This is a genomic window from Corynebacterium sp. ZY180755 (genome assembly GCF_054331495.1).
In genome coordinates, this window is record NZ_CM135811.1 from 800941 (window position 1) to 1031626 (window position 230686).

210 protein-coding genes, 2 tRNA genes, 1 pseudogene, 1 CRISPR repeat array and 2 riboswitches (2 of these 216 running past the window's edge) are annotated in these 230686 nt (G+C 55.7%); of the genes and pseudogenes, 113 read left to right on the top strand and 100 right to left on the bottom strand.

The genetic code is table 11. The features are described from left to right. The 5 genes from ACXM2N_RS03780 to ACXM2N_RS03800 form a co-directional block, all read left to right on the top strand. Positions 1–239 carry the 3' end of a response regulator transcription factor gene (locus tag ACXM2N_RS03780; protein ID WP_458490163.1) on the top strand. The gene continues 454 nt to the left of window position 1, outside the view, so only the last 239 of its 693 coding nucleotides appear in the window; the start codon falls outside the window, past its left edge; the stop codon is at positions 237–239. Further along, on the top strand, positions 239–1702 hold the full coding sequence (locus ACXM2N_RS03785; protein WP_458490165.1) for an ATP-binding protein: 1464 nt from the start codon (positions 239–241) through the stop codon (positions 1700–1702). The genes ACXM2N_RS03780 and ACXM2N_RS03785 overlap by 1 nt, the downstream gene beginning before the upstream one ends. A 144-nt stretch (positions 1703–1846) precedes the next feature. Beyond that, entirely contained in the window at positions 1847–3148 is a 1302-nt protein-coding gene (locus tag ACXM2N_RS03790; RefSeq protein WP_458490167.1) for a S1C family serine protease, read from the top strand. A gap of 111 nt (positions 3149–3259) precedes the next feature. Beyond that, positions 3260–3826: a MogA/MoaB family molybdenum cofactor biosynthesis protein gene (locus tag ACXM2N_RS03795; RefSeq protein ID WP_458490169.1), complete on the top strand. Its 567-nt coding sequence runs from the start codon at positions 3260–3262 to the stop codon at positions 3824–3826. A gap of 32 nt (positions 3827–3858) precedes the next feature. Then, positions 3859–4026: a hypothetical protein gene (locus ACXM2N_RS03800; protein WP_458490171.1), complete on the top strand. Its 168-nt coding sequence runs from the start codon at positions 3859–3861 to the stop codon at positions 4024–4026. A gap of 48 nt (positions 4027–4074) precedes the next feature. On the opposite strand, the gene mscL is transcribed toward ACXM2N_RS03800, so the two are convergent. From mscL to ACXM2N_RS03815, 3 genes are all read right to left on the bottom strand, one after another. Next, a complete protein-coding gene (gene mscL / locus ACXM2N_RS03805; protein ID WP_458490173.1) occupies positions 4075–4479 on the bottom strand; it encodes a large conductance mechanosensitive channel protein MscL in 405 nt (134 codons plus the stop codon). A gap of 106 nt (positions 4480–4585) precedes the next feature. Beyond that, a complete protein-coding gene (locus ACXM2N_RS03810; protein WP_458490175.1) occupies positions 4586–5095 on the bottom strand; it encodes an SAF domain-containing protein in 510 nt (169 codons plus the stop codon). 168 nt (positions 5096–5263) lie between these two features. Next, positions 5264–5833, bottom strand: a complete 570-nt coding sequence (locus ACXM2N_RS03815; protein WP_458490177.1) for a 5-formyltetrahydrofolate cyclo-ligase — start codon at positions 5831–5833, stop codon at positions 5264–5266. Between the two features lie 259 nt (positions 5834–6092). Between ACXM2N_RS03815 and ACXM2N_RS03820 the strand changes: the two genes are divergently transcribed. The 6 genes from ACXM2N_RS03820 to ACXM2N_RS03845 all read left to right on the top strand — a co-directional run bounded on the left by ACXM2N_RS03820 (position 6093) and on the right by ACXM2N_RS03845 (position 11556). Further along, positions 6093–7013, top strand: coding sequence for a UTP--glucose-1-phosphate uridylyltransferase (locus ACXM2N_RS03820; protein ID WP_458490179.1), 921 nt, complete (start codon positions 6093–6095; stop codon positions 7011–7013). Between the two features lie 163 nt (positions 7014–7176). After that, the gene (gene glp / locus ACXM2N_RS03825; protein WP_458490181.1) at positions 7177–8445 is read left to right on the top strand and encodes a molybdotransferase-like divisome protein Glp; all 1269 of its coding nucleotides are present in this window, start codon (positions 7177–7179) and stop codon (positions 8443–8445) included. Then, positions 8446–9150, top strand: coding sequence for a GNAT family N-acetyltransferase (locus ACXM2N_RS03830; RefSeq protein ID WP_458490183.1), 705 nt, complete (start codon positions 8446–8448; stop codon positions 9148–9150). A gap of 229 nt (positions 9151–9379) precedes the next feature. Next, positions 9380–10444 (top strand): divisome protein SepX/GlpR, encoded by a 1065-nt coding sequence (sepX, locus tag ACXM2N_RS03835; RefSeq protein WP_458490185.1) that lies wholly within the window; start codon positions 9380–9382, stop codon positions 10442–10444. Between the two features lie 22 nt (positions 10445–10466). After that, positions 10467–10880: a DoxX family protein gene (locus tag ACXM2N_RS03840; RefSeq protein ID WP_458490187.1), complete on the top strand. Its 414-nt coding sequence runs from the start codon at positions 10467–10469 to the stop codon at positions 10878–10880. Continuing rightward, entirely contained in the window at positions 10867–11556 is a 690-nt protein-coding gene (locus ACXM2N_RS03845; protein ID WP_458490189.1) for a zf-HC2 domain-containing protein, read from the top strand. Before ACXM2N_RS03840 ends, ACXM2N_RS03845 begins: the two co-directional genes overlap by 14 nt. Before the next feature lie 46 nt (positions 11557–11602). Here the strand turns inward: ACXM2N_RS03845 and ACXM2N_RS03850 are convergent, their stop codons facing one another. Next, positions 11603–13216 (bottom strand): dolichyl-phosphate-mannose--protein mannosyltransferase, encoded by a 1614-nt coding sequence (locus tag ACXM2N_RS03850; RefSeq protein ID WP_458490991.1) that lies wholly within the window; start codon positions 13214–13216, stop codon positions 11603–11605. A gap of 228 nt (positions 13217–13444) precedes the next feature. On the opposite strand from ACXM2N_RS03850, the gene ACXM2N_RS03855 reads away from it, so the two are divergent. The 3 genes from ACXM2N_RS03855 to metG all read left to right on the top strand — a co-directional run bounded on the left by ACXM2N_RS03855 (position 13445) and on the right by metG (position 17994). Further along, positions 13445–15232, top strand: a complete 1788-nt coding sequence (locus ACXM2N_RS03855) for a BCCT family transporter (protein ID WP_458490191.1) — start codon at positions 13445–13447, stop codon at positions 15230–15232. 70 nt (positions 15233–15302) lie between these two features. Continuing rightward, positions 15303–16175, top strand: coding sequence for a 16S rRNA (cytidine(1402)-2'-O)-methyltransferase (rsmI, locus tag ACXM2N_RS03860; RefSeq protein WP_458490193.1), 873 nt, complete (start codon positions 15303–15305; stop codon positions 16173–16175). Continuing rightward, the gene (gene metG, locus ACXM2N_RS03865; RefSeq protein ID WP_458490195.1) at positions 16168–17994 is read left to right on the top strand and encodes a methionine--tRNA ligase; all 1827 of its coding nucleotides are present in this window, start codon (positions 16168–16170) and stop codon (positions 17992–17994) included. The genes rsmI and metG overlap by 8 nt, the downstream gene beginning before the upstream one ends. A gap of 66 nt (positions 17995–18060) precedes the next feature. On the opposite strand, the gene ACXM2N_RS03870 is transcribed toward metG, so the two are convergent. Beyond that, positions 18061–18555 carry an N-acetyltransferase family protein gene (locus ACXM2N_RS03870; RefSeq protein ID WP_458490197.1) on the bottom strand — a complete coding sequence of 165 codons (495 nt, stop codon included), beginning with the start codon at positions 18553–18555 and terminating at the stop codon, positions 18061–18063. Between the two features lie 27 nt (positions 18556–18582). Here ACXM2N_RS03870 and ACXM2N_RS03875 point away from each other — a divergent pair, with 27 nt between their 5' ends. From ACXM2N_RS03875 to ACXM2N_RS03890, 4 genes are all read left to right on the top strand, one after another. Next, positions 18583–19422: a TatD family hydrolase gene (locus ACXM2N_RS03875; RefSeq protein WP_458490199.1), complete on the top strand. Its 840-nt coding sequence runs from the start codon at positions 18583–18585 to the stop codon at positions 19420–19422. Positions 19423–19699: 277 nt separating this feature from the next. After that, the gene (locus ACXM2N_RS03880; protein ID WP_458490201.1) at positions 19700–20845 is read left to right on the top strand and encodes a transglycosylase family protein; all 1146 of its coding nucleotides are present in this window, start codon (positions 19700–19702) and stop codon (positions 20843–20845) included. A 59-nt stretch (positions 20846–20904) separates the two neighbouring features. After that, the gene (rsmA, locus tag ACXM2N_RS03885; RefSeq protein WP_458490203.1) at positions 20905–21759 is read left to right on the top strand and encodes a 16S rRNA (adenine(1518)-N(6)/adenine(1519)-N(6))-dimethyltransferase RsmA; all 855 of its coding nucleotides are present in this window, start codon (positions 20905–20907) and stop codon (positions 21757–21759) included. Positions 21760–21769: 10 nt separating this feature from the next. Continuing rightward, a complete protein-coding gene (locus ACXM2N_RS03890; RefSeq protein ID WP_458490205.1) occupies positions 21770–22672 on the top strand; it encodes a 4-(cytidine 5'-diphospho)-2-C-methyl-D-erythritol kinase in 903 nt (300 codons plus the stop codon). 81 nt (positions 22673–22753) lie between these two features. Here ACXM2N_RS03890 and ACXM2N_RS03895 read toward each other — a convergent pair whose 3' ends face one another. Continuing rightward, positions 22754–23980, bottom strand: a complete 1227-nt coding sequence (locus ACXM2N_RS03895; protein ID WP_458490207.1) for a hypothetical protein — start codon at positions 23978–23980, stop codon at positions 22754–22756. A gap of 111 nt (positions 23981–24091) precedes the next feature. On the opposite strand from ACXM2N_RS03895, the gene ACXM2N_RS03900 reads away from it, so the two are divergent. From ACXM2N_RS03900 to ACXM2N_RS03915, 4 genes are all read left to right on the top strand, one after another. Continuing rightward, a complete protein-coding gene (locus tag ACXM2N_RS03900) occupies positions 24092–25903 on the top strand; it encodes an ABC-F family ATP-binding cassette domain-containing protein (RefSeq protein ID WP_458490209.1) in 1812 nt (603 codons plus the stop codon). An 82-nt stretch (positions 25904–25985) separates the two neighbouring features. Beyond that, a complete protein-coding gene (locus ACXM2N_RS03905; protein ID WP_458490211.1) occupies positions 25986–26312 on the top strand; it encodes a putative quinol monooxygenase in 327 nt (108 codons plus the stop codon). A 292-nt stretch (positions 26313–26604) separates the two neighbouring features. After that, entirely contained in the window at positions 26605–26772 is a 168-nt protein-coding gene (locus ACXM2N_RS03910; protein WP_458490213.1) for a hypothetical protein, read from the top strand. A gap of 402 nt (positions 26773–27174) precedes the next feature. Beyond that, the gene (locus tag ACXM2N_RS03915) at positions 27175–28422 is read left to right on the top strand and encodes a hypothetical protein (RefSeq protein WP_458490215.1); all 1248 of its coding nucleotides are present in this window, start codon (positions 27175–27177) and stop codon (positions 28420–28422) included. A 51-nt stretch (positions 28423–28473) separates the two neighbouring features. Here ACXM2N_RS03915 and ACXM2N_RS03920 read toward each other — a convergent pair whose 3' ends face one another. After that, positions 28474–29664 (bottom strand): phosphotransferase, encoded by a 1191-nt coding sequence (locus ACXM2N_RS03920; RefSeq protein ID WP_458490217.1) that lies wholly within the window; start codon positions 29662–29664, stop codon positions 28474–28476. A 4-nt stretch (positions 29665–29668) separates the two neighbouring features. After that, on the bottom strand, positions 29669–31450 hold the full coding sequence (gene treS / locus ACXM2N_RS03925) for a maltose alpha-D-glucosyltransferase (RefSeq protein ID WP_458490993.1): 1782 nt from the start codon (positions 31448–31450) through the stop codon (positions 29669–29671). Positions 31451–31813: 363 nt separating this feature from the next. On the opposite strand from treS, the gene ppk2 reads away from it, so the two are divergent. Both ppk2 and ACXM2N_RS03935 read left to right on the top strand, forming a co-directional pair. Next, the gene (gene ppk2, locus ACXM2N_RS03930) at positions 31814–32677 is read left to right on the top strand and encodes a polyphosphate kinase 2 (RefSeq protein ID WP_458490219.1); all 864 of its coding nucleotides are present in this window, start codon (positions 31814–31816) and stop codon (positions 32675–32677) included. 183 nt (positions 32678–32860) lie between these two features. After that, a complete protein-coding gene (locus ACXM2N_RS03935; protein WP_458490221.1) occupies positions 32861–34069 on the top strand; it encodes an IS1249 family transposase in 1209 nt (402 codons plus the stop codon). A gap of 109 nt (positions 34070–34178) precedes the next feature. Here ACXM2N_RS03935 and ACXM2N_RS03940 read toward each other — a convergent pair whose 3' ends face one another. Then, a complete protein-coding gene (locus tag ACXM2N_RS03940; protein WP_458490223.1) occupies positions 34179–34967 on the bottom strand; it encodes an HAD family hydrolase in 789 nt (262 codons plus the stop codon). 155 nt (positions 34968–35122) lie between these two features. Between ACXM2N_RS03940 and ACXM2N_RS03945 the strand changes: the two genes are divergently transcribed. Together ACXM2N_RS03945 and ACXM2N_RS03950 are read left to right on the top strand one after the other, a co-directional pair. Next, on the top strand, positions 35123–36661 hold the full coding sequence (locus tag ACXM2N_RS03945; protein WP_458490225.1) for an SDR family oxidoreductase: 1539 nt from the start codon (positions 35123–35125) through the stop codon (positions 36659–36661). 78 nt (positions 36662–36739) lie between these two features. After that, positions 36740–37876: a 3-hydroxyisobutyryl-CoA hydrolase gene (locus ACXM2N_RS03950; protein ID WP_458490227.1), complete on the top strand. Its 1137-nt coding sequence runs from the start codon at positions 36740–36742 to the stop codon at positions 37874–37876. Positions 37877–37882: 6 nt separating this feature from the next. Here ACXM2N_RS03950 and ACXM2N_RS03955 read toward each other — a convergent pair whose 3' ends face one another. Both ACXM2N_RS03955 and glcB read right to left on the bottom strand, forming a co-directional pair. Further along, positions 37883–39136 carry a DUF6882 domain-containing protein gene (locus ACXM2N_RS03955; RefSeq protein ID WP_458490229.1) on the bottom strand — a complete coding sequence of 418 codons (1254 nt, stop codon included), beginning with the start codon at positions 39134–39136 and terminating at the stop codon, positions 37883–37885. A 134-nt stretch (positions 39137–39270) separates the two neighbouring features. After that, entirely contained in the window at positions 39271–41472 is a 2202-nt protein-coding gene (glcB, locus tag ACXM2N_RS03960) for a malate synthase G (RefSeq protein WP_458490231.1), read from the bottom strand. Positions 41473–42020: 548 nt separating this feature from the next. On the opposite strand from glcB, the gene aceA reads away from it, so the two are divergent. Beyond that, positions 42021–43316, top strand: coding sequence for an isocitrate lyase (gene aceA, locus ACXM2N_RS03965; RefSeq protein ID WP_458490233.1), 1296 nt, complete (start codon positions 42021–42023; stop codon positions 43314–43316). Between the two features lie 99 nt (positions 43317–43415). Continuing rightward, positions 43416–43913 (top strand): ribonuclease E activity regulator RraA, encoded by a 498-nt coding sequence (gene rraA, locus ACXM2N_RS03970; protein ID WP_458490235.1) that lies wholly within the window; start codon positions 43416–43418, stop codon positions 43911–43913. A 72-nt stretch (positions 43914–43985) separates the two neighbouring features. Here the strand turns inward: rraA and ACXM2N_RS03975 are convergent, their stop codons facing one another. The 4 genes from ACXM2N_RS03975 to ACXM2N_RS03990 form a co-directional block, all read right to left on the bottom strand. Continuing rightward, on the bottom strand, positions 43986–44633 hold the full coding sequence (locus tag ACXM2N_RS03975; RefSeq protein ID WP_458490237.1) for a TetR/AcrR family transcriptional regulator: 648 nt from the start codon (positions 44631–44633) through the stop codon (positions 43986–43988). 15 nt (positions 44634–44648) lie between these two features. Continuing rightward, the gene (locus tag ACXM2N_RS03980) at positions 44649–46988 is read right to left on the bottom strand and encodes an MMPL family transporter (protein ID WP_458490239.1); all 2340 of its coding nucleotides are present in this window, start codon (positions 46986–46988) and stop codon (positions 44649–44651) included. 185 nt (positions 46989–47173) lie between these two features. After that, on the bottom strand, positions 47174–47758 hold the full coding sequence (locus ACXM2N_RS03985; protein ID WP_458490241.1) for a TetR/AcrR family transcriptional regulator: 585 nt from the start codon (positions 47756–47758) through the stop codon (positions 47174–47176). Positions 47759–48400: 642 nt separating this feature from the next. Continuing rightward, positions 48401–49831, bottom strand: a complete 1431-nt coding sequence (locus tag ACXM2N_RS03990; RefSeq protein ID WP_458490243.1) for a glyceraldehyde-3-phosphate dehydrogenase — start codon at positions 49829–49831, stop codon at positions 48401–48403. A gap of 471 nt (positions 49832–50302) precedes the next feature. Between ACXM2N_RS03990 and ACXM2N_RS03995 the strand changes: the two genes are divergently transcribed. Together ACXM2N_RS03995 and ACXM2N_RS04000 are read left to right on the top strand one after the other, a co-directional pair. Continuing rightward, positions 50303–50956 (top strand): hypothetical protein, encoded by a 654-nt coding sequence (locus tag ACXM2N_RS03995; protein ID WP_458490245.1) that lies wholly within the window; start codon positions 50303–50305, stop codon positions 50954–50956. Positions 50957–51037: 81 nt separating this feature from the next. Next, on the top strand, positions 51038–51592 hold the full coding sequence (locus ACXM2N_RS04000; protein ID WP_458490247.1) for a hypothetical protein: 555 nt from the start codon (positions 51038–51040) through the stop codon (positions 51590–51592). A gap of 79 nt (positions 51593–51671) precedes the next feature. Here ACXM2N_RS04000 and ACXM2N_RS04005 read toward each other — a convergent pair whose 3' ends face one another. The 3 genes from ACXM2N_RS04005 to pth (ACXM2N_RS04015) form a co-directional block, all read right to left on the bottom strand. Beyond that, on the bottom strand, positions 51672–53315 hold the full coding sequence (locus ACXM2N_RS04005; protein ID WP_458490249.1) for a peptide chain release factor 3: 1644 nt from the start codon (positions 53313–53315) through the stop codon (positions 51672–51674). A 43-nt stretch (positions 53316–53358) separates the two neighbouring features. Next, positions 53359–54078: a hypothetical protein gene (locus ACXM2N_RS04010; RefSeq protein WP_458490251.1), complete on the bottom strand. Its 720-nt coding sequence runs from the start codon at positions 54076–54078 to the stop codon at positions 53359–53361. Positions 54079–54169: 91 nt separating this feature from the next. After that, positions 54170–54832 carry an aminoacyl-tRNA hydrolase gene (gene pth, locus ACXM2N_RS04015; RefSeq protein WP_458490253.1) on the bottom strand — a complete coding sequence of 221 codons (663 nt, stop codon included), beginning with the start codon at positions 54830–54832 and terminating at the stop codon, positions 54170–54172. Positions 54833–54942: 110 nt separating this feature from the next. Between pth (ACXM2N_RS04015) and ACXM2N_RS04020 the strand changes: the two genes are divergently transcribed. After that, a complete protein-coding gene (locus ACXM2N_RS04020) occupies positions 54943–55947 on the top strand; it encodes an NAD(P)H-dependent flavin oxidoreductase (protein WP_458490255.1) in 1005 nt (334 codons plus the stop codon). Here ACXM2N_RS04020 and ACXM2N_RS04025 read toward each other — a convergent pair. The 6 genes from ACXM2N_RS04025 to ACXM2N_RS04050 form a co-directional block, all read right to left on the bottom strand. Then, entirely contained in the window at positions 55928–56503 is a 576-nt protein-coding gene (locus tag ACXM2N_RS04025) for a hypothetical protein (protein ID WP_458490257.1), read from the bottom strand. The genes ACXM2N_RS04020 and ACXM2N_RS04025 overlap by 20 nt on opposite strands. Next, positions 56504–57367, bottom strand: a complete 864-nt coding sequence (locus ACXM2N_RS04030) for a fumarylacetoacetate hydrolase family protein (RefSeq protein WP_458490259.1) — start codon at positions 57365–57367, stop codon at positions 56504–56506. 34 nt (positions 57368–57401) lie between these two features. Further along, positions 57402–57971, bottom strand: a complete 570-nt coding sequence (pth, locus tag ACXM2N_RS04035) for an aminoacyl-tRNA hydrolase (protein ID WP_458490261.1) — start codon at positions 57969–57971, stop codon at positions 57402–57404. Positions 57972–58212: 241 nt separating this feature from the next. Further along, positions 58213–58857 (bottom strand): 50S ribosomal protein L25/general stress protein Ctc, encoded by a 645-nt coding sequence (locus ACXM2N_RS04040; RefSeq protein WP_458490263.1) that lies wholly within the window; start codon positions 58855–58857, stop codon positions 58213–58215. Between the two features lie 516 nt (positions 58858–59373). Further along, positions 59374–60075: an ABC transporter ATP-binding protein gene (locus ACXM2N_RS04045; RefSeq protein WP_458490265.1), complete on the bottom strand. Its 702-nt coding sequence runs from the start codon at positions 60073–60075 to the stop codon at positions 59374–59376. 24 nt (positions 60076–60099) lie between these two features. After that, positions 60100–61167 (bottom strand): ABC transporter permease, encoded by a 1068-nt coding sequence (locus ACXM2N_RS04050; protein ID WP_458490267.1) that lies wholly within the window; start codon positions 61165–61167, stop codon positions 60100–60102. Between the two features lie 185 nt (positions 61168–61352). Here ACXM2N_RS04050 and ACXM2N_RS04055 point away from each other — a divergent pair, with 185 nt between their 5' ends. Both ACXM2N_RS04055 and ACXM2N_RS04060 read left to right on the top strand, forming a co-directional pair. After that, the gene (locus ACXM2N_RS04055) at positions 61353–62612 is read left to right on the top strand and encodes a sensor histidine kinase (protein ID WP_458490269.1); all 1260 of its coding nucleotides are present in this window, start codon (positions 61353–61355) and stop codon (positions 62610–62612) included. Beyond that, a complete protein-coding gene (locus ACXM2N_RS04060; protein ID WP_458490271.1) occupies positions 62609–63220 on the top strand; it encodes a response regulator in 612 nt (203 codons plus the stop codon). Before ACXM2N_RS04055 ends, ACXM2N_RS04060 begins: the two co-directional genes overlap by 4 nt. On the opposite strand, the gene ACXM2N_RS04065 is transcribed toward ACXM2N_RS04060, so the two are convergent. The 5 genes from ACXM2N_RS04065 to ACXM2N_RS04085 form a co-directional block, all read right to left on the bottom strand. Continuing rightward, positions 63217–63666, bottom strand: a complete 450-nt coding sequence (locus ACXM2N_RS04065) for a hypothetical protein (RefSeq protein WP_458490273.1) — start codon at positions 63664–63666, stop codon at positions 63217–63219. The two genes, ACXM2N_RS04060 and ACXM2N_RS04065, sit on opposite strands and share 4 nt — an antisense overlap. A 168-nt stretch (positions 63667–63834) precedes the next feature. Then, positions 63835–64533: a MerR family transcriptional regulator gene (locus ACXM2N_RS04070; protein ID WP_458490275.1), complete on the bottom strand. Its 699-nt coding sequence runs from the start codon at positions 64531–64533 to the stop codon at positions 63835–63837. Positions 64534–64651: 118 nt separating this feature from the next. Further along, a complete protein-coding gene (locus ACXM2N_RS04075; protein ID WP_458490277.1) occupies positions 64652–65632 on the bottom strand; it encodes a ribose-phosphate diphosphokinase in 981 nt (326 codons plus the stop codon). A gap of 223 nt (positions 65633–65855) precedes the next feature. Then, positions 65856–67337, bottom strand: a complete 1482-nt coding sequence (gene glmU / locus ACXM2N_RS04080) for a bifunctional UDP-N-acetylglucosamine diphosphorylase/glucosamine-1-phosphate N-acetyltransferase GlmU (protein WP_458490279.1) — start codon at positions 67335–67337, stop codon at positions 65856–65858. A gap of 143 nt (positions 67338–67480) precedes the next feature. After that, entirely contained in the window at positions 67481–68716 is a 1236-nt protein-coding gene (locus tag ACXM2N_RS04085) for an MFS transporter (protein ID WP_458490281.1), read from the bottom strand. A 484-nt stretch (positions 68717–69200) separates the two neighbouring features. Between ACXM2N_RS04085 and ACXM2N_RS04090 the strand changes: the two genes are divergently transcribed. From ACXM2N_RS04090 to ACXM2N_RS04110, 5 genes are all read left to right on the top strand, one after another. Beyond that, on the top strand, positions 69201–69365 hold the full coding sequence (locus ACXM2N_RS04090) for a hypothetical protein (RefSeq protein ID WP_458490283.1): 165 nt from the start codon (positions 69201–69203) through the stop codon (positions 69363–69365). A 248-nt stretch (positions 69366–69613) separates the two neighbouring features. Then, complete coding sequence (locus ACXM2N_RS04095; protein ID WP_458490285.1) at positions 69614–69979, top strand: hypothetical protein; 366 nt, start codon at positions 69614–69616, stop codon at positions 69977–69979. 323 nt (positions 69980–70302) lie between these two features. Then, entirely contained in the window at positions 70303–70479 is a 177-nt protein-coding gene (locus ACXM2N_RS04100; RefSeq protein ID WP_458490287.1) for a hypothetical protein, read from the top strand. A gap of 233 nt (positions 70480–70712) precedes the next feature. Beyond that, complete coding sequence (locus ACXM2N_RS04105) at positions 70713–70958, top strand: hypothetical protein (protein WP_458490289.1); 246 nt, start codon at positions 70713–70715, stop codon at positions 70956–70958. Positions 70959–71119: 161 nt separating this feature from the next. Continuing rightward, complete coding sequence (locus tag ACXM2N_RS04110) at positions 71120–71446, top strand: hypothetical protein (RefSeq protein WP_458490291.1); 327 nt, start codon at positions 71120–71122, stop codon at positions 71444–71446. 105 nt (positions 71447–71551) lie between these two features. On the opposite strand, the gene ACXM2N_RS04115 is transcribed toward ACXM2N_RS04110, so the two are convergent. Further along, positions 71552–71626, bottom strand: a tRNA-Gln gene (locus tag ACXM2N_RS04115). Positions 71627–71859: 233 nt separating this feature from the next. Here ACXM2N_RS04115 and ACXM2N_RS04120 point away from each other — a divergent pair. Further along, complete coding sequence (locus tag ACXM2N_RS04120; protein WP_458490293.1) at positions 71860–72519, top strand: TetR family transcriptional regulator; 660 nt, start codon at positions 71860–71862, stop codon at positions 72517–72519. A 244-nt stretch (positions 72520–72763) separates the two neighbouring features. Beyond that, entirely contained in the window at positions 72764–76540 is a 3777-nt protein-coding gene (gene mfd / locus ACXM2N_RS04125) for a transcription-repair coupling factor (RefSeq protein WP_458490995.1), read from the top strand. A 48-nt stretch (positions 76541–76588) separates the two neighbouring features. On the opposite strand, the gene ACXM2N_RS04130 is transcribed toward mfd, so the two are convergent. Next, positions 76589–78037, bottom strand: coding sequence for an amino acid permease (locus tag ACXM2N_RS04130; RefSeq protein ID WP_458490295.1), 1449 nt, complete (start codon positions 78035–78037; stop codon positions 76589–76591). Between the two features lie 398 nt (positions 78038–78435). Here ACXM2N_RS04130 and ACXM2N_RS04135 point away from each other — a divergent pair, with 398 nt between their 5' ends. The 7 genes from ACXM2N_RS04135 to ACXM2N_RS04165 all read left to right on the top strand — a co-directional run bounded on the left by ACXM2N_RS04135 (position 78436) and on the right by ACXM2N_RS04165 (position 84220). Further along, positions 78436–79056 (top strand): MazG nucleotide pyrophosphohydrolase domain-containing protein, encoded by a 621-nt coding sequence (locus tag ACXM2N_RS04135; protein ID WP_458490997.1) that lies wholly within the window; start codon positions 78436–78438, stop codon positions 79054–79056. Between the two features lie 497 nt (positions 79057–79553). Further along, positions 79554–80228: a lytic transglycosylase domain-containing protein gene (locus ACXM2N_RS04140; RefSeq protein ID WP_458490297.1), complete on the top strand. Its 675-nt coding sequence runs from the start codon at positions 79554–79556 to the stop codon at positions 80226–80228. Between the two features lie 210 nt (positions 80229–80438). After that, positions 80439–81716, top strand: coding sequence for a phosphopyruvate hydratase (gene eno, locus ACXM2N_RS04145; protein WP_458490299.1), 1278 nt, complete (start codon positions 80439–80441; stop codon positions 81714–81716). Positions 81717–81889: 173 nt separating this feature from the next. Next, positions 81890–82417: an FtsB family cell division protein gene (locus tag ACXM2N_RS04150; RefSeq protein WP_458490301.1), complete on the top strand. Its 528-nt coding sequence runs from the start codon at positions 81890–81892 to the stop codon at positions 82415–82417. A 134-nt stretch (positions 82418–82551) separates the two neighbouring features. After that, a complete protein-coding gene (locus tag ACXM2N_RS04155; protein WP_458490303.1) occupies positions 82552–83130 on the top strand; it encodes a DUF501 domain-containing protein in 579 nt (192 codons plus the stop codon). Then, positions 83127–84092, top strand: coding sequence for a Ppx/GppA phosphatase family protein (locus ACXM2N_RS04160; RefSeq protein ID WP_458490305.1), 966 nt, complete (start codon positions 83127–83129; stop codon positions 84090–84092). Before ACXM2N_RS04155 ends, ACXM2N_RS04160 begins: the two co-directional genes overlap by 4 nt. 51 nt (positions 84093–84143) lie before the next feature. Next, a tRNA-Leu gene (locus ACXM2N_RS04165) sits at positions 84144–84220 on the top strand. A 167-nt stretch (positions 84221–84387) separates the two neighbouring features. Here ACXM2N_RS04165 and ACXM2N_RS04170 read toward each other — a convergent pair. Then, positions 84388–85596: an IS1249 family transposase gene (locus tag ACXM2N_RS04170; RefSeq protein WP_458490307.1), complete on the bottom strand. Its 1209-nt coding sequence runs from the start codon at positions 85594–85596 to the stop codon at positions 84388–84390. Between the two features lie 1009 nt (positions 85597–86605). On the opposite strand from ACXM2N_RS04170, the gene ACXM2N_RS04175 reads away from it, so the two are divergent. From ACXM2N_RS04175 to ACXM2N_RS04185, 3 genes are all read left to right on the top strand, one after another. After that, positions 86606–86848, top strand: coding sequence for a hypothetical protein (locus tag ACXM2N_RS04175; protein ID WP_458490309.1), 243 nt, complete (start codon positions 86606–86608; stop codon positions 86846–86848). Between the two features lie 122 nt (positions 86849–86970). Further along, entirely contained in the window at positions 86971–87912 is a 942-nt protein-coding gene (locus ACXM2N_RS04180; protein WP_458490311.1) for an AraC family transcriptional regulator, read from the top strand. 155 nt (positions 87913–88067) lie between these two features. Beyond that, positions 88068–88886 carry a Bax inhibitor-1/YccA family protein gene (locus ACXM2N_RS04185; protein ID WP_458490313.1) on the top strand — a complete coding sequence of 273 codons (819 nt, stop codon included), beginning with the start codon at positions 88068–88070 and terminating at the stop codon, positions 88884–88886. 46 nt (positions 88887–88932) lie between these two features. Here ACXM2N_RS04185 and ACXM2N_RS04190 read toward each other — a convergent pair whose 3' ends face one another. The 3 genes from ACXM2N_RS04190 to ACXM2N_RS04200 all read right to left on the bottom strand — a co-directional run bounded on the left by ACXM2N_RS04190 (position 88933) and on the right by ACXM2N_RS04200 (position 90643). Next, positions 88933–89349 carry a hypothetical protein gene (locus ACXM2N_RS04190; RefSeq protein WP_458490314.1) on the bottom strand — a complete coding sequence of 139 codons (417 nt, stop codon included), beginning with the start codon at positions 89347–89349 and terminating at the stop codon, positions 88933–88935. Positions 89350–89434: 85 nt separating this feature from the next. Next, a complete protein-coding gene (gene greA / locus ACXM2N_RS04195; RefSeq protein WP_458490316.1) occupies positions 89435–89953 on the bottom strand; it encodes a transcription elongation factor GreA in 519 nt (172 codons plus the stop codon). Between the two features lie 213 nt (positions 89954–90166). Then, the gene (locus ACXM2N_RS04200; protein ID WP_458490318.1) at positions 90167–90643 is read right to left on the bottom strand and encodes a DUF4307 domain-containing protein; all 477 of its coding nucleotides are present in this window, start codon (positions 90641–90643) and stop codon (positions 90167–90169) included. A 247-nt stretch (positions 90644–90890) separates the two neighbouring features. Here ACXM2N_RS04200 and mca point away from each other — a divergent pair, with 247 nt between their 5' ends. The 4 genes from mca to ACXM2N_RS04220 all read left to right on the top strand — a co-directional run bounded on the left by mca (position 90891) and on the right by ACXM2N_RS04220 (position 93789). Beyond that, entirely contained in the window at positions 90891–91763 is an 873-nt protein-coding gene (gene mca, locus ACXM2N_RS04205; protein ID WP_458490320.1) for a mycothiol conjugate amidase Mca, read from the top strand. A gap of 237 nt (positions 91764–92000) precedes the next feature. Next, on the top strand, positions 92001–92303 hold the full coding sequence (locus ACXM2N_RS04210; protein WP_458490322.1) for a hypothetical protein: 303 nt from the start codon (positions 92001–92003) through the stop codon (positions 92301–92303). A gap of 74 nt (positions 92304–92377) precedes the next feature. Further along, a complete protein-coding gene (locus ACXM2N_RS04215; protein ID WP_458490999.1) occupies positions 92378–93172 on the top strand; it encodes an isoprenyl transferase in 795 nt (264 codons plus the stop codon). 116 nt (positions 93173–93288) lie between these two features. Then, positions 93289–93789 carry a flavodoxin domain-containing protein gene (locus tag ACXM2N_RS04220; RefSeq protein WP_458490324.1) on the top strand — a complete coding sequence of 167 codons (501 nt, stop codon included), beginning with the start codon at positions 93289–93291 and terminating at the stop codon, positions 93787–93789. A gap of 2 nt (positions 93790–93791) precedes the next feature. Here the strand turns inward: ACXM2N_RS04220 and coaA are convergent, their stop codons facing one another. Further along, positions 93792–94718: a type I pantothenate kinase gene (coaA, locus tag ACXM2N_RS04225; RefSeq protein WP_458490326.1), complete on the bottom strand. Its 927-nt coding sequence runs from the start codon at positions 94716–94718 to the stop codon at positions 93792–93794. 359 nt (positions 94719–95077) lie between these two features. On the opposite strand from coaA, the gene glyA reads away from it, so the two are divergent. Continuing rightward, positions 95078–96367 carry a serine hydroxymethyltransferase gene (gene glyA, locus ACXM2N_RS04230; RefSeq protein WP_458490328.1) on the top strand — a complete coding sequence of 430 codons (1290 nt, stop codon included), beginning with the start codon at positions 95078–95080 and terminating at the stop codon, positions 96365–96367. A gap of 75 nt (positions 96368–96442) precedes the next feature. On the opposite strand, the gene ACXM2N_RS04235 is transcribed toward glyA, so the two are convergent. The 4 genes from ACXM2N_RS04235 to ACXM2N_RS04250 all read right to left on the bottom strand — a co-directional run bounded on the left by ACXM2N_RS04235 (position 96443) and on the right by ACXM2N_RS04250 (position 100440). Continuing rightward, entirely contained in the window at positions 96443–97558 is a 1116-nt protein-coding gene (locus ACXM2N_RS04235; protein WP_458490330.1) for an HNH endonuclease signature motif containing protein, read from the bottom strand. Positions 97559–97697: 139 nt separating this feature from the next. Further along, entirely contained in the window at positions 97698–99320 is a 1623-nt protein-coding gene (locus tag ACXM2N_RS04240) for an MDR family MFS transporter (RefSeq protein WP_458490332.1), read from the bottom strand. A 22-nt stretch (positions 99321–99342) separates the two neighbouring features. Next, positions 99343–100011: a TetR/AcrR family transcriptional regulator gene (locus ACXM2N_RS04245; RefSeq protein WP_458490334.1), complete on the bottom strand. Its 669-nt coding sequence runs from the start codon at positions 100009–100011 to the stop codon at positions 99343–99345. A 99-nt stretch (positions 100012–100110) separates the two neighbouring features. Beyond that, positions 100111–100440: a DUF5997 family protein gene (locus ACXM2N_RS04250; protein WP_458491001.1), complete on the bottom strand. Its 330-nt coding sequence runs from the start codon at positions 100438–100440 to the stop codon at positions 100111–100113. Positions 100441–100503: 63 nt separating this feature from the next. On the opposite strand from ACXM2N_RS04250, the gene ACXM2N_RS04255 reads away from it, so the two are divergent. The 3 genes from ACXM2N_RS04255 to ACXM2N_RS04265 all read left to right on the top strand — a co-directional run bounded on the left by ACXM2N_RS04255 (position 100504) and on the right by ACXM2N_RS04265 (position 102758). Next, on the top strand, positions 100504–101235 hold the full coding sequence (locus ACXM2N_RS04255) for a LysR family transcriptional regulator substrate-binding protein (RefSeq protein ID WP_458490336.1): 732 nt from the start codon (positions 100504–100506) through the stop codon (positions 101233–101235). Positions 101236–101430: 195 nt separating this feature from the next. Beyond that, complete coding sequence (locus ACXM2N_RS04260) at positions 101431–102072, top strand: LGFP repeat-containing protein (protein ID WP_458490338.1); 642 nt, start codon at positions 101431–101433, stop codon at positions 102070–102072. 131 nt (positions 102073–102203) lie between these two features. Continuing rightward, complete coding sequence (locus tag ACXM2N_RS04265) at positions 102204–102758, top strand: N-acetyltransferase family protein (protein ID WP_458490340.1); 555 nt, start codon at positions 102204–102206, stop codon at positions 102756–102758. Between the two features lie 56 nt (positions 102759–102814). On the opposite strand, the gene ACXM2N_RS04270 is transcribed toward ACXM2N_RS04265, so the two are convergent. From ACXM2N_RS04270 to ACXM2N_RS04295, 6 genes are read right to left on the bottom strand one after another with little or no spacing between them, the layout of a single operon-like run. Further along, the gene (locus ACXM2N_RS04270) at positions 102815–104422 is read right to left on the bottom strand and encodes an MDR family MFS transporter (protein WP_458491003.1); all 1608 of its coding nucleotides are present in this window, start codon (positions 104420–104422) and stop codon (positions 102815–102817) included. A 43-nt stretch (positions 104423–104465) separates the two neighbouring features. Then, the gene (locus ACXM2N_RS04275) at positions 104466–105122 is read right to left on the bottom strand and encodes a TetR/AcrR family transcriptional regulator (protein WP_458490342.1); all 657 of its coding nucleotides are present in this window, start codon (positions 105120–105122) and stop codon (positions 104466–104468) included. A gap of 58 nt (positions 105123–105180) precedes the next feature. Beyond that, on the bottom strand, positions 105181–106077 hold the full coding sequence (locus ACXM2N_RS04280; RefSeq protein ID WP_458490344.1) for a 5-oxoprolinase subunit C family protein: 897 nt from the start codon (positions 106075–106077) through the stop codon (positions 105181–105183). Further along, a complete protein-coding gene (locus tag ACXM2N_RS04285) occupies positions 106074–106730 on the bottom strand; it encodes a 5-oxoprolinase subunit B family protein (RefSeq protein WP_458490346.1) in 657 nt (218 codons plus the stop codon). The genes ACXM2N_RS04280 and ACXM2N_RS04285 overlap by 4 nt, the downstream gene beginning before the upstream one ends. After that, positions 106727–107479 (bottom strand): LamB/YcsF family protein, encoded by a 753-nt coding sequence (locus ACXM2N_RS04290; protein WP_458490348.1) that lies wholly within the window; start codon positions 107477–107479, stop codon positions 106727–106729. The genes ACXM2N_RS04285 and ACXM2N_RS04290 overlap by 4 nt, the downstream gene beginning before the upstream one ends. Before the next feature lie 10 nt (positions 107480–107489). Continuing rightward, positions 107490–108731, bottom strand: coding sequence for an NRAMP family divalent metal transporter (locus ACXM2N_RS04295; RefSeq protein ID WP_458490350.1), 1242 nt, complete (start codon positions 108729–108731; stop codon positions 107490–107492). 293 nt (positions 108732–109024) lie between these two features. Between ACXM2N_RS04295 and ACXM2N_RS04300 the strand changes: the two genes are divergently transcribed. Further along, complete coding sequence (locus tag ACXM2N_RS04300; protein ID WP_458490352.1) at positions 109025–109675, top strand: GntR family transcriptional regulator; 651 nt, start codon at positions 109025–109027, stop codon at positions 109673–109675. Positions 109676–109753: 78 nt separating this feature from the next. On the opposite strand, the gene glpX is transcribed toward ACXM2N_RS04300, so the two are convergent. Further along, on the bottom strand, positions 109754–110776 hold the full coding sequence (gene glpX / locus ACXM2N_RS04305) for a class II fructose-bisphosphatase (protein WP_458490354.1): 1023 nt from the start codon (positions 110774–110776) through the stop codon (positions 109754–109756). A gap of 342 nt (positions 110777–111118) precedes the next feature. Between glpX and ACXM2N_RS04310 the strand changes: the two genes are divergently transcribed. Then, a complete protein-coding gene (locus tag ACXM2N_RS04310; RefSeq protein WP_458490356.1) occupies positions 111119–111688 on the top strand; it encodes a DUF4245 domain-containing protein in 570 nt (189 codons plus the stop codon). Positions 111689–111712: 24 nt separating this feature from the next. On the opposite strand, the gene ACXM2N_RS04315 is transcribed toward ACXM2N_RS04310, so the two are convergent. Next, on the bottom strand, positions 111713–111973 hold the full coding sequence (locus ACXM2N_RS04315) for an exodeoxyribonuclease VII small subunit (RefSeq protein ID WP_458490358.1): 261 nt from the start codon (positions 111971–111973) through the stop codon (positions 111713–111715). 45 nt (positions 111974–112018) lie between these two features. Beyond that, a complete protein-coding gene (gene xseA, locus ACXM2N_RS04320) occupies positions 112019–113257 on the bottom strand; it encodes an exodeoxyribonuclease VII large subunit (protein WP_458490360.1) in 1239 nt (412 codons plus the stop codon). Between the two features lie 162 nt (positions 113258–113419). Here xseA and ACXM2N_RS04325 point away from each other — a divergent pair, with 162 nt between their 5' ends. Next, entirely contained in the window at positions 113420–114385 is a 966-nt protein-coding gene (locus ACXM2N_RS04325) for a 4-hydroxy-3-methylbut-2-enyl diphosphate reductase (RefSeq protein ID WP_458490362.1), read from the top strand. A 158-nt stretch (positions 114386–114543) separates the two neighbouring features. On the opposite strand, the gene ACXM2N_RS04330 is transcribed toward ACXM2N_RS04325, so the two are convergent. From ACXM2N_RS04330 to ACXM2N_RS04345, 4 genes are all read right to left on the bottom strand, one after another. Beyond that, a complete protein-coding gene (locus ACXM2N_RS04330; RefSeq protein ID WP_458490364.1) occupies positions 114544–115356 on the bottom strand; it encodes a DUF6542 domain-containing protein in 813 nt (270 codons plus the stop codon). A gap of 67 nt (positions 115357–115423) precedes the next feature. Beyond that, positions 115424–116956, bottom strand: a complete 1533-nt coding sequence (locus ACXM2N_RS04335) for an AI-2E family transporter (protein ID WP_458490366.1) — start codon at positions 116954–116956, stop codon at positions 115424–115426. A 232-nt stretch (positions 116957–117188) separates the two neighbouring features. Next, positions 117189–117353 carry a methionine/alanine import NSS transporter subunit MetS gene (metS, locus tag ACXM2N_RS04340; RefSeq protein ID WP_458490368.1) on the bottom strand — a complete coding sequence of 55 codons (165 nt, stop codon included), beginning with the start codon at positions 117351–117353 and terminating at the stop codon, positions 117189–117191. Continuing rightward, on the bottom strand, positions 117350–118990 hold the full coding sequence (locus ACXM2N_RS04345) for a sodium-dependent transporter (RefSeq protein ID WP_458490370.1): 1641 nt from the start codon (positions 118988–118990) through the stop codon (positions 117350–117352). The genes metS and ACXM2N_RS04345 overlap by 4 nt, the downstream gene beginning before the upstream one ends. A 723-nt stretch (positions 118991–119713) precedes the next feature. Here ACXM2N_RS04345 and ychF point away from each other — a divergent pair. Continuing rightward, on the top strand, positions 119714–120799 hold the full coding sequence (gene ychF, locus ACXM2N_RS04350) for a redox-regulated ATPase YchF (RefSeq protein WP_458490372.1): 1086 nt from the start codon (positions 119714–119716) through the stop codon (positions 120797–120799). 579 nt (positions 120800–121378) lie between these two features. Here the strand turns inward: ychF and ACXM2N_RS04355 are convergent. The 7 genes from ACXM2N_RS04355 to ACXM2N_RS04385 all read right to left on the bottom strand — a co-directional run bounded on the left by ACXM2N_RS04355 (position 121379) and on the right by ACXM2N_RS04385 (position 124474). Continuing rightward, on the bottom strand, positions 121379–121918 hold the full coding sequence (locus tag ACXM2N_RS04355) for a hypothetical protein (protein ID WP_458490374.1): 540 nt from the start codon (positions 121916–121918) through the stop codon (positions 121379–121381). Between the two features lie 429 nt (positions 121919–122347). Further along, positions 122348–122590, bottom strand: coding sequence for a hypothetical protein (locus ACXM2N_RS04360; RefSeq protein WP_458490376.1), 243 nt, complete (start codon positions 122588–122590; stop codon positions 122348–122350). A gap of 101 nt (positions 122591–122691) precedes the next feature. Next, positions 122692–122934: a helix-turn-helix transcriptional regulator gene (locus tag ACXM2N_RS04365; protein WP_458490378.1), complete on the bottom strand. Its 243-nt coding sequence runs from the start codon at positions 122932–122934 to the stop codon at positions 122692–122694. Next, a complete protein-coding gene (locus ACXM2N_RS04370) occupies positions 122931–123077 on the bottom strand; it encodes a hypothetical protein (RefSeq protein ID WP_458490380.1) in 147 nt (48 codons plus the stop codon). Before ACXM2N_RS04370 ends, ACXM2N_RS04365 begins: the two co-directional genes overlap by 4 nt. Positions 123078–123157: 80 nt before the next feature. Then, entirely contained in the window at positions 123158–123280 is a 123-nt protein-coding gene (locus tag ACXM2N_RS04375; RefSeq protein ID WP_458490382.1) for a hypothetical protein, read from the bottom strand. Between the two features lie 117 nt (positions 123281–123397). After that, the gene (locus ACXM2N_RS04380) at positions 123398–124006 is read right to left on the bottom strand and encodes a cation transporter (RefSeq protein ID WP_458490384.1); all 609 of its coding nucleotides are present in this window, start codon (positions 124004–124006) and stop codon (positions 123398–123400) included. Positions 124007–124018: 12 nt separating this feature from the next. Beyond that, the gene (locus ACXM2N_RS04385; RefSeq protein WP_458490386.1) at positions 124019–124474 is read right to left on the bottom strand and encodes a MarR family winged helix-turn-helix transcriptional regulator; all 456 of its coding nucleotides are present in this window, start codon (positions 124472–124474) and stop codon (positions 124019–124021) included. Positions 124475–124594: 120 nt separating this feature from the next. Between ACXM2N_RS04385 and ACXM2N_RS04390 the strand changes: the two genes are divergently transcribed. Together ACXM2N_RS04390 and ACXM2N_RS04395 are read left to right on the top strand one after the other, a co-directional pair. Then, positions 124595–125119 carry a 2'-5' RNA ligase family protein gene (locus ACXM2N_RS04390; protein WP_458490388.1) on the top strand — a complete coding sequence of 175 codons (525 nt, stop codon included), beginning with the start codon at positions 124595–124597 and terminating at the stop codon, positions 125117–125119. A gap of 403 nt (positions 125120–125522) precedes the next feature. After that, entirely contained in the window at positions 125523–126044 is a 522-nt protein-coding gene (locus tag ACXM2N_RS04395) for a type 1 glutamine amidotransferase domain-containing protein (RefSeq protein WP_458490390.1), read from the top strand. Positions 126045–126115: 71 nt separating this feature from the next. Here ACXM2N_RS04395 and ACXM2N_RS04400 read toward each other — a convergent pair whose 3' ends face one another. From ACXM2N_RS04400 to ACXM2N_RS04410, 3 genes are all read right to left on the bottom strand, one after another. Then, a complete protein-coding gene (locus tag ACXM2N_RS04400) occupies positions 126116–127435 on the bottom strand; it encodes a DUF4185 domain-containing protein (RefSeq protein WP_458490392.1) in 1320 nt (439 codons plus the stop codon). A gap of 140 nt (positions 127436–127575) precedes the next feature. Next, complete coding sequence (locus ACXM2N_RS04405; protein ID WP_458490394.1) at positions 127576–128685, bottom strand: lipoate--protein ligase family protein; 1110 nt, start codon at positions 128683–128685, stop codon at positions 127576–127578. A gap of 167 nt (positions 128686–128852) precedes the next feature. After that, positions 128853–129830, bottom strand: coding sequence for a DUF808 domain-containing protein (locus tag ACXM2N_RS04410; RefSeq protein WP_458490396.1), 978 nt, complete (start codon positions 129828–129830; stop codon positions 128853–128855). Between the two features lie 254 nt (positions 129831–130084). Here ACXM2N_RS04410 and zupT point away from each other — a divergent pair, with 254 nt between their 5' ends. Next, positions 130085–130873 carry a zinc transporter ZupT gene (zupT, locus tag ACXM2N_RS04415; protein WP_458490398.1) on the top strand — a complete coding sequence of 263 codons (789 nt, stop codon included), beginning with the start codon at positions 130085–130087 and terminating at the stop codon, positions 130871–130873. Between the two features lie 330 nt (positions 130874–131203). Here zupT and ACXM2N_RS04420 read toward each other — a convergent pair whose 3' ends face one another. Further along, a complete protein-coding gene (locus tag ACXM2N_RS04420) occupies positions 131204–132085 on the bottom strand; it encodes a patatin-like phospholipase family protein (RefSeq protein WP_458490400.1) in 882 nt (293 codons plus the stop codon). Between the two features lie 28 nt (positions 132086–132113). On the opposite strand from ACXM2N_RS04420, the gene ACXM2N_RS04425 reads away from it, so the two are divergent. Both ACXM2N_RS04425 and ACXM2N_RS04430 read left to right on the top strand, forming a co-directional pair. Beyond that, positions 132114–132995: a 2-dehydropantoate 2-reductase gene (locus ACXM2N_RS04425; RefSeq protein WP_458490402.1), complete on the top strand. Its 882-nt coding sequence runs from the start codon at positions 132114–132116 to the stop codon at positions 132993–132995. A 28-nt stretch (positions 132996–133023) separates the two neighbouring features. Further along, a riboswitch (TPP riboswitch) is annotated at positions 133024–133138 on the top strand. Then, positions 133126–133779, top strand: coding sequence for an ECF transporter S component (locus tag ACXM2N_RS04430; protein WP_458490404.1), 654 nt, complete (start codon positions 133126–133128; stop codon positions 133777–133779). It overlaps the preceding riboswitch by 13 nt. On the opposite strand, the gene ACXM2N_RS04435 is transcribed toward ACXM2N_RS04430, so the two are convergent. Then, positions 133776–134981: a chloride channel protein gene (locus ACXM2N_RS04435; protein ID WP_458490406.1), complete on the bottom strand. Its 1206-nt coding sequence runs from the start codon at positions 134979–134981 to the stop codon at positions 133776–133778. The two genes, ACXM2N_RS04430 and ACXM2N_RS04435, sit on opposite strands and share 4 nt — an antisense overlap. 41 nt (positions 134982–135022) lie before the next feature. Continuing rightward, positions 135023–135131: riboswitch (TPP riboswitch) on the top strand. On the opposite strand from ACXM2N_RS04435, the gene ACXM2N_RS04440 reads away from it, so the two are divergent. The 8 genes from ACXM2N_RS04440 to ACXM2N_RS04475 all read left to right on the top strand — a co-directional run bounded on the left by ACXM2N_RS04440 (position 135125) and on the right by ACXM2N_RS04475 (position 143933). After that, positions 135125–136516, top strand: a complete 1392-nt coding sequence (locus ACXM2N_RS04440; protein WP_458490408.1) for an ABC transporter ATP-binding protein — start codon at positions 135125–135127, stop codon at positions 136514–136516. (Overlaps the previous riboswitch by 7 nt.) Next, positions 136513–137268: an energy-coupling factor transporter transmembrane component T family protein gene (locus ACXM2N_RS04445; protein ID WP_458490410.1), complete on the top strand. Its 756-nt coding sequence runs from the start codon at positions 136513–136515 to the stop codon at positions 137266–137268. The genes ACXM2N_RS04440 and ACXM2N_RS04445 overlap by 4 nt, the downstream gene beginning before the upstream one ends. Next, a complete protein-coding gene (locus tag ACXM2N_RS04450) occupies positions 137265–137777 on the top strand; it encodes a hypothetical protein (RefSeq protein ID WP_458490412.1) in 513 nt (170 codons plus the stop codon). The genes ACXM2N_RS04445 and ACXM2N_RS04450 overlap by 4 nt, the downstream gene beginning before the upstream one ends. Then, entirely contained in the window at positions 137734–138153 is a 420-nt protein-coding gene (locus ACXM2N_RS04455; RefSeq protein WP_458490414.1) for an NUDIX hydrolase, read from the top strand. Before ACXM2N_RS04450 ends, ACXM2N_RS04455 begins: the two co-directional genes overlap by 44 nt. A 454-nt stretch (positions 138154–138607) precedes the next feature. Then, complete coding sequence (locus ACXM2N_RS04460) at positions 138608–140215, top strand: peptide ABC transporter substrate-binding protein (RefSeq protein WP_458490416.1); 1608 nt, start codon at positions 138608–138610, stop codon at positions 140213–140215. A gap of 100 nt (positions 140216–140315) precedes the next feature. Continuing rightward, a complete protein-coding gene (locus ACXM2N_RS04465; RefSeq protein ID WP_458490418.1) occupies positions 140316–141242 on the top strand; it encodes an ABC transporter permease in 927 nt (308 codons plus the stop codon). Further along, the gene (locus ACXM2N_RS04470) at positions 141235–142236 is read left to right on the top strand and encodes an ABC transporter permease (protein ID WP_458490420.1); all 1002 of its coding nucleotides are present in this window, start codon (positions 141235–141237) and stop codon (positions 142234–142236) included. Before ACXM2N_RS04465 ends, ACXM2N_RS04470 begins: the two co-directional genes overlap by 8 nt. A 17-nt stretch (positions 142237–142253) precedes the next feature. After that, positions 142254–143933 carry a dipeptide ABC transporter ATP-binding protein gene (locus tag ACXM2N_RS04475; RefSeq protein WP_458490422.1) on the top strand — a complete coding sequence of 560 codons (1680 nt, stop codon included), beginning with the start codon at positions 142254–142256 and terminating at the stop codon, positions 143931–143933. A gap of 53 nt (positions 143934–143986) precedes the next feature. On the opposite strand, the gene ACXM2N_RS04480 is transcribed toward ACXM2N_RS04475, so the two are convergent. From ACXM2N_RS04480 to ACXM2N_RS04495, 4 genes are all read right to left on the bottom strand, one after another. Continuing rightward, complete coding sequence (locus ACXM2N_RS04480; protein ID WP_458490424.1) at positions 143987–144793, bottom strand: S1 family peptidase; 807 nt, start codon at positions 144791–144793, stop codon at positions 143987–143989. Next, positions 144794–145162, bottom strand: coding sequence for an arsenate reductase (glutaredoxin) (arsC, locus tag ACXM2N_RS04485; protein WP_458490426.1), 369 nt, complete (start codon positions 145160–145162; stop codon positions 144794–144796). It abuts the gene before it with no gap. Between the two features lie 97 nt (positions 145163–145259). Beyond that, positions 145260–145796 carry a DUF402 domain-containing protein gene (locus ACXM2N_RS04490; protein ID WP_458490428.1) on the bottom strand — a complete coding sequence of 179 codons (537 nt, stop codon included), beginning with the start codon at positions 145794–145796 and terminating at the stop codon, positions 145260–145262. Then, the gene (locus tag ACXM2N_RS04495; protein ID WP_458491005.1) at positions 145797–146501 is read right to left on the bottom strand and encodes an Rv1157c family protein; all 705 of its coding nucleotides are present in this window, start codon (positions 146499–146501) and stop codon (positions 145797–145799) included. It lies immediately after the preceding gene. A gap of 984 nt (positions 146502–147485) precedes the next feature. On the opposite strand from ACXM2N_RS04495, the gene typA reads away from it, so the two are divergent. The 8 genes from typA to ACXM2N_RS04535 all read left to right on the top strand — a co-directional run bounded on the left by typA (position 147486) and on the right by ACXM2N_RS04535 (position 155519). Continuing rightward, complete coding sequence (typA, locus tag ACXM2N_RS04500) at positions 147486–149405, top strand: translational GTPase TypA (RefSeq protein ID WP_458490430.1); 1920 nt, start codon at positions 147486–147488, stop codon at positions 149403–149405. Positions 149406–149505: 100 nt separating this feature from the next. Next, positions 149506–151209: an ABC transporter substrate-binding protein gene (locus ACXM2N_RS04505; protein ID WP_458490432.1), complete on the top strand. Its 1704-nt coding sequence runs from the start codon at positions 149506–149508 to the stop codon at positions 151207–151209. Then, positions 151209–152117, top strand: coding sequence for an N-acetyl-1-D-myo-inositol-2-amino-2-deoxy-alpha-D-glucopyranoside deacetylase (gene mshB / locus ACXM2N_RS04510; RefSeq protein ID WP_458490434.1), 909 nt, complete (start codon positions 151209–151211; stop codon positions 152115–152117). The genes ACXM2N_RS04505 and mshB overlap by 1 nt, the downstream gene beginning before the upstream one ends. Before the next feature lie 68 nt (positions 152118–152185). Continuing rightward, a complete protein-coding gene (locus tag ACXM2N_RS04515; RefSeq protein WP_458491007.1) occupies positions 152186–152521 on the top strand; it encodes a hypothetical protein in 336 nt (111 codons plus the stop codon). 94 nt (positions 152522–152615) lie between these two features. Then, entirely contained in the window at positions 152616–152933 is a 318-nt protein-coding gene (fdxA, locus tag ACXM2N_RS04520) for a ferredoxin (protein WP_458490436.1), read from the top strand. Between the two features lie 78 nt (positions 152934–153011). Continuing rightward, positions 153012–154109, top strand: a complete 1098-nt coding sequence (dapC, locus tag ACXM2N_RS04525; protein ID WP_458490438.1) for a succinyldiaminopimelate transaminase — start codon at positions 153012–153014, stop codon at positions 154107–154109. 37 nt (positions 154110–154146) lie between these two features. After that, positions 154147–154920, top strand: a complete 774-nt coding sequence (locus tag ACXM2N_RS04530) for a pseudouridine synthase (RefSeq protein WP_458491009.1) — start codon at positions 154147–154149, stop codon at positions 154918–154920. A 41-nt stretch (positions 154921–154961) separates the two neighbouring features. Then, a complete protein-coding gene (locus tag ACXM2N_RS04535) occupies positions 154962–155519 on the top strand; it encodes a GtrA family protein (protein WP_458490440.1) in 558 nt (185 codons plus the stop codon). Between the two features lie 230 nt (positions 155520–155749). On the opposite strand, the gene dapD is transcribed toward ACXM2N_RS04535, so the two are convergent. From dapD to ACXM2N_RS04560, 5 genes are all read right to left on the bottom strand, one after another. Beyond that, positions 155750–156724: a 2,3,4,5-tetrahydropyridine-2,6-dicarboxylate N-succinyltransferase gene (gene dapD, locus ACXM2N_RS04540; RefSeq protein ID WP_458490442.1), complete on the bottom strand. Its 975-nt coding sequence runs from the start codon at positions 156722–156724 to the stop codon at positions 155750–155752. Between the two features lie 84 nt (positions 156725–156808). Beyond that, the gene (locus ACXM2N_RS04545; protein ID WP_458490444.1) at positions 156809–157255 is read right to left on the bottom strand and encodes an HNH endonuclease signature motif containing protein; all 447 of its coding nucleotides are present in this window, start codon (positions 157253–157255) and stop codon (positions 156809–156811) included. Positions 157256–157323: 68 nt separating this feature from the next. Next, on the bottom strand, positions 157324–157923 hold the full coding sequence (locus ACXM2N_RS04550; protein WP_458490446.1) for a hypothetical protein: 600 nt from the start codon (positions 157921–157923) through the stop codon (positions 157324–157326). 119 nt (positions 157924–158042) lie between these two features. Beyond that, positions 158043–159434: an amino acid permease gene (locus tag ACXM2N_RS04555; RefSeq protein WP_458490448.1), complete on the bottom strand. Its 1392-nt coding sequence runs from the start codon at positions 159432–159434 to the stop codon at positions 158043–158045. A gap of 80 nt (positions 159435–159514) precedes the next feature. Continuing rightward, positions 159515–160423: a DapH/DapD/GlmU-related protein gene (locus ACXM2N_RS04560; protein WP_458490450.1), complete on the bottom strand. Its 909-nt coding sequence runs from the start codon at positions 160421–160423 to the stop codon at positions 159515–159517. A 73-nt stretch (positions 160424–160496) separates the two neighbouring features. Between ACXM2N_RS04560 and dapE the strand changes: the two genes are divergently transcribed. The 9 genes from dapE to ACXM2N_RS04605 all read left to right on the top strand — a co-directional run bounded on the left by dapE (position 160497) and on the right by ACXM2N_RS04605 (position 166271). Beyond that, positions 160497–161585 carry a succinyl-diaminopimelate desuccinylase gene (gene dapE / locus ACXM2N_RS04565; protein WP_458491011.1) on the top strand — a complete coding sequence of 363 codons (1089 nt, stop codon included), beginning with the start codon at positions 160497–160499 and terminating at the stop codon, positions 161583–161585. A 10-nt stretch (positions 161586–161595) separates the two neighbouring features. After that, positions 161596–162489, top strand: coding sequence for an LOG family protein (locus tag ACXM2N_RS04570; RefSeq protein ID WP_458490452.1), 894 nt, complete (start codon positions 161596–161598; stop codon positions 162487–162489). Between the two features lie 12 nt (positions 162490–162501). Continuing rightward, complete coding sequence (folP, locus tag ACXM2N_RS04575; RefSeq protein ID WP_458490454.1) at positions 162502–163359, top strand: dihydropteroate synthase; 858 nt, start codon at positions 162502–162504, stop codon at positions 163357–163359. Next, entirely contained in the window at positions 163356–164093 is a 738-nt protein-coding gene (locus tag ACXM2N_RS04580) for a glucosyl-3-phosphoglycerate synthase (RefSeq protein WP_458490456.1), read from the top strand. The genes folP and ACXM2N_RS04580 overlap by 4 nt, the downstream gene beginning before the upstream one ends. Positions 164094–164155: 62 nt before the next feature. Further along, the gene (locus tag ACXM2N_RS04585) at positions 164156–164467 is read left to right on the top strand and encodes a DivIVA domain-containing protein (RefSeq protein WP_458490458.1); all 312 of its coding nucleotides are present in this window, start codon (positions 164156–164158) and stop codon (positions 164465–164467) included. Between the two features lie 155 nt (positions 164468–164622). Further along, complete coding sequence (locus tag ACXM2N_RS04590) at positions 164623–164790, top strand: DUF3117 domain-containing protein (protein ID WP_458490460.1); 168 nt, start codon at positions 164623–164625, stop codon at positions 164788–164790. A 116-nt stretch (positions 164791–164906) separates the two neighbouring features. Beyond that, complete coding sequence (locus ACXM2N_RS04595; protein ID WP_458490462.1) at positions 164907–165773, top strand: methyltransferase domain-containing protein; 867 nt, start codon at positions 164907–164909, stop codon at positions 165771–165773. A gap of 133 nt (positions 165774–165906) precedes the next feature. After that, positions 165907–166110 carry a recombinase family protein gene (locus ACXM2N_RS04600; protein WP_458490464.1) on the top strand — a complete coding sequence of 68 codons (204 nt, stop codon included), beginning with the start codon at positions 165907–165909 and terminating at the stop codon, positions 166108–166110. Between the two features lie 107 nt (positions 166111–166217). Next, complete coding sequence (locus ACXM2N_RS04605; protein WP_458491013.1) at positions 166218–166271, top strand: helix-turn-helix domain-containing protein; 54 nt, start codon at positions 166218–166220, stop codon at positions 166269–166271. Between the two features lie 27 nt (positions 166272–166298). On the opposite strand, the gene ACXM2N_RS04610 is transcribed toward ACXM2N_RS04605, so the two are convergent. Next, positions 166299–167423: a hypothetical protein gene (locus ACXM2N_RS04610; protein WP_458490466.1), complete on the bottom strand. Its 1125-nt coding sequence runs from the start codon at positions 167421–167423 to the stop codon at positions 166299–166301. 1061 nt (positions 167424–168484) lie between these two features. On the opposite strand from ACXM2N_RS04610, the gene ACXM2N_RS04615 reads away from it, so the two are divergent. Then, positions 168485–168613, top strand: a complete 129-nt coding sequence (locus ACXM2N_RS04615) for a hypothetical protein (protein WP_458490468.1) — start codon at positions 168485–168487, stop codon at positions 168611–168613. A gap of 118 nt (positions 168614–168731) precedes the next feature. Here ACXM2N_RS04615 and ACXM2N_RS04620 read toward each other — a convergent pair whose 3' ends face one another. Next, positions 168732–170144: a GH32 C-terminal domain-containing protein gene (locus ACXM2N_RS04620; protein ID WP_458490470.1), complete on the bottom strand. Its 1413-nt coding sequence runs from the start codon at positions 170142–170144 to the stop codon at positions 168732–168734. A gap of 336 nt (positions 170145–170480) precedes the next feature. After that, positions 170481–171653, bottom strand: coding sequence for a glycogen synthase (gene glgA / locus ACXM2N_RS04625; protein ID WP_458490472.1), 1173 nt, complete (start codon positions 171651–171653; stop codon positions 170481–170483). A gap of 102 nt (positions 171654–171755) precedes the next feature. On the opposite strand from glgA, the gene glgC reads away from it, so the two are divergent. Further along, positions 171756–172979 (top strand): glucose-1-phosphate adenylyltransferase, encoded by a 1224-nt coding sequence (gene glgC / locus ACXM2N_RS04630; RefSeq protein WP_458490474.1) that lies wholly within the window; start codon positions 171756–171758, stop codon positions 172977–172979. 349 nt (positions 172980–173328) lie between these two features. On the opposite strand, the gene ACXM2N_RS04635 is transcribed toward glgC, so the two are convergent. Next, the gene (locus ACXM2N_RS04635; protein WP_458491014.1) at positions 173329–173973 is read right to left on the bottom strand and encodes an O-methyltransferase; all 645 of its coding nucleotides are present in this window, start codon (positions 173971–173973) and stop codon (positions 173329–173331) included. A gap of 247 nt (positions 173974–174220) precedes the next feature. On the opposite strand from ACXM2N_RS04635, the gene sigE reads away from it, so the two are divergent. The 4 genes from sigE to ACXM2N_RS04655 all read left to right on the top strand — a co-directional run bounded on the left by sigE (position 174221) and on the right by ACXM2N_RS04655 (position 177008). Next, positions 174221–174874, top strand: coding sequence for an RNA polymerase sigma factor SigE (gene sigE / locus ACXM2N_RS04640; protein ID WP_458490476.1), 654 nt, complete (start codon positions 174221–174223; stop codon positions 174872–174874). A 69-nt stretch (positions 174875–174943) separates the two neighbouring features. After that, positions 174944–175927 carry an acrylyl-CoA reductase family protein gene (locus tag ACXM2N_RS04645; RefSeq protein ID WP_458490478.1) on the top strand — a complete coding sequence of 328 codons (984 nt, stop codon included), beginning with the start codon at positions 174944–174946 and terminating at the stop codon, positions 175925–175927. Between the two features lie 77 nt (positions 175928–176004). Further along, on the top strand, positions 176005–176475 hold the full coding sequence (locus ACXM2N_RS04650; protein WP_458490480.1) for an anti-sigma factor family protein: 471 nt from the start codon (positions 176005–176007) through the stop codon (positions 176473–176475). A 17-nt stretch (positions 176476–176492) separates the two neighbouring features. Continuing rightward, positions 176493–177008 carry a hypothetical protein gene (locus tag ACXM2N_RS04655; protein WP_458490482.1) on the top strand — a complete coding sequence of 172 codons (516 nt, stop codon included), beginning with the start codon at positions 176493–176495 and terminating at the stop codon, positions 177006–177008. A gap of 93 nt (positions 177009–177101) precedes the next feature. Here the strand turns inward: ACXM2N_RS04655 and ACXM2N_RS04660 are convergent, their stop codons facing one another. Continuing rightward, positions 177102–178238: an Mrp/NBP35 family ATP-binding protein gene (locus ACXM2N_RS04660; RefSeq protein WP_458490484.1), complete on the bottom strand. Its 1137-nt coding sequence runs from the start codon at positions 178236–178238 to the stop codon at positions 177102–177104. A gap of 98 nt (positions 178239–178336) precedes the next feature. On the opposite strand from ACXM2N_RS04660, the gene ACXM2N_RS04665 reads away from it, so the two are divergent. Continuing rightward, positions 178337–179080: an NADPH-dependent oxidoreductase gene (locus ACXM2N_RS04665; protein WP_458490486.1), complete on the top strand. Its 744-nt coding sequence runs from the start codon at positions 178337–178339 to the stop codon at positions 179078–179080. 30 nt (positions 179081–179110) lie between these two features. Here ACXM2N_RS04665 and ACXM2N_RS04670 read toward each other — a convergent pair whose 3' ends face one another. Together ACXM2N_RS04670 and ACXM2N_RS04675 are read right to left on the bottom strand one after the other, a co-directional pair. Next, positions 179111–179716 carry a DUF1003 domain-containing protein gene (locus ACXM2N_RS04670; protein WP_458490488.1) on the bottom strand — a complete coding sequence of 202 codons (606 nt, stop codon included), beginning with the start codon at positions 179714–179716 and terminating at the stop codon, positions 179111–179113. Beyond that, on the bottom strand, positions 179716–181017 hold the full coding sequence (locus ACXM2N_RS04675; RefSeq protein ID WP_458490490.1) for a magnesium transporter MgtE N-terminal domain-containing protein: 1302 nt from the start codon (positions 181015–181017) through the stop codon (positions 179716–179718). The genes ACXM2N_RS04670 and ACXM2N_RS04675 overlap by 1 nt, the downstream gene beginning before the upstream one ends. Positions 181018–181121: 104 nt before the next feature. On the opposite strand from ACXM2N_RS04675, the gene ACXM2N_RS04680 reads away from it, so the two are divergent. Then, entirely contained in the window at positions 181122–181637 is a 516-nt protein-coding gene (locus ACXM2N_RS04680; RefSeq protein WP_458490492.1) for a general stress protein, read from the top strand. Positions 181638–181694: 57 nt separating this feature from the next. Further along, positions 181695–182378: a hypothetical protein gene (locus ACXM2N_RS04685; protein ID WP_458490494.1), complete on the top strand. Its 684-nt coding sequence runs from the start codon at positions 181695–181697 to the stop codon at positions 182376–182378. Positions 182379–182467: 89 nt separating this feature from the next. Here ACXM2N_RS04685 and ACXM2N_RS04690 read toward each other — a convergent pair whose 3' ends face one another. The 3 genes from ACXM2N_RS04690 to ACXM2N_RS04700 form a co-directional block, all read right to left on the bottom strand. Then, positions 182468–186178 carry a multifunctional oxoglutarate decarboxylase/oxoglutarate dehydrogenase thiamine pyrophosphate-binding subunit/dihydrolipoyllysine-residue succinyltransferase subunit gene (locus ACXM2N_RS04690; RefSeq protein WP_458490496.1) on the bottom strand — a complete coding sequence of 1237 codons (3711 nt, stop codon included), beginning with the start codon at positions 186176–186178 and terminating at the stop codon, positions 182468–182470. Between the two features lie 172 nt (positions 186179–186350). Further along, the gene (locus tag ACXM2N_RS04695; protein ID WP_458491015.1) at positions 186351–190223 is read right to left on the bottom strand and encodes an ABC transporter ATP-binding protein; all 3873 of its coding nucleotides are present in this window, start codon (positions 190221–190223) and stop codon (positions 186351–186353) included. A gap of 398 nt (positions 190224–190621) precedes the next feature. Beyond that, positions 190622–191431, bottom strand: coding sequence for a hypothetical protein (locus ACXM2N_RS04700; protein WP_458490498.1), 810 nt, complete (start codon positions 191429–191431; stop codon positions 190622–190624). Between the two features lie 506 nt (positions 191432–191937). On the opposite strand from ACXM2N_RS04700, the gene ACXM2N_RS04705 reads away from it, so the two are divergent. The 3 genes from ACXM2N_RS04705 to ACXM2N_RS04715 all read left to right on the top strand — a co-directional run bounded on the left by ACXM2N_RS04705 (position 191938) and on the right by ACXM2N_RS04715 (position 196807). Next, positions 191938–193797, top strand: a complete 1860-nt coding sequence (locus ACXM2N_RS04705) for a carboxylesterase/lipase family protein (protein WP_458490500.1) — start codon at positions 191938–191940, stop codon at positions 193795–193797. Positions 193798–193954: 157 nt separating this feature from the next. Then, the gene (locus ACXM2N_RS04710) at positions 193955–195721 is read left to right on the top strand and encodes an FAD-binding dehydrogenase (RefSeq protein WP_458490502.1); all 1767 of its coding nucleotides are present in this window, start codon (positions 193955–193957) and stop codon (positions 195719–195721) included. A 315-nt stretch (positions 195722–196036) separates the two neighbouring features. Then, on the top strand, positions 196037–196807 hold the full coding sequence (locus ACXM2N_RS04715) for a (2Fe-2S)-binding protein (protein ID WP_458490504.1): 771 nt from the start codon (positions 196037–196039) through the stop codon (positions 196805–196807). Positions 196808–196841: 34 nt separating this feature from the next. Here ACXM2N_RS04715 and ACXM2N_RS04720 read toward each other — a convergent pair whose 3' ends face one another. Beyond that, the gene (locus tag ACXM2N_RS04720; protein WP_458490506.1) at positions 196842–198404 is read right to left on the bottom strand and encodes a hypothetical protein; all 1563 of its coding nucleotides are present in this window, start codon (positions 198402–198404) and stop codon (positions 196842–196844) included. A 589-nt stretch (positions 198405–198993) separates the two neighbouring features. On the opposite strand from ACXM2N_RS04720, the gene ACXM2N_RS04725 reads away from it, so the two are divergent. The 4 genes from ACXM2N_RS04725 (at position 198994) to ACXM2N_RS04740 (ending at position 202377) form a co-directional block, all read left to right on the top strand. Continuing rightward, entirely contained in the window at positions 198994–199797 is an 804-nt protein-coding gene (locus ACXM2N_RS04725; protein WP_458490508.1) for a hypothetical protein, read from the top strand. Between the two features lie 113 nt (positions 199798–199910). Continuing rightward, entirely contained in the window at positions 199911–200885 is a 975-nt protein-coding gene (locus ACXM2N_RS04730) for a nucleoside hydrolase (protein ID WP_458490510.1), read from the top strand. Positions 200886–201017: 132 nt separating this feature from the next. Continuing rightward, entirely contained in the window at positions 201018–201983 is a 966-nt protein-coding gene (locus ACXM2N_RS04735; protein ID WP_458490512.1) for a nucleoside hydrolase, read from the top strand. 169 nt (positions 201984–202152) lie between these two features. Continuing rightward, the gene (locus ACXM2N_RS04740) at positions 202153–202377 is read left to right on the top strand and encodes a hypothetical protein (RefSeq protein ID WP_458490514.1); all 225 of its coding nucleotides are present in this window, start codon (positions 202153–202155) and stop codon (positions 202375–202377) included. A 115-nt stretch (positions 202378–202492) separates the two neighbouring features. On the opposite strand, the gene ACXM2N_RS04745 is transcribed toward ACXM2N_RS04740, so the two are convergent. Then, positions 202493–203017, bottom strand: coding sequence for a hypothetical protein (locus ACXM2N_RS04745; protein WP_458490516.1), 525 nt, complete (start codon positions 203015–203017; stop codon positions 202493–202495). A gap of 113 nt (positions 203018–203130) precedes the next feature. Here ACXM2N_RS04745 and ACXM2N_RS04750 point away from each other — a divergent pair, with 113 nt between their 5' ends. Beyond that, positions 203131–204330 carry an MFS transporter gene (locus tag ACXM2N_RS04750; RefSeq protein WP_458490518.1) on the top strand — a complete coding sequence of 400 codons (1200 nt, stop codon included), beginning with the start codon at positions 203131–203133 and terminating at the stop codon, positions 204328–204330. A 380-nt stretch (positions 204331–204710) separates the two neighbouring features. Then, a CRISPR array of direct repeats spans positions 204711–205533; the repeat unit is 28 nt; unit sequence GGAATGCCCCCGCCTACGCGGGGATGAC. A gap of 63 nt (positions 205534–205596) precedes the next feature. Here the strand turns inward: ACXM2N_RS04750 and cas3g are convergent. The 6 genes from cas3g to ACXM2N_RS04780 all read right to left on the bottom strand — a co-directional run bounded on the left by cas3g (position 205597) and on the right by ACXM2N_RS04780 (position 216158). Beyond that, positions 205597–208953: a type I-G CRISPR-associated helicase/endonuclease Cas3g gene (gene cas3g / locus ACXM2N_RS04755; protein ID WP_458490520.1), complete on the bottom strand. Its 3357-nt coding sequence runs from the start codon at positions 208951–208953 to the stop codon at positions 205597–205599. Next, positions 208950–210176, bottom strand: coding sequence for a type I-G CRISPR-associated protein Csb2 (gene csb2 / locus ACXM2N_RS04760; RefSeq protein WP_458490522.1), 1227 nt, complete (start codon positions 210174–210176; stop codon positions 208950–208952). The genes cas3g and csb2 overlap by 4 nt, the downstream gene beginning before the upstream one ends. After that, the gene (locus tag ACXM2N_RS04765) at positions 210176–211435 is read right to left on the bottom strand and encodes a type I-G CRISPR-associated protein Cas7 (protein ID WP_458490524.1); all 1260 of its coding nucleotides are present in this window, start codon (positions 211433–211435) and stop codon (positions 210176–210178) included. The genes csb2 and ACXM2N_RS04765 overlap by 1 nt, the downstream gene beginning before the upstream one ends. 27 nt (positions 211436–211462) lie before the next feature. After that, complete coding sequence (locus ACXM2N_RS04770) at positions 211463–212122, bottom strand: hypothetical protein (protein WP_458490526.1); 660 nt, start codon at positions 212120–212122, stop codon at positions 211463–211465. Positions 212123–212843: 721 nt separating this feature from the next. After that, positions 212844–215756 carry a DEAD/DEAH box helicase gene (locus ACXM2N_RS04775; RefSeq protein ID WP_458490528.1) on the bottom strand — a complete coding sequence of 971 codons (2913 nt, stop codon included), beginning with the start codon at positions 215754–215756 and terminating at the stop codon, positions 212844–212846. Positions 215757–215762: 6 nt separating this feature from the next. Continuing rightward, entirely contained in the window at positions 215763–216158 is a 396-nt protein-coding gene (locus tag ACXM2N_RS04780; protein WP_458490530.1) for a (deoxy)nucleoside triphosphate pyrophosphohydrolase, read from the bottom strand. 102 nt (positions 216159–216260) lie between these two features. Between ACXM2N_RS04780 and ACXM2N_RS04785 the strand changes: the two genes are divergently transcribed. Both ACXM2N_RS04785 and ACXM2N_RS04790 read left to right on the top strand, forming a co-directional pair. Continuing rightward, positions 216261–216968 (top strand): HNH endonuclease, encoded by a 708-nt coding sequence (locus ACXM2N_RS04785; RefSeq protein WP_458490532.1) that lies wholly within the window; start codon positions 216261–216263, stop codon positions 216966–216968. Between the two features lie 229 nt (positions 216969–217197). Continuing rightward, positions 217198–219405, top strand: a complete 2208-nt coding sequence (locus ACXM2N_RS04790) for a DEAD/DEAH box helicase (RefSeq protein ID WP_458490534.1) — start codon at positions 217198–217200, stop codon at positions 219403–219405. Between the two features lie 213 nt (positions 219406–219618). Here the strand turns inward: ACXM2N_RS04790 and ACXM2N_RS04795 are convergent, their stop codons facing one another. From ACXM2N_RS04795 to ACXM2N_RS04815, 5 genes are all read right to left on the bottom strand, one after another. Beyond that, positions 219619–220161, bottom strand: a complete 543-nt coding sequence (locus tag ACXM2N_RS04795; RefSeq protein ID WP_458490536.1) for a YceI family protein — start codon at positions 220159–220161, stop codon at positions 219619–219621. Positions 220162–220585: 424 nt separating this feature from the next. Beyond that, positions 220586–220762, bottom strand: coding sequence for a hypothetical protein (locus ACXM2N_RS04800; protein WP_458490538.1), 177 nt, complete (start codon positions 220760–220762; stop codon positions 220586–220588). An 81-nt stretch (positions 220763–220843) separates the two neighbouring features. Continuing rightward, positions 220844–221506 carry a response regulator transcription factor gene (locus ACXM2N_RS04805; RefSeq protein ID WP_458490540.1) on the bottom strand — a complete coding sequence of 221 codons (663 nt, stop codon included), beginning with the start codon at positions 221504–221506 and terminating at the stop codon, positions 220844–220846. Positions 221507–221525: 19 nt separating this feature from the next. Continuing rightward, a complete protein-coding gene (locus ACXM2N_RS04810) occupies positions 221526–223064 on the bottom strand; it encodes a sensor histidine kinase (RefSeq protein WP_458490542.1) in 1539 nt (512 codons plus the stop codon). 74 nt (positions 223065–223138) lie between these two features. Then, positions 223139–223501 (bottom strand): hypothetical protein, encoded by a 363-nt coding sequence (locus ACXM2N_RS04815; protein ID WP_458490544.1) that lies wholly within the window; start codon positions 223499–223501, stop codon positions 223139–223141. A gap of 353 nt (positions 223502–223854) precedes the next feature. Between ACXM2N_RS04815 and ACXM2N_RS04820 the strand changes: the two are divergent. After that, positions 223855–224434, top strand: a pseudogene (locus tag ACXM2N_RS04820) (nitroreductase family protein). Positions 224435–224517: 83 nt separating this feature from the next. On the opposite strand, the gene ACXM2N_RS04825 reads toward ACXM2N_RS04820, so the two are convergent. From ACXM2N_RS04825 to putP, 3 genes are all read right to left on the bottom strand, one after another. Continuing rightward, positions 224518–224985 (bottom strand): DUF2269 domain-containing protein, encoded by a 468-nt coding sequence (locus tag ACXM2N_RS04825; RefSeq protein ID WP_458490546.1) that lies wholly within the window; start codon positions 224983–224985, stop codon positions 224518–224520. A gap of 223 nt (positions 224986–225208) precedes the next feature. Further along, positions 225209–225991: an HNH endonuclease family protein gene (locus ACXM2N_RS04830; protein WP_458490548.1), complete on the bottom strand. Its 783-nt coding sequence runs from the start codon at positions 225989–225991 to the stop codon at positions 225209–225211. Positions 225992–226056: 65 nt separating this feature from the next. Beyond that, entirely contained in the window at positions 226057–227631 is a 1575-nt protein-coding gene (putP, locus tag ACXM2N_RS04835; protein WP_458490550.1) for a sodium/proline symporter PutP, read from the bottom strand. A 598-nt stretch (positions 227632–228229) separates the two neighbouring features. Between putP and ACXM2N_RS04840 the strand changes: the two genes are divergently transcribed. After that, a protein-coding gene (locus tag ACXM2N_RS04840) for a DEAD/DEAH box helicase (protein ID WP_458490552.1) crosses the window boundary here: on the top strand, positions 228230–230686 show its 5' portion. 795 nt of this gene lie beyond the right edge of the window; 2457 of the gene's 3252 nt are visible here — the first part of the coding sequence; its start codon is at positions 228230–228232; its stop codon lies beyond the right edge, outside the window.

Below are 230686 nucleotides of genomic sequence, written 5' to 3' on the forward strand. Positions count from 1 at the left end.
AGATCAGCCTCACCCGGACTGAGTTTGCGTTGCTTCAGCTTTTGATGGCTAACGCCCGTCGAGTGCTCTCGCGAGTTAGCATCCAAGAAGAAGTGTGGGGCTACGACTTTCCAACTTCCGGCAACGCTCTTGAGGTGTACATTGGCTACCTCCGCCGTAAGACGGAGGCTGGGGGAGAGCCACGCTTGATTCATACGGTCCGAGGTGTTGGCTACGTTCTAAGGAACGCTCCTCAGTGATGTTGAGGAAAGCTGCTGAGCGGGTGGGGAAATCGCACAAGCGTCGATTGGGCTTGGTTTCTTCCGACGTTAGGCGGGCTGAGCTTTCCTATGATTCCTCTGTGCTCCGGCGCATAGTAACGCCCATGGCTGCTGTGCTGACAGCCACAGTGAGTATCACATCGATCGTTGTGCTCTGGCTGGTGTCAGCCCTTCTCAAAAGTTCGGTGGATGCCGAACTTAATTCCCGTGCGACGGCGTTGCTCACCCAGCTCTACGACCTCAGGAATCTCTCGTCCGCACAGTTGAAGGTGGATGAATTCCGTGAGTATTACCGTGATACTCGCGTCTTATTGCGTCCGGCAGGCTCTGATTATGTGGTGGGGGATGATCTTCCACGGCTATACAAGGAGGATGTCAACGAAAGTGGGTACGCCGTAGCCACCATTAACGGTGAACGTGTGCTGTCAAAATCCAGCGACATCGGCGCTACTGTGGTGTTAGCAAAGGATATGGCCAACACCCACCATCTCATTGTCTCACTGGGTGTCGCCCTACTAATTTTTGCTTTCTTAGCCCTGCTGTTCGCGATCGGCGCCGTCGTGGTAGCTTCCAGATCCGCCTTAAAGCCGTTAGTGCAGCTTCGCCTTGGCTTGGAGCACAACCGCAGGACAGGTGAAGTGAAGCCGATCCATGTGAAAGGTACGGATGAGATCGCTTCTTTGGCACGGACTTTCAATGAAATGCTGCGCAGCCTGGAGGAGTCTCGGATGAGGCAGGCTGATTTCGTAGCAGATGCGGGTCATGAGCTTAAGACCTCACTGACCAGTATGCGTGCCAACATCGAGTTCTTGATGATGGTTCATAACTCGAGTGGCGGCATTGATGAGTCTGGTCTAGAGGCACTTGAAAGCGACGTCATTGCGCAGATGGAGGAGCTATCCACTTTGATTGGTGACCTCGTCGATCTTGCTCGCGATGAGAGGCCGGAGGTGTCTCTTGAAACGGTGGACTTCGTGGCAACGGTAAAGGCGGCGTTGTCGCGCGCGGTTCGTCGAGGCAAAGACGTTGAGTTCCGTCTGGAATCTAGCCCGTGGTATCTGCACGGTGATAGTCATGCGCTCGAACGCGCCATGTTGAATCTTATGGACAATGCGGCCAAGTGGTCACCTCAAGGTGGTGTCGTTCGAATCGAGATGATTCCGCTTTTCGACGGAACGATGCAGGTCACTGTGAGTGATTCTGGCCCAGGAATTCCAGAGGAGGATCGTGATTTAGTTTTCCATCGCTTTTTCCGTTCCGCGCAGGCTGATCCCACTCCGGGATCTGGTCTCGGCCTTGCTATCGCTCAGCACGCCATCCATCGGCATAACGGCACAATAGCTGCCGAAGAATCTACCGATGGTGGCGCGATGATGCGGGTCATTCTTCCGGGAGCGCCGGAAGAAAGTGAAAAGCTTGCTCATGCATTAAATGAATCATAGGACTAACAAAAACCGCGGTGCTGCAGGTGACGCTTTAGGGGAACTGGCACGGAAAGTGGCTCACAGGTAACCTACAGGAAGTCTTATGTTTTGGAGCAGACGCGTTCCAGACCTGCCCAAGCTGAAAGGTGGATACTCACTTCTATGAATAACGATTACGGTCAGCCTGGCCGCCCGTCAGGTAGCGAATTTGAACAGAAGCCAGAAGAAACTTCTTCGTTCGAGCGAGTATCCTCGCCGTACTCTACGGATAATTCCTATAGCCAGGCTGACTCGCCGGAACGCGAGTCATCTGGTGAGCAGTGGAATAACCCGTCAATTAGCGAACCCCAGGTAGTCGAAGCAAAGAAGAAAAAGACTGTAGGTTTGCCTACTACTATTGCTTTGGCGCTTGTTGCCGCTATAGGTGCTGGAACAGCTACCGGTGTTATCGTTTCTAACTCCTCTGATTCATCAACTGACTCGCAGACTTCTGTGGTGGATTCATTGCGGGAAGAGCCAGTTAACAATTCAACGGGACATGAGGCGGCGGCAGGCTCCGTAGAAGCTGTGGCTGCTTCGGTCTTGCCTTCCGTAGTTTCGATCCAGGTCATGACAGGCAGGGGGATGTCGGAAGGCTCTGGATCCATCATTTCTGAAGACGGATACGTGATGACCAATAACCACGTCGTGGAAGCCGCGCAAGGCTCGCGGTCTATGATCGTGGTGACGTTGAATGACGGTACCGAGCATGAGGCGGATTTCGTCGCTGGCGATCCTAATACGGATGTTGCCGTTATCAAGATGCGAGATGTCTCCAACCTTCCAGTGATGAATTTTGGTGATTCTGATGCGGTCAAGGTTGGCCAGGAAGTAGTGGCTATTGGTTCTCCACTTGGGCTGTCTGCCACTGTAACCTCCGGTATCGTTTCAGCGCTCAACCGTCCGGTTCGAGCTGGCGGCTCCAATACCGGTGAGTCGTCTCTTATTGATGCCATCCAGACTGACGCGGCTATCAACCCCGGCAACTCCGGTGGTCCTTTGGTGGATATCGAGGGCAACTTAGTGGGCATGAACTCCGTGATTGCTTCTACCTCGAGCATGTCGGGAGAGGCTGGCAGCATCGGTTTGGGATTCGCCATTCCGTCGAATTTTGCGCGACGTGTGGCTAGCCAGTTGATTGAGTCTGGAGAAGCCACGCAGCCAATGATCGGTATTCAGTTGATCTCCAACTCCAATGTGGCGGGTGCGGTAATCGCAGAAGTTACGCCTAACGGTCCGGGCGAAGCCGCGGGGTTGAAGGAAGAAGAGATTATTACTGGGATGAACGGTCGTCGCATTGATTCTGCGGACGCGCTGATTGCTGCTGTACGCAGCAGTGATTTTGGAGAAACTATCACTCTGAAGGTTGAAGGTCCGGAAGGCGAGAACCCTCGGGAAGTCCAAGTCACCCTCACGAACCAGTAAGTCGGAAACGTGTTGATGAGTGAGCAACACAGATTCCGCTGTTGTTTCTTTAAAGGTTTACCGCAATACTTAAATTTGTATTTTCCCGTAGGAGTAGAAGGGCCCTAGTAATTGAGTAGTTCAAAGAGCTTGGAGGACATCACTGAGCCAGATGCTGACTTCTTCCGAGAGACAGAGGCTAACGGGATCCCTCAGGATTCTCCTCGTCGTGCGTTGGTTGTGCTGGTATCTGATCACACGATCAAGTCAGGGGAGGACACCGATCGCGTCTGCACGGAGCTGCTGTCAGAAGGAGGCTTCGTGGTCGATGGCGTGGTCACCGTCAAAAACAAGCGTTCGCAGATCCGAAAGGTCATTGAGACCGGTGTCGTAGGTGGCGTTGACTTGGTACTTACGGTGGGCGGTACCGGTGTAGGGCCACGGGATAAGACGCCGGAGGCTACCCGTGATGTGCTGGATAAGCATGTGGTGGGTATCGCACAGGCCCTGCGTACGTCAGGCCTGGCGTGCGGTGCGGTGGATGCATGCACTTCTCGAGGCATCGCCGGTGTTTCCGGCTCTACCGTAATCGTCAATTTGGCTGCGTCGCGCGCGGCTATTCGTGACGGAATGGCTACGCTGACGCCGCTTGTTCATCACCTGGTGGATCAGCTTCGATTCGCTGCTATGGATGTGTAGCTGTGGTGGCCCCTAGGAGGCGTCGCCGAGTTGTGCGAAAGTCTGACGCTGTTGACTATGACAGGCAAGCGGATCGCGATACTACGTTCGTCTCCGCCTACGATGACGAGCGAGCCGTGATATTGGACCCCGATCAGGATGAGGAACCCACGGGTCTTAAGTTTTACAAAGATCAAATGCCACCACATTATGGGCAATAAAAAATGCACCAAGGTAATCCTTGGTGCTTTTTGTTATCTGTGAAGATATTAGATGTTGCGCTGGCGCATGAGGTCGCGGATCTCGGTCAGCAGCTCTGCCTCGATGGAAGCTGGGGTCTCTTCGTCCTCCTGGACGCCCTTGCGCTTTGCCTGGATCTCAGACAGCTTGTTCATTGGAGCAACCAGAATGAAGTAAACAACTGCGGCGATGATCAGGAAGTTCAGTGCTGCAGTGATAACTGCGCCGAAGTCCATGAAGGTTGCCTCGTTGCCTGGGCGGAGGTAGAAGCCAAGACCGCTTACGTCTGCGCCGCCGATAGCTGCGATCAGTGGGTTGATGAGGTTATCGGAGAAAGCGGTAACGATAGCGGTGAAAGCGCCACCGATGACGACTGCAACTGCGAGCTCGATTACGTTGCCGCGGAGGATGAAGTCTTTGAAGCCCTGGAGCATGATAGAACCACCTTTTAGTTAGGTTGTGATAAATAGACTGCGAGGAACATTAATCATTATCGAGGAAAAAATCTATTCCACTTTCCGTAAGGTGTTGGATAGAAAACTAACTACCGGTCACAACCACCGTGAGTGGGGCGGTGAGTGAGCGGGCTGCAACTGCTTCTGCGTCTGCGGTGGGTAGGGCGAGCATGACGGTACCGGGGGATGTGTCAGAGCCTTCAGTAGTAGTTTTGGTGCTGTAAATAACGGTCCCACCTGCTGCAATGATCTCTTTTTCAGTGCTGTCATGGCGGGTTGATATGACGGTGACTACGTCGCCTTGGTGGAGTAGGTTGGCGATGGTTGGGTCAGATAATTTGATGGGTACTAGGTTCATTTGATCGCCCCGGCCCTCGTCTGTGAAATTTGTCACTGCTTTATGTAAAAGATCCGTGGATGCAGTGCTCATCGTGGTTACCACCGAGCCTTTTGTGTGGGCTGATGCCGTGGTTGATCCCACCACTGCGTCGGCTTCCCTAAGGGCCCCTTGGGGGATGGCTTCTAAAGGGAGCTCTTTTTCTTCAACGACCTCGTTGCTGATAGTGGTGCCCGGGGAGACGTCGGCGGTAAACACGACGACTTTCTCCGTCGTTTGTGCACTCCGCGTTAGCTGAAAGCAAAGCCCCAGTACTACTAGAGCTATGGCAAGGCAGCGGCGGAGAAAGATGCTTCTCTTGATCCCCGGATGGGCTAGGTGTTGTGAGAAAAATTCCTTCATATAGGAATTAGACGCGGGGATCGTTCATTCGGTTCCGGTGGGAGCGTCGCTGATGATGAAAGAGGTTGGTATGTCGTGGATTTCGCGGGGGACGGAATCTAGGATTTCCTCACTGAATATTAAGGTGGCAGTTGGGGTCGTGCAGTGAGCCAGGGCTCTGTCGTAGTAACCGGCACCTTTGCCGAGTCTGTAGCCGTCTTTATCTACAGCAAGGGCGGGGACCAATACTAGGTCCAGGGAGTCCAGAATGCTGCTATCAAAGGGGGCGTTGGTGGGTTCTGGAATTCTGAACTTTCCGAGCCTGAGTGAAGACTCACCCGCGTAAATGCCCCAAGAGAGTGATCGGTCTTCGTTGGAGCGAGGAAGGTAGAGCTCTTTGGTGAGGCGGTGAAGTGTGGGGATTAGGTCTGTTCCGCCGGGCTCGCTGGGGAGGGGGACGTATGCGGCTACCCGAGCCGCGGAATACGTTGTAATAATTCTTTCAAGGTTTGCCTGCAGGGCTTTGTTTTTGGCTGCGCGTGTGGCCGTGGTCATCTCCTTCCTTGCCCGCTGAATGGACTGGCGTAGGAGATCTTTGTTGGTTGGGTGGTTCACTTTCTACACTGCCTTTGTTTTAGTCCGTGAAAGAAACAGTTTCTTCCTAAATACTATCGCAGGGCTTTTTGTGATGTATATAACATTAGTGCTGCTTTGTTGAGTTCTTTTGGTCACGTCAAAGCGGGTTCGCTGCAGGTTGGGGGTTATCTGAAAGCCCTTTCCAATGTGTTGCCGAACGAGATAATTTACACTTCTCACAGCGTAATCGCAGCTTAAAAACGAAAGTTGGGGCGGTTGCGCGGGTAAGGTCGTTGGTATGACCTTGCCTGTTAATGAACACTCGCACGCCGTGAAAACGGTAATTGTCCCTGCTGCTGGTATGGGTACTAGGTTTTTGCCTGCTACCAAGACCGTGCCAAAAGAGCTCCTGCCTGTGGTGGATACCCCAGGCATTGAGGTGATTGCTGAGGAAGCGGCCCAGTTGGGTGCCTCTCGATTGGCCATTGTCACGGCGCCTAACAAGCAGGGAGTGCTTGATCACTTCAAGCGTTTCCCAAAGCTAGAGGCAACGTTGGAGTCTCGTGGCAAGACTGAGCAGTTGGAAAAGGTTCGTCGTGCCGCTGAGCTGATTGAGCCGGTTTCTGTCATTCAGGAATCCCCGTTGGGATTGGGGCACGCTGTCGCGTGTGCTGAGGAGCTCCTTGATGATGACGAGGATGTCGTCGCAGTCATGCTTCCTGATGATCTAGTCCTCCCAATGGGCGTTGTGGAGAAGATGGCCGAGGTGCGTGAGCAGCTTGGTGGTTCTGTCCTGTGTGCATTTGAAGTTCCGGAAGATGAGACCTACAACTACGGTGTCTTTGAAATTGAAGAGGCCGATTACGAGGGCCCTCACGTTGTGAAGAAGGTTCATGGCATGGTGGAGAAGCCTGCCATTGAAGATGCACCTTCTAACTTTGTTGCGACCGGCCGTTACTTGCTTGATCGCAAGATTTTCGATGCTCTGCGCCGCATCGAGCCGGGTGCTGGCGGTGAGCTTCAGTTGACGGATGCCATCGATCTCCTGATTGATGAGGGCCACCCTGTTCATATTCTGGTTCACGATGGTAAGCGCCATGATCTTGGTAACCCAGGTGGCTTCATTCCAGCTGTGGTGGACTTTGGCCTTGCGCACCCTACTTACGGTAAGTCCCTCAAGCGCGCTATCCGTCAGATTCTGAGCGAGTACGAAGACTAATTAGTCCGTACGCAACGTTACTTAAAGCCTAGGGGCCTGGTATCAAGCCGGTGCCCTAGGCTTTAGTTGCAGTTGGTAACTTCAGGGGCTATCTCGACTAGAGTGATTAGGGTGAATTGACCTACGCCAAATGGGTGGGGTTGGGCAGTGAGGAGTAGAACTCGTGCGCTCTGTAGAGCAGCAGCTTGCATTGGTAACTGAATCCGCCATTGCGCCGGAGCCAGTGCGTCTTGCTATTACTGAGTCGCTTGGTTTGATGTGCGCTGAAGAGGTGCAAGCGACCAAGCCTATGCCTGGTTTTGATCAGGCGGCAATTGATGGTTACGCCATCCGTGCGGTGGATGTGGGTGGTGAACGAGGTTTGGGTCTGCCTGCCGACGCCCAACCGCACGTCTCCGAGACCTCGTTGCCCGTTGTCGGCGAGGTGGCTGCGGGCTCGCAGCGCCCGCTTCGGCTGCAGCCGAAGCAGGCCGTGCGCGTGCACACGGGCGCGCCACTGCCGGCGCTGTCCGATGCTGTGATTCCGTTGGAGTGGACAGACCGTGGGCGCAAGCGTGTTACTGCGAAACGTCCGGTACGTTCGGGCGAATTTGTGCGTCGTCAAGGAGACGACATCCGTCCAGGCGACGTGGCGGTGTCCGCTGGTGCCATTTTGAGTCCTTCCCATATCGGCCTACTCGCCGCGGTAGGGCGCAACAAGGTGCTGGTTTACCCGCGCCCTCGCCTCACTGTCATCTCTGTGGGGCACGAGCTGGTTGATATTGACCGCGAGCCTGGCCTGGGTCAAGTACTGGATGTGAATTCCTACGCGATAGCTGCGGCGGGGCGCGAAGCGGGCGCCGAGGTCAACCGCGTGGGCATAGCCGCCGGTGAGCCACGCAAGCTGCGTGAGATCGTGGAATCACAAATGATGCGCAGCGAGGTCATCGTTATCTCCGGCGCCGTTGGTGGATCTGGATCCGAAGCAATCCGTAAGGTTCTCAGTGAACTTGGTGAGATTGACACCACCCGAGTTGCAATGCATCCGGGGTCCGTCCAAGGCTTTGGTGTACTGGGTGAGGAAAAGATCCCAGTGTTCCTGCTACCTAGCAACCCTGTGTCCGCGCTGGTAATTTTCGAAATGTTCATCCGTCCCGCAATCCGCGTGGGGCTGGGGCGTACGGCACCGCAGCGTCGCACCGTTCGTGCTCGCGCGCTCAACCACGTTGGGTCCAAGGCTGGGCGCCGTGGTTACGTTCGTGCTCGTCTCATGCGCGATGCTGAGACGCAGGATTATCTAGTTGAGGGACTAGGCGGTGCCAACGGAGCCCCCGCACACCTTCTGGCGGGTCTTTCTGAGGCAAACGCCATGATTAAGATTCCGGAGGACGTTACCCAAGTCCGCCCAGGCGACATCGTTGAAGTCATCTTCCTGTCCCAGGGAAGCCGCTAAGTGGAGTTCCTACGGCAGCTTTTTCCTGTAGGCCCAACACCAGCTCAGGGCAGCGTGCACCCACAGCACCCGGGTTGGGGTGAATTCACGCGCACCGTTACGCTTCCTGATGGTGCTCAACTGCGGCTTCGCCCGCTGGCCTATAAAGACGGCGAAGACTGGTGCCACCAGCGCTTAGAAGATCGTGAGATCCTCGAACCGGTGGAGCCGACAGTAGAGCACGGCTGGGTTCACGCTCACAGCATGAAAGCGTGGCGTGCTTACTTCATTAACTTGCGCCAAGCAGCAGACGCTGGTCTGGTGGTGCCCATGGTTATCGAGGTTGATGGGCGGTTTGCTGGTCAATTGACCTTGGGCAATATTCAGCAGGGAATTATCAGCGAGTGCTGGGTGGGGTACTGGGTATTCTCTCAGTACCAGGGCAGGGGTGTTGCCACTGCGGCCTGCGCGCTGGGTGTGGATCACGCATTTACTCGGGTGGGGATCCACCGAGTCACTGCAACGTACCTGCCGTTCAACGAGGCGAGCCGGCTGGTGTTGGCGAGAAATGGCTTCACGGACGAAGGCTACTTGCGCCGAAATCTGCACATCAATGGTCGCTGGCAAGATCACCACTTTGTGGCTATTGTGCGCGACGATTACCCAGAGTCCTGCGTATTCCGTTTGGCCGCCGGCGGGCGTATCCGGCGTGGCAATCAATCTTAACCGGTAGCCGGAATTAGGATTAAGGCATTTCTGGCTTCATTGTGATGTGAGGGAAAACATCACCCACTTTGTGGTTGTTGCTCCCTGGTTTCCAGCAGGTTGCCTCACGGAAGAACGTGAAGCTTTTGTGGTGGGAGTAGGTTTGTATTCCCGCTACACTGTCACCTACGAAGTGGCGCGGTTAAGCTGGGCTGCTGACAAAACAACAACGCGGAAGGTTTTGTTTCTCGTGTCTCCAACTCTCGTGATCGTCTTGATCGCTGTGGTGTGGCTCTTCGTGCTCGCACCGTGGTTGCTTCGTGGACAGCGTCCCATCAGCAAGGCTGGTGAAGCCTTTGATGAAACTCGCGTTGTCTATTCTGGCGGTAGCGGTGAACTTCCTTCTCGTAAACGACCGAAGCTGACCCCTCAGGATATTCACGCCGGACGCGAGGACACCGAGTCCCTTGAGATGGTTACCGCTGAGCCGGTTGAAGACGATGCCCTCATTGATGACGATTCTGCCCGTCGCGTGGATTCCGCCATGGAGACGGTGAAGTCCAAACTGGGCAAGAAGCAAGATACTCCCTCCAAGGATGTGGAAGCCAACGTGGTGGACGGCGAGGTAGTGGCAGAGCTTCCACAACCTGACCCTGCACCAGTGGGGGAAGCAACCGCTGAAGTGGAAGATCTCGATGAGTACAGCCAGCCGTACGAGCTGAACGATGCTTTCGTGTCACCAGGTGATCTCCTGTACCCCGGTGAGGAAGACCCCGTGGTAGAGGCTGAGGTTGCAGAGGAAGCAGCAGAGCCCGAGATCACGGACTCCAGGGAGCTTACCGACGAAGACCTCGAGTTTGCTGCCCGCCGCGCACACCGTGGCGGCTGGGACCCAGAGGCCGACGCCCAGGCGTCGACCGACCGATACCAGCGTCGCACCCGCACCCTCATCGGCCTTGCCGTGGCGGCGCTGGTTGCTGTGGTCTTTGGATTCGTCGTCGGAGGTTGGGCATGGGCCCTGCCAGCGGTGGTTGTCGTTTTTGCAGGTGTGTACATGGTTGCCTTGCGCCGGCAGGTGCAGGCCGAGGAGCGCCTGCGGGCACGAAGGATCGCGCAGCTTCGCCGCGCGCGCCTAGGTGTACGAAATAAGAATGATGAGCAGCTTGGCATCCCGCAACGTCTCCGCCGCCCAGGTGCGGTAGTGCTCGAGCTTGATGACGATAGCCCTGATTTTGAAGAGCTTGACGTGGCCACCGGCCCCGTCATCAGAGACCCGCGCGGTGAGATTGATACAGATTCCCGCCGCGTCAGCTAATAATTCAAGGAGAAGGTGACGTATGGATCAACCGGTCGTTCGTGACATTGCGCTGCTGATCTTCCGTGCTGTCCTTGGTGTAGTCTTTGTAGCCCACGGATTTGAGCGGATGTTTATCACTGGCATCGTCGAAACAACCGGCCAGTTCTCCGCGCTAGGTATTCCGCAGCCAAAGCTTTCTGCCTATGTTGTATCCGCAGCTGAACTGTTTGGCGGAGCGTTTCTGGTTATTGGACTGCTCACTACCTTCATGGCAGGCGCATTGGCGCTCCTGATGTTGGCTGCAACTTACTTCGTTCACATGACCGAGGGATTCTTTATTCACAACAACGGCATGGAATACACCATCGTGTTGATGGTGTCCTTGCTCATGATCGTTGTCTTCGGTTCTGGCCGCGCAAGCCTAGATGGGGTACTGTCTCGTGCTGAATTGTGACAAAGTCCAGGCCGTCCTATCTGCTCGCCTCGATGGCGAGGCCTACGATCTTTCCGATGATGTCATTGACCTCCACCTGTCTGAGTGTGAGGAATGTACGCGGTTTTATGAGCAAGCGGCGATTGTGAACCGTCAGCTTACCTTCCGAGAAAACGACATGATGCCCAAAGCCCCAGACCTCTCGGCGGCTATTTTGGCGGGGGTAGAGCCAGAGTTTTCCCGTCAGGCTTCACGTAGAGCGTTATCCCGTTCCTTGGTCCGTATTGTGCTTACGGTGCTGGGACTGGTCTGGGGATTCGCTGCAATCCGCCTCCTGCAGGACTCCTCTGCGGTGGCTGCCGCCGGCGATGCTGATGTCTTAGCGTATGACCCTGCCCATATGCGTTTGCTCTACGAGGGTGCGGCTATGCGCTGTGCACTGGGATTCGGATTGCTCTTTACTGCCTGGCAGCCTCGTGTGGCTGGGGGTGTGGTGCCCATCTTCGGTGCGCTGTGGATGTTTAGTTTCGGTTTTGGTATTCGCGACATCGTCGTGGACGGTTTCCAGCTCGACGCCGTTACCCATTTAGCGTTGTTGCTCGTGAGCTTCATAGCGGTTGTGTGGGCGTGGGTTGCCACCAAAGGCTTCGTGATGATTGAGCAAGTAATCAGAGAGCTAAAATCCAACCCGAGCTAAAACGATACATGCTCCGTGAGAGGGTTCTCACGGAGCATGTGTCGTATTAGCGCCAGCTTGGCAGCCACATGAGTGATTCGTACCAAGAATCAGGGATCATGTAACCGTACAGAATGGGGGAGAAGTAGGCGAACATGGCCACCACCAAGGCCAAATAACAAACCACCGCCATCTGCCCGCTGGTGAAGTTCCCCGCCCCTATGTAAGTTGCCCATTTGGCGGTGATCGGCTTACCACTGGAGGCGATAATCCCCAACGTCAGCGCGATCATGATGATCGTAAATGGCACGAGCGCGGTGGCGTAGAAGAAGTACATCTGTCGGTCGTAGCTGGCTACCCATGGGAGGAATCCTGCCATGAAGCCAACGAATGGGATGAGGTAGCGCGCGTCACGACGCACCACCAGGGCCCACAGGGCCCACGCCAGCACGGGAACGGTGAGCCACCAGATGGCAGGGGTGCCGAACAGGTAGATCATGCGGCGGCAACTGCCCGCCGAGCATTCAAGGTCCGTGGAGGAGAAATATAGAATTGGTCGCCCTGCCACCAGCCATGACCACGGTTTGGAATCCCACGGGTGAGAATGCCCGCCGGAAGTAGTCAGTGAGGCGTGGAATTCTAGGACAGAGGAGTGGTAGTAGAAGAATCCGGAGAGGGATTCGGGCAGAATTCTCAGTGGGCTGGAGTCTTCTAAGGTGCCGTCCACTTTGGCGTGGCGGTAGACGGAGGTCTCAGACGCGAACCACGCGCGCCAGGACCAGAAGTACAGTGCCACTGGCCAGATCACGAGGGATGAGAATGCGGGGAAGGCGTCACGGATCAGCATGCCCACAAAAGGCTTCTTCACTCCATAGCGTCCACGCAGCCACCAGTCCATGCAGACGGTGAGTACTCCGAAAAAGGCCATGTAGTACAGGCCGGACCATTTGACGGATACGGCTAGGCCCAGCAGAACGCCGCAGCCGAAGCGCCACCACCGGAAGCCTAGGCGTGGTCCAAAATCGCCGGACATAGCGATGATGCCTTGCTCGTAAGCGTGATGCATGCGTCTGCTCATGTGCTGACGGTCAAGGACGAACGCTAGCGCTGCTGCGACGATGAACAGCACTTGGAAAATGTCGAGCATGCCAAAGCGGCTGGCGATGAGTAACACACCGTCCGCGACGGCAATGACACCGGCAAAGGTGGCGATGATCCAACTGTGAGAGATGCGGCGTGCGAGTTCCATGATGATAACGACGGTGCTTACGCCAAACAGGGCGGCCATGATGCGCCAGCCCAGTGGGGAGTAGCCAAAGACCAGTTCCCCCAGCGCCTCAATTTGCTTGGCTAGAGGTGGGTGCACAACGAGACCGTATCCTGGGTTGGATTCGATACCGCCGATCAGTGGATTGATCCAGCTTTTGACCATGTCGTAGGCCTGTGGCACGTAGTGCTTCTCATCAAAGACCGGGGTGCCGGAGGCGGTGGCGGAGGTTAGCCCGATGAACCTAGTAAGAAAAGCGAGCAGTGCAATCAGGGCAGTAGACCAAGTGTCCTGTTTGGTCCACTGATACCGTGCGGGTGCGTCGGGGATCCGCGACTTGGCAAAGCGCCCCTCAACGCAAGGGGCAGGTGTACGGCCTTGAGGGGGCATGGTCTTATTACTCACCCGCAACATTGTAGAGGTACGGGGCATTTTTCAATAGTCGGCTTGTGCCAAAACAAGAGTTGGTGACGGTTGTGCACTATTTTGTTACCAAATTGAGATATTCCTTGGGAAAAGCCTCTCTATGCAGCACCAACGAAAGGTAACAACTGTGCAACATTCACTGCGAAACTGTCCTGCGGCGCGGAATTGGATAAGAAAAATTTGAGGATGAGAACCTCACTAATAAGAATTGATTAAATGACTTCATCACATGACGAGGGTAGCGTCCCGCCACACGGCGGGGCGGATCAAACCCCGCAAACCTCTGCAACAGAGCAACTTGTTTCCATGCTCAGTGGCGCTGAATCCATTAGCGCGGAGAGCAGGAAACCAGAAAAGGAAATCGTCTTTGAGGGCGAAAACGCTGAAGCCTCGATTGACTGGAAAGTAGTATTCCCCGCAGTTGCAATCGTTCTTGCGGTTGTTATCTGGGGCCTAGCTGGACCTGAATCCTTCTCCAATGCTGCATCTAACGGCCTGGATTTTGTCGTTGCTAACTTTGGTTGGGCGTTCGTGTTGCTCACCACGGTTTTCCTGATCTTCGTGATCGTGGTCGCGCTGAGTAAATTCGGTGCCATCAGGTTGGGCCGCAACGATGAAGCGCCCGAGTTTTCTACGGTGTCTTGGGTTGCGATGATGTTCGCAGCTGGCATGGGCATCGGTCTCATGTTCTACGGTGCGTCTGAGCCATTGACCTTCTACCGCGAAGGTGTGCCGGGCAAGGACCCGAACTCCATTGGCGATGCCATGAGCTCCACCCTGCTTCACTGGACACTCCACCCATGGGCAATTTATTCCATCTTCGGATTGGCCATCGCGTACTCGACGTTCCGCTTGGGGCGGCGTCAGCTTCTCAGTGCTTCTTTCACCTCGCTGATTGGTGAGCGAAACGCGCGCGGCTGGCTTGGGCGCATCATTGACATCTTGGCAATTGTGGCCACCATTTTCGGTACCGCTGTTTCCCTTGGCGTGGGTGCTACTCAGATCTCTGCTGGCCTGACGGCAGCTGGATTGGTGGAAAACCCATCGACGCGTGTGCTCGTGATCATCGTGTCGATTCTGACTCTCGCGTTCCTCATCTCCGCAATGTCCGGTGTGGGTAAGGGTATTCAGTACCTGTCGAACGCGAACATGGTGATGGCTGCAATCCTTGCAATCTTCGTGTTCGTATTCGGCCCTACTGTGTCCATCTTGAACCTGCTACCAGGTTCTTTGGGTGCGTACCTCAACAATTTCTTCGAAATGATCGGCCGCAACGCCGAAAGCTACAACGGTGAAGCTGCTGAATGGCTGGCAAGCTGGAGTATCTTCTACTGGGCTTGGTGGATCTCCTGGTGCCCATTCGTGGGTATGTTCATTGCCCGCATTTCCCGTGGCCGCACCATCCGCGAGTTCCTGTTGGTGGTTCTGTTTGTTCCGTCGCTGGTGTCCATGGTCTGGTTTGCCATCTTCGGTGGCACCGCCATCAAGTTTGAGCAAGAGGGCAATTCCATCTACGGCGATGGTTCACCTGAGTTCCAGCTGTTCGAGCTCTTGCACCGCCTGCCAATGGGCGAGGTTGCGGGCATCGTGGCGGTAGCGTTGCTGGGTACCTTCTTCATTACCTCCGCAGACTCCGCATCTACGGTGATGGGCTCAATGTCCCAGCGCGGTCAGACTGATGCCAACAAGTACCTCTCTGCAGCTTGGGGTGCGATGGTGGCACTAATTGGCATGGTGATGTTGCTGACCGGCGGCGATGATGTCCTGTCTAACCTGCAGAGCCTGACCATTATCGCGGCGAGCCCGTTCTTGATCGTTATTGTCGGTCTGATGTTCGCGCTGTTGAAGGATCTCCGCAACGACGAGATTTACTTGGACTACCGCGAGCAGCAGCGTTTCGCCACCAAGCTTGCACGTGAGCGTCGTTTGCACATGGAAGCTGAGAAGCGCAAAGCACGTAAGTCACGAACCTATGTGAAGACTATTCCAAAGCGTAAGCCTTAGGGGCTGATGACGACTTAGACGGTTACCAGTAATTGGTGACCGTCTTTTTTGGCTTCTACACTTAGGGACTATGAACCATGCACTCCCGCCCTTGCCCACCGGCATTATCTTGGCCGCCACCCCGCTGGGCAACCCTCACGATGCCTCACCGCGTCTAGCTCAAGCGCTTGCCGACGCAGACTATGTTGCCAGTGAAGACACGCGCCGCACACGCGCGCTCGCGCAAGCGCTCGGCGTGGAGATTCGTGGTCAGATCCTGTCCAACTTCGATCACAATGAGCAAGGACGCGCGCAGCAGTTGATCGAGTATGCGAAACACTCCACGGTGGTTGTGGTGACGGACGCCGGAATGCCCATCGTTTCCGATCCAGGATTCCCGTTGGTTGAGGCTGCACACGAGGCAGGCGTGCCCCTGACATGTTTTCCAGGGCCATCGGCAGTACCGGTAGCACTGGCCCTTTCAGGCCTGCACGTGGGCAAGTTCGCCTTCGACGGCTTCGCTCCCCGCAAGTCCGGCGCGCGCAACACGTGGCTGGAGTCCCTCAAAACCGAGCAGCGCGCTGTCTGTTTCTTCGAATCCCCGCACCGCATCGCCGATACCCTCGCTGCTGCCGCTGAGATTCTTGGCGCCGACAGGCGCGCGGCTGTGGCGCGCGAACTGACCAAAACCTATGAGGAGGTCAAACGCGCCGGGTTGGGCGAGCTTGCCCAATGGGCAAGCGAGGGGCTGCGCGGAGAAATCACCGTGGTGATTGAAGGCGCCACCAGTGGCGCGGCGGCGGAGCCTGAAGACCTCGTGGCGAGCGTCGAGAAGCGAGTAGCAAACGGCGAGCGACTCAAGAATGCTTGTGGGGAAGTGGCCAAGGAACAGGGGGTAAGTAAGAAGGAACTCTATGATGCGGTATTACGCGCCCGCGCTGATAAGGTAGAAAACCATGAATAATGTGCTTGTTGCTGTTGCTTGGCCATACGCCAACGGCCCTCGCCACATCGGACATGTGGCCGGCTTTGGCGTCCCGTCGGATGTTTTCGCCCGCTACCAACGAATGCGTGGTGCGAACGTTCTCATGGTATCCGGCACCGATGAGCACGGCACTCCGCTTTTGGTCCAGGCAGACAAGGAAGGCGTTACCGTCAAGGAACTGGCGGACCGTTACAACCGCCAGATCGTTGAGGACCTCGCTGGTCTTGGTCTTACCTATGACCTGTTTACTCGTACTACCACCCGCAACCACTACGCGGTAGTGCAGAAGCTGTTCAAGGGCCTGTACGAGAACGGCTACATGATCAAGGAGACAACCCAAGGCGCGATCTCTCCATCCACCGGCCGCACCCTGCCAGACCGCTACATTGAGGGCACGTGCCCAATCTGCGGTGCGGATGGCGCGCGTGGTGACCAGTGCGATGATTGCGGTAATCAGCTTGATCCGGCAGACCTGATCAACCCGGTATCCAAGATCAATGGCGAAACCCCAGAGTTTGTGGAGACCGAGCACTTCCTACTGGACTTGCCGGCGATCGCCGACGCACTCGCCGCGTGGTTGAAGACTCGCGAGGATTGGCGTCCAAACGTTTTGAAGTTCTCCCTGAACCTGCTGGAGGACCTGCGACCACGCGCCATGACGCGTGACATCGACTGGGGAGTGCCAATCCCCGTCGAGGGCTGGGAAGACAAGCCAAGCAAGAAGCTCTACGTATGGTTTGATGCCGTGGTGGGCTACTTGTCTGCCTCCATTGAGTGGGCGCAGCGATCTGGTAACCCAGAAGCATGGCGTGACTGGTGGAACAATTCGGAGGCAAAGTCCTACTACTTCATGGGCAAGGACAACATCACCTTCCATTCGCAGATCTGGCCAGCTGAGCTTTTGGGCTACCAGGGCAAGGGCGCCAAGGGAGGCTCCGTCCACGATTTGGGTGAACTTGAGCTGCCAACAGAGGTCGTGTCCTCTGAGTACCTGACCATGTCAGGTTCCAAGTTCTCCTCTTCCAAGGGCGTTGTCATCTACGTGAAGGACTTCCTCAAGGAGTTCGGCCCAGACCCTCTGCGTTACTTCATTGCCGTGGCAGGACCAGAAAACAATGACACCGACTTCACCTGGGACGAGTTCGTTCGCCGCATCAACAACGAGCTGGCTAACGGCTGGGGCAACCTAGTCAACCGCACCGTGTCCATGGCGAACAAGAACTTTGGTGAGGTCCCTGTACCTGCCGCGTTGGAAGAAGCTGATCAGAAGATTCTCGATCTGGCTGAAACTACCATGCAGCAGGTGGGTGAATACCTGTCACAGTCTAAGTTCAAGGCTGGAATCACCGCGGCAATGCATGTGGTGGGCGAGGCCAACGCTTACATCGCTGAGATGGAGCCATGGAAGCTCGCAAAGGATGACACCCAGCGCGAGCGTCTCGCTACCGTGCTGTGGACCGCGCTGCAGGTCGTGTCTGACTGCAACGTGATGCTTACCCCGTACCTGCCTCACATTGCACAATCCGTGCATGAGACACTCGGCCGCGACGGTGTGTGGGCAGCATCCCCAGAAATCCAAGAGGTTGTCGATGATGTGGAGGTCGAGTTGGTAGGCGTAGGCCTGCCCGAAGAAGGCCAGTCCTACCCAATCATCACCGGTGATTACGAGAACCAGCAGGCAACGTGGGCGCGCGTGGAAATGGTCCCGGGTACCCCGCTTGCTAAGCCAAAGCCGCTCATTGCCAAGCTTGACCCAGAACTTGGTGAGACCGGCCCAGAGTGGGCACCGGTTCAGTAGGAGCACCTCTTAAGCCCTCGATCCTTCGAGGGCTTTTGCTTTGCCTAACGAGCGGGGGTGCTTGTGCTACTTGGAAAGCGTGAGGGTCATGAAGTTCAGATCCAGCCACTGACCCCACTTGGTTCCCACCTCGCGCATCACGACGGCTGATTCAAAGCCATGCTTGTGATGTAGTGCGAGGGACGCTGTATTTCTGGCCTCGATTGCGGCGATGATGACGTGGATTGTGGTGTCTTGGCACGCGTCGATGAGCGCAGCCAACAATGCTGACCCAATACCGCGTCCGTGAAAGTCTGGGTGGACGTACACGGAGTTTTCTGCAGTGTGGCGGTAGCCGGGGAAGGTGCGGAATGGGCCCACGCATGCGTAGCCCGCTACACGGCCGTCGATATCTGCCACGAGCACCGGGTATCCGCCGTGGTTGAGCGCGTTCAGCCAGTCCAGGCGTGCGGCGGGTGAGGTGTGCTCCTCGGTCCAAATGGCTACGGTGTTGTCGACTGCGTCGTTATAGATATCTGTGATGGCGTAGACATCATTGGCGGTGGCGGGGCGGATGATCATGCGAAGAAATACTAGACTCCTTTGATTATGAGCAAAAAGAAGCCACGCCCAGTCCCAGTTCCTGCTGACCACATTGAGGGGCTTATCGACGCCCACACCCACCTCGCCTCATGCAAGGCGCGCACGGAGGATGAGGTCCGTGCGATCGTCGATAGGGCAGCGGCCGCAGGTGTGCGAAAGATCTGCACTGTGGGCGACGGCCTCGCAGAGGCCGAGCTTGCGCTGCAAGCAGCGCACTTTGATGATCGTGTCTTTGCCGCGTGCGCAATCCATCCCACGAGGGCACACGAGCTCGATGACGCAGCCCGCGCACGGCTGACTGAGATGGCCGCCGATCCACGCTGCGTATCCATTGGAGAGACCGGCCTTGATACCTACTGGATCAAGCACGATCCGGACAACACGGCGGATCTAGAGACCCAGGAGGAAGCTCTGCGCTGGCACATTGATCTGGCGATTTCTTCCGGCAAGTCTCTGATGATCCACAACCGCGAAGCGGATGCTGATCTCATGCGAGTACTGGGTGACGCCCCACAACCAAAGCACACCATCTTGCACTGCTTCTCCTCGCCGCTGGAGGTGGCTAAGGAGGCGCTGGATCGAGGCTACGTCCTATCCTTTGCCGGAAACGTCACTTTCAAGCGCAACGAGGAAATGCGAGAGGCGGTGCGCATCGCGCCGATCGAGCAGCTGTTGGTGGAAACGGATGCGCCATATATGACACCGGAGCCGTTCCGTGGGGCCCGTAATGAATCCGCCTTGATTGGGCACCAGGCTCAGTGCATGGCTGAAGTTCGTGGCATGGCTGTTGAGGAGTTGGCAGAGGCGCTGAGTAAGAATTTTGATCGCGTCTACGGTTTGCAGTGATATATTTCACACGGCCTCGAGGATTGGTGCAGATCACAAGCGAAGCGTGATGCGAGTGGTCGAGTAATGTTTCTGTGGTTCTTGTGAAAACTGAAACGGGGTTAGTGGCGTGCCGCTGGCGGCTGCCAATGGGTGCGATGAATCTGGGTATCGACAACCAGCGTGTGTTCGCTTAGTGTTACCATATCGTTACTAAAGTTATGCCTAGCGCATAGCTATTGTTATGCAAGCGGTGCGCATCGTATCGCACATGTAGTCAAGCAGAGAGAAAAACTTCGTGGCAGTCCGTCAAAAATCCAGGATCAACCGAGTCAACTCCACTCGCTCCATTCCCCTACGCGTTGCAACTGGCGGTGTTCTCGCTGCAGTTGCGGCCGGTGGCGTAGCTGTTGCGAACACGCAAAAAGACGTCACTGTCGAGGTCAATGGTGAGTCGATCACGCTAGCTACCATGTCCGGCACCGTTCAGGGCGCATTGGACGATGCGGGCATCACTATTGGGAACAAGGATTTTGTTTACCCAGCTCCTTCTGAAAGCCTGCGGGACAACCAGACCGTTACAGTGAAAACCTCAAAGCAGGTTGCGGTTGTGATCGACGGCAAGAAGCAGATGATTGACACCACTGCCGCCACTGTGGGAGAGCTAGTTTCGCAGGTGAGTGACATTGACGCTGCCGTGGGTGCGCTTGGTCTTTCTGAGGATGTTAACGCCAAGATTGACGACAATGCGACTGTGGATGTTGTCACTCCTAAGATTATTGAACTCACCGACGCCGGCAAGACCTCCTACACCCAGCTAGCCGCCGCCACCGTCAAGGATGTGCTTGAGGCGCAGGGAATTAAGATCGGTCCAGCTGACAAGGTGACTCCCGCACTCGATGCGCCGGTGGCAAAGAACCAGAAGATCAACATCGACCGCATCACCACCGAGGAAATCACTGAAGTTGAAACCTTCGAAGCGCCGGCTGTCTACACCGACAACCCAGATGCTCCCGCGGGTGAGGAAACAGTTACCACTCCAGGCGTGGCAGGTGAGCGCGAGGTTACCCGCAAAATCATCAAGGTCAACGGCGTTGAGACTTCCCGGAAAGTAGTCAAAGAGACCGTGAAGAAGAAGCCGGTAGCGGCGCAAATTTCGCGTGGCACCAAGGAATCTTCTGCCCCAGCAGTCGCTGGCGGAAGCGTGTGGGATGCGCTGGCTCAGTGTGAGTCCGGCGGAAACTGGTCTATCAACACTGGAAACGGCTACCAGGGTGGTCTGCAGTTTAGTCCATCAACATGGCTCGGCTACGGTGGCGGTGAGTACGCGCCGCAGGCTAACCTAGCTACCCGGGAGCAGCAGATTGACATCGCAACCCGCGTGCAGGCAGGCCAAGGCTGGGGTGCGTGGCCAGCCTGTACTGCAAAGCTGGGCATCCGCTAACAGACGTACCGCGTAGCAGGTAACTAGTTTCTACTGGTTACCTGCTACATTTATGTCCTATGGCAGCACAACTTTTAGGCCCAGTAGAAATTAGGGAACTGGCAGAGAAGCTCGACGTCACCCCAACTAAGAAACTGGGTCAGAACTTCGTTCACGATCCCAATACTGTTCGCATGATCGTCAACGCTGCGGAGCTTGCTCCGCACGATCACGTTATTGAGGTGGGGCCGGGTCTGGGATCGCTGACACTTGCGCTGCTGGATACCGTCGATAAGGTAACCGCCGTGGAGATTGATCCCCGCCTAGCTGAGCAGTTGCCGGAGACTGCCCGCAACCGTGCGCCGGAATACGCTGACCGTTTGGACCTCATCCAGCGCGACGCACTCCAGATTAAGCCTGAGGACATCGACGAGCCCACGGCGCTCGTAGCAAACTTGCCGTACAACGTGTCCGTGCCAGTGTTGCTTCACTTGTTGCAAACTTTCCCGTCCATCAAGCGTGTGCTGGTGATGGTGCAGTTGGAGGTGGCGGATCGCCTCGCCGCAAAGCCGGGCAACAAGATTTACGGCGTGCCAAGTGTTAAGGCGAGTTTCTACGGTGATGTTCGCAAGGCTGGCAACATCGGTAAGAATGTTTTCTGGCCTGCACCGAAGATCGAATCAGGTCTCGTGCGCATTGACCGCTATGGGGACAGCGCCCCGTGGGAGATCAGTGATGAACTGCGAAAGCAGGTTTTCCCGCTTATCGACGCCGCGTTTGCACAGCGTCGCAAGACGCTGCGCGCGGCACTGTCCGGTGTGTACGGCTCCGGCCAAGAGGCCGAAGAGGCGCTGCGCGCCGCCAACATCGATCCGACACTGCGGGGCGAAAAGCTCGACGTGGCCGACTTCGTTCGCCTCGCGAGCGCGCGTTAAGATTTAGATCATGAAATCCGTTACCGCGATCGCACATGGAAAAGTCAACCTCCACTTAGGAGTAGGTCCCCTTCGCGACGATGGCTACCACGAGCTGGTGACGGTTTTTCAGTCTCTCAACCTCAGGGATGAACTGATCATTACCGAGGCCGAGGGTGGCGCCAGCGGCCCCGTCGCGGGCATGAAGGTCCACGGCAACCCAGACGTTCCCGAAGACCCCAGCAACCTAGCGTGGAAGTCAGTGGAGAAACTATATAGCCTCCACCTCGCCAAAGGTGGCGCGGAACTTCCTCCAGTGTTTATTGAGATTCACAAGGGCATTCCCGCCGCAGGCGGGATGGCCGGGGGCAGTGCGGACGCCGCTGCGGCCCTGCGTGCGTTTAATGAATTCTTGCCGGAGCCGGCGTCGGAAAGAGAGCTACTTCAGCTGTGCGCCGAACTAGGATCGGACGTGCCTTTTACGCTCGTCGGGGGCACACAGCTGGGTACCGGCAGGGGAGAAAAGCTCACCGAGGTGCCAAGCACGGGCACCTACCACTGGGTGCTCGCTTTTTCCGACGAGGGGTTGTCCACACCGCGAGTGTTCACGACTATGGATCAGATGGAACGCACACCGACGCTTGGTATCCAGGCTCTGCGCGAGGCGCTCACCACCGGTGACCCGCGGGCGCTTGCGAGCGCACTGCACAACGACATGCAAGACGCCGCAGTGACACTCCAGCCCTCCCTCGCTGAAACACTCCGCAAAGGTGAGGAAGCCGGGGCGCTGAAGGCGATCGTCTCAGGCTCCGGCCCCACGTGCGCGTTCTTGTGTGCTGACGAGTCAACAGCGCTCAAGGTTGCCGCAGAGTTCGAGCGTTCAGCAGTGGCACAAGGCCCAGCCGCCGGCGCATACCTCGTGTCGCAAGACTGAACTCTGCCATCTTGGTGAATTAGATTTCACTAGGTGTCGGTGGTTTCGTGGGTTGCCTTGAATTCTTTTAGATTTCTGGGATTAGAGAACTGCCATCTCAACCGGAGAAACGTCTAGCTTGTGCTTGGTAGTTTCCTTAGTGGTGAGGTCAACGACCACGAGCTCATTGGTATTGGCGTCGGTGACGTAGGCCTTGTTTTCATGAACCTTCAGGATTGGGCCAGGTAGTTGCCACTCCTCCTTTTCCTTCCATTCACCGATGGCTGGGATCTTTGTGATCTCAGCAGTTTCGGGATCAATAATGTTCAGGTTGCCGTCGTAGGTCAACATGATTGCCTCACCACCATCACCGCGGGCAAGGGAGCGGAACCAGTAGGAAGAACCAAGCTCTACTTCCTTGGCGGTGTAATTCTGCGCATCGATCAAAGTGACGGAGGTTGGGCGCTCAAGCTCGGCGTCCTCCTCGGTCTTGTTATCGCCCAAGATGATGTTGGATTCCTCGCTGCCTGCCAAGTTGCCGGAACGCTGGTATCCCTCCTTGCCGGCGAAGGCGGAAACATCAATCTTGTGGAACTTCTTCTCGGTGGGGTTGTAGACCACTGGGCCATTCGTGCAGCCAAACACTACATTGCCGTTGGCTGCCATTGCTTCACCGTGGACGTTCGGGCAATCAGTGGTTTCTGCGATGGTGGTGTTGTCCTTATCTACGTGGCGGATGGTGTGGCGGTCATCTTCGTTGCCCACGGTGTAGACGATGGAGCCGTCAGCGAAGGGGACAGCTACGCCGTGATGTGCTTCGCCGGTTTCGATCGTGGTGGTCTGTGATGGGTCGTCCGACGGGAAGACAGTAACGTTGCCGGTGCCATCGGAAAACAGCGCCGTGAGGCCGTCGTGGTGGACAACGTGGCCAGCCTTCGGTGCATCGAAGACTTCATCGGTGAGGGCTGGAGACTGGGTGTAGTAGTGGTTGTGGTCGCCGTGCTCTTGGGTGACCAGGCCGGAGTCAAAGAGTTGGAACTGGTCTCCGCGGGTGACGAAGACGTTGCGGTTATCGTCGGCGTTGTTCAGGCGTGTGAAGCCATCAATTTTTTCATCGGCAAGAGTTTCGCCGGTTTTGGGGTCGATGGTCAGCAGGCCGCCGTCGTAGGAAATCACCACGCGAGTGGGTAGGGTTGCGACTTCCGTGCGCGAGCTCTCGGGGGCAGCGGCGCTGGTCTGAGTGGTTTCCTGTGCGGTGTCGGAGGAATTAGTGCTGCAGGCTGTGAGGGCAACCGCCGCACACAAGCTAATGATAATGGTTTTCGTCATGGGGATAGGGTATAGGCTTGCACGTGGTAAAGCAAAATCGTTTTCAATAGCTGGGTGGGGTGTTGAAAATAGGGCTCCTATCCGGGTGGTGAACTAAGATGATGAGACGATATGGCGAATCTCATTAACCTTGAACAAGTATCCAAGTCCTTTGGCCTGAAGGCCCTTCTCGATCAGGTTTCCTTAGGCGTCCAATCGGGCGACCGCATCGGCGTTGTTGGGCTCAACGGCGGTGGAAAAACCACCCTCTTGGAAGTGCTAACCGGCATTGAACCACCAGATTCCGGTCGCGTCTCGCACAACTCTGATCTGCGAATGGCCGTTGTTACCCAGCGCGCGGAGCTCAACCCGCAGGACACGGTAGCCGACGTGGTTCTTAAGCCTCTCGGGTTGGAAACATTTGAGTGGGCATCGAACGCCAAGGTGCGTGAGGTTTTGGGTGGTATTGGCATTGTTGACTTAGGTTTAGATGCCAAAGTGGGGCAGCTCTCTGGCGGTGAGCGTCGCCGCGTCAATCTAGCCGCGGCACTCGTGCGTGACTTGGACCTGATCGTCCTTGACGAGCCCACCAACCATCTCGACGTTGAGGGCGTGCAGTGGCTTGCCGAGCACCTCCTCTCGCGCAAGGTGGCGATCATCGTCGTCACTCACGATCGCTGGTTCCTCGACACCATCGCTACAAAAACGTGGGAAGTTCATGACGGCAAGGTTGATGCCTACGAAGGCGGCTACAATGACTGGACCTTTGCCCGTGCTGAACGTGCCCGGCAAGCCGACGCTATGGAGCAGCGCCGCCAAAATCTCGCTCGCAAGGAACTTGCGTGGCTGCGTCGTGGTGCGCCGGCGCGAACCTCCAAACCCCGCTACCGCATCGAAGCTGCAGAGGCGTTGATCGCCGACGTTCCTGAACCACGCAACAAAATTGAGCTCATGGCGTTTTCCAAGCAACGCCAAGGCAAAGTTGTGGTCGAACTCGAAGACGCTCGCATCGAAACCCCTGATGGGCGCATGCTTGTCGACGACCTCACCTGGCGGCTTGCACCGGGCGAGCGCATCGGCCTCGTCGGTGTCAATGGTTCCGGAAAAACCACGCTACTGCGCGCCATCGCTGGCGCGCATGAGCTTGCCGCAGGCAAGCGCATCGAAGGTCGCACGGTGCGCTTGGGTTGGCTTCGTCAGGAGTTGGACGACCTAGATCCGTCGTTAAGGCTGCTTGACGCCGTGGAAGAAGTGGCAACTTACGTGCAGCTGGGCAAGAAGGAGCTCACTGCCTCGCAGCTCGCGGAGCGCCTCGGATTTTCTGCAAAACGACAGCGCACGCCGGTGGGAGATCTCTCCGGTGGTGAGCGTCGGCGCCTGCAACTCACACGCGTACTGATGGCAGAGCCAAACCTTTTGCTTCTCGACGAGCCTACCAACGACCTCGATATTGACACCCTGCAGGAACTCGAATCCCTGCTCGACTCGTGGGCAGGTACGATGATCGTCATTTCGCACGACCGTTACCTGATTGAGCGTATTGCAGACAGCACGTGGGCACTGTTCGGAGATGGAAAACTCACTAATCTGCCCGGTGGAATCGACGAGTATCTTCGACGACGCAAGCAGTTGGCCGAAACTAACACTGGTCGCGTAGTCGATCTGGGCTCGGCAAATGAATCCCAAAGAAAAGCGCCAGAACGCAAGATTAGCCCCGCTCAAGAGCGTGAGATCAACAAGAAAATGAACGCGATCGAACGCAAAATGGGCAAACTGGATCAGCGGATTGAAAAGATCGAGGCAGAAATTGCACACGTTGCTGCCGCGGCAAGCCTCGACACCGGCAAGCTCACTGAACTCGATCAAAATAAACGAGCCCTAATGGATGAACGTGAAGGGCTTGAGATGGAATGGCTCGAGCTAGGTGAAGAGCTAGAGGGCTAACACCTAAAGCTGGTCACGCAACTGTGAACCTGTGACCAGCCATTTCGGCGAGGTGGGTTCAGGGGAAGGTAGAATTTCCGGCATGATTCTAATCAACGTGAAGTACGAAGTTCTGCCGGAATACTCTGAAACCTTCCTCGATGAAATCTCCTGGTTCACCGAGGCTACCCGCGCCGAAGAAGGCAACATCTTCTTCGATTGGTACAAGGATCCTGAAAACCCTAACGGTTTCTTGCTCATTGAAGCTTTCCAAGACGATGCTGCTGAGCCTCACGTCAACTCTGATCACTTCAAGCGCGCTTGCGACGAAATGCCAAAGTACTTGGTAGAAACCCCAGACATCATCAACACTCTCATCGAAGGAAAGATGGAGTGGGACAAGATGGCTGAATTTAAGGTTGAAAGGTAAAACCTGATTCCTCAAGCGGTACGAGAATTCGTGCCGCTTTTTTCATGGGCTAAATAATCCGAAGAAAGGCGGTGTCAAAACGGTTATGGCACAAAGCCTTTCCAGGCGCTGGGGATTAGAAAATTCTCATAATCGCGTCATGTCAATTTCATAAAGCCTGCCCAACCGTTTATTAAATTACGGTTAACCTCCTGTTTCCTTGTGGAGTTGCGGCGAGAGTCTTAGCGTTAAAGCAGTTCTTCGAAGATCGTTTCCACATTCTCGCATTCAACCCCTTTGAAGGAGGGAAATCTTGACCGTTGCATCAATCATTGCGTCTGTAGTTGCAATCCTTTCACAACTTTTCGGTGGTATTCCTGGTGCGCAGCATGCCATCAACCAAATTTCAGCTATCGCTCACAACTGGAGCGACGACTGGGATGATCACGATGACGATTGGGATGATGATTACGACGACTAATCGAACCGCTGGAATCTAACCAAGGCACCACATTCAAATGTGGTGCCTTCTCGTATGTCGAATAGATCAGCAGTGGGCAATCGAGGGTACTCGGCTATGGATCGATCCCTTATAGGGAATGACGTGCCTGCCGGCAGGAAGGTCGTTCTTGGCTGTACCTCGCAGAGGTCTAATCAGTTCACACGGCGCTGATCAAGCGGCAAACATCAGGCTCGCTTCTTTGGTGAGTAAAAGACACTGTCGGAGAAAATGGCCGATCCTAATCAGTTGCTACCCCCGTTTTTTCTCTCCACTAGCTGCATTGATAGTCGCTAGCGGGGGTAAAAGCTTCCGGGAATGTCTCAACGGGGAAATACGGTGATGCTTACATTTCGAACAAATGAACGATATGGAGTGGTTTCCTTGAATCAATTAAGAACCGCTGAGGATGGATCTTCAGAGCAGCTCGTCCCATTCTTTACTCATTGTGATCCGGACGATCCGTTTGCCGTTGAACAGATGGAGCTAAATAGAAGGCAATTGGAATTCTGGGCTAGAAACGCGCCGAGTGACGAAGCTGATTTTGAAACAACTGCCAAAACAATAGCTGCCCGTATGGGGATGACCCTGCCGCGAGTACGCAGCATCATCTTGGCGTTTAGAAAGCTGAAAAGCCTACCTAAACTGATGAAGTTGGCGCAGGAGATGGGGCATCTGGACCTTGATCGGATAATAACTATTGACCGAGCAACAAAGGGAATGGCCACGGAGCATTTGTCCGAGCTCGATGACTACGCAGTCGGTCTCCTAAGTCCCGTTTGCCCTCGGCAAACTCTGCGACAACCAGCTGCGATTGCCAACAGGCTAAAGGGTTTTCTAATAAAGGTTGATCCGGATGCAGTACAACAGCGCATCGACGATGAACGTGGAGTAAGCGTCATTGCTGAGGCAAATACCGCCCGCGTATCAGCGCGGTTGTCGCATGATGAAGCATTCGAATACCAGCAGCTCATTGCTGATGTGAAACAACGGTGCGGGCTCGATAACGATGCAGATGCACTCATGGAGTTAGTTAGGGGCCACTCGACAGCTAAGGTCACGCTGAACCTGGTTCCGAATGAGCATGGAAATCTGGAAGTTCTAGGAGCGGGTACGTTAACTCCAAAGCAGATGGTCTACTGGTTGAGCAAGGTCTCTGGAGTGCGCATTTTTCACGAGCATATCGACGAAAAGGCAGACAAGCGTTTCTTTGACCCAGTCAGTCAAACTTTTATTACTGCACGCGATGGTTACTGCGTCGGTTTAGCGTGCACAGTCAACGCTATTAACGGTCAAGGAGATCACACAGAAAACTTTAATGGCAGCAACACTACGTCGGAAAATGGTGGTGAGTTGTGTCAGCACTGCCACAACCAAAAGACTGACGGTCGCCTCAACATGGTTGCAGTAAACGGGCGCGGTGTGAAAATGTGGATCACTCCCGACGGCCGACAGCACGTTACCCTCCCTGATGGGCCCCTAGTCGGTTCCAACGAAAAGCTGCTCACCATCGATGAGTACTTAGCGGCGCGAGCTAAAGGCAAAGTTCCAACACCAAATTCTCAGAACTGGGGACAAACTGTTGGGCAGAAAGCAGAAAAGGCAATAGAGAACGCGCGTAAAGCGGCATGAAAAAGCCACCCGCACAGCGCGGATGGCTAAGTACTGAAAACTCGATAGTGACTAGACTTGCGCGACAAGCTGGTTGACAGCATTGAGCGGGATGTCTACCCAGTCAGGACGGTTGTTCACTTCATACGCCACTTCGTAGCAGGCTTTATCCAAGATATAAGCGTCCAGAATTACTTTCTGCTTCTGGTGATCATCGGAAAAGCCATATCCACGGAGTAGAGCTGCCGTACTAGAAGATGACCAAGCCAATGACGCCTCTGTGGGTTTTCCGCCGTTATGGAAGTGAGCGGCATAATCTATTGACCGTACCAAGCCGGCAACGTCTCGTAATGCCACGTCTGGCTTTCGGCGATCCTCTAGACTTCGGGCAGGTTCGCCCTCGAAATCGATCAAAGTGTAAGACCCGTTATGGCGTAAGACTTGGCCTAAGTGTAGATCACCATGAATGCGTTGAAGCTCAATTGGCTCGGTTAGGTTTTCAAGTTTGGTATAAACTGCTCGGACTTTATCTTTATATTCTTTGAGCATCGGGGCTTTTGAAACGAGCTCCTCGAAATGTCTATTTAATCGATTTGCAAGTTCTTTACCGGTGGTTTCCTCCGTCGGGAACTTTGCCTTCAATGCGTTGTGAACTGTCCTAGTAGCGTCACCAAGAATTTGGGCCTCAGCGGCGAAGGAGGTGGCATCACCAGTCAGGGTCAGAGCGAATTCCCATCCGTCCTGAGCGTTAGGTACCAAGGCTTGTGTCATAGTTAGGGTGTAAGTAGCCCCATCTATGTCAGTGGTGGAGTATCCGTGAACACCCGCGACTGCTGAGCAGTCCGCAATTCCACTCAAGAGCTCCACGTCGGGGTTCAACCCAGCTTCTAGCTTCCTGAACACCTTGAACATGCGGTTTCCAACGATCAGCGAGGTATTGGATTGCTCGCCTCCAATAGGCTTGGGTTCCACTGCTGCGAGAGCCACGTCGCCTCTGGTTTCGCCGAAATCCGGCACGGCACCGATGTACGCCGCAGCACCCTCGGTAGTTGTGAGAACATCTTTGCCCGATGAGTCTAGGAACAGCTGGTAAAGATCGGAACCAGTTTCCCGCTGGACGTTGAGGATAAGCCACACGAAGTCACCAACGCGCATTTCCCTAACTACTTCAGCGCCGGTGATTTTTTCCGACTTGGCGCCGTAAAAGCGTTCTCCCGCTAGGTTTCGAAGTGCTGACGATAAGAGTTCTTGAGTGGTAGTCAATGTCTTACTGCTGCTCCTTTGAGATATCGAACCAGAAGAATCCGTGTGGCGGAAGAGTAACGAGCCATGGCAGCTCGCCGATGGTTGGGAACGCCTCGCCACCAGACAGCTCACGTGGAGTGACACCGGAAAATTCGGAAAGATCGAGCATGACTGCCTGTGGGCGATCAGATAGGTTGTTTACGCATAGGATGGTTTCTCCCTTGTATTCGCGCAGATAGGAGAACACGGTGGTGTTCTCTGCAGTGATCTCGCGGAAAGTTCCTAGACCGAAAGCCTTGTACTGCTTACGGATATGGATTTGAGCGCGTGTCCACTGAAGTAGGGAGTTTTTAATGTCCATCTGGGACTCAACGTTGACCTGTTGGTATCCGAAACGGTCATTCTGAATTGGTGGCAGGTAAAGCCTCTCAGGATCTGCCTTGGAGAATCCACCGTTGCGGTCTGAGGACCACTGCATCGGGGTGCGTACTCCGTCACGATCGTACAGCCAGATGTTGTCACCCATGCCAATTTCGTCACCGTAGTAAAGGATAGGGGACCCTGGGAGGGATAGCAGTAGGCCGTTGAGGAGCTCCAGCTTGTTTCGATCGCCTTCGAGTAGCGGTGCCAATCGACGGCGGATGCCTACGTTTGCCTTCATTCGCGGATCTTTTGCGTAGTGGGTGTACATGTACGCACGTTCTTCGTCGTTGACCATCTCGAGCGTGAGCTCATCGTGGTTGCGCAGGAAGATGCCCCACTGTGCGGAGTCGGGGATATCAGGAGTCTGCTCAAGGATGTCAGAGATGGGCTGGCGCTGTCCCATGTGTACCGCCATGAAAATTCGAGGCATGAGTGGGAAGTGGAAGTTCATGTGGCACTCGTCGCCCTTGTCCGGTTCTCCGAAGTATTCCACTACCTCATCTGGCATCTGGTTTGCTTCAGCAAGGAGGACGCGTCCTGGGTACTCCTCGTCAACCATTCGGCGAATGCGTTTGAGGAATGCGTGTGTTTCGGGCAGGTTCTCACCGTTGGTGCCCTCACGCTCGTAGAGATATGGAACTGCGTCCATACGGAAACCGTCCATACCCAAGTCAAGCCAGAAACGCATCATGTCTAGCATGGCTTCTTGAACTTCTGGATTGTCGTAGTTCAAGTCTGGTTGGTGGCTAAAGAATCGGTGCCAGAAGTACTGCTTGCGTACGGGATCCCAGGTCCAGTTGGATTCTTCTGTGTCAATGAAGATGATTCGGGCGTCTTCGTACTTTTGATCGGTGTCTGACCAGACGTAGAAGTCACCATAAGGGCCGTCTGGGTCATGGCGAGATTCTTGGAACCATGGGTGCTGGTCGGAGGTGTGGTTTACCACGAGGTCGGTGATGACGCGTATGCCACGTTTGTGGGCAGCGTCAACGAGCTCAACGAAGTCTTCGACTGTGCCGAACTCGGGTAGTACCTTACGGAAGTCTCGAACATCGTAGCCACCGTCACGGAGTGGGGAATCGAAGAATGGTGGCAGCCACAGGCAGTCAACACCGAGCCACTGGAGATAATCAAGTTTTTCGGTGATTCCCTTCAGAGAACCGGAGCCGGAGTTGTCTGGATCGTAAAATGCGCGGACAAGGACTTCGTAGAACACCGCATCCTTGTACCACTGGTGGTCGCTGCGTTCCCATGGGTTGTCGCCTGGTGCTGGTGCCGGGGTGTCGTATTCTTCTGCGACGTGCTCGATGATGTGCCCCTCAGCGTCAGTCTGCGCGCGGGGGATTGGGGGTTCCTCTAGATCCGCGGCGCTGGTGTGCATAAGAGGCCCCTTGGAGTGGCCGGGAGCATGAGGGGGTTCTGCCGCTGTGTGCTCTGCGGGGGTCACTAGGTTTTCATCGAGATTTTCGTTATGCATGTACTCCACCCTAGGCAAAAACCTTGAAGCACTTCTATAAAAATAGCGGCATTACGTGGTTTATAAAAGTGTGACTGATTCGAGAAACCGGCGTTGAACTGGATAAATTGCGCGTTTAATGGGGTGTTACCGAAAGTTTGGGTGGCATGGTCACTTTTTGGATCGATGAGTGAAGTGGTGTCGTTTGTGGAGGCTTTGCCCCCACATAGTAGACCCAGCACTGGACCAACTTCTCACCAGCTTATTTGAGGAAGTAGATTGGAAAGCATGGGTAAGAAGGAAAAAGAAGTCGTGAAGCCAAAGAAGCTTTCTAAGAAGGCCTATGAGAAGGAACTGAAGAAGCTTCAGGCCGAACTGGTGCAGATGCAGCAGTGGGTGGTTGAGACAGGTGCTCGCGTTGTCATCATCATGGAAGGCCGCGACGCGGCCGGTAAGGGTTCTGCAATCAAGCGCATTACCCAATACCTGAACCCCCGCACGTGCCGCGTGGAGGCGCTGCCAGCGCCGAGCTCGCGTGAGCAGGGGCAGTGGTACTTCCAGCGCTACGTCGAGAAGCTGCCAACTGCAGGCGAGATTGTGATCTTTGACCGTTCTTGGTACAACCGTGCAGGCGTTGAGCGAGTTATGGGCTTCTGTACCTCTCAGGAGTACCGTCGTTTCCTGCACCAAGCCCCAATCTTTGAACGTCTGCTTGTTGAAGACGGCATCATGTTGCGCAAGTACTGGTTCTCCGTGTCTGATGAAGAGCAGATCGCCCGTTTCTCGTCTCGACGCAATGATCCTCTGCGTCAGTGGAAGTTGTCTCCAATGGATTTGCAGTCCATTACCCGGTGGGAGGATTACTCCAAGGCTAAGGATGAGATGTTTGTCCACACCGACATTCCTTCTGCGCCGTGGTACACAGTTGAGTCTGAGGACAAGAAGCGTTCACGCATCAACGTGATTAGCCACCTGCTGTCTACCATTCCGTATGAGAAGGTGGATCAGAACATTCCTGAGATTCCTGAACGTCCAAAGTCGGATCGTGACTACGAACGCCCACCTCGTGAGGACTTCCGCTACGTTCCAGATGTTGCTGCCAAGCTTGAGGCAGATAAGGTTGGCAAGGGCAAGAAAGCCAAGAAGAAATAGATGAGAAGCCGGGTTGTACCCGGCTTTTTTCATGGTTTATAGGTCATAAATTGTGTACAGAGGTCCTTGTTTTTATGGTTTGACCTTTTGTTTTGTGTTGTTTTGAATTTCGGTTGGGATTTCAGATCGGTATTTTTCTACCCCCGTTCCAGTTTCTGGGACGGGGTTTGGTTCGCTAGTGGGATGTCAAGACATTCAAAACGACCCCGCTGCGGCATGTGTGACGGTGTGATGGTCAAGAACGGATTCATGCCAGGAACTAGACGCCAACGATGGCGATGCAAGAAGTGTGGAACTAGTGGCCTTCAACGGTACGAAGGCGTAAGGAACAAGCACTTCTTCCGATTCTTCATCCGGTGGCTCACCGAAGGGCTTACTATTGCACACGCTGCTGAACTGGCCGGTGTTTCTCCCAGCACGATCAACCGAGCATGGAAACAGTTCTGGTTCGTCCAAGTCCATCCGCAACCAGATCCGTACAGGATCTACGACCAGATCTACATCGATGGCACGTACTTCGCCAGCGGATGCCTCCTCATCGCAGTATGTGACGATCACGTCATTACCTGGCACTGGTGCAGACGCGAAAACAAGCACGCCTACATGCAACTGTTGTCGCAGATGGCACCGCCGAAGATGGTGATCATCGACGGGCATCGTGGAAGTATTGCTGCAGTTAAGGCATTATGGCCGACTACCAAGATCCAGCGCTGTACGTTCCATATTCGACGCAATGTGCAGGCCTATGTGACCAGGAACCCCAGATACAGCCAAGGTTGTCTGCTGAACAAGCTGGCTGAGAACCTCACGGGGATCAAGACCATTGAGCAAGCTATTGAATGGCAAAAACAGCTCCACAAGTTCCATCAGCTTTACGGCACGTGGCTCAATGAACGAACCTACAGGAAGGATGTTGGTGCAGGTGAGATACCGAGCTTTGCGAGAAACAACAAGCTGTGGTGGTACACCCATTATCGGTATCGCAGTGCGTACAAGCTCCTAGAGAGGCCCCCGCAACAGGGGCATTTGTTTGCCTATCTTGATCCCGAACTCAACAAGCAGACGCTGCAGTCGCTGAAATCAATGACTAACATCGTTGAAGGTCGCAACAGTGGAATCAAAACCTTTCTACGCAGGCATAAAGGGATGCCTGCTGAGCATCAAAGAGCCTTAGCTGATTGGTATCTGCATCTGAATACCCATGATCCTGACGATCCTGTTGCTATAGCCAAGAAGCAAAACTGGGGTGCGACCGCCTACCGCCAAGCATGCACTCACACCCCAGACGAGAACCTCGCCGATCAGGAAACCGGACGACCAGCCCTCTATGACAACCATATCGACTCCGGCTACACACACTCAGTTGGAATCAGGAAAGGACAGATGAAATAGCCCCAAAATCATCCCAGCTATACGATAAAGAAAGATAATACAAACAGGACCTAGACCACGGGGGTGGTTATCTAGGTCCTGTACACAATTTATGACCTATAAACCTTTTTCATGGAAAGAGTTGATCCAGGATTTGAATGACTCCATGGTCAGTATTGGTGGGTGCAATATGGTCTGCGATGTCTTTGACTCGTGGGTGTGCGTTGGCCATCGCGTAGGAGGTACCAGCCTTGCGGAGTAGCTCGTAGTCATTGAGGTAGTCACCAAAGGCCAGAGTTTCATTGATCGGTATGTCGAGGGTGCGTGCGAGTGTCTCCAATGCCGTGCCCTTGTTGGCTTCTGGGCTCATAATGTCCACCCAGTGTTCACCTGATACTGCGATATTCATACCGCCCACGTTGGTGAGGTGGGGAAGGATTGAAGCTTCGGCGTTGGTAAAGCTAAAGATTGCTATCTTGATGGTTTCATCGTTGACGTAGTCATGGAGGTCGTCTACGACGGTGAGTTGCTTGTAATACGGCGTGCACTGGCTGACGAAGGCGGAGTCCGATCGTGAGATGAATGCGCCGTCTGGGCGGCACAGGACGACGCCACCGTCGAACGTGACGCCGTGTTCGAGTGTGTCTAGTAGGTCATGGACGGTGCCTGCGGGCATAGCTGTGACGGAGATGATGCTGCCTTCGTGATAAATAACCGTCCCATTTTCAGCGATCACGGAAAGGTTGCTGTTGGGGCCAAATTGCTCGAGGAGTGTGTGTAGTTGGCGCCCGCTTGCGGGCGCGAATACAACGTTGTGGTGTTGGAGTCTTTCGAGGATGGGCCAGAAAGACTGGGGGATGGTGTGGTCGTCGTCGAGAAGTGTTCCGTCCATGTCTGTTACGACGAGCTTGTGTGCCACTGATTGTGCTCCTTGGGTCTGTGCCTAGCTTTCTACTACCAACTTTAGATGCGCCATGTGGGTGTGCGTAGTTCCGCGGGGCGGACGCGATTGGGTGGGCGGGCGTAGGGTGGTGATAAATCACGCACAATCTAAATTCATCGAATTGAGGCCTCATGATTGATAACTACTCCACTACGAGTTTCCACGCACAGCACAAGGACAGGCTGGTGTTGGTTACTGGCGCAACGGGCTATGTGGGTGGCAGGCTCGTTCCCGAGCTTTTGGCCGCGGGTTTTCGGGTACGTGCGACGTCACGAAGCGTGAGCTCTTTGGAGCGCTTCCCCTGGTTTGATGAGGTCGAGGCCGTGGAGGCTGACCTGAGCAGCGCCTCTGACGTGGCGCGCGCCATGGAAGGCGTGGATACCGCCTTCTACCTAGTCCACTCCATGGGTAACGGCAGCCAAGATTTCGAGGAGGCGGAGTCTATCGCTGCTAGGAACGTGGCCCAGGCCGCGGACTCCCATAGTGTGCGTCAGGTTGTCTACTTGTCTGGGCTGCATCCCAAGAGGCTGCGCACGGAGGAGCTGTCCAAGCACATGCGCTCGCGTGAGAATGTGGCCGAGATCCTGTTGGCAGCCGAGACGCCCGCGATCGTGTTCCAAGCGGCAACATTGATTGGCTCCGGTTCGGCGTCGTTCGAAATGATTCGACACTTGACGGAGCGCCTCCCCGTGATGATTGCCCCTAACTGGATTGATAACAAGATTGAGCCGATCAGTATCAGGGACACCCTGTACTACCTTTGCGCGGCGGCCGATTTGGATGAGCCTCACAATCAGGCTTTCGATATCGGATGCGGAACGGTGTACAAGTTCAGGGATTTGTTGACCCTCTACGGTGAAGTCCGCGGTCTCAAGCGCTTCATTAGGCCTCTGCCGTGGTCGTTACCTATGGACAAGTTGTCGGGAATGTGGATCGCGTTGGTCACGCCAGCGCCGTTAGGGCTGGCTATTCCGTTGGCGCAGTCGATGGCGGAGGATGCTGTCAGCCACGATGATGCAGTAAAGAGCATCATTCCTGATCCTCCTGGCGGTCTTGCGGACTACCCGACTTCTGTGCGTCGCGCGTTGGAGCGTGAGCGCGAGCAGGGCGTGGTGACATCCTGGGATACCAGTTGGGCCGAGGTGTCCACGTCCGCGGATTCTCTGCCTACTGATCCCGAATGGGCCGGTCACACCGTTTACACCGATGACCGGACGGTGACCACGGATGCTGATAAAAAGCGTTTGTGGGCGGTCATCGAGGGCATTGGTGGCGCTTCTGGCTGGTACTCCGCGCCATTGCTGTGGGCTATTCGCGGGGCGATGGATAGGGCGATTGGTGGCCCGGGTCTGGGAGGGCGTCGAGATCCCCGCCACCTCAAGGTCAACGACCGGGTGGATTGGTGGCGGGTGGAGCGCATCGAACCGCTCAAGGAGCTCGTACTTCGTGCTGAGATGAAGATCTCCGGTCGTGCTTGGTTGGTGTTTAGCTTGGAGGACGCCGAGGACGGAATCAAGTTTAGGCAGCGGGCGATTTACTTCCCACACGGATTGCTGGGGCGAGCGTATTGGGCTGCGGTTGCGCCTTTCCATGCCTTGATTTTCCCCGTCATGGCTAAAAACATCATCAAACAGGCGAAGAAGTCTGCAAGTGGCGATAATTCGCACTAGAGTAATCCCGCAATAGGGGTGGGGAATACCCCAGAGTAGTGAGTGACACAGGTCATATTTTGTGAGACACTGGACACTATGACTCAGAACACACAAAATGACAAAGTAATCGTCCGGGTGGAGGGAAAAACTGGGCTGTTGGAGCTCAACCGCCCAAAGGCCCTTAATTCCCTTGACTCGGACATGGTTGTCCTCATTGATGACGCCCTGAAAAAGTGGAAAGACGACGATGCCGTGGAGCAGATCGTTATCTTCTCAGGATCGGAACGTGCGTTCTGTGCTGGCGGAGATGTTCGCCAAGCGCGGGAGGCATGTCTAGAGGGCAATTACCAAGAAGGCGACGATTTCTTTGCCAAGGAATACGTCATGAACGGTGACATGGCGGAGTTCCCAAAACCCTATATCGCGCTGTTAGACGGCGTGGTGATGGGTGGCGGCCTCGGTATCAGCGTTCACGGATCTCACCGCATTATTACCGAGCGTGCCTTCGCGGCGATGCCAGAGATGGCCATCGGCTTTATCCCGGACGTGGGGGTGCCGTACTTCTTCGAGCACATGGATGTTGGCATTAACCCCACGCACAGGTCCCACGCATTGGCAGTGTTCCTGACCACCACAGGTTGGCACATGAAGCCGGCGGACATGCTATTTACGGGCGTAGCCACACATTTCGTGCCTTCGGAAAAAATTGAGGATCTGCGCCAAGCAATTCTTGCCGACGGCGTGGACGCCGCAGTTTCCCAACATTGCCTCTCCCGCGAACAGCTGGTCACCACAGAAGGAAAAGTCATCCGCGATGCGGATGACCATCAGGTGATCGCGGACCTAGAAGACTCCGAGTTAGCCAAGTACATCGAAGACATTGAACATACGTTCAATCATGATTCCTTTGCAGAGATTGAGGCCGCCGTTGAAGCCCACAGCAACACGGCGTTTGCTGATCTGGTGCGCGAGAAATTCTCCGTTGCTAACCCGGCGTCATTGGTGGCGGCCACTGAGTTGCACGCCGCGATCGCTCACTGCGACGGCATCCGTGAGGAACTTGAGCTGGAACGCGTGCTGGGGCAACTCATGCGCCGCGACGACAACTTTGTTGAGGGTGTGCGTGCTGTCTTGGTGGACAAGGATCGCAACGCCACGTTCAGCCCAGATAACACCGCGGATGTGGACGTTTCCACGTACCGCGATGTGCTGAAACAAGGCCTAGCTAAGTAATTAATACTAGACGAGGGCGAACTGACCAGCCTTGAGGCCGTAGGCCTTGCTCATGGTCGGGCTAAAGAGGTAGTTCGCAACCTCGTCTTTTTCTTGCCACACGACGCTAAAGGTGTGCTCGCCGGGAACGATTACCTCCGTAGCGTCGGAGCGAAGATCCTCCGGCATGCGGATATGGATGCCACGGATTGCGGCGTAGCTGTCCAACGCGCGCCGCGGGTTAATTGAGTCTCGAGCTCGAATGATCGTGGCTGCGCACCCGGCGGCTGATGGTGCTGGCAGGCGCAGCTCAGGCGCGTCGAGGAGGACGATGGTAAAGCCGTCTGGGTTTGGGACAAAAGCGTGTGTCCACTTGCGTAGCAGTGGTTTGGCGGCGACAGCGAATCCGCGCTGCCGAGCAGTTTCCACCGGGATGTCCTTTTCTATCAGTTCGGGGATGGTATGCCGGCGCGCCCAGTCGAAGATCGGAGCCGTGGCGGGGGAGTGAATCCAGTTGAAATGCTGGTCCGTGATGGTCGCAATCGGAACGGCGTGCGCGCTGGTGAACGTTTGGGTGGCGTCGCAGCGGATGTGGGCTCGGTTTTCTCCCTCCATGGCCACGATGGCGTCGGGGAACCGCCCCTCAAAGAAGAGTTGTGATTCCACCGAGAACAGTTCGGCATCAGAGACGAGCGTGCCAAAGGTGTGTTCGTCAGCATTTTGTACCACGCCGGCATCTGGGTCGACCGTGGTGCCGTCGCTGAAAAATAGGAGCCCCTCGTTCTCTCTGAGGCCAAGGTCGGCAAACGCGGCGAAGGACACCAGTGCGCGCTTCTTATCGACGTCCACCTGGTGCAATCGTGCGTGAGCGAGCGCGATCTTGATCGCGTCGCGCGGGGAGATGTTGTGGACCGGGCGGTCCACAACCGCAAGGCTGTAGAGATCGTTGCCCTCCGGCACGATGAAGGCTGGGCCGTTGCCGCGCAAGGTGCGCGCTGCGGCGATGAGTTCGTCGGAAAGCGTCACCGTGCCCTTTAATTCTGGGATGTCGAACGGGGTAGGGCCGGCCCACGTGAACTGGGTGCCGTTAATTGTGCCGACGGTGGAGGCCGCAAAGGTGTGGGTGCCGTTAAAGGTGACGGTGTAGCCGCCTCCGGTTCTAGCAAAGTCCACCTGCGGATTGGGGCCGAAAGCCAGTGTATGTTCCCACGTTGACGCATGCTGGGCAATGAATCCGTCTGTTGCAACGTCGGTCAGGCTGGTTGGTGTCTCTAGCTGCATGTGATTCCCTCGGCAGTAGTGAAATGATTGTGGGCTATTGTGCCCAAAACTTGCGTGCCAATGCAAAGCGAGGGCCACGGTGAAACCGCAGCCCTCGCTTAGTGACTAGATCACGCTGTCTTCAGTATGAGGTCTTACTTCAGGCCCTCGCGTGCCTTGAACTCCCGACGCTTCTCGTGCAGGATCGGCTCGGTGTAACCGGATGGGGAATCGGTTCCCTTGAGGATAAGAGCCTTAGCTGCTTGGAAACCGATGGAGTAGTCGAAGTCCTTGGCCATTGGCAGGTAGTTAGGATCGCCCTCGTTCTGGCGGTCAACAACCTCTGCCATGCGCTTCAGGGACTCGATAACCTCGTCCTCGGTTACTACGCCATGAACCAGCCAGTTGCACAGCAGCTGAGAGGAAATACGCAGAGTAGCGCGGTCCTCCATCAAATCAATATCGTGGATATCCGGAACCTTGGAGCAGCCAACGCCCTGTTCAACCCAGCGGATAACGTAACCCAAGATGGACTGGCAGTTATTATCCAGTTCTTCCTTCTTCTGCTCTGCGGTCCAGCCGGCGTCAGGCGAAACTGGGACGGTGAGCAGGCCAGTGTAGGTGTCGCGGCGACCAGCGGCCTTCAGCTCATCCTGGACCTCGAACACATCTACCTTGTGGTAGTGAGTTGCGTGCAGGGTAGCGCCGGTAGGGGATGGGACCCACGCAGTGTTTGCACCTTCGCGTGGCTGGCCGATCTTTTGCTCCAGCATCTCAGCCATCAGCTCAGTCATTGCCCACATGCCCTTACCAACCTGTGCCTTGCCCTGCAGACCACGAGCCAGGCCGGCATCAACGTTGTTGTCCTCGTAGGACTGCTTCCAGATAGCCTTCTGCATGTCAGCCTTGCGCTCCATCGCACCTGCCTGCATAGAGGTGTGGATCTCATCACCGGTGCGGTCGAGGAAGCCGGTGTTGATGAATGCCAGGCGGTCAGCAACAGCCGCAATACATGCATCCAGGTTGACGGAGGTGCGGCGCTCCTCGTCCATGACGCCTACCTTCAGGGTGAAGCGCTCCAGGCCGAGCAGATCCTCAACGGCGCCGAATAGCTCGTTGGTGTACGCAACTTCCTCAGGACCGTGCTGCTTTGGCTTCACAATGTAGATGGAGCCGGTACGAGAGTTTCGGAACTCATTGTCTTGATCGAGACCCGGAATTGCGCAGGCGGAGGTGATGACGGCATCCATGATGCCCTCGAAGATTTCTTCTCCGTCCTTGGTGAGGATCGCTGGGTTGGTCATCAGGTGACCAACGTTGCGGACGAGCAGCAGGGAGCGGCCATGGAGGCGCTTCTGAGAGCCGTTGCGGCCGATGTACTGCAGATCTTTGTTGAGCTTACGGGTAATGGTCTTACCGTTCTTCTCCAAAGTCTCCTCGAGCTCACCGGTATTCAGGCCGAGCCAGTTGCGGTAACCGAGAACCTTGTCCTCGCCGTCAACGGCTGCGACCGAATCCTCGAAGTCCATGATGGTAGATACAGCGGACTCGATGATGATGTCCTTGACACCAGCGTTGTCATCACGGCCGATAGGGGAGGTTGGGTCGATCTGCAGCTGGATGTGGAGGCCATTGTTGCGCAACCAGATGGAATCAGGATCGTCATGGTGGCCGGTGAATCCGCGGTACTGATCCTTATCAACCAAGCGGTGCTCTTCACCGTTCAAAACGCCAGCGAGGTAACCGCCCTTAACAACGTAACGCTCGATCTCGTTGTGGGAAGCTCCCTCCAGAGGCGCTACTTCATCAAGGAACTGGCCAGCCCATTCAATAACTTTCTTGCCGCGCACTGGGTTGTAGGCGCCACCCTTCTCTGCACCGCCTTCCTCAGAAATAGCGTTAGTGCCGTAAAGCGCATCATAGAGAGAACCCCAGCGAGCGTTCGCTGCGTTCAGTGCGAAGCGAGCATTGAGAATAGGAACAACCAGCTGTGGGCCAGCCATGGTTGCGATCTCCTCATCGATATTCGCGGTGCGGATATCGGCCTCTTCAGGAGCGTCAACAATGTAGCCGATCTCGCGAAGGAACTTCTCGTGCTCTGCTGGGTCAGGCTGGCCTGGGTTAGCCTTGAAGAATGCGTCAAGCTGAGCCTGCAGTTCATCACGGCGAGCTAGCAACTCCTTGTTGCGTGGGGTGAACTTCTCGACGATCTCAGCGAAGCCGTTCCAGAACTTCTCCTCATCAGTGCCGTTCTTTGGCAGAAGCTCGTTGTTGATGAAGTCATAAAGGACCTTATCTACCTGAAGGCCTGCAACGTCAATGCGTTCCGTGGTGTCCTTGTGCTCAGTTTGGGTCATTTTCTGCTCCTAGTTAATGGGAAAACTGGCGGGAAGAATTTCGTCTTCGCGTTTGTGCGATGACACCAGAGTAAGTGATCGCGGTCACTAATTAAAGGTTTTCAGTCATTTGAATATTAACTACCCCTGCTGTGCTCTAGATCTCATTAGGGTTTAGTCGTCTGACAACTGATCTTTGTAGCGACGTTTCGATGTTAATTAGGTCACTGTTTTAGCAGGTCATCTAAAAATTGAGTCATATGCAGGCATTTATTTGTACGGTAAAACATTTGCAAAGTTAGCAAGAACCCCCATTACCCCCATGCAAAACTTAGATTCGGAAAGTGATTGACGAAACGGTTTTTGTCTAGCAGAGTGTGAAGCAGGCCACCTGAGGGTGTGACCGGAGACACTCCAAAGGTGAGATTCCTCTTGACAGTGAAACCTGACAAGGCTGACTCACTAACGAGAGTAAATATTCGCCAGATTCCCATCGGTTTTCATTCCAACCTTTCTCATCACAGGGAAACGGCGTAAAACCGATCAATTACTAGGAAAGTGAGACAACAATGACCACTACCGGACAGGCACGTACCGCAGCAGAGATCCAGAAGGACTGGGATGAGAACCCACGTTGGGAAGGTATCAAGCGCGACTACACCGCTGAGCAGGTAGAGAAGCTTCAGGGCACCGTCATCGAGGAGCACACCCTCGCACGTCGTGGTGCTGAGATCCTCTGGGACAAGGTTTCCAAGCGTGATGGCTCCTACATCCACTCCCTGGGCGCACTCACCGGTAACATGGCCGTTCAGCAGGTTCGTGCAGGTCTGCAGGCTGTTTACCTCTCCGGTTGGCAGGTAGCAGGTGACGCTAACCTCTCCGGCCACACCTACCCAGACCAGTCCCTGTACCCAGCTAACTCCGTTCCAAACGTAGTTCGCCGCATCAACAATGCACTGCTGCGCGCTGATGAGATCGCACGCGTCGAGGGTGACGACTCCGTTGACAACTGGCTCGTTCCAATCGTTGCAGACGGTGAAGCAGGCTTCGGTGGCGCTCTGAACGTTTACGAGCTCCAGAAGGCAATGATCGCTGCTGGTGCTGCAGGCACCCACTGGGAGGACCAGCTCGCTTCCGAGAAGAAGTGTGGCCACCTGGGCGGCAAGGTTCTGATCCCTACCCAGCAGCACATCCGTACCCTGAACTCCGCACGTCTGGCTGCTGACGTAGCTAACACCCCAACCGTTGTTATCGCACGTACCGACGCTGAGGCTGCAACCCTGATCACCTCCGACGTTGACGATCGCGATAAGCCATTCATCACCGGCGAGCGCACCGCTGAGGGTTACTACAAGGTTCAGAACGGTGTCGAGCCATGTATCGCTCGTGCAAAGTCCTACGCTCCATACGCTGACCTCATCTGGATGGAGACCGGTACCCCTGACCTCGAGCTGGCTAAGAAGTTCGCTGAGGGCGTTCGCGAGGAGTTCCCAGACCAGCTGCTGGCTTACAACTGCTCCCCATCCTTCAACTGGTCCGCACACCTCGATGCTGACGAGATTGCTAAGTTCCAGAAGGAACTGGGCGCAATGGGCTTCACCTTCCAGTTCATCACCCTGGCAGGCTTCCACTCCCTCAACTACGGTATGTTCGACCTGGCATACGGCTACGCTCGCGAGGGCATGACCGCATTCGTCGATCTGCAGAACCGCGAGTTCAAGGCTGCAGAGGAGCGCGGCTTCACCGCTGTTAAGCACCAGCGCGAGGTTGGTGCAGGTTACTTCGACACCATCGCAACCACCGTTGATCCAAACTCCTCCACCACCGCTCTGAAGGGCTCCACCGAGGAAGGCCAGTTCCACTAAGAACTAGCCACGCATCCGGATAGCGGAATGTAACAAGTAATCGGCGTGAATCAGGATTATCCGGATTCACGCCGATTCTGCATTATGTAAAGGAAAGCAATGACTACATTTATTCCAACAGCAGACCTCGTGGACATCATCGGCGAAGAAGTCCGCTCCTGCGACACTCAGTTCATCAACTACGGCGGTAAGACCGAATACTGCGGTCCGATCACGACCATCAAGTGCTTCCAAGACAATGGTTTGGTTAAGGAGACTCTGAACTCCCCAGGCAACGGCGGAGTTCTGGTTGTTGACGGTGACGCATCCGTTCACACGGCTCTCATGGGTGACCTGATCGCCGCGGCCGGTGTAGAAAACGGCTGGGCAGGCGTTGTCATCCTCGGTGCTATTCGCGACTCCGCGGTTGTGGGCACCATGGAATTTGGCGCCAAGGCGTTGGGTACTAACCCACGCAAGTCCTCTAAAGCTGGCGAGGGTGAAAAGAACATCACCGTTTCCTTTGGCGGAGTGGACTTTGTTCCAGGCCACTTCCTTTACGCGGACTCTGACGGCATTGTTGTCAGTGAGACCGAGATTGAGGAACCAGCAGAGTAAGAACTATTAAAAAGAAAGTGGGAAGAACGTCAACGTTCTTCCCACTTTCTTTTACTACTGCTCAAAAGAGCTCTAGTTTACCCAGTCGGTTTGGGAACCTACAGACTCTGTGAGCTCGGTCGGTACACGGACGAAGTCCCCCAAGGGGATTGGCCTGCCCTGATCAAAAGCACGCCTGACAATGTTCTCACCGTTACTCGTTCCTTCGACACTATGCGAGTACGCGTAGTAGTAGGAGAGCGCGAACTGCGCCACTGATGCGGCCGCTGCTAGCTGTGCAGCTAGGTCAAAGAGCCCCACCTGAGGAAATGCCTCGTGAAATGCGCGGAGCACGGTCATGCGCGTTGCATCTTCTCGCTCAGGAAGCAAGGAGGTGAAGGGGGCACACACCTTTTGGGAGAGCACACTCAGTGAGTAGAACGATGTTAGTTCGTCGTCACCGCGCCTCAGGCCCCGGATAACAATATCTTCCACGGCCTCCGCCACGGTGGTGGCGGACGTTTCCTTCAGTGCCTCCAATAGTTCTGTGACCGTTTGGAGCGTGAATTCCTGCAGCGCCTCCTCGCGGGAGGAAAAGTAGTTGTGGAAGGTGCGTGGGGAGACGTCGGCACGCTCTGAGATGGCGCTGATGTTTTGCATCTCTGGCCCCTCGAAGCGTGCGATCTCCGCTGCGGCGCGTGCGAGCGCCGCGCGGGTTCGTGCTTTCTTTCTTTCACGCAATCCGGACATCGTGACCTACACGTGTGCCTTGTCGTGCTGTTCAGCGAGTGCTTCGCCCTCGATGTCTACCTTTGGCAGGATCTTGTCCATCCACTTTGGCAGCCACCACGCGCGCTCATCAAGCAGGAACATTGTCGCTGGGATGATGGTCATGCGCACGATGAAGGCATCGAAAGCCACGGCCACGGCGAGCGCGAAGCCCATGGTCTTAATGAACGGCATGTCCTGGGCCATGAATGCAGCGAAGACGAAGATCATGATCAGAGCGGCTGCGGTGACTACGCGGGCGCCGTGCTTGTAGCCGTTGGCCGTTGCGTTGCCAGCGGTCTTGCCGTGTGCCCAGCCCTCGCGCATGCGAGTCACCAGGAACACCTGGTAGTCCATGGCTAGTCCGAAGACGAGGCCGATGAGCATGATAGGTAGGAAGCTCAACAGTGGCTGAGGATCATCAATGATGCCCAGCGTGCCCTGCTGGAAGACGGCGACGGTAACGCCGAACGTTGCGGCCACGGACAGCGCGAAGCCGAGGGCTGCGATCAGTGGCACCCAGATGGAGCGGAAGACGAGCATCAGCACAAGGAATGCGAGTACGAGAACAATCGCGATGTAAGGCAGCAGAACATCGGAAAGTCGATCAGAAACATCATCGAAGATTGGCGTCATGCCCGTCACACCAATTTCTCCGCCGGTGGATTCGGTGAAGCTGGCGTTCAGGTCTCGCAGGCTCACGAGCGTTTCGCTAGTGATTTCATCAGTGGCGCCGCCCTCAGGGGTGATCAGAACCTGTGCAGTATCGAAATCCTCAGTGGTGGCGACAACCTGGGCGTTGACCACGCCCTCAGTGCCAGAGATTGCCTGCAAGGCTTCCTGCATGGCGCCCTGTCGGGCTTGCGGGTCGACGATCTCAAGGTCGATCACGCCGATCATCGGCGCATTGCGGCCGTCACCGAACTTCTCAGCGGTGATGTCATAAGCGGTGCGCATGTTCGAACCGATTGGCTCGGAACCGGCCGTTGGCATGGCGAGGCGCATGTTGGCCGCCGGGATGGCCAGTAATGCAAGGACAATCACGCCGGCGCCCAAGTGCAGCCATGGGTGCTTGCGGATGCGACGCACCCACTTTAGGCCCATGGTTGGGTTCTCGTTTTCTGGGTCAGGAACCTTGATGCCGCCCACACGACCGGCGAAGATCTTGGTACCAAACAGTCCCACGAAAGCCGGCAGGAACGTTAGAGCCACCAGCACTGCTACGGCAACGGTGGCTGCAGCGGTCAGAGCCATGGCGGTCAGGAATGGAATGTTAATGATGGACAAAGCCGTGAGCGCAATGATCACTGTCAGACCAGCGAACACAACTGCCGAACCCGCGGTGCCCACTGCCATGCCCATTGCGTGCGTGCGGGTTGGCTTGTCCAAGTTTTTGAGTGCCTGTGCGAAATCCTTCGGCTCAAGATCTGCGGCGCCAGCGGCTTTCACCAGTTCGTTGCGGAATCGAGCCAGAATGAACAGTGCGTAGTCAATGCCCACGGCCAGTCCGATCATGGAAGCCAGCGCTGGGGTCATGGAAGAAATGTCAGAGGACACAGCGGTCAATGCGGTAATTCCTAGCAGGCCGATAGCCACGCCCACCACAGCGGAAATCAGAGGCATACCAGCAGCTACGAGAGAGCCGAAAGTGATGAGCAAGACCACTGCCGCAAATGCCATACCGATCAATTCAGAGGTCAGCTGCATTTCCGGCATTCCTTGGAACGCGTTGCCGTTGGCAACCACAGTCAGGTCATCAGAGTTGTACTGCTCGAGTACCGCGTTAACCTTGTCGCGCTGCTCCTGAGTTACGTCAGTGGAGGACTCTGCGTCGAACGTAACGTCAATAAGACCGGTGGTCTCATCCTCTGACAGTGGGGATACTGCCGCAAAGTCAGCGTCAATCATGTCCTGCGGGATGCCCTGTGCAGCCTTAGCCTCAGTCATTTGCTTCTTCATGCCCATGGCGGTGGAAGCAGGGTCAAAAAGCTGATCGGTGTTGACGAGGACGTTGGTGCTCTTGAGCTCATCAATCATCTGAGCCACGTGGCCCTGAATCTCAGGGTCGGTGAGTTTGCCAGCCTTGGATTCCACCAAGATTGTGCCACTTGGTGCTTGCAGAGGGTCATTGGCCTGCCCGAAGCGCTCGTTCAGCTTGTCCATCGTTTCCACGGAATCAATTCCGGGAATGACAAAGTTGTCGCTGGTTGGTTTGGAGAAAAGCGCTGCGAGGGAGCCGATTCCGATGACAACAATCAGCCAGAAGGCTATGAAGGGCCATTTGAGTCGGTACGCTGCGCTACCTATCTTGTATAGCAACGATGCCATAACGGCGTAGAACGTCCTTTCATGTCGGTATAGAGGGAAGTCTAAAGAAACAGACTTACCCCGCTGGACACTAAAACGAATTTCTGCGGGGTATCTGCAATATTTCAGACTCTACGCACTCATTTAGGTTGGGCGCAAACTAAACCCTGGCGGTGCGGTAAATACTAACTGTGAAAGAACCGTGGCTATCCGTGATGGCGCACTTGGTCGAAAGCTCGTCGTATTATTTCAACGCCAACCTCGGACGGCTGATCTCTGGCATTCTCGAAAAAGTAGCTGAACGCAAACTGGGCGGTGGCGATGCCGATAGTGAGCTGGGCTGCCAGCTCAAACGGATCGAGGTCAGGGAAGCACTCTTTAAAGAAGCCATACACCTTGTCCTGGAGCTGCCGATCCATCTCAGACGTCATACCCGCAACAAGGAAACCCAGGTCTTGGCTGAGAACCTTTAGTGTGTAGAGAGACATGAGCTCATCCTTGCCGGAGCGCATCGCGTTGATGGTTGCTTCCTCCACGGCGTCGATGGCGTTTGTGGCCTCCACGTGGCCGACCGATTCCAGTAGATCATCGACGGACGCCATGGTGAACGCTAGGATCGCTTCCTCTTTGGAATTGAAGTAGTTGTGGAAGGTGCGGGTTGAAACACCGGCACGTTCTGAAATGTGGGCGATGCTGAGGTGTTCTATCCCCTCAAAGCGAGCTATTGCTGCGGCAGCACGAGCAATAGCCATACGCGTTCGCACCTTCTTAGCTTCTCTGACGCCTGTCATTCTCTCTCCTTGCAACTTCTTTCCCAGAGCAGCCGTATCCGCTTTCTCACCAGCCTGATGGGGCGGTAGGGGAATTGGGGCATCGCCTCATGCTTCGTGGGTCGGGTGGTCCAGAAACATGAAGCGGTGAAGGCATGGCGGTGATGCGCCGTACCAAAACCAATAAGCTGCTGGGGCATGTGGTGAGGCCCAATGCCGGTTGCTCAGGGTGCTCAATGCTTCCACCCAACGCTTGTGTTAATCGCGAGGCAACGAGGTGCGTAGTTCGCGAGCACAGAACACCTAAGCTGTTAAGCACAACCCTACCTGAATACATGGACCCATTAGCCCTTTTATCCAGAGGAAAACCCATGACCAACGTGCGGTAGGAGTAACCTGCGCGGCGATAGAGCGTTGAACCACTAGTTAGTAATGTCCGATGTCAGCACGTGCCTAGGTGGTGTTTGGTATTCAGGCACACTCAGAAGCCCGAACTATGTGCCTTAAGCGATGAAGGCACCGTCCGGCCTAGAGATTGAGTCACCGGCAGTAGAAAGCCACGTCTACTCTCTACACAGCCCACGTAGATAGGAAAGTAATTGCAAAAAAGGATGAGGCCGCCGCAGCGGCCTCATCCTGGAGGAATCTGAAGATATCTACGGCTTAGATTTCTGCGGAATCAATGCGCTTAGGGAATACCTTCGGGCGTGCACCGGCAACGTGCTCAACAATGCGGATAACCTGGTTTGAGTAGCCGAACTCGTTGTCGTACCAAACGTAGAGAACCAAGTGCTTGCCGTTTGCAATGGTAGCCAATCCGTCCACGATGCCTGCGTGGGTGGTTCCCACGAAGTCACTGGAAACAACCTCTGGTGAGTGGATGTATGCAATTTGCTGGCGCAGGTCAGAGTGCAAAGCAACCTTGTCCATCAGGTTGTTTACATCCTCGCGAGTGCACTCCTTTTCCAAGGACAGGTTCAGAACTGCCATGGATACGTCAGGGGTTGGTACGCGGATAGCGTTACCGGTCAGCTTGCCCTCAAGCTCAGGAAGCGCCTTGGCTACTGCCTTGGCCGCACCGGTCTCAGTGAGCACCATGTTTAGACCTGCTGCACGGCCACGGCGCTCGCCCTTGTGGAAGTTGTCGATCAGGTTCTGGTCATTAGTGAAGGAGTGAACGGTCTCGACGTGGCCGTACTCAATTCCGTAGTGATCGTTGATGACCTTCAGGGTTGGGGTGATGCCGTTGGTGGTGCAGGACGCTGCGGTGATGATTTCGTCAGAATCCAGGATGTCATCGTGGTTGATGCCGTATACAACGTTGCGGAGGTCGCCCTTGCCTGGAGCGGTGAGGATGACGCGCTTAACGCCCTTGGACTTCAGGTGCTGGGACAGGCCCTCACGATCGCGCCAGCGACCGGTGTTGTCAACCAGAACCGCATCCTCGATGCCGTAGGCGGTGTAGTCAACGGTTGCTGGGTCGTTGGAGTAAATCACCTGAATCTTGGTTCCATTTGCCCAGATGACGTCATTTTCCTTGTCAACGGTGATGGTGCCGTTGAATGCTCCGTGGACGGAGTCGCGACGCAGGAGGGAAGCACGCTTGATGATGTCATCTTCGCCGTTCTTACGAACAACGATCGCGCGGAGACGGACACCGCCGTAGGTGGCTTCACGAGAGATCAGGATGCGGGCTAGGAGACGGCCGATGCGTCCGAAGCCGTAGAGGACAACATCCTGGGAAGGCATGTCATTGCTTCCACCGATGACGTCAGCGAGCTCGCGTTCGAGGATGTCCTTGAGCTCACCGCCCTCTTCCTTGTGCATAACCGCAAGGCGACCGAGGTCGATGGAAGCGGTGCCAAGGTCCAGCTCGGAAAGAGCCTTCAGTACTGGCAGGGTGTCTGCTGGGGTGAGCTCCTGCTCCGTTGCGAGGCGGGAGTAGCGGTGAGCCTTGACGATGTCGATATCGGTGACGTCGATCAGCAAACGACCGAAGACGGATACAACAACGTTGTTCGTGCGGTGAAGCTTGCCGATCAGTGGCAGCATCTCCTGAGCGTATTCGATCTTTTCTTTCCAGTCCTGAGCCATGGTGGTTAAGTGTTCCTTTGCGGATCTAGGGATAAAATTTTGCGCTGGCAAGTCAGCATGGCGCTAGTCGAATGCCGGGGCTTCCGTCTCGGTATTGCACGCTCCCTTAGGTTGCGTATATTCCGTGCACAATGAAGCCAGACCGCATTCGGGCACACCCGATATCGTACTTCAGCTGGTTATAAATTTTTCCGGTTTGGGTATAACTGGGGGACCGGAATTCCGTTTGTTACCCCTATATTCGTGCACTGTCCGCCATTGATCTCACTAAGTAAGCACGCTGTTCCGCAGAGTGGACTAGTTATCTTTTTAAAGGATCATGCCCCAGAGCCATCCCGCGGTGGCTCCTGAACAGCTAACTAGACAGCTGAGCTCTGGGCTCTTTTGCCTAACGTTTTCAACTTCCCGTGCGATAGTAGCCTGTGTAAGGTCTTGTAGACGGCCCAATAACTACAGTACTTGAGGAAAAATATGTGGCATGCAGTGAGTTTCGCGTTACTAGATTCAGTGAATCTCCTGCTTATTGGTGTGCTAGTTGCCATTGGTATCTTCTTGCCCCGATCCGGCAAGTACCGCAGCATCGCTAGCTTGTTGGTAATAGGTGACTGGCTGGGAGTGTTCCTTCTCTCTCTGGCCACCATGTTCATCTTCAATGGGTTACAAGATGTGGTTCAGAGTCTGATCAGCTCACCCATCTTTGGCATTGTTCTGATAGCCGTGGGCGTTCTAGGGGTTTTCTTCACCTGGCGTGGTGGAGATAGTTCAGCGCTCGTGGAGAAAATGTTGCCGCCATTGAAAACCCCGACGTGGAAGACGTTCGCCACTGGTTTCATCCTCGGCGTGGTTCAGTCTGTCACTTCCGTCCCGTTTTTCTCGGGAATTGCGTATTTGTCCGTGGGGGACTACTCCACGCTAGTTAAGTACGTTGGCATGTTCTTCTATGCCTGCCTAGCTTTGTCATTGCCAGCTCTTAGCGCAATACTTGTGGGCGTTGTCCGTCGCGACCCACATTCAGCAGCTGGACGACTCTTTACCTGGACTCGTGAGCATTCGGATCAAGCGACCAACCTCGCTGGGTACTTGGTGGCTGTCGTGTTGATCCTCATGGGCGTCCTACACCTCTAACATCACTATTTGATATCGATTCAGTATCAATCCCCTCACATGACTCGTACCTAGGTACGGCACTGTGACAGCCTTGACGGCATGAAGACTTCAAGGACATTGACATTCCGGATCGCCGCAAGCTCCCTCGCTGCAGCTACAGCATTGGGGTTGGCGGCGCCAGCAGCTAGCGCTCAGGTCATGGTGCCTACCTCCTCCGAGGGGCGTGTCACCATGGTTCCTTTCTACCTGCCGGACAATGTTGTGGACGCTGCTAAAAAGCTGGGCATCCCACTGCCGGAATACCTTGTTAAGCCAGAAGCTCTGAAGGAACTAGGCAATGCCCTCGGCGCGCGTACTAAGGCTCATCTTGCTCAGAGTGGTCATACCTCTGATCAGCGCGCGACCAACATTGCCCGTGAGTGGGCGGCGCAGGCCGCTCGCGGTGACGTTAAGTATTACGACAACGTCGGTCGTGGCAACACCCACCTCGACAAGGGTGACGGCAACATCTACCGCCTGACCCAGCAACAGGTCCGTGATCGTCTGAAGTGGCTGGATCGTGACGCAAACCGCTTCCCAGACGGCAAGCGTTTCGGTACGGCGGTTTCCAACGATGGCAAATACGTCTACTTAGTTGAGTACTTCCTCAACTAAAAACGCACTATGTAGCGATAACGCTGCTAGTTTCTCCACAAACCGAGAGAGGCTAGCAGCGTTGTTGCTATCTTTGGCTTTAGTCAGCCACCATAGGGAACAGCTCGAATTCTGGGTGTTCCTTCTCAATGAAGGCGAGCTTCCATTTGTCGCCGAACAGGGCTACTAGTTCACCGTCCGTGCGGGTAAAGATTTCTACGCCACGTTGTTTGCCCAGTTCTGGTGCGGTCTCCGCAGTGGTGCGACGCGCCACGGAGTATGGAATTGGATCCGCAACGGTCTCTACGTTGTACTCGTTTTCCATGCGTGCCATCATGACCTCGAACTGCATGGGGCCCACAGCAGCCATCACAGGTGCGGCATCGCCACGGGCGTCGTTGCGCAGGATCTGGACAACACCTTCGGCAGCGAGCTGATCCAAAGCCTTGCGGAACTGCTTGTACTTGCCCAAGCTCTTGGCACGCAGGGTACGGAAGTGCTCTGGCGCGAACTGAGGCATTGGTGGGTACTGGACCATCTTGCCGGCGTAGATGGTATCGCCAGGGGCGAGGGAGCCGGCGTTGACTAGGCCCACGATGTCACCAGGGAATGCGGTTTCCACGGTGGAACGTGTGCGACCGAAGACCGTGAGCGCGTACTTGGTGGAGAAAGAACGACCGGACTGGGCGTGGGTTACCTGCATGCCGCGGTCGAATTCGCCGGAGACAATGCGCATGAAGGCGAGAGAGTCGCGGTGGTTCTTATCCATACCGGCCTGGACTTTGAAGACAACTCCGGAGAAGGCGTCGTCCACTTCGCGCTTTTCATCAATACCAGAGGTAGAAGCCTCAATGGCCTTCGGATCGGATTCACGGGATGCCGGCGCAGGAGCGAGCTTACATAGGGTGTCCAAGATCTGGTGCACGCCAAAGTTCAGCATTGCGGAGGCGAAGATCAGTGGGGAGGTGGTGCAGTCGAGGAAAAGCTCCTGATCGTGCAGGGCACCATCCATGGCGAGCAATTCGACTTCCTCCGCTGCAGTGGTCCACGCATTGCCTTCCTTGGCCTCCGCATCGTTTGGTGAGTGGTGCTCCTCAGGGGCGATGGTAGAGCCGCCGGCGGTGCGCAGGAAGTGGATGTATTCCACTGCTTCGCCGTCATCGTTGATTCGGGCTAGGCCACGGAAGTCACCGGCGTCACCCACGGGCCAGTACAGCGGGGTCGGCTGCAGGCCGATTTCGCTGACAATCTCATCGACGAGTTCAAGAGGGGTCCGCCCAGGGCGGTCCCACTTGTTGATTACGGTGATGATGGGAAGGCCGCGGGCCTTACACACGCGGAAGAGCTTGAGCGTTTGGGGCTCAAGACCCTTGGCGGCGTCGATAAGCATAACGGCCGCGTCTACGGCGGTGAGCACTCGGTAGGTGTCCTCGGAGAAGTCTGCGTGGCCCGGGGTGTCCACCAAGTTAATCATGTACGGCTCGCCGGTGTGGCCTTCAGGGGCATACTCGAACTGGAGAGCTGATGACGCGATGGAAATACCGCGGTCCTTCTCCATCTCCATCCAGTCAGACACCGTTGCCTTGCGGCCAGCTTTGCCGTGGACGGCACCGGCCTCGGCAATAACGTGCGCATGCAGTGCCAATGCCTCGGTCAGAGTGGACTTACCGGCATCGGGGTGTGCGATAACAGCGAATGTGCGGCGACGATGTGCTTCAGCTTTAGTGGCTGCGGATGAACTCATAACCATACAGAATACTGCCCACAGCCGGCCTTGCTAAATTCACTCACCACCGTGTGCGATACGGCACCAACATATCCACCTGCTCGCGCAGAATCTTGGCCAAGGTTAAATCACCGGTATTAAAGTACAGGTCCGTTGCTTGAACAGCTTCATCTGTGAGCGAGCGCCACTGCTGCGGGGTGATAGGAAGCCCTTGGGCATCGGCCATGGCATAAACAAGACGCATGTGATCTACCACTTCACGGGTGTGAGCATTGAGCTCATCAGGTTGGTAAAACACCACCGCGAGTTTATCCGTCCACGGCCCGCCCACCGCCGAGGATAGGCTTTTCCATGCGCGCTTTTTGTTCCAGCGTGGTCCCGTGAAAACCGCAACAATGCCACGAACTCCGTAATAGATCATGGCAATGAACACAATAAAGAACACGAGCGCGAAGAACTCATCCACAAATTTCGGTACCCGGTGCTGCACCTGGCTGGCGATGAGCGCAATCATGAACATCGCCGCGAAACACACAGCCACCGCTTTGAAAAAGCGGCCGGCGGTGGACTTGATCAACCGCACCGGAGTGTGGCCAGCGGCAAGCCTATCCAACAATTCGTCTTCACTGCCCACGATCCAGGCGGCTTCGCCATCGAGGAATTGGGCTACCGGGGCATTGGGCAAAGTGGCGGAGCGGGGCTTGACTCCTAACAGTGCATCGAGCAGGGTTCTCATGTCCCGTGGCTCGCTGTGCTGTGGGAATCCGTAGGTGCTATCCATGGCTGGTGTTCTTTCTCAGGTGGTAAACGCTGTTGCCACAGACCCTACCGGCCGGATCAGACACCATGGATACACATAGGAACATGTGTTCTTATGAGCGGGAATGAATCAAGTTTTGGGCTTTACTCAAGCCTTGGGAAACAATCAACTCCGCAGCTTCAGCCGCCGTGATGATCATGGTGGACAACTCCTCACCCGTGTCCACTGGGCCCAGCACGTAGTCAGGAACAGCCATCCCCTTTGGTGGGCGCGAAATTCCCATCCGCACGCGCAGATAATCCCTAGTGCCCAGCAATTCGGTGGTGGATTTCAGGCCGTTGTGGCCGTTTTCGTTTCCGCCCATCTTTACGCGAACCTTGCCCAAAGGAAGGTCGAGTTCGTCGTGAAGAATAACAATGCGCTCTGCGGGGATAGAGTACTCGGCAGCTATCGCTTCTACCGCCTCGCCGGAAAGATTCATGTACGTAGTGGAGCGCACGAATACCACGGGGATGCCCTCTACGTCCCCGTAGGCAACCTCAGCTGGCTTACCGTGGACAGGCGATAACGTTAGGGAACGTGTGGCTAGAAGCTGATCCATGGCCATGTAACCCACGTTGTGGCGCGTCGCAGCGTATTTCGCGCCGGGGTTTCCTAAACCGATGATGAGCCACTCCGGCGTGACGTTCGGCTGTAGTGAAGCAGAAGGAACGTTACGTTGCTTTAAAGACACACGGTGAAAGACGGACGAGAAAAAACTGCTAAGGAAGGACATGGCTTACATGATTCCACAAAGTGCTTCTGATCCGTTCATGCAGGGCGTGGTAGGAGGGAGGGGGAACCCATTGCCAGCCGCTGGAACGAAATCCTCTACGATTGTTTCCCATGAGCATTCCCTCCCTCGTCCCTTCCGGAATCGTTGCAGCCCCAATGGCGGGTGGCCCGTCTACTCCTGCGCTCGTCAAAGCCGTGGGCGGTGCTGGCGGTTTTGGGTTCTTGGCTTCCGGCAACGTCGATGCCGCGCAGTTGAGCAAGGATATGAAGGAAGCTAGTGGCGCAGCCTACGGTGTGAATTTCTTTATGCCACAGGAAGAAATGCCGCGCATGGGTGATGTTGTGGCTGCGCACCAGGCAATCGAGCCTCTTTTCATTCAGGCGGGTATCGAGCAACCTGGCATTCCGCAGCCGGATCTGACTAATGGATATGCTGCTAAGTTCCAGGCTGTGATGGACGCGGTGGACGCAGGGTATGGCCCTGCCGTGGTGTCTTCCAGCTTTGGTTGTTTCACCGTGGAAGATGTCAGCGTTCTGCACGCCAAAGGAATCCAGGTGTGGGCGAGCGTGACCGGTCTCTTGGAGGCAAAGGAGGCAGTCCGGCGTGGAGTGGACGCGTTGATCGTTCAAGGGCATGAGGCAGGTGGGCACCGTTTGACGTGGTCGATTGCCACTCAGCCCAATGAAAACACTACTGCTGAGCTGGTGGTTGCCGTGGCTCAGTCGTGTCCCGGTACCCCGTTGGTTGCGGCAGGTGGTGTGCGCACTGCCCAAGATGTGGCGGATCTTCGCGCCCTACCACATGTGGATGCGGTTTCCTGTGGCACCGCATTCCTGTTAGCGCACGAGTCCGGCATCAGTGCGTTCAATCGTATGCTGTTGCGCCGCGGTGGTGAGACGGTTGCTTCTCGTGCTTTTTCTGGGCGCGTGGCCCGCGGACTAAAGACCCCGTTTACTGATTCCGTGACTAACGTTGCGCCGATTTATCCGCATCTCGGGCAGATGTTGAAGCCTCTGCGTGGTCAGGCACATACTGCATACTGCTTGGTAGGCGTCAATAATCAGGGCCTCAAAACCCTGCCCGCCGCGGAGATTGTCAAGACGCTCGCTGCTTAACGACGAAGCCCATGAGCTCGTCCAACTGCGCGTGCGAGCGCACGCGCAGGATGGGCACATCGCTCGGATCTGCGATCCGAGCATTCATGTTCCTTCGTCTCAGCTGAAAGGTTTTCAGCCACCACACAACGATGGAGTCTTTGCTAAGTACCCTGCGCCACGATTCGACATTGCCGTTGCAGACGCGCTCGCGGGTGATGATGCGGGTAAGTGTGCGCTTTAACAGCCGAGCAAAAGCAAAGGTGGCTGGGTAATCTAGGAAGATGCCGGCGTCTAGGCGTGGTTCGATGGCAGTGCGAAATTTGGCGTAATTGCCAGCTATGACGAAGCGCTCAGCTGAGACGGCCTCACGTACCATCGCATAGGACTCATCGGTGGGTCTCTCCGTCCACGCCGCACGGTGCGCTGGCGCCCAGTTAATCTCATCGAGATCGATTGCGCTCCCGCCAATAATGCGCGCCAGTTTACGTGCCGCTGTGGTTTTTCCTACACCGGTGACACCGAAAACCTGGATTCGGTGAGCGCGGGCAATGTCGTGCCACGATGCCTGTGCCATCTAGTATCCCGCTGGTGCTTCGCCAATGAACGTTGTGTTTTCGATGAATCCTAGGCCTTCGATTGCGCACCTCACGGATTCCCCGGACTGGATAAACCGCTTGGGATCATGAGCAAAACCCACTCCATCTGGCGTGCCGGTGGCGATGACATCCCCAGGGTTGAGTGGATAAATCTGGGACACAAATGACACCAATGTCTCACAGTCAAAGATGAGATCGTCTGTGGTGGAATCCTGCATCACGTCCCCATTCCATGTGGCGGTGATGCGTGGACCTGGCTCCCAATCTTCTGCGGTGGTGAGCCATGGTCCGAAACCCGATGTTTTGTAGTAGCTCTTGCCTTGGTGAAACTGTACGGTGCGGCGCTGCCAATCGCGCAGCGTGTAATCATTCATCACGCAGTAGCCAGCGATATAGGCACCTGCTTCATCGGCGCTGACTCGATGGCAGCGGGCCCCAATCACCACGGCCAACTCGGATTCTGCATCCAATTGAGCTGATGTATCCTCCGGAACGTAGATATCGTCGAATGGTCCGGTAAGAGCTTCAGGGTACTTGATAAACAACGTGGGGAAATCGGGGAGTTCGCGGCCCATTTCGAGGATGTGTTTGGCGTAGTTCAAACCCACGCAGATGATCTTGCCCGGCGTGGGGATAACGGGAGCTAGGGCCTCATAGGAGAACTCAATGCTAGACCCAGCTGTAGCGACAATATCGCGCCAGTTGGGCATTGCAAGCAGCTCACCCACGTGCGATACACCGCTGACAACAACGCCAGCAGCCTCGCGGGCGGAATCATCGCTGTGATCTACTCTCACACAGGCGGTGGTGCCGTCTCCTGTGCGCACTGTAGCTAAACGCATTACTCCTCCATGGAAATGTGTCTGTTGGAAAACTCTAACCGTGAACCGCTACGTAGCGCTCTACTTCATCGGCCATATCAGCCACGATGATGGGAACCTCATCCATCTCCTTCTTTCCAAAAGGTTTAAGCACAAAGCTCTTCACTTCCATGCGACCAGGAGGTCGACCAATGCCCATGCCCGCACGGACGTAATCCTTGGTTCCCAGTGCCTTCGTGATGTTCTTGAGGCCATTGTGGCCGTGATCCCCGGCGCCGGTGCCCGCAGGGCGCAGGCGGACCTGACCAAAGTCGATCTCGAGATCGTCGAAAAGCACAATGACGTGCGCCGGTGGGATCTTGAAAAAGTCTGCCAAAGCCTTGACGGGGCCGCCGGTGAGATTCATGAAAGTACGAGGTTTAGCCAGGATGACCTTGGTTTGGCCCAAGCGAGTCTCTGCAACCATGGCGTTGGAGCGTTTGTGGACGCTCAGTGTGGCAGGCATGGGGGAGGTGCGCGAAGCGATCTCATCTAGGGCGAGGTAGCCGATGTTATGCCGTGTGCGCTCGTACTGGGGGCCTGGGTTGCCTAGGCCGACGACGAGGAAGTCTGAAGATGTACTCACCTCACCATTGTTGCACATGAGAAACACAGATATTTACGCCGCATGACGCACGGTCTTGGGGCTAACGTGCTGATGGGGTTGCTCGTAATTGCCCATTGTGCCGAAGAGAATCGAGCCATTCCGGGGCTCAAGAGCTGCTCAGTGGGCGTACCCACGGAATGAGAAAGCGGGCCCACCCAGGACAACTGGGTGAGCCCGCTAAACTTTTTCAGCTTGAAGCTAGCAAGCTGGAAAGTTGCTACTAGTCAGCGTCCTCTTCGGTGGACTCAACGTCAGAAGCGTCGGTCTCATCGATTTCCTCTGCAGCTGCGTCAGCGTCCAGATCCTCTTCCTCAGCAACCTCTTCGTGGTTAACGGAGACGATAACGGTCTCTGGGTCTGCAACCAGGGTAGCGTTAGCAGGCATGGTCAGGTCAGAAGCGAAGATCTTCGCGTCAACCTCGAGGCCCTCAACGGAAACAACGATCTCTTCTGGGATGGACAGAACGTCTGCCTCGATCAGGATCTCGGATGCGTCTTGAACAGCCATTGCGCCAGGTGCAACTTCGCCCTCGATAACAACAGGAACCTCAACCTCAACCTTCTCGCCGCGCTTAATAGCGAGGAGGTCAACGTGGTCAGCGTTCAGGGTCAGAACGTTCTGATCAACGTGCTTAACCATGGTGAGGTGCTTCTCGCCCTCGAGGTCGATCTCGAGAACAGCGTTAGTGCCGTGAGCACGCAGCAGAGCGTGAAGCTCGAGGATATCCATTGCGAAGTGGATTGGAGCCTCAAGCTCACCGCCGTAGATAACGCCTGGAACCTGGCCCGCAGCGCGCAGGCGGCGTGCAGAGCCCTTGCCGAACTCAGAACGGATAGCGGCAGTCAAAGTTGGGTAGGAAGCCATGTCCTAAACTCCTTTAGTCGATTTTGTGTAAATGTATGCAGCCAGCGGTAGCTGGTTGCCTCGACCGCGAAGATAACAAAAGCCCGCGGCCGACTCGAATGTCTTGGTCGAGTCTTCGCAGGCTAAAAGTTCAAAAGCTTGTGAAAATCTAATCGCGTCGATAACGGCTAACATGAAAAACTCATGCGCCCTCGCCGAGACCGCAAAATAATAACACACCCAAGCCCCGCGGACAAACTGTGCGCAGTGCGCTGGCCTGCATGAATCACAAATGTTTACTTGCACCACACCGTTTCATCGGCGTCAGTATACCTCTAGGATGATTCACGTTAGCGTGAACCTATGTTGAATGAGCGAGGGGGTAGCAATGCTCAACGCTGACCCAATGGTCTTGCTAAGAAGAATCGCTTGGCGCCCAAACATGTCTTTAAAAGACTTTTGTGGGCAACTCGATGTCGCCGAAGCCCTGCTTGCTTGGCTAGTGGCAGCGACTCGGCGATGCCACAGCACTAAACGTTAGCTAACCCCAGCGATCTCGTGAGCTCGGCCGTCGCACATGTCAATCACTCGGTCCGCCATGGACAGCTGACTGCGGTCGTGGGTAATCATCAGAGTTGCAATGTCATCTTCCTTAGTAAGCCGCGCGAGCAACTCAACCACGGCGGCGCTGGTGGTGTGGTCCAAAGCTGAGGTGGGCTCATCTGCCAACAAAACGGTGGGCTTCTTCATTAGCGCACGAGCAATGTTCACGCGCTGGCGCTGGCCACCGGAAAGCTCAGAGACCTTTCGGCGCCCGAAACCAGACAAACCAACGCGTTCGAGTAGTTCGTTGGCCGTGCGGCGAGCCGCGTCTAATTCTTTGCCTCGCACGCCACGTATGTGCTCTGCGATCACCAGCTGCTCGGCAACGTTAAGGGAGCCGATGAGGTTAGGAGACTGGAACACCACACTGGTGGTCTCGCGGCGCAAGGTACCACGAGAAGACTCCGAGTCCAGTGCGGGGAACCCAGAAACGTTCAACGACCCGCTGGTAGGGACAATGAGCCCCGCGATGACGGACAGCAGGGTCGACTTACCCGAGCCGGATTCCCCCACAACAGCCATGAGCTCGCCAGGGTAAAGATCAAGTGTGACCTTGTCTAAGGCGCGGATTTCGCTAGCACCATCGGGGTAGGTAACGCTGCAATCAGTAAGGGATACAACAGGGGAGTTAGACATAATGGACTTCCTAGAGAGACGGATTTAGGCGGTTACGGCAAGAGCTTGGAGCGGATCAACCTTGGTTACCCGGCGCACGGCAATCATCGCGCCAATGATTCCAAGGAGGAATACCCCAACAGCAGGGGCCAAGACGGTGAGCGGGGTGAGTAAGAAAGGAACAGGCGAGCCCGCAATCAGAGCACCCAAGCCAGCGCCAATCGCTGCGCCCAGTGCGCTACCTGCACCCAAGATCAGGGCGGATTGCACGAGGGCATCCTTAAACACGTAGTCACGTGATGCGCCCAAGCAGCGCAATACGGCAATGTCGCGGGTTCGCTGCATGGTCCACACGCTCAGGAAGGAGACGGTGACCAGTGCGGAGATGGCGTACAGAAATCCCTGCATGCTTACTAGAGATGATCGTTCGGAGGAGAAGGCCTCTAGGCCTTTGAAAGAATCCTGTGTGCTCACCACTGCTGAGTGGGAGGCGCTAGCAACCTCATCCCAGCCAGCGGCAGGGGAACCATCCAACAGTGCCACGGTTCCTACAGAATCTTGGTGGGTGATGTCCTGCCAGCTTGCGGTGTCCACCCAGATTACCGGTGAGTGGCTGTAGTACTCGTTGGTTGTCACCTCGCCCACGGTGATAGGTTGGCCGCCCACGGTGAGGGTGTCGCCCGCGCCAACGCCTAAGTCCCCCGCGATGTCCTCTGAGATCACTGCCTGCGAAGAAATACGGACGCCGGCACGCTCAGTGCCCTCGGGAAGCCCGAACACGCCAACTCCCATGGCGCCATCGGCACCTTCGGCACGGGTTAGTCCAACACCCAGCGGGGTGACCGTTGCACCCTCAGCGAGCGAAGCAAGGGAATCAAGCGACTGCTGATCAAGAACAGAGTTACTAAAGGACACCTCTGGGGAATCGGAATACGGATCCACAAACGCGATCCGGTCAGCATCTAGCGCCACCAGGCCTGAGGTGTTGCGGCTGCCTAAGCCCTCGGTGAGGCCTGTGAGCATCACCAAGAGCAGAGTAATGAGCGTGGTGACCGTGCCAATCATGAAGAATCGGCCAACCGCGGAGCGGATTTCGCGCACTGCAAGAAACATGATGTGTGTGCTTTCTACGAAAGGAGAATTTCAGTTGCCACCTATTTCACTCCGCGCGCCGGTTGATTCAATCAGTGCACTAGGTCATCTTCCGATCAACCATCTGGTTGATTTTGGCTCGATCAACCAGTGGTTCGCACCTGCGCTATAGCCTGCATGCCCCAAAAAAAGTAGCGTTGAAGTTTGTGACCACACATCCAGCCACCTCTGACTCATCTCTAACTCCCATTCTGACGTTCCTGCGCGTCAGCCTGCACGTGATGTTCGCGTTTCTTCTGCTGTTTGCCATGATCAAGACTGTGCTTGCCGACGACCCCCAGTGGGCAGTACTCGCCCTCGCCGCCGCTCTTGTGGTTGTGTACATGGTGGGCACCACCGCGGAAAACCGCGCGTTGCACGCGCAGCAGCGTGACATCCCGCGCTGGCAAACGGTGCTGTGGTTGATTTTGGTAGTGGGGCTGTGGGGTCCGTTGTTGCTGTTCAGCATCGACTTTGTGTGGTTGCTGTTTCCTCTTGTCTTCCTCATTTTGCACACTCTTCCCACCGCTATTGCACTGGCGTGCGTGGCGGCGGCGTGGGCTTTGGCAGCGTTCGTGCCGCGAGCCATCCACCCAGAGGACTGGGGCGTGGCCAACGCAGTAGGACCAGCCATCGGCGTGCTCTTTGCCGTGGGTGTGTACTTCACCTACGAGGCGTTGGGTAGGGAAGTAGCAAGGCAAGAGGCGCTTACCAAGGAGCTCATCGCCGCGCAGCAGCAGCTTGCCGTTACTGAGCACCAGTCCGGTCGCATGGAGGAACGCGAGCGGCTTTCTCGCGAAATCCATGACACCGTGGCCCAGGGCCTTAGTTCCATTTTGCTCCTGTCCCGCGCCGCGAAGAAAAGCGTGGCAGCGGGCAATGAGTCAGAGGCCCTTGATCAGATTGCCACCATGGAAGAGCAAGCTCGAATATCCCTCAATGAAGCCCGCAGGTTTGTCCGCGATCTCGCATCACCGGATCTTGGCCTCCCATTGGATGAAGCAATTATCGCCCATCTTGAGCGCACCGAAGCCAAAGAGCTGAGCCTTGGTAACCCAATAGACATGGTGTTCACGCCTCTCGACCCTTCCCAGAAGCAAGCCTTGGCGGAGTTACCTGAACCAATCTCGCGTGCCCTGTATCGCGTGGTGGGGGAGGCGATTACCAACGTGGTCAAGCACTCCCACGCCACCAAAGCCGTTGTAACCATCAGCATGTGGGATGAAGAAATCACCGTGGACATCGCCGACAACGGCCGCGGATTGTCTCACCCAAAGGCAGAAAACACTGCACAGCGCGGCTTTGGCCTAGACGGCATGCGCCGCCGCATGGAGGCACTCGGCGGTAGCCTTGCCATAGAATGCAGCACCAGCGGCACCATCGTCACCGCCACCGTCCCACTCACCAGCCAAGGAGAACACCAGTGATCAACGTGATGCTCATCGACGACCACCCCGTGGTGCGCGCCGGGCTGCGCAGCATTATTGACGGCTTCGAAGACCTCACTGTGGTTGCCGAGGCGTCTTCGGGCGCGGGCGTTAACGTTGCGACGCTTGCGCGAGACAACGTGGACGTGGTTGTCACCGACATCCAAATGCCTGACGTGGACGGGATTAGCTTGATCAAAAACATCGCGGCCGATGGTCCGCCGATTCTGGTGCTCACTACCTATGACACGGAAGCTGACATTTTCGCTGCGCTGGAAGCCGGCGCAATGGGATACGTACTCAAAGACGTTCCCGAACAGGGGTTACATGATGCCATAGTTGCAACCTCACAGCGTGAGCGCACGCTGGCTCCAGCAGTGGCCACCAAGTTGGCCGATCGTGTGCTGAAGCCCCGCCAGGCGCTATCTGGTCGTGAGATTGAGATCCTCAAAGAGCTAGAAACCGGCGCAACCAACAAGCAGCTCGCCGCAAAGTTGTTCATCTCCGAAGCCACGGTGAAAACCCACTTGGTGCACATCTACTCCAAGCTAGGAGTGGACAACCGCACCGCTGCTATCACCCAGGCCCGCAGCATGAAGTTGATCTAGCTTCCCACCAACACCTGTACGGCGGGTGATTCGAGGTCGTCTGCCCACAAACGAATCTGGGATACCTTTCTGTAGGCGTCCTTTTGCCACGGGTAAGAGTTCACTAGTACTGGCTGTGGGGCGCAGAGCTCGATGGTGAGATTCGTGCCTTCCGTGCACCCGAGGGTAAGAACAGCATTTGTAACCGCCCACCAATCGTCGTCATACATGCGGTCGACTCGCACGCTTGCCATATTTATTGTGGGAACCGTCGCTACGATTCTCCTGCCGTAACGGAGTACGAGCTGCTCCTTGCTCACAAGATGAGGACGGACAGCGCGCGAGGCTATGACTGCCCACAGAAGTGCCAAGGAGTACACCGAAACAACGGCTGCGATGACCTGCAGTATAAAAGTGGGAAGCAAAAGGTGGACTACCACGATTACCACAACGATCAGGACAGGCATCCAGGAGGCTAACTGCAACTGTGTGCGGTGATAGGAAAGCTCCCAGCAGGGATATCCTTACGCCTGAAAATCCAGCGCACAAATTCCGCATGTTGGCGCAGTTCCCACCTAAGAAGCTTCAGCGCATAACGGGCAGGGTGGTAGTGGGCTGCGCGAAGCGCATTCTGTTTAGAAACCACCACGGCGCATCTGTTCTACTAGGGCGTGAATGATCATTTCTTGAGCACCACTCACACGAAGATCATCCATGCTGATAGGCACCGATCCCTCGTTGAGGGTTTTAATCACACCACGCATGTACCCTCGCGACATTGCTTCGCCCAGTGGACCCATCAGCGATTGGGCTTCCTCGCTATAGCTAGGGAGATCGCCAAGTTCCTCCCAGATCTCCGCGGCGCGCCGGGAATGGGTGATCACCTCGGGATCGTCAAGATTGTCGCGGATAGCTGTCCATGTTTCGTCGGTGGCTACGCCACATAAGGCCATGAGATCCAGCATTGTCAGCTCCATTTCAAGCATGGAGCCCTTGCCCATTACTAACGTGAGCTCACTGCGAATATCGGCCGGTGCGCCAGGTGATCCCGATGCTAAAGAATCCAGCAATTTTTGCTGATGGCGCAGCTGCTTGATCTTGTCATCCAACAAACCAGTTGCAGTGCTTGCGGCATCGGGATCATGCACATTGGCTAGCGGCACACCGGCCTCAGCGAGTGCCCTTATGCGAAGAACCTCAGTCAGGTCCTCAACTGAGTAATTGCGGTAACCGTTAGACAAGCGCTCCGGCTCTGGAAGAATCCCAATGCGGTGATAATGGTAAATTGTGCGGACTGTGCAGCCTGCAACTTCGGCAACCTCGGAGATTTTCATGTACTTCAGGCTAAACCATGACGTTGCGACAGGGGCAAGGAAATTTACCAAAAAAGGGAGCTCACCACAGAAAGTGGTGAGCTCCCTTTGACGTTAAACGTAATCGAGGAAAGCGAGACTACGCCTGGCCCTCGAACAGGGTGGTAACGGAACCGTTCTCGAAGATCTCGTTGATGGTCTTAGCCAGCAACGGAGCGATGGACAGAACGGTGAGGTTGTCCCAGCCCTCAGTGTTCTGAGGCAGGGTATCGGTGGCAATAACTTCCTTAGCGCCACACTGGGATAGACGCTCACGTGCAGGGCCGGAGAATACGCCGTGAGTACAAAGAATGATGACATCCTTCGCGCCAGCGTCACGCAGAACGCCAACCGCGCCAGCGATGGTTCCACCGGTGTCAATCATGTCATCCAAGAGGATGGCGGTCTTGCCCTCAACATCACCAACAACGCGGTTGGCAACTACCTCGTTGGCTACGTCTACGGAGCGGGTCTTGTGAACGAACGCCATTGGGGCATCGCCCAAGGTGTTGGCCCACTTTTCTGCAACCTTTACGCGGCCGGCGTCAGGGGAGACAACTACGATGTTGTCGAGCTCGTAGTGTTCCTTAACGTAGTCCGTCAAGATTGGCATTGCGTGCATGTGATCAACTGGGCCGTTGAAGAAGCCCTGGATCTGATCAGTGTGCAGGTCGACTGTCACGATGCGGTCTGCACCAGCAGCCTGCAGGAGGTCAGCAACCAGGCGAGCGGAGATTGGCTCACGGCCGCGGTGCTTCTTATCCTGGCGAGCGTAAGGGTAGAACGGCAGGATAGCGGTGATGCGCTTTGCAGAACCACGCTTGAGCGCATCGATCATGATGAGCTGTTCCATCAGCCACTTGTTCAGTGGCTGGGTGTGGGATTGCATCACAAAGGCATCAGAGCCACGGACAGACTCTTCGAAACGGACGAAGATCTCACCGTTTGCAAAGTCACGTGCCTGCATTGGAACCAAGTCAACGCCTAGTTCCTTAGCTACGGCTTCAGCCAGTTCTGGGTGTGCGCGACCCGAGAACAGCATCAGGTTCTTTTTTTGTTCAGACCACTTGTGGGAGGTCATAGGTTGCAATACCTTCCTTCAAGGTAAAAGGAGCAGAAAGCTTTCGAAAATAAGGATACCCACCGCATTAAGCTTCATTGAAATATTTGTGGGGTAAGTCAAAAAATTTTCTTTCCCCACTTATTCTGAGCTGGTGTTCTTGGGTTTTGGCGAGGGGGAACATTTGGGGGAGTGTAAAACAAACTCGGTACACCACCAAGTACATGGTGTACCGAGTTTGTCCTTACTTGTCCTCGTTTTTGAGGGCTTCTTCAGCGGCCTTGGCTGCTGGGGTGCCTGGGCGCTTGGCAATGACCCAGCCCTCGATGTTGCGCTGCTTGCCGCCGGAAACTACCAGCGATCCAGCTGGCACGTCCTCGCGGATGACGGTGCCTGCGCCAGAATAGGCGCCGTCGCCTACGTTGACCGGAGCGACGAACATGGTGTCGGAGCCGGTGCGAACGTGGGAGCCGATGGTGGTGTGGTGCTTGTTCACGCCGTCGTAGTTGACGAAAACGGAGGATGCGCCAATGTTGGATTCCTCTCCCACGGTGGCGTCACCAATGTATGTCAGGTGCGGTACCTTGGAGCCGCGGCCGATCTTGGCGTTCTTAGCCTCAACAAAACCGCCCAGTTTGCCCTTTTCGCCCAGTACCGTGCCAGGGCGGATGTAGGTGAAGGGGCCAACGGTTGCGTTCGCGCCGATTTCGGAATCGGATCCATGGGTGCGTACAACGGACGCGCCCTCACCGACCTTAATGTTGTCCAAGGTGGAATCTGGCCCGATCTCTGCGTTGTTAGCGATCTCCGTGGTGCCTTTGAGCTGGGTGCCTGGGTAAATTATGACGTCAGTTCCGATCTTCACGGTCACATCAATCCAGGTGGTTTCCGGATCCACAATGGTGGCGCCGCCGCGCATGGCTGCCTCGACGGTACGGCGGTTGAGCTCGCGGCCCGCCTCGGCCAGTTGTACGCGGTCGTTGACGCCAGCAAGCTCGTTTGGGTCGTGTGCTTGGTGTGCGCGAACAGGGTGGCCATCGTTGCGGGCGATGCCTAGGACATCGGTTAGGTACAACTCGCCTTGGGCATTGTCTGCCTTTAGCTGGCCCAGCGCGTTGCGCAGGATCGCTGCGTCAAATGCAAAGACACCGGAGTTGACCTCATTGATCTTGAGGGTCTCCTCATCGCCGTCTTTCTGCTCGACGATGGCAGTGACCTCGCCGTTGTCGTTGCGCACGATGCGGCCATAACCGGTTGGGTCGTCCAAGGTCATAGTCAAAACGGTCACTGCGGTTGGGATTTCGGTGTGAGCGTCAACGAGTTCCTTCAGCGTTTCAGAGCGCAGCAGAGGAACGTCACCGTTAGTGACTACAACGGTGCCTTCGAATCCTTCGAGCTTGTCCATCGCGCACTGAACTGCGTGACCAGTGCCGTTTTGCTCTTCCTGGATGGCAGTCTTCACGACGGTGCCGGACAGCTCCTGTGCAACTGCATCAACCGCTGGGCCTACCTGATCGCGTTGGTGGCCGATGACGGCGACAATGAAATCAGGGTCCACACCTGCAGCGGCGTGAAGGGAGTGGGACAGAAGGCTGCGGCCGCCGATGGCGTGTAGAGTCTTCTGCTTTTCGGACTTCATTCGAGTACCCGCGCCAGCCGCCAAAACAACGACAGCGCAGGATGAAGGGTTACTCACGGGTAACTGTTCTCCTGGGTTGATGGACATGGTCAAAGCAGCACTTACGTATTTCCACACGATAAAGCGCGTCTTACTTTTCTTCCCACCAGCTTAACGCTCTTGGAAGCTATGTACGCATTAGGAGTGAATTTGGTTGTCGTTTAGGCCGGTGCTGATGCAGCCGAATCCTCTTAACCTGCTGAAACGTCTTTCATATTTTTGGCCATGAAGGTGCCTACGAGCCCCATGACGGCTAAGAAAATGATGGCAATGTGGGTGCCGAATAGCGTCAAAGCGCCGGAAATGGCGCCGGTGACTAAGAGGAAGAAGCCCATCAGTGTATTGGCTGCACCAACAATGCGCGTACGCTCGTCTCCTTCTGCCATGTCCACCACATAGGTTTTTCTGGCCACGCGTACTGCAACGTGGCAGAGAGTAACGAGGAAGAAGCTCAGGCCAAGAACGATCATGAGGGCAGTACCGGACATCAAGCATGCTGCGGCTACGGTGAGCAACAGAATGATGGAGGCAGCAAGGCTGCCGTAACTCATGACGTTGCGCGATGAGATGTCGGAAAGCTTTCCGGACACCTTGCCGCCAATGAACCTTGCTAGTCCACTGGCAAGCATGAACATTCCCACGCCGCCGAAGCTCACGCCCTCCTCCGCGCCCAGAGTTACAAGAAAAGATGTGGATAGAGCGGTCACGAGGAGGAGCGAACGGACCGTGACGAACATGCGGAAGTGGGCGTTAGTGCGAAGCAACCCGAAGCAGTCAGCGAACGGATTCTCAGGTGCGCGAGCGGAACCGGCGTCTTCATACGATGGTTCATCGATGCGGGCAAAGACGAGGCCCGCAACAAACCATGCCACTGCAGATGCCATGATGAGGGCGGCGAGAGCCCACGCGGGCGCGCGGTCTCCCAAGAGCATCAAGACAATGGCGAGTGCAATTCCTGCAAGCCCGCCCACAGTGGTGGCCTTGCCGTTGATTGCGCCCCGCGAACCTTTAGAAATCACGCGTCCCTGCACATCTTTAGATGTGATGGAGCACAGCGCGCGACCTAGCGCCAAGATCCCAAGCAGGATGATCACGACCACGCCCAGCGCCACACCGTCGAGCAACAACCCACTCACACCGACGCCGGCAGCGGCCGTAGCCTGGATCATGGAGCCTGCTACCCAGATGGGCACCCTCTTGCTTTTCGACAAGATCCACGGCGTCAGCGACGCCTGTGGCAACAGGGAGCCGGATTCCCTGATGGGGACAAGGAAGGCCGTGAACACCGCCGGCGTGCCGGCGGTGGCGAAAATCCAAGGCAACACGGTTTTAGCTGACGTGATCTGGTCACCAATGTTTTGCAGCCCATTGGACATGACAAAAATGCGACCGTTGCGGGCCTCTGCCACAGAATCACTGTTTGTCATACCCAAATCCTTCTCTCTGCTCGATTGGTTCAACTCACAGTAGAAGTCCGCGCGAGACGCGGGCAAGCAAGGGAAAGCTAAGCTAAAGTGACCCCGCGCACCCACCACGCGTTTTCATCAACAGCTGACATTGAGACCGTTCCGTAGCGTTAAAACAACCTGTGTCAGCGAAAAATAGGTTTCGATTCACCAAGGGCTTTTATTATCCGATTTTCAACGCGGCAGCGTGCCCCGGCTGCTCACAATCTCCGCACACGCCTAGTGAGTAGGGGATATGCCTAGAAGCCTCCAGCAACTCTCGGGCAAACATTAGTGGCCGCCCAGAATGCCCCTTTACGTGGAAGCCTAATAATGGCTTAGCGAATGGCCCGCATGTGGTTGGGGAAAGGCGACAGCGCGCATTCGATTCTGCGCGAGTGGGGTGTTTGTGTAGAAGACGCCTGTGTGTGGTGAGTTGGGTCGGTATCACGATCATTGCTGGTGTGTGGCGATGGAGGTTGGTGAGTCTGCTCCGTTGCCTGCGGTCAATCGTGAGTTGGAGCAGGCGTGGAAGCAGACTACTCGTGGTGGTTCGCAGGATGATGTGATGCGTCGGTGGAAGAATTATTTGGATCGTCGTTCGCGGGTGTTGCAGTCGCAGGACAAATAGCAAGACACGGGCGCCTGGCGGTTATTCCTTGGACAAACGGTTTGGGCACAAAGCAGGCATTCAGGTAGGCAAGTCAGCGTTTCCCGCGGGGTGGTCAGATCAGCAGATTGTTGATGCCGTCCGCGATGTGCTGGAGGGAGGGGAAATCGGGCTACGTCGCGCTTCAACGGAGTTTCAGCAGGATCGTCAAGGTAATGAGTGGCTACCAACCTTTGATTATGTGGTGACGAAAACCGCTAGGATTAAAGGTGAAGAAATTACAGCAGCTTACACGGTCATCGATGGCGTGGCTGTGCAACCCTACGGATACTCAAACGAAAGGCAATGAGAAAATGAGTAGCCCACGGATTACAACTAGCAGGGAGCTGTTTGACTATGTGATTGCTAATGGTCCCCCTATGGTGCAGAGTCTGCGCGATTGGAAGGTTTTTGGCAGACGGGAGGTGGCCGATGACCTCTGGGTTTATTTTCTTGCCATGTTGAAGGAATATTCATATAAAGAGCTTGAGCCGGTGATGAAGGTGGTTCGTGACAATATTATTCTCGTTGCTGGCGATGAGGCTGATTTTGAGCTTGCGGATATTGTTGGTGCCCCGTGGGATTGTTTCGCTTAGGTCAAAAGTTCTGCCGTCACTTTTTGTGGCGGCTTTTGCTATCAACGAGATGAAGTTTAGCGCTGCCTAGCCGGTAGGTTTCCAGGTTCAAGTCCTGGCAGCTGCGCGAGCATAACCCCATCACGCCCCTGGCTGGTGTGGTGGGGTTTTGTGCTGCCCCTAAAACGATGAACCTATTTTTCCTAGGAGGAAAACGAATGGACAACGCGGATTCCTTGGGGGGCTAGCGGCTAGGTGCCGACTCCAGCTGAGGTAGCAGCCAAAACCACGTCGCGTACCGCGGAAAAGCTGCCGCGCCGCCGGATACCTTTGATTGTGAGTACGTGGAGAAGCTTCGTAAAGAGGTGGCCGGTTACCGCTCTAAGTTAAAGGAGCTTGAACCGCTCGTGGTGGAGTACCGCAAGCAGCAGGTTGGCGTAATGAGCCTGTTCGTGATGGTAGTGGGTGGCCTCATGATGAGAGTTGTGCTGATGGCTACCGGCGGGATTCCGAGCGTGTAGGTGCGTCGAAATTCCCGAAAGACTGGACAGACCAGCGGGTTGTTGACGTTATTCGCGATTCAATCGAAGCTCCGCAGTATGCGACAGTGAATGAGTTTCCCGGGGAGGTGTGGTCTGAAGTAGACGGCGTGATGGCGTATGTGAAGTACGTTATGATTCGAGGTGAAGCTAAGTTTTCGTTAGCTCATCCTGTGAGTGAGATTCTAAAACGAGCAAAGAGAAGGGGTTAGGCATTGAGCAGATATTTCGATCAGTTGGACGCGTTAATTCCCGATACTGTGCCACGTGAGGCCGCGATGGACTCACTCTCAGCGGGAGAAGTAGATGGAGCGATTACTGCATTGATGGAGGATGCTTTTTCAGCTGGGGAACTTCCGGTTGAGGCATTTGAGATAGCGTATGGGGCGCAACTTGATACGCCCTTTCTCCTAATAATTGATGCTCTAAAAGAAGCGATGACAAAAGCTTCGCCTAGGTAGGTTATTGTGCTGGGTTCGAGTCCTGGCACGCGCACGAGCATAACCCCATCACGCCCCAGGTGGGTGTGGTGGGGTTTTGTGTTGCCCAGAAAACGATGCACCTATTTTTCCCAGGAGGAAAACGAGTGGACAACACAGATTCCACGGATGCTAGCGGCTAGGTGCCGACTCCAGCTGAGGTAGCCGCCAAAACCACCGCGTCCACGGCAGAGAAATCAGCCACGGCGTCGGATACCTTTGATCGCGGGTATGTGGAGAAGCTTCGGAAAGAGGTCGCCGGTTACCGCTCTAAGTTAAAGGAGCTTGAACCGATCGCGGCGGAGTGCCGCAAGCAGCAGGATGCAAGCAAGTCTGAGCTTGAGGCCGCGCAGGCTAAAGCTGCTGCGGAGGCTATGAGAGCCACGGTAGCTACGCAGGCAGGTGTGCCAGTTGAGCTGTTGCCAGACAGTGCGGATGAGGCCACGCTTATCCACGCATTGAAGAGGTGAGGAAAGCTAAAACGAAATCGCCGTTCTAGTATCGTGCCAGAGCCGGGGCTGACAATGAAAATAGCCCGCTACCCACAAAGAGTGAGGTAAACGGGCTATTTATAATGGCTTCCCCACCAGGACTCGAACCTAGAATGACGGTACCAAAAACCGTAGTGTTGCCGATTACACCATGGGGAATTGCGCGCCTATAAGGCGAACAAGCCGGATACACAGCGGTGTGTGTTTCCGGAATGACAGCTTACATTACTTATCACGATTTGTGTAAAACCTGCCAGCTTTGTCGGGGGTTAGGGTGCCCGTAACGGTCAGTGGTGGTTTGGTCCCCACATTGTAGATAAGGTGGTCTTAGGCAAGGTGGCAGCGAGGCTGCACCTTAAGTTTTGTAGATAGCACCGCAAAGGAATGTGTTCATGGGTCGAGTCCGGATGACTGGCAAAGAACGGCGTGAGCAGTTGATCAGGGTTGGTCGATCGGCGTTCGCAGAGCTCAGTTTTGATGGCGCCAGTGTTGAGGAAATCGCGGCACGCGCCGGTGTGAGTAAGCCGGTAGTGTATGAACACTTTGGCGGTAAAGAGGGCCTGTACGCAGTAGTCGTTGACCGTGAAATGACCAGGCTCGAGCAGGTGATTACCAACTCCCTCAGCCATGGGCGTTCGCGCGCGCGTATTGAGCAGGCTGTCATTGCGTTGCTGACTTACGTGGAGGATGAGACCGATGGTTTCCAGATCCTGATGCGCGATCTGCCGCTGGGGCATGAGCGTAGTTACTCCACATTACTCAATGACGCTGTTGCGCAGGTGTCCCACATTCTGGGTAAGGCTTTCGAGCGATCTGGCTTGGACCCCAATAACGCTGTTCTTTACGGGCAGGCTTTGGTGGGGATGGTATCCATGACGGCCCAGTGGTGGTTGGACGAGCGGTTGCAAGAAAATGGTCCAACTAAAGAACAAGTAGCGGCCCATATTGTGAACCTGTGCTGGAACGGTCTTTCCGGCATGGAGGTAGATCCGCGATTGTCCCAAGTGGAAAACAGTGAGCCTGCTGAATTGGGCGAGCACAAGGGTAATTGACATGCGTGAATGGCCCTCTTTAGGCGGATAGGCATGATCGTGGACTGCACGCTAGACTGGTGAGTTATTGATGCTAGCACCTCGCACGCATTGGGCAGCGGGAAGCTATTAGCACCCCTTTTTGTTAGGGCCAATGGTGGCCGGAGAACAGAAAGCGGGTGCTTTCGCTGTGTGCTGGCCACCCAATTAATCGCTTACTGGACTAGGAGTTGAGCACCAGATCGTGGCTACCAAAACTACTGCAATGCTCGCTGGCCTACTCAAGGTTGCCGCGACTGACCCCAAGCTCAAGGGCCTTGTGTCCCACGTGGGTGATGAATCGCTGCACATTACTGGCATTGACCAGGCCCGCCCATGGGCGGTTGCAGCGGTTGCGGATAAGGTGCCGGTTTTATTGGTGACTGCCACTGGTCGTGAAGCAGAAGACCTCACCGCGGAGCTGAAGGCGATGATGGGGGAGAAGGTCGCGTGGTTCCCCGCGTGGGAGACGCTGCCGCACGAGCGGCTCTCGCCGGCGGCGGACATTGCGGGCAAGCGAGCCCAGGTTCTGGCACACATGGATGACTACAAGGTGGTTGTCACCGCCGCGCGCGGACTCGCCCAGCCAGTACTTCAGGAGGCCGAGGGGCGCGAGCCTATCGTGCTCGAAGAGGGCGTCGAGGTGGAATTTGAGGATCTGACCAATGAGCTCGTCCACCGCGCGTACAAGCACGTGGACTTGGTGGCCAAGCGAGGTGAGTTCGCTACTCGCGGCGGTATCATCGACATCTTCCCAACCACCGCGGACTACCCTGTGCGCGTCGAGTTCTGGGGCGACGAGGTTTCTGAGATGCGCGCGTTCTCAGTGGCTGACCAGCGTGCTATCCCCGATATGGAGATTGAGCGGATAGAGATCTATCCGGCACGTGAGCTCCTCATTTCTGACAGCGTTGCAGTCAAAGCGTCAGAACTTGCTACCAAGCATGCGTCCAACCCGACGCTGCAGGAGCTTCTGACCAAGATCAGTGACAAGATCCCAGCAGATGGTATGGAAGCACTCATGCCGGCGCTGGTGGACACTCCGTTTGTGGCGCTGCCGGAGCTGATGCGCAAAGGTACTCACATCATTGCCGTGAACCCAGAGAAAATCCGCACGCGTATCGCTGACCTGCAGGCAACGGATGCGGAGTTTTTGGCGACCGGTTGGGAGGCAGCAGCCATGGGCGCTGATGGCCCAGTGGCTGCTGAAGGGCTAGACCTTGAGGCATCCACCTACCGTTCCTATGAGTCGCTGGAGATTGCTGCTAAGAAAGCCGGTTGCAGCTGGTGGACGTTTACTCCGCCGGGAATGATGGAAGGCGACGATTCTGATACATTGCCGCTGGAATTCGAGCCGGGGCCTACGCCGCGTGGTGACATTGGAAAGATCGACACCATGATGGCTGAGCTGCTTGCTCACACGCTTGCTGGTGGCAGGGCAGCGTTCATCGCGCCGGCGCAGGGGGCGATTAACCGCATGGTGGATCGTTTCAAGGAAAAGGGCATTGCCACGCGCGTGGCGACTGCTGGCTGGGAGCCAAGCCCGGGTGAGGTCACGCTGTACCAGGCGCTCAGCCATGCCGGCTTGGTATTTCCGAGGGTACGCAAGCTTAAGGATGCTGATGCGCTACCACTGGTTGTGGTGACTGAGACTGACCTCACCGGCAACCGAGTGGGCGATATTGCTGGGGCGAAGCGCAGGCCCGCCAAGCGCCGCAACCGCGTAGATCCTCTGGCTTTGAAGACCGGTGACTATGTGGTGCATGAGACCCACGGCATTGGTCGCTTCCTGAAGATGGCTGAGCGCGTTATTTCGTCCGGCGATGACACCTCGCGTCGCGAGTACATCGTGCTGGAGTACGCCTCATCCAAACGTGGTCAACCTGCTGACCAGCTGTATGTGCCGATGGACTCACTGGACATGCTGAGCAAGTATGCCGGTGGTGAGACCCCTACGCTGTCCAAGATGGGTGGTTCTGACTGGAAGAACACCAAGAAGAAGGCTCGTGCCGCTGTGCGTGAGATAGCTGGCGAGCTGGTGGAGCTTTACGCAAAGCGCCAATCCTCGCCAGGCCATGCCTTTGCGCCAGATTCGCCGTGGCAGTTGGAGATGGAGGACAACTTCCCGTACGTGGAGACCGAAGACCAGATGCTCGCCATCGAGGCCGTCAAGGCGGACATGGAAAAGCCCGTTCCGATGGATCGCGTGGTGGTGGGCGATGTGGGCTACGGCAAAACTGAGGTGGCTGTGCGCGCAGCTTTCAAGGCTGTCCAAGATGGCAAGCAGGTGGCTGTGCTGGTGCCTACCACATTGCTGGCGCAGCAGCACCAGTCCACCTTTGAGGAGCGCATGGCGGGATTCCCCGTCAACATCAAGGGTCTGTCTCGCTTTACCTCTGCCGCCGATTCCAAGGAGATCCTCCGCGGGCTCGCCGACGGCACGGTGGACATTGTGATCGGTACCCACCGTTTGCTGCAAACGGGCGTGCAGTGGAAGAACTTGGGCCTAGTTATCGTCGATGAGGAGCAGCGCTTTGGTGTGGAGCACAAGGAGCACATCAAAGCAATGCGCACGCACGTGGACGTGCTGACCATGTCTGCAACCCCAATCCCGAGAACCTTGGAGATGTCCATGGCGGGTATCCGTGAGATGTCCACCATCCTGACGCCACCGGAGGATCGTCACCCGATCCTGACTTACGTAGGCGCGCAGGAGGACAAGCAGATCGCTGCGGCAATCCGGCGCGAGCTGTTACGTGATGGCCAAGTATTCTTCGTTCATAACAAGGTTAAAGACATTGAGAAGCGCGCCCGCGAACTCCGTGAACTCGTGCCAGAAGCCCGCGTGGTGGTTGCCCACGGACAAATGAGTGAGGAAGTCCTCGAGCAGACGGTTCAGGGGTTCTGGGATCGCGAGTACGACGTGCTGGTGTGCACCACCATCGTGGAAACAGGCCTCGACATTGCCAACGCAAACACCCTCATTGTGGAAAACGCTCACCACATGGGACTTTCTCAGTTGCATCAGTTGCGTGGTCGTGTGGGCCGCTCCCGTGAGCGCGGCTATGCCTACTTCCTGTACCCCAAGGGAGTCACGCTCACGGAGAACTCCTATGACCGCCTGGCCACTATTGCCCAGAACAACGATCTGGGCGCCGGCATGGCCGTGGCCATGAAGGACCTGGAGATGCGCGGTGCCGGCAACGTGTTGGGCGCGGAGCAGTCTGGACACATCGCAGGCGTCGGCTTTGACCTTTACGTGCGCCTCGTGGGCGAGGCGGTGGAGGCCTTCCGCGCGCTTGCCGACGGGAAACCGTTAGACGCCACGGACAAGGGGCCTAAGGAAATCCGTATCGAGTTGCCGATCGACGCCCACATCCCTGAGTCCTACATCAAGGCCGAGCGTCTGCGCCTTGAGGTCTACCGCAAACTCGCGGCGTCGAAAAGCGAAACCGATCTGCGCCTCGCCGTGGAGGAAATGGAAGACCGCTACGGTCCCTGCCCCGAGGAAGTACAGCGCCTGCTGTCCGTCGCCCGACTGCGCCACCAGGCGCGCCGGGCTGGAGTGGGGGACATTATGGTCCAGGGAACCCGCATCAAGATCCACCCGGTAGAGCTTGCCGACAGCAAACAGGTCCGCCTGAAACGACTGTTCCCAGGCGCGGCCTACCGCGCCGCGGCCAAGGCCATCCAGTTACCCATGCCGCGCGCCGGGCGCAATGTGACAGACACGAAGCTGCGCGACGTGGACCTCATTCAGTGGGTGGCGGACTTCTTGTCGCAGATGTTCGATCTGGAGGAGATCGATGTGCGCATATCCAGTGCTGGGAAGAAGCAGAAGAAGGTGGTGTCCTCCGTAACCAAGACCACCAAGGCGCAGAAAAAACCAGCCACCAAGCAAAAGACTGCTGCTCCCGCGGCGCGTAAGACCACATCACCACGTGCTGCAGGGCGCAACAATCCACTCAACGGATCTGGTGGATTCCGCTCCCGCAGCAACTAAGCACAAAGCTGCCTTCCCGTGAGACCGGAAAGGCAGCTTTGCGTGGTTCTAGAGCGACAAAGCGCCGGTGGATAAACCATAGATGGCAGAGGCACTGCCGATTACTAACAGCGCAACAAAACCCCACTCGAAGGCATTAAACACGCGTTTTTTGTAGGCCAGGCGAGTCCACACGTAAGGAATGAGGCCAGGCAGCACAGCGAGAGCACCGAAAAGGATGAACACCGGATCCGCCGCGTAAATCAGCCAGCAGGCGTAAAAGAAAGCGACTACTCCGACAAAGAGGTGCTTGCGGTTGGTAGTGGAAGAAACGGGGGCGTCATCGCCGGTATCATGCTGGGCAATGCCCTTGCCACGGGTGGTAAGCAGCACCAGGTACAACGCTGAGAAGATGTACGGAACCAAGTACATCACCGTGGCAAGCTGCACCATGGTCAAGTACGTGGTCTCATTGACGAAGAAGATAATCACCCAGATTTGAATCACCACGGTGGAAATCAACTGGGCAACCCATGGTGCGCCAGCTGAGTTTTCCGCGCCAATCTTCTTGGGGAGCAGGCCGTCTACCGCCATCAGCGCTAGGGGTTCTGCGCACAGCATCTGCCACGAGACGTATGCGCCAAGAACCGATAGGCATAGGCCGATCGATACCAGTGCGCCACCCCATGGGCCCACCACTGCCTCGAGGACGGATGCCATGGAATTATCTGGCAGCGCGGCCAATTCCGCTTGAGTGAGTACGCCGAACGAGAGGGTAGAGACGGTAACGAGGAGAGCCAACACGGTGAGGAAACCAAAAACCGTTGCCCTCCCGATGTCCTTTCGGCTTGAGGCCTGCTTGGAATACACCGAGGCCCCTTCAATACCAATGAAGGTCCATACTGTCACCAGCATGATGCCCTGAACCTGCTCAAAAACAGTGCTGCCCGATTCCTGGCCCCAGAAGTCAAAGGTGAACTTATCCCAGCTAAAGCCAATAAAGGCTACAAGGATGATGAAGGCTCCAATAGGAAGCAGTTTCGCAACCGTGGTCACCGCATTGAAGATCGCGGCCTGCTGAACGCCTTTGGACAAGATAGCGAAGATGCCCCACGTCATGGCTGACACTGCAATAGCCTGAATGAGCTTATTCTCGCTGGAGAACACTGGGATGTAGTGGCCGACTGTGTTGAAGAACAAAGAAGCGTATCCCACTTGGGCGATGACAGAACCCAACCAGTAACCCCAGCCGGCGGAAAATCCTATGAAGTCACCCAAGCCGGCGCGCACGTAGGCATACACACCTGAATCGAGCGTTGGTTTACGCGAAGCAAGGATGTGGAACACAAACGCAATGGACAACATGCCGATGCCAGCGATGGTCCAGCCGATCAGCATTGCGCCAGGTCCCGCCGCCGCAGCAATGTTTTGGGGTAAGGAGAAAATTCCGGAGCCGATAGTTGACCCAATGATCAGGGCGATGAGCGTCCAGATTTTGACCTTGTTGGTTTGTTCCATGAGCTACAGATTAAACCGAGTAGGTGAAAACCTTTGAGTTGAAGTACAAGGGGCGTACGTGTTCATTCACCCTAGTGAGGTAGCCCCATGAGAAGAAAGACGTTGGGCACGCCCCCTAGGCTGGTGCCTGAAAATACTCTCCTACATGGGCGAATGCACTCCCTAAGCGATTGTCTTTCGTGATGGTGGCCTCACAACGTGTAGGAAAAGTGAGACCTGTGGGATGTATGTGGGGGGAAAAATTGAGATCAAGATTACCCCTGCTGACCTCCTACCAATAGGGGAGGGATTGGGGAAACCACGCGGTGGAACTCACCGCCTCAAGCGGAGTTGCGGCCTAGCGTTGGGTGATAGCCCGATTAGGGGTTCGGTTGAGGCGAGGCGTTAGTATGGCTGTCATGATCGTTTTGCTTCTCGACGCCCGCTGGCCCACCATGATTCCGTTCCCGTTCATGTCACGGCTCAACGGAATCCTGCGGTTTACCGATGAGGTGCCCATTGCGGTCCGGTGGAATCTAGGCGATGCACTACCCAGTGATGCGGGTACGGACATCTTGGTATCCACCAATGAGTTTGACTCAGCAGTCAAGGAAGCAATTGAAGCTGGGGCGGAAGTGTGGGAAGTAGATTCCCGGAAAGACTCTGTCGGGCAAGCTGTCCACGCTATGGAGCGCGCACTGCGGTTTGGTGAATGGGAGCAGGGACAAACACACGAGTCCCTCATTCCATACCTGCAAGAAGAAACTGCGGAATTTATTGAGGCGGTGGAGCAATCACACAGCGAGCAGGAGCTGTGCTCAGAACTAGGGGATTTGTTCCTTCAAGTGCTGTTCCATGCTGAGATCGCGTCACGCCGTGGCGCATTTGATTTCCAAGACGTTGCCCAAAGTTTTGTCAATAAGCTGCGTTCACGTTCCCCTTATTTCTTTGACGGCAGCGACAGGCTTGTTCCCGTTGAGGAGCAAGAGCACTTCTGGGCGTTGGGTAAAGAGAACGAACGGAAAAACCTGCACCAGTGAGGTTGCCTGCTTAAACAGGAGTAGTTCTGCGCAGAACTACTCCCGTTTAAGCGTTCAGTCCTCCTGCCTACGCGAGGAGCTGCTTCCACCGGATAGGAAGCTACGCCAAGCTGTATCCGCTGGCATGAACACCACCCAGGAGGTGATGGGGAAAGCCCGGATGGGTTGAGGCTTGGCTAAAAGTAGTAGTGAGGTGTGCGCTGCTAGGGCAGAGCTGGGGGACTGCACCCATGCAGTGGGCGATGACCGGCCGCCGTGGGGTCGAAGCAAAGGTGCTGCTCACCTCAGCTCAAGCCGCGGTTTAGGGGTCTCTTATTTTTGGATAGGAAAGGGGCGCCGTGCTTTGAGCGAAAAAGAATGTAGGATCGTTGCTCGTGGCAGAAAGCAGTAGGAATTCAGGTTGTGGCATAGGGTGTGCACTGGGGACGTTGGCTGCCATCATTCTGGTGGTTTCCCTCGTTGGCTGGGCCGTGAGTTTTCTAGGGGGTCCTTCGCCCATGCAGCCACGCCAGCCGGTTCCACGCGATGTGCCGCCAGCTGCGGGCGAGGCAGTGCCTGAAATCGATGTGCACGCTCCGGGGCGCACCTCAGACAAGCTCGGTTTCTGGGCTGATCCAATCGCAGAACAGACCGCAATTCCGGTAGCAGCGCTTCGCGCCTACGGTAATGCGGCGTTGATAGCCGCTGAGGCGTGGCCACAGTGCAACCTTACATGGAACACGCTTGCTGGAATTGGCCAGGTGGAGACCCGCCACGGTAGCTACTCCGGCAAGCTGTTTGAGTCCCGAACCATTGATACCAACGGCTTCATCCTGCCACCTATCCTTGGGCCTGCGCTGGACGGGTCACCTGGGTTTGCGGAGATTAAGGACACTGATGGCGGAAAACTTGACAGCGATACAGAATACGACCGCGCCGTAGGGCCCATGCAGTTCATTCCTTCATCGTGGGCACGCTACGGGCGTGACGCCAACGGTGATGGGGAAGCCAACCCCAACCAAATCGACGATGCAGCTCTGTCGGCTGCACACCTACTGTGTGATAGTGGTCGCGATCTGGCCACTCCGGAAGGGTGGTCGGAAGCTGTGAGGAGCTATAACTTTTCCAACGATTACCTCATTGACGTGCGCGATGCTGCTGCCTCATACGCGCTGAAGCAACCAGCTGTGTAGCAACTCACCACAACTTAGCCGGAAATTAAGATTAATTGTTGGCATAATTGACTGTATGCGCGACGCGGTGCTGGGCTCAGAATCCTCTGGGGTGGCACAAGATGCGTTGCGGATCAACAAGATCAGGCAGAACCCCAGCAATACGCTAGTAATTCTGTTTGGCTTGAGAGCGAAACTAAACGCATCCACAACGTCAATAGGAGACCAACAGTGGCTGACATTCTTCACGTATTTGCACGCGAGATCATGGATTCCCGCGGTAACCCAACCGTCGAGGCAGAGGTTTTCCTCGATGACGGTGGTCACGGCGTAGCGGGCGTACCATCCGGTGCATCCACCGGTGTTCACGAGGCTCACGAGCTGCGTGACGGTGGCGATCGCTACCAGGGTAAGGGCGTTCTGAAGGCTGTTGAGAACGTCAACGAGGAAATCGCAGATGCCCTGGCCGGCTTCGAGGCTGATGATCAGCGCCTGATCGACCAGGAAATGATCAAGCTGGACGGCACCGAGAACAAGTCCCGCCTTGGTGCAAACGCAATTCTTGGCGTCTCCATGGCAGTTGCGCGTGCAGCAGCTGAGTCCGCTGGCTTGCCTCTGTACCGCTACATTGGCGGCCCTAACGGCCACGTCCTGCCAGTTCCAATGATGAACATCCTCAACGGTGGCGCTCACGCTGACTCCGGCGTGGATGTCCAGGAGTTCATGATTGCTCCAATCGGTGCAGAGACTTTCTCTGAGGCACTTCGCCAGGGCGCAGAGGTCTACCACTCCCTGAAGTCCGTTATTAAGGAAAAGGGCCTGTCCACTGGTCTGGGCGATGAGGGTGGCTTTGCTCCATCCGTAGAGTCCACCCGCGCGGCACTGGACCTCATCGTTGAGGCAATCAAGAAGGCTGGTCTTGAGCCAGGCAAGGACATCGCGCTTGCACTGGACGTTGCTTCTTCCGAGTTCTACAAGGACGGCAAGTACCACTTCGAAGGCGGCGAGCACACCGCTGAGGAGATGTCCAAGGTATACGAAGAGCTCATCGCTGAGTACCCAATCGTTTCCATCGAAGACCCACTGCAGGAAGATGACTGGGAGGGCTACGTAACGCTCACCGCCTCCATCGGTGACAAGGTCCAGATCGTTGGTGATGACTTCTTCGTAACCAACCCAGCTCGTCTGAAGGAAGGCATTGAGAAGAAGGCCGCTAACGCACTGCTGGTTAAGGTAAACCAGATCGGTACCTTGACCGAGACCTTCGACGCCGTCGAGCTCGCTCACCGCAACGGCTACCGCACCATGATGTCCCACCGCTCCGGCGAGACCGAGGACACCACCATTGCTGACCTGGCAGTTGCTCTCAACTGTGGTCAGATCAAGACCGGCGCACCAGCTCGTTCCGAGCGCGTTGCTAAGTACAACCAGCTCATCCGCATCGAGCAGGAGCTGGGCGATGCAGCAGTCTACGCTGGTCGTTCCGCATTCCCTCGTTTCCAGGGCTAATTAAGCTGTAACTAGCTTTGAGGCGCTGCCTTCCCCCGTTTGCTGTGGGAAGGCGGCGCCTTTCGCGTTTTAGGAGACAGTCCAAGAGCCGGAACTTATGTGACGAGAGTTATCTCCCGTGTTTAGAGATGTTTATAGCACCGGCGCACTTTTAGGGCTATGATGTGAAATCTATGGCGAGAAAAAAATCCCGAGTGCCGGTAGCGAACCGCGCTCCACGAACCAGTGGCAAGGTCAAGACCCTGCCACGCATTCGCCTAACCATTACTGAAGTTGCCATTTTGGTGTTTGTACTGATCATGCTTATTTGGTCGATCGGTACTCCGCTGCGCAACTACCTTCAGCAGCGCGCTGAAATCTCGCGCCTAGAATCCTCAATCTCATCCATGCAGGCTGAGAAAGACCGACTCATTGAGGATATTGAGTTGCACCGTTCGGATGCCTACATCCGTGAGCTCGCGCGAACTCGACTTGGCGTTATTGGCGAAGGCGAGTACGCCTTCCGCGTAATGGACAAGGATCTGCAGAATTCTCGCCAGACATCCGATAGCGCCGTTGATGATTCCGCCTTGGACGTTCCTTGGTACGAAACACTGTGGGATTCGGTAACTGAGGAGGAGTCCTTGGAGCCGGAAGAAGTAAAGCAGGAGCGCCACAACCTGCCAATCATGCCAGCGGATCAACCGGCAACAGAAGGGTAGGCCCCAGCCGGAAACCCTGAACCGACAGTGCAGTAGTCGCGCGTGCCTGATCTGCCTGATCCTAAGGTGTGGTGCGCTCGAGCTAGGGTGCGCTGTGTGGGCAATTTACATGATTCATGGAAGAATATGTTTTCATGAGTGTTTCCCAAGCAGATTTGGATATCGTAGCGGGCCAGCTGGGCCGCGCGCCTCGTGGCGTCGTAGACATTGCTTACCGTAGCCCAGATGGTCAACCAGGTGTTGTGAAGACTGCACCGCGGTTGGAAGATGGAACTCCGTTTCCTACGCTGTACTACCTGACTGACCCGCGCCTGACTGCGGAAGCCTCCCGCCTTGAGGTCGCCCACGTCATGAAGTGGATGACCGGCCGCTTGGAAGAAGACGCAGCGTTGGCTGAGGATTACAAGAAAGCGCACGAATACTACCTGGCCAAGCGCAACGAGATTGAGGATCTTGGTACGGACTTTTCGGGCGGTGGCATGCCGGACCGCGTGAAGTGCCTGCATGTACTCATCGCTTACGCTCTCGCTGAAGGGCCTGATCACTTCCGTTTGGGAACCGAATCTGTGGCTATGGCCGCCGATCATGACCCAGCGCTGAGGGGCACGGCCATCCCGCAGGATTGGCCTACCGTTGAGGAACTGGGCATTGATATGGGTCAGTTCGACTTCTCGCATGCTGACGTGCCAAGCAATTCGGGTGGTGCCAAGTGACCAGGCTTGCTGCAGTAGATTGTGGCACCAATTCTCTTCGCTTGCTGATTTCCGATATTGAGGATGACGGCCAGGTCAATGAGGTCATGCGCCTCATGGAGATCGTACGCCTCGGTCAAGGTGTTGACGCGACAGGTGAGCTCAATCCGGATGCAATTGAGCGAACCCGTGAGGTGCTTACACAGTACGTGGCGTTGATGAAGCAGGAGTCCGTTGCGGACGTGCGCATGGTGGCTACCTCTGCCACCCGGGATGCATCCAACCGGGATGATTTCTTTACTATGACCGCGCAGCTGTTGGGGGAGATTGTCCCCGGCGCGAAGGCGGAAGTGATTTCTGGTGAGGAGGAAGCCCAGCTGTCTTTCACTGGTGCGGTGGCTGATTTCCCTGCTGAGAATGGGCCGTTTTGTGTCATCGACTTGGGTGGTGGATCTACGGAGTTCATCGTAGGCGACCACGACGGCACAATTCGTGGATCGTTTTCCGCGCAAATGGGCTGTGTTCGCCTTACCGAGCGCATCATGCGCACGGACCCGCCAACGGAAACGGAAATTGATATCGCTGAGGACTATGTGGCGGAGCGCATTCACGAAGTGGAAAAGCTCGTGCCTGTTGCCGAAGCCAAGACCTTCGTTGGCTGCGCAGGTACGTTCACCACATTGGCGGCGCTAGCGCTTGGGCTGGAATCCTATGATCCGCGCCAGATTCATGGTTCCTCTTTGCGTTTCGACGCCCTCCGCGTGCTCACCAAACAGGTAATCGCGGAGTCCGCGGCGCAGCGCGCCGCGCACCCAGTGATGCACCCAGGGCGTGCCGATGTGATTGGCAGTGGCTCAGTGGTAGTGAATGGGATCATGGATCTCATTGAACTCAAGACGCATGTTGATCACATTGAAATCAGTGAGAAAGACATTCTTGATGGCATCATTGCGGGATTGGCGCGAAAGAATCACCTGCTCTAGTGCCCAATGCGGGATTTGAGGGTAGTATCTACTACACTAGAATCTCGGATTGCCCCCATAGCCCAATCGGCAGAGGCAGTCGACTTAAAATCGATTCAGTGTGGGTTCGAGTCCCACTGGGGGCACCATAAAAGACCAGCGTAATCGCTGGTCTTTCCTTGTATCCGGCAACGTCAGGGTTGGCTTGTATTGGTTTATAGGTCATAAATTGTGTACAGGATCTAGATAACCACCCCCGTGGTCTAGGTCCTGTTTGTATTATCTTTCTTTATCGTATAGTGGGATGATTTTGGGGCTATTTCATCTGTCCTTTCCTGATTCCAACTGAGTGTGTGTAGCCGGAGTCGATATGGTTGTCATAGAGGGCTGGTCGTCCGGTTTCCTGATCGGCGAGGTTCTCGTCTGGGGTGTGAGTGCATGCTTGGCGGTAGGCGGTCGCACCCCAGTTTTGCTTCTTGGCTATAGCAACAGGATCGTCAGGATCATGGGTATTCAGATGCAGATACCAATCAGCTAAGGCTCTTTGATGCTCAGCAGGCATCCCTTTATGCCTGCGTAGAAAGGTTTTGATTCCACTGTTGCGACCTTCAACGATGTTAGTCATTGATTTCAGCGACTGCAGCGTCTGCTTGTTGAGTTCGGGATCAAGATAGGCAAACAAATGCCCCTGTTGCGGGGGCCTCTCTAGGAGCTTGTACGCACTGCGATACCGATAATGGGTGTACCACCACAGCTTGTTGTTTCTCGCAAAGCTCGGTATCTCACCTGCACCAACATCCTTCCTGTAGGTTCGTTCATTGAGCCACGTGCCGTAAAGCTGATGGAACTTGTGGAGCTGTTTTTGCCATTCAATAGCTTGCTCAATGGTCTTGATCCCCGTGAGGTTCTCAGCCAGCTTGTTCAGCAGACAACCTTGGCTGTATCTGGGGTTCCTGGTCACATAGGCCTGCACATTGCGTCGAATATGGAACGTACAGCGCTGGATCTTGGTAGTCGGCCATAATGCCTTAACAGCAGCAATACTTCCACGATGCCCGTCGATGATCACCATCTTCGGCGGTGCCATCTGCGACAACAGTTGCATGTAGGCGTGCTTGTTTTCGCGTCTGCACCAGTGCCAGGTAATGACGTGATCGTCACATACTGCGATGAGGAGGCATCCGCTGGCGAAGTACGTGCCATCGATGTAGATCTGGTCGTAGATCCTGCACGGATCTGGTTGCGGATGGACTTGGACGAACCAGAACTGTTTCCATGCTCGGTTGATCGTGCTGGGAGAAACACCGGCCAGTTCAGCAGCGTGTGCAATAGTAAGCCCTTCGGTGAGCCACCGGATGAAGAATCGGAAGAAGTGCTTGTTCCTTACGCCTTCGTACCGTTGAAGGTCACTAGTTCCACACTTCTTGCATCGCCATCGTTGGCGTCTAGTTCCTGGCATGAATCCGTTCTTGACCATCACACCGTCACACATGCCGCAGCGGGGTCGTTTTGAATGTCTTGACATCCCACTAGCGAACCAAACCCCGTCCCAGAAACTGGAACGGGGGTAGAAAAATACCGATCTGAAATCCCAACCGAAATTCAAAACAACACAAAACAAAAGGTCAAACCATAAAAACAAGGACCTCTGTACACAATTTATGACCTATAAACCCTTGTATTTGTGCCCGACGTGGGTTTTTCTGATGTGAAGTGCCTCGGATGCCGCATCCTTGGCCATTTTTACCCTCGTTGCGCTGAGGGGTTGTTCGGTCTAGGGGTAGTTCGGATCGTATGCGGTGGTTGGTTTACCGGCACGGCGTGAACCGCTCGGAGTAGGTGGCCACTAAGTGTCACTCGGGCCCATGCCAGAGCCCGAAGGCGTACTTTGCGAAGTGCTCCGTCCAATGAGCTTGGACGACATCTCTGGGGGCCTATCGTCGAGTAACTCTCAAGGAATTTGGAAAGCATGCTCCATGTAGCACGTAGGACGAAGTGTCTGGGATAGGGCAGAGGCGAAACTGAACAAACAGCCACAAGGAGTCCTGTGCATAACACCGCAGGGCTTCAGAAGAAGGGCGTTCCACTGACCAGGATTCTTCCACTGAGAATCGTCAGCTTCGTTTACGCATCTTTAGGGGCTGCTAAGAAGTCAAGCGCAGAACACCTCAAAAAATGTTCGTGCTACGGGGTCTCGTCTTACAACCATGCGGACTCAGCAGTGCACTGGATAGGCGTATCTTTTCTACAATCTCTAGGCACCCGTGAACCCGGGATAAGAGCCATAGATTCTGAACTCATTAGTGATGAATGCGAGCCTCAAGGCGTGGCTGAAAGTACCCAAGCTTGGTGCAGGCTGAAGTGGTGTGAATGTATGGGGACAATTCACAGGCAACCGGCAGGGTCGGCAGATTTGTTTTTCAGTAAGCGGGTTTACACTTTTGGTTACACGCAATGAAAACGTTTTAATCCCCTGCGAATCACGTATTGGTTGTTGGGCGGGGGCAGAGATAAAGAAAGGTGGTGGATCTGCGATGTCCACTGCAGTTGATCAGTTTAATGAGCTTGAGGCTTTGTACAACGAACGTGTATCTGGTCTTAACTTTATAGATGAGCCGGTGTACGAGCTTGGCGTGATGGATCCGTACACCGACGGCCGTATCTCCTATATCAGTCAGGAGCTTGCGGAGTTCACCGGGCGCCCGTCGGGTGTTAATAAGCTGCGGGGCAAGGGCGGGGTGCCAGCACACATCGGCCGCTTGCAGCATTGTGGTTAGGTCACTATTGACGGTGTGGAAGCGCAGTGTTGCGCTTCCTTTTTTCATGCCCTGATTGAATTTAGCAACAAGAATATTGTTTAATTGTTGTACCTATTCGTTTACGTCCCCGAGGTGCTTTGGTGCAGACAATTACCCATAAGAGTCCCGTACTCACTAGGCAACAGTCCACCGCGACTGCATTCTACTGTGTGCAAGGCACGGTGCAGGTTGAAGCCCCAGATGCCACTCTTACCCTTCATGCTGGTGATATCGCCATCGTGCCAGTTGGTGCGGAAATTGGTAGCGAGGATACGGGGTTCTACCTGCCGTTTGAGGTGCCGGCGCTCACCGGTGCGAGTAGGACGATTGCCTTGGGGCACCAGTGGGGCCCTATCCTGGTGGACGCCTACGTCAAGCAGCTTGAGGGTGACACTGGCTATCTGCGCATCTTCGATCATGTGCTGACAGGCCGAGTTGCTGCACCCCGATTGCCCAAGCCAATCCCAGCTCTGAACGTTGCGCGTGCGATCATCGCGCATCCAGCATCAGACACCTCTTTGAATGAGTTTGCGTCGTGGCAGCACGTAGCCTCGCGTACTCTACAGCGCCAGTTTGAGGCATCCACAGGCTTATCTTTCAGCGAATGGCGCGCTGCGTACCGCGTGTACGTTGCGGCCGGATTGCTCATGAACGGTGCCACGTTAGACCGTGCTGCCGGCATGGTGGGGTTCGGTGCCACATCCTCGCTGAGCCGTGCCTTTGTTAGGCACACGGGTACGTCGCCTGGCAAGGCGACCAGGGGGCGTCGTAACGCCATGCCGCAGCTGATGGGTCGGGCAATTTCTGCGCTTTCCGACGTCGACCAGGCGTTCTGGATCCACTGTGGCACAGCCACCGTAACGGCCCCAAACTACTGCCGCTTTGCGGCAGCAGGGGAAATGGTGACGCTGCTCGCCGGGACGCAGATGCAGCTGGAAGTGGCCGCGGGATCAGTGGCTATTCCTGTCCCCGTTGACCTGGACCGTGACGTTGTTGATGTGGCAGACGCATTGGCTCTGTGCGAGGATCTGTTTCTCGGCTAAAACGAAAATCCTGCTAGCATCGGTACTGCTCAATTAAATAAGTTCCCACTGTGAACGCCCAGATATTCACAAGTGGGAACTATTTTTGCAGCAACCTCGTTGAAGGTTGTGAATGAACGCAAAAGAAATAGGTGTGAAAGGACTAAAGTCACCTTATGCGCAGTAGCAGTAACCCAGTTCTGTCATCCCTGTCAGATACTCGTAACAATCCGTACGCAACCCCTCAGGTACAGGACCCATACTCCGGCCACTACGCCCAGCAGGCGCCAGTTACCAACGAACGCCCAATGACCGTAGATGACGTGGTGTCTAAGACCGGCATCACCCTGGCGGTTATCATCGGTTTCGCAATCGCCAACTTCGCCATTGCTTACTTCGTTAACCCAGGAATGGCCATGATGCTCACCATGGTTGGCGCAATCGGCGGTTTCATCACGGTTCTGGTGTCCTCCTTCTCCAAGCGCGGAGGATCCTCCGCGCTGGTAACCCTTATTTACGCGGCTATGGAAGGCCTGTTCGTAGGCGGCATTTCCATGGTGTTCTCCGGCTTCATGGTGGGCAACGCTGACGCGGGCGCGCTGGTTGGTCAGGCAGTGCTTGGTACCGTAGGCGTTTTCATCGGCATGCTTTTCGTGTACAAGACCGGTGCCGTCAAGGTCACCCCTAAGTTCAACCGAATCCTTACTGCCTGCCTCGTAGGCGTCCTCGTTCTGGTACTTGGCAACTTGGTTATGTCCCTGTTCGGCATTGCATCCCCACTGCGTGACGGTGGCCCAATTGCCATCATCTTCTCCCTCGTCTGCATCGGCTTGGCGGCAATGAGCTTCCTCGTTGACTTCGACGTAGCGGACAAGATGATCCGCCAGGGCGCACCAGCGCGCATGGCATGGGGCGTAGCTCTTGGCCTTGCCGTTACCTTGGTATGGCTCTACACTGAGATCCTTCGACTGCTGAGCTACTTCCAGCAGCGATAACCACAAAAAAATGGCGTCCACGTTGTGTGGACGCCATTTTTTATGTCTACCGGTAGATCTGATTTCCGTCGAGTGACACTTTCGAGAACACTCGCTCACCTTCAGAAGTTTCGATTGGCTGCGAGAGCTCTATTTTCACAACCTCCTTGCCGTTAAGCCTGCCCCAGCCCACAGCGCGCTTGTCATTCCAGATTCTCCACGCCATCCACTTCACAGGATCATCCTTATTGATGCAATCTGTAGTAACCGTCTCGGGCTCAATCACTGGCTCTGTACCTACGCAGTCAATGAACCCGATGGAATCAGGCGAAGCTGCATAGTAGGACGGGGTAGTGGTAGGGGCGTCCTCGGTTCCTGGGCTGCTACTAGAGCTGCCGTGGGTGACATCAGCATCAGTGCCAGTGCAGGCAGTAACACTTGTCAGAAGCAGCGCAGTAGATAGTCCGAGTAGGTAGCGTTTCACTGGCGGGAGCTTTCTTAATAAAGCGGACATAGAAAAGAAACCAGCATTCATTAGTGAATGCTGGTTTGAAGGTAGCTACGCGCTATTAAGCACGTGGGGTAGCAGCCTTAGAAGAATCGTATGGCTCTGCGGAAACAACCGTCACCTTAATAACATTGCCGTTTGGTGCGGTGTACTCGCGGGTTTCGCCCTCCTGGGCGCCAATGATAGCTGCGCCTAGTGGAGACTGCTCGGAGAAAGTCTCCAGATCCTTGTTGTCAGACGCCGCTGCGCGGGTACCAATCAGGAAGGTTTCCTTGTCGTTCTCATCGCCGTTGTAGTACACGTGGACTACGGAACCAACGTGAGCAACACCCTCAACGACACCAGCGCGCTCGGTGGTGGAGTTAGCAAGGATCTCAGAGATCTGCTTAATACGCGCCTCTTCCTGATCCTGCATCTCACGAGCTGCATCGTAACCGGCGTTCTCCTTGAGGTCGCCTTCCTCACGACGCTCGTTAATCTCAGCAGCAACTACTGGACGGTGAGCAATGAGTGCGTTGAGCTCTTCCTCAAGCTTTGCCTTGGTCTCAGGAGTGATGTACTGCTTTTGGCTTTCTGCCATGGGGATCAACCTTCTTCGTGTCTAATTTTGTTTACTCACCACCGGGACGGTGGTGGCTGTTAAGCATAAACGACGCCCTCGGCTGAACACGGATACTACGGTATCCCAGCCAAGGGCTCACACTATTTCTGTGTACTTTGCCCACATGATACCACAACGGCGTTGTCTTACTACCCGCACTAAGTGGATCCAAGTGGAGAGGAGTAGGCGTTGTTATTGCAGGGTGTAGCTATCGCGGGCCGCTTCAGACGTGTCCATGTAGAACGGGATGATGTCCGAGCACCCATACACATCACCGGACACCGCTGTAGCTCGCGTTGGCACTTCAACGGCGATGCGCTCGGTGGTTTCACCCCCAGCAGGAATCACAACTTCACGACGACCAACTTCGTTGATGTCATAGTCCAAGGCTGTGACAATGCAATAAGTTGGGACAGACGTGTCCTTGCGGGTGATGTCAACAACTACGCGCATAGCGTTTTCATCAATCTGCTCAACCGTTGCCGTCTCGCCTGTAATCGTTGACTTGGCCTCAGCTTGGAAGAATTTCACTAACGCGAAAGCGAAAGCAATAACCATAACGAGGGCAAAGATAGCAATCAGCTTGCCTGAAATAGTCCCTTTAGTAGTGGAGGATTCCTTGGTGTAGCGCTGACGCTCAGTCCTAGATTGCTGACCAGCATTGCTCATGGAATTAACTGTGTCCTTTAAAGTAGTGCTCGAACTGGGATCCTCACCACGTGATGTGACGATCTTTCTCTAAGCTTAGGCCATAACATCTGAGAGCTCTATTACGACAGTGTCTTCTCGGGCACGGGCATGCTGTGATCTTTGTCGATCTTTAACGGATGAGCGCAGATGTATGCGCGCACAGAAATACTCAACTAAAGTCGGGTAGATATTCCAAACCAATAAGTTAGAAAGGTGATGGGCAACTGTGAGCGGTTTGCGTCTCTTGGCTATCCACGCGCACCCTGACGATGAATCGAGTAAGGGCGCGGCCACAATGGCGCGTTACGCCTCAGAAGGGCATCAAGTAAAGGTCTTGACCTGTACCGGTGGTGAACGGGGAGACATCCTCAACCCAGCCATGAACAAGCCGGGAATCCTGGACAATATCGCTGCCGTCCGTAAGGAAGAGATGGCTGCTGCAGCAGCGGCCCTTGGCGTTGAGCACGAATGGATGGGATACCACGATTCCGGACTACCTGAAGGTGATCCACTACCGCCGCTGCCGGAGGGCTGCTTCGCACTTGCCGATACCGCAGAGGTAGTGGAAAAAGTTGTGAAGGTAATCCGCGAGTTCCGTCCGCACGTCATCATCACTTATGACGAAAACGGCGGTTACCCACACCCAGATCACCTGAAGGTGCATGAAGTTTCCATGCTCGCATGGGATAAGGCAGCAGACGCGGATTACGGCAAAGACCTAGGCGAGCCATGGGCACCTCTGAAGCTTTACTACACGCACGGTTTCATCCGCCAGCGTTTGGAGATGTTCCACAATTTGCTGCTGGAGCAGGGACAGCCGTCTCCCTACACGGAGTTACTGACTCGCTGGGAAACTGAGGACGCAGACGTGATGTACCGCGTTACCACTCAGGTTTACTGCTCTGACTTCTTTCCCCAAAGAGACGAAGCTCTGCGCGCGCACGCTACGCAGATTGATCCAACGGGCATGTTTATGGTTACTCCCGTCGAGGTGCAACAGCGTCTGTGGCCTACGGAGGAGTTCGAGTTGGCCAAGACCCGCGTTTCTACCTCTTTGCCTGAAGACGATCTCTTCGCAGGAATTGAAGAAAGCCTCTAGAGCTCGCTGTGACGTTGAGCTCCGATAGTAGTTTTGGTCCGGTGATCTTATAAACTGGTCACTGAAACGGTGGAGGGCACCAGTTTACGTTTTGTGAAAGTGCCCTTACCATTGCTTAGTGGCCTGCTGGAGTCCAGCAGCTACATAGTACGAAGGAAAAATACCCAAGTAATGCCAATGTGTTGCTTGGTGCAACAGGGTGGCCAAACGTCCACCGCTGGTTCAGTTGGAGGAAAAATGCAGGTTGCTCACTTGGTGGATTCGCTGAATACGGCGATCATTCTTGCGCAGGCGGATAGTGCTACGCCACGTGGCTCTGAGTTTGGCAAGGCATCTCCAATTGGATGGTTTATTCTCATCCTGTTGGTGGTTGTTATTTTGTACCTGGGCTGGGCATTCCACCGTCGCTTCTCCCGCCTAAACAGGCGCCGTGTATTCGCTGAGGCACACGGTCTGGATGTATTCGACGAGGAAGCAGTAGACAAGGCTATGGAAGAAGCCGGAATCCTGGATCAGCGGAAGAAGCACTGGCTGTCCTAGGCGGCGTGATTTTCATCTTGAGGAGGTAGCACGTGCGAGGCGTTAACCGCGTGATTTCACGCACGACGTCGCTGGTGAAGGGACTTCACAAAAAGTCCACCCAGTTGGCGCGTGATCTTGCCTACCCTGTGTATGAGAAGCGCCTCATCGAGGAATGCGCTGGAGTGAAACATCCAGCGCACGTGGCCGTAATGTGCGATGGCAACCGTCGATGGGCAAGGGAGGCTGGCTTCACTGATGTAAGTCATGGGCACCGAGTTGGCGCCAAAAAGATCGGCGAGATGGTCCGTTGGGCCGAGGATACGGACATTGAGACCGTCACCGTGTACTTACTGTCCACAGAGAATCTAGGCCGATCAAGCAGCGAACTGCAGCTACTCTTTGACATTATCGTCGACGTAGTGGCGGAGCTATCGGCGGAGGAAAACAACTGCCAAGTCCGGCTGGTCGGTCACTTGGACATGCTCCCAGAGGAATTCCACAAAAACTTGATTCAGGCAGCTGCCCCAACGGAGGGGAAGACCGGCGTTTGCGTCAATATTGCAGTGGGATACGGTGGACGCCAAGAAATCGTGGACGCGGTTCGAGACGTCATCCGCGATGAGGTCGCCACAGGCACAGCAGCCGAGGACCTGGCGGAAAAGATCACCGTCGACTCTATCTCAAACCATCTGTACACGTCCGGTCAACCAGACCCCGACCTAGTGATCCGCACTAGCGGTGAGCAACGCCTATCCGGCTTCATGCTGTGGCAGGCTGCCTATTCCGAGATTTGGTTCACTGACACCTACTGGCCTGCTTTCCGCCGCGTGGACTTCCTCCGCGCTCTCCGCGAGTACTCCCGCCGCTCACGCCGCTTTGGCAAATAACTCAGAGTGCTGATCTTTTAACCTCAGCGCAGCCAGAATAAGAGTTTTACTGTCAATCCCTAACCGCGTTGATAGTGTGGGACATAGTAGTCAAGTTGGGAAGAGTAAGGCTAACAATGATCCACGTACGGTATGACAGTGTCTACGGTTCCACCAAACAATACGCCGAACGCCTCGCTGCGCTGCTGGGGACAGAGGCGTACACCTTTGACCATGCCATCCCCGAGGACGGTAGCCCCGTCATTGCTTTAAGCCCCGTGCATGGGCCGATGATCTCAGCGGTCAAACTCATCAACGAACTCCAAGGCACAGGGCGTGCACTCGCGGTAGTGGGCGTTGGAATGACACTTTTGGACGACGCCCGTAAAAAAGACCAAATGAAAAGCTTAGTGGATGACACCGTTGCTCGGTTTTACCTTCCCGGGCGCATGAACTACTCAGAGCTCACAGCCAAGCATTCCGCCATCATGGCTAGCATCATCAAAATGATCAAGCTCAAGCCCAAGAAGACCGCCAATGACAAAGCGATGATTGAGGCCTACGGAAAAGACGTAGACAGGGTCGACTTCACTGAACTCGAGCGCATCATCGATTGGGCACGCGCCGCAATGATGTAGCCCTAAAGCTTGCGCATACGCACACGCTGAATGCTGTGATCGACGGCTTTGCGCAGAGTCAACGTTGCTCGCACGCGAGTAGGCAAGATGTTTTCCACCAAGTTGGGTAGGTTAATCGTCTGCCAAATTCGCCGAGCTTCCCGTACCGCTTCAGAATCATCGAAGTCAGCGTAGTGGCTGAAGTGAGCCCCCGGCTCGCGGAAGGCGGATGTACGCAGCTGCAAGAACCGATCGATATACCAGCGTTCGATGTCCTCAGTGCGTGCGTCCACGTAGACGGAGAAATCAAATAGGTCGGACACCACGAGTGTTGGCCCAGTCTGTAGAACATTCAAGCCTTCGACAATAAGGATGTCCGGGCGGTCTACCGTGATGAATTCATCTGGAACACGGTCGTACAGGGTGTGCGAGTACACCGGTGCTTTGACGTTGGCTTTACCGGACTTGACGTCTGTTACGAACCGTAGGAGAGCACGCTGATCGTAGCTTTCTGGGTATCCCTTGCGGTTCATTATCCCGCGCCGTCGAAGCTCTGCGGAGGGGAGCAGGAATCCGTCAGTGGTGACGAGGTCTACGCGTGGGTGCGAATCCCAGCGCTGAAGGAGCACTTGCAAAAGTCGTGCCGTGGTGGACTTGCCCACGGCCACAGAGCCAGCTACGCCAATCACAAAAGGAATGTGTGTGAACTTTTCCCCAAGGAAGGTCTCAGTTGCGGTGGTTAGCTCTTGTTGCGCTTGTACTTGAAGGTGAATAAGACGAGAGAGCGGGAGGTAGACTTCGCTAACCTCTTCCAAGTCAATGTTTTCACCTATACCTCGAAGCTCCACGACCTCTTCTTCTGTCAGTACCTGCGGCATGGAGTTTCGAAGTTCTCGCCAGCTCTCCCTGTCGAACTCAAGGAAAGGGGAGGAATCATTGGTGCGCACCATAAGTCTTATTGTGCAATTCATACGGTGGAAAACAAAAACTCCACCCCGTGTGTGCACGCACTGGTGCTAACACCTTGATGCGGTCAATCTCTCAATCCGTTGCTCTAGGCGGCTGTGGCTGTCCACGCGCAGGCGGGCAGACAACGAATTACTTGCGTTTTCATTTCTTTACGTTGGATACAGCGGGTCGAGCACCGGATATAACCGGCACTTTTTGGGGGATAGCGTAGAAAATTACCCTCTTTATTTTGCGAATTTCTCGGTTACACTAATCTGCGACAGTGCGGTTAATGGCTTCTTTGGGCAAAGGGGCCGTTTTCAGCGCCAGGCGTATATGAAAGGTGCAACGGCCTAATCCCATGACGAATGACATTCGTACCCAGTCTCTGTCCGAGCTAGATCCAGAAGTACATGCAGCGATTGCAGGGGAGCTTGCTCGTCAGCGTGACACCCTGGAAATGATCGCTTCTGAGAACTTTGTTCCACGCGCTGTGCTGCAAGCACAGGGCTCCGTTTTCACCAACAAGTACGCGGAGGGCTACCCAGGCCGCCGCTACTATGGTGGCTGCGAAAACGCCGACGTCGTTGAGGATCTGGCGCGCAACCGCGCAAAGGATCTGTTTGGTGCAGAGTTCGCCAACGTGCAGCCGCATGCAGGCGCTCAGGCAAACGCTGCGGTTCTCATGGCGCTGGCTAAGCCGGGTGAGAAAATTATGGGTCTTTCCTTGGCTCACGGTGGCCACTTGACCCACGGCATGCACCTGAACTTTTCGGGCAAGCTGTATGAGGTAGCAGCTTATGAAGTTGATCCTGAAACTTTCCGCCTTGACATGGACAAGATCCGTGAGCAGGCTCTCGCTGAAAAGCCACAGGTACTGATCGCAGGTTGGTCTGCGTACCCACGCCAGCAGGATTTTGCCGCGTTCCGCTCCATCGCTGACGAAGTTGGTGCGAAGCTGTGGGTAGACATGGCTCACTTCGCTGGTCTTGTCGCTGCCGGCGTTCACCCATCACCGGTCCCACACGCCGATGTTGTTTCTTCCACCGTTCACAAGACCTTGGGTGGCCCACGCTCCGGCATCATTTTGGCCAAGGAAGAGTTTGGCAAGAAGATCAATTCCGCAGTGTTCCCAGGTCAGCAAGGTGGCCCGCTTATGCACGCAATTGCAGGCAAGGCTGTGGCACTGAAGGTTGCAGGAACCCCTGAGTTCAAGGAACTGCAGGAGCGCACCATTGAAGGCGCCCAGATTTTGGCTGAGCGTCTCATTGCCGACGACGCCAAGAACGTAGGTGTGGACGTGCTCACCGGTGGCACCGATGTTCACTTGGTCCTTGTTGATCTCCGTAACTCTGAGCTCAATGGTCAGGAAGCAGAGGATCTGCTGCATGAGGTAGGCATCACCGTGAACCGCAATGCGGTTCCGTTCGATCCACGACCACCTATGGTCACCTCCGGCTTGCGTATCGGCACTCCAGCGCTAGCTTCCCGTGGCTTCGACGCCGCTGCATTCACGGAGGTCGCAGACATCATCGCCCAAGCTCTTATTCAGGGTAAGGGAGCAGATGTTGAGGCATTGCGTGCACGCGTAACTAAGCTCGCGGAGCAGTATCCTCTATACGAGGGTCTTGAAGAATGGAAGATGTTCTAATCTAAGATAGAAGCGCCTTTCAAGGCGCGCGCCTGTAGCCGCATAACCTTATAGGTTATGCGGCTTTTGTTCTGTTTATCCGAAGATTTTTCTGCAGCCACCGAGCATGGCGAGCGGGTGCTGGTTTCTTCGATCCGGCAACCCGTAGGCGGATACCCAGTAGGCGAACGGCCCGCGTTTTTCAATATGGCCGTGGATGTTGTTCCACCAGTCATCATCGTTAATCCCGTTGTGGTAGGCACACAGTGGCACCAAATTCTTGATGTTAGTGTCGCCACCGTTTTTCCACGCCACTACGTGGTGGAGTTGGCAGTCATCGAACGCCACCGTGCATCCTGGTGCTACACAGGTGGGGTTTTCCGCGAACGCCGCTAGGCGTTGTTTCTGGTTGGCAAACCGTTGTGTGCGGAACATGTTGAGGGTGCCTTCTTCTTCATCCACAAGAGCAACCAGGCCGTAGTCTGCTAGTAGGCGTTCTAGGTATTCTTTATCCGTTAGGACGGTGCCGTCAGAACACACCACCTTAATACCGTCACCGTCACCGCGGATGATCTTGGCGTGTTCTTCAACGGGGACGACCACCAGTGGTGTGTAGCCACCTTGGGGCACGCTGGCGTCGCTGCGGAGGAGTTCGGCGAAGGCTTCACCCCGGGCCTGATTCTTCGTTTTGTCGGAGTCTTGTTCCATGATGCTGGCAACAGACTCTTTGAGGCTGCGGTTGATGTCGGCGAGTTGTGCTTGTGGTGCGGTGAAATAGAGGGTGCCCATGCCGTCTGCACCACGCACAATACGCATGGCGGTATTGCGTGTGGCGGGTGGTTGTTTCAGTTCTTTCACGCGCTTGAGGGCGAGTGTGTTGATCACCGCCGCAGGCCGTGGTGTGTTGGTGAGTTCGCGCCACAACACCCATTGTTCGCGTTCAGTGGTGAGTTTTTCTACGTGCCGGCGGATCATGGTGAGCACGGAGACGGAGAAACCATGGGCAATAGCTGCTTCCAGTGTCTTGCGTTGCTGCATGCTGTACCGAGTCTTGCCATACAACCAAGAGGCGGTGCCGATGAGTTCTTTCGCGTCGCGTGGGGCGATGGTGTCGAACTCCCAGTGTTTGCGGCCGTGGAATGCGCGCAGCAGGATGGCACCGCTTCCCATGGCGGTGAGGTAGTCCTTGAGTGCTGCGTGATCATCGGTCATGGCACCAACCGTAAACGCACACACAAGACAAGAACAGCAGCCCCTAGAAAACCCTGTGGATAACCCAAACCGGAAGTAAAAGTTATCCACAGGGTGGCGCTTAGATTTGGCGCATCGGGTGCGCCGTGTACTGGGAGGCCTAGTGAGCTTCCTGTGCTTTCGCTGCTTCCATCTCCATTTCTAGGGTGGTCTCACGCAGCTTCTCGTGTTTGACAAAGATCACGAGGACGAGCGCAATGAGGACGAGTGGGATAAGCATGGTGAATACCGGGAGCAGGGCGTCATTGTAGGCGTAGACAACGGCGTCGTGTAGTGGCTCAGGGAGTGCTTCCACGCTTGCTGGCGTCAGGGAGTTGGAATCTACACCGCCCTGGGCGGCAAATGCCTGCTGCTGTTCGGGTGGTAGCTGGGAGACGGCGCTTGGTAGGCGTTCGGCCATTTCGTCTTTGAGGTTGCCTACGAAGATGCCTCCAACGAGTGCTGAGCCTACGGAGGATCCGATCTGGCGGAAGAAGTTGTTGACTGCCGTAGCGGAACCAACCACTGCCATGGGGAGTGTGTTTTGGACAATCAGTACAAGTACCTGCATTGCTAGGCCGAGTCCCATGCCCAGAACGAAGAGGTAGATAGCGATCTCCCACATTGGGATGCTTGGGCGTAGAAGGTGGAACAGGCCAAGGGCCGCAAGCACGACGATGAGGCCGATGATAGGGAAGTGGCGGTACTTGCCAGTCTTGGCAATGCGCAAACCGGACCAGATGGAGAAGCCCATCATGCCCACCATCATAGGGATCATCATGTAGCCGGCTTCAGTTGCGGAGACTTGCTTTACCATCTGCATGTACGTTGGCAGGTAGCCCAGAATGCCGAACATTGTGACGCCCAGGACTAGACCTGCTGTTGTTGTGAGCGCAAAGTTACGGTTCTTGAAGAAGTCCAGCGGAATGAGAGGGTTCTTTGCCTTTGATTCAACGATAACCAGCAGAATGGCACCGATGATGGAGGTGATGATGAGCCCGATGATGAGTGGGTCGCTCCACTCATATTCAGATCCGCCCCATGTGCAGAACAGGATGAGGGATACGGTGGACACAACGGTGAGGATGGTTCCCAGATAGTCCCACGTGAACGGAGGGTAGTCTCGCTTTGGGATTTGTAGGAAAATTACGGCGATGACGATGGCGATGATGGCCAGAGGCACGTTCATCCAGAACGCCCATCGCCAGTTCACGTGCTCAGTGAAGAAGCCACCAAGCAGCGGCCCAAGGACGGCGGAGAGCCCGAAGATGCCGCCCATGACACCCATGTATCGGCCGCGTTCGCGGGCAGGGATGATGTCTGCGATGATCGCTTGCGAGAGGATCATCAAACCGCCAGCGCCGATTCCTTGGATGGCGCGTCCAGCAATGAGCATTGCCATGGAGTCCGCGAGACCACCAACGATGGAACCTGCTAAGAAGATGCCGATTGCGCCGAGGAATAGCGGCTTGCGCCCAACTTGATCGCCTGCCTTGCCAAAGATTGGCAGCATGACGGTCTCCGCCACCATGTACGCGGTGATGACCCACATCATGTGGTCTACGCCGCCTAGTTCGCCAACAATCGTGGGGAGGGCCGTGGAGAAGATCATTTGGTCAAGCGATGCCAGCAGCATCGTGACCATGAGTGCGGAGAGAACCCACCAAGCGCGTTTTTGTTGCTCTGGGGTCATTGTGGAAGGAATTTTCTCCTTCTTTTTGCGCTTTAATGTGCGATTAGACATGGTGTTAGGACTCACTTCTGAATTAGTTTCGCGTAAGAGCTTGGATGCTATCAACCGATGTGCGAACGCAGCTGAGGAGCTGGCTGGCTGTTTTTTCGCCCGGCAAGCTTTCCCATACTGGGATAGCTAGGCCGATGGCCATGAAGCAGAGCGAGGTTACGTACTGGGCTTCTTGTTCGGGCGCGAGTGTTGTGCGTGCTTTTTCTGGGTGCAATTCCAAGTACCTAGCCATGAGTTCATTGGCGCGGTGTTGGCGCTGGTGGAAGGCGTTGAGCATGGCTCCGTGAAGCTCTGGTTCACGTTGTTTGATGTGCTCGCGGCGTTTAAGGATCTCAACGTCACACGTGTTGTCTTTGGTGATGAGGTGAACGAGGAGTTCAGTGGCCTTGATGAGCAGGGACTCATCTGTGCTTTGTATGGTGAGGAAGGCCGCTGTGTCGGCCTGGCTAGGGGAGCTGGGGCCTTGCCCCATGACTGCCTCCTCCTTGGTCGAGAAGTAATTGAAGAACGTTCGTGGCGATATGCCCGCGGCGTTCGAAATGTCCTCGACCGTAACGTTATGCATTCCCAGGGCGAGGACTAGGCGCGTGGCGTGATCCTCAATGTCAGCTTTGGTCCGCCGTTTTTTAGTCTCGCGCGGGCTTAACGCGCCTGGGTCTTCGCGGGAATAGATGTCCAGTGGGGAAGGCATGCGGGAAAGCCTACTCTTATTTTTGCAGTCACTGCAAAATGGGAATGGGTAAAAAATACCAGTTCCCGCGATTGCTGCGGGAACTGGTGGGAGTAGGTTTTAGGCTTCGCCGCGCTCTGCGCGGGCCTCAGCCAGCTGGGTGCGGGCTGTGCGCAGCCACTCGGGCTGGTCGGAAAGCAAAGCCTTGATCTCTGCGGTGGTGAGCGGCTTGTCCATGTCGTTGCGCTTGAGAGCGGCGATGGTGATGCCAAGCTTTTGGGCGACCACGGCGCGTGGGTGTGGCCCGTTCAGGCGTAGATCCTTGAGCCACTGCGGTGGGTTGTTCTGGAGTTCCACGAACTGCTCGTGCGTGACAGCGTTTGCCTGGAACTCCTCTGGCGTTGCTGGCAGGTAGATGCCAAGCTTCTTTGCGGCGGTCTGGGCCTTCATAGCGGTGCCAGACGGCTTGATTACAGATTCTTCATTCACGCTCTAAACGGTAGCATTAACGCCATGCTCCGTTTAAGTTTCATCACCGGCACCGAGCCTGACAAGTGGTTTTTCCGTTTCCGTGAACGCACGGCGCACGGCACGCTCGTGGATATTCCTTCGGACGACCCCTTGGGTTTGCTGCTTTCCGACGAAGCAGACCTCGCGCTGACCAGGCTTCCTGATCCACGCGTGGCCGAAGGCGGCCCGCTCCACGTCGTGGAGCTCTACGATGAGCAGGCAGGCATTGCCCTCAATAAGGACAATGAAATCACCATTGTGGATCCTGTCGGATCCACTGATATTGAGGGGGAGATCCTCAACTACAAGATCGCCGATGACGGTCGCATAGATTACGACGCGCTGCGTATAGCTTTGTCCGTGGTGGGGGCTAATGTTGGCGTAGCCATTGCTCCGCGGCCACTGCTCAAGGTCCTCGCAAAGAAAGAGGTGGCACACCGCGGGTACTCGGGTGACGTTGCTAAGACACGCATTGCATTGGTGTGGAAGAAGGAAAAAGATTCAGAGGCCATTCAGGATTTTGTGGGCATCGCTAAAGGCCGAACCGCTAATTCCTCCCGCCAAGAAAAGCCGAAGCTGAGCGCCAGCGAGAAGGCTAAGGCTAAGCAAGAACGCCGAGCCAAGGCGGGCAAGAAAACGACTACCAAAACGCAGAAAACTAAAAATAACAGGCGTGAGACTAAGTCGTTACCAAACAGAAAGAAACCCTCTGTGCAGCGAAAACGGCGTAAATAAATTGTGTAAAATGTAGATTTTTCTCACATTGGCTCGCTGAAGGTTGATGTAGCTATGGGATTCGCCATAAAGTTAGGAATTACAGCAAACGAGCGCGAGAAAGTTTAATTAATCTTCACACTTGCTATCGTTCGCAGCTTTAAACAAATCGTTGTTCGGCGCCGTTTAGCGTGGAACACATGAAAGGACGTATTTATGAAGAACATCTCCCGCAAGGTAATGGCTGGTTTCGCTGCAGCTACTCTGACCCTGGGTATGGTCGCTTGCTCCTCTGAGGAGGTTTCTGACGCAGCTAACGAGGTTTCTGACGCTGCAAACGAGGCAGGCGCAGCTGCTTCCTCCGTAGTTGACGAAGCATCCTCCGCAGTTAACGACGCCACCGATGGCGACGAGTCCGAAGCAGCGGACGCTTCCGAGGTAGTGGAGACCACCACCAACGACGCAGAAGAGCCAGAGCAGGGTGACATGGCCGTCATCAACACCGCTGACGGTGAGGCTGAGGTTCCAGCTGCATTCGCTTCCGCTATTGAAGAGCGCGTAGCTGAGTGGGGCGAGGTTAAGGAAATCACCAACGAGGCAGCTGGCTCCCTGGCTGAGTTCGATGGTGGCAACCTGCTGGCATTCGCATCTGAGACCCAGACCGCTGCTCCACTGGTAGGTAAGATCGCTGAGACCTGGATGTCCGAGGGTGGCCTGGACGCAAACGTTGGCCTGCCAACCGGTCCTGAGCAGGTTCAGGGCAAGGGCTGGATCCAGGAATTCCTCAACGGCACCATCTCCTGGCAGCCAGGTGACAACGGTGAGTACGAGGCTGACATCGAAGAGACCGTAGAGTAAAAACTCTGACGTCTTGAAGCTCTTCTAATCTCCTTTTATGGAGACTTAGGAGAGCTTTTTGCATGTGGCTACCGCGGCGGTTGTGAAACTTTTCTTGCAGCGATTCGATTTTTTGACCACAATTGGAGTGTATGAGTGCCATGGACTTTAACATTCGCCCACTGCGACGCGCAGACTTTGGCCAAGTACAGCAGATTTACTTGCTGGGTCTTGAAACTGGCCATGCTACGTACGAAGTAGAGGCACCGAGTTGGGAGTACTTCTCTGGTACCAAAATCCCAGAAACCCTCTTCGTTGCGGTGGAAGCCGATGATGATGCCAAAGTTCTTGGCTGGGTGGCAGCAGGCCCTATTTCCACTCGCAGGGTCTTCCACGGAGTAGTAGAGGATTCCATCTACATCCACAAAGATGCCCAAGGGCGTGGAGTAGCCGGTGCGCTATTAGATAAGCTCATCGAGGCCTGCCAAGCGATGGGCAAGTGGACCATCCATTCATGGGTATTCCCAGAAAACGAGGGCTCAGCCAAACTGCACATGTCCCGCGGGTTTGAAAAAGTAGGATCCTTTTCCCACTTGGCCAAGATGACGTACGGGGAAATGGCAGGAGAGTGGCGCGGGGTGGACATCTACGAAAAGCTACTTCCAAAGCCCGATATTGATGACGTAGAAGCAGCAGCGCTTACCTAAAGTACAGAAAAAGCCGCACACTCATGAAAAGTGTGCGGCCCTATTTTTTAAATACGTTACTTGGTATTGCGTAGCTCGTTCTCTGTGACGAACAACAGGACGATGACAGCGATGACAGATACTGGTGCCAGCATGAGGAACACCGGCGTCAGCGCATCGTTGTAGGCGTTCGCAATGGCGTCAGAGATCACAGGAGGAAGCTGTGAGACCAAGCCAGGCGTGAGATCGGACACGCCAGTCGACGGATCAAATCCGCCCAGATCAATCCCGTTTTCGCGAGCTTGGGTCAACGCCGGTGGAAGCTTCTGGGCAATTTGGGTGCCAAGGGCTGACAAGAAGATGGAACCCACGAGTGCGGAGCCCAGCGAGCCACCAACCTGACGGAAGAAGTTGTTAGTGCCGGTAGCGGTGCCAACCTTGGTAATAGGGAAGGAGTTCTGCACAATCAGCACGAGGATCTGCATGGTAGATCCTAGGCCGATGCCGAAGATTGCAAAGAAGATGCCTACCTTGATGAGAGAATCACCAGCACTCAAGGTGGACAGTAATACCATGGCGACGGTGATGATGACTTGGCCAACCAGCGGGTAAATCTTGTACTTACCGGTTCGTGTCACCCAGTTGCCCACCACGGTGGAGGTGATGATCATGCCACCCATCATCGGGATCATCATCAAGCCTGCGTTGGTAGGCGATAGGCGGTACACCATTTGAAGGTAGGTAGGGAGATACGCCAGGGCGCCAAACATCATGATGCCCACGGCAAATCCCGCCAAAGTGGTCAGCACGAAATTGCGATTCTTGAACAGATCCATGGAGATCAGCGGGTCCTTGACCTTGAGCTCAATGATGACAAAGAGTACGGCAAAGATGATGGTAGTAGCGATCAGTCCAAGAATTACCGGACTAGACCATTCGTAATCGCGGCCGCCCCAGGTGACGAAGAGAACGAGTGCTGCGGTAAAAACGGACATCGTGATGGTACCAAGCCAGTCCACGCGGAATGTTTGTGGCTTAGATGGCAGACGGAGGAAAGCCATAATGGCGATCACGGTGATAATTCCCAGTGGAAGGTTGAGCCACATACCCCAGCGCCAACCAGGACCGTCAGTGAACCAGCCACCTACGAGTGGACCCAAGATTGAAGCCAAGCCAAAGACGGAACCCATCACGCCCATGTACTTACCGCGTTCGCGCGGGGTGGTAACCTCCGCCATGATTGCCTGCGAAAGGATCATCATTGCGCCAGCCGCGATGCCCTGGAGTGCACGACCAGCGATGAGGATCCCCATGTTCTGAGCTGTAGCACCCACAATCGATGCAGCGATGAAAAGGACGTTTGCAGCGATGAATACCGGCTTCTTATTAAGCTGATCACCAAGCTTGCCAAAGATTGGCAGTGCGATGGTTTGTCCTAGTAGGAAAGCAGTGATGACCCAGGACATGTGCTCGACGCCGCCGAGCTCGCCAACGATTGTTGGTAGCGCGGTGGTAAAGATCATCTGTCCCAGCGCAGACATGAGCATGCTGAGCATCAGTGCTGCGATGATGAACCAGATTCGATCAGAGTTATCCTGCTGGCACTCTTTGCGCGCCTGAAGGCTAGACTTTTTAGCATCGATCTCGGCGTGATCCTCAGGTTCTAGGATGGGGCCGTTTCCCATGTCATCGTTGAACATGACTTCTTTCATAATGTAAAGCTCCTTCCTAGAGTTTCTTTATCTGGGTCATGGTGACAATGTCGTCTAATGCCTCGAAGCACTTGGCTTTTAGATCACTGCCGTCGGCGCCGGAGTCAGACAGCCAGCGATTGTATCCCCCACGGATTGCACAAGTGATCACGAGAGCGAGAGTTTCCGCCTCACGTTCTGGTTGGCTTTCGCCTCCAAGGGAACACGCCTGCGGGTAACGGGTGAAATACTCGGTGGCGAGCTCTTGAATTGCAATGAAATACGTAGCGATCAGAGTTGATGCTTGGTGGTCGATCTCTGGATTCTCGCGACGAATCTTCTTGCGACGGCGAATGATCTCTGAGTGATTGTCAGGCGCGGATGCGTTCCTGGCGATCAGGTTATCCAAGCTTAGTGAGAGCAGAACCTTGAAAAGATCTTTGTGCTGGGTGGACAAAAATGCATCGCGCTGGGCGCCCGTTGGTGCCTGTGGTGGAGCTCCAAGAACCGCTTGTTCCTTGCTTTCGACGTAGTTGAAGAACGTGCGTTTGGAAATCTGCACCTCCTGGCAGATGTCTTCAACCGTCACGGCTTGGAACCCGCGCTCGGAAACGAGACGGGTTGCATGCTCTTCAATGGCCGCGAGTGTTTGGCGGCGTTTGCGTTCACGAAGTGAGTCGCCGGTCTGTGTCATGAACACAGACCCTACGCCGAGTTTGCACTCGGTGCAAAAATTTACTTTGTGAACTTAATTACTGGGTGTAACTTCCCAAGCGGAAGGTCACTTTTGAACCCGGTGCGAGCTGCGCACTGCGATCACAGGACCGAGATGTCAGTACGGCAATGACTGGATAACCGCCTGTCACAGGGTGGTCTGGGCCAAAAATAACTGGCTGGCCGTTGGGTGGAATCTGGATACTTCCTCTTACCATTCCTTCGGAGGCTAGTTCGCCTTCGCGAGCTCGAACCAGAGGGATCTCACCAGTAACGCGAATCCCAACGCGGTCGGAATCGGTGGTGACTGTATAGGTTTGGGAGAGAAAAGCAGCTATAGATTCTTGAGTAAACCAGTCCGCGCGCGGCCCCATGATGACGTGGAGCGTCTCAGTATCAAGGCGACGCCACAGTGGTGGAATTTTGCGGATCATCGGCCACCAGTTCGCTTCAGCAATATGTGAACCCGCTGACACAACGTCGCCCTCCACAAGAGGGGAGGGGCCGATGCCACTGAGAGTGTCGGAGGAAGCGGACCCTAAGGTGGTGTCTGCGGCAATACCTCCTCGGATAGCAAGGTAGCTTCGCAGACCGTACTCTGCCGGCAGGAGCGTGATTCTATCGCCGGCCTGCAAATCAATCACAGTATTTGTGTAGGACTTGCGCCGAGTCCCGTCGGTGAACTCAATTACTGAATCCGTGCCAGTCACGATGATGGTGATGGGGCTTAAGGCCGTAGCGCTGAAGTTGCCGAACAGTATCTCAATCAGTGGAGCGTTGGCATCATTGCCCACGGCATGGTTTGCGCGGGCGGCAGACAAGCGATCGAAACTGCCAGACGGGCTTACACCCACGGTGGAAAACCCAAATCGTCCGCGGTCCTGAATCAGCGCGCGTGGCCCAGGATTGTTAATGAGTAGCGCTGGTATGTTCATCGTGTGATCTCCGTGAATCGAACGCGGTCACCTGGCTTGATCAGCGACGGCGAGGGGCGATCTAGATCCCACAGCGGGGACGTTGTGGAACCGATAATCTGCCAACCACCGGGGGATTGCTGCGGATAGACGGCACTGAAGGCGCCTGCAAGGGCGACGGCCCCAGCTGGGATTTGCGTGCGAGGTGATTCACGGCGCGGTACGGATAATGCGTCACTGGCACGTGCTGGAACGAGATACATGAATCCCGGTGAGAATCCGCCAAACGCTGCTACCCATTGAGTGGACGTGTGCCAGTGAATGAGTTCCTTCTGTCCCAGCCCGGTGTGTTTTTTAAGTACGTCAAAGTCAAGACCAGTGGTGTAGTCAACCTCAATGGTGACAGCGTCCCCTGAGTGGGAATTACGATCTGTAGGGGAGTAATCAGCGCTTTCCACTATGGCCTTGAGGTCAGTGAGGGACAGCTGGGGAGATTCCAGAATGACAAGAATTGTCTCTGCAGCGGGAACCAGCTCCCTTACACCGGATAAATCACCATTCTTCAAACGTTCACGTAACACGTCGTGGATGGCGAGGACGGCCCCCAACTTGTCTTCGCGGTCATCGTCGACGGTGATGAGGTAGGCACAATCTCCGCAGGGTGAAATAATCACGCCGATACCTCAAAGCCGTTGGCCTTCAGCAAGGCGATGATGGATTCCACATGCTCGATAGCCTCAGGGGTATCACCGTGGACGCAAATCGAATCTGCATTCAGCGAAAGTGCAGTGCCATCGACAGCTGTAATTGGTGAGTTTTGAGCAAACGCTAATGCTTGGGCAGCAACCACGCTGGCATCATGATGGACCGCGCCGGGCAGTGAACGACTGACTAGGGTGCCGTCCGGGTTATAGGCTCGGTCCGCGAAAACTTCCTCAATTACCCGTAACCCAGCGTCCCGGGCCCAATCCACAATGGGCGCGCCAGACAACGCCATTAAAGAGAGTGAGGAATCAAACTGGGTAATCGCTCTTATGACCGCCCGCGCCAAATCTTCATTGACGGCGATGGTGTTGTACATCGCGCCGTGTGGTTTTACGTAACTCAGTTGAGTCCCCGCTGCGCGGGCGGCGGCCTGTGCAGCGCCGAGCTGATAAATGACTTCAGCTTCGAGTTCCGCAGGGAAGTATTTCATTTCCCGGCGGCCAAAACCCGCAAGGTCCCGGTAGCCCGGGTGAGCGCCCACGCGAACGCCGTTGGCCGCAGCCTCGCGCATGGTTGACAGCAGCACCAGCGGATCTCCAGCGTGGAACCCGCATGCTACGTTAGCGCTGGATACAAGGCCTAGCAGAGCCGCATCATTCCCGGTGACGTAGGCGCCGAAGCTTTCACCGAGGTCAGCGTTGAGATCTATGGTGTTCATAAGGGAATTCCTAACTCCTAAGTAGATCGAAAACTCCACCGAATGAAGTCCAAGCCAAGAACCAAGCAACAACAACTGCCACGAGGCCCACGATAATTAACCACTTCGGGTACTTGTATCCATGAAGCAATTGATCAGATTTGAAGATGCCGATGAACAGTATGAGTGTGAAGCCGATCGGCAGAACCAGCCCGTTGAAAGCTCCGGCGAAGACAAGCAGGACAGCCGGAGCGGTACCAAGCGCCAAAAAGACAGACAGGGAGATTGCGATGAAAATTACCGTAATCCAGTCCTGTATCTTGGCTGATTCTGGTTTCGTGGAGACGAGGAAGGACGCAGAAGTGTAGCTAGCACCAATGACGGAGGACAATGCGGCTGCGAACAGAACGAAGCCGAAGATGCGCAGGCCGACGTTACCAGCTGCCACTTCGAATGCCTGCGCTGCCGGATTGCCAGCGGCGTCCAGCTGCGTACCGGCAGCAACGACGCCAAGGATCGCGAGGAACAGCAGAATGCGCATCACGCCGGTCAGCAAGATGCCTGTGACAGATGACTTAGTGACGCTCTTGACGTGTCCCACGCCAGACTGGCCCGAGTCCAACATGCGGTGCGCGCCTGCATAAGTGATGTAACCACCGACAGTACCGCCGACAAGGGTGGTGATGACGAGCCAGTCAACGGTTTCTGGCATGACTGTGTTGCGTAGCGCATCGCCTACAGGCGGGTCAGACACGACCGCCACGTAGAGGGTCAAAATCATCATTCCAATGCCCAAGAAAACCAGCAGCTTGTCCAGCGCTTTGCCGAGTACTTTGAAGACGAAAATGGCAATTGCGATCACGGCGGTAATGGCGCCACCGATCTTCGGGTCAAGACCGATCATGGCGTTGAGCCCTAACCCTCCGCCTGCAATATTGCCGATGTTGAAGACCAAGCCACCAATGCAGATCAGTGCGGCCAACAGCCACCCCAGACCGGGAAGAACGGCGTTTGCGAGTTCTTGTGCTCGCATTCCGGATATGCCGATAACACGCCAAACGTTGAGCTGAATCGCGATATCCAGAAGGATGGAAACCACGATGGCGAAAGCGAAGGCTGCGCCGAGTTGGTTGGTAAATGTTGCGGTTTGGGTAAGGAAGCCAGGACCGATAGCGCTGGTGGCCATGAGGAAGATTGCACCTAAAAGGGTGCCACGCTGGGTAGCTTGAGCAGCCGCTTGCTTGATTGGTGTTGCTGGCGTGGACTCGGACATTGTCTCAACGCTCCTCGTACGGATTGTTCAACAATTATTTTCCGTGATTCTAAGTCCAGGTTGAGTCATCAGACAAGCCCTAAAAGTAACGGGGGCAACAGAAAGATCTAAAAAGTATTACAAGTCACGGTCGAGTGGGGCTGGGTAATTGAAGGATGAAATTGCGCCGATTACTCTCTGTTGCATCCTCACAAACCACTAAGCCAGCTGCTTTTTTCATCAGTATGGGGCCATCTTCTTGAATTAGAATGGTCCAAGTCTGGAAATATCGGTTCGTGGATAGTGTGAGGGCTGTGTCAAAAAAGGATTCTCTTAACACCACGGTGGGGCAAGCTGCGGAGCGCATCACCAAGATGGTGCTGGATGGCGAGTTGCATCCTCGACAGAAACTCAACGAAGTGGATTTTGCTGCCAAGTTGGGTGTCTCTCGTAACTCCCTCCGAGAAGCATTCAGGCTGCTCATCAGGGATGGGCTATTAGTTTATCGCTCACATCGTGGGGTATTTGTGCGTAGCTATGAGCCATCTGAAATTCGCGACCTATACGCCTTTCGTGAATTCATTGAGAATGCTGCGCTCGCGAAATACCATCCAGAAGACGCGTTGAGCGACTACGTCGTTCGCCAAATGCTCACTATTACGGAAGCTAGCGAAAAGGGTCAAGCCGAACAGGATTGGACTGAGGTAGCCAAGCGGAATACTGAGTTCCATCTAGCGATCTTTTCGTTGTCTGGTAACCAACGGGTGGTTCAGCTGGGTAGGGACATTCTCATCCAGTCCAAGCTTATTTTCATGGATTCGGGCCACCCAGAGAGTGTTCATGGCCCTTTCGTGGCGCGCAACAAAGAGATCGCCGTGATGCTGGAAGCGGGAGAAATCGGAATTGCCCAGCAGTTGCTCGCAGACTATCTAGTGGATTCTCGCGACATCATGGTACGGCGTTAGCCTGAAGGGGCGACAAAAACGGGGCGGTTGCTCGGTTTTCCCAAGCAGCCGCCCCATATACCTATGAGTGCGGAACCCTTAGAGGTTGTCCTTCTTGTGATCTACGGAGTAGTCAACAACAGAGTATTCCTGCAGCTTTGCAAGCTTGTGTACAGACTCAATGAAGCGAACGGTACCCGACTTAGAACGCATAACGAGGGAACGAGTGGTGGCGCCATTCTTACGGTAGGAGACACCGCGCAGCATATCGCCATTGGTAACGCCGGTAGCTACGAAGTAGCAGTTGTCGGAAGATACCAGGTCATTAGTGTGCAGTACCTTGCCTAGCTCGTGACCAGCGGCAAGTGCCTTCTCTTCCTCGGCCTTGTCCTTAGGTGCAAGGATGCCCTGGATTTCGCCACCCATGCACTTCATTGCACAAGCAGTGATGATGCCCTCTGGGGTACCACCGGTACCCATCATGATGTCAACAGAGTTGTCATCCTTAGCTGCTGCGACAGCACCTGCAACGTCACCGTCACGAATCAGGCGAACCTTTGCGCCTGCGGCACGGATTTCCTTGATCAGCTCGACGTGGCGTGGGCGGTCAAGGACGACTACGGTGACGTCGGTTGGATTGATGCCCTTGGCCTTAGCTACCGCATCAATGTTGTGGGCGACTGGGGCGGTGATGTCAATACATCCGACAGCGTCAGGGCCCACCGCGATCTTCTTCATGTAGAACACTGCGGATGGGTCAAACATGGAGCCGCGCTCCGATGCCGCAAGAACGGAAATTGCATTGGGGCGACCCTCTGCCATCAGGGAAGTGCCGTCAACTGGGTCAACAGCGATGTCAACCTCAGCACCTTCACCGGTACCAACCTTCTCACCGTTGAAGAGCATTGGTGCCTCGTCCTTTTCGCCCTCACCAATGACAACGACACCATTCATGGTTACAGAGTTGATCAGTTTACGCATCGCGTCAACTGCTGCGCCGTCACCCTCGTTCTTCATTCCTCGGCCAACCCAGCGGCCGGATGCCAGCGCAGCGGCCTCGGTGACTCGAACCAATTCGAGAGCTAGGTTGCGGTCCGGAATCTCTGGGTGAAATTCACTCATGAGGAAGTGCCTCCTAAGGCGGTGAAAAATTTTGCGTTGTAGTTCTGCCGGTGCGAAAGAGTTTCGGATACCCGAAACTTTGTAAAAAGAGCACGCATTAGTAGCGTGCTCAAGCACTCTGCCCTCAATTGTTCCACTCGAACCGTGATTTGTGGTGTAAATGCTCACCCGAAAGTGGGCATTTAGGTGCACCTGGGGCAGCAAAACTCACATTCGTGCAGCGAACTGTAGGAAAAACTCACTATTAAGTGGCCATAAACACACCCACTTGTTGGCGTAGTCAGGTGTTTGCCGGCGGACGGGGTTAGTGATTACTCAGTGTTTAATGCAATACTTGGTCTCGTGGCTGAACAGAAACCAAAAATCTTTGAAGACGGAAGAGACATGTTCTACTCCGTCGCTGTCATTGTGTTCGTGATGGTAATTGCTGTGGCTTTTACCGGCATGTGTACCTTCGAGCGCGACACTGCAGATAATTCCCACTTGCAAAAGGTGGATGCGGAGTCATTCCTCAATCTCGAAGCGCGCAATGCGCAATTCCCCATCCGCCTGCCAGCCACACCAGAAGAATGGACCATTAATTCCGCCCGACGCTCAGCTGTAGCAGGTAAACAGGCTGCCGTAGTGGGCTGGGTTCTCCACAAGGATGGCTATATTTCTCTCACCCAAACTGACGCAACGGTTGAGGAAGCTGTGGACGACCACTCTGAGCACCCCGTTGCAGAAGAATCAACCTACCAAGTGGATGGTCAGGACGTGATCAAGTACCGATGGGATGAACGCGACGTCCGTGACCTGAGGGTGGTTGATCTAGGTGACGTTCGGCTCCTGGTTTCTGGGGCGGCTACTGATGACGAATTCGATGACTTTATCTCAAAGACCGTCAATACTGACCCAATCCCCACTAATTAATTATTTTGCCTTCCGCGTAGGCTATTAATTCTCGGCGTTGCCCTCCGAACTAGAGCCAAGTGCGCGCTCGACGCGCTCTTGGGCGCCAGCAAGATGCTCTTCGCAACGCTTTGCCAGCGCTTCACCGCGTTCCCAAAATTTCAAAGACTCATCTAGGCTCATCTGTCCCAGTTCAAGAATTCGCACGATCTCCGCTAGCTCGTCACGTGCTTGCTCGTAGGAGAGCTGATCTACGGGGATGAAGTCAGGGTTGGAAGATCCATGGCCAATTACGTCAGTATTCATTAGGGGAGTTTCCTTTACTCGTTTCAACTACTGGGGTTTGTGCTACTAGTCTGCCGGTGTGGCTTGCATTGCGGCGGCGACAATGGAGCCGTCTGAGACGCGAATACGCAACTGGCTACCTGGTGGTGATTGTGCGATGGTGGTGACAACCTCGGGGTCGGAACCGTCACGCGGAAGAACCTGCACCACGGAGTATCCACGCGCTAGAGTGGCGGATGGACCCAGCGTGGCGATCTGGTTACGCAGCGCGGAGACCATTGAGATTTGCTCCTTTAATAAGTAACCCATGGTCCGTCTCGCTTGAGTGTGAAGCCTTGTCAGATCCTCACGGTGTCGCTCAATGCTCGTCATGGGGTTCGCTAGCACTGGCCTAGAGCGTAGAGCAGCAACGTTGTTGTGCTCCCGGCGAACCCATCCCCGCAACGCAGCAGCACTGCGCTGGCGCAGCTCAGAGATGAGGGCTTTTTCCGCCATGACATCTGGTACCACTCGCTTGGCGGCGTCTGTTGGGGTGGCCGCACGCAAATCTGCAACGTTGTCCAAAATTGGATTGTCTGGCTCATGCCCAATCGCTGAGACCACGGGGGTGTCGCACTGTGCCACCGCACGTTGGAGGGCTTCCTCTGAGAAGGGGAGAAGGTCCTCTACGGATCCGCCACCTCGAGCAATGATGATGACGTCAACTGTTGGGTCTGAGTCCAACTGGGCTAGGGCCTGAAGAATCTCAGGAACTGCGCGAGCACCCTGAACAGCGGTGTTCTTCACGGTGAACTTCACCTCAGGCCAGCGGCCTTGGGCAACAGACAACACGTCTCGCTCTGCAGCGGAACCGCGCCCTGTGATCAAACCAATGTTATTGGGCAAAAACGGCAGCTTCTTCTTCCGTGCCGGATCAAATAGTCCCTCGCTGGCGAGCTGTTTACGTAGCAACTCAATCTTTGCTAAGAGCTCGCCCACGCCTACGGCTCGAATCTCTGTCACCCAGAGGGAGAAAGAACCACGGGCTTCATAAAATGCTGGCTTTCCGCAGACAATTACGCGGTCGCCGTCCTTGAGGGGTGAGGGAAGGGAGGTAACCAACGAGGAATTCACGGTCAGGGAAACGCTCGCTTCGGCCTCTGGGTCACGCAACGTAATGTAGCTAAAACGCCACGAGGGTTTGACATTGACCTGAGTAATCTGGCCCTCAACCCAGATCTGGCCAAGGCGCTCAATCCACCCCTTAATCTGTTTGTTTAGGTCACGAACAGGCCATGCGGTCTCTGGGGTGTTTTTTGCAGCCACTAGTGCTATACCCTTCCTCTATTGCCCAACACGTATTCCCTCTGCGAGCGAGAATGCTCATGAATCACAGCATACGCATTGAGTGCGACACGTGAGAATTGCATAGCCGTCCAACGCTGGCGGCATTTAAGCCTTATCCAACTTTAGTTTATGCTTTAAGGCATGAGCGAAGAAGCTGTAGTGGACAAGAAGGTTCTCCTGGCCGCACCACGTGGTTACTGTGCGGGCGTTGACCGTGCTGTGGAAACGGTGGAGCGGGCCTTGGAGAAGTACGGCGCACCGGTATACGTACGTAAAGAGATCGTGCACAACCGCTACGTAGTGGATACGTTGGCGGAACGTGGTGCTGTCTTTGTTGACGAGACCTTTGAAGTTCCAGAGGGATCTCACCTGGTTTTCTCCGCCCACGGAGTCAGCCCAGCAGTGCATGCTGAGGCAAGGACACTGGATTTGAAAACTCTGGATGCTACCTGCCCACTGGTGACGAAGGTCCACAACGAGGTCAAGCGCTTTGCACGCGACGGATACCATATCCTCCTCGTGGGACACGAAGGCCACGAAGAAGTTGAAGGCACGGCCGGTGAAGCACCTGAGGTAACTCACCTAGTGGATGGCGTTGAGGGTGTAGACAAGCTCCCTGCGTTTCTTGAGAATGAAAAGCTGGTCTGGCTCTCACAAACTACGTTGTCTGTGGATGAGACCATGGAGATCGTCAACCTACTTCACAAGAAGTACCCGCAGCTGGAGAACCCACCGAGCGACGACATCTGCTACGCCACTCAGAACCGCCAGGTGGCAGTGAAAGCGATCGCTAAGGATGCTGACCTTGTGATCGTCGTTGGTTCCCAGAATTCATCCAACTCTAAGCGGCTCGTCGAAGTGGCGCTGGAATATGGTGCCAAGGAATCTTACCTGGTGGACTACGCCCACCAGATCGATCCAGGTTGGTTCGAGGGTGTAAACACTGTTGGCGTCACTTCCGGAGCCTCGGTCCCCGAGATCCTGGTACGCGACGTGATCGAGCTGCTCGATCACAACGGATACTCGGACGTAGAGGAAGTGGTGACTGCGGCGGAAAAGATTACCTTCGCGCTTCCGCGTGATCTACGCGCACCACGAACCAAGTAAACCAAGCTCAAAAGCACCGAGGTTTCTCGATTGAACCCTCGGTGCTTTTAGTTTTCACATAAAAGGTAAAGAAAAGCTCCTCGCTAGTTCGTGAGTGATTTCTCAAACACGCTGACGAGGAGCGGTTAGCCCTACCTATGAGGCCTTAGGTGTGGGAGCTAGCTGTAAAGATCGTCGTTGAACGACTGCTTCCACGCCTTTTCCTTGCGCTCAGGATCTTTCTTCAGCTTGTCGCGGTTAATAGTCCAAGCATTTTTGTCCTGATCTCGAATGTCCTGTGGCTCGGTGCTGCGGTTGCGGCTAGGGACGTCCTCAGGCTGACGGGTCCGTGGCCTTCGCCGTGACGCGAGTTGGTCTACCGTTACCGCTGTAGGGGCAGCGCCCCTGCTGCGTCTAAGGCCTGCGGTGCCCTGTCCACTGGCGCGTTCTGCAAGGTTGCGGGACTTGCTATAGGTTGCCTGGTTGCGTTGTTGTGCGGCCATGTCCTTAACGCGGACCTTGTGGGCGTTTTTAGCCTGCAGGCGTGCGTTGCGTTTCAGAAGGTAAATACGCACGATGGCAATGAGGGCAGCCACGGCAGTAACAATGAATAGTACTGGGAAGTGCTGGAGAAGCGGATAGATGCCCGTGATGATCTCAGTGGTGGAGAGGCCGTTTCCCTCACCAGGGGAGTTCGCCACAATTCCTAATCCGGTGGCTACCGTAACTGCGCTGTAGAGAAGCGGCAGGCTCACTACTAAGATGAATAGCCCTCGTGGTTCCGTCAGAAGTGCTGTGACTATGGCGGCGATCGCGAACAGAGCTAAGTACACCCACCCTAGCTCGCCACTGCTGACAGCTAGCAAGAGTCCCGTGATCAGAGCTGCAGCCACAATGGACAAGGAAGACCACAGTGGTATGCCAGTGAAAGGTGCGTCAGCGGTTGTAACGTGCTGATGCCTTCTTCTGGATGCTTCTGACTTGTTTGACACAAGTTCCTACCTTAGACGATGCGAGTGATTCTGAACTTAGTTTGTGGCTTTGTGTCCGAAAAGTTTTTCATTTGCGTCTGAATTTCGGTGCACGCTGTTGGTTATTGAGATCTGTGAGGGCGGCGCTCAGTCGTTTGAACTTGCTGGCTACGGAGCGTCTTGTGCTACCGGGGTTTGTATTCAGTGCCGTGGCCTCTGAATTAGCCGGTGCGTGTGTGTCGCTGAACTCTGCCGCAGGATTGATTGGGGTCGCGATGTCTGTCTCTGCTTGGGCTTTGTTTGCCTCCTCGGTGGCAATGTCTGCGGAGGAGACGTCGGACTTGCGTCGCAGCTGGATGCGGAAGGCCTCCCGCATGCGTCGGCCCGCTTCCTCTCCCCAGATGCCGGACATGGAACCGGCGACGGTGGCGAACTCGATCTCGTCGGCGGTTTTCTCACCCGCGCGCAGCGCGGTGAGGTCACCAAGGTAGCGGAACAGTACCGCCACTGTGGCGGCCACTGGGACCGCAAGGAAAGCACCGGTGATGTTGAACAGGCCAGCGCCAACTGTGACGGAGACCAGGATGATGACCGGGTGGAGGTTCATCGCCTTCGACTGCAGCAGAGGGGAGAGGATGTTGCCTTCGATCTGCTGAACAGCCAAGACAATGCCTAGGGTAATGAGGGCTTCCGTAAAACCTAACGAAACCAGCGCAACGAGGACCGCCAGTGCGCCCGCTACGAAAGCACCGACGATTGGGATGAAACCTGCGATGAAGGTGAGTACCGCCAGCGCGAACGCGAGGGGAACTCCCACAAGGATGAGGCCAATTCCGATGAACACGGCGTCTACAAAGGACACCAATGCCTGGGCGCGGATGAATCCTCCCAAGGTGTTCCACGCGCGGGTGAGAAGCTCCGTGAGGTGCCAGCCAGCGCGCTCGCCTGCAATGGAACGCAACCACGGCAGGAACCGCTCGCCGTCTTTGAGGAAGAAGAAGGTGAGCACCAGCATGATGACGAGCGTGACAATAATGGAGGTGGCTATACCGATACCGGAGAAGATCTCACCCGCTATGCTGCCGGCCTGATTTTGTAACCACTGCACTGCGTCGTTGATGCGGTCTGCGAGTTGCTGGTCATCAATGTTGAGCGGCGGCCCCTGGAGCCAGAGCTGAACGCGCTGGATGCCTTCAATGGCTTGGTAGTAGAGAGTCTGAGACTGCCTGCCGATGTCCGGGGCAATGAGGTAGATGATTCCGCCGAAAATGCCGAATGCGCTTAGCATAGTTGTCAGTACTGCCAGCGCGTTGGGGATACGTATTTTGCGCAGCATGGCTACAGGTGGCCATAGAACGGTGCATGCGATGATGGCCAGAACCACGGGCAGAACGCCTGCCCATACGGTCTTGACTACGTACCAACCTACGTATGTGGCTGCGGCGATGATAAGCAACCGGAGGCACCACTGGGCAAGGACCTTGACGCCGTTGCCGATAATGTGTGAACGGTCAATGCGGTCGTCATTGTGCGCCGGCTCCAGACGTTCGAAAACATCACTTGCCGACGAGTACCTACCGCGCTTGTTCTCACTGCGCGTTTCGTCCCTGCGGTTTCTCATTCTCTGTGGACCTCTACAACATCGTGAGTTTCGGCCAAAGCTGAAACTTGGGCCACTCCCATAAGACTAGGCGTGGTCCACGGAAATTACACTCTTACTATTGTGCCTGATTGGGCCTCTAGGAGGGGATTTTATCTGTGGGTGTCACGCTATTTTTTGCCCTCCAGACGTGAAAAGGAGCCACCTACTTTTTTGCGGTGGCTCCTGTCTCATGAGCTATAAGCTAGCATTCTCAGTTTTCCTGAGCGATGAGTACATCATCGGTTGCTTCCTTGGCGTGGCCAAGGTTACCGGAGGTCTCATCTGGGTGCTTCTGGAGGTGAATGAGGGATGCAGCGAAGCCACCCCAGATCACAACCATGAAGAGGATCATCATTAGGATTGCAGACGTGCTCATCGGAGTTCCTCTCGGTTGTACTGCTCAATTGCGAAGCCAGCGACGCGGCGGCGAGCAGGGTCGTACTTCTGTGGGGTGCCTGGGATGCGGGCGATCTCAGGCTCGACGCCGAAGTCGGAGCCTGGAGGGCCGTCGACAGGCATGTCCTTTGGCCAGGATACGAAAGTCATAACTGTGGCCAGGATGATGATGACTGCCAAGACGCCCCAACCGAACCATGCGATCTGAGTCTGAGAGTAACCACCGTATGGCTCGCTGATGAGGGTGACGATCTCTTGGAACAGAGTGAAGCCCAGAACCAAGGTGGTGATGTTGACGATGCAGATGCGCCAGATGGTGCCCACCTTAAAGGAGGAAACCTGGTTGATGTGGGTGGAGAATTCCCCGATACGGCGCAGTACCCAGTCGGTGACGATGATGATGATCAGCGCGATCAGCACGATGCCCACGTTGTTGGTGAACTTGTCCATGATGTCGAGCGTGGCCAAACCGGAAGTGGTGGAGAACAGGCAGATGGACAGAATTGCCATGAACAGGCCGATACCAATCGCCGTTGGCTTACGTTCCATTCCAAACTTATCCTTGAATGCGGAAACCACCGGCTCCAGCAGGGAGAACAGGGACGTGAAGCCCGCGAGGGTGAGGGAACCAAAGAACAAGACACCGAACAGTGAGCCCAGTGGCATTTCATTGATGATGGTAGGGAACGCAACGAATGCGAGACCGATGCCGGAGGTTGCAACCTCATCAACGCCAATACCGGACTGAACAGCCATGAAGCCGAGGGTCGCGAAAACGCCGATACCTGCCAGAACCTCGAAGGAAGAATTCGCAAACGCGGTAACGAGGCCAGTGCCGGTCAGGTTAGTGCGTGGCTTCAGGTAGGAGGAGTACGTCATCATGATGCCGAAGGAAACGGACAATGAGAAGAAGATCTGGCCGTATGCCGCGATCCACACGGACGTGTCCTTCAGTGATTCCCAGTTAGGGGTAAAGAATGCATCCAAGCCTACGGATGCGCCCTCAAGAAATACTGAGCGAATGACAACGATGATGAACAACACAGTCAGTACTGGCATGAAGAACTTGGACACACGGCCGATACCGGAGTCAACGCCCATCATGAGAACGGCAATAGCCGCGATCCACACGATTGCCATTGCAAGCAGAATCTGAGGAACGAAATCAAAAGTGATGGTTGCTGCTTCGTCGTACTGAAGGAAGTCACCGAAGAAGTATGCGTTAGGGTCATCGGTCCACGTTAGACCGATGGACTTAACGGTGTAGAGGCCTGCCCAGCCGATGATTGCTGCGTAGTAGATGGTAATGAAGAAACACAGTCCGACCTGGAACCAACCAATTGGCTCAGTCCACTTCTTGAAGCGACGGAAGATGAGTGGGTCAGAACCACGGTAGCGGTGGCCAAATGCGAAATCAAGGAACAGCAGCGGGATACCTGCGGTCAGCAACGCAATCAGGTAAGGGATAAGGAAAGCGCCGCCGCCGTTTTCGTACGCAATGTAAGGGAAGCGCCAGATGTTACCAAGACCAACGGCGGAACCAATCGCAGCCAACAGGAATACCCAACGGCTAGAGAATGTTTCACGGCGTTGACCCTGACCAGCTTGTGTAGACATGTGAGTCAACCTTTCAAAGGAGCTGCCTTTCAAAAACTCCTCGCCAAGATGGCCTGCAATGTCTTCATTAACAAGAAAGGGGGCCGTAATCCGTGGGAGGCGAAAAGCCTTGAAAGGCAGTGCTTAGGGAAAGCACGAGAACTTAAGCGAAGTTTTCGTGCGTCATGGACATCCACTAGCTGGCGACCTATGGGTGGGGTGACAGACAGAGTAGATTCTCACTGGCGCGGCACGTGGTGGTGCGCAACCATACGGTGAAGATATGGAGTTGTTCCTTACGTAGAGGAATGGCGAACGAACAACCTAAGAAGTTTGTACCCCATGAGGGAATTTTAAACAGACGGAATACTATTGTCGAAATTCGAACCACCTATAGAAATAGGGGCCGTGGCAGGTGACATTGGGCTAGGTGAGTGGGTGGTGGTGTGTGGGGTGTAAACCTAGTGGTAGCGGGCATTAATGCGGGTTGAATGTGGAAGGCTCGGGGGTGGTGATCCTCGTGAGGTATTACCTCCAAATGGGTTACTGTGGTCACCGCTTAGATTGAGAACTCTTGTTTCATATCATGAGAAACCGCTGCGCATCGGTGTCAAAATGTGAATTATTTATCATTAATACTTTTCATGCATGATCGACTGAGAACGGGCGGTACCGCCAGCGTGAAGAAAGAGTGGCTGGCAGTGAAGATGACTGGAAAAGTCCAGCTTGCTAGGATGTTTGATCGTGAGTCTTACACTTGGAATCGTCGGACTGCCCAATGTTGGCAAGTCAACCCTGTTTAATGCCCTAACCCGCAACGATGTGCTGGCAGCGAACTACCCGTTCGCCACCATCGAGCCAAACGTTGGTCTGGTGGAGCTTCCTGATGCCCGCCTCACCCGCTTGGCTGAGATCTTCGGATCTGAGCGCATCCTGCCAGCAACCGTTTCTTTCGTGGACATCGCTGGCATCGTTAAGGGTGCATCTGAGGGCGAGGGCATGGGTAACGCCTTCCTCGCTAACATTCGCGAAGCAGATGCAATCTGTCAGGTTGTCCGCGCTTTCAGTGATGACAACGTCATTCACGTTGACGGCAAGGTGGACCCTAGTTCAGACATCCAGGTCATTAACACAGAGCTGATTCTTGCGGACCTCCAGACTATTGAGAAGGCACTGCCACGTCTGGAAAAAGACGCAAGGAAAAACAAGGATCTGGCTGATGTCGTTTCCGCCACTAAAAAGGCACAGGAAATCCTCGAGGACGGTCGTACCCTGTTCTCCGGCGCCAAGAATGGCGAGATTGACTTGAAGGACGTCCGTGACCTCCACCTCATGACGGCCAAGCCGTTCCTCTACGTATTCAACTCTGACGAGGGCGTGCTTACCGACGACGCCAAGAAGGCAGAACTCGCCGAGCTCGTCGCGCCAGCTGACTGCGTCTTCCTCGACGCCAAAACCGAGACCGAGCTACTTGAGCTCGAAGAGGAAGAAGCCATGGAGCTTCTGGAATCAGTTGGCCAAGATGAGCCAGGCCTGCATTCCCTGGCCAAGGCTGGTTTTGCCACACTCGGCCTGCAGACCTATCTCACTGCAGGCCCGAAGGAATCTCGTGCCTGGACCATTCACCAAGGTGACACCGCGCCGCAGGCAGCAGGGGTTATCCACTCCGATTTTGAGCGCGGCTTCATTAAGGCAGAAATTGTATCCTTCGATGACCTAGACGCTGCGGGCTCCATGGCTGAAGCTCGTGCGAACGGCAAGGTTCGGCAAGAAGGCAAGGACTACGTCATGGCAGATGGTGACGTTGTCGAATTCAAGTTCAACGTTTAGCCCGAGGCCTAAACTGGGGTAAATTAGCGGCCTAGTCAGTAGCTTCCCGCAAATCAACGAGCAAAGAAGCTGCAGGCTTCCCGTAATTTTTCCGCCAGAACCCAGTCAACGACGTAGAGGTCCTACGCGCCACATCCTCCTTACCCGGAATGAAATGCGCGTAGGCCTTCGCTGTCATCAACATGTCCGCGTGCTTCAACTATTGGGACACAACCGGCGGCGGAACATTATTTATAACACCGGCCAGGGTCTACCCTCACGCGTCTCAATCGCCGAATCATTAAGATGATCCTTAGTGATCGACGCAATCGGCAAATGGGACTCTCGACAAGGTTATCAATGAGTTGCTGATGATCCTTGGGTATTCCTTCACGCGAGCCTATATTCCACTACGACTTGGCAATCCCCAATAGGGTTGTGATTCTACCCGTGTACGGCGTTTAACCTTGTCCTTGTTTTTGTTTTCCCAAGCAACGGCTTCCTTGCGAAGATTAAATGAATTAACGTGTCCTTTCGTCTTGTTGATTCGCTGGGATATTCACCCTGCTGGGCTTTTGTCGGTTCAGCGGGGTGTTTTTATTAATTCAGTATCTCCCTGCAGTATTCTTCGGTGTTTCCTGCATTCAGGCAGTTCGTCCAGTCGATCTGGCCCTGTACCCACGGGCTGTGTTGTGGTGGCGTTTGTTCTGCTGGTGCTGGAAGTCCGGCGTTCGCTTCCGCCTCGGCATATGCGGCGCCGCCCCGCTGTTCCCAACACCATTGAGAATGGGCTCTTGTGCCGTCAGACCAAAGCGCTGGTCCAGGTACGCCCTCAAGGCATTCGACAACGTAGGGGGCTTCGGCTTGTGGCGCCTCAACTGGTGCTGGAGCAGTCGCAGGTGCTTCCGTTGGCGCTGGTGCGGGTTGCTCGTATGCGATTGTTTGTGGGGTGGTTGGTTCTTCACTGGTGGTGTTCGCAAGCGAAGACGTGGGTTCCGCGATTGAGCTACTAGTGGTGGTGCTCGATGCACTCGTAGTGCTTGTGGTACTTGAGGTTGTTAGATCTGGTGTAGTGTCCTCAGATGCGCAGCCTGCAGCGAGCATTGTTGCTGTTAGTGCGGTTATCAAGAGTCGTTTCATGAGACTTCAATCCTTTCGTGCTTGTCTTGTCAGGTTTCGAGGACGTCAACGGTGACGCCTAGCTCTGTTGCAAGCTGTTGAGGGTAGGGGCCGTAGAATTCTTCGGCCAGTGCGTACTCGGCGGGTGAGATAAGAAGTTTTGCTGCGAAGGGGTTGGCCTGCAGCTCGTGGGCGCCTTACTGCCCAGCAGGGTAGTAGTCGGTGTGGCCTAGTGAGCAGAGTTTTTCTGCGTCATACTTACCGTAACGGATGCCGATGGTGTTTTTATAATGGAATCCATGCGGCTTTTAGGGGCGAGTTTATGCTAGCGAATGTGGTAGTCCCGGGCTTGTGCTCTGTCGACGAGGGCGTCAATCAACCAGGTGTTCACCTCCCTTTAATCGTTCTTTTTAGCTCGTCTGGGCTGCTGCCGGCAGCATGCTGATCGGATCAGCCGAAGTCAGGAACAGTGCCGTAATCTCTTATTGAATCATCAGGATGAGACATCCGGCGTCGAGCACCGAACTCATCGAATTCATTCAGCTCGCTGATTGGGCTGAGCCTGCATGCTAGCTCTAATGCGAGCTCGACGTTATCAGCGGTTTCTATGAGCTTGCCGTCATGTTCGAAGTAGTAAAGCACTTCGTGTAACTCAAGCTTTCCTAGTTCTTCCGAGGCTGTAACTGGGTTCACGTGAAGTTTGTTCGCAAGGGCGATTATCCCGTCGGTAGTTAGGCTTTCTCGCATGCGGATGGTTGCTGTATTGCGGTTTACACCGAGTAGGCGTGCATTTTCTATGCCTTTTTGGCAGTGGGGTGGTTGGTGACGGGTGAGCCTGGGCGGTTGGCGTGCCAGTCTTTGACTTCGTCCGCGAACCAGAGTGGTGTGCGTTTGTCGAACTCAGTGACTGGTGCAGGTGTGCGTCCTTGTGCTGCGTAGGTTGTCCATGTTGATGGTTTTATGCCGCAGTGTTGGGCGCATTCTTTCACGCGCCAGAGTTCTTTTCCAGTGTCTTTGTCAGTGATGATGGGGTTCATACTTGTTCTTTGGTGTAGAGGTGGCGTGCGATGGCAGAGAGTGCGAGTAGTCCGCCGATGGCGAGGAGCCAGCTTAAGCCGGTCAGTGCGCTGAGGATGATAGCTCCGATGATGTAGATGGCGGAGGTTTCGATGGGGCTCATTGTTTTCCTTTCTTACGCGTGGAAGAATGTGGGGTAAGCCCCCAGTTCGGAATGGTTCTGACATTTCGAACTGGGGTGTCTTACTTTTTGCGCTTTTTGCGGTGTTTGGAGTCCTTGATGGTGGTGTACCGCTTTCGGGATTCCGCGCTGATTGCTATTGCTGACGCGGTCACGGCTGCAATTACTTGAACAATCTCGCTCAACGCTCTCACCTTCTCTGTTAAGTTATACCCCGACCATAGCGCGCTAGGTCGCTATGGGGCTCAAAGTTTAGTTTTTGTACCGTTTCGGTTATCACGAGGAATCGGATGAGCGCTAAATTAATCGTCGTCATCAAGTAGTTCCATTGGGTCGCCCTCGAACCTCGCTGCCTCCCACACTTCTTTGGCTGCGGAGAAGTTAATGGCGGCAATAATGAGGCCAACAATCACGTCAAACCATGCCGTTGCGTACAACAGGGTAGCTATTCCCGCGCCAATGATCAGAAGATTTGCCAAAGCATCATTGCGGGCGGCTAGCCACGCGCCGCGGGTGAGTGATGCGGAAGATCCATGAGATTCGGGTGACCGTAGACGCGTTAATAGAAGGGCGCAGACCAGATTGACTGCTAATGCTCCCACTGCGGTGAGCGTGAGGGCTGTTGGTTCCGGTACCTCAGGGTTGAGGATCTTCATGATCGCGGTGACGAGCGCCGCGATCGCAGGGATGAGGATGATGCCGGCAAGTACACTGCCGGCGCGGCGACGGGCGAGGGCGGACCAACCGAGGGCGAAGAATACGAGAAGGTTGATTGCTGTGTCTTCGAAGAAGTCTGCGGAGTCCGCAAAGATTGACACTGAGCCAATGTGCGTTGCTACCGCGAACTCAACTAGGAAGTAGGAGAAGTTCAGTGCGGCAACGATGAGGACTAGTCGGCGAACGATATTCACTTTTCAAACCGCTTAGGAGAGGTTGAATTTGGACACAAGGCGGGCCAGTTCTTTGAGGTCATCGATCGTGATGTCATCCCCAAACAGGCGTGTGAGGTGCTCATCGTGCGCGTAGCTGAGTTCGCGGTAGCGACGCAATCCTGCTTCGGTCATAGTGATTTCCTGAGACCGGCGGTCATATTCGCACACTCTTTTGGTGATGTATCCGCGATCCACCATTACTCCCACGCGGTAGTTGAGCCGTGCGAAAGAGAACACCAAGCGATCGGCAATTTCGGCCAGCCGCAGCGTATGCTGCGGGGCTTCTGCCAATACGAGGAAGAAGTTGTACTCTTCTAAGTCGCAGCGCATGGATGAACGCAGTGACTCGTCCAGTTGAGTTTTTACGCGTTGGCTGGTTTCGAAGAACGTACGCCATTCGCGTATGAGGGCTTTGTCGCCCATTACTCCTAACTTCTTACTCTCCATGCGGAGGATATTAACAATCAATTGTTTCTTTGTACACATACACCAGGTTCGGCCAGCTCAGTAAAATGGCGGTACGTTAGGCTTCGCTTGAGGCGATGAGGCATGGCGTAAGGTGGTGAGATGTCCCCAGACAACATATTGTTACGGTTGCCGGAAGACCAGGAAGCGCAGGTACGCGCTATCTTTGATGAACTGGAAGCGCGGGGTTTTCCTCGCCAGCATCAAACTCCTCACATCACCATCACGTTTGCTCCTCACATGACATCAAACGTGGTTGAGCGGGCATCGGAGCTTCTTCCGCCGCTGATACCGTGTACCTTTCGCAGGGTGGGTACTGTGATTTTTGGGACTAAGCGAAAGCAGACCATCGCTTGGCTTCTCGACGCTCCAGACGCCCTAGAGGTCGCCGCTCGCGAACTTAGTGCTCTAAATCCGGATGGCAGGGGGCCACGGTGGACACCTCATTTGACTATGGGGCTGCGCGTTCCGCGGCGTCATGTTCACGAATATCTCGCAGCCCTGGATGAACTGACCCCAGCCCACTTCAAAAGCTTGACGGCGGAGCGTGCGGTGCTGTGGCGGCCAAGTACTCAGGAGAGCACCCATTTGGCTGGCATTAATGACGGCCACGAAAAGCAACCTTGAGCGTTAACTAAAACATGTTCCGGTGTTTTAGGGCTATGAGTTAACGCTTACTGGGGCAACTGGGTAGGACGCCAAGCCTGGTTTTCGTAGACCTGCACTCGCGAAGCTCTCCTGCGAAATCGGTGCATAGTCTTGTTCTCATCGGCATAGCTTCCTGCATGCTCAGCTATAAATAAGCTTTGGGCGCTATACGTGGCAGTGATTGTGGCGTAGAGCAAGTATCGGGGCACTTGGTGGGAACTTCAGGGGAATGTCTACGGATATAGGTATCGGTATCAAATCGTTATGTGGCACATGTGCTGCAGGTTCACGAACGAAATGCTGATGTGGAGGATTCTTATCCACTAAAAGTTGAAAACTTACCTACGGTGGTGTGCGTAGCAATTCAATGAAAGGAAATATTATGTCTGCGCTAGCTAACAAGAACGTGGCTGTACTGTCGGTAAACGGTTTCGAGGATTCCGAGCTCACATCCCCAGTTAAGGCGGTAGAGGATGCCGGTGCGAGCGTCCGTATTGTGTCTACCGAGGCGGGTTCCATCGAGGGTAAGAACGGCACCACGGTGGACGTAGATGCGACGACCGCTGATGAGGTCAACTCTGAATTCGACGCCATTATCCTGCCTGGCGGAACTGGGAACGCTGACCAGATTCGTATGGACGAAAACGCCGTAGCTATTGTGAAGAAGCACGTGGAGGCTGGTAAGCCTCTGGGCGTTATTTGCCATGGTGGTTGGATTCTTACTGACGCGGATGTCCTCAAGGGGCGCACCATTACCTCTTACCGGTCTGTTAAGACTGACCTAATCAACGCAGGCGCTCACTGGGTTGATCAAGAGGTTGTAAATGACAATGGACTCGTATCCTCCCGCACTCCGGACGATTTGGATGCGTTTAATGCTGAGATTGTCAAGGCATTTGCCTAAGACTGACCTTTGAATCACAAAAGTGGTGGCCTCCTGCGTAACTACGTAGGGGGCCACCACTTTCTGTCGGCTTATTGTGCCAAGTTCTCAGCGGTGCGATCTGTGAGTGGAACAACCGTGAAGTCTGTGACGTCTTCCATGAGTTTCTCTTCTGCAAGCTGTGCTTCAGTTGCGTTGTCTACGGGAGTAGTTTCAACCTGGACAACCTCTTGCTGGCCAGTGAGCGCGCGGGTCTTAATTCCGAAGAACTTGTCCAAGCCCTTCACATTGAACTGTGTGGCCATGTACCTAGAGTTGTTGGAAGTATTCCACTGGGACACCACAATGTCCATATTGGCCAACGTGGAACCTGGGGCGATATAGCCGCCGTATAGCTGAGTCCAGTTTGAAGGAGTCTGAGGTTTGCCCCAGCCGCCAGTGTTTGCGATAACGACATGCGCTGGCTTGATGTCATTCCAGTCGCGTGCGATTTCCTTCGAGATTCGAACTTCAATGGCCATTGTCTGCGCATTAAACATTGCCATCACCCAGTGGCCTTCGATATACCGCAGTGACATTTCACCCGCCCTGACATTGTTGCTCAGGATCGGGGCATAAGTGGTGGACCACTGTGGCTGCTGGTTGGCGTCGAAAGACAGGAATTGCCACGTGGTGCGGTCATCAAACTGGTGCGGAAGAAAACGAACGAGGTGGACGTCATCTTTGCGTTTGAACTGGGTGGTCATCATGTAGATGTAGCCGTCTGGGCCTTGTTCCCACGTGATCAGGTTACCCATGCCCTGCATGAAGGTAGCGGGGATCTTTTGCACAGAGGACCAATTTTTTCCGTGGTCGGTCGATGTGAAAATCTCGGTGCTGATGACATTACCAACGCCTTTGTTCCACATCCCCTGCAAGTACAATGTGCCGTTTACGTTAATGATGTCTGATGGTAAGAGGGTGAGCATGTCAGTGTGCTTGTATTCCACAAGCTGCTCCGCTTTTTCGCCGTCGTTAAGTGGGCGCACGATCTGAATCTTTCCGGCGCCATCTTTGATTGCTACGAAGCCAACGGGGCTCTTCCACTCGCCACCCAAACCTGGGGCAGAGAAGGAATCGCCGAAAATGATTGCAAATTCCTCGCCGTTGTTGAGGGGCACCATGGCTCCCAAGTCGGCGCCAACGATGCCCCACTCGTCAGTGACGCCAGGTTGGAAGATATCGCCTAGGTTTGTTACCTCAAGGCCTTCAGAGATCGCAGTGATCCAGTTGGCCGTTGGGTTCGGGCGGTTACAGCTCGAAGAACCGCAGAAAGAACTGCTTGAAGAAGAGCTCTGCGCTTGCGCGACAGGAACGGTTACCGCGGCCGTTACCAAGACTACAGCGCTGGCGATGAGGCGGGAGAGTTTCATAACATAACTCATTTCCGGACTTGAGGGGAGAATGCTTTGGTCACGAAAATGTTAGTGGAGAGAAAACCAATTCTCCAAAAACTAGGGCACAGCAAAGGCTACATGACCAGTGAAGGTCATGTGGCCTTTCGTCGTGGCGTTTAGTCCACGCGTTTGGTCCATTCCTCAGTAGAGTACTTTGTTTCCACTAGCTCTTGGCCAGCTGTAATGGCTTCATCGCTTAAGTCAACAGTTTGTGCCCCGTAGCGGGTAGCGAACTCGTTGATCATGGTGGTGATGATTTCTTCCCGTGTTGCGCCGGTTTGGCGGCGCAGCGGATCGACGCGCTTTTTCGCAGAGGCGATACCCTTGGAGGCCACCTTGACCTTGCCAATGCGGAGCACTTCGAGCATCTTGTCGGCGTCGATGTCGTAACTCATGGTGACGTGGTGCAGGACCGCGCCGCCGCGGCGCTTCTGTGCCGCGCCGCCGATCTTGCCGCCGTCGGAAGTGATGTCATTGATTGGGACGTACCATGCGTTGACACCGTGGCGGGCGAGTGCGCCCAGTACCCACTGATCGAGGTACGCGTAGGAGTCCGCGTAGGAGTATCCGGCCACCAAGTCCTCAGGGGCGTAGATGGAGTAGGTGATGCAGTTTCCGCCCTCCATGAACATCGCGCCTCCGCCGGAGATGCGGCGCACGACCTGGATGTTGTGCTTGTCTACGCCCTCCTGGTCAACCTCGTTGGCGTAGGACTGGAAGGAACCGATGACGGTGGCTTTGTCATCCCAGTCCCAGAATCGCAGCGTTGGGCCTCGTTTGCCTTCCGACACCTCCTTCAGCAGCACGTCATCCAGTGCCACGTTCATCGCGGTGGGCAAAACGCCAGGGCGCAGGATTTCCCACTGGTAGTCAGTGAAATCCTTGCCGCCGGCTAAAGCACGGCGGGCGGCCACAGCGATGGTTCGGGTGTCAAACCCCTGCATGTCCAAGTCATCAAAACCGCTCAGTGCGGCGTCCAGTCGTGCCTGCAGCGCGTCCGTGGACTCGTTCGCTGGTGCGCCCACAAGCGCTGGGCCCAGGGCGTCATAGGCCTCGTCGGGCTCGAGGAAGAAGTCACCAGAGACTTGGAATCGGGTGATTGTCTCGCTCACTGGCGCCGGGGTGGAGGCGTCAACTGTAGATTGTGGATCCGCTTGGTTTTCGGTTTCCACATCCACCACAACTAGTTTTCCGTGGGGTGCTTTGAGTTCGAAATGGCGTTTCATGCACCCTAGAGTACTCGTTTCGATTTCGCGGAGATACTCACGCGTTGTGGTGGGGGAGCTGTGATGGAGGGCCCAAAGACTACATCATCAGTTCTAGCTGAGCGTGACCACAAAAGAAGGGAACCATAGTGTGTCTATGGTTCCCTCGTTCTGCTGGTTGTTACTGCTTAGCGTTGTGCGGCACCAGTACCGGAATCGTGGTGGCGCTCAGCGTGCGCGTCATCGTGCTCGCCGTGGTCTTTTCCGTGACCAAAAGGCAAGAAGTGCATGATGCCCGCGATGATGGAACCGAAGATGAAGCCGAAGATCATGGCGCAGAAGGTATCGATAAGCCAGATCAGCGCACCTGCGGAAACCATGTGCGAGAAGTGGTGGACGGTCTCATAAGGCCACGACCAGCCGAGCTCATCAAATCCTACGAGGAGGATGTGGCCACCAACCCACAGCATGGCGAGCATGCCAATGAATGCGATGATGCTGAGGATGATTGGCATGCCAGAAACGAGTGCGCGTCCGAACTTCTTGGCGCCTTCGGAATCACGCTTGGTGAGCGCAAGACCGGCGTCATCCATCTTGACCAGCAGTGCCACAGCGCCGTAGACGGCTACGGTGACGAGAATACCCACCACGATCAGAACTGCCGCCTGCATGGCTACGGATTGATCAGCGATCTCATTGAGGGAAATCACCATGATCTCAGCGGACAGGATGAAGTCCGTGGTGACAGCGCCCTTAACCAGGCTGTCTTCGTCCTTAGCGCCAGCTTCTTCTTCCTTGGCGTGCTGCTTGCCGGTGATCATCTCCCAGACCTTCTCGGCACCCTCGAAGCTGAGGTAGAAACCGCCCAGCATGAGCAGTGGGGTCAGTGCCCATGGAGCAAGCCAGTTGAGGAGCAGGATGATGGGAAGGATGATGAGGAGCTTATTGCGCAGCGAGCCCTTGGTGATCTTCCAGATGATGGGCAGCTCGCGGTTAGGCTTGACGCCGTCCACGAAGCGAGGGGTCACTGCTGCGTCATCAATAACAACGCCTGCTGCTTTGGTTGAGGTTTTGGCCGCTTGGGCGGCTACGTCGTCGATGCTCGCGGCTGCAGAGCGCGCGATGAGTGCGACGTCGTCGAGGAGGGCGGCGAGGCCACCAGCCATAGGGGTCCCCTTTCACGTGATGTTCTTTTGCGACTAATTCTCGCATGGTTGGGGCTGTGTGGTGTCACGCCCTGCCAGACAGATGAAGCAACTGTGCCACAACAAAGTGTACAAGAGGTAAACTACCCACCAAGTTGTTGGCAACAGTTTTCACATAGTTGAGTGGCGAACGGGGTTAGCGAGTAGGAGATCGCTACGCTAAGAGACTACCTTTTTCTTAAGCCACCAATCTTGGACACCAATTAAGGAGCGTTGTGGAAGGTTTCCTCTTTGCATTCGGGTTGACGCTGTTCGCTGGCCTGTCCACAGGCTTTGGTGGGGCGCTAGCTGTTGCGAGCCGCAAACCAGGGGAACGATACCTTGCGGGTGCGCTGGGCTTCTCCGCGGGCGTGATGCTGTATGTCTCTTTCGTGGAAATCCTCCCTAAAGGTAGGGATGAATTAGTGGCCCACTTTGGCGATAAACCAGGCACGTGGGCTGCGGTGGCCGCCTTCTTTGGCGGAATCTTCCTCATTGCCATCATTGACCGCCTTGTCCCTGCCGCAATGAATCCTCACGAGCCGTCCCTCAATTACTCCGGTAAGCGCAAGCGAGCGATGATGCAGATGGGCGTTCTCACCGCTATTGCCATTGCCATCCACAACTTTCCTGAAGGGTTTGCAACGTTCATAGCTGCGCTGGAGCAGCCCCAAATCGCGGTGGCGATCGCGGTGGCCATTGCCATTCACAACATTCCTGAAGGAATTGCAGTAGCTGTTCCGCTGCGTGAAGCTACGGGTTCGCGTAAAAAGGCCTTCACGTGGGCTCTAATATCCGGTTTGGCCGAGCCCGTCGGTGCGCTGGTCGGTTATCTGCTGCTCATGCCGTTCATGGGGCCCGCCACGTTGGGCGTTGTGTTTGCCGCTATAGCAGGCGTGATGGTCTTTATCTGTCTGGACGAGCTCCTACCTACTGCGGTGAAGACGGGGCGCCACCACACTGCAGTCTATGGTCTGATCGCTGGTATGGCCGTGATGGCAGTGAGTTTGCTGTTGCTGGCGTAGGGATAAGTCACATCGTTGCCTCCGTAACTAACTATCCACGTTCTATCCACGTTTCTGGGACGGTTTCGAAACTGCCCGTCACCGCTAACACGCACGGCGAAGGCAGCTGCAGTGAGCAGAAGGGAGACAACGTTGCGACGCGATTGCGAAAACCTGCAGGTCGATTCCACACCTTCTGCCAACGTTGTCTCCCGTTTGCCAGAAAACGGGTATTTCCCACCCTTTTCTGCCAACGTCGTCTCCCGTTAGCCGGAAAAACACGTTCCCTTCCCTTTTCTGCCGCTGATACCTCTCACGGATGCCAACACCGGCAGGAAGTTTGGGCACTAGCTATTTTTCCAGAAAACGCATCCAGGAATCCCACTCCGCTTTGGTTTGCTTGAGCCCTAGGTTGTAGGCCTGTTCCACCTTGGCGGCATTAGTCTCCCTGCTGCCGATGGTGAGGTCAGTAGGGAAAAAGATCTTCGCCTTCCCTTTAGCCTCGAGTGCGAGCAGCTTATTCTTGGTGGCGTTGTAACGCGCCGGGCGGCTGATCAATGCTTCCGCCACTTTTGGATGCTTTTTGAACACACGGCGCAGTGCGCGCGGGTTACGGATTGGTTTTTTGAAGTAGTCCCTTGGGCGGGAGAGGATAACCAAGAACTTGTCAAAGCCATCTTGCTCAGCAACCTTGAGTGGGATGCCGCCTGATTCGCCCAGCGCGCCGTCAACTAGTGGGCGGCCGTCTATGTATGTGACGGGCATGAAGAACGGCATGGTGGAGGAGGCTCGGACTTGATTCATGAGTACCTCAAAACCGGTGTTGTCTTCGCGGGAGAAGTATACGGTCTGTCCGGTGTCGGCGTAGATAGCGCCGATCCGGTACTGGGTAGGGTTTGAGCTAAAGGTTTCGTAGTCGAAGGCGTACTGATCGACGGTGACAGGGAGTTCGTTGTAAATATATTCGCTGCGGAAGTAGCCCTCGCCACGCAGGAGGCTGCCCCACCCGCCAATGTTGGGGTCCTTGGACAAACCAACGAATGATTGGCGAGCGCGCGCTGCGTCACGGGAGAGGAAGTTGGCAGTATGTGTGGCTCCGGCGGAGACTCCTCCTACCCAGCCGAACTCGATGTTGTTGTTGATCAGCTCTGTAATACATGCGGCAGTGTATGCGTTGCGCATGCCACCGCCTTCGAGAATGAGTGCGGTGGATTCAAAGCGCTGATATTCCATAAGGCCACATGCTACTAGTATTTTTTCCATGAAGATTGTGATTATTGGTGCAGGTGCCGTGGGCGGCTATTTTGGCGCGGAGATGTTAGAGGCGGGCGCGGACGTGACGTTCGTGGCTCGGGGTGAGACCTTAGAGCAGTTAGGTACACGTGGGCTCATCGTGCGCAGTCCGGAAGGGGAGCGCACGCTAGCGGTCAACACGGCCGCGAGCATTGATGAGATTCCTTCCGCTGATCTTGTGTTTTTGGCAACCAAGTCCTTAGACAGCCTGAACTTGCCTGAACGCTTGCCGGAGGGGGCGTCCTTGGTGACCACGCAGAACTCGGTGGAGATGCCTGCCGTTGCGGCGGAGAAGTATGGTGCTGATCGAGTAATCGCGGGTGTTGTGAGGAGCTTCCTAGTCCACGATGGTCCAGGCATTGCTCGGTACACGGGTGGTGTGTTGAGCTTTACTTTCGATTCCGCGCACCCCCTTTCGGATGCGCTGGAGGAGCTTCTTAGTCGGACGGCCATTGAGCCAATTAAAACCCCTGAGGTGCTAGCTGATGTCTGGGCGAAGGCGATGTTCCTGACGTGTTTCGGGGCGCTCGGGGCCATGCTGGAGTTGCCGCTTGAGCCTGTGCGCACCACGTATCGGGATAATCTCCGCGATCTCATGGGGGAGGTTGAGGATATCGCGCGCGCCAACGGGGTAAACCTCCCGGATGACGTTGTGGACTCAACCATTGCATTCACTGATGCCCAGCCTGCGCAGTCCACCAGCTCCATGCAGCGCGATATTACTCAGGGGCTGCCTAACGAACTAGACGCACAGGTAGGCGCCATCATTCGGATGGGCGAGCGAGTGGGCGTTCCTGCGCGAATGCACAAGCTGGTGTTCAACGTGATTGAAAATCGCTTTACAAGCTAGTGATGCTGGGGTATGTATTAGTTACCTAAACACATAACACGGGTGCCGTCTCCCTTTGTCGGCTGAGATGCAGCAGCAGAGTTGCAAACCGTTGAACCTGATCCGGGTAATACCGGCGATAGGAAGAATAATGACTGAAAACCAAGGCGCACGTGCGCCTCAAACCTCCACGTCCATTTCCGCTACCACTCACGGCAATGTGAACAGCGGGTGGCGTGTCATAGACATCACCATTGGCGCAGTTCTAGGCGTAAGCTGTGGCCTGTTGTTCTGGATTTGGAACTCCGTTGGATACGCCTGGTTCACTGCTTTCGATGCGTTTACCCCAGGCTTGGGTGGTTTCGCGGTGGGTATCTGGCTCATCGGTGGTGTGATTGGTGGTTTGGTGATCCGCAAGCCTTTAGCCGCGCTGTACGTTGAGCTCATCGCCTGCGTCGTGTCCATGGCGCTGGGTAATCAGTGGGGCATTGAGACCATGTACTCGGGCTTCTTCCAGGGCCTGGGAGCTGAGCTCGTCTTTGCGATCTTCCGCTACCGCCGTTTTGGCCTCATGGTTGCTGGCCTTTCAGGCGCGGCTGCAGCGTGGGGTGCGTTTTTCATCGAGCTGTTTACTAGTGCCAACTACGCAAAGTCTCTTGAGTTCAATCTCATCTACCTGTCCACGATGACTGTGTCGGGCATCGTATTGGCGGGTGTGCTTGCGTTTGTTCTGGTACGTGCGTTGGCGGCAACGGGTGCGTTGGATCGTTTTGAGTCTGGCCGCTCAGCCCGCACGTTGGTCTAACGCAGGCGCCTAGTGGCGTAGTACCCAGCCAGCGCCACGGCAGCCACTGGCAGGTATGCCCACACCGGCGGGTGGGTTAGTTCCAGTGCAAAAACGAGGGCAAAAAATGGCGCACGCTGCATGATTGCCAGCACGCATCCTGCACCGGCTAGCGCCAGCAGGGGCACGGAGGCGGCGAATCCGCTTGCCGACATCCCCAGCGCCACCACGGCTCCCGCGGCGCCGCCTACGGCCAGCGACGGGGTGAGGACTCCTCCGGCTGCGCCGGAGGATAGGCACATCCAGGTCAACAAAACTTTGGCCACGAGCAGGATTACCATGGTGGTGCCGGCGCCGCCGAAGGCCACGTTGAGCATCATCTCTCCGTTGCCAAGCAGGGTGGGCTGCCACAGGCTGACCAACCCCATGACCAGCATTGCGGTGCCAATGGTGAGGGGCAGAAAGCGCGGCGAAAGCCGCGGCCTGATCATGATGACGCGGCGGAAGATGACACCGGTGATGGTGGCGAGCACGGCGGCCAGCAGCAGACCGGTAAACGTCGGCACGTTAAAGCTCGGCGTGGGCAGTTGGTAGAACGCCTCACCACCAACAATGGGGCGGGATACGAGGGTGGCTACAACGGACATGACCGTAGAAACGATGAGCGTGTACTTATCGCGCTTTACGGGTAACAGCTCCATGGTGTAGATGATCCCGGCCACGGGCACGTTGTACACCGCTGCGAGGCCTGCGCCAGTGGCAGCAGCGATGATGCGTCCACGAATGTCAATGCGGGTGCTGGCGTCTACTTCTTTCAGCGTTCGGGGGATACGAACTTGGGCCAAGATTTGATCCGTTGCAGCCGCGGCGATCTGTCGAGGCGCGGCCTCGCGTCCCAGTGAGGCGCCTGCGCCCACCACGAGGATTTGGAGGAAGCCATCGGCCACGCTTCTTAAAAACGGTAACCGGATGTAGCTATCTTCCGTGGATGCGAGTGCCTTGTTCACACTTGGCACGCCACCGGTTGCCCGAAGGCGCCACCAGCAGGCACCGGCAAACACGCCCGCGGCCGTTGGAATGACCACTGCAAACAGGTGAGAGAAGCCGGCAATCTGCTCTAATCCGTGAATGAGCAACGTCACTAGTGCGCCGATGACGCCTGCTACAGCCCCGGCAGTAAGCGTCATCGCGGCCAGGAATATCCACGTCGAAGTTTTTCTCACGGGGAATAAGAATAGTACGCTGGGGCACTGTTACTATAAGACAGACCAAACACGGGAGCCTACGAGGCTGAGATGCGCCCTGATGCGGCGCGAACCGTTCGAACCTGATCCTGGGTAATACCGGCGCAAGGGAGTTACACATTATGGCTGCTGCACATGCAGGGCATATCACAGCACGCGGTTTTGGCTACCGCCACGCTTCACGTAAACACAAGGCGCTGCAGGATATTTCCTTTGATATATCCCGCGGTGAGCGGGTCCTCCTCCTAGGGCCCTCGGGGGCAGGAAAGTCCACACTCCTGTCAGCTATCGCCGGGTTGATTGATAGCTCAGAAGGTGCAGTAGATGGCGATCTCACTACCCATGGCGTGGTGGGCATGGTCCTCCAAGACCCTGACTCCCAAGTTATTTCATCCCGTGTTGGTGATGATGTGGCCTTTGGATGTGAAAATCTACGGGTGCCGGCGGAGGAGATTTGGCCCCGCGTTCATGAAGCGCTAGAGATGGTGGGGCTCAAACTGCCGCTGAGCCACCCCACGAAAAAACTCTCCGGTGGCCAAAAGCAGCGGTTGGCGTTGGCCGGTGTCATCGCCATGGGAGCAGACATCATCGTCTTGGATGAGCCCACCGCCAACCTTGACCCTCAGGGCGTGCGTGAAGTGGTGGAAGCCGTATCCTATGTTGCGGAAAAAACCGGTGCCACAGTGATTGTGGTGGAACACCGCGTTGCCACATGGCAGGACTTTGCCACCCGTGCCATCGCATTAGACGCACATGGCTATCTCATTGCGGACGGCAACGTGGATACCGTCTTGGATATGCATGGGCCTCAGCTAGCTGACGCCGGAATCTGGATCCCCGGTCTTGAGCCTTCGCTGCCACATGCCCGCACTATCACCACCAACGAGGCTGCCGTGACAGGCGAGCGCCTTATTTACGGCTGGGACACCCCACTTAACCCATCGGCGCCGTTGGACATAACCCTGCCGGCTGCAGCATCCACAGTGATTACCGGGCCAAACGGTACGGGCAAGTCCACGCTGCTTCTCACCCTAGCTGGGCTGCTTTTGCCCCACGCCGGTGCGGTGGAAAGCCACCCGCAGCTGAGCGTGAAGGGGAAAACCAACCCACACTCGTGGCGTTCGCGGGATCTGGTCCAACGTTTTGGCTACGTATTTCAGGATCCGGAGCACCAGTTCGTCGCCCGCACAGTGCGAGAAGAGCTGGCGCTCGCGGCACCGCAAAACAAAGCTGATGACATGATGGAACGGTTGGGGCTGAGCGCCTTTGCCGAGGCAAACCCTTTTACCCTCTCCGGCGGGCAAAAGCGCAGGCTTTCTGTGGCCACCGTTTTAGTGAACTCACCGAGCGTGGTGTTTTTGGATGAACCCACCTTCGGTCAAGACCGCACTACGTTCTCGGAACTAGTGCATCTGATCCGTGAACTCACCGACCACGGCGCCACCACCGTTTCTATCACTCACGACCCTCTCTACCTAGGCGCGCTCGCGGACAAGGAGGTCGCGCTGCGATGAATGTGCTGAACACAACCAACCCAGTCACACGCATCGCTGCGCTGATTATTGTCACAACACCATTGTTGCTCAGCGTGGACGTCGTCTCCGCGGCGGTGTCTCTCGCGTTCACCGTCGCATTAGCTCCAGTGTGTGGGGTGAGCTGGCCTCAGCTGGCTCGCCGAGGCTGGCCCATTCTCTTGGCCACTCCGCTAGCTGGTATCTCCATGGCGCTCTATGGTCGGCCGGAGGGGCGCGAGTACTTTTCCTTCTTCTTTGCCACCGTCACGGATAATTCACTCCAGCTGGCGTTAGCGATCATGGTGCGTGTTCTGGCCGTCGGCTTGCCCGCCATAGTGTTACTAGCCCACATCGACCCCACCGAGCTGGGGGACGGTTTGGCTCAAAAACTAAAGCTGCCAGCGCGTTTCGTTTTGGGCGCGGTAGCTGCGACGCGGCTGCTCAGCCTGTTTCGATCAGACTGGCATTCTATGCGTCGGGCGCGCCGGGCGCGTGGTGTGGACTCCAGCGGGCGCATCCGCACCGCGATCTCGCTAACGTTTGGCCTGCTGGTTCTGGCCCTGAGGCGCGGCGCAAAGCTAGCGACAGCGATGGAGGCGAGAGCCTTCGGTCGCTTTGATAGCAGAACGTGGGCAAGGAAGTCCTCATTCGGTGGCCGCGATGTGGCAGTGTTGCTGTCCTGCGTTGCGATCTCCACGATCGCCATCGTAGTGGCTGTGGCCACAGGCTCTTTCAGGTTCTTGGGCGCATGATTGTGCTTATCGACGGCCGCTCCGGGGCCGGAAAAACTTCCTTCGCGGGGCGCCTCGGCGCCCTCCTGGGCGCCACGGTGGTGCACCTGGATTCCTTTTACCCTGGATGGTCAGGCTTAGAATTAGCGAGCCAGATGGTGGCACGCGATGTGCTGCGTTCCCATGGTGGTGGCTATACAGCCTGGGATTGGGAGAGGGGACTTCCGGCTGGATGGGTTGACCATGGGTGGTGCCCAGGAGAGGGGACTCTCATTGTGGAGGGCTGCGGGGCAGTCACCGATAGTACCGTCAGACAAGCAGGCAAGCTTGATTTAGTGTTCACCATGTTTTTTGACGGGGATGAAAGGCAGCGTCGAGCAAAGGTTGTAGCCCGCGACGGGGACGTGGAATCGTGGTGGGATATGTGGGCCTTCCAGGAGCAGACGCATATGGAAACCATGCCGCTGTGTGATGTATATAGGTGGAATGAGCAAAACCATCAAGATCTCGGCGCTGGCGATCAGAAATAAAGATAACGAGATCCTCCACGTGCGCAAGCGAGGAACGAGCATGTTCATCATGGTCGGGGGAAAGCTCGAAAAGGGGGAGAGTGGGCGTGAAGCAGCATTGCGTGAGGTCGCGGAGGAAGTCGGCCTTAGCTTCGGGCCTGCAGACGTTCATTTCTTAGGCAGTTTCAGCGCGCCCGCGGCTAATGAAGTCGGGCATGTGGTTGAGTGCGACGTCTTTGTAACCGCAGAGCAGGTGCAGCTGGACTCAGTGGAAGTTCAACGCGAAATAGTGGAGTACCGCTGGTTCCCACTCGACAGTGTGGCCGAAGAATTGGCGCCCCTATCTCGCGACGTGGTGCATCCGGTATTGAAGGAATGGGTGAAAGCGCCTCAGTGAAATACGCGCTCGCGTTGTGTGCAGGGCAACGCGAGCTGGGGGCTGGAACGCGGGGAGCCGGTGTGCTTGTGCGGATAGATAAAGACCACTATTAGTGGTGAATTGATCGCTTCGGACTGCATGGGTGAACCCGATGGCGGCAAGGCGTAGCAGTTTCATGCAGATTGCATGTGAGCTAACTGGACTGGGGGTGAGTGTGTGACTCAGCTATCACCCCCGCTTTATAACGGAAAGATAACATTAAGGTTTTTAATTAGAAACGCTTCACTATTTTTTGTGCAGGTAGTGGCTAAATTGCTCAGATGAAAACTGTTAGATGACAGTTTTCTCGTTGATTTGTCACCTAAAAGCTTCTTTTGGCTCCGGATCACACGGTTAGGATTAATCCCTAACACCGCTTTGTGAAGCACAATTTGCAAAGTGCTGTCATGAAACCAAAACCCGGAGGTCTTAAATGACGCTTAAGAAGACTCTTGCTGTCGGTGCATCCGCAGCACTCGCTTTGAGCCTTGTAGCTTGCTCGTCTGATTCTTCAGATGGCGCATCTGGCTCTTCTGAGGGCGGCACCAACTACATTCGTGCAAACTCTACTGAGCCACAGAACCCACTGATCCCTGCTAACACTAACGAAGTTGGTGGCGGCAACCTGGTAGATCTCATCTACTCAGGTCTCGTTTACTACGATGCCGAGGGTGAAGTTCACAACGAGATGGCTGAGTCTATCGAGCTAGAGGGTGACAAGACCTACAAGGTTACTTTGAAGGACGGCATCACCTTCGCTGATGGCACCGCAGTTAAGGCTGAGAACTTTGTTAAGGCGTGGAACTACGCTGTTGCTAATCAGCAGCTATCCGCGTACTTCTTCGAGCCTATTCTGGGTTACGCAGAAGAGGGCGTCGATGCAGAGACCGGCATGGAAGGCCTGAAGGTTATTGATGACAAGACCTTCACTATCGAACTGATCCAGCCTGAGTCTGACTTCCCGCTTCGCCTGGGCTACTCCGCGTTCTACCCGCTTCCTGACGAGGCATTCGAGGACATGGACGGCTTTGGTGCAATGCCTAACGGCAATGGCCCATACAAGCTCCTTGAGTGGAACAACAATGAGAACGCAATCGTTGTTCCTAACGAGTCCTACTCCGGTGAGCGCACCCCTAAGAACGACGGCATCGAGTTCGTCTTCTACGCCCAGCAGGACGCAGCATACGCAGACCTGCTCTCTGGAAACCTGGACGTTTTGGACTCCATTCCAGATTCTGCTTTCGCAAACTTCGAGCAGGAGCTCGGCGACCGTGCCGTCAACCAGCCGGCAGCAATCTTCCAGTCCTTCACCATTCCTGAGAAGCTCGAGCACTTCTCCGGTGAGGAAGGCAAGCTGCGTCGTCAGGCTATCTCCATGGCCATTAACCGTGAAGAGGTCACTGACAACATCTTCCAGGGCACCCGTACCCCTGCTACTGACTTCACCTCCCCAGTTATCCCTGGCCACTCTGATTCCCTCAAGGGCGCAGAGGTTCTGGAATTCAACCCAGAGCGCGCAAAGGAACTGTGGGCTGAGGCAGATGAAATCAGCAAGTACACCGGCGAGTTCACCATCGGCTACAACTCCGATGGCGGCCACCAGGCTTGGGTAGACGCAGTTGCTAACCAGATCAAGAACAACCTTGGTATCGAGGCAGTGGGTGCTCCGTACCCAGACTTCAAGTCCCTGCGTGATGAGGTGACCAACCGTACCATCGCCGGCGCATTCCGTACCGGCTGGCAGGCAGACTACCCATCCCTCGCGAACTTCCTTGGCCCACTGTACGTCACCGGTGCAGGTTCCAACGATGGTGATTACTCCTCTGAGGACTTCGATCGCCTGATGAAGGAAGGCGCTGGTGCTGAGAGCACCGAGCAGGGACTGGCTAAGTTCAACGAGGCACAGGAAATCCTGCTGCAGGACCTCCCTGCAATCCCACTGTGGTACTCCAACGTTGCAGGTGGCTACTCTGAGGCAGTCTCCGACGTAGTCTTCTCTTGGAAGTCCGTACCTGCTTACTACAACATCACCAAGAACTAAGTGCCTAGATCACAGTTCTTAATGAAATAAGAGACGCCACCCCGCGCTGATCCTTAGCGCGGGGTGTTGTCCGTGGTTTCTACACATTAAGGAAACGCTTATGCTGCGCTATATCGGGCGTCGTCTCCTCCAAATGATCCCAGTGTTCTTTGGTGCGACGCTTCTGCTGTACGCCCTTGTGTTCCTGATGCCTGGTGATCCAGTCGAAGCCCTTGGTGGCGATCGCGGACTCACTGAAGCAGCTAGGGCTCGCATTGAGGCGGAATACAACCTCGATAAACCATTTATCATCCAGTACTTGCTCTACATCAAGGGCATTTTCACCCTCGACTTCGGTACCACCTTCTCCGGACGTCCAGTGGCTGAAGCTATGGCGAGTGCATTCCCAGTCACCATCAAACTAGCGTTGATGGCGATTGTGTTCGAAGCCGTCTTTGGCATCATCTTTGGCGTCATCGCCGGTATTCGTCGCGGTGGCATTTTTGATTCCACCGTCCTCGTTGTTTCCCTCCTGGTTATCGCGGTGCCATCCTTCGTTATTGGCTTCGTGTTCCAGTTCTTTGTTGGTGTGAAGTGGGGACTACTTCCGGTGACAGTGGGACCGAATGAAACATTCAAGTCCTTGCTCATGCCGGCGATCGTGCTTGGCGCTCTGTCCTTCGCGTACGTGATCAGGCTTACGCGTCAGTCCGTGAGTGAGAACCTCACTGCTGACTACGTCCGCACCGCTCGTGCGAAGGGATTGAGCAATGGCAGCGTGACTGTCCGCCACGTCCTGCGTAACTCCATGATCCCTGTTGCTACCTTCCTGGGTTCTGATCTTGGTGCCCTGATGGGTGGCGCAATTGTTACTGAGGGCATCTTCGGTATCAATGGTGTTGGTGGCGCAATCTACCAAGCTATTTTGAAGGGCGAGCCAACAACGGTTGTGTCGTTTACTACCGTTCTTGTGATTGTTTACATCATCGCTAACCTTCTTGTGGACCTGCTCTACGCCGTTCTCGACCCGAGGATCCGCTATGCATAACAACGAAGACAACAAGACTTTCATTGCTGAAGAGGAGAATAAGTCCTTCTTCCCAGGTCCTCGTAGGGGACAAGAGCACTTCATCGCTGAGACGGATGAGACTGGTCTCGGGGCAGTTGATGCAGTAGCTGATGAGTCCGCGCCTACATCTGTGTGGGGTGAGGCGTGGCGTTACCTACGCAAGCGCCCGCTATTTTGGGTTTCTGCCCTGTTGATGCTCGTGGCAGTAGCGATGGCCTTGTTCCCATCGCTATTTACAAGCACTGACCCACGTTTCTGCGAACTGTCCAATTCTTTGGCTGACCCAACCAGTGGCCACCCATTTGGCTTTGACCGTCAAGGCTGCGATATTTACGCACGCACTATTTACGGTGCTCGCGCATCCGTTGCAGTAGGTGTTCTCACCACCATCGCAGTAGTAATCCTAGGTACCGCCATTGGTGCGCTGGCTGGCTACTTTGGCGGCATCATTGACACCCTGCTTTCGCGTTTGACTGACATCTTCTACGCAGTCCCACTGGTTCTTGCAGCGATTGTTGTTATGCAGATGTTCAAGGAATACCGCACTATCGTCACCGTTGTGATCGTGCTGGCTCTATTTGGTTGGACCAACATTGCCCGCATTACTCGTGGTGCGGTGCTGTCCACAAAGAATGAGGAATTCGTGACCGCTGCTCGTGCAGTGGGTGCTTCCAAGTGGAAGATCCTGTCTTCCCACATCCTCCCCAACGCTGCAGCGCCGATTATCGTGTACGCCACCGTGGCGCTGGGTACGTTCATCGTGGCTGAGGCGACCTTGTCCTTCCTTGGTGTTGGTTTGCCGCCAAGCATCGTGTCGTGGGGTGCTGACATTGCAAAGGCTCAGACGTCCCTGCGCTCCCAGCCAATGGTGCTGTTCTACCCAGCCATGGCGCTCGGCCTGACAGTGCTTAGCTTCATCATGATGGGTGACGTTGTCCGCGACGCCCTCGATCCTAAGTCCCGCAAGAAGTAAAGGAGCACGTGTTACTCATGACTGACAACAATCAGGCTCCTTTGTTGGAGCTGAAGGATCTTAAGATTTCGTTCACGTCGTCCACCGGTGTGGTTGACGCTGTCCGTGGCGTGAATCTGACTATTTACCCTGGCCAGTCCGTGGCAATTGTGGGTGAGTCCGGTTCTGGTAAGTCCACTACCGCAATGTCCATCATCGGCCTGCTGCCTGGCACCGGCAAGGTGACCGGCGGCGAGATCATCTTCAACGGTGAGCACCTAGAGAACAAGTCCGACAAGGAGATGGTGGCCTACCGCGGATCAGAGATTGGTTTGGTTCCACAGGATCCAATGTCCAACTTAAATCCGGTGTGGCGCATTGGCACGCAGATTAAGGAATCCCTCAAGGCCAATAACATTGTGCCGGGTTCTGAGATGGATAAGCGTGCCGCTGAGTTGCTGGAGGAAGCAGGTCTGCCGGACGCCGAGCGCCGCGCTAAGCAGTATCCACATGAGTTCTCTGGCGGTATGCGCCAGCGCGCTCTGATCGGCATGGGCTTGGCTGCTCGTCCTAAGCTGCTGATTGCCGATGAGCCAACGTCCGCGCTGGACGTCACGGTTCAGAAGAAGATTCTGGATCACTTGGGTGGTTTGACTAGGGATCTGGGCACCGCAGTGCTGTTTATTACACATGACTTGGGTCTTGCCGCCGAGCGCGCAGAGCACCTGGTAGTGATGCACCGCGGCCGCGTCGTTGAGTCTGGCCCATCCTTGCAGATTTTGCGCGACCCACAGCACCCCTACACCCAGCGCTTGGTCAAGGCCGCTCCGTCGCTTGCGTCCGCTCGTATTCGCGCGGCGAAGGAGCAGGGCATTGAGTCTGAGGAACTGCTGGTTAAGGAGCACGCAACCACGGGCGAAGATGTCATTCGCGTTGAAAACCTGACCAAGGTGTTTGATGTTCGCGGCCAGCGTGGTGATAAGGCCAAGCTGAAGGCAGTGGATGATGTGAGCTTTGGCCTGAAGAAGGGCACTACGCTCGCGCTGGTGGGCGAGTCCGGTTCCGGTAAGTCCACTGTGGCTAACATGGTGCTCAACCTGCTGGAGCCAACCTCGGGCAAGGTGTTCTACAAGGGTACGGACCTGTCTACTCTTAACAGCAAGCAGCTATTTGAAATGCGCCGCAAGCTGCAGGTTGTGTTCCAGAATCCATATGGTTCCTTGGATCCGCAGTACTCTATTTACCGCTGTATTGAGGAGCCCCTGCTCATTCACAAGGTTGGTAACCGTAAGGAACGCGAGGCCCGCGTTGCGGAGCTTCTCGACATGGTAGCCATGCCGCGTTCAGCGATGCGCCGCTACCCAAATGAGCTCTCCGGTGGTCAGCGTCAGCGCATCGCTGTCGCTCGCGCGCTCGCACTGAATCCAGAGGTTATTGTCTTGGACGAGGCGGTCTCCGCGCTTGACGTGCTGGTGCAGAACCAAATCCTGCAGCTGCTGGCGCAGCTGCAGGACGAGTTGAACCTCTCCTACCTGTTCATCACCCATGACTTGGCAGTTGTGCGACAGACTGCTGACGAAGTGGTTGTTATGCAGAAGGGCCGTCTGGTGGAGCACGGCACTACGGATGAGCTGTTTACGAACGCGAAGGAAGAATACACTCGCGATCTCATCAACTCCGTTCCAGGCCTTGGCGTGGAACTCGGTACCGGCCTGTAATAGGCAGACCAAGCAAAAGTCCGGCCCACACACAGTGTGTGGGCCGGACTTTTTTAGCTAGAGAGCACTGTGACGTTGAACCGGTAGTTCAGCAGCGACTCGATTTCGGAGATGTTGACAATGGGACTTTGAGGTGCGGGAAGCCTGGTAGGGAAGCGGGTGGCATCCACCACCGGCATTGGCGCGCCCGTGATAGCGGGCCTGTTGCTTCCGCCGTGTCGGGCGATCCAATCCGCATGTTCTGCCACTGGGGTGTAGAACGCGCCGGTGCCAATCTTGGAGGACATGGACATCACACCGGTGACGTAGCGTCCCTGCAGCAGCGGGCCGCCGGAGTCCCCAGGCTGTGCACGGCCGCCGGTGAGAGTGGCCTCAATCAGAGTGGCGCGGGGATCGTCGGAGGGCAAATTGGTGACGCGTCGAACGACGCGGACGTCTGCCTGCTCTGCGCGGCTGAGCGGGTTAAGGCGGCGGTCATCGCCGCCCCAGCCGGTGGCTATGCCTCGGGCTCCCGAACGCAGGTGAGCGCCGGAAATAGGAGCCGGGGTCACACCCGTTGGGCGGTTCAGCGTGACGACAGCCAAGTCTGCACTTGGGTGCAACGTAGCCTCGGTAACACGGAGGGTTCGGTTGCCTACGACAACTTGGTTGGCTCCCTGGCGTACACAGTGCTTTGCAGTGAGTACCTTCGTTGGAGCGATAACTGTGCCTGTGCACAGTCGGTCACCAAGGATCACTCGTGCGATGCTGGCGGACTGATTGGTGCGCCCTCCCATGACAGCGCTAGCGGTTGGGGTAGCGGCAAACAACGCGATGGCGGCGGTTGCGGCGGCAGTGACGCGTTTGAGCACAGAAACCATTTAGAGGATCTCCTCGATCAGTTCAGTTGGGCGGGCAATACGGACGCCTTTGTCGGTGACAACGATAGGTCGCTCGATCAAGCGGGGATACGTGGTCATGGCGCTCAGAAGCTCATCATCGGTACTCGAGTCCGACAAGCCGAGTTCTTTGTACTCTTTCTCCCCACGACGAATAGCTTGGGCGGGGCTTAACCCTGCCCGATCTAGCAGTTGCGCTAGTTCATCGCGGGTTGGGGGAGTGTCAAGGTAATTAATGATCTCCACAGAAGCGTTTTCGCAGTTCTCCTTCACGTAGGCCACTGCTGCGCGGGATTTGGAACAGCGCGAATTATGGTAAATGGTAATGGAGTTAACTTCTGTGACACTCATAGGGTCTCATAGTAGGCCAAAAGTACCCTTAACGGAAGCTATTGCCCATAAAAATTAAGGCCCGCACTGGGGGCGGGCCGAGGTTACTGAGGTGGGGTTATGGTGCTGGAACGAGTTCCACGTTCTCCGCCCAGGACAGGTTAATTCCCTTGGACTTTAACCATTCAAATGGGTTGTCGCCAGCGCGGGTGATTCCCTCTACCGCGATGAGGGTGGCGTCAATTGCGCGCTCTGCGTCCTCGGCGGAGATGAGACCGGCGGAGGTGGCGGCGGCGAGCTCGTCAATGTCGAGAACCTCGATGGGCTGACCAGAATTCCACAGCAGATCTACATAGAGGTCACGGGTGGTCCATACGCCGTTGTCGTCTACGGTAATGTCAGCAACATCGAAGTAGATTTCCTCCTTGCGCTCTACGTCTTCGCGGTAGTGGAAGATGTTTGCGCGCAGACCCACCTCTGGTAGCAGCCAGCTTTCCAAGTAGCCGAACCGTGGGTGATCGGCGCCGCGGGCCATGTACAAGCCAAAGTTGGTCTCGCGGTAGAGGTCAACGTCGCGGTTGAACCCCTTGGGGTCAATGTTGACCAAATCCTTTGTATTAAAGGTTTCCTGCTTTATTGGGTGCAGGTCTGCCATTTATTTCACCTCGAAGAATGCTGCGGTTGGGATGAACCTGCATCCAGCATCCTTCGTATTGACGGTGCCGGAAACGATGGCAACTATGCGGCCCTTGCCAGTCTTGGCGGTGCCGGACACGGTTGCTGGTCCTTCCTTGTTAATACCGTTGTCACCCAGTGGAGTTTCGCCCCACTTGAGGGTGTCAATGTTGAACCACTGCACTTTCATGGCCTGTTTTCCAGAAAGTGCGGAGGTACCAAGCGCGGTGAAGAGGAACGCGGTTTCCCCGGCTTTTGCTCCTGGTGCTGGGATTTTGGTTGGTCCCGGCACCGCAATGGCGCTGCCTACTGAATCTTGGGTTCCGCCAATGCACTTGCCGGATACCGTTGGCCAGTAGAACTGAGTGAAGTTCACGGATCCTTCAGGCAGTTTTACGTCAGATTCGCCGCCACCTTCAAAGAATGCGACGGCACTCAACAGTGCTGCGCGAAGATCCCGCGGGAGGGTCTCGGCGAGCGCTCGTGCTCGATCGAGGACCTGAGGCGTGGGGCGCCCCAGTTCATCGATGGGCAGGAGTGCCTGCGGAGAAAATGCGGAAGATATGGAGCCTAGGGCTTCGTCGGCAAAGTCTGCGACCGGGTTGGCTGTAGCTACAGTCTGGGTAGACAGCGCGAGTGCGATGGTGCACGCGGCGGTAGCGATGCGGGTAAGTGGGCGCACAATGTGCCTTTCTTCCTATTGGTCTGACTATTCCGCGGGCTTGCGTTATCTCTATCTTGAGTTGGTGTGTGAGATAGGGAATAGAAGTTTCTACGGCGTGTCAGACCACATGAGTCTCAGAGGTTTACTCAAATAACATTATTCACAGAAGTAGTAAAGTCAAGGCAAGAGCTGGCACTTTAATAGTTCTGAGCTTGTGGTTTGAGCATGTTTCTTTCAGTTTCTGGTGGGGATTGAAAGATATGTTCGAAGTATCCTCGGTGGAGGTTATTTCATCCTAAACCTGTTCTCTAGCGCTAGTGATCACGTAAAGAGCGCTTGCGCTATTTCGAACACGTTCACGATTAGGTGCAAGAGTCTCACGATTGTCGGTTATGGGCAGTAAACTCAAAGACTTTCTGCCCCCGCGTTCATCCTCTATGTAGTTATTGGTTGTGTGGTCGAGCCTTGGAGCTCGCCCATCACTATCTAGGTCGCATTCTGTGATCTATTCGTTACAAAACTTCTTAAAAAAATTTTTCACCGCCTCCGTGCTGTGTGGCTAGTTGTGGGGAAGCGGTGCAGGTGAGCGCCCATTTGAGGTGGGAAAAATTTTTCCGTTCAGTGTGCATAACTGGCGTTCGATGGGGTAGTGTTTTACAGCTGTAATGGGTGCGCTGTAAAAGTGCGTAGGTATGAAAGAAGTAACGGAGTTTCTCTGCGGCTCTTGGCCGAGCTTTACGTGCCTCACTTTAGGCTTTGACCATTGGGTTCCTTTTTAGAATCCAAGGTTTGGGTGCACCTTAGCTCAACTCAATAGGAATGATCACTTCTGATCTCAGCGCTTGTTTGCGTTTGTTCACCGTGTAACGCGGTGAACTTTTGCGTGAGATGACCTAGTTGTAGGGCCGGTGTTTTTCGCCGCGCTTGCTTTCACCAATGTGCTGGATCGCTTACGCGCTAGGTGAGAGGTGTTTTCTTTCCTTATATACATATCCAGGAGATCCCTTGACTCACCCTGAGTTTCGTAATGTCGCCATCGTCGCACACGTTGACCATGGCAAGACCACCCTTGTTAACGCCATGCTGGAGCAGTCCGGTGCTTTTGGTGACCACGGCGAAGTAACCGACCGCGTTATGGACTCCGGTGACCTGGAAAAGGAGAAGGGCATCACCATTCTGGCGAAGAACACCTCCATTCGCCGTAAGGGTGCTGGCAAGGATGGTTCTGACCTAGTCATCAACGTTATCGATACCCCAGGTCACGCAGACTTCGGCGGTGAGGTTGAGCGTGGCCTGTCCATGGTGGACGGCGTTGTGCTGCTGATTGACGCATCTGAGGGGCCTCTGCCACAGACCCGCTTCGTGCTGGGCAAGGCGCTGGCGGCGAAGATGCCGGTGATTATTGTTGTGAACAAGACCGACCGCCCAGACGCCCGCATCGATGAGGTCGTTGAAGAGGCTCAGGACCTGCTCCTTGAGCTGGCTTCCTCCCTTGAGGATCCTGAGGCGGCCGAGGCTGCCGAGCGTCTGCTCGATCTGCCAGTTCTCTACGCTTCCGGCCGTGAGGGCAAGGCATCTACCGAGAACCCAGGAGACGGCCAGGTTCCAGAAGCTGAGGATCTGCAGGAGCTTTTCGACGTCATCTACGACGTCCTCCCAGAGCCTTCCGCAACGATCGATGCGCCTTTGCAGGCGCACGTGACTAACCTAGACTCCTCCTCCTTCTTGGGCCGTATCGCTCTGGTTCGCATTCACGCAGGCACCTTGAAGAAGGGGCAGCAGGTTGCATGGATTCACTATGACGAGGAAGGCAACCAGCACGTCAAGAACGTCAAGATTGCTGAACTGCTCAAGACCGTCGGTGTTAACCGTGAGTCCACCAATGAGGAAATGGTGGCGGGCGACATCGCCGCTATCTCCGGCATTGACTCCATCATGATCGGTGATACCCTCGCTGACATCGACAACCCTGTGGCACTGCCACGTATCTCCGTTGACGAGCCTGCAATCTCCATGACCATTGGTGTAAACACCTCTCCACTGGCTGGCCGTGGTGGTGGCGACAAGCTGACTGCGCGCGTGATCAAGGCTCGCCTGGACCAGGAGCTGATTGGTAACGTCTCCATCCGCGTTCTTCCTACTGAGCGTCCTGATGCCTGGGAGGTTCAGGGCCGTGGCGAGATGGCGTTGTCCGTTCTGGTGGAGACCATGCGTCGTGAGGGCTTTGAGCTCACCGTTGGTAAGCCGCAGGTAGTGACCCACATGGTTGATGGCAAGCTGCACGAGCCATACGAGCACATGGTCATCGACGTTCCATCCGAGTACCAGGGCAACGTTACCCAGCTTCTGGCTAACCGCAAGGGGCAGATGACCGCCATGGCTAACCTGTCCGGTGACTGGGTGCGTATGGAGTTCGATGTTCCTGCACGTGGCCTGATTGGCTTCCGCACCACCTTCCTCACCGAGACCCGCGGCGCAGGTATCGCTAACTCCTACTCCATTGACGCGCGCGAGTGGGCTGGCGAGATCAAGGACCGCGCTGTTGGCTCTCTGGTTGCTGACCGTTCCGGCCAGATCACCGCGTACGCCCTGACCCAGCTGGCAGACCGCGGCAACTTCTTTGTTGAGCCTGGTATGGAGGCATACGAGGGCATGGTTGTGGGTGCTAACAACCGTGATGAGGATATGGATATCAACATCACCAAGGAGAAGAAGCTCACCAACATGCGTTCAGCAACCGCAGACGCCACCGTGACCCTGGCCAAGGCGCACGTCCTTTCCCTGGATGAGGCAATGGAGTTCTGTGGTTCCGATGAGTGCGTTGAAGTCACTCCGAACGATCTGCGCGTGCGCAAGGTCATTCTGAACGCTACTGAGCGTGGCCGCGCTCGTGCCCGCGAGAAGAACCGCAACAAGGATGCCTAATCCTCACAGCGTGTGAGCCCGCTTAGGTTCACGTAGAACTGGCCCCATTTCCCCGCGAGGTAATGGGGTCATTTGCGTATCTCGGGTTAGACTAAAACGCATGAAAAGTCTCCGCAGCGTCGCCGTTCGTGCCGCAGTAGCAATGGTGAGCTGCGCACTGGTTGTATCGTGTTCCGCAAACCCTGGGCCCGCGCCTATTGAGGAGCCTGGTAACAACGGCAATCAGGATGAAGCCCAAGAAGAGATTGTCCCGCAGTCCAAGCGCTCAGAGATTGCGGTGGGTATTGATCCGGTGGAGGCGGGATTTAATCCGCACCTGTTGAAAGATGATTCAGTATTCATCCGCACCCTCAGTTCGTTGGTGCTGCCGAGTGCTTTTGAGGGGCGGCGGATGAACACGGACCTGTTGACGTCGGCACGCGAAGTGCCGGTTCCACGGGCAGAGACGGCAAGCCAGCCGGACGCCGGAGCCACTAAGGCGCCGGTGATGGCGCTGCGCTACACCATTAATCCAGCGGCCCAGTGGAGTGACGGCACGCCCATTACGGTGGCAGACTTTGAATACCTAGCCCAGGAGCTGTCTCAGGCGGCGGGCGCAAAGAATGCGGCCCTGTACCGTGAGATTACGTCCATCGAGTCCTCGGATGGTGGGCGAGAAGTGACGGTGTATTTGGCGCACCGGATCAAGAATTGGCAGCGCCTTTTTGCTGATCTGCTGCCGTCGCACCATTTGCGCGGGATGAAGTTCACTGAGGTGCTGGCGGACAGTTTCCCGGCCTCCGGTAGCCACTACATGGTGGGCAGCATTGACCGCCAGCGCGGTGTGGTGGTGCTTAATCGCAATGATCGCTTCTGGGGCCGTAATCCAGCAGACATTGAGGTTGTGGATTTTGTCGAGATCCGTTCCACCTCCCAAGCACTGGAGCAGCTGGGTTCCCAGCAGTTGGCCTTTGCTGACTTAACCCCAACTCAGACGTCGCAGCAGGCTCTCAGTCTGATTGACGGGGCGCGCCTTCGGGAGGAGACCTCGGATCGCACCCTGATGGTGGGCGCGAACGCAAACTTGCCGCTGGCGGCGCGCCAAGCTCTCTTGGGGCTTATCGACGTCCGCCAGCTCGCCGAGCTGGCCACCGGTCGCGTTGGCGCAGCACTGCCAGCGTCCAGCCGCGCTCAGCGCGCGGATGAGGACGTGGACGTGGACCAGCTCACCACGCTGCTTAATCGTCCCGTACGCATTGGGGTAGACCCATCCAACGGGGTGGCCGCTGACGCTGCCTTGAACCTTAAGAACATGTTCGTAGCCGCAGGCCTGAAAGCGCGGGTGGTGGAGCAGGATTCCACTACCTTGTTTGCCAAATCAATACCTACCGGAGCGGTCGACGTGTACGTGGGCTGGCAAGACGGTGATGTGCTGGCGCGGTATCAATGCGGGGCCGAAGCCGAGGATGACGCGGAGGATGATGCAGAGGAAACGCAGGCAGCCCCCACCACCGTCTCAGGCCTAAAGCCGCAGAGGCCAACCGCTGCGCCGGGCGCCCCCGCGATCCTAGGCCAAAATCCCACGGGGTACTGCACGCCGGAGACGGAGAAATTCATCTTCGAGGCGTTGGCAGGGGAACATGGATCCCAAGCGGTGGGGAAATGGGCGCTAGCGCTGGAGCGTGAGCAGTCTTTGACGCTCGGCATTGTTCGCGATGAGCGCATCCAAGTAGCCGGTAGTAATCTTGTAGGCCCGAGTGCGGACATTGCAACGTGGCCACAATCAATGTCCAGTTTCAAAACCTGGTCAATCAAGGAGGAATAATGAGTGATCTTGCCGGAATGCGCATCGTAGCGGTGCACGCACACCCAGACGATGAGGCTATTTGGACCGGCGGTGTGCTGGCTAATGCGGCCAGCCGTGGCGCAGAGGTCACCGTTGTTACCTGCACGCTCGGCGAGCAAGGCGAGGTCATTGGTGAGCCTTTCCAAGGCCTTGTTGCTGACGCATCTGACCAGCTGGGCGGATTCCGTATTCGTGAACTCGAACAGTCACTGTCCATCCTCGGGGTACGTGGTGAGTACCTAGGTCACGTGGGCAAGTACCGTGACTCCGGCATGATAGGTGATGCCGCCAACTCGCATTCGCGCGCTTTCATCTCCTCCGGCGAGGATTCCGTGACGGACATAATTGAGGTGTTCGAACGCATTAAGCCACACGTTGTTGTTACGTACGGCCCGGACGGCGGCTATGGCCACCCAGACCACGTTCGTGCCCACAATATCGTCCATGAGGCGCAGCGTATTCTGAGCGAGCGTGGGCACGACTACATCCAGCGCATCTTGTGGGCCGTGACTGGGCGCGAGGCCCTCGAGCGTGGCCTAGCGGCAATCACTACGCCACCTGAAGGATGGCGCGAACCTCTCACCGGAGAGATCGCCTGCGTTGACCAGGTGGACGTTACCCTCTCCCTTGGTCACGATGATTTCGAACGCAAGCGCGACGCGATGAAAGCCCACGCCACCCAGCTGTGGATTGCCGATGGTTCTACCAGCGCCGTGAACCCGCATGCCGCTACCGCCGACGTGGCTGATTCGGCCGCTGCGCCCGCTGTGTTCGCGCTCTCGAATCTGATAGCCCAGCCACTGTTGCCGGAGGAACACTACCAAGTGGGGTTCACTCAAACCCCACTGACCGGCGACACCGATCCGTGGGAGGGCATCACGTGGTAGATTCCCCTCACTCAAGCGCACCACATGTTAATGAGCGCCACTACGTGAAGGATTTCTCCACCGCAGAGATGGTGGGTGGTCTGGTGTGGCTGAGCTTGGCGGCACTGGTGTCTGTGCTCTTGGAGGTCGTGTACCTAGGCACGTGGGTTGGCTCAGTAGCAGTTCCATTCACCATTCCGATCGCGTTTTTATTCAACCTAGTTCTGACAAAAACCGCGCTGCTGTGGTCTGAAAAAGTTGCGGTTGCAGCGGTGCCGCTATACGTGTGGACTGCGGGTTTCCTGCTGCTCACCTTCTGGGTAGGCGTGACTGGGGACCAGCTCGTCGGGTCGAATATTCGTAGCATCGGGCTGCTTTTTGCCGGATTGGCTGGTGGCGGTTGGCCACTGATCATGAAGAAATGACATAATCAACTTTTATGCTGCCCGCGTACACTGGAGTAGGATTGAGCGGAAGCAGCGAAAACTCAAAAAGTGCGAACTGGAGTAAAACACCGAAATGACGTACATAATTGCACAGCCATGCGTCGACGTAATGGACAAGGGCTGCGTGGAAGAGTGCCCCGTTGACTGCATTTACGAAGGCAAGCGGTCTCTCTACATCCACCCAGACGAGTGCGTGGACTGCGGTGCCTGTGAGCCAGCCTGCCCAGTAGAGGCAATCTTCTACGAAGATGACGTCCCAGATGAGTGGATTGACTACAACGAGGCAAACGCAGCCTTCTTTGATGACTTGGGCTCCCCAGGTGGCGCCGCAAAGCTGGGCCAGCAGGACTTCGATGCCCCATTTATCGCAGCCCTGCCTCCACAGGCCTAACCCTCAATTGTCCTTAAAAAGCGCTAGGCTACTTCCACGCCTAGCGCTTTTCATATCCAGTAAGGAACGCTAAAGATCATGGCACGCGTAAGCCTCGGATCCACCCTCCCAGATTTCCCATGGAACTCACTGGAACCAGCTAAGCAGAAAGCTTCCGCCCATCCTGATGGCATCATCAACGTCTCAGTGGGCTCACCGGTAGATGACGTGAACCCCAGCATTCAGCTTGCCCTAGCTGAAGCCGCCGCCGCACCAGGCTACCCACAGACCATTGGTACGCCACAGTTGCGCGCTGCCATTGTGTCGTCTCTTGAACGTAGGTACCGGTGCACCGGCGTGGAAGGCGTGCTGCCCGTCGTGGGAACCAAGGAAGCCATTGCGCTGTTGCCCACCTTGCTCGGCTGCCGCGGCACCGTGGTCATTCCTGAGGTCGCGTACCCGACATATGAGGTGTCCGCGCTAATCGCGGGGGCTACGCCTCTGCGCTGTGATGACCCTACGAGCCTGGACGAGGAGACCGCCAAGGACGTCGATCTGATGTTCATCAACTCACCGTCCAACCCAACGGGTGCGGTCACCAGCGCTGAGAAGCTCAAGGAGATTATCGCGTGGGCACGCCAGAACGATGTGATCGTTGCCTCTGACGAATGCTACTTGGGCCTGACCTGGGAGGGGAAGGCTTTTAGCGTGCTCGATGACGCGGTTTCTGGCGGTGACCACCGTAACCTCCTGGCCATCCACTCCCTGTCCAAGACCTCCAACTTGGCAAGCTATCGCGCAGGCTTCTTCGCCGGGGATAAGGAACTTATTGCTGAGCTGACTGAAATCCGCAAGCACTCTGGGCTCATGATGCCTGGCCCAATCCAGCACGCCATGACCCAGGCCCTCAACGATGACACGCAAGAGGAATTGCAGCGACTCACCTACGCAAAGCGCCGCGAGATCTTGAAGCAAGCGCTCGTCAACGCAGGCTTTAGTATTGAGCACTCCGAAGCAGGCCTCTACCTGTGGGTGACCCGCGGGGAAGACTGCTGGGATACGGTGGAGTGGTTCGCCGAGCGCGGAATTCTTGTTGCGCCAGGTGCCTTCTACGGCCCAAGCTCCGCACAGTACGTGCGCGTTGCACTGACCACCACCGACGAACGCTGCGAAGCATTCGCCGCGCGCCTTGTCTAAACCGCCAGCCAAGCAGGGCATCAGCTGGCGCAAGGTCATGCTTTCCGACGCCGTGCCGGCCGAAGGCGAGTATGTTGCCGCCAGCGCTGGCGACAGCCCCTTCGCGGAAGGCACGGCGCTGCGCGCCGGGATGAGCCTGCCTTACGGCAGGCCGGTGCCTGCTTGGTTGTGGCCCGGCGTGCCCGAGGAGCCGCCGATCCCGTTCGAACACGAGGTGGTGTGTCGGAAAGCGAGATTCTTGGTGGCGTGGAAACCCCACTTTTTGCCCACCACCAGCAATGGGCGCATCGTGGCACAAACGCTCCAGACCAGGCTGCGCGTGCAGGAGAACAATCCGCACATCGCGCCGTGCCACCGCCTGGACAGGCTGACGTCTGGGCTGGTGCTCTGCAGCACGGACCCCGCCTCGCGACGTGCCTACCAGCAGCTGTTTGAACGCCGCTTGGTCACGAAAACCTATCGCGCAGTGGTCACCGGCGATCATGGGTTCACGGATAAGCCAACCACCATCGCGCTGGGGATGAGCAAGCGTGGCAACCGAGTCATAGTGGACCCCTATGGCAAAGAAACTCTCACCACCGTGCGGGCACTAGGGGAGAGAGAAGTGGAACTCATTCCGCACACTGGGCACACTCACCAACTCCGCGTGCTCATGAACCACCTCGGCGCGCCGATCGTGGGCGATGACACCTATCCAGCCGCCACCGGACGAGGCCTGTATGACTTCAGCACGCCCCTAGAACTGCATGCAGTGAAACTGGAATTCAAGGATCCGTACGCAGATTCCCTAGAAATCTTTAGCAGGGAGTAAACTATCCTCGGTTACACCCACGAAGAAAAGAGGAATCACCGGTGAGTGAATCAGCGTCGTCGCGACTCGGCCGCAACCTACGCCAATTCATCAAGTTTGGAATGGTCGGAGGCTCCGGCGTCATTGTGAATTTGATTGCCACCGTGATAGCCAAGAAGATCGGCGTGGAATTCGGCGTGACCGAGCACGACCCGTTCCTCAACCTCTTTGGAAGCCAATTTCACATCCGCTGGTACCACGTGTTTGCAACCATCGCATTCCTCGTTGCAAACACGTGGAACTACCAACTCAACCGAATGTGGACCTTCAAGAGCGACTACCTCGTGAGCTGGATCAGGGGATTCCTGCCATTCCTCATCACCGGCGCCGGCGCGTTCCTCGTATCCCTGGCCGTACTCACAGCGTTGATGAACCCAGAATTCCCGATATCACTGCCTAGGGATATCTTTGATGACTCCACCGGATTCCGCACCGCGTTCTACTGGGCACAGATGATCTCCATTGTGGTGGCCATGCCCGTTAACTTTGTGATCAACAAACTCTGGGCATTTAGGAAGAAGCCACCAACAACGGTGGTCGCTGAAGCCGCCCCCGCATAAGCACACACATAAAGGACCAGTCCACGGACTGGTCCTTCGTGCATTCAGAGCTCACCCTGGCTGTGCGTGGGGCTGGTGCAACTGTTACTCGGTCTGGAACGAGCATCGCCAAAGACGTGACACGGTGAGGTGCGCGGGTTTCGTCCACGTCGCTAATGCTCTCAGCAGCGGAGAAGCGACAAAAACTCCCCCATTCCGAAAGCGATCAGAATGGGGGAGACTAAGAAGAATTAGTTGGCGTGAAGATCAGCGTTGAGTTCAACAGCCTGAGACTTCCACGCGGTAGCCTCTACTGCGCCGGTAATGGAGTTGCGACGGTAGAGGATGTTGGAAGCGCCGGACAGCTGGGATGCCTTAATGGAGTATCCGTCGCCCACTCCGGCGGCCTCAGCGACAGCGCCACGCACCGTCAGCTTGGTACCAGCGGTGACGTACAGACCAGCCTCGATCACGCAGTCATCGCCCAAGGAGATGCCACAGCCAGCGTTAGCGCCGAGCAGGCAGCGCTTGCCCACGGAGATGACTTCCTTTCCGCCGCCAGAGAGGGTACCCATGATGGAAGCGCCACCTCCGACGTCAGAGCCGTCATCAACAACTACGCCTGCGGAGATGCGGCCCTCAACCATAGAGCTACCTAGGGTGCCAGCGTTGAAGTTAACGAAACCTTCGTGCATGACGGTGGTGCCTTCAGCCAGGTGAGCGCCCAGACGGACACGGTCCGCATCGCCAATGCGGACGCCGGTTGGCATAACGTAGTCGATCATGCGTGGGAACTTATCTACGGAGTAGACAACTACGGGGCCTCGAGCCTGCAGCTTTGCGCGGGTGAGTTCGAAGCCGGCTGGCAAGCATGGGCCTTGGTTGGTCCACACCACGTTGGTCAATAGGCCAAATACGCCGTCCAGGTTCAGTCCGTGTGGCTTGACCAGACGGTGGGAGAGCAGGTGCAGACGCAGGTATGCGTCATAGGCGTCAATGGGCTCCTTGTCCAAATCCTCGATCTCGGTACGGATTGCGATGCGCTTGACACCGCGGTCCGCATCTTCCTTGACGAGGGAAGCGTACTCTGCAGGAACGTCGTCACCCGTCAGCACAGTGGTGCCGGTGGTAGTCGCAGCGGAGAGCTCTGGGGTTGGGAACCATGCGTCGAGTACGGTTCCGTCGTTGGTTACAGTGGCAAGGCCTGTTGCAATAGCTTGAGTCATGCGAACTACTCTACAAGCTATCGAGGCAGCACTGCTAGCCGTAGCACCTTGTGGTGTTACGGCTGTTGTGTGTTTTTGGTGTGGTTATCCGAAGATTTTTCTGCAGCCACCGAGCATGGCAAGCGGGTGCTGGTTTCGTCGATCCGGTAACCCATAAGCGGATACCCAGTAGGCAAAGGGCCCGCGTTTTTCAATGTGCCCGTGGATGTTGTTCCACCAGTCATCATCGTTGATCCCATTGTGGTAGGCACACAGTGGCACCAGGTTGGTGATGTTAGTGTCGCCACCGTTTTTCCATGCCACTACGTGGTGGAGTTGGCAGTCATCGAACGCCACCGTGCATCCTGGTGCGACACAGGTGGGGTTTTCCGCGAACGCCGCAAACCGTTGTTTCTGGTTGGCAAACCGTTGTGTGCGGAACATGTTGAGGGTGCCTTCTTCTTCATCCACCAGAGCAACCAGCCCATAGTCTGCTAGTAGGCGTTCTAGGTATTCTTTATCTGTTAGGACGGTGCCATCAGAGCACACCACCTTAATGCCGTCACCTTTACCGCGGATGATCTTGGCGTGTTCTTCTACTGGGACGACTACTAGTGGTGTTAGCCACCTTGGGGCACACCGCCCTCGCTGTTTAATAACTGGGCGAAGGCTTCACCCCGGGCCTGATTCTTCGTTTTGTCGGAGTCGTGTTCCATGATGCTGGCAACAGACTCTTTGAGGCTGCGGTTGATATCAGCGAGTTGTGCGTGGGGTGCGGTGAAGTACAAGGTGCCCATACCGTCTGCACCACGGACGGTGCGCATCGCTGTTGTTCTCTTAGCGGGTGGTTGTTTGAGTTCTTTCACGCGCTTGAGGGCGAGTGAGTTGATCACCCCGGCAGGGCGTTTCTTGTTGGTGAGTTCGCGCCAGAGTACCCATTGTTCGCGTTCAGTGGAAAGTTTTTCTACGTGCCGGCGGATCATGGTGAGCACGGACAGGGAGAACCCGTGGGCAATGGCTGCTTCCAGTGTCTTGCGTTGCTGCATCGTGTACCGAGTCTTGCCATACAACCAAGAGGCGGTGCGGATGAGTTCTTGTGCGTCGCGTGGGGCGATGGTGTCAAACTCCCAGTGTTTGCGGCCGTGGAATGCGCGCAGCACAACAGCACCGCTGTTTAGGGCGGTGAGGTAGTCCTGGAGTGCTGCGTGTTCATCGGTCATGGCATCAACCGTAAACGCACACACAAGGCAAGAACAGCAGGTTTATGAAAAACGCAAAAACCTGTGGATAACTCCGGCTTGGCCGGAGAGGCTATCCACAGGTTTAGGGTCTGTTTTTGCTACTTCTTGCGCAGTGGGGAGTTAACAGTAGCGAAGCTGATGGCGATCATGAGGCCGTAGATGATGGCGACGGCCCACACCTGCGGGCGTGAGGCGGCGTCGGTAAGCATGAGGATTACCAGACCAACGAGCGCTGCAACGGTCAGCCAAGGCAGCCATGGGTAGCCCCACATGCGGATGGATGTCATTTCGCCGCTAGCGCGCAGCTGTGGGTGCAGCTTGATGTAGCTGAGGGCGATCATGAACCAGAGTACGAGGAGGCAGCCGCCCACGGCGTTGAGGAGGAAGTTAAGCAATCCTGGTGGGTTCCAGTACTGCAATCCGACTGAAGCAAAGGCGAACAGCATGGACAGGAGCACAGCGTTGGTTGGCACTTGGCTCTTGCTGGTTTGCGCGAAGATGCGAGGTGCATCGCGACGCTCCGCTAGGGAGTGGATGAGGCGCGAGGTGCCGTAGATCTGTGCGTTGAAGGCAGATAGGAGCGCCAGGACGATAATTGCTTCCATGAAGCCAACAACGCCTGGGATGTTGGCCATTCCGAGGATGATGGTGAATGGGGACTCAGCGGCGGTTTCGGCGTTTCCGATCTGCTCATAGGGGAGCAGGAACGTGATAATGAGGACGCTGCCCAAGTAGAACAGGGAGATGCGCCAAATGATGGAGCGGGTTGCCGCAGCGATGGCCGTCTTTGGGTCCTCGGACTCTGCGGCGGCGATGGTGACGAGCTCAATACCGCCAAAGGCGAATGCCACGGCGAGCAGGCCTGCTGCTACACCAGAGACGCCGTTGGGCATGAAGCCCTCACCAAGGAAGTGCTGTGTGCCAACAAAGTCGGTTCCTGGTAGTAGTCCGAAGATGAGCAGGACGCCGATAATGAGGAAGGCGATGATGACGGCAACCTTGATGAAAGCGAACCAGAATTCGAACTCACCAAAGCCGCGTACCTGAGCGAGGTTGACTACGGCGAAGAAAACCACACAGATAAGAGCTGGGATCCACGGATCGACGTCGAACCAGGCACCCATCATGGCGGCTGCACCGGTCATCTCAGCACCCATCACCATGGTGAGCATGAACCAGTACAACCAGCCGAGGGAGAAACCTGCCCAATGGCCAAAGGCCTGTTCGCCGTAGATGGAGAAGGATCCGGACGCTGGGCGGGCGGCGGCCATTTCGCCAAGCATCTGCATGACCAAGATGACTATTGCACCAGCGATCATGTAGGCAAGCAGCACAGCTGGTCCAGCAGCTTGGATGCCTACGCCGGTGCCTAGGAAAAGGCCTGCTCCGATGGCAGAGCCCAGACCCATCATGGTCAAGTGGCGGGTCTTCAGCCCCTGACCAAGTTCAGTGGCATCGGTGGATGCCTGGGTAGCGTTGTTCGTACTCATAGGAGTAACTGTAGACCGGCCGAAATGAAAATTATTAAATGCGGCGCAACAAATGTGGCCCCATGCCCACATTTGGGGTGTTAGGTGCGGCGCACTACTGGTTCCGCATGGCCGGCCTCGCGCCCTACCTGCCAGTTTGATTGTCCATCCATTTCGGATGCGGAGATGATGCGGTCCTCATCAGCGAAGTAAAGCGGCATGTCTGGGTCCAGAATCACATTGTTTCCAATGTGCACATTGTCCCCCAGATTCACGCGTAGCACGGCGGAGCTGACGCCGATGGAGCAGTTGTTTCCGATGCGTAGCTCACGTGGGTTCTGGTTGCACATGATGGTTGAAGAGATGCCCATATCGAAGTTCTCTCCGACGACGGCACCGGAGGAGATACGGCCCTCCACTCGGCCTGGGCCGAGTGTGCCTGCATTGAAGGAGACAAATCCCTCGCGCAGAACCTTGGTGCCGGGCGCCAAGTAGGCGCCGAGGCGCACGCGCTCGGCTTCGGCGATGCGCACGCCGTCGGGGACGACATAGTCGACCATGCGAGGGAGGCGGTCCACGCCGTAGACATGGATCAGGCCACGGGAGCGCAGCAGCGTGCGGACGTGCTCGAAGTTCGTCGGCAAGCATGGGCCCTTGTTGGTCCATACCACGGTGGCTAGCTTTTCCAGTGCTCCCTCCATGTTCATCTCCAGCGGTTTGACCAACCGGTGAGAGAGCAGATGGAGGCGAAGGTAGACATCATGGGCGTCGCGGGGTGGCTCGTTCAGATCAGCGATAGTGGTGCGCACAGCAACCTGCTCCACCATGCGGTCCTGGTCAATACGGACCAAGGACAGCAGCTTTGGAGGAAGGTCATGGGCACCCAACCGAGTAGTTCCGGAGTGTTCTATTGAGTTTGATAATTGTGGATCTGGAAACCATGTATCAAGGACTGATCCGTCCATTGCGATATTTGCAATACCTACCGCGTGGGCACCCTCATACTTCATATTTACTAACTTACTGGGTGTCGTATACAAACGCTAAGTGACCGGTGAAACGGAAAAAGGTATCCTCGAGTCCATGCTTAATCTCACCTCAGACCCCATTGACCTCACCCAAGCTTTGGTGGACATTCCCAGCCCCTCCCACCATGAAAAGGACATTGCAGACGCCATTGAGCAGGCGTTGAAGCTGGTTGATGGGGCGGAGGTGCTTCGGCACGGAAACACCGTGGTTGCGCGAACTCACCGAGGGCTAGCACAGCGCGTGGTGCTGGCTGGGCACATTGATACCGTGCCCATCGCAGACAACGTGCCGAGCACTCGCGGCACGGATGAAGAGGGACGTGACGTGATGTTCGGCTGTGGCACGGTGGACATGAAGTCAGGAATGGCAGTGTATCTGAATGCTTTTGCTCGCCTTGCCAACCACCCTGCACTCACCAAGGACCTCACGGTGGTGTGCTACGAGGGTGAGGAAGTCTCCAGTGAGTTCAACGGCCTTGGCCACATCGAGGCGGCGCACCCAGAGTGGCTTGCTGGCGACGTTGCCTTGCTGGGCGAGCCTTCGGGTGCTGTTATCGAGGCAGGCTGCCAGGGCTCCATCCGGCTCAGGATCACCAGCAACGGAGTGCGCGCTCACTCCGCGCGCAGCTGGCTCGGGGACAATGCAATGCACAAGCTTGCGCCTGTTATTAGCCGGATTGCAGAGTACCAGGCGCGGATCGTGGACGTGGACGGCTGCGAGTATCACGAGGGCCTCAACATCGTCCACATGGAATCCGGTGTGGCTACCAACACCATTCCGGATGAGGCGTGGATGTTTGTTAACTTCCGTTTCGCCCCAGATCGCAGCGTTGATGAGGCCATGGCCCACATGCTTGAGGTGCTCGATCTGCCGGACGGGGTGGAATACGAGGTGGATGATGCCATTCCTGGTGCGCGCCCTGGCCTGGATCGGCCCGTGGTTCAGGGGCTCATCAAAGCCACCGGTGGCAACTTCCGTGCCAAGTATGGTTGGACGGATGTGGCTAGATTTTCTGAACTGGGCATTCCAGCGGTGAACTTTGGTCCCGGGGATCCATCGTTTTGTCACAAGAAGGACGAGCAGTGCCCGGTGGAGATGATCACTGATGTCTCTCACACCCTGATCGAATACCTAACCAACTAGAAAGATACTCATGAGCAAGAAGAAGCCCACAGCTACGCCAACCAACCGCGGTGATCAAACTCTCCGCGGACCCATGCTGATCCGGACTGGTGGCGATCAGACCTCCACCTATGACCAGCGTCTGTTGGAACTTAACGCGGATCACGACTGGTTGCACGCAGACCCATGGCGTGTCCTACGCATTCAGTCCGAGTTCGTGACTGGATTTGATGCCCTCGCTGAGATGCCGCCGTCAGTGACCGTCTTTGGCTCCGCGCGCGCCAAAGAAGGCGAGCCGTATTACGAGCTTGGTCGCGAGGTGGGCAAGAAGCTTGCCGACGCCAACTATGCAGTCATCACCGGCGGTGGCCCCGGCCTGATGGAGGCCGGCAACCGCGGGGCGTTTGAAAACGATGGGTTGTCCGTGGGCTTAGGAATTGAGCTTCCCCACGAGCAGGGGCTCAACCAGTACGTAGATCTGGGTGTTAACTTCCGCTACTTCTTTGCCCGCAAGACCATGCTGCTCAAGTACTCACAGGGGTTCGTCTGCCTGCCTGGCGGTTTTGGCACCTTGGATGAAATGTTCGAGGTTCTCTGCATGGTGCAGACAGGAAAGGTAACCAACTTCCCGATCGTTCTCATGGGCACCGATTTCTGGGGCGGACTCGTGGACTGGATCAAGGACCGCCTGGTGGGCGAGGGCATGATTGATGCCGATGATCCAGACCTATTCCTGCTTACTGACTCCCCAGACGAGGCTATTGCGTACATCCAGAAGATCCACGCTGACCTGAAGCAGAAGAAGCTCAAGGCTCACCCCCTCAGCGAGAAGACCAAGGCTATGCGCAAACGGGAAAAGGCGAAGGCCAAGGCGGCGAAGGGTGCAACCGGATCCACGTCCAAGAAAAAGAAGTCGAAGAAGTAAAGCACGTTTATAGTGGCACGATCAGCATTTCTGGGGCCGGACAACCTAGCGGTGGTCATGGCTATCATCAACCGCACGCCAGACTCCTTCTATGACAAGGGGCTAACTAACGAACTGGATGCGGCGGTTGCGCGCGCCCAAACAGTAATCGAGCAGGGCGCCAGCATCGTAGATATCGGCGGCGTGAAAGCAGGACCGGGTAACTTTGTGTCCGCGGACGAGGAGATCGACCGCGTGGTGCCAGTCATTCAGGCAGTTCACGATGCGCATCCAAGCGTGACCATCTCCGTGGACACATGGCGCAGTGAGGTAGCGGCGCCCGCCATTGAGGCGGGGGCCACGCTGGTCAATGACACGTGGGCAGGCCATGACCCGGGCCTTGCCGAAGTGGCTGGCCATTACCGCGTGGGCTACGTGTGCTCTCACACTGGCGGTGTGGTTCCACGAACCAGGCCGTACCGAGTGCATTTTGATGATGTGGTGCGCAGCGTCATCGAGGAGACCGTTGCACAGGCTGAACGTGCGGTAGGTTTTGGTGTGCCTGAGGACATGATTCTGATCGATCCCACTCATGATTTTGGCAAGAACACCTTCCACGGCCTTGAACTTTTGCGCCGCATCGATGAGATCGTAGCTACCGGCTGGCCCGTGCTCATGGCGTTGTCCAATAAGGACTTCATTGGTGAGACGCTTGCCCGCGACGTGCGCGACCGAGTGGCAGGAACGCTCGCAGCAACCGCTTGGTCTGCAGCGCGGGGCGTAGCTGCTTTCCGCTCGCATGAAGTGGCTGAAACGGTAGACACCATTCGCATGACCGCCGCGATTGAGGGACGCGTGCCCCCACTGGACACCACACGGGGGCTGGCGTGAGAAACGTCAGCGTGGTCATTCCCGCTCTGAATGAAGAACGCACTGTGGGGCGCGTGGTGAGCACGGTGCTTGCCAGTGAGCCGGGAGAGGTCATCGTTATTGATGCAGACTCCACGGACAATACGAGAGGCGTGGCGGCCGCTGCCGGGGCGAGAGTCCTGAACTGGCGGGAGGTGCTTCCCGACATTCCCCCGGTGGCAGGTAAGGGCGAGTCCCTGTGGCGTGGAGTCGCCGCCGCTCGCGGCGATATTGTGGTGTTTATCGACGCAGATTTAAGAAGTCTTGATGAGCACGTGGTGCCGGCTCTGGCCGCTCCGTTTGAAGATCCAGACGTAGCGCTGGTGAAAGCAGATTACAACCGAACCTTTGAAGGAAAACCTACAGGTGGCGGTCGAGTGACAGAGCTGACCGCTAAGCCACTTCTGCGCGTGTTTTTCCCTGAGCTGGGGCACATCAATCAGCCGCTAGGTGGCGAATACGCGATTAGAAGAAGCGTTGCGCAGCAGTTGCCTTTTGTGGGCGGCTACGGTGTTGAAGTTGGGCTGATCATTGACGTACTGCGTTCCTGCGGCCCCGATTCCATCAGGCAGGTGCACTTGAACGACCGCGTCCACCGCAACAGGCCACTGAATGAGCTGTCCCGGATGGCAGATGTGGTGGCAACCACCATTCTCAGCCGAGCTCACGCCCTAGACATTGAGGTGCCACAGCGCCCTCCACTGGCGGGAATATAAAAGACAGGTGAGCTCAGTTACAATCTCCACCACAAAAGCGACGTACGAAAGGCTAGGAACCCATGTTGAGCTGGATCCTTCTCATTCTGCTCCTGATCATCATGATCATCCTCTTGACGGGGATTTTCTCCAAGATTTTTGGTAGGGGAGAGCCCATTGAGCCGGCGGTTTCCAGCGCAGAGACCATTCGTAACAATTCTCGTGCTATCGCAGCGGGAAGGATGGGAGAGATTCAGTTTGACCTAGTGCCTCGCGGTTACCGGCAGGACCAGGTTGATGCAGTCATCGAGGATTTGATGGCCCAGCTTGCCAAGGCGCGCGGATCGTACGTCACACCTTCACCGGGGACTGTAGATGCGGAGCCGAAAAGCTAAAACTTTGTGAGTCTAGCCGGTTTGATGAGAAAAATTTAAATCGTCACCCCATGAACTCCAATGTGGGGGTAGAATTGGTTGGAGATGCAGTTTTTCTTGTTTGGGGAGAACTGAGCACAGGCACAACAATCTTTTGAGAAAACGGTGAGAAATCAATGGCAGCGATGAAGCCACGTACTGGAAACGGCCCAATGGAAGCAGTTATTGAGTCCCGCAAAATTGTCATGCGAATTCCTACTGATGGCGGAGGCCGTTTGGTAATTGAACTTAATCAGGAGGAGGCGGCGGAGCTAGGCGCCCTGCTGACGGATGTTTCCTCCTAGAAACGCCTCTTAACCCACCCACAGCCCCCTAATGGTTGTGGGTTTTCGTTTGTCTATTGCTGGGCGCTAGAGTTAAGGCATTGTGCTGCACCTAACTTAGAGGAGATTTTCGTCTCGTGCTTGAACATGTCATTGATTTGTTGGCTGACCCAGCGGACCTCACCCCACTGCATGGCGAGGATGATTTCTCCCGCCTCGTTAGCGAGTCTGGTCACTCCTACGACGTGGCTAAGCAAGGTTACGTTACTTTAGCGGCCGGTGCCGGTTTGCGGTACTCCGGCGATGACACTGACATGATCCGCGCGCGTGAGACCTTCCTGTCCGGCGGCCACTTCGCGCCGTTTGTTGAGGCCGTGACGGCCACTGTGCATGATGTCATTGATGATGCCGGCGTACCTGACGATGCCGAACCAGCACTACTTGAGGTAGGTGCCGGAACGGGTTACTACCTTTCCCACATGCTGGACTCTATTGACGGCTCCCGCGGCATCGGACTGGACGTGTCTGTGCCTGCGGCCAAGCTCCTGGCCAAGTGCCACTCCCGCGTTGGTTCTGTGGTTGCGGATGCATGGGCTAACCTACCCATCCGCGATGCATCCATTGACGCGATCGCGGTGGTATTTGCCCCGCGTAACGCCAGCGAATTCGCGCGTGTACTCAAGCCGGGTGGTGAGGTAGTTGTTCTCACCGCTGCGCAGGGACACCTGGATGAGCTGCGCGAGCCGCTGGGCATCATCGGTGTAGAAGAGGGCAAGGTGCAGCGAATGATCGATCAAGCTGCTGGCCACTTGAAGCCGGTGGGTGAGCCTACTCCAGTGGAATTCACCATGCACTTAGATCAGGGTTCTATTGCCACCCAGATTGGTATGAGCCCGTCTGCACGTCACATTCACCCAAACATTCTGGCTGAACGCATTGCCACTTTGCCAACCACGATGGACGTGACCGCGCGTGCCATGATCACGCGCTTCGAAAAGGCGTAAAAACTAACGGCCCTGCTTTTGAACTGCTCCCCATCAGTAGGTATCTGATTTCTCAGTCCAACTAATGGGGAGCAGTTCATTAGAGGAGGTGCTGCGGTATCTACGTAAGGGCGATCAGCTTATTGTCACAAGCATGGATCGTCTTGCCCGCTCATTGGTGGATCTGCGCACGACCGTAGAGGACCTCGTGGGCCGCGGGGTTTCGGTGAGGTTCCTGCGCGAGGGGCAGACGTACTCCGCGAAGGCGGACCCGATTGCCGAGCTCATGTTGGGGTTAATGGGTTCAGTAGCGGAGTTCGAGCGCTCCATCATTAAGGAGAGGCAGACTGAGGGATAGCCCGGGCGAAAGCGCGTGGGGTGTACAAGGGGCGTGCGAAAGTGCTCACCGACGCCTAGGTCACTCATGCCCGTCAGTGGGTGACTGATGGGGTGCCGAAGGCCGAGGTGGCGCGCCGTCTAGGAATAGGGCGGACAACGTTGTACAAGAACCTATCGTAAGCGGAGGAATTATCCTCCAGCTTGCTACTAACTAATTTCGGATATAGAGGATATCCCGCAGCTCGAGTCTCTACACGTTTCAGTGCGGTAGGAGATGGTCGTCAACGGTTTCTCCGGGGCGTTCCAGCTCCGCACTTCAATTTTTCCGCCCTTTTCCAGTGCGAATTTGGGGTCGCCGCCAGCGGAATTCACGGGAATGAACTGTTGTTCGGAAAATCCCTTAATCGTTCCCGTTAACTCTGGATCTGCAGAATCCCTTCTATTGATGAACACTCTGCCTTCGTTGTCAATGAACCCGTTTTCACCTCGTTGCAGGGTGCGAGTGACTGCAAAATCGTCGTAGAGCGTCATCGCGTGCTCCGTTATTTGCTGAGTATCGAGCGTGTTGTCTTCGCTCACACGGACTTCGAAAGCGGTGAGAAAAGTTCGGTTTCCCTCCGCTCGCCCTTGGAGAACCTCGAAGAGCCCAGCCCCCAGATAGTTGACGTGTGGATACTTAAAATCAGGGGCGTTCACTTCGTATCCATCAGGAAACGCGATTTCCCTGGCCTTTCCTTCGGCACCCAAGAGAAACATTCTTCTGTCGCTAGCTGTCCCGTTTGGCGTATATCCGATTATGATGGCATGTTTCTCACCGACAGCGAGAGAGTGTGGAACTAAGGGGAGATCGTGAGTTGAAGTGGTCCCATCTTCCTTCAGGACGATTGCTTGGTGGGCGAATGTGTCTGATTGTGATGAGTTGATAATGGCAATCGCCATCGAGCCTTCGGGAGAAGATCCGAAATACGTGATGGGGTCGTAGTCGTGGATGTCAACGGAACCGTTGTGCAGACCATGTTGTTGTATTGACTCGGCAAAGTAGAGGTAGCTGCCCCCACTTGTCGGGAGGGCTACCGGAGTCCAGCTACCGGAGCCTTTTACGTGGCCAATCTCTCGCCCTGAAGGTGTATAGAGGTAGTAGCTGTTTGAACTGTTACTCCCAAAGGGTTGAAGAACCGGGCCGTAAGAGACGATGTAGTTACCCGGCTCTGACCAGTCCTGCGCTGTCGGAGCCATCGAACCTCCCTCTCCTGCTGGTGAGCAACCCGTCAATAGGACAAGAAGTCCCGAAAAGACCACGGAGGAAAAGACAGTTTTGATCGTCGTTGCCACAGGCATACCTTTGTCTACCACACCGTGTTTCAGTACGGTGAAACCTGATCGTCATCTCTGACATCGGAGGGATACACGCCAGACCTACCGTCGGCATCCAGATCGATTTCCCCGTTGGTGGCGGACATGAGGGCAATGGCGGATAAACCGGCCAGCCTTTTCCTCACCTGCGGTTTCATTGAATTCTCCTGAATTCCCGTTGTTGTGACCTGCCTGACTACCCTTAGGCTACAAGTTACCTGCCGTAGTCGCAGAGCAATTTTCAAAAATGTTAGTTAAGTGAAAATAGTGTTTATTTCTCGGCAAGGAAGAGGATCGGGGACGTGAGGGTCGGGAAGAAATGTGGCGGGACTCTGCTGACTGTCGCGACTATTGCGAGCGTTGTAACTGGATTTCCTCACGCTGTGGCGGATGATCGGCCGTCGCTGCAGGCGACGAGTACTACTCCCGTGGACGACAATCGAATTGCTGCCTTGTGGCTCGTTATAACCCCTGCCAGCGCAGATGCTTCTCCTCAGGTTCGCAGAGAGTGCACCGTGAGTTATGTGGGGATGGGTTTTGGCTTACTGCGCACCATTGCGTCTCTCAGAACCCGTCGATGGATGGTTATTTAGAGCAGTTTGATGGGCAGCGGGCTGGGATCGCCGGAATCTACACACTGTCGGATACGGATGATGTTGCGCTGATTGAGGTGGGGCCGGGAATTGAAGCGGATATTTTCGATGTAGCGCAGGATCCGCTCGACATCGGCCAGCAGGCAATGCTGACGGGGGGTACGGAGAGACCCACGAGTATGCGTCGTCTGCGACCACGACGATTGTCGCCCGTCGTGACGAGATAGACTTCGGGTCCGCAGTCTATACCGATCTGTTCGAAGCACAGTCTGTAACCCCTCACGATCGTGCAGCGGTGATTCAGGAGCTCCCGTTTATATCGGGTCAACCATCTACGCAATCCACACAGGAGGGGGCTACAACCCTTCCTGTGTGGACGGCAAAGACATGCTGATGTGGCATACCAATATCGCATCCAGGGCTGAGTGGATCGGTAGTACTTTAAGCATGAATTTTGGGTTGACGGAATCGGAGAAGCGTAAGGCTGCTGCCGGACTCAATGCTGTGCGGGCCATGTTTGTTTCCGTTCCTTCATTCGGAGGAACAAACGTCGCTGGCTTCGGTATGGCTAATTAATGTCCCTGTCCGGAAATGAACCACTCCCCATCAGTAGGTATCCGATTTCCCAGTCCAACTAATGGGGAGCAGTTCACTTTTAGGAGCTAGTTCATTTGAGCAGGGGCCGCCTATCGTTTTAGCGTGGGCGGATTTCGTCTGCGCGGAGGAGCTCAGCTCCATCCGAGTAGGAGACATCGTAGCGCTCGCAGGTGCCGTCGAAGTAGACACGGCTTGCCATGGCGATCTGGCCGCCGTCGGCGTAAATTTCCACGGTGGATCCGTCAACCACGATGGTGAGCGAATCAGTGTCTGATTCCGCCAGTGGCGCTACGGCAACTGCGTCGCCCTCGTGGCGTGAGTTCATAGAACGGTCTAGTTCGATGCTGTCACCGCGGTGGGTGATGACAGCTGCCACGTTGTTGCTGGAATCGCGAAGCGTGATGGTGACGTCCTCGCCGGAGGGGATTTCAGCAACGCCGATCCACATGCTGGCGGCGTCGGAAAGCAAGACCGCGTCCAATAGCCCGGTGATTGGTCGCTGGAAGATGCGGCCACCCTCGAGGGTGAGCCGGCGTGGCAGGGTCAGGCAGTTTGCCCAGCCCTCTTCGTCCCAGCTCAGGGAGTGGCGCTCGAATCTGTCTTTGCGGCCAATGCCGTTCATGAGGCCGAATAGTGAGGCGAAATTATACCGCTGCGTGTCGTGAGCACCAGTGGAGGGGAGGTTGGTGTTGCGTGGTCGGGTGAAATCGTGACCGTAGTCTAAGCGGCAAAATGGCGAGGTCACGGTGAATTCGGTGCCTACCAAGCGGCCGACCAGGTATCCGGATACGTCGATGTCATTGTGTTCGATGGTGACAATGAGGATGTCATAAATTTCGCCGTCTACTTCGTCGCGCAAGCGAATGATACGGGGTGCCGCCAGCATGGAACCGTTGAGCCCAGTATCACCTACGAAGCTGAGTTCGCCAGCCATCTCCCACTCCTGACCGTCCTCGGATTCAAGGATGACCAAGTGAGGGGTATCGTCGGCGTTTGCCACCGCCAACATGATCCAGCCGGAGTGCCCGTCGCTTCGGTTAGTTTCGGTCTTCCAATCTGGGACCACACACGGGGAACGGAACTTGGTGTAGCGGCCGCCGCCATGCGAATCGTCAACAACGGTGCCACGGCGTTGCACCTGCGGGTCTAGAGCAAGGGGGTTGTCGGAGACTTCGGAGCCACTAGCCTCCAGATCCAGGACATCAGCGCGCTTGATGCAACCGCCGGAGTCAGTGACGGCGGTGAAGTACAGCGCTACTTCATCGTCCACGCTAGTGACAGCGCCGGCGCGCAAGGAGATCTCGTCTTCTTCAGGGGCTAGGGCATCGTCGCAGATGTCAAAGGAGAATGGGGTGTCCTCACTGGTCTGGTGTGCCCAGCGAGCACCCTCGCCTGGCGCGGTGCGGTACTGGCTGAAGACATGCCACGTATTGCCTTCCCACAGGGCGCCGGCTGGTGCCTCAAGAATGCCGGATTCCGGAGTGATGTGGAGCTCAGGACGGTGGGTCATGATAAAAGCGTATTCCTTGTATCGTGCTAATGATTTCTAGCGACCGAGCGCACTTTGTGAGCTCAGTGAGAAATGAACAAAGGGCCCACTGGAGGGCTTATCCCACCCCAGCGTAGCCACACACCGCAAATTTTGCAGCGCCCCAACCTGCGGAAAATTGAAGCACCTCCGCTGTTTTTGTATACACAATCGTTTTCCGCTGTTCAGGCAGGGCGCACGTTCGTAAAAACTTTCATCTACTGCGAAAAAAGTTTTTTCCCACGCACGCCTGGGAATACCAAAAACCGTGACGCCGTGGTCTTTTTTCCACGGCGTCACGGCTGATGGGTAATCCGCTCAGATGAGGGACTTGTAGATATCTACGGTCTGCTGAGCAATGGTGGCCCAAGAGAAGTCATTGACAGCGCGCTCGCGTCCAGCAACACCGAACTTCTTGGCACGCTCACGGTCTGCCACCATGGTATTGACAGCTTCTGCGATGTCACGCTCGAAAGCTTCCGTGTCGTTTTCGTCGTAATGGACCAGGGTGCCCGTTTCGCCGTCAACAACAACCTCAGGGATGCCGCCGACATCGGATGCAACAACGGCAGTTGAGCAGGCCATGGCCTCAAGATTCACGATGCCCAGTGGCTCATAGATTGACGGGCAAACGAAGGCGTCTGCCGCGGAGAGAATCTCTTGGATCTTGAACTTATCCAGCATGTCCTTGACCCAGATGATTCCGTCACGCTCTGCTTGCAGCTCGGTCACGAGCTGCTCGGTACGGGCTGCAATCTCAGGGGTGTCAGGAGCACCAGCGCACAGGACCAACTGGACTCCGTCGTCAAAGTGCCGAGCCGCCTTGACCAAGTGCTCAACGCCCTTCTGGCGGGTGATGCGGCCAACAAAAGCCACGATCGGGCGGGAGGGGTCCACGCCTAGCTGGCGCAGGACGGAATCCTCGGCGTCGTCGAACGTTGGGCGAGGTTGCCAGAGCTCAGTGTCGATGCCGTTGAGCACAACATGAACCTTGTCAGGTTCAATGTTTGGATACGCGTCCAACACAGCATCTTTCATCTTGGACGACACTGCGATAACAGCATCCGCGTATTCCATTGCGTTGCGCTCAGACCATGATGAAATGTCATAGCCGCCGCCGAGTTGCTCCCGCTTCCATGGGCGATCAGGCTCCAAGGAGTGTGCAGTGACAACGTGAGGAATACCATGCAAACGCGCAGCTAAATGGCCACCCAGTCCGGCATACCACGTGTGGGAGTGGACAACATCAGCTTGGCACGCGCCCTCGGCCATGCGCAGGCCAGTAGACAAAGTTTTAATTGCTGGGTTGGCGTTGGCCAATGCCTTGTCAACGCCGTACACGGTGACATTAGGTTCATTGCGTGGCGCGCCCATGCAGTGCACCTCCACTGGCACGATGTCACGCATGTAGCGGGTCAGCTCAGTCACGTGAACGCCTGCTCCGCCGTAGATCTCTGGTGGGTACTCTTTTGTCAGCATCGCAACTTTCATAATTCAAAATGGTAGCCCGCAAATGACCCGAATGTGTGGGGGTTTGGAAAAGGATTGCCTATTCCTAAGCGGGGTCGCCTAAATGGGGTTAAATTGGAGGATGTGAAGAGCCAAAGCAATGTACTAGCAATTGTCCTTGCAGGCGGCGAGGGAAAGCGTTTGTTCCCTCTCACCGAGGATCGCGCGAAGCCGGCGGTTCCTTTCGGTGGCACCTACCGTCTGATTGACTTCGTCCTTTCCAACCTGGTCAACGCCGGCTACCTCAAGATTTGCGTCTTGACCCAGTACAAGTCGCACTCTCTTGACCGTCACATTTCCCAGTCGTGGAACTTCACTGGCCCAACCAGCCAGTACATCGCATCAGTTCCTGCACAGCAGCGCCTAGGCAAGCGCTGGTACCAGGGCTCAGCGGACGCTATCTTGCAGTCATTGAACTTGATCTATGACGAGAAGCCGGAGTATGTCATTGTTTTCGGCGCGGATCACGTATACCGCATGGACCCGGAACAGATGGTCAAGGAGCACATCGAATCCGGTGCGTCCGTCTCTGTCGCAGGTATCCGCGTGCCGCGACATGAGGCAACGGCTTTCGGCTGTATCCAGTCCGATGACCAAGGCAACATCACAGAGTTCCTTGAGAAGCCAGCAGACCCACCGGGTACCCCAGATGATCCTGAGGTCACCTACGCGTCTATGGGCAACTACGTGTTCACCACCAAGGATCTCATCGATGCCCTGAAGGAAGACGAGCTAAACGAGTCCTCCACTCACGACATGGGCGGGGACATCATCCCTTACTTCGTGTCCAAGGGCCAGGCTCACGTGTATGACTTCTCCAAGAACATGGTTCCAGGCTCAACGGAGAGGGACAAGGGTTACTGGCGTGACGTGGGCACCATCGATGCCTTCTACGAGGCGCACATGGATCTCATCTCCGTACACCCTGTGTTCAACCTGTACAACCAGCAGTGGCCAATCCACTCCACCGACCAGGGCGAGTTGCCACCAGCAAAGTTCGTGCAGGGCGGTATCGCTCAAGCTTCCATGGTTGCCCAGGGCTGCATCATCTCCGGTGGTACCGTACGCAATTCCGTGCTGTCTACGGACGTTGTAGTTGAGGAAGGCGCAACCGTTGAAGGCTCCGTGATCATGCCGGGCGTGCGCATCGGTAAAGGTGCCATCGTCCGCCACGCAATCTTGGACAAGAACGTGGTGGTCTCTGACGGCGCAGTTATTGGCGTAGACCGTGACCGTGACGCGGCTCAGAACTTCACTATTAGCGCCGGCGGCGTAGTGGTAGTGGGTAAGAACGTCATCGTTTCTTAAAACAAACGCACAAACCGTGGCCGGTGAGCAGGTGCTCACCGGCCACGGGCATATGTGGCTTCTGAAGCAGGATCTTCGCCAGCAGCCGGGATTCTAGGAGGCAACCGGAGACGTTTGCCTGATGCTCGCTCCGCCACAGCATGGAGTGTGAAGTAGCAGCGAACGACAACGTGCGGGAGCAAACCTCGGCAGGCCCCGCTTGTCGACGCGCCCACCGTGAGCATCGCTCACGGTGGGCTTCTTCGTGGCGGGGGACTGTGGGTGCACGGAGGAAGCTACGCAAGCACACCGCACCCTGGGAAGAGAAAAACGGTGCACGCGCTGCGATCGTGCACCGTTGTAACGCGGACTACTTCTTAATTACCAAAGTGAGGCCCGCTCCCAGTGGGAGGCGAGAGACGGTAACGCCCTCTAGGTTGGCTAGGTATTCATCAGCTTCGCGCGCGGACTGGGTATCTCGATCCTTGCGGGTGGAGTCTGCGATGGTTCCGTCAAGGAGGGAATCCGCCAGAACCAGAGCGCCTCCGGACGACAGCAGCGGTAGGGCTGCGTCGATAAATTGCTTGAGTTCCAGTGGAGAGAGCTCGCCGTAGATGAGCTGATAGGAGTTGGTAGCAAGCCGTCCCATCACATCGAGTGGGCGCGATGGCAGGAAACGGAAGCGAGAGGATGGGTAACCGGCGTCGCGGAAGGTCTCTTTGGCGCGCTTTTGGTGTTCAGGCTCCGGATCGATGCAGCTGAGAATGGCGTCATCGCTCAACCCATTCATGAGGTGTAGGCCAACTACGGATGCCGCAGGGGTGACAGCGATTGCGCTCTTAGCCTGAGATGCGGCTGCGAGTGCAGACAGAAATTGGCCCGTCATGGCATCTGGGATAGCCAAACCGAATTCGGTGGCGTCCTCGCGAGCTGCCTCGAGGACAGGGGAGGAGACGGTGGTGTCCTCGATGTAGGACGCGAGCGCAGAGTTAGCTGAGTTAATCACGCTGCTCATTGTAGGAGCAAACACGCACTTAAAACTGCACAACACCGCTATGGGGCAAAGGTTGATACAGATGTAAAGGATTGTGTTTTGTGTGGCAAAAGGGAGTGCAAAGCGTTCCTAGGCAAGCACTAGGCATGTGTTCGCTTCTGCCGCGAATTGGATCTTTTTATAACCATTTGGCAACAGTTTGAGACTGCCAGCTTTTTCCAAGGAAGCTGACTGGTTTTTGGGAGAAAGGTAATGCACAATTGAACACATGAAAACAACGGCCAAGGGTGCATCACGAGAAGGTAATGGTCCAGTCGCAATCGATGATTCTGCGACGGATCAGGTGCTCACCGGTACGGCGGCCTTTGACGCCGGTTCTGGTGAGATGCCGTCTTGGGGTGAACTCGTGGCGGAACATGCTGACAGCGTTTACCGGTTGGCTTACCGCTTAGCGGGTAATCAGCATGACGCGGAGGACCTCACGCAAGAAACCTTCATGCGTGTGTTCCGCTCTCTGAAGAACTACCAGCCGGGTACCTTCGAGGGCTGGTTGCACCGCATCACCACCAACCTCTTCCTCGACATGGTCCGCCACCGCACTAGGATTCGGATGGAAGCGCTGCCAGAGGATTACGAGCGCGTGCCGGGTACAGACATGACCCCAGAGCAGGCCTACAACGTAGCCAACTTGGATCCGGCCCTGCAGGAAGCGCTGGATGCATTAAGCCCAGACTTCCGCGTTGCGGTTGTTTTGTGTGACGTGGTGGGCATGAGCTACGAGGAAATTGCAGAAACTCTGGGTGTGAAGATGGGTACCGTTCGTTCCCGTATCCACCGAGGCCGTTCCCAGCTGCGTGCCTCCATTGAGTCCGCAGCCGAGACCGATGATGAAGCGCAGATGCTGATTCACACCCGCGTATAGTCACCTCTGATTGACAGACTTTTGAGCCCAGACCACATGGTCTGGGCTTTGATCTGTATTGTGGGGCGCATGACTACCCTTTATGTTGAACGAACCGATGACGGCGCAATCCACCACACGGATTCCGATCCTGCGCAATGGCTGGGGGAAGGCGACGTAGAAATCGCGGTGAGCCACTCTTCCCTTAATTACAAGGATGCTATGGCATTAGCCGGTGATAAGGGAGTGATGAGGATTAGCCCACTTGTTCCTGGCATTGATGCCGTGGGCACCGTTACTCACGAGGCCGGAGGATTCAAGGAGGGGCAGCTGGTCACGTGCAATGGCGCAGGCCTCGGAGAGTTCCGCCACGGCGGATACACCAGTCTCCAGCGCGTGCCTGCTGAGTCCACTGTAGCTGTTCCTGAAGGCCTCACCGCGGAACAGGCGGCCGCTGTAGGTACGGCTGGTTACACTGCTGCGCTGTGCGTGAATGCGCTGTGCGACCACGGCTTGGCTTCGCCATCCAAAGATGTGCGCGTCTCGGTCACCGGCGCTACCGGTGGCGTGGGCTCCATTGCTGTCAATCTCCTGCACCAACTGGGTTATCACGTGATAGCTCTTACCGGGCGTGTGGATGAGCAAAGTGAGTACCTGCGCTCCATCGGCGCGGACGAGATCCTAGACCGCGCCGAGGTGAGCGAGCCTGGTCGCCCGCTTCAAAAGGCACGGTTCGACGCCGTAGTCGATACCTTGGGCGGAGTCCCTCTTGCAAACCTCATTGCCCAAGTTAAGTGGGGAGGCGTAGTGGCTTCCACAGGCCTTGCCTCATCACCGCAGCTAGATACCACCGTGTTGCCGTTTATCCTGCGTAACGTAACCCTTACCGGTGTTAACTCCGTGGATGCGCCGAAGAAGGCGCGCGAGCGAGCGTGGCAGCTCATCGCCTCTACATTGGATCGGGAGATTCTCAGCTCCATGACCGAGGTGATTACCCTCGATGATGTGGCTGACAAAGGGCAGGTACTTCTGGATGGTGCAGGCCATGGACGAACAGTGGTGGAGATTAACTAAAAGTTGGGTGGCGGAACTTAACCAAGTCATGAGCCGTTGGTACAACAAGAGGTAAGACGTTTAAGGGAGGTGGCAGTATGCTAGAACCAAATCCAGTTCCCAAAAAACTAGTGGAGGATACTAAAGTACGCGCCGCCAAATTTAACCGTGACTTTGTGCGCGGTGAGGCGGAGAAGCTTAAGGCGCGTGCACAGCGTCGGCGTTTTGAACGCCCAGACTTCGCGTCCGTCGATCACCTCAACCCAGAGGCTATCGCCGCATACGTGGATGATGAGCTGTCAGATGTGGCAAAGCACCGCGCACGGATCCACATGATCCACTGTGAGGAGTGCCGTGTGGAGGTATCCTCCCAGCGCAGCGCCTCCCAACGTATTAAGGCGTGCAGTAATGATGACGTGCACGCACCAAGCTCCCTGATTGCCAAGCTCGCCCAGATTGAGTCCTTGTGTCCTAGCGGCCCAACTGCGGAGGATACCGCAGACCATCCGGTCTCTTTGATCAGGAAGCTGGAAAACGTGGCTAAGTCATTTAAGCGCGGGGAGAAGTAGGCGGTAAGGTAAGTACCGTGTTTTCATCCATTGGCTGGCCAGAAATCCTTGCCCTTCTCATCATCGGCATTATTTTCGTAGGCCCCGAACGCCTCCCGCGGATTGTGGAGGACGTGCGGGCCGCTATCTATGCTGCCCGCAAGGCTATTGCTAACGCCAAGGCTGAACTTAACGGAGAATTCGAGGGACTCGGCGAGGATCTGGAAGAATTCCGCAAGCCACTGAGCCAGGTCGCCCAGTTCCGGAAGATGGGCCCTCGCGGCGTCATTACCAAGGCGCTATTTGATGGCGATGAGGAGTTCATGGACTCCTTCAGTCCCAACCGTATGATGCAGGATGACACTGCCGGTGATGCCAGCCGCCGTGGTAAGAAAGCTCCCGTTAGCCGAGTACAGCGTGATACGCCGCCGGACAATGGGCAGGTTGGCCCAGCGCAGCACAAGCCAGCCTTTGATTATTCGAAGATTTACGCCGAGCAGCCAAAACCACAGCCTGAACCCAAGCCGGAAACGGGTTTGGAAGACGTTACCTAATCTTTCCCGAACCACTAAGAGCACTTCTGCCACCCAACTGCAGGTGGTCAGAAGTGCTCCCTAGTTACTGTGTAAGAAAGAATCTTGCTCACACTAGCTGCGTGTGACTCCCAAGCCCAGTGGCCTTCCGGCGAGGGAGTCCTTGCGGACGATGAGCTTGTCCGCGATGGCGTGGATAGCTGCGCCGGTTGGGGAATCAGGTGCACCGAGGGCGATTGGGGTGCCTTCATCACCACCAACACGGAGGTTTGGATCCAACGGTACGGAGCCCAGCAGCTCAACCTTTGTGCCGGTGAGGTCACTCAGGCGCTTGGTTACGGCTTCACCGCCACCGGTGCCGAAGACGTCCATCGTGGTGCCGTCAGGCATGAGCATGCCTGCCATGTTTTCAATAACGCCGGCGATGCGCTGCTGGGTCTGCATGGAAATGGACCCTGCGCGCTCGGCTACCTCGGCTGCTGCGGCCTGCGGTGTGGTGACGATCAGCAGCTCTGCGTTTGGCAGGAGCTGGGCTACGGAGATGGCGATGTCACCGGTTCCTGGTGGGAGGTCGAGAAGCAGGATGTCGAGGTCGCCCCAGAAGACGTCGGCTAGGAACTGCTGGATTGCTCGGTGCAGCATCGGGCCACGCCACACAACCGGTGCGTTGCCTTCCACGAAGTGTGCGATGGAGATCAGCTTCACGCCGTGAGCCTGTGGTGGCATGATCATGTCATCCACTGCATGCGGACGGTCCTGGTTGCCCAGCATGCCTGGGACGGAGTGGCCGTAAATGTCCGCATCAAGAACGCCCACCTTCAGACCCTTGGATGCCAGTGCGGTGGCCAGGTTGACGGTCATGGAGGACTTGCCCACGCCACCCTTGCCGGAGGCCACTGCGAACACACGAGTGGTGGAGTCCGGCTGTGCGAATGGAATAACTGGCTCGTCGTGGGCACCGCGCAGGGACATGCGGAGTTCGCGGCGCTGCTCGTCGCTCATCACGTCACTGGCAACGCTAACGGTACCCACGCCCTCAATGTCCTCCACGGCTGCCTGGGTATTGCTCAGCAGGGTGGATTTCATTGGGCAGCCAGCAATGGTCAAGTAAATGACAACGTTGACGTCATTGCCGTTGATATCGATGGACTTGACCATGCCTAGTTCGGTGATTGGCTTGCCAATTTCTGGGTCCTCAACGCGCGACAGCGCTTGACGGACTTGGTTCTCTGTGATCTGTATAGTGCTCATCGATTCCCAACTTTACGCCACCGCTTGGCCTAGGTTCCACATGAGTTGTGTTCGGGTGAATATAGGCGGCTGAACAAGTTGTTATTAGTATTGGTGCAATGAACGAGACTATTGAAAGCCAGCTAGCACACCGCTCAATTCGCCAGTTCACCGGTGAACCTGTGGCGGAAGAAACCATGAACACGCTTTTCGACGTCGCCATGGCCGCACCCACCTCCCGAGGCTTCCAGCACGCTGGGATCATCCGCGTGAAGGACCGCGCCCTGCGCGCGGAGCTCGCGCGCATTGGCACGCAGCCTTACATCGCTGACGCGCCAGAGCTGATGGTGTTTATCGTCGATGCACGTCGCAGCTACCGAATTCTGGAAGAACAAGGCTTAGATACATCCGTTGCAACCTCTGCTGACGTTTTCCGAGAAGGATTCACGGACGCTGTGTTGATGGCGCAGAACCTCGCGGTTGCAGCTGAGTCTTTAGGGCTAGGAGTGTGCTACCTGGGTTCGGTGCTTAATGACTACGCCGCGCTGATCAAGGCCCTGAAGCTGCCTAAGTACACCTTCCCCGTGGTGGGACTCATGCTGGGGCATCCCAATCAGAAGCCTCAGTTGAAACCGCGCATGCCTCGCCAACTCCGCGTCATGGAGGACTCCTACAGCGAGCCTAGTTCATGGCTAGATGAGCTCACGGAGTACGACGCTATCATGCACACCTACTACGATCTGCGCGACGCTAACAATCGCGTAGATGAGTTCACTACGCAGATTGCGAAGAAGCTCACCTCAAAGCCGTCGCGGGACCTGTTCTTTGACCACGTTGAGGCGCAGGGCTTCTCCGTCAAATAAAAAAAGCAAGGCTTAAAGCCTTGCTTTTGTTTAACTATGGGGTTGCTCATCGGGGTCGTCGATGACTTCGCCCTGGGTTGGGTCGGAAAGCTCCTCGCGGGCGGAGATCTCATCCATCTCGTGGCGCAAGGCCACGCGCTCTGCGGCTTCGTCGTCGATCTTGGCCTCAATGCGTTCCAACATGTTCTGGATGTCCTCCAGCTGATCTCGGAGGTAATCTCGGGTCACCATGTCACCCATGGCTAGGCGCAGGCCGGCGAGCTCGCGGGTAATGAACTCCGTGTCGGCCTTCGTTTCGAAGGCGCGGCGGCGGTCCTCATTGATGGCCACCTGGTCGCGATCTTCCTGACGGTTCTGAGCAAGCAGAATCAGCGGCGCCGCGTACGCAGCCTGGGTGGAAAACGCCAAGTTCAGGAGAATGAAAGGGTAGGGGTCCCAGCTCCACCAGAAGCCACCGACGTTGAGCGCGACCCAGATGACCACGAACACCGTCTGCCACATCAGGTACTTGCCGGTGCCAAAGAAGCGGGCGATGTTTTCGGCGAATGCGCCCACCTTTTCATCGTCGAGCTGGATTGCCTTGCGAGAGCCAGGCACCAACGGGGTATCGAGGCCGGAGCGATTGTAGTCAGCCATTAGTCCTCCCTTCCTTCACGAATGTGGCCGTTAGGGCGGATGCCACCATCACGCCAATCATCAGGTAGCAAGTGGTCGAGCAAGTCGTCCACGCTGACCGCGCCCAGCAAGTGCCCGTCATCATCAATGACGGGGCCACACACCAGGTTGTAGGTTGCGAAGTAGCGCGCGGCAGTCTCCTGCAGATCATCCGCGTACAGAGGCGGGAGGTCTGGGTCCAGAATGCCCGAGACGAGGGAACTTGGCGGTTCTCGCAAGAGCTTCTGCAGGTGGACACAGCCTAGGTACTTACCGGTTGGGGTCGCTGTGGGTGGGCGAACCACAAAGATCATCGACGCAAGCGATGTAGGCAGATCCGGGTTGCGGGCGTGGGCGAGTGCCTCTGCCACGGTGGTCTGCGGCGCAAGAATGAGTGGTTCTGGGGTCATGAGCGCACCCACGGTATCTGGGCTGAATGTCATCAAACGACGGACAGGAGCAGACTCCTCCGGGTCCATGAGCTCCAGCAAGACATCTGCCTTCGCCTCATCCAGCTCGCCCAGCAGGTCCGCGGCGTCATCCGGATCCATCTCTTCAAGAATGTCGGCGGCGCGCTCAATATCCAGAGTTTCAATCAGCTCTGCCTGGCGCTCCTCACTCATTTCCTGCAGGACGTCAGCCAAACGCTCATCATCAAGCTCACCCGCAAGGTTCACACGCTGCTTTTCAGGCAACTCATACAGCATCGTTGCCACGTCTGCAGGGCGCATGTCCTCGAACTCACTCAACAGCTCGGCTGCAGCCTCGGTCAAGGTCTCTGAAGTGGCAGGGTGCAGGCCATGGATGTGGTCCCACTCCACCGTGTAGAGCTCAGGGCGGCGGCCAAACTTGGGGCGACTTCCAATGAGTGCCACGCGGGAAATAGCCCAGTCGCGTGTGCGGGAGCGCTCAAATTCTACGTCGGCAACCTCCAGCGCCTTGGAATGCAGTTCTTCGTGCTCCGGTGCGTCCGTGTGCACCTTGGAGCCGATGGCATCCGCCACCAAGGCGATCTCGCCTGGGCGAGGCTTGTAGGCGCGGAGGGAAACGGATCCGGATGACAAGCTGATCTCGTGCGGATCAATGGAGGCTACGCGGAGGATAGGCACAAAGATGCGCCGCTTGTTGGTCATCTCCACCACAATGCCAAGCACGCGTGAGCGATAGCCGGATGGGCGAATGTTAACAATTACATCGCGCACTCGGCCAATGACGTCCGTGTCGGGGCCGCGAACGACCATGCCTGCAAGACGACCCGCATAAACTTTTGTTACTTGGCTCATAACATCAAAGTGTAGAGCAGTTTCAGTGAAGGGAACAAAGCGAAAAATGGAGGCGTTACATTTATTGTTAGCGCAAAGGAAAATTAAGGAGTCCCACACAAGTCATGCAGGATGATAAGAAACCTAAAGCCAAGGCAATGAGCGCTGAACTTACCCAGCGTAAGGCCCCGGAAGGGTGGCCTGTAGGTTCGTTCACCTCGTATTCCCAGGCTCAAGCGGCAGTGGATATGCTCTCGGATAACGAGTTCCCTGTAGAGGACATCACCATCGTGGGCGTGGACCTCATGGAGGTCGAGCGCGTAACAGGTCGTCTGACATGGGGGCGTGTGCTGGTTGGCGGCGCAGCATCCGGGGCATGGCTGGGCCTGTTCTTCGGCCTGATCTTGGGTATTATCACCGCAAGCTGGTCTTCCGCGCTGTTCACGGGCGTGCTCATGGGTGTCATCTTTGGCCTCATCACCGCCGCCGCTAGTTACGGACTGTCCGGCGGGCGCAGAGATTTCTCATCATCCACCCAAATTGTCGCCGGCCGTTATGACATCATTTGTCATCCTATGAAGGCACGGGAAGCTCGCGATCGAATTGCGGAAGCAGTGCGTGAGGGCAAACTCACCGTCTAGGACGGGGTAAACTAAACGAGTTATATCCGCGCTCAAGGAAACGGAAACCTCAAAGCAGTGAATACCCTGGGAAAGCTCACAGCCATCGCAGTTGCAGCGGCATCACCATTGGTGCTGTCATCCTGCGCGGATCAGGAGCCAAGCAATCCCCGCCAGGTGGACTCTGCACCTGTTGTACAGGTCCTCGTCCAAGGCGATGCCCCAGAGCAGCTGGTGCTCCCGGAGCTGTATGCGCAGACCATGACCCGCATGGGGCGGGAAGCTACGCTGAAACCGCTAGAACCGGGGATAGATCCTGTCACTGCGCTGAGCCAGGGCCACGGTGATGTGTTCATCGCCTGCGCGGGCACGTTTGTTGAACGTCATAATGAACCTGAGGCTGAGAAACTACGAGCCAAGTACGCTGAGATGGAAGGGGACAATTCCCCGGCCACGCTGGATGAAAAGCGTGAAGATGCCTACGCTGCGCTCATGGCCTCTCTGGTTAAGGATTTGGATGCCACTGACCCATCGAACGCCGTGGCCTGTGCAGACGCTAAGACCGATCCTGACGTAGGGCTTGCTAACAATGTGGTTCCTATCTACCGCGTCCCGCTTCTGGAACGCGAGGACCGCCAAATGCTCAATTACATGTCCGGCACACTCAATACTGCTGACCTTGAGGAGCTGGTAGATAAGGTTGACGGTGGCCAATCAGTAAGCCAGACCGTAAGCGATTACTTAGACGACAACGATATCTAAAAAAGACGAGGCAAAAGCCTCGTCTTTTTCTGTTATCACGCACGAAAAAAGGAGCCGTACTTAAAGTACGGCTCCTTTTTCTTTGGAGCTTACTTAGCGAAGGCCTCGTCTAGCAGTGCAGCCTGCTCCACAGCGTGGACCTTGGAAAGGCCGGTTGCGGTGGAAGCCTGAGCGCGCCTGGAAACGCGCTTCATTGGCAGCATATCTGGGATCAGGTTACGCAGGTGCTCGTTAAGGAACGGCCATGGACCCTGGTTTGCTGGCTCGTCCTGGCAGAAGCGGATCTCCTCAGCGTTGGAGTAGGAATCGAAAGCTTCCTTCAGGCGGTTGAATGGGATTGGGTGCAGCATCTCAAGGCGGACAATCGCGACATCGTCGCGCTTCTCCTTGGTGGCGCGCTTAGCGAGCTCGTAGTACAGCTTGCCGGAGACCAGCATGATGGTCTTGACGGAAGACTTGTCCTTGCCCTCGAAGCGTGGGTCATCAATCACGGACTTGAACTTCTCAACCTTGGTGAAGTCCTCGATGGAGGAGGTTGCTGCCTTCATGCGGAGCATGGACTTAGGGGTGAAGACAACCAGTGGTCGCTTCAGTCCACCAAGTGCGTGGCGGCGGATCAGGTGGAAGTGGTTAGCCGGGGTAGATGGCTGAGCCACGGTCATGGTGCCCTCAGCACACAGCTGCAGGTAACGCTCGATGCGTGCGGAGGAGTGGTCCGGTCCCTGACCCTCGTAGCCGTGTGGCAGGAGCAGGATGACGGAGGACAGCTGACCCCACTTGGCTTCGCCGGAGGAGACATACTCATCGATGATGGTCTGTGCGCCGTTGGCGAAGTCACCGAACTGTGCTTCCCATGCAACAACTGCGTCTGGGTTACCCACAGAGTAGCCGTACTCGAAGCCCATGCCCGCGTACTCGGTGAGCGCGGAGTTGTAGACCATGAAGCGGCCGCCGTTGCCCTTCTTCTGGGCCAGCTCGTTGATTGCGTTGTACTCGTTACCGTTGTTTGGATCGAATACAACAGCGTGGCGCTGGGTGAAGGTACCGCGGCGAACGTCTTCGCCTGCGAGACGGACGATCTTGCCTGCGTTAGCCAAGGAGGAGAAGGCAATGAGCTCGCCCCAGCCCCAGTCGATGCCGCCGTTCTGAACAGCCTCGAAGCGCTTCTTTGCCACTGGTGCAACGCGGGAGTGGAAGGTGAAGCCCTCTGGTGGGGTAGCGTATGCCTCGCCGATCTCGTAGAGATCTTCCTTGGAGATGTTGGTCTTCAGACCGTGTGGAAGCTCCTGTGCAGAGGTGATGCCGGTCTGCAGGGCGAATGCTTCCTTCTCGGTTTCCTTGACCTCGTTGAAGACGGACTCCATCTGGTCATGGAAGTCGCGCTCTGCCTTCTCTGCGTCCTCTTCGGACAGCTCGCCACGGCCGAGGAGGTCGTCGCGGTACTGCTCGCGAACGGTCTTGCGGCCGTCGATGAGCTCGTACATCATTGGCTGGGTCATGGATGGATCGTCGGCCTCGTTGTGACCGCGGCGGCGGTAGGAGATGAGGTCGATGAAGACGTCCTTGCCAAAGCGGCGGCGGTACTCGGTAGCCAGCTGGCCTACCCAGACAACTGCCTCTGGGTCATCACCATTGACGTGGAATACTGGGCAGCCGTAGCCCTTTGCCAAGTCGGTGCAGTAGTGGCTGGAGCGGCCGCTCTCAGGGGTGGTGGTGAAGCCAATCTGGTTGTTCACCACGATGTGAACGGTGCCACCTACGGTGTAGCCACGCAGGTTAGCCAGGTTGATGGTCTCCTGGACAATACCCAGGCCAGCGAATGCTGCGTCACCGTGGAGCTGAATTGGAACAACAGAGTAGCCGTCTTCGCCCTTGTCCAGGATGTCCTGCTTTGCGCGCGCAATACCCTCCATGACTGGGTTAACAGCCTCGAGGTGGGATGGGTTTGCGGTGAGGGAGACCTTGATCTCTCCGTCGCCGAACATCTGGATGTGGGTGCCTTCAGCGCCCAGGTGGTACTTAACGTCACCGGAACCACCAGCAGCCTTGGACTCAATGTGGCCCTCGAACTCGGTGAAGATGGTGGCAAGGGACTTACCAACGATGTTGAACAAAACGTTCAGGCGGCCACGGTGTGGCATGCCAATAACAACCTCGTCCAAGCCCTGGCCTGCTGCGGTGTCGATGACGGAGTCCATCATTGGGATCAGTGCTTCAGAACCCTCGAGGGAGAAGCGCTTCTGGCCCACGTACTTGGTCTGCAGGAAGTTCTCAAATGCCTCAGCAGCATTGACCTTCTGCAGGATGTACTTCTGCTCAGCGCTGGTTGGCTTTGGCATGCCTGCCTCGAGGCGCTCCTGCAGCCACATGCGCTCGTCGCGGTCGAGGATGTGGGTGTACTCGGAACCAACCTTGAGGGTGTACGCATTGCGCAGGGTAGACAGAACCTCGCGCAGGGTCATGGTCTCGCGGCCAACGAAGCCACCGACGTTGAAGGTACGATCCAAGTCCCACAGGGTCAGGCCGTGGGTCTGGATGTCCAAGTCAGAGTAGTCAGGGATTGGCATGCCTGGCTGTACCCAGCGAAGTGGGTTGACGTCAGCGATGAGGTGGCCGCGGGAGCGGTACGCCTCAATAAGCTGCATAACACGGGTGTTCTTATCAATACCGGTGTTAGGAACGTCCTGTGCCCAGCGCATTGGAGCGTAAGGGATACGCATGGAGGAGAAGATGTCATCCCAGAATGCGTCATCGATGAAGAGCTGGGACATGGTGCGCAGGAACTCGCCGGACTCAGCGCCCTGAATGATGCGGTGATCGTACGTAGAGGTAATGGTTACCAGCTTGCCTACACCGAGCTCAGCCAGACGGTCCTCGGATGCGCCAGCGAACTCTGCTGGGTAGTCCATGGAACCAACACCGATGATCGCGCCCTGGCCCTTGGTGAGGCGAGGAACGGAGTGGCGGGTACCAATGCCACCTGGGTTGGTCAGGGAGATGGTGACGCCGGAGTAGTCATCCATGGTGAGCTTGCCGTTGCGGCCACGAGCAACGATGTCCTCGTACTTGTCCAGGAACTCACGGAAGTTCAGCGTCTCACATTCCTTGATGGAAGGAACTACGAGAGCGCGGGAGCCATCCTTCTGCTGAATATCAATGGCGATACCCAGGTTGATGTGCTCAGGAACGTGAAGGGTAGGCTTGCCATCTTCTACGGTGTAGAAGTTGTTCATGTCTGGGTGAGCCATGACGGCCTTGACCAGAGCGTAACCGATCACGTGGGTGAAGGAGATCTTGCCACCGTGGGTGTGCTTGAGGTGCTCATTGATCATTGCGCGGTTCTCAAACATGAGCTTAACCGGCATGTCACGAACTGAGGTTGCTGTTGGAACCTCAAGGGATTCATCCATGTTCTTGGCAATAGCCTTGAAGATGCCCTTGATGGTGGAGGAGCCGGAGTCAGGGAGCTCGCCAGCGCGGGAGAGTGGGGAGGCCTTCTTCTTAGCGGCCTTCTTTTCCTCGCGCTTCTCTTCTGCGGTCTTAGCCTTGGATTCTACGCTCGCCTTGGTAGCGATCTTCTCTGGCTCGGTTTCGGTTGGTGCAGAGAGGTTGCGACGCTCGTCTTGCGCAGGCGCAGCCTGCGTTGAAGGAGTGCTTGGTGCGCCCTGCTTCTCAAAAAGTTCACGCCACTCTGCGTCCACAGAGTTAGGGTCCTTCTTGAACTGCTGGAACATCTCGTCAACCAGCCAATCGTTCTGGCCGAAAGTACTAGCGCTGCTCACGGCAGGTGCTCGCCTCATTTCTTTGTGAGATTTATTACTTAAATACTTACAATACCTGCAAAAGGTACGTAATAGCTCTATACAGGCTAACCCCTACATGCCCCCTGATGTAAACGTGTTGAGAAGTTTCAGCAGGTTTTTCACACAAGTGACATGCGCGTGGGACTATCTGTAGCCATACCCTGCTAGTTTACGCGTCTTTGCTGCCCCACATGGCAGCGTAGTTACCCCCGAATGTGAGCAGCTGTTCATGTGTTCCGTCTTCAATGATCTGACCTTTGTCGATGACAAGAATGCGGTCCGCCCGCGCGGCGGTGGCTAAACGGTGCGCAACCACAATGGATGTCCGGCCGTGCATGACGTTTTCACTGGCTGCAAGGATGGCCTTCTCGGTCGCAGGGTCCAGCGTTGCAGTGGCCTCGTCGAGCAGCATGATGGATGGCTGCATCAGCTCCGCGCGCGCAAGAGCGATCAGCTGACGCTGTCCCGAGGATAGGCCGCGTCCGCGCTCGCCAACCTCAGCGTTGAATCCGCCGGGGATCGCAGCGATGGCGCGCAGCGCGCCCACTCTGCGGGACGCCGCCACGATGTCTTCCTCGCTAACGGTGCCGCCGGCGCCGTAAGCGATGTTTGATGCGATCGTGCCAGCAAAAAGGTGCGGCTCCTGTGGGACGAAGCCGATGTGGCGTCGCCAAGAATCCAGCGGCATGGTGGCAATGTCCACGGTGCCCGCGAGCACCTGCCCTGAAGTGGGATCGTAGAAGCGCTCGAGTAGTTTGATGATGGTGGACTTACCGGCGCCGGTGGTGCCCACTATAGCCACGGTGGTGCCGGAGGCGATGGTGAGATTGAGGTTGCTCAGGACAGGCGCAGCGTTGTCACCATAAGAAAAGCTGACGTCTAAGAAGTGGAGGTCTTTGGTGGCAGCGGAGGCTGCCACCTGATCTGCCTGGGGGCGCGGCCCCAGCGGGCGCGCCGTCGCGTGAGGGGCGCCGTTCGCGGTGTCGGAAAGCTGCGCGCTCGAGGCGGAAGTCTCCGAGTAGCAATCGGTCACATCCGGCTTGGTGCGCAGCAGATCGGTGATGCGGCTAAAGCCCACTTGGGCTTGCTGGTAGGAGTCAAAGACCTGGCTGAGCTGCTGGATGGGGCCGAAAAGACGGCCGAGGTAGAGCAGGAACGCCACCAAAACGCCGGCGGCGATCTCACCGCGTGCCACCATGGCAGCGCCCGCGCCGAGCACTGCTGCGGAGGTGAGTTCGGAGAGGGCATTGATGCCAGGGAAGTAAATGCTCACTGCGCGCTGGGCGCGGATTCGGGTGCGGGTGAATTTCTCGGTCTGGGTTGCAAAGGAGTTAAGCCGACGTTCCTCGTTGCCATGCAGCTGGGAGGTTCGCAGGCCCGCGATGGACTCATGGAACATGGCGTTGACCGCAGAGACCTCCTCGCGCGCTTGCGTGTATAAGCGCGAGGAGATGCGGCGGAAGAAGAAGGTGGCCACGGCCACGATAGGTACGGCGATGAGCGCGATCATGGCCAAACGCGGTGAGGTATAGGCCAGCAGCGCCACAATGCTGATCAGTGTGGCGGCGGCTGCCACCGTATCCGCCATGCCGGTGCGCAGAAAGTTAGATAGTGCATCAATATCCGTGGTCATTCGGGTCATGATGGTGCCACTCATCGTGCGCTCGTAAAAGCTCATGGACAACCTCTGCAGGTGCGCGTAGGAGCGAATCCTAAGTTCGTACAGCAAACGTTCACCGGTGAGCATGGTGACGATGGTGGAGGCCACCGTAGCCAGCCAGCCCGCCAGGGTGATCAGCACACCAATGCCCACAACCCACCACAGCACGGAGCTGTTGCCAGGAGTCACGCCGTCATCAATAGCTGTGCGAACCAGAGTGGGCATCGCCAGCGAGGTGAGGACGCTGACCACGTACAAACCGATCACAGCCACGATGAGCCACACCACGTGTCCAAATAGGCTGCGCGCAGTGACGCGGTCCAGTTCTTGACGGAACTCATCTCCGGACGTGGGCGGGGTTGAGGTAGCGGGAGGCAAAGCAGCCACCCGTGCTAGCAATTCAGCAGAGGCCGGGGTGGCCGCAGCCGAGCCACTCATGCCTCCGCGGCGCCCACCTCCACCTGCACGGCGGCCACCGCCAGCGCCGGCACCGGGTTGGGATGCCGCCCGCTGCATGGCCTTGGTAAAACCAGGACGTGGAGAACCCACAGCGGTGCGCGGCCACAACTGATCCCAGGATGGTTCCTGAAGCTCGGGGCTATCAAGCACTACTTCCGGCTCCAGCTCCTGGGCGCCGGCCGCACGCGCATCCATCAGGCGCACAAACTCTGGGTTGGCATACATGTGGGTCAGTGTTCCCTGATCAACCACACGACCGTGATCCACCAGTGCGATGCGATCAGCCAGCTGGAGGGTTGACTCGCGGTGCGCGATGGCGATGATGGTGGTGGATGCTAGCTCGGTAGCCAGATAGTGGTAGATCGCGCGCTCCGTGGTGGCGTCAACTGCGGAGGTCGCGTCATCCAGAATGAGCACTTTGGGGCGCGCGAACAGCGCGCGAGCAAGCGCAATGCGCTGCCGCTGGCCACCGGAGAGTGTGAGCCCTCGTTCGCCCACCACCTCGTCGTAGCGTCCAGGCAACTCCGTAATGAACTCATGTGCCTGGGCGGCACGCGCTGCGGCTTCGACGTCTGCGTCGGTGGCTTCTACACCCATGGTGATGTTCTCGCGAATGGACGCCGAGTACAAGAACGGCTCATCAAATACTGCCGACACCACACCGCGCAGATCGGCGCGGGTAAGCGAGGTGATGTCTACGGACTCGTTCTCGCCGTCAAGGGAAATGGATCCGGCATCCGGATCGTAAAAGCCCGTCATGAGCTGCACAGCCATGGATTTACCGGACCCAGGTGGGCCTACCAGTGCGATAGTCTCTCCGGCGGTTACGGTAAGCGACATCCCTGCGAGCACCTGGTGTTTTCCCGAGGAAGATGCCGCGGATTCCACCGCAAAGTCAACGCCAGATAGGCTCATTCCTAGCGCGCCGTGAGGAACTGACAAGACTCGGTCTCCGGTGGGGTCAGCGCGGTGTGGTGTGAGATCGATGACTTCGAAGACGCGCTCCGCGGACGCCAGACCCAGCTGGATCTGGACCACCATGCCAGCGATCATGGCGGTCACCATGGTGACGGTGGAGATATACGAGGTGAAGGCGAAGAAGATGCCGATGGTGATGTGGCCGCCAATGGCCAAGAAACCACCTAGGCCAATGCCAACGATCAACGCGAGACCGGGAATCAACTGTGCCAGCGGCTGGTACTTGGCCTGCAATTTTGCTTGGCGCATCATCTCCGCATACACAACGCGGGAGAGCTTATTGAGCTTGGCGGTTTCGTTATCTTCCTGGGCAAAAGCCTTGACCACGCGCACACCCGTCACGGTTTCTTCCACGTGGGTGGCAAGCTCTGCCACAGCCTGCTGTGCGGACCATGTGGCGGCGAACAACACCCGGCGGGAGTGAAGGGTAAGCCAGATCAGCACTGGTATCACGGTGACCGCCACCAGGGAGAGCAGTGGGTCGAGCCAGACAATTACTCCCAGCAGCACAAAGAACTTCAGCACGTTGCCGAGGATCAGGGGCATCATGGCCACCATGGTTTGGGTCATGTTGAGATCCGAAATGGACCTGGAAACTATTTGCCCTGTGCGCAGCGTATCCTGTGCCTTGCCGTCGAGGGCCTGGAGCGAGTTCAAGATCCGCACGCGCAAGGTAGCAGAGAGCAGGTTGGCCAGCCTGCCCGCGCTATACCGGCGACAGAATTGAAACACATACCGCGCCAGCGCCACCGCTATCAGAACGTAGATGACGGTTGCGATCTCCCCGTCGAGTGCGCCCGTGGCAGTATCCACCGCTGACGCGGTCAGCATGGGGATGGCTACCTCGAAGATGGTGATGGCCACCGTGGACACCAAGGCGAGTGTGAACGTCCACGGCGTGTGCCACATGGTGGATATCAGGCGCTTGATTACGCCACCGGACACAGGAGAAGCAGCTGCGGTAGTGCCAGCGGAAGAGTTACCAGCCGAAACACTTGCTTGTGTGGTCATCGCTTCTCCTTCGTGTGTGGCGCTCAGCCGTGGCCAGCCAACGTAAAACTGTACTAGCTAGCAACCCAGGCATTTCCTTGTGTGCAATATATCAATGGCAGCGGTCGTTCCACCATCACGCATCACCAAACAATCCTGAAAGACAGCCGACGGCGGTACGAGTAATCAGTGGAATACAGGTCGCACAAAGGCCAACGCCCATAAGCGATACAAAAAGCCACAGCACCAATAGGGATGAGAAGAAACGCCCGCCCTCATCAAAGGTGAGGACGGGCGTGTACCGCTTCACGCCTGACGGCGCGATCGCAAGCGTTGCCTGTGGCGTTTAGGCGTTACTTCTCAGCGCTTGCTGTGATGACTTTTGGTTCCTCAACGTTAGTTGGCGCTGGGGTGTCAAAGGATGCTGGCAAAGCATCGAGTGCCTCGTTGGTGCGTGCGATCATGCGGGCTGCAATCTTGCGGTTGGCAATGGAGCCCAGGACGGCGCCAATGCCCAGTGGCATGAGCTTGCCCAGGAAGGACTTGCGGACGGTCTTGCCAATACGCTTAGCTGCCATGCGGAACAGGCGGTTGTTGACCTCGCCTACGTTCTTGACGGACATGCGGGAGATCATGGCCATAGGGGAGCCGCCGCCAACAACGGCGTCCACGACGGCGGAGCCGGAAGCACCACTGAGGGACATCATTACCAGTGCCTCACGGCGGGCAGGATCCTGAATGTTTGCACCACGGATCTTGGCGGATGCTAGGGCGTAAACGGCGGCAGCATCAATGAACACGAGGGACTCAGTACCAATTGCGAGCGCGCCGGTAATGAAGCCAATGCCTGGGATTGCTGCGGCGCTGCCTGCAGCGCCACCGGTGCCGGTAACCAAGCGGGTGAAGTGCTTATCTAGAATCTCCTGGAGCTGGGCTGGGGTGGCCTCCGGGTTCTTGGAACGCAGCCAGTCTACGTAGCTCTCAACCAAGCCGGCCTGCATGCTCGCGGCCTTCTCCACAGCGGCAATGAGGACCTTGCCCACAGGGCCGGACTCTTCTGCCAGTACCTTTGGGTCGATGGTGCTGTGTGGCGCCTGCTCTGCAGCAGTGGCTTCTGTGTTGTCCTTCTTGCGACCTGGAATGATCTTGTCCAGAATGCCCATGGTTACTTCCTCTTCTACATGTCTAATTCTAAATTTGTGAGTAAAAAATTACAGCGCACGATCGTACGGCGTGAAGCACGTGTGGCTGATCACAGTGCGTCTTCGCAACTGTGTAAGCAGCGTGCACCGTATCTATTATTCCTGAACCCGCACCTTTTCTCTGTACCGAGAGGGGCAAAAGCGGAGGTTACTGCCACCTCAGCATCCGCTGTGAACTGCGTGGATGAGGACAGATAACAATTAGGAAACAAATGCCAATATCCGCCTTAGCAAGCCTTCACAACAGCCAAGTAGGTTGTCCGCAATTTTTCAGTGATAGCGGGCGCGTGGTTTGAAAACCCACTACATTGGTTCGTACAAGCCTGATTGTTGTAAGCGCAACGTGTCCCCGCTGGAAAACACTCCGCCTTAAAAGCATACGAACCACCAAAGCACACGAACCACTAAATAATCATCAAAGTTCACGGTAAAAGCCAAACGAAAGTACAAGGCAAGCGAACCGAGCAATGTCGAAGAAGCAGAATCCACAACGCCGCAGTAAGAAGCACTCTGATGCCGCGTTGCGGACGTCGCTGCACAACAACGTGCAAAAGCGTAAGGGTAAGAAGACGCTGCGCTCGGCCATTGAGGCCGGTGATGGCTTTCTTATCTCCCCAGATTCGCGCAGTGTGGGTCCTGCTGATAAAGCTGTGCCTAAGCTCAGGAAATCACTGAGGCCTCGTGGCGGGAAGGAGGCAAGCGGCCACGCCAAGGCGACTGAGCTTCCAGACGGTGAGCGCATTGTGAAGACCACGCAGGGTTACATTCAAGGGGCTCGGGTGTTGGGCGTGCGCACTTGGCGGGGCGTGCCGTTTGGCGCGAGCACAGCGGGTGAGAACCGATTCAAAGCCCCGCAGCCCGCACCGAAGTGGAGCGGAGTTTTTGCAGCCACAACCTACGGCGCCGTGGCACCCCAGCCGAGTTATGGGCCTAGTGACAAGATCAAAGGCGACGAGGATTGCCTGAATCTGGATGTTGTTCGCCCTGATACGGACGAGAAGCTCCCAGTGGTGGTGTACCTGCATGGTGGAAGCTTCATCTACGGATCTTCGCACGAGCAGCTGCTGCGAGGGCATTATCTAGCGCAGTCTATGGATGTGGTCTACGTGGCCATCAATTTTCGTCTCGGCGCATTGGGGTATCTGGATTTTCGTAGCGTGGGCGAGGACTGCGTGGCCAATCCCGCGGTGCTGGATCAATTACTTGCGCTGAAGTGGGTGCGGGAAAACATTGCTCACTTTGGTGGGGATCCGGACAACATCACGCTCATGGGCGAGTCCGCCGGTGGCGCCGCAGTGCTCACGCTCTTGTGTGTGCCAGCCGCCCAAGGTCTCTTTCACCGCGCGATCGCCCAGTCTCCACCCATAGCGACCATTCACTCCAAGGCGCAGTCCACGTTGTGGACGCAGCAGCTGCAGAAAAGGTTGAGGAAAAACAATAAGCTGGCGGACACGCTCGAGGATCTCCGTAGCCTGCCCGCCGCAGACATCATCAACGCAGGACAGTCCATGATGTGGCGCAGCCGCGAGCTCGTCCACCTCAACTCCTGCTATGCGCCCACCGTGGACAACAATGTGTTGTTTGACCACCCGCTGGACGTTTTCCGGAAAGGGGAGCAGCACGCGGTGCCGCTGATGATCGGCACCAACATGGATGAGGCCAGTTTCGCCCGCGGCCTCTATGTTCGCCCGGCCGCTCGCGCCAAGGCGGCGGCGCGCCTCCTTGAGGCCTTTGACCCCGTGGGTGCGAAGGCGGTCCTTGCCGCCTATGACGGCGCAGAGGATCGTGGCAAGTTTGCTCACTTGCTTGCCGACGCACTCTTCTGGGCCCCGGCGGTCACCGTGGCCCAGTCGCACTGCCAGGTGGCCAGCACCTGGATGTACCGGTTCGACTTCACCCCAACCGTCCTGCGGTGGTTGGGGATGGGGGCCATGCACGCGGCGGAGCTAACCCCAATTTTTGGTGACCTCACTGCGTCACGGGTCAGCGCCCTGAATCGGCTGGGTGGTCGCGATGACCTCACGAGCCTGCGCGATGAGATGCAGCACCGCTGGTCTAGCTTCATCCATGGCAACGCGCCGGGGGATGATTGGCCTCGTTACGGGATTCCGCATAGTGGAAAAATGGACCGCGCCACCAAGGTGTTTGATCGAGGCTCGCGTACTGCATACGATCCCCGCTCCTACAGGCGCAAAGCGTGGCAAAACTATGACATGACTGAGTGGGGCACCGGCAGGCCGGAGCTGCTTGCTGCGCTGGGGCTAGAGGATGAGGGGCACGAGTTCCCAGTGTGGTGGGAATTGGAGAAGCCGGCCCTGGATGAATAATAATCCGGTAAAAGGTGGGGGTAACAGGTTGTTAATTCCACAAAAGAGTGCGTAGCTTGCATTTTTCAATATTTGCTAAGTGGTTTTGTGAAGAAAAAGTTTCCGTAAAATGTGATTGAGAGCACAAAAAGGGTGGAAACTGTCTATATTGGCATGCATGAATACACCAGCACACACTCCTCAGCACGCAGTACACAGCCCAGAGCACGCAGCACACACCCCAGACGCCGCCTCCGGATTCACGCCTGACGTCATTATCGTGGGCACTGGCCTGTCCGGCATGGTCGCCGGCTACGAAGCTGCCAAGGCGGGCAAGAAGGTCACCTTTGTTGAGCAAGAAAACCGCAACAACTTTGGTGGGCAAGCCTTCTGGTCCTTGGGCGGCCTTTTCTACGTTGATTCGCCGGAACAGAAGGTGATGCGTGTCAAGGACTCCTACGAGCTGGCGCGCCGGGACTGGATGAACACTGCGCAGTTCGACGTCAATGAGGACGGCACCGTAGCTGCCAACGATCACTGGCCAAGCAAGTGGGCAGAAGCCTACGTGAAGTTCGCCGCCGGGCCGAAGAGGAAGTACCTCAAAGAACTGGGGCTCAATGTCTTGCCCACCATCGGCTGGGCCGAGCGCGGATCGGGCAACGCATCCGGACACGGTAACTCCGTACCGCGATTCCACCTGACGTGGGGCACCGGCCCTGAGGTGGTGCGCGTGTTCAGGGAGAAACTGGAAGAGTTTGAAAAAGACAACAAGATCCAGCTGCTGTTTAGGCACCAGGTCACCGGACTGATCAAGGATGAAACCGGAAGCAGGGTAGTAGGCGTGAAGGGCAACACCCTCGCCGACCACAATGAGGAGCGAGGTGTTGCATCAAACAAGGATGTCTTAGGTAGTTTTGAGCTGCGCGCTCAGGCGGTAGTCATTGCCACCGGCGGAATCGGCGGAAATTTGGACAAGGTGCGCGAGATGTGGCCGGATGACCGCTGGGGTCCGTGCCCAGAGCACATGGTCACCGGTGTGCCTGCGCACGTGGACGGCAAGGGCATTGACATTGCCAATGAAGCAGGCGCACACCTGGTTAATACGGACCGCATGTGGCACTACCCTGAAGGCATGACCAACTGGGATCCCATTTGGCCTGGCCACGGCATTCGCATCATCCCCGGCCCATCGAGCCTATGGCTCGACGCGGAAGGAAACCGCCTGCCCACCAACCTGTTTCCAGGCTCTGACAACATTGCAGCGCTGAGCCACATCGGGCGCACGGGCCATGGCTACTCCTGGTTCGTGTTGAATCAGACCATCGTGGACAAAGAGTTCATCTTCTCCGGCAGTGAGCAAAACCCTGATCTCACAGACAAGGATTTCAAGAAACTCGCCGGCAAGCTGGGCCCTAAGACTCACGTGGCTATCCAAGCGTTCATGGATAACGGCATTGACTGGTGCATCGCGGACACCCTTGAGGAACTCACCACAAAGATGAATGCCATTACCGATGAAGATGCGCCAACCATTGACGCCGCTCAGCTCAAGAAGATCGTGGAAGATCGTGACAGCCAGGTGGGCAATCCGTTCAGCAAGGATGCTCAGGTCAACTACATCAGAACCGCCCGCGGTTTCTTGGGGGACAAGATCGTTCGCACTGCTGGAGTACACAAGCTGGCGGACCCAAAGCATGGCCCATTCATTGCCGTACGCCTGAATGTGCTTACTCGAAAGACTCTGGGCGGAATTGAGACTGATTTGGATGGCCGCTGCTTTAATGAGGACGGCACGGTACTGGAAGGGCTCTATGCCTGCGGTGAGGCCTCCGGCTTTGGCGGCGGTGGCATGCACGGAAAGAACGCCCTTGAAGGCACCTTCCTTGGGGGCTGCATTCACTCCGGCAAGCGAGTGGGCGAAGCGCTAGGCAAACTTCCACTCTAACGGCAGGTCCCTCAACCCCTGCGTCGGTTACGGCCGGTGAGATCCCTCATTACCGGCTAGGGGGTAGGTGTGGCGCTCATGACGGTTCCGCCAACCTGGGCGCCGCATCCAAGAGGAATCCCACGCCCTAGAGAAATCTCGGTAGAACTACAGGCAATCCGAGATCCCCTGCGAACACCTCACCGAGTAGACCCTTCAGGATGTTTAGCTGGCACGTAATGGACAGTAATGGTGGTGGGAATTACTGAGGCGGCGCACGAAGTGCAACAATAGAACACGGAACCACCGCAGCTGAGGAAAGAAAATGGGGATACCGTGAGCGAGAAGCTAGCCAACGCACTTGAACGCCTAAAGAGCGCCCACGCGCGGTTCGTTCCGTCGCTCATGCCCACCACCAAGGTCATTGACTTAGCTGATCTTGTTAGCGAGCCGACTATGAGCACGGCTATTGCGGCGAGTAAGGAGATTTTTGCGCTCGAGGAGGAGCGCCACCGTGCGCAGCTGTGGCTGTACACGTTTTGTGGCGATGTACTCACACCGTCGGTGTATCTGATGGTGGCGTCGGATCTAAAGCCAAATCTGGATTTTGCTACGGGCACCCTTTTTGCCCGTGAAACCGAGGGCTACTGGTTCGGCTTCACTCCGCAGGCAGAGACCGCGTCGTACGAAGAGACGGGAAGGTCGATCGCGCGTTCCTTCGCGCCGATCGTGGAGGCCATGGGCACACTCACGGGCATTCGTCCGGCGCCGTTGTGGGCGGTCATTGCTGATGGTGTCTCGCAGCCGGCGATGGGCGCGGGCAATGAAGAATTTGAGACTAACAAGGCGATGAGGATTGTCACTGAAGTCCTTGGTGGCCTGAAGGAAGAGGCCGGCGTCAACCTGCCGAACGTGAAGTTTGAGCAGGTGGACTTCGGGGAAATCAAAGACGTGGAAGAAGATGAGGAACCAGACTACATCTTCACCCGGCGCGTGAGCTGCTGCATGATCTATCACTCGCCTAAGGCGGGGATCTGTACGTCCTGCCCACATCAGGACAAGGACGAGCGCGCCGCGAAGATCATTGCCGCGGCGGAGATGTACTAGAAGGCAAGCAGGCACCCGCTGGTTAGCGCAGCGTCTATTGTTTTTCGTTCTTACTCTTGCTCATGACTACCCACACGACCCACCCCACGATCGCCATGATGGTGAGTGAGCCGGTTACCATACCTAGCCATGGAACGCTGTCACGGTACAGCCCCAAGGCTTCAGCCAAGGCACCTCCACCGAGTGCGGCTGTGATTATGGAAAGCAGAGTGTTCTGTTTCTCCGCCACCTTCTCTTTTTTATCGCGGTCGAGTTCGCGGTCCTTTTTGCGTTTGTTTTCTCGTTCCAAGCGCAACATTGAGTGCGAGGTTTCGTAGATGGTCGCCCGAGACGCCATCTCATCTAGAAAATCTTGGTAGATAACATCGAGTCCCAGCGCTTGGCGGGTTTTGAGGAAGACCTCGGAGTCTACTGATTGCTTTGGCACGGAGTTGAACCACAGATCGTTGCGGAATGCGAGGAACTGCTGCTGAATGGACTGCAGCTTATCGTAGGCGTCGTTGAGTACCTTGAACTTGGCCTCGTCTACTTGGGAATCTTCTAGGGTGCCGATTTTGCCCATTTCATGGTTGAATCTCATAGCCTGCATACTGAGGTCCTCGGTAAGTTTGTCCATCACGATGGTGGTGCGCAGCAAGAGGATCATCAGGTCCAGGTAGCGAGTGGTCACAATTGACCAGTAGCGCGGGGAGACGTTGGACGGCGGGCAGCTGCGTACTGCGGAGATGCCTTCTTCTGACGCCCACATGGTCCACGTTTCAATGCTGGTGATAGCGGATTTTTCAGCGTTACTCAGTTTCTGAGATGGGATGTTGGCTACAAAGGTGTCCGAGCCCGTTGAAAGTAGCCACGCCCACTGGAGCTCAGGAGTCCACTCGGCGGGAGAATTCTTTCCTTTTGCATCGCTGAGTAGCTTGGGTTCTGTTCGAGCAGCTGAGTTACCGGGGATTGCCATTGCGACGCGCAGCGGGGAAAGACGTACAGGAAGTGAATCGGAGGGGGCGGAGGCTGCCGTGGGTACTAGAAATCCGCCGGCCTTTAACTTCAAGGAAGGGGCATCATACCCTGAGGCAGTGAATCCTCGTTTGAGCTCTGATAAGGCTTTATCCATAAAGTAGGGCAGCGGTTTAAACCACTGTGGATTGAACTCGTCGTTGCAATACTTCAGTAAGTCATCAGAAGCTTCTGTTTCAATGAGCATGCCGTTACGTGGGCGTTCAAGCCCCTCGGAAAGTTTGGCAAGCTGGAAGGAAGAGAGGTTTTCGCCCCACACGTTTAGAACGAGATAACGGGTGACAATGTCTGTTGAAGTGCCAAGTGAGTTGTCAGCGGATAGAGAATCTCGGTATTGGATTAGTTCGATTGATTTGAGGTATGCCGTAGATTCTGCGGACAGTATTGGCAGGTTGAACTCCTGGCTGCCCAAGATCTTGTGGTAGCAACGTGCCTTGGAGCCTGCGTCTTCTAGTGATTCAGGGTGAAAAGCTTCTGCACCGATAGCTTTGTGGAATGGCCCTTTGAAACGGTTGGAAGCTTCGTTGTAGTAGGCCCAGTGTTCATTTCTTTTACTTGAAGCTTCGTCGTTGCTAGGAGCCACAAAACCGGAGCCACTATTTTTTCTACTGCGGACACAATACTGCGCACGCCTTCGTCACGTCCGAGCGCGAAGCCGGATTTTTCTGTATCTAGTTCTATGAACATTCCCGACTTGGGGTCGGCACCAAAGGCCTGAGATGCCAGCGGAAAGATGAGGGAGAATGTAGCTAAACGCCACTCAGGAAGCGTTTCGGTGGAGTAATCCTCAGGCAGCTGCACTGAGTGCCCCCTGTTTTTGTTTTTCTCCCTTGACGCTTTCGTGTCTTTTGCAGCCATGGGCCACTTCCAATCGTGAGGCAGTTTTAACGCTTACCGGTTCAGCGTACCCAATATCCGTGGCGCTTTTGTTTTTGGTTACTTGCTGTAAGGAATCCAAACAAGAAGTTTAGGGAAAGTCTAACCATTTGGTGGGTATTTCGCAGTAAAGAACAGGTGAGCCAGCAGTGAAAAATAGGGCGTACGCAATTTTGGACAGTCGTTCGTAGGCATAGGCCACTAATCCCCACTAGGCTAGGCAAGGAGAACGCGGTAATTGTCTTTGCCTGTTCTTTCAACCTAGAACCCCTATAGGGAAGGCTGCACTTAAAATCATGAGCTTTTTTGAGGACATCGCAGGCGCGCTTGATGCTGAGGGCATTGAGTCCCGTGTGAATGATGACGTCATGTTTGTGCCCATCACGTCCGAGATTGAGATCCAGTTCGTGGAGATTGATCCGCACGTGCCGGCAGCCAACGTCTACATTGCTGCTGCAGATGTAGATGAGGATGATGAGGACTTTGAGGCCGCACTGGTATCAGTTGTGTTCTCAGTGGAGGACGCTGTTGCGGCGGTAGCTGAGCACATTGCTACTGACCAAGTGGTGACGGTACTGCGTGACCTGTTGGAGGGCACGGATGAGCGCATTGCTGATCTGGAGTTCTTCCAAGACCCAGTGAATGCAAACATGGTGCACGCGGAGGCTACTGAGACTTCTGAGATCCAGGTCTTGGTGGAGGCCAGGGATGGCGTTCCCACCGCCAGCGTCACCTTCGTGGCCTTTGGTGAGACCTTCGATGAGATCGTTGACCAGGCTATTGAGGAGCTCTGGGACGATGACGCTGACCAAGTTCTCACCGACGAAGCCCGCGAGCGCCTCTTCTATGACGTCACGGCAGAGATTGGGGAGTTCACCGATGAGGTGCTCAATCTTGGCACGTTCACGGACTTTGATCGCCTCTTTGATGTGCTGTCCCTAGCCGCTGATCAAGCCGCAGATTGGGAGGAGCAGCTGGTCCCGCTCGATGATGAGGACGATGACGAGCCGGACGTGTATGACATCTACGGCGAGGATCACGGCGACGAGGAAGACGATGACTATGATTACCTCGATGATGAGGATGACGACGAGGACTAACGCCTAAGCAGTCACGCACTGCGTTTCCGACGCCCCCAAGAGCCCAGTTTCCACTGGGCTCTTGGCGTATCTGGTAGCAGATGACCGCGGTGGGCATGCTAGTTTTTAAACCCATGAGCCATTCTGAGCACTCCTTAAAGCCCATCCCCGTGCTGCTGGACTGCGATACCGGTATCGACGACGCACTGGCTGTCATCTACCTCGCAGCGCTGCATTGCGCCGGGGAGATTGAGCTCAAGGCTGTTACCACCACGGCGGGAAACGTTGACGTAGCGCAAACGGCCACCAACACCGCCTACATCCTCAACCTGTGTGGGGTAGAGGGTGTGCCTGTAGTTGCGGGTGAGCCACAGCCGGTGAAGGTGCCGCTGGTGACTACTCCCGAAACTCATGGCCCGCACGGGCTAGGCTACGTGCAACCACCACTGGACTTACGCGATTGCGTGGATCCACGCTCGTGGCAGGATGTCTGGGAAGAGGTGCTTGTAGCCGATTCTCGTACACGGCTGATCGTGACTGGGCCGGCCACGAATCTGGCTGTCTACCTAAAAGATCATGGCAAACCGGAAAACGTCACGCTCATGGGTGGCACCTATCAGTACCCAGGAAATACCACAGCCACGGCGGAGTGGAACACGTGGGTTGATCCGCACGCTGCCAAGCAAGTGTTCACAGCGGACCTGAACATCACGGTGTGCGCCCTGCAGGTCACTGAGGGGTTTACCGTAAACCCAGAAAAGCTCAGCAAATACCAAGAAATCCTCACCTCAACTGGAAGTACGCGGGCGCGTGGCGTGGCTGAGATTCTGGAGCCTATGCTCAGGTTCTACTTCGAGTTCCACCAATCAGTGGGTGAGGGCTACCTCGCGCAGATCCATGACCTTCTAACGTGCATGATCGCCCTGGGGCGGGTGAATTACAGCGCCATCGATGTAGCTATCGACGTGGAGGCTGACTCTGACCTGATGCGTGGAACCACCGTGGCCGATTACAAAAACCATTGGCAGCGGCCTCAGACTGCGCACCTTGTCACGGACGTTGATTACGCCCAAGCGCACCTCGAATTCGAAAAAGCTTTGACCCTTTAAACCGCAATCACGCAAAAGGACACCATTGCACGCGCGAACTCAGGCCGGTCAGCTTAAGAAAATGCCCGTGGCGGGAGTCAAAGAGTGCTCAATATCACGCATCTTCGATGTGTGGCCTGTACATTGGTCGTTATGACCACCCCAAGCAAAACTCCCATTCCCGTCCTTCTTGACTGCGATACGGGTATTGATGATTCCCTGGCCGTGATCTATTTGGCGTCGTTGCACTTGGCAGGTGACATCGAGATTAAGGGCGTTACCACTACTGCGGGAAACGTGGGTTCAACCGAAACCGCTGTGAACACCCGCTACATCTTGAACTTGTGCGGCCTGGAGGATATCCCTGTGGCGGAAGGTGAGACTAAGCCGCTAAAGGTCGTATTGGAGACGATCCCAGAAATCCACGGCCCTAAGGGCTTGGGGTACGTCATCCCACCAGAGGGCCTGCACGACACACTGGCCCCACGCCCGTGGGAACAGCTGTGGAAAGACATTCTCACGCAGAATCCCGAGACGCACGTCATTGTCACTGGCCCAGCAACAAATCTGGCGAAGTACATCCGCAACAACGAGAAGCCGCAGCGGGTTTCTCTCATGGGTGGAGCCTACAACTATCCGGGTAACACCACACCGGTGGCGGAGTGGAACTCGTGGTGTGATCCTCACGCCGCTAAAGAAATCTTCAACGCTAACCTCAATATCATGGTGTGCGCGCTGGAGATGACGGAGCAGTACACCATTGATCCCGATGAGCTTGCGACGTTGGTCGCCAACGTTGAGGGAACCAAGATCGCGGAGACTCTGAATGAAGTGATGCGCTTCTACTTCGAGTTCCACCAAGGCGTAGGAATAGGCAACAAGGCCCAGATCCATGATCTGCTGGCGTGCATGCTGGCCATGGACAAGGTGCCGCATGAAACCATCACTGTAGCCATTGATGTGGAGGCTGACTCTGAGCTCACCCGTGGCCAGACGATTGTGGATTTGAAGAACCGCTGGGGCCGCGAACAGACCGCCCACCTGGTGACAAATGTGGATTTTGACAAAGCTCATGCCGAGTTTGCCCGCGCGCTCAAGGAACTGAAACAGCATTTGTAGTTCAGTCAAAGTGCTACGAACCAGCCCATGGCAGGAAATACTGGCGCTCACCGCTCAGCGTAAACCCGCCATAAAAACACACCGGATCTACTGCTAAGAAATAGGCGCTCAAGCTGGCTATTTACCCGCACACGAAGCCATGTCGCATGTGTTTGTCATACTGTCGGGCATGAAGAAAGCACTTGGACCAGTTGTTGAACGCCATCCACTCATGTGTCCCAATGGGCATAGCTGGCAGATGCCGGGAACGTATCTGGTGGGCTGGGATAGTTTGAACTACTCCGGTGCCCGCCGGATGTGGATCTGCCAAACCTGCCAGGGCCGAATTTACGCTGACGTTGATGCGGATCTCACGGTTCCTATTGAAGACGCCGCCAAGTACGGCCTCATCTGACAATCCACACAAATCTGAAACTGAGTAAACTACAGCGCTCGGCCACAAAAAGTTCTGCCGACAACAAAAGGCCGGCACCCCAGCGAAACTGGGGTGCCGGCTTAAAACTATCCAGCTAGGCGGCCTTACTTTCTTTTTCAAAGAGGGCTGCCGGTGAGCGCATTGGCTGATAATCACCATCAACCATCCAGAGGAAAGTCGGCGCATTATCCTCATCAAAGACGTGGACGCAGTGTGCGTTTCGTTCACTAACGAGGGTCCGGATCCATCCTTCTGCAACCTCTGGGTATATGTGATGAGCCTCAGGTGAGGTAATGCGAACACTGATGAGATAAGCCGGTGGGGTAGCAGCGCCAAATCCTTTCATCCGTGCGCGCACTCGTGGTCCTACGCGGTGCCTAGTGACAGTGGCAGTAAGCCCGTCTGCACCAGGAAGAGCTGGTAAGGACTTGCTTGGCGGACGCCATGACGGTGTTGGGCGTGCAAGCGAACGTGGGTGACGAATCACGGAGTTAAGCGACTCAACTACTTCAGGGTGGCAGCGCGCTACGAAAGTGGCTATCTCACCAACGTCATAAGTGTTCTCATGCGTTGAATGAACACTCTTCTTCATGCGGGTAAACTTCTGAATTTTCTTCATGGGTGGCACTCTATTCCGGGGCGCTGACATCAATAGCACTAAATTAGAACAACTGTTCGAACTGGTCAACGGGTCTGCTTAGTAATTCTTCAAATTCGAACTACACTCAAGTGGTGACTGTTCCAACGCAAGAAACCTCCAAACCAAAGATTCCGCAAGAGATTTGGGTCTTGGTCTCCGCTGCCTTCATCATCGCCTTGGGATACGGCATTATCGCGCCGATCATTCCCCAATTTGCTACCAGCTTTGGTGTGGGCATGGCTGCGGCCGGCGCTGTCGTATCCGTCTTTGCTGGTACACGACTGTTCTTTGCACCCGTGTCCGGCAGTCTGATTGATTCCATCGGCTCTCGGAAGGTTTATCTAACGGGCCTTATCACGGTGGCCGTTACAACCGGTTTGGTTGCAGTTGCCCAGGAGTATTGGCACATCATCGCTCTGCGCGCGATTGCCGGTTTTGGTTCCACCATGTTCACCGTGTCCGCGATGGGGCTCATTGTGAAACTAGCTCCTAAACGGATCCGCGGTAGGGCTTCAAGCGCCTACGCTTCTGGCTTTCTTTTTGGCAATATCTTTGGCCCTATCCTCGGCTCAGCGCTCAGCGTGCTGGGCATGCGGTGGCCGTTCATTATCTATGGTGTCTCCGTTTTGCTCGCCGCTTTTGTGGTGTGGTGGCGTATGCCGAAAAGCATCGGCGCAAAACAAGCGAAGGACTCTAACCTGCCTGCGATGTCATTCCGCGACGCGTTTGCTTCCAGCGCGTACCGGGCGGCCCTTACCAGTGCTTTTGCTAATGGCTGGGTCAACTTTGGTGTGCGTGTGGCCACCGTGCCCCTATTCGCCGCTGCCGTGTTTGATAACGGCGCTGCCATAGCTGGCTTCGCACTCGCGGCCTACGCCGCCGGCAACGCTCTTGCTCTGCAATTCTCTGGCAACCTTGCGGACAAAATTGGCCGTAAACCGATGATCATTTCGGGCCTCATTGTCAACGGCGTCTTTACCGCTGTATTCGGTTTTGCTCACGTATTTGTCACGTTGATGATCGCCTCTGCCTGTGCGGGCTTCGGCGCTGGCATGTTCAATCCCGCCCAACAAGCGGTACTTGCCGACGTGGTGGGTAGTGATCGCTCCGGCGGTAAGGTGCTCGCCAACTTCCAGATGGCACAAGACTTTGGTGTCATCCTGGGGCCGATCCTGATCGGCCTTGTGGCCGAGCAGTGGGGGTTTAGCCCAGCGTTTGTCATTTGCGGCGCCATCACCCTTGTCGCTGCAACCGCTTGGCTCTTTGCTGAGGAAACCTTGGTCAAGGACTAGCACGCAAAAACGAAAGAAAAAGAGTTAATAATGGGGTCCCACAGGAGATTGGTCCAAAAAGACATCTTCATTCTCTTGGAAACAGTGGAACATTTGCATCAGCTGGGCTACCAACGGCTGCGGGTTGTTCCTTTTAAGTCACCTTCTGGCCTTTCAGCCCGCATAGAAATAGCCGACTACACACAGTGGGACGGCGGCTACCTTCGCAACGTACCGCATGAGGAAGAAGTGCCGCGTACAAGGATCATGTGGTCAACTGGTGAGTACCCAGACTATCTAGACTTTGATCTGACCCGCAACAACACCCAGTGTAGAGAAAACGCTCCTAGTGGGGGACGCCAATCTTTTTAAAAGGCGCTACTACTGCAGTCCAGTAGTAGGGAATGCCCCCGCCTACGCGGGGATGACGGTGCGACCACTTGACCTAAGAAGCCAGTGTCGGGAATGCCCCCGCCTACGCGGGGAATGACTACGCAACAGCGTTACGGCGCTGAAGGTCACCGGGAATGCCCCCGCCTACGCGGGGATGACTGCTGGGTCGCCTTCCAGTCAGTCCCAGCTTGGGGAATGCCCCCGCCTACGCGGGGATGACCGCTTCCAGTCGCGAATCTTCTCCGTAGTGCGAGGAATGCCCCCGCCTACGCGGGGATGACATTCACGAGTGGGATCATGATCGCATGGCCTTGGGAATGCCCCCGCCTACGCGGGGATGACCAAGGAAAGCGACCACACCGACCCCAGGCCGAACGGAATGCCCCCGCCTACGCGGGGATGACCGCTCTGCGCGGTCGCCTTTGCGCTTATTCCGGGGAATGCCCCCGCCTACGCGGGGATGACATCTCTGAGGGCGTTTCACAGCGCACCACAGCGGGAATGCCCCCGCCTACGCGGGGATGACGTGGAGCAAAGCTCGTTGTATTTGTCAGTTTCAGGAATGCCCCCGCCTACGCGGGGATGACAATGATCTTCCAGCGGAGCTGGCAGTATTCATCGGAATGCCCCCGCCTACGCGGGGATGACACATTGAACGAAAACTTGCACGGAATGAATACGGGAATGCCCCCGCCTACGCGGGGATGACCCGCGCTTAATGTGGAACGGCTTATCACCGTGGGGAATGCCCCCGCCTACGCGGGGATGACCAGATCACGGCGGAAATGCAAAAACAAGCCGAGGGAATGCCCCCGCCTACGCGGGGATGACCCTTGATGAACAGCACGTTTCGTAATACTTAGAGCCATTTCGGTACGACTTTGCTAAGCGGCTTCACTTTACGAGCGTGTCCATATAGTACGCCGGTGTAGTTTTCAATGCCTTCTCGCCGTTAGTCTCGCCTTGAATTGTGACCATTCGAGGTAGCTGATTGAGCGTAGACGCGTTGGTTAATGCGACCAATTCCTCGAGCGAGACCCACTGGTGTGGATGGGGCAGGCGCCTGAAGTTCTTTGCTGTAGCACCGAGACTATGGACTGTGGTCGGAAGTGCCACTAAACCTCCGGTGAAGATTAGTGGCGCCAAGCTTGGACGTTGAATAACGCTGTACCCATTAAGATTCATGTTGTCTGAAGATGGAGCCTCTCGGCGATCGAAGGACAAATCACCTAAGCATTTCATGATCCTCGATACGTCGGGTTTCTCGGAAGGAATAACATTGGAATTGGCACTGAGGAAGGGAAGAATCAGTGACCATTTCTCCGAACCGTCGAAGGATTGGAGCCAAGGGGCAAACAGAGACGAAAGGAGATTATCCGAGCCTAAGCCTCGCCAAAGCTCCTTCAAACTGTTGGGAGTGATCTGCAGTTTTTGGTTTTTGCAGTCGAGATGGTCTTCTGAATAATCCCCAAGTTTGAGATCAACAGTAGCTCGGTCGCTTTCCAGCTTGGACAAGAAGCGCGTAATAGAAGCCTCTATGGTGTCCAAGGTTGCGTTAATTTCTGGAATGCCGTTGACCCACCTGACTTGGGCAGATTTGCCACAGTAATCCAGAGCGGCCATCAACCCCGCTATGCTGTACCAGCTCGGTAAGTCGGCTCCAGATAGTCCAGGTAGCTGACTGGTTTGATCAGGGGGCCGAACTGTGAAGTCATCACTGCAGTTTTCATACTCAGCTAGGGCCTCACCAACATGATCAGGAAGCATGAAGGAATTATCCGGTGCCGCTGAAGCGCGCCAGTCGGCGCAACGCAGGATCGTCTCGATCCACGCCAGTCCATAGACTCCATAGCGAGCTTCCAAAGAGCTGCGCATTTCAGTTGCGTATACCGTATCCCAGCGCTTTGAGAAAACTCCCCGGAAACGGCCGTGGTGCGCAAGAACGAGCCACTTCGCTAGTTGGTTTTCCTCGATGGCTTTTGCGCTAGCAAGTTCGTGGAGGTAAAAGCGATCGGTACTGTTTTGCACACGTTTAACGCGACCGGAGCTTTTTGCTAACAGTGGATCGGAATCTAAACGTCCAAAGAACGCCTGGAAACTCCTGGTGGCTTTACCGAAGTCGTGATAGAAAGCAGCCGTACGAAGATCGTCCTGAAGATCTGGAATCTTTAATAGGTCGCAGTAACTATCTGTTATCGAACCGACTTGGGCGAGATGCGCATTAAGTGGCACGATCGTTGAGTTCGTTACTGTCGGGGCGGTCTTTTGGGCAACGAATCTTCCTTGCATGTAGCTGACTTTCAGAGGGGTCTCTGTGAGCTGAGACAGCTGAGCTGAAAGCTCCTTGGCCAGTTCTGCTCCCGAGGCTTCTCCAGATTCCAGATCCATCATCGCTTCAGTGAAATCCGAATTCGGTTTCCCGAACGCCCCAAGGAGAGAATCCTGGGTGAGAAACGCTCTGCGGTTCTTCATCCCGAGCTTATCGCGTAAGACTATTGCCAGCGACAAGTCGCGCACGTCTGCGAAGCTCTTCGGATTGAAGCCCCATTTATCAAGTCCGCCTTCTGCTGAATCAACAACGATGAGTTGTCCTGGTACGACGTTTCTCGGCAGTATTTCGACCCACTGGCTGTCGCGTTGAGTGATGAATGGTCTGTTCTTAAGAAAAGTGCGAGCTTCTGTGATTGGGACCGAAATCGTCTCTGCGCTGCTTGGAAAGAGTGTCGAAACACTAAACTTGAGGTCCTCAATCACTTTGCTAGGGATCCGACGTGTGCTGCGCCAGCACAGATGAACGTGGAATTCGTCCCTGTGGTCAAGTCCTCGCAAAAACGCGGAAGTGTCGCCTCCGCCATGAGTGGTAGAACCCAGGAATTCTTGGACGATTCTTTCGTCGCAGTCGATTGGCTCAGCGACTTCAGGCCAAAGATCCTTCGGCTCGCAGTTCCCTTTAGCCGCAACGTCTTCTACTAGTTTAGTTTGGTTGGCAACTGCCCAGTTCGTCACCCCGCTCAACTTGGAAAGGCCTGCCGTAGTGGAGTCTAAAACGGAATCTCCGTAAATCCCTCGGGTCTCTTTGGTGCCTAGATTGTCGCCTTTTCGTGGGATCACGACGTAACAATGTGGGCTCTGAGATTCACCGGCGCGATTAAGCCTGCCCAAACGTTGAAGTAGGTTCGGGATTGGGCAGACGTCAGTAACTAGAAGATCCAAAGAAAAGTCGACACCCGCTTCAACAGTTTGGGTTGCAACGAGGATTTCACCCTTCACCCCGATCTCGCTTGGTTCCGGTCGCTCGAAGCCTCTGGAATGACCCGTGAGGACCCTCAGCGAGTAATGAGCTTTGTGGGCCGGAGTCTCGAGCTTTTGGGCGATTGAGCGAGCAGCATCGATTGTGTTCGCGATAATGCCGATAGCAAGGTTCTCGTCCCGCAGCATTTCCTCTTTGACCAGTGCGACAGCTCTGTGGACAAAGCTGTCGTCAGTTACGGTGACGGAAACAGGTTTTGGATTTTGAATTCTTTCGAAGGCTTGCGAAGTCTCTGAAGACGCCGAGAACGCAAAGGTAGAGTCTTTATCCGTGACACCACTTTGGATGGTTGCTCCCATGACACAAATTTGGGAAAGGCCGTCTTCAAAACTCAGGAGCTTTCGTATCGCGTGAACTTGAGGCAGAACTAATTGAGGCTCGTCAATGAGGATGGTTGCGTCTTTAGCTACGAGTGCGGCATGAACTGGTGCGAGACTACGAGAAGTCGCGGGGGAGCGGCCAAGCAGGCGTAGTGTCACCTGGGTGACGGTTGTAGCAATGATGGTCACACCGGTGATGTCCAACCAGTCGCCATGATCGTGACGAGATCCGTGGAAGCTGGTCTGTCGAATAGCTTTGTCGCCATCGAGGCGTAGCGTTTTCAAAGCATCTCTCACAGGAGTGAGGATCTCGGAATCGTCATCGTTGACCTTTTTCACGAGACGCTGGACATGTTGCGAGATTCCATCCACGATGACTTGGCGTTCGACTGCGACGATAATTCGCTGACCTAGTGTTCGACGTGTTCCCGTGGCAATTTGGTGGCCAAGAGCCCAAACCAATATGTCTATGGTGGCAGTCTTTCCTAAACCAGTAGGTACAGAAATCTGTCTAGGAAGACAACCATTAGCGGCTACTTGCTCGGCCAGTTGCTTTTGCCAGGTGTAGGGCTCAAACCCGTGTACAGCAAGGAAGAACTTCTCGAATGTTGGATAGCTCATTGTGGAGCCCTCCTCATCCAACCCCAACCGGCACTGTTATGCGCGCCCACTGCGAGAGGCCCTGTGATTGGTTGGGTAGTGACAATCTTTACCTGCCATTGGCTCAAACCATACTCAGATTTATAACCCGGCTTGGAATTGACCAAGTCATGGTGATTGGGCTTGAGGTACACCTCAAAATCTTCGAACTCAAGTGGAGTCTTCTCAATCAGATCTGTCCGGATTTGAGCTTCAGCGATGACTGAGTTTCTGCTGGCAAGAACTGGTGTATGGGATAACCATGCGTCCGAACTGTCGGTATACCAAGAAAGGTCGGCGTCGTTTGCTTCTACATCTGGGCCGAATGTATCCATTACCTCTTGGGTGAGAGCCGGGACCTCGTGGTCCTCAGCAATTGCTGCTATGCCGAAAAGCTGTCCACTGCGAAGCGTCAACGGGAAGAACACTGCCTCTCCCGCACGCGAATTCAACTGGTATAGCTGGTCGGACCATCTCGACTTGGAAACGGGAACGCTGAACGCAATGAAGGTTCGATCTTGAAACGAAGAGCGAGTTGGAGAGTAGCGGACTGGTTCAGTGTGGTGCGTAGGAAGGGGGAGTACCTGGTTGTGATAACGCTCGATAGCAGCCTGAACGAAGCCTGGAAGGGGGCATGGCAAAAACGCTCCATGGGAGTTCGGCTCGTAAACTACCCGTGAGTCTTGTGGCATCGCATCGGATACTTCAATACTGACCACTACTGGGTCTTCAGAACGCCCCAGGTATCCTACGTAGTCTGTAGAAGTGCTTAGCACCGATGCGATTGACTCTTCAGCTTGGAGCGATTCGAAGGCGTAGACGAAAGACACGCGCGGTGTCCTCGACATGACTGTTGCGTCCGCAAAACTAAGAGTTCGGACCAGCCCTTTCCCGTTGATGCCCTCAACGAGATCGGCAGCGGCGATGAACCCCTTTTTCTTAGAGTTGTCCGCGCCAGTGAAGTGCTTGCCATGCTCGAAGATCAAGGGCACACGAACCTTTCGGCATGCCTCGAGACTGTCTGCAAGGATGAGCGGTCGTTCACCTTCAAGCCTTTGGACCGCATCAACAAACTCAACTGTCTCATTTCCACTTGACAGAAGAGCACTAAGCAGCCTGGTCGGAGCCGGAGGAAACTCACTGTCGCCAGCTGCTGTTTGACCGGAATAGCGCGCTTGGGGGAAATCGACATGGATCAGTAGCACTATTCCGCCTCTTGAGAAGTTAGTGATTTCACGAATGCTGGAATTGCAACACTGAGCAACGACTTACTGATGTAAATAGGAACGCGGTCGGCTGCAGTGCCGATCAGTTCTTGTTTTTGGGCGGCAGCTAGGGCAGCCTTGGTGTCCTCGATGAGAGTGTTTAGATCCGGGAGCTCAAAGGCTTCAGGTTCTTTACCTGCGGCAATGAGACGGTGGTGCTGGGCAACAGGTACGAGTGTGCAGCCAGATCGAATATCCCATTCGTTTTCTCGCAATGCGTGCCCAAGAAGAGCGAGATGAGCTAGAGCACTGAAGATGATCTCGATTTCATCTGCAGACAGCGACCGATCCTTTGAGATGATGGAGCGGAGGTGTCCCAAGCTCAGCGAGCCTCGTCCCAGAATCTCTTTCGCTGTTACAGTCGCGATCGAGAAACTCGGAACCGTTCCGAGAAGATGCTTGGAAGCTTCCTTACCGCTTTTCGCCTCTTGGAGATGGCCTTCCTTGGAGAAATTAAACTTCAATTCAGAGGCAGTCGGGAGATCGGAGGATTTGGTTGCACCGTAGTGAACCTGTGAAGCACCGTAGCCTACGATGTCGTGTGAGTAAGACTTTGCAACCTTATGGAGGATAGGTGCACCTGAGGACAACCAGTAGCCATAGATGGCAGCGTTAGGAGCGATGCGGAGTAATGAACGCAGTTTGTGCGGAGAAGCCTCAATGAGTTGTTGGTATGGCTCTACCCGCTTCGGCCAGATTTCGCTCTTGCCATCTCGTGTTGCTGAAGCTAGACGAATGAATCCGTCTATATGACGGTGGGCGAGTGTCCAAGATGATGTCTGGTCGTGATGAATCCTCAGACGAGACATAAAGGCCTCTTTGTAGTAATCCTTCTCCTCGGCAAGCTCCTTTGGGATCTTTTTCCCGAGTTCTTCGGCGATGAGTTTCTCATCTCCAGGACGCAAAACCACTCCAGGCAGATCGAGCTCGTCTCGAAGCTCCCAAAGGAGATTCTCGCTTCTGGTGGTTTGAGAACCTTGGCTTTCAATGATTACTGAGGGCTCGGTTCCGTCAAGGATTTTTACCGCACCCTCATCAGACATCCTTAAAGCAGGACCATCTTTTGTGAACGCTGGGCCTGCAGGATGTCCTTTAGCTGAGTCCTCGGCAAAAGTAGCCGGTGCGATGCGAGCCCCGGGGCCGTTAGCTGGTTCGTACTTCGTAGCGAAAGAAATAACGCCAGATTCAGGGATGTTCATGATTGTCCTCGGAGAAATAGGTGGGGGTTAGTGGGCTGTGATGAGGCCAAGGCCGTAATTTTTGCCTTTACCGAAACCGTTGAGAATAAGGTCGGATAAGGTGTCCTTATCTGCTTTGACCTTCGCCTCAAACCAGCATGTTGGAATCCGCCGGTTACGGGAAGAATCAATACGGAGGTCTTCGCGTATGTGCGCTGATAAATCGCCCACTTCGAAACCACGGTTCGTTAGTCGTTCTTTGAGCCTTTGTTCCAGAATCTCCGCTGGGATTGGGACTTTTCGGGTTGCTCCACCAGCAGTAGTAGGAATCGATGTCAGTCCCATTTTGTGGAGGACCTCTAACTCTGACTCACTGAGTTTTTGCATTGGTTGGTAAAGGCGCGAAACCAGTCCTTTAATCGTGTGCTCCCCGCCGTCTGGAATCTGGGTCTCGGTAATTGAGCAGATTTCTAAGTTTGGGTCTGAAATTGTTATCCCGCCATTGAACTGGACTAAGAGCTCGGGCTCGTCTTGTTGATGTGGTGCCTCGAGCTCAGCTGAAGTATGCCGCCAGAGTAAACGCGCACTGGCACGAGGGGCTGTTGGAGCGAGATTGTCTTGAGCAATCGAGCGCATCAGCAGACGGTGGATGTCTTTGGCGAAAGGACGCTTCGCGTTCTTGACGCGGATAACAGCAGAAATCGTCATGTGAATCCTCATGTAATAAACGTGTCCAATTTGAGGTGCAAACCGCAATTGCTCGTGTCGCTGCAAAGAGGAAATAAGAACTGCACTGAATTCCCTATTTTATTGGAATTTATGATGGCTTTTAGGAAAATCGGTAGGAAATCAATTGAAAGTGGAGTTAGGGCACTTTCTTGTGGTTCGTCCATTTCACAGTCACTGCGTGAGTTTACTGAATGTAATCTGGCTTTCTGGGGGTGGCCGGCTGTCTTAGAGGTGTATTTGTACCGCACCTTTCCCAGAGCACTGGCACCTGTGGGGAAATGGTCGATCTGCTTGTCACTTACAGAGCTATGCTTGGCTGCTTATTCGGTAAATGGCGTCAGTTCGTGTGGATACGGGGACTGGTTTACGCATAGGGCTCGAGCCGGTCAAGGTAGGCTACATCTAGCTGGTTGATAGCTTGGTTCCGCTGGCTGGTCTTGGCGCCTTCGTGAGAGTAAAAAACTGACATCTCTTACAACAGATATGTGTTCCTGTGGTCAGGAGCCATTAAATGTGGGGTTCAAAGTCAACATTGTGACTCTCAGTACTATCGCGGGATTCTCTTGGGAGCCACTGTATTGACCGCTTAGTCCTTCACGCTGGGTGATATCTAAATCGATGGCGCATTCTCGGAGTGGTGCCCTAGTTTTCCTGGTCGGTACGGTTGAGAATTAACTGAAAAATCGGCTTACGTCAGGAATTAATCTGGCCTATTTAAATGAGACAACTCAGGCAAGCTTGAACGAAGGTAGTTGAACAAGTTTTCGTTCAAGGGGTGCTCCAGCGTCAAATCCATCTGGACCACATCAAGCTTTGAACCGTTACCACCCGGCATCTGTTGCTGGACAACATTTGAATGGGTGGCTTCGCCAAGGTAGATGAAATCTGTTCCCTCGGCGTCACTCTTCTTTACAAAGACGAAGAGCGGATAATTATCCTCGATGATTTTCTTGACCTCCGGACTTTTGGTTGTTCGTTTTGAACGAGTGAACCAACGGAGTGTTTGAGGATCAAGAAATTCGTCTTCGTACTTTGTGGAGTCGGTTATGTCATCTTCCTTGTGATAGGTGACGAATATAGGGCAGGTTCGTGTTGCGTCATCAGTCTTATAACCGTAAATGGTACTTTCCTGGTTCGACGAAAAGTTGAGGATGCGGCAAACCTCGCGTCGGGTGTAGCGTTTGCCAACTTCGAGGCCACCGCTCCAGAAACCGTGGTGGCGTGAAATGAAGAGACCGGTTTCAACAATGTCGTCAACATGGGTTGAGAACGAAGAATTCTCATCCTGGTAGAGGCGTGCAAAATCCGCTGCGAGCTTAAATACCCCTTCACTTTCGGTTATCACCGGCTTTGTGCCGAACTTCTTTGCTTGCTGTGAAGTGTAGAACTTAAGCGACATCACTCGCTCCACACCACTGATAACGGCTGGGGTAGTAGAAGTGTTCAGTTTAGTTAATTCTCGAATGAAATCAGACTCTGAAACTTCTCCACGTTCTAGCAAGAGCCGTAGAAGAACCAATTCGTGAGGCCGTTTAGCCTCGAGAATCTCACTAGAGAGAAAATTGAGGAAGTGTGCCTCTGCTTCAGATGGTTCGTTATCTACGAACTTCTTCTTCCTGAGCAGTGCCCAATAGTTATCAGCCTTGGTTGCTAAAAGTTTTGGATCAGCTGCGTCGCGAGTAGCGAAATCAATTAGCTTTGGGACGCGCCCCAGCATGTGTTGCATTCGCTGAATGTCTTGCTTCAGATTAGCGATCGAATCGATTTTGGCTGATTGGATTGATGCCAGAACTCGGGCTTGCGCGATTTCATCAAAGCTGATGCTTGAGATGCCTGCAATGGAGTTGTCACGTTCGTTGTCAATGAGGTGCTTGCGAATGCGGTCTTTGTTGCGTGAGTTTTCACCAAATAAAGCGATGGGAATGAGGTAATTGTTTTTGTAATTACCGATGAAGTCGATCACTCTAAGGTGATCTTTACCTGTGAATTTTCGAAGACCGCGTCCAAGCTGTTGGGTGAAGATAATGCTCGATTGAGTGTTGCGCAGCATCACGATCTGATTGACAGCAGGGATATCTATGCCCTCGTTGAAGATATCGACGGTGAGCAAGTAATCGAGTTCGCCGGCTTCAAGTCTGCGGACAGCTGCCTCGCGCTGCTCCATTGGGGTCGAACCATCTAATGGCAGTGTGCGTAAACGTTCACCGTACAAGCTTTGCTCATTGAGCAAAGCTGATAGCTCACGTGCTTCTTCTTTGCGGCTGCAGAAGATCAAACCCTTTGTATTGCGGGGGTGTCCATAGCGCTCGATCATTTCCAGTATGTATTTCACGCGCTCAGGAGCAACAAGGCGTGAGAGCGAGGAAGTTTCATCAACAACTTCGAAGCTGGAATTCACATAGTCAGTGACGCCGTAGTAATGGAATGGTACAAGCATCTCGGCTTCCAGCGCAGCTTGGAGTCGGATCTCGTAGGGAACGTTGTAGTTGAACAACTCGAAGATGTTATAGTCATCGCTTCGCTCAGGCGTTGCAGTTAGACCCAAAAGAAACTCGGGAGTGAAGTGGTTAACGATTTTCTGATATGAGGAAGCACCGATTCGGTGAACCTCATCAACGATAATGTAGTCAAATAGATCTGGAGCTAGGTCCTTTAGAACTGAGTCGCGGCTCAGTGACTGAACGGTTGCGAAAACATATTTACGATCCGATTCGTCTTGTTTTCCTACGATCCTGCCGTAGTCGTTCGGCGATCCGCCCATTACGCGTTGAAACTCCGTCATAGCTTTCGAAAGGATCTGTTCGCGGTGAACGACGAAGAGCATTTTCTTGGGCTGAGCTTCTCGCGCTGCTAGGGCAGCAAGGATCGTTTTTCCTGTACCCGTTGCAGAAATGATGAGCGCCCTATTCTCGCCCGACTCTTTTACCTTAGCAATCTCCAAGAGAGCTTCGACCTGCATGGAATTCGGAACGATCGTGCCTTCGGCCGGCAGGGGTTCGTTGGCAAGTGGCGCGGGAACTAAAGCTCGAACCTTTCGGTTAGCTTCGTAGTTGGAGATCCATTCACGAGTCAGGGGCACTGTGCTTTTCGCTTGCTTAACGATGGCGTCAGAAAGCTGAACTGCGATGTCTCCATCAGGAAAAGCCGAAAACTTCAGATTCCATTCGTGATTACAATTTAAGGCTCTTTCGGTGAGGTTTGATGAACCGACAATTGCCGTAATTCCGTTGTCGTGATGAAAAACGTAGCCTTTAGCGTGGAAGCCCGCTTTTTGATCGTTATGGACTAGTACCTCAACGCGATCCAATTGCAGAAGCTCTTCGAAGACCTCGGGCTCGTTAAAGTCTAAGTAGTTGGAGGTAATGATTCGGCCTGTGCCCTGATAGTTCAGAAGTTCCTGTTTCAGCATCGCTAGGGCCGACGAAGAGATGAACGCGACCGAAAAGGTGAAGTGATTGCAGCGGCGCAGCTCATCTCGGATTGCAGCGAGCATCGTGTGCTCTTCATTGTTAAAGATGAGTGAAGGGTTAAATACTTGATCAGAATAGAAAGTGGTCTGGTCAAGAAATCCAAAGGCAGTGGATTGAGCGAGGGGAGAGGACTGCCAATTCATATCTATCTAGGACATCCGTTCAATGATGAGGTTAACGGCAGGAACATCAGCTGGAGCCCATTGAAGCTCCTTCATCTCTGAAGGTTCTACCCAACGGACTTCACGGTGTTCAGTTAGCTGTGGTTCGGGGCCGGTCAACTTACAGAAGTATGTCGAAAGGACCACAACGCCAAAGTCGTATTCGTGTTCGGTGGTAGTCAGGAATTCACCGACAGTGGCATCAGTTAGAAGCTCTTCTTTGAGTTCACGAGCGAGAGACTCTTCTGGAGTTTCGCCCTCTTCAATCTTTCCGCCTGGAAATTCCCAGTAGCCATCTAATGCACGACCGTCACCGCGCTGGGCCGCGAGAATTTTTCCATCTCGAACTAGAACTGCGCCAGTAACATTGATGCGTTTCTTCATTGATGAACAATCTCCAGGTCTGTGTTCCTAAATCTATTCTGAAGGGTACCAAATGGTGTGAAAAGCAACCCAGATCATAGTCTCCTTAGATAAACTTAAGGAATGGGAAGCAGGCCGCCAAACTGGACATTTGATGAAATTCTACTCGTTGCAGAACTTACTGAACGTAAAGGTTGGAAATGGATTTCGCCAAAAGATCCGGAGATCATTGAACTTTCGGAACTATTAAACAAAGCCGATATTCACCCGGCAGACCGGAAACATCCAAAGTTCCGCAACCCCGACGGAGTTTCGAGGAAATCGACTGACCTATATACGGCTCGTGCCGGATATGGTGGAGTATCAACTAACGGCAGCAAGGTTGATAAGGAGGTCCTCAAATACCTTGAAAGGTATCCGCGAGAAGCGCGCGCTGAGGCTCGCGCACTAAGAAAACTCATTATTAGCAACAGGTATATTTCTCCGCGGAATGTCATTAAAGAGGATGACAACCCACGAGAAGGCTCGCAGATGCTCATCATTCACAGAAAACTTGAGCGAGATCCGAACACAAGATTCAAATACTTGGATCGAATGCGGAAAAGTCATGAGCCACTAATCTGTGAGGCATGTGGTTCCAATTTCTCCGAAAAACACGGCGACCTCGCTCCAGGATTCATGGAATTGCATCACAAGTCACTTCTCTGCGATGTCGCTGAGTCAAAAGCCGGAAAGCTTGATGACTTTGCTCTTCTTTGCGCGAATTGCCACTGCTTCACACACAAGGCTCACTTGCGGACACTTGAAGATCTGAAACGCGTCATAGCTTGATGCCGTCAAGTAACAACTGATTCGGCTCTCCGTGCCCACCCCGTGGGCACGGAGGTGCCTTGCTTTCTGCGGTCTTGTGGGCGTCGGAAAGTGAAGGACTTATGGGGCCTGATCTGTTGCAACGTGACGGGGGCTACTTGGCGGTGCAATGGTTAATACTGTCACCTTTACCAGTTATTTTGCTGTGAATGCAGAAAAAAGTCGCTGGATAGCGTAGGTTTGTAGAGCAATGAGTATTACCGATAACGCTACCGGCAGCGAGTTTGAGCCGGACGAGAATATTTTGTCGGATTCTCAGGATAATTCGCAGGTTGATAACGGCCCGCTCACCCTTGAGGATGTAGCAGGTGACGACACCAGGGTTGCGAACACTTCTGAGGCCACCGGCTCCGCAGTAAACGCGGACAGTGAAGAGAATGTAAGTGAATCTGTAACCGACGACGCAGTCGTCGTTGAGAGTGAAGAAGAGACCACCGCAGGGGATAAGGCGGTGGAGGGCGAAGCCGATGAGCGTGACTCAGTAAGTGACAACCCTGAAGCGAAGTCCGAAAAGGCAGCTTCCGGCCCATCATTTGATGATTTGGGTCTCCCAAAGAACGTTCTGAATGCAGTAAAGAAGGTGGGTTTTGAAACCCCTTCCGCTATTCAGGCGCAGACCATTCCTGAACTCATGGCTGGCCGTGATGTTCTTGGCTTGGCACAGACCGGTACCGGTAAGACCGCGGCATTCGCGCTGCCAATCCTTGCCCGTATTGATAAGGATGTCCGCCACCCACAGGCACTGGTGCTGGCACCAACGCGTGAGCTTGCGCTCCAGGTAGCTGACTCCTTCCAGTCCTTCGCGGATCACTTGGGTGGCATTTCCGTGCTGCCAATCTACGGCGGTCAGGCCTACGGCATTCAGCTGTCCGGTCTGCGCCGTGGTGCACAGATCATCGTTGGTACCCCGGGTCGTGTCATTGACCACTTGGAGAAGGGCTCGCTGGATATCTCCGAGCTGCGCTTCATGGTGCTCGATGAGGCTGATGAGATGCTGAACATGGGCTTCCAAGAAGACGTCGAGCGCGTTCTTGAGGACACCCCAGATGACAAGCAGGTTGCACTGTTCTCCGCGACCATGCCTAACGGCATCCGCCGCATCTCTAAGCAGTACATGAACGATCCTCGCGAGATTCAGGTCAAGAGCGAGACTCGTACTAACACCAACATCACCCAGCGATACCTGCACGTTGCGCACCGCAACAAGCTAGACGCGCTGACCCGCATCCTTGAGGTCACTGAGTTCGAAGCGATGATCATGTTCGTGCGCACCAAGCACGAAACTGAAGAGCTGGCTGAGAAGCTGCGCGCACGCGGATTCTCCGCTGCCGCTATTAACGGTGACATTGCTCAGGCCCAGCGTGAGCGGACCGTTGACCAGCTCAAGGATGGCCGCCTGGACATCCTGGTTGCTACCGACGTTGCGGCTCGTGGTCTCGATGTTGATCGCATCACCCACGTGTTCAACTACGACATCCCGAACGACACCGAGTCCTACGTGCACCGCATTGGCCGTACCGGCCGCGCGGGTCGTACTGGCGAGGCGATCCTGTTCGTGACCCCACGTGAGCGCCGCATGCTGCGTTCTATCGAGCGCGCTACCAACGCACGCTTGGAGGAGATGGAGCTTCCTACCGTTGATGAGGTCAACGAGTCCCGCAAGGAGAAGTTCGCTGACTCCATCACCACCTCACTGGAGGATTCCCAGGTAGAAATCTTCCGCCAGCTGGTTAAGGCGTACTCCGAGGAGCATGACGTTCCGCTGGAAGATATCGCTGCAGCGTTGGCAACTCAGGCACGCGCCGGCCAGGAGTTCCTGATGAAGGAGCCTCCAAAGGACAAGCGTGGTGACCGCCGTGATCGCGATCGTGATCGCTTCGACCGTGACGATCGCCGTGGTGGTCGAGACCGCTCCGATCGCGGTGGCCGTTTCCAGCGCTCCGATAAGGACATGGCGGTGTACCGTCTGGCTGTTGGTAAGCGCCAGCACGTCCGACCAGGCGCCATTGTGGGTGCGCTGGCAAATGAGGGCGGTCTGTCTAACAAGGACTTCGGACGCATCTCCATCGCGGTTGACCACACCTTGGTCGAGCTGCCGAGGGATCTGCCTAATTCCGTATTCTCCAACCTGGCCAAGACCCGCATCTCCGGCCAGCTGATCCACATCGAGCGCGATGACAACGCTGACATCGGCTCCCACGGTGGTGGCAACCGAGGCGGCCGTGGCGGATACCGCGACGGTGATCGTCGCGGTGGCGATCGACGTGACCGCGGTGGTCGCGGAGGATACCGTGGTGATCGTGGCGATCGCGGAGGCTACCGTGGTGATCGCGGTGATCGTGGTGATCGCGGCGGCCGTGGCCGCAACCACGACCGCCGAGGTGGTTGGCGTAGCTAACCCGCTTCCAGCGCACATATAAAAAATGAGCTCCCCTCTGACTATGTAGAGGGGAGCTCATTCGTATGTCATGGCCTGCCTGCTGGGTTCGTGGTGAAACGCTTGGGGGAGTGTGGCTTAAGCATGGGTGGATAAGCAAAAAACGCTGGGGCTCGTAGTTGCAGTACGAGCCCCAGCGCTAAAACGCCTTAAGGAGGAGATGCTATGTAAGGCTTACTTCTTTACAGCAGCGATGTCGAAGTTCAGGGTGATCTTCTCAGAGACGAGCATGCCACCGTTGTCTAGGACGGTCTGCCAGTTAAGGCCGAAGTCCTTGCGGTTGATGGTGGTAGAGCCCTCAAAACCAAGACGGGTCTGGCCCCATGGGTCAATTACCTCACCGGTGAAGTCAAAATCAATGGTGATGGACTTAGTAACGTCCTTGATGGTGAGGTCGCCGGTAACGGTGAGTACGTCATCACCCTTAGCCTCAACGCTGGTGGACTCGAAAGTCATCTTTGGGAATGCCTCAGCGTCGAAGAAGTCGCTAGTGCGCAGGTGGTTATCGCGATCAGAGTTGCGGGTATCAACGGATGCAACGTCGATGTCAACCTTAATGGCTGCGTTCTGCAGGTTCTCTTCAGTGGTTACAGAACCGGTGAAGTCAGTGAAAGAGCCACGTACCTTGGTGACCATTGCGTGACGTGCGATAAAACCGAGCTCGGTGTGAGCTGGGTCGATCTCAAAGGTGCCTGCGTAATCATTGATGGAAGCCATGTAGAATCTAGCCTTTCAGTAATATACAAAATTCTTTAACAATGCGTACCGTTGGCGGTGCCTACCAGCACGCGAAAAAATAAAACCAGCAACGTTTTCTGTTACTGTTCCCCAACAATAATTCAAATTTGAACTTATGTCAATGGGTTGAATAAAAAAATTTGAAAATAGGGGATCTAATCTGGCGTTAAGGGTTCTGGCGAGATTGGGATAGACCTGGTGTAGGTGGGGTGCACTTGGGGTGCACAAGGAAAAAGGCGCAGTGTTAAGCCACTGCGCCAGTATGTGTGAATTTCAGGATTGACGTTGTTGGGGCAGCTACGGTTTGTCGCATGAGCGCCTCGTAGCTGTGTTGTGTGTGGCCACGCCCGTCGGTTCCGTGGATGCTGGATCCAGGGAAACCCCTTGTGGGCGGGGCTTGATCCTAGTTCTGGTATTCGTCTGCTTTTCGCACGAACATAAAGAAGCCGAACAGGAACAGGCACAGACCTACCAGGAAGAGAAGCGCGAAAATGAAACCCTGGTTGACAAAGAATGCGGCAGCAAAACTAATAGCGCCAACGATCATCTGGATAATGTGTGCAATCCGCGGATTCTTCATAGGTGTCAGCCTTTCTGGAAAGGGGGTGCTCGCGATCTCCTAGACTACATGGTTTTGGGAACGTGACCATTCCCGTGTGGTCTAGGCCAAGCGGTAGCCCTTGCCGCGAACAGTTTGAACGCGGTCATTTCCTATCTTCTTACGCAAATTTCGAATGTAGACGTCAACCACGTTGGAGCCTGGATCAAAATCCATATCCCATACCTGCTTGAGAAGTTCCGTGCGAGTCAACGTAGCCCCAGGATTGCGCATGAAGGCTTCGAGCAGCCCCATCTCGCGGCGTGCGAGCTCAATCCACTTGTTATTCACCTTCACCTTGTGCTCGTGCAGGTCCAAGGTGAGATCGTGGTGCGTTAGGGTATTGCCACCGGTGGATCCTGGGGTGAAGTCATTAAGGCGCAGGCGGACGCGTGCCAGCAACTCGGCAAACTGGAACGGCTTAGGCATGTAGTCATTTGCGCCACCTTCTAAGACTCGGATGCGGTCCTCCAAACCAGTTCGTGCGGTGAGCACAATGATAGGGAGACTGCTGCCCAGCTGCCGAGCTTTCTCCAGCACTTCTGCGCCGTCCATATCCGGCAACCCCAGATCAAGGATCATGAGCTGGTATTTGCCCGAGAGCGCCATGCCAAAGCCGATGGGACCGTTGACAGCCACATCGACGTGGTACCCCTCGTCGCTTAAGCCGCGAGCGATGAACTCTGCAATATCTGCGTCGTCTTCAACAACCAAGATTCTGTTCATGAGATGGCCTTCCTAGTCACTATTCGGATTCTGCAAGGGGCAACGAGACGGAGAATGTAGTGGTACCGGTTTCCATATCCGACTCTACGTCAGCAACACCACCGTGGGCTTCAGCGATTGCAGCGACGATGGAAAGCCCCAGTCCCGCACCCTTCGAGGCCCGCACCGCGGCCTCCCTCGCTTGGTTGGAGGAATCAGGGTGGGTGCTGCTTCGAACGGATGAGCTGTGACTCGTGCCTTGTTTACCGGTGGATTTCTGGGTTTTGAGATCACCGCGGTGGAAGCGTTTGAATAGTGCCGCCATTTTATCCTCAGGGATTCCGTCACCCTGGTTGGTGACAGAAAAAACCACATGTGTTCCAGTAGTGGAACTTGCAATCTCAATAGGGGTGTGCGGCGTAGAGTACTTCACCGCGTTGCGTACAAGTTCCAACACGGCTTCAGTAACGCGCTGGCTATCAACATGTGCCGTGGCCTCAGCGATGGACGTAACCTCAGTGCGCCCGCCGGATAGGACAAAGGCCTTATCCTCGATGTCGATGGTGAGCTCGGAGATGGCCGTTTCCTGCGGGTTGATGAACTCAGCGGAGCCGGCATCTACTACTGCGAGGGTGAGCATGTCATTGACCATGCGGGTCATGCGGTCAAGTTCCGCAGTACAAATTTCAATGGATCGTTCGCGCTGCTCGGGGTTCGAACTGCTGAGCAGCTCCAGGTTGCCACGAATAACGGTGATAGGCGTACGCAGCTCATGGCCTGCGTCATCAACGAACTGGCGCTGTGTCTTATACGCCTCATCAATACGGTCCAACATGGAGTTGAACGTGGCTGAGAGCCTGGCAATCTCATCATTGCCTGCCACCGGCACGCGCTGGCTGAGGTCATTGGACTCCGCGATGGAGCTGGCTACGTCATCCACTTGCTGAACTGGGTGGATGATCTGCCTAGAGATGAACCACGCCACCAGAGCTGCCACCAGCAGTGCGAGCGCGCCAATCCAAATGAAGATTCGCGTTTCCTCCTTGAGGTTAGCCATGTCATCATGGGTAAACGTCATGATGGCAAAGTAACTGTCATACGGGCTGCCTTCCACAGCGATGTTAACTTTTGCCCAGTGGATGGAATTCTCGGTGGAATCTGTCCGCACTCCCGAACTCTCCGGGGCGGCAATGACGTCTTTGATCAGTTGACTTGATGAGTTGAGCTGGTGGACTTTTGCAACGTCAGAGTCCAAGCTCAAGTCCTGAGCCAAGAACTGTTTGTTGGCCACTCCGAAGAGATACTCACCGTCTACGGGAATTTGAGTGGACAGGTAGGTTTCCAACAGGCGTACTGGGTCATCAAATTTCTGGCCAGTTGCCGGGTTGACCGCTTCTTGAACGAATTTTTGGAACTCCTGGATTTCCTGGTTCACCGTCTGATTCGCCTGCTCATGAATTTCAGCTTGGCGGATGGCATCGGTGATGTAGATAACCGCTGTCAAGGCAGTAAAAACCACCAGCAGAATCCAGCCTATGATGCGCCATCTCAGGCTGGTGACGTTATTGCGGAAAGTCATGAGGGTTTACCTTTTGTTGGTCATGGCTAGGGGGACGTGTGTTTGCTGGATGTGAATGGTGGAGATTGGGGAGCTTAGTCATCGCCCCAGTCGTCATCATCATCCCAATCATCGTCGTCCCAATTCTGGTACGTCAGGGGAGTTTGTGGCACGACCCACTGCTGCTGTGGTGGGGTGTTTTGAGGCGCTGGTAACGGTGTGGGTTCAGTGGTGGATTTCTTGGGCTCAGAGGTCGGCTTCTGTTTGGAGGAAGCAGTGCTGGTTGGTGCCGATGAAGAGGAGCTTTCCGTCACTGTTGTGGTGCCGATGACAAACGTGGAGGCATCTGGGGCCACTTCTGGCGCGGACGTGGGATCCTTGATCGCGTTTCCCACAAAAATAATGAGGACAAGCATTCCCAAGATTCCCGCTAGGGGAAGAAACTTTGTGTTTGCCATGGCACTCCCGGAACAAAATTGTGAATGCTACTGCGAGCTAGTAGCTAGGTGGTGTTTGCGTCAGTGGCGAGTCTAACGGAGGCCGGAACTAAAAGTGGTGGTGAGAGCATTAATTTTCTTTCATCTCCACCGTGGTGCCCGCACAGCGCATAATTCCGTTGGCTGATGGGGCTGGTGTTGTGTGCAGGAGGTCCCACGGCACTCAATTGAAGTTTCACTGTCCTTGTGGTGCAGCCTGCAGGCAGATCATGCGCACCTGACTGTGATTTTGAAGTTCTAGAAATCAGTGGATAATGAAAGTCTTGAAAACTACACCTAAAAGGGGAGAGATGACCGAAAATAGCTCTGATCAGATTGCGGCTGTAGTATCCGGCGTTATTGCCGGCCGCCGCGCCGTACGCAAGTACACGGATCAGCCGGTACCTGATGCCGTCATTGATCAGATTGTTCATGATGCGCTGGAGGCGCCAACAGCTTTCAACGCGCAGCGTGCGCACTTGGTGGTTGTGCGTGACCAGGAAAGTAAAGGACGGCCTTTTTGAGGCTTCCAACCAGCCACAGCTGCGTGACGCCCCGGTAGTGCTGGTGGCAGTTGCTGACGCTTTTGTGCCTGAGGATCTGGAAGACGTCTTGGGCCACGAACGTGGCGGCTGGGTCCGCGGCGTGCTCGAGAGCCTGCCGGAGGCAGTGCTGCGTGAAACCGCTATGAAGGACGCCATGCTGGTGGCTTCCTTCGCGCTCGTTTCAGCAGCCGCTCACGGTTTGGGCACGTCACCAACCACTGGTTGGGATGAGAAGAAGGTACTCTCCGCCATTGGACTGGACGGCGCTACTGATCGTGGCGTGGGCCTGGTCATTGCCATGGGTTACCCAGATGAAACTCCAGCTCATCCTGGTCGTGCTGCTGACCGTCGTGTGGATGACTCCTTCTAAAAGTGTGAGGGCTAAGTAAAACAAAAGGCTGGGGCGCTGCATCATGCAGCGCCCCAGCCTTGTTGTTCTAGTGGCGTGAGGTGTTAGCCCAGCATCGCCAGTGCGGTAAGTACCCACAGGGCAGCGAAAATGCCGCCGAACATGGACAGTTGCTTCTTGGCCTTTTCCCAGTTTTCTACGTGATCAGATGGGTCAGCTTCGCCAGCACCCAAGAGGTTTAGCTCGCCCAGCATCTTCTTCTGGCGTGGGATGATCAGCAGGAGGAGGATGACCCACGCAATTGCGGAGAGGACGATGCCCACGATGATGCGCATGTCAGACCAGTAGGAGGTGTCAAAGACCATGATGAGGAAACCAAAGCCCGGTACCAGCGCGGAGAGGTAACCGTAGGTCTGGGTGATGCGGTGAAGGTTCTGCGCAATACCTGCTGCGCGCTGGTCGCCGTTCTTGGCGGCGAGCGCGTGCTTCTGGAAGGTAGATACTGCTACGGTGACAGGGCCCAAAAACAGGATTGCTGCCAGAACGTGAAGGATGACGAAAGCTGTGCTCACGAGGGATGCCTTTCAAAAGTGTGGGTGTGCATGGTAGTCAGCGCTAGACAACGTGCCGCTGTGAAACCGTCCGCTAAAGCGCCTGAAGATAACAGTTGCTCATGCTAACCCACGTTGGGCGGCGGTTGCACATTCAGATGCCGATTGCGCAGTGTTAGTGAGGATACTCACAACTGCGCGATGTAGCGGAGCCCGCTAGGGGCGAGTGGCGTGTGGGGTGGTGTTACGCCCAAGAACTAATAGCACTCTTTACCCGCTCGAGGTTTGGTAGGCACTGCCTTTTCATAGTCTTGACGTCCTCCTCCGGTAGAGGCAGGTGATAGAGGTACGCAACTTCCGCCATGCGGTTGACATACCAGCACCGCGCGCCGCGTTTAGGGGGAAGCCATTGGGATGGCAGTTGGTCCGATTTGGCTTGGTTTTGTGCTTTCGATACGGCTACCAAGTTGAGGGGATCGTTGGCAAAGCGCACCCGTGTGGCGTGGTCCCAGCTGTGCGCCCCCAGATCCCACGCGGCGGAGAGCGGGATGATGTGGTCAATCTCAATTGCTACGCCCAAACGCACGTCGGTGGATATCTTCTCGCTCGAGTAGGGATCGTCCGGTGGGTGATGCTCGGCGTGGCCTGAGCGCTGGTGGGCAGGCGTGCACAAATCTTCAGCATTGGCGCCCTGTGCGGTGATGACTAGGTCGCGGGTGTCGCACTCCGCGCCGGAAGGCGTGAGCCAGCCGGCGCCAAACAGGTGCCGCTCGTAGCCTGGCACCTTGGCGCGCTGTGGCGTGGTGGGGATGTCGGAAAGCAGCGGGCTCGCACACTGTTTCGGTGCCGTCACGAGAGCCAGCAGCACGGTAGCTGCGCACAGAAGCGCGATGAAGAGGCGCTTAGCTTTTCCCTTGGGTAGCGTTCGGTGCTGCGTAGGGTGATCGGCTGGTGGGTGGAAGTGTGGGCCGTGCTGTTTCGGCTGCAGGTGATGGGTGGGGGAGGAAAGATCAAAAACGCGGTGCATATAGGGGTTAGACCTATATGCACCGCGCAGCGGTTCCCAACGGTGGGAAAAATGATTGCTAAGTTCTACAGCTTGCCCTGGTCCTGCAGCTTCTTAGCCTTGGAAATGCTCATCTCAGGATTTTCCTCAGCAACACGAGCGAGCTGGGTGGAACGGAGGAATTCATCGCGCACGTTTTCACTAGGCTCCTTGGTGATCAGGGAGACAACAACGGTGACGATGGTGGCGGCGATGAAGCCTGGGACCATCTCGTAGATGATGTCACCAAAGTAGGTGCCCCAAACAAAGGAGACGACAGCGCCGGTTACCATGCCCGCGGTGGCGCCGGCAGCGTTGAGGCGCTTCCAGTAGAGCATGAACAGAACCATGGGGCCGAATGCGGAACCGAAGCCCGCCCATGCAAAACCAACCAGACCCAAGATGGAGTCAGATGGGTTGACGGAGAGCACACCAGCAATGATGGCGACGGCAACGACGGCGGTGCGGGAAAGGTTCAGCAACGTGTCCTGCTTGAGTGGCTTCTTGGTGAATACCTTCACCACGTCCTCGATGAGGGAAGAGGAGGTGACCAGAAGCTGGGAGGAAATGGTGGACATGATCGCGGCCAGAACGGCGGTCAGGATAAGACCAGCAATCAGTGGGTGGAACAGGATGCGGCCCATGTCCAAGAAGATGGTCTCGAAAGCGGTGCGGTCCACAATGGAAATGTCATCGTTCTGGCCAAAGAATGCGGTACCCACAATGGCTACGAAGGTTGCGCCCACGATGGACAGCAGCATCCAGGTGATGCCAATGAAGCGGCCACGCTTGGCGTCGGAAGGTTTCTGCAGCGCCATGAAGCGAACGATGATGTGTGGCTGGCCAAAGTAACCCAAGCCCCATGCCAAGTTGCCAATGATCACGGCTGCGGATACGCCGGAGAACATGGACCAGTAGTTGGTGTTGATGTCACCAGCCTCCCATGGGCCGTAGGGGTTGTTCTGCGGCCATGACCAAATAGAAGATGGATCATCCAGGTACAACAGTGCTGCAACTGGGACGATGATCAGAGCCAGGAACATCATGGTGCCCTGCACAGCATCGGTGTACGACACTGCTAGGAATCCGCCGACAAAAGTGTAAGCAACGGTGATTGCCGCAACGATGAGCATGCCGGATACGTACTCAGCGCCAAAGGTGGACTCCATGTAGCGGCCGCCGGACACCATGCCGGAGGATACGTAGAACGTGAAGAACACGATGATGACGATGGATGAGGCGATGCGCAGGATGCGGGTGCTGTCTTCCACACGGTTTTCGAAGAAGGATGGAAGGGTAATGGAATTGTCCGCGATCTCAGAGTAGGAGCGCAGGCGAGGGGCAACCCACTTCCAGTTAGCCCACGCGCCGATCAGCAGACCAATGGCAATCCACAGTTCTGACATGCCGGTGACAAACAGTGCACCTGGCAGGCCCATCAAGAGCCAACCGGACATATCTGATGCGCCAGCGGACATCGCTGCCACGAAGGGGTTCAGGCCACGGCCGGCGAGTACGTAGTCGTCATACTCGTCCGTTTTCTTGTAACTCCAATAGCCGATTGCAAGCATCGCGCCCATATAGATGATGATGGCGATGATGTACCATGTTTGCTCAGACAATTGCGGTTCACGTCCTTTCTTTTCTTGATATTTCTAATTTCGCCCGGAAAATGAGGGACGTAACTTAAGCCAGTATGGTGGCTTCACCAGCGTTCACCCAAGATGAGCGCCAGTGAATAATGCGCTTTCTAGAATTTTATTGCATCGCTAGTGGTTTAGTGGCTATCCCGTGAAGGTTTGAAGCTAGGGTCTTCTTAGTGCAGGTGAGCAGCCTTTTCTTTCCGCTGGGGAGCGTCCGGGAGCGGGCGATAGTGATTCTTTGGTTGTGCGAGCGCAGCTTTTCTGAGCTAGGCGAGCAAGCCCACCAGTTTGGGGGAGGGGCAGGGTGCTAAGTTTGGAGAAACCATAAGAGATCCTGTGCCAGCCCTGTGAACTTTTTACGCGGTGGCGCCGGGAGCCGAATCAGCGCGTGGCTCCTGACGGGGTTGATATGTAAGTGCCCTGTTTCAGCCATGCTCGTGGTGATGCGGTGGTCTCCGTACCTCGTGGTGCGCTGTGATATTTACGGAGCATTACTGAATGGAGGAATGTGCGTGCCCCATTTCCTCCACGCGATGGGCAGTTCCCAATGTCTGCTTTTGCTGGTAGAACTAGAGGAATGACTTCATTTCTCATCCACGGGCTCTGGCGCAAGGAAACAGGCCTGCATTTATGGATTGAGCAAGTAGAAGGACACCGGATTGTCACACCGGATTCCGTTCCGGACGGGACATTTCCTCCCATCATTGAGGCACTCATCGCGGGCAAGCAGTTTAACCGTCGCGCGGCAACCACCCTCATGACGCCCAAAGGTCGCAGCGTGACCCTACCGTTGCCCACCATCGCCTATACCCCTGAGCAGGCAGTGCGGGTACTCAGCCAGATAGCCGGCATTAATTCCGTCAACGCATCCACCGAGCAGCTGGCCACCATCGCGCCGGATCTTTCGTGGCTCGTCCACCTTTGTCAAGGGTTGGAGCGCTTTGTTCTCGCTGGCCGCGTCACTCTCAAGATGGGGTACATGGACCACCAGTGGTGGCCGCAGTGGCAGCTCGCCACCGGATTGGGGGAGCGCGGCTTTATTGCCAACATGACTACCTGCGCGCCCGGTGTGCTCACGGTCAATGGCGGCACAGACATCGCGGAGGTGATCGCGGAGGAGCTGGTCCACTGGATCACGTCCGCTCACTTGCGCGAGCTGTACGATACCCCGCGGCCGAGCGACTGGCACGACTTCTCCCGCGCGCTGATGCTGTCCGAGCCCCTGCGCCGCGGATCCGCGCAGATGGTGGCGGCGCTCAACGCGTGGAAAGACACCATTACCGCGGTCGACATCCAATTAGTTCTGATTGTGGAGGAGCCTCCCAAGGATGTGGAGGTCTATGACGTCTCCGATCCCGCTGACATGGTGTGGCCCGTCCGGGTGAAGGTTCGTTCCGGCGTGGACTCCCCGCAGTCCATCACCCTGACTGACTTTGACCGTGTCACCCGCGAGCGCCTGATTGCCCTGCGCAGGGAGGCGATCTTTGCCTCCAAGTTGCTCGATTCTGATCGGGCGCTGCCAGAAACCCATCCGGCCAACGGCAGCCCCATGCGCCATGGTTTGGAGCGCACGCCGCAGGCGGGCGAATGGGACGTGTACCTGTCCACAGAGGAACTGGTGAAGTTTGTCGCGGAGGACGCGGCGCGCCTGCGCGACCGCGGGTTCTCAGTGATGCTGCCGCGCGCGTGGAGCACCCAAGAGACTAAGGCCACGGTGGTCGTCGGAGAGCCTACGGAGTCTTCCACCAGTGCCAAAATTGGCCTTGACCAGATCGTGCAGTACAACTGGCGGGTATCCATTGGTGACGTCGAACTCACAGACGAAGAAATGGAACAGCTCGTGGCATCCAAGTCAGGGCTGATCCAGCTGCGTGGTGAGTGGGTGATGGCGGATGCCTTATCGGTCAAGCGCATCGCGGATTACATGGGGAAGCTGTCCGGCGGTTCCAAGAAGAAGCGCCGCGCGGAACTCGATGCCGCCATGATGGAGGCGGAGCTGGCCCGCGTCAAACAAACGCCGGGATGGCAGCAGAAGGTGGCCCACGCGGAGGACCTGGCTAAAAAATTTAATGAGGACTTTCACACGGAGGGGGAGATCTCCCTCGCGGACTTGCGCGAGCTCGCTCTGGAAGCGCTTGCGGATGAGCCCGTTGAGTTTGAGGGCAACAACTGGCAGGCAGGACTTCTGGGCGGCCTGCAAGGCCTAGATATGCCTGCGCCCACGAGAGTCCAGCTGCCGGACACCGTGAACGCAACACTGCGCGAATACCAGCGCCGCGGTGTGGACTGGCTGCACTGGATGAGCCACAACAACTTAGGTGCGGTGCTGGCTGATGACATGGGTCTTGGTAAAACCTTGCAGCTGCTGACGCTGGAAGCCGTGGAGCGCCACGAGAAGCGCGAGGAACTCGGCCTACGACCAGGGCAGTACCGCGCGCCGGGTGCGGGCGGTGATGGCACGGCTGAGACCGGTGATGTGGACGAGCAGGCTTCCCTCGGGCTCGCGGACACCGCGGCACTGACGGCTAACCCTCATGAGCTACGCCCAACCCTCGTGGTGGCGCCAACATCTGTGGTGGGCAACTGGGCACGTGAGGCGGCTAAGTTTGTGCCGTCCTTTGGCGTGCTAGTCCACCACGGCTCTGGCCGGCTGCGCGGTGAAGAGTTCATTCAGGCGGCGAAAAACAGTGACGTCGTGATCACCTCCTACGGCACCATGGCGCGCGATCACCAACTCATCCGCATGCTGGAGTGGGATCGCGTGGTTCTCGACGAGGCGCAGCAGATCAAGAATTCTGCCACCAAAGTGTCTAAGGCCGTGCGCTCCACGCGTGCTCGCCACCGTGTGGCGCTCACCGGCACGCCGGTGGAAAATCGGCTGTCAGAGATGCGCTCCATTTTGGACTTCTGTAACCCCGGTGTGTTGGGTAGCGCCTCGTTTTTCCGCAATCACTTTGCCAAGGCCATTGAGCGCGAGCAGGACGAGGAGATGACACAGCGCCTGCGCCAGCTCACAGCACCGTTTATCCTGCGC

Coding starts and splice junctions, on each gene's coding strand:
- ACXM2N_RS03785 (WP_458490165.1), top strand. CDS start 239: ATGTTGAGGAAAGCTGCTGAGCGGGTGGGGAAATCGCACAAGCGTCGA.
- ACXM2N_RS03790 (WP_458490167.1), top strand. CDS start 1,847: ATGAATAACGATTACGGTCAGCCTGGCCGCCCGTCAGGTAGCGAATTT.
- mscL (WP_458490173.1), bottom strand. CDS start 4,479: ATGCTCCAGGGCTTCAAAGACTTCATCCTCCGCGGCAACGTAATCGAG.
- ACXM2N_RS03820 (WP_458490179.1), top strand. CDS start 6,093: ATGACCTTGCCTGTTAATGAACACTCGCACGCCGTGAAAACGGTAATT.
- ACXM2N_RS03840 (WP_458490187.1), top strand. CDS start 10,467: ATGGATCAACCGGTCGTTCGTGACATTGCGCTGCTGATCTTCCGTGCT.
- ACXM2N_RS03850 (WP_458490991.1), bottom strand. CDS start 13,216: ATGTTGCGGGTGAGTAATAAGACCATGCCCCCTCAAGGCCGTACACCT.
- ACXM2N_RS03855 (WP_458490191.1), top strand. CDS start 13,445: ATGACTTCATCACATGACGAGGGTAGCGTCCCGCCACACGGCGGGGCG.
- rsmI (WP_458490193.1), top strand. CDS start 15,303: ATGAACCATGCACTCCCGCCCTTGCCCACCGGCATTATCTTGGCCGCC.
- metG (WP_458490195.1), top strand. CDS start 16,168: ATGAATAATGTGCTTGTTGCTGTTGCTTGGCCATACGCCAACGGCCCT.
- ACXM2N_RS03870 (WP_458490197.1), bottom strand. CDS start 18,555: ATGATCATCCGCCCCGCCACCGCCAATGATGTCTACGCCATCACAGAT.
- ACXM2N_RS03875 (WP_458490199.1), top strand. CDS start 18,583: ATGAGCAAAAAGAAGCCACGCCCAGTCCCAGTTCCTGCTGACCACATT.
- rsmA (WP_458490203.1), top strand. CDS start 20,905: ATGGCAGCACAACTTTTAGGCCCAGTAGAAATTAGGGAACTGGCAGAG.
- ACXM2N_RS03890 (WP_458490205.1), top strand. CDS start 21,770: ATGAAATCCGTTACCGCGATCGCACATGGAAAAGTCAACCTCCACTTA.
- ACXM2N_RS03895 (WP_458490207.1), bottom strand. CDS start 23,980: ATGACGAAAACCATTATCATTAGCTTGTGTGCGGCGGTTGCCCTCACA.
- ACXM2N_RS03900 (WP_458490209.1), top strand. CDS start 24,092: ATGGCGAATCTCATTAACCTTGAACAAGTATCCAAGTCCTTTGGCCTG.
- ACXM2N_RS03905 (WP_458490211.1), top strand. CDS start 25,986: ATGATTCTAATCAACGTGAAGTACGAAGTTCTGCCGGAATACTCTGAA.
- treS (WP_458490993.1), bottom strand. CDS start 31,450: ATGCACACCAGCGCCGCGGATCTAGAGGAACCCCCAATCCCCCGCGCG.
- ppk2 (WP_458490219.1), top strand. CDS start 31,814: ATGGGTAAGAAGGAAAAAGAAGTCGTGAAGCCAAAGAAGCTTTCTAAG.
- ACXM2N_RS03935 (WP_458490221.1), top strand. CDS start 32,861: ATGTCAAGACATTCAAAACGACCCCGCTGCGGCATGTGTGACGGTGTG.
- ACXM2N_RS03945 (WP_458490225.1), top strand. CDS start 35,123: ATGATTGATAACTACTCCACTACGAGTTTCCACGCACAGCACAAGGAC.
- ACXM2N_RS03950 (WP_458490227.1), top strand. CDS start 36,740: ATGACTCAGAACACACAAAATGACAAAGTAATCGTCCGGGTGGAGGGA.
- ACXM2N_RS03955 (WP_458490229.1), bottom strand. CDS start 39,136: ATGCAGCTAGAGACACCAACCAGCCTGACCGACGTTGCAACAGACGGA.
- glcB (WP_458490231.1), bottom strand. CDS start 41,472: ATGACCCAAACTGAGCACAAGGACACCACGGAACGCATTGACGTTGCA.
- aceA (WP_458490233.1), top strand. CDS start 42,021: ATGACCACTACCGGACAGGCACGTACCGCAGCAGAGATCCAGAAGGAC.
- rraA (WP_458490235.1), top strand. CDS start 43,416: ATGACTACATTTATTCCAACAGCAGACCTCGTGGACATCATCGGCGAA.
- ACXM2N_RS03980 (WP_458490239.1), bottom strand. CDS start 46,988: ATGGCATCGTTGCTATACAAGATAGGTAGCGCAGCGTACCGACTCAAA.
- ACXM2N_RS03985 (WP_458490241.1), bottom strand. CDS start 47,758: ATGACAGGCGTCAGAGAAGCTAAGAAGGTGCGAACGCGTATGGCTATT.
- ACXM2N_RS03990 (WP_458490243.1), bottom strand. CDS start 49,831: ATGGCTCAGGACTGGAAAGAAAAGATCGAATACGCTCAGGAGATGCTG.
- ACXM2N_RS03995 (WP_458490245.1), top strand. CDS start 50,303: ATGTGGCATGCAGTGAGTTTCGCGTTACTAGATTCAGTGAATCTCCTG.
- ACXM2N_RS04000 (WP_458490247.1), top strand. CDS start 51,038: ATGAAGACTTCAAGGACATTGACATTCCGGATCGCCGCAAGCTCCCTC.
- ACXM2N_RS04005 (WP_458490249.1), bottom strand. CDS start 53,315: ATGAGTTCATCCGCAGCCACTAAAGCTGAAGCACATCGTCGCCGCACA.
- ACXM2N_RS04010 (WP_458490251.1), bottom strand. CDS start 54,078: ATGGATAGCACCTACGGATTCCCACAGCACAGCGAGCCACGGGACATG.
- pth (WP_458490253.1), bottom strand. CDS start 54,832: ATGTCCTTCCTTAGCAGTTTTTTCTCGTCCGTCTTTCACCGTGTGTCT.
- ACXM2N_RS04020 (WP_458490255.1), top strand. CDS start 54,943: ATGAGCATTCCCTCCCTCGTCCCTTCCGGAATCGTTGCAGCCCCAATG.
- ACXM2N_RS04025 (WP_458490257.1), bottom strand. CDS start 56,503: ATGGCACAGGCATCGTGGCACGACATTGCCCGCGCTCACCGAATCCAG.
- ACXM2N_RS04030 (WP_458490259.1), bottom strand. CDS start 57,367: ATGCGTTTAGCTACAGTGCGCACAGGAGACGGCACCACCGCCTGTGTG.
- ACXM2N_RS04040 (WP_458490263.1), bottom strand. CDS start 58,857: ATGGCTTCCTACCCAACTTTGACTGCCGCTATCCGTTCTGAGTTCGGC.
- ACXM2N_RS04045 (WP_458490265.1), bottom strand. CDS start 60,075: ATGTCTAACTCCCCTGTTGTATCCCTTACTGATTGCAGCGTTACCTAC.
- ACXM2N_RS04050 (WP_458490267.1), bottom strand. CDS start 61,167: ATGTTTCTTGCAGTGCGCGAAATCCGCTCCGCGGTTGGCCGATTCTTC.
- ACXM2N_RS04065 (WP_458490273.1), bottom strand. CDS start 63,666: ATGCCTGTCCTGATCGTTGTGGTAATCGTGGTAGTCCACCTTTTGCTT.
- ACXM2N_RS04070 (WP_458490275.1), bottom strand. CDS start 64,533: ATGAAAATCTCCGAGGTTGCCGAAGTTGCAGGCTGCACAGTCCGCACA.
- ACXM2N_RS04075 (WP_458490277.1), bottom strand. CDS start 65,632: ATGACCTCCCACAAGTGGTCTGAACAAAAAAAGAACCTGATGCTGTTC.
- glmU (WP_458490279.1), bottom strand. CDS start 67,337: ATGTCCATCAACCCAGGAGAACAGTTACCCGTGAGTAACCCTTCATCC.
- ACXM2N_RS04085 (WP_458490281.1), bottom strand. CDS start 68,716: ATGACAAACAGTGATTCTGTGGCAGAGGCCCGCAACGGTCGCATTTTT.
- ACXM2N_RS04120 (WP_458490293.1), top strand. CDS start 71,860: ATGGGTCGAGTCCGGATGACTGGCAAAGAACGGCGTGAGCAGTTGATC.
- mfd (WP_458490995.1), top strand. CDS start 72,764: ATGCTCGCTGGCCTACTCAAGGTTGCCGCGACTGACCCCAAGCTCAAG.
- ACXM2N_RS04130 (WP_458490295.1), bottom strand. CDS start 78,037: ATGGAACAAACCAACAAGGTCAAAATCTGGACGCTCATCGCCCTGATC.
- ACXM2N_RS04135 (WP_458490997.1), top strand. CDS start 78,436: ATGATCGTTTTGCTTCTCGACGCCCGCTGGCCCACCATGATTCCGTTC.
- ACXM2N_RS04140 (WP_458490297.1), top strand. CDS start 79,554: ATGCAGCCACGCCAGCCGGTTCCACGCGATGTGCCGCCAGCTGCGGGC.
- ACXM2N_RS04150 (WP_458490301.1), top strand. CDS start 81,890: ATGGCGAGAAAAAAATCCCGAGTGCCGGTAGCGAACCGCGCTCCACGA.
- ACXM2N_RS04155 (WP_458490303.1), top strand. CDS start 82,552: ATGAGTGTTTCCCAAGCAGATTTGGATATCGTAGCGGGCCAGCTGGGC.
- ACXM2N_RS04170 (WP_458490307.1), bottom strand. CDS start 85,596: ATGTCAAGACATTCAAAACGACCCCGCTGCGGCATGTGTGACGGTGTG.
- ACXM2N_RS04175 (WP_458490309.1), top strand. CDS start 86,606: ATGTCCACTGCAGTTGATCAGTTTAATGAGCTTGAGGCTTTGTACAAC.
- ACXM2N_RS04185 (WP_458490313.1), top strand. CDS start 88,068: ATGCGCAGTAGCAGTAACCCAGTTCTGTCATCCCTGTCAGATACTCGT.
- greA (WP_458490316.1), bottom strand. CDS start 89,953: ATGGCAGAAAGCCAAAAGCAGTACATCACTCCTGAGACCAAGGCAAAG.
- ACXM2N_RS04200 (WP_458490318.1), bottom strand. CDS start 90,643: ATGAGCAATGCTGGTCAGCAATCTAGGACTGAGCGTCAGCGCTACACC.
- ACXM2N_RS04210 (WP_458490322.1), top strand. CDS start 92,001: ATGCAGGTTGCTCACTTGGTGGATTCGCTGAATACGGCGATCATTCTT.
- ACXM2N_RS04220 (WP_458490324.1), top strand. CDS start 93,289: ATGATCCACGTACGGTATGACAGTGTCTACGGTTCCACCAAACAATAC.
- coaA (WP_458490326.1), bottom strand. CDS start 94,718: ATGGTGCGCACCAATGATTCCTCCCCTTTCCTTGAGTTCGACAGGGAG.
- glyA (WP_458490328.1), top strand. CDS start 95,078: ATGACGAATGACATTCGTACCCAGTCTCTGTCCGAGCTAGATCCAGAA.
- ACXM2N_RS04235 (WP_458490330.1), bottom strand. CDS start 97,558: ATGACCGATGATCACGCAGCACTCAAGGACTACCTCACCGCCATGGGA.
- ACXM2N_RS04240 (WP_458490332.1), bottom strand. CDS start 99,320: ATGTCTAATCGCACATTAAAGCGCAAAAAGAAGGAGAAAATTCCTTCC.
- ACXM2N_RS04245 (WP_458490334.1), bottom strand. CDS start 100,011: ATGCCTTCCCCACTGGACATCTATTCCCGCGAAGACCCAGGCGCGTTA.
- ACXM2N_RS04250 (WP_458491001.1), bottom strand. CDS start 100,440: ATGAAGGCCCAGACCGCCGCAAAGAAGCTTGGCATCTACCTGCCAGCA.
- ACXM2N_RS04255 (WP_458490336.1), top strand. CDS start 100,504: ATGCTCCGTTTAAGTTTCATCACCGGCACCGAGCCTGACAAGTGGTTT.
- ACXM2N_RS04260 (WP_458490338.1), top strand. CDS start 101,431: ATGAAGAACATCTCCCGCAAGGTAATGGCTGGTTTCGCTGCAGCTACT.
- ACXM2N_RS04265 (WP_458490340.1), top strand. CDS start 102,204: ATGAGTGCCATGGACTTTAACATTCGCCCACTGCGACGCGCAGACTTT.
- ACXM2N_RS04270 (WP_458491003.1), bottom strand. CDS start 104,422: ATGGGAAACGGCCCCATCCTAGAACCTGAGGATCACGCCGAGATCGAT.
- ACXM2N_RS04275 (WP_458490342.1), bottom strand. CDS start 105,122: ATGACACAGACCGGCGACTCACTTCGTGAACGCAAACGCCGCCAAACA.
- ACXM2N_RS04280 (WP_458490344.1), bottom strand. CDS start 106,077: ATGAACATACCAGCGCTACTCATTAACAATCCTGGGCCACGCGCGCTG.
- ACXM2N_RS04290 (WP_458490348.1), bottom strand. CDS start 107,479: ATGAACACCATAGATCTCAACGCTGACCTCGGTGAAAGCTTCGGCGCC.
- ACXM2N_RS04295 (WP_458490350.1), bottom strand. CDS start 108,731: ATGTCCGAGTCCACGCCAGCAACACCAATCAAGCAAGCGGCTGCTCAA.
- glpX (WP_458490354.1), bottom strand. CDS start 110,776: ATGAGTGAATTTCACCCAGAGATTCCGGACCGCAACCTAGCTCTCGAA.
- ACXM2N_RS04315 (WP_458490358.1), bottom strand. CDS start 111,973: ATGAATACTGACGTAATTGGCCATGGATCTTCCAACCCTGACTTCATC.
- ACXM2N_RS04325 (WP_458490362.1), top strand. CDS start 113,420: ATGAGCGAAGAAGCTGTAGTGGACAAGAAGGTTCTCCTGGCCGCACCA.
- ACXM2N_RS04335 (WP_458490366.1), bottom strand. CDS start 116,956: ATGAGAAACCGCAGGGACGAAACGCGCAGTGAGAACAAGCGCGGTAGG.
- metS (WP_458490368.1), bottom strand. CDS start 117,353: ATGAGCACGTCTGCAATCCTAATGATGATCCTCTTCATGGTTGTGATC.
- ACXM2N_RS04345 (WP_458490370.1), bottom strand. CDS start 118,990: ATGTCTACACAAGCTGGTCAGGGTCAACGCCGTGAAACATTCTCTAGC.
- ACXM2N_RS04355 (WP_458490374.1), bottom strand. CDS start 121,918: ATGAAACGACTCTTGATAACCGCACTAACAGCAACAATGCTCGCTGCA.
- ACXM2N_RS04365 (WP_458490378.1), bottom strand. CDS start 122,934: ATGAACCCCATCATCACTGACAAAGACACTGGAAAAGAACTCTGGCGC.
- ACXM2N_RS04370 (WP_458490380.1), bottom strand. CDS start 123,077: ATGAGCCCCATCGAAACCTCCGCCATCTACATCATCGGAGCTATCATC.
- ACXM2N_RS04385 (WP_458490386.1), bottom strand. CDS start 124,474: ATGGAGAGTAAGAAGTTAGGAGTAATGGGCGACAAAGCCCTCATACGC.
- ACXM2N_RS04390 (WP_458490388.1), top strand. CDS start 124,595: ATGTCCCCAGACAACATATTGTTACGGTTGCCGGAAGACCAGGAAGCG.
- ACXM2N_RS04395 (WP_458490390.1), top strand. CDS start 125,523: ATGTCTGCGCTAGCTAACAAGAACGTGGCTGTACTGTCGGTAAACGGT.
- ACXM2N_RS04400 (WP_458490392.1), bottom strand. CDS start 127,435: ATGAAACTCTCCCGCCTCATCGCCAGCGCTGTAGTCTTGGTAACGGCC.
- ACXM2N_RS04405 (WP_458490394.1), bottom strand. CDS start 128,685: ATGAAACGCCATTTCGAACTCAAAGCACCCCACGGAAAACTAGTTGTG.
- ACXM2N_RS04410 (WP_458490396.1), bottom strand. CDS start 129,830: ATGGCTGGTGGCCTCGCCGCCCTCCTCGACGACGTCGCACTCATCGCG.
- ACXM2N_RS04420 (WP_458490400.1), bottom strand. CDS start 132,085: ATGGAATATCAGCGCTTTGAATCCACCGCACTCATTCTCGAAGGCGGT.
- ACXM2N_RS04425 (WP_458490402.1), top strand. CDS start 132,114: ATGAAGATTGTGATTATTGGTGCAGGTGCCGTGGGCGGCTATTTTGGC.
- ACXM2N_RS04430 (WP_458490404.1), top strand. CDS start 133,126: ATGACTGAAAACCAAGGCGCACGTGCGCCTCAAACCTCCACGTCCATT.
- ACXM2N_RS04440 (WP_458490408.1), top strand. CDS start 135,125: ATGGCTGCTGCACATGCAGGGCATATCACAGCACGCGGTTTTGGCTAC.
- ACXM2N_RS04445 (WP_458490410.1), top strand. CDS start 136,513: ATGAATGTGCTGAACACAACCAACCCAGTCACACGCATCGCTGCGCTG.
- ACXM2N_RS04450 (WP_458490412.1), top strand. CDS start 137,265: ATGATTGTGCTTATCGACGGCCGCTCCGGGGCCGGAAAAACTTCCTTC.
- ACXM2N_RS04455 (WP_458490414.1), top strand. CDS start 137,734: ATGAGCAAAACCATCAAGATCTCGGCGCTGGCGATCAGAAATAAAGAT.
- ACXM2N_RS04460 (WP_458490416.1), top strand. CDS start 138,608: ATGACGCTTAAGAAGACTCTTGCTGTCGGTGCATCCGCAGCACTCGCT.
- ACXM2N_RS04465 (WP_458490418.1), top strand. CDS start 140,316: ATGCTGCGCTATATCGGGCGTCGTCTCCTCCAAATGATCCCAGTGTTC.
- ACXM2N_RS04470 (WP_458490420.1), top strand. CDS start 141,235: ATGCATAACAACGAAGACAACAAGACTTTCATTGCTGAAGAGGAGAAT.
- ACXM2N_RS04475 (WP_458490422.1), top strand. CDS start 142,254: ATGACTGACAACAATCAGGCTCCTTTGTTGGAGCTGAAGGATCTTAAG.
- ACXM2N_RS04480 (WP_458490424.1), bottom strand. CDS start 144,793: ATGGTTTCTGTGCTCAAACGCGTCACTGCCGCCGCAACCGCCGCCATC.
- arsC (WP_458490426.1), bottom strand. CDS start 145,162: ATGAGTGTCACAGAAGTTAACTCCATTACCATTTACCATAATTCGCGC.
- ACXM2N_RS04490 (WP_458490428.1), bottom strand. CDS start 145,796: ATGGCAGACCTGCACCCAATAAAGCAGGAAACCTTTAATACAAAGGAT.
- ACXM2N_RS04505 (WP_458490432.1), top strand. CDS start 149,506: ATGAAAAGTCTCCGCAGCGTCGCCGTTCGTGCCGCAGTAGCAATGGTG.
- mshB (WP_458490434.1), top strand. CDS start 151,209: ATGAGTGATCTTGCCGGAATGCGCATCGTAGCGGTGCACGCACACCCA.
- ACXM2N_RS04515 (WP_458491007.1), top strand. CDS start 152,186: ATGGTGGGTGGTCTGGTGTGGCTGAGCTTGGCGGCACTGGTGTCTGTG.
- fdxA (WP_458490436.1), top strand. CDS start 152,616: ATGACGTACATAATTGCACAGCCATGCGTCGACGTAATGGACAAGGGC.
- dapC (WP_458490438.1), top strand. CDS start 153,012: ATGGCACGCGTAAGCCTCGGATCCACCCTCCCAGATTTCCCATGGAAC.
- ACXM2N_RS04530 (WP_458491009.1), top strand. CDS start 154,147: ATGCTTTCCGACGCCGTGCCGGCCGAAGGCGAGTATGTTGCCGCCAGC.
- dapD (WP_458490442.1), bottom strand. CDS start 156,724: ATGACTCAAGCTATTGCAACAGGCCTTGCCACTGTAACCAACGACGGA.
- ACXM2N_RS04550 (WP_458490446.1), bottom strand. CDS start 157,923: ATGACCGATGAACACGCAGCACTCCAGGACTACCTCACCGCCCTAAAC.
- ACXM2N_RS04555 (WP_458490448.1), bottom strand. CDS start 159,434: ATGAGTACGAACAACGCTACCCAGGCATCCACCGATGCCACTGAACTT.
- ACXM2N_RS04560 (WP_458490450.1), bottom strand. CDS start 160,423: ATGAAGTATGAGGGTGCCCACGCGGTAGGTATTGCAAATATCGCAATG.
- dapE (WP_458491011.1), top strand. CDS start 160,497: ATGCTTAATCTCACCTCAGACCCCATTGACCTCACCCAAGCTTTGGTG.
- ACXM2N_RS04570 (WP_458490452.1), top strand. CDS start 161,596: ATGAGCAAGAAGAAGCCCACAGCTACGCCAACCAACCGCGGTGATCAA.
- ACXM2N_RS04585 (WP_458490458.1), top strand. CDS start 164,156: ATGTTGAGCTGGATCCTTCTCATTCTGCTCCTGATCATCATGATCATC.
- ACXM2N_RS04590 (WP_458490460.1), top strand. CDS start 164,623: ATGGCAGCGATGAAGCCACGTACTGGAAACGGCCCAATGGAAGCAGTT.
- ACXM2N_RS04600 (WP_458490464.1), top strand. CDS start 165,907: ATGGATCGTCTTGCCCGCTCATTGGTGGATCTGCGCACGACCGTAGAG.
- ACXM2N_RS04615 (WP_458490468.1), top strand. CDS start 168,485: ATGAATTTTGGGTTGACGGAATCGGAGAAGCGTAAGGCTGCTGCCGGA.
- ACXM2N_RS04620 (WP_458490470.1), bottom strand. CDS start 170,144: ATGACCCACCGTCCTGAGCTCCACATCACTCCGGAATCCGGCATTCTT.
- glgA (WP_458490472.1), bottom strand. CDS start 171,653: ATGAAAGTTGCGATGCTGACAAAAGAGTACCCACCAGAGATCTACGGC.
- ACXM2N_RS04635 (WP_458491014.1), bottom strand. CDS start 173,973: ATGAGCAGCGTGATTAACTCAGCTAACTCTGCGCTCGCGTCCTACATC.
- sigE (WP_458490476.1), top strand. CDS start 174,221: ATGAAAACAACGGCCAAGGGTGCATCACGAGAAGGTAATGGTCCAGTC.
- ACXM2N_RS04645 (WP_458490478.1), top strand. CDS start 174,944: ATGACTACCCTTTATGTTGAACGAACCGATGACGGCGCAATCCACCAC.
- ACXM2N_RS04650 (WP_458490480.1), top strand. CDS start 176,005: ATGCTAGAACCAAATCCAGTTCCCAAAAAACTAGTGGAGGATACTAAA.
- ACXM2N_RS04660 (WP_458490484.1), bottom strand. CDS start 178,238: ATGAGCACTATACAGATCACAGAGAACCAAGTCCGTCAAGCGCTGTCG.
- ACXM2N_RS04665 (WP_458490486.1), top strand. CDS start 178,337: ATGAACGAGACTATTGAAAGCCAGCTAGCACACCGCTCAATTCGCCAG.
- ACXM2N_RS04670 (WP_458490488.1), bottom strand. CDS start 179,716: ATGGCTGACTACAATCGCTCCGGCCTCGATACCCCGTTGGTGCCTGGC.
- ACXM2N_RS04675 (WP_458490490.1), bottom strand. CDS start 181,017: ATGAGCCAAGTAACAAAAGTTTATGCGGGTCGTCTTGCAGGCATGGTC.
- ACXM2N_RS04680 (WP_458490492.1), top strand. CDS start 181,122: ATGCAGGATGATAAGAAACCTAAAGCCAAGGCAATGAGCGCTGAACTT.
- ACXM2N_RS04690 (WP_458490496.1), bottom strand. CDS start 186,178: ATGAGGCGAGCACCTGCCGTGAGCAGCGCTAGTACTTTCGGCCAGAAC.
- ACXM2N_RS04700 (WP_458490498.1), bottom strand. CDS start 191,431: ATGGGCATTCTGGACAAGATCATTCCAGGTCGCAAGAAGGACAACACA.
- ACXM2N_RS04705 (WP_458490500.1), top strand. CDS start 191,938: ATGTCGAAGAAGCAGAATCCACAACGCCGCAGTAAGAAGCACTCTGAT.
- ACXM2N_RS04710 (WP_458490502.1), top strand. CDS start 193,955: ATGAATACACCAGCACACACTCCTCAGCACGCAGTACACAGCCCAGAG.
- ACXM2N_RS04725 (WP_458490508.1), top strand. CDS start 198,994: ATGAGCTTTTTTGAGGACATCGCAGGCGCGCTTGATGCTGAGGGCATT.
- ACXM2N_RS04730 (WP_458490510.1), top strand. CDS start 199,911: ATGAGCCATTCTGAGCACTCCTTAAAGCCCATCCCCGTGCTGCTGGAC.
- ACXM2N_RS04735 (WP_458490512.1), top strand. CDS start 201,018: ATGACCACCCCAAGCAAAACTCCCATTCCCGTCCTTCTTGACTGCGAT.
- ACXM2N_RS04740 (WP_458490514.1), top strand. CDS start 202,153: ATGAAGAAAGCACTTGGACCAGTTGTTGAACGCCATCCACTCATGTGT.
- ACXM2N_RS04745 (WP_458490516.1), bottom strand. CDS start 203,017: ATGAAGAAAATTCAGAAGTTTACCCGCATGAAGAAGAGTGTTCATTCA.
- cas3g (WP_458490520.1), bottom strand. CDS start 208,953: ATGAGCTATCCAACATTCGAGAAGTTCTTCCTTGCTGTACACGGGTTT.
- ACXM2N_RS04765 (WP_458490524.1), bottom strand. CDS start 211,435: ATGAACATCCCTGAATCTGGCGTTATTTCTTTCGCTACGAAGTACGAA.
- ACXM2N_RS04770 (WP_458490526.1), bottom strand. CDS start 212,122: ATGACGATTTCTGCTGTTATCCGCGTCAAGAACGCGAAGCGTCCTTTC.
- ACXM2N_RS04775 (WP_458490528.1), bottom strand. CDS start 215,756: ATGAATTGGCAGTCCTCTCCCCTCGCTCAATCCACTGCCTTTGGATTT.
- ACXM2N_RS04780 (WP_458490530.1), bottom strand. CDS start 216,158: ATGAAGAAACGCATCAATGTTACTGGCGCAGTTCTAGTTCGAGATGGA.
- ACXM2N_RS04785 (WP_458490532.1), top strand. CDS start 216,261: ATGGGAAGCAGGCCGCCAAACTGGACATTTGATGAAATTCTACTCGTT.
- ACXM2N_RS04790 (WP_458490534.1), top strand. CDS start 217,198: ATGAGTATTACCGATAACGCTACCGGCAGCGAGTTTGAGCCGGACGAG.
- ACXM2N_RS04795 (WP_458490536.1), bottom strand. CDS start 220,161: ATGGCTTCCATCAATGATTACGCAGGCACCTTTGAGATCGACCCAGCT.
- ACXM2N_RS04800 (WP_458490538.1), bottom strand. CDS start 220,762: ATGAAGAATCCGCGGATTGCACACATTATCCAGATGATCGTTGGCGCT.
- ACXM2N_RS04805 (WP_458490540.1), bottom strand. CDS start 221,506: ATGAACAGAATCTTGGTTGTTGAAGACGACGCAGATATTGCAGAGTTC.
- ACXM2N_RS04810 (WP_458490542.1), bottom strand. CDS start 223,064: ATGACTTTCCGCAATAACGTCACCAGCCTGAGATGGCGCATCATAGGC.
- ACXM2N_RS04815 (WP_458490544.1), bottom strand. CDS start 223,501: ATGGCAAACACAAAGTTTCTTCCCCTAGCGGGAATCTTGGGAATGCTT.
- ACXM2N_RS04830 (WP_458490548.1), bottom strand. CDS start 225,991: ATGCACCGCGTTTTTGATCTTTCCTCCCCCACCCATCACCTGCAGCCG.